Genomic DNA, 226,546 nt, shown 5'->3' on the forward strand with positions numbered 1-226,546 from the left:
CTGCTGACACCGGCAGGGTGCTCAGCGCGACGGCGGACCCGACGTCGCGCGGACCATCAGCTCGGTCGGCAGCAACAGCGTGCGCGAGCGCTGCCGGTCGCCGCGGTCCAGCAGGAGCTCCCCGGCGGCGCGGCCCTTGTCCAGCGAGGGCTGGCGCACCGTCGTGAGGCCGGCGCGCTCGGCGGCCGGGACGCCGTCGAAGCCGGTGATCGTCAGGTCGCCCGGAACGTCGCGCCCGGCCGCGCGGGCGGCCCGCAACGCGCCGAGGCCGAGGATGTCCGAGGTGCAGACGACCGCGGTCACCTCGGGGTTGCGCTCCACGAGCTGGTCGAACGCCGCCCCGCCGGCGGCCTCGGTGTGGTCGAAACGCTCGACGACCGGCACGGTCGACCAGTCGACCCCGGCCGCGGTGAACCCGTCCCGCAGCCCGGCCAGGCGACGCCGCTGGACCTCGTAGCGGGCGGAGTCCTGCCGGGAGACCGAGGCGAACCCGTCGTTGCGGTCCAAGGACAGCCGCATGCACAGCACCCCGACGCGGCGGTGGCCCAGCGCGGCGAGGTGCTCGGCGAGCTCGACCATGGCGGCCTGGTCGTCGATGCCGACGCGGTCGACGTCGGGGACGTCGGTCGGCTGATCGCACACCACGACGGGGACGGGCCGCTCGAGGACGGCGGCGAAGTGCTCGTCGTCGTCGGGCATGGAGTAGACGACGAAGCCGTCGACGCCGGCCCGCGCGACCGCCCCGACGTCCTCGGCCTCCGGGCTCACCGGCACCAGCAGCAGGCCGGACCCGTTGTCCTCGCAGGCGAGCGCCAGGCCCTCGAGGAACTGGATGGCCACCGGGTCGCGGAACGCGTAGGACAGGGCCTCGGTCAGCAGCAGCCCGACGGCCCCCGCCTTGCGGGTGCGCAGCGAGCGCGCGACCGGGTCGGGACCCGGGTAGCCCAGGCGGCGCGCGGTGTCGAGCACACGGCGGCGCAGGGCCGGGGAGAGCTGGTCGGGGCGGTTGTAGGCGTTCGAGACGGTCGTGCGGGACACGCCGAGCTCAGCGGCCAGCGAGGCCAGCGTCGCCGTGCGCCGCGTGGACCTCCGCCCCTCGAGTGCCTCTGCCACCTGCGCAACGTAGCGACTGTTTCGATCTAGGGCCACCGCTCGCGTCCGGTTCGCACCCTCCTTCGTGTCGCGCCCGACACCTCGACCACTCTCGCGACTGATAACGGCAACGGTTATCGTTAGCTCCCGACCCGCGGGGGTGACCCCCGTAAGCGCTTGACCGTCACGAGGAGCCGCCCCGATGCCCGTCGTCAGCCGAGTCGTCCTGTCCACGGGGGGTGCGCTCGCCGCCCTCGCGCTGGTCGCGGGCTGCGGAGGGTCCGGGACCCAGAGCGCCCCCGCCCCCGCCCCCGCGCCGAGCCAGGCCGCCCCCGCCGGCACCCTCACCGTCGTCGCCACCACGAACGTCTGGGGCGCGGTCGCCTCCGCCGTCGCCGGGCCGGACGCGAAGGTCACGTCGATCATCAACGACCCGGCCGGCGACCCGCACTCCTACGAGAGCACCCCCGCCGACGCCGCCGCGATCAACGACGCCGACGTCGTCGTCGCGAACGGTGGGCACTACGACGAGTTCGCCGAGCAGATCGGCGAGAACGACCCGGCCGCGCAGGCCAAGACGATCACCGCGTTCGACCTGCGCTCCGACCCGGCCGACGAGAACGAGCACGTGTGGTTCGACCCGGCCGCGGTCAAGGGCGTCGCGAACCAGGTCGCCCAGCGCCTCGGCGCCGCCGAGCCCGCGCAGGCCGCCGCGCTGACGCAGCGCGCCCAGGCGTTCACCGCCCGCGTCGACCAGATCGCCCAGCAGACCGCCGCGATCGGCGGCGCCCGCCCGGGCTCGAAGGTCATCTCCTCCGAGCCGATCGCGCACTACCTGCTCCGCACGGCGAACGTCGCCGACGTGACCCCGCCGGACTTCGTCGAGGCCATCGAGAACGAGACGGACCCGTCCGCGGCCTCCCTCGTCCAGGTACGGGACGCCCTGACGGCACGGCAGGCGAACGCCCTGGTGTTCAATCCCCAGACGGAGACCCCCGTGGTCGCGGGCCTGCGCGACACCGCCACCGGTGCCGGCGTGCCCGTCGTCGAGGTCACCGAGACGCTGCCCGCCGGCGTCACCGACTACCTGCAGTGGGTGGACACCACGCGCTCGGCCCTGGCCCAGGCGGTCGGCGCTCCCGCCTAGGAGACGCAGCGGAGTGGAGCTCGACCATCGAGGAGGACTCATGACCCCGGCCGTCGAGCTGTCCGGCGCCGAGCTGCGACGCGGCGCGCGCACGCTCTGGTCGGAGCTGGACCTGCAGATCGCCCCCGGTGAGTTCGTCGCCGTCCTCGGCCCGAACGGGTCGGGCAAGACGACGCTGCTGCAGGTCCTGCTCGGGCTCCTCCCGCTCTCCGCGGGCACGGTGCGCGTGCAGGGCGAGCAGCCGCGGCGCGGCACCTCGACGGTCGGGTACATCCCGCAGCAGCGCGCGCTCGACCCGCTCACCCCGCTGCGCGGGCGGGACCTCGTCGGGCTGGGGCTCGACGGCCACCGCTGGGGTCCCGGCCTGGGCGGCCGCCGCCGCCGTCGGGACCAGGTCCACGAGGCCCTCGCGCAGGTCGACGCGCTCGATTACTCCGACGCGCCCGTCGGGTCGCTCTCCGGCGGCGAGCAGCAACGGCTGCGGGTGGCCCAGTCGCTCGTCGGCGACCCGCAGCTGCTGCTGGCCGACGAGCCGCTGCTCTCGCTCGACCTCGCCCGCCAGCGCACGGTGGTCGAGCTGGTGGACCGCCGGCGCCGCGAGCACGGCACCGCGGTCGTGTTCGTGACCCACGAGCTCAACCCGGTCCTCCCCGTCGTCGACCGCGTCCTCTATCTCGTCGACGGCCGCTTCCGGGTCGGCACGCCCGACGAGGTGATGACCTCGGCGAACCTCTCCGAGCTCTACCGCACCGAGGTCGAGGTCGTCCGCGTGCGCGGCCGGATCCTCGTCGTCGGGGCCGAGGAGGCGCCGGTGCACTGCGAGGTTCACAGGGAGGACGGGGCCGGGGAGCTCCGCTCGACGGCGGGTGCCCGGTGAGCACGCTCGACCTGCTCGCCGAGACCTTCGTCCAGCAGGCCCTCATCGCCGGGGCCGTGCTGGCGCTGCTCGCCGGGCTGCTGGGCCCCCTCGTCGTCGGCCGCGGGATGGCGTTCGCGGTGCACGGCACCGCGGAGCTGTCGTTCGCGGGCGGGGCCGGGGCGCTGCTGCTGTTCGGGGCGGGCGCGGTCGGCTGGGGGGCGCTCGTCGGGGCCGTCCTGGTCGCGCTCGTGTTCGGCGCCCTCGGACTGGCCGCGCACGAGCGGGACTCGGTGATCGGTGTGCTGCTCTCGTTCGGCCTCGGGCTGGGCGTGCTGTTCCAGTCGCTCTACACCGGGCGCTCGGCCAACAAGTTCGGGCTGCTCGTCGGCCAGATCGTCGGCGTCGACACCGGGGACCTGATCTCGCTGGCCGTGACGGGCGTCGTCGTGATCGGGGTGCTCGCGGTCGCGTACCGGCCGCTGCTGTTCGCGTCGCTGGACCCGACGATGGCCGCCGCGCGCGGCGTCCCGGTCCGTGCGCTGTCGATCGCGTTCGCGGTCCTGCTCGGTGCGACGACGGCCCTGGGCGTCCAGATCGTCGGGGCGCTGCTGGTGCTCTCGCTGCTGATCACCCCGGCCGCCGCGGCCGCCCGCCTGACGGCCTCGCCGCTGTTCGCGACCGTCCTCGCGGTGATCTTCGCCGAGGTCGCGGTGCTCGGTGGGATCGTGCTGTCCCTCGCGCCCGGGCTGCCGATCAGCCCGTTCGTCGCCGGGATCGCGTTCGTGACCTACCTGATCTGCCGGCTGATCGGCTCGCTGCGCACCCGCCGCCGCGCCAGCCGCACCACGGTCCCGTCGCGACCGGAGGACACGTCCACGTCGTCGCAGAGTGCCCTGGCCAGCCAGAGCCCGCGCCCACGGTCCTGATCCAGCAGCGGCGGCACGACCCCGGGGAACGGGTCGTCGATGCGGCCGGAGTCGGCGACCTGGCAGACCACCTCGTCGCCGTCGGTCCAGGTCCACACCGTGCCGGTCCCACCGCCGTGCTCGACCGCGTTCGTCGCGATCTCACTGCACGAGTAGACGAGGTCCTCCCCCGCCTCGTGGTCCAGCCCCGAGGCTCCGACCGCCGTCGCCAGCCGCCGACGCAGCGACGTCAGGTCGGCCACGCCGAACTCCCAACGTGACGCGCGCGCGGGCGGCGCGGGCACCGTGATCGTGGGCAGGTCCTTCACGACGTCGGGTGGGGTCCGGTACCCGGGGTTGCGATGCTGCTCGGCCAGCGGCCCGATCTCGGGATGGCACTGCACGTAGGCGGGCGCGCTGCTACGGTAGGCGCACCAGAGGGTGACCGGCAGCGCGGCGAGCGCGGCGTCGAGGGCGGCCTCCAGGCGCAGCCAGTAGGCGTCCGACAGGGCCAGCGTGGGCTGGTTCTGGGTGATCAGCAGACTGGCGACGCCGGCCCGCGCGGCCTGGGCCGCGACGGTCGCCCGGCGCGCCGCGAGTTGGAAGGCGTCCTGGCGGGCGGGCCGGTCGACCTCCAGGAACTCCACCGGCGGGGTCGGGTCACCCAGTCCGGCGCACAGGGACTCGACGGTCGCGGCCTCGAGTGCCACGGTCACCGCTCGGCCGTCGCCGAGAGCGCCCGCCACCAGCGGGGCCAGGGCCGCGCCCAGCGCCGCGGAGTCGGTGTAGGCGATCCCGCGGTGCGCGAGCCCGGGCACCGGCATGTTCCGCATGGTAGCGATCACCCACGCGGGTTCCCGTTCGGCCGATCGCCAGCGCTCCGACGGCCGATCGGATCGCTAGGGTCCCTCCATGACACGCACGGCGGAGCGCGCCCGCCAGTCCGCCGGGCTGAGCCTGCTCACCCGGCTGGCGCTCGTCCTCGTCGTCGTCCTGCCCAACGTGATCGGCGCCGGCGTCGTCCTCGTCCTCGCCGCCTTCGTCCTGCCGACCGAGACGCTCTCGCAGGACCCGGGGGCGCTGGCCCGCAACCTGACCGTCTTCGGCCCGTACCTGCTCGTCGCCGTGCTGGTCGGGGCCTGGTGGGGGCATCGCCGGATGCGGATCCCGGCCCTGCCCGACGGCGCGAGCGACAAGGCCCGGGAGCGGCAGTTCCTGCGGGTGCGGCGGGTGGTGCTGCGCGGACCGCTGCGGCTCTCCCTGGTGCAGACCGTGCTGTGGGCGATCGCCGCGGTGCTCTTCGTCCTGCTCAACGTGTTCTCGTCCGGCCGGATCGGCTTCCAGGTCGGCGCGACCGTGGTGCTCGGCGGCATCGCGACGGTGTCGATCACCTACCGGCTCGTGGAGGTCGTGCTGCGCCCGGCGGCGCGGCGGGTCCTGACCGAGCGCCCGCCCTCGGGGTCGTTCCTGCCCGGCGTGCTCATGCGCACCGTGGGTGGCTGGCTGTTCGGCACGGCGACCCCGCTCCTGGGGGTCCTGCTCGCCGGGATCGCCGCGCTGACGATCGGCGGCTACACGCTGGAGCGGCTGGCGATCGTCGTGATCGTGCTGGCCGGGGTCGCGCTCGTGTTCGGCGGCGCGGTGATCACGCTGACCGCGATGTCCACGAACGCCCCCGTGCTGGCGGTGCGCCGGGCGCTGAAGAAGGTGGAGAGCGGCGACCTGGACGTCGACGTCCCGGTCTTCGACACCACCGAGCTCGGGCTGCTGCAGGCCGGGTTCAACACGATGGTCTCCGGGCTGCGCGAGCGGGAGCGGGTGCGGGACCTGTTCGGCCGCCAGGTCGGCGAGGACGTCGCCCGCCACGCGCTGGAGAACGACGTCGAGCTCGGCGGGGAGGTCCGCGAGGTCGCGGTGCTGTTCGTCGACCTCGTCGGCTCGACGACGCTCGCAGCCACCCGCCCGCCGCACGAGGTCGTGGAGCTGCTCAACGAGTTCTTCGCGGTGGTCATCGACGTCGTCGAGCGCCACGGCGGGTGGATCAACAAGTTCGAGGGCGACGCCGCCCTGGCCGTCTTCGGCGCCCCGACCGCGCTGGACGACGCCGCCGGGTCGGCCCTCGCCGCGGGCCGGGTCATGGGGGCACGGCTGGCCGAGGAGGTGTTCGCGTCGTCGGACTCGCTGGGTGCCGGCATCGGGATCTCGGCGGGCGAGGCCGTCGCCGGCAACATCGGCGACCGCCGCCGCTACGAGTACACCGTCATCGGCGACCCGGTGAACGAGGCCGCCCGGCTCTGCGACCTGGCCAAGGACGTCGAGGGCGCCGTGGTGGCTTCCGGGGCGGCGGTGTCCCGGGCGGGCGACGAGGCCTCCCGCTGGTGCGCCCACGGGACGCGGCAGCTGCGCGGGCGGACGGAGGAGACGGAGCTGCACGTCCCGGCGCGGCGCGGTGGGCGCCGGGCGGTGGAGTCGGAGGACGAGGTGGCGGAGTCGAGCGCCGCGTCGCCGGCCGATTCGAGCGAAGGCGCCCTTCAGTCGAACTAGCCGCCGGTGGGCGCCCACCGCCAGTCGCCGCGCCCCGCCGCCCTCCTGAGCGAAGGGCCCCGTCGCTCAATAGATTCGCCGGAGGGCGCCCACGGCCAGGTGGCGCCGACCCGTCGTCGGGAAGGACGTCGATGTCCCAGCTGCCCGAGCCGTTCACGTACCGCAAAGTCGACGCCGAGGGGACGACGATCAACGTCGCCGTCGGCGGCTCCGGGAGCCCGGTGCTCCTGCTGCACGGCTATCCGCAGACGCACCTGATGTGGCGTGAGGTGGCGCCCGAGCTCGCGCGGGACCACACCGTCGTCGTCACCGACCTGCGCGGTTACGGGGCCTCGGACAAGCCGGCGCCGGACGCGGACGCCCGGAACTACGGCAAGCGCGCGATGGCCGCCGACCAGCTCGCGGTGATGCGCTCGCTGGGCTTCGACCGGTTCGACCTGGTCGGCCACGACCGCGGCGCCCGCGTCTCCCACCGGCTGACCCTCGACCACCCGGACGCCGTGGACCGGCTCGCGCTGCTCGACATCGTCCCGACCCGGCACGTGTTCGCGAACGTCGACAAGGCGCTGGCCTTCGGGTACTTCCACTGGTTCTTCCTGGCGACCGGCGGCGACGTCCCCGAGACCCTCCTCGCCGGGGCGCCGGAGTTCTGGATCCGCACGATGGTGGAGCGGCTGCTCGCACCCGGCGTCACGATGGAGCCGGAGGTCATGGACCACTACGTCGCGGCGTTCTCCGACCCGGCGACGATCGCCGCGACGACCGCCGACTACAAGGCGGGCGCCTCGGTCGACCTGGCCGACGACGAGGAGACCTGGGACTCCGGGCAACGCCTCGAGTGCCCGACCCTCGTCCTGTGGGGCGAGCATGGCTTCGTCGGGAAGGCCTACGACCCGCTGGCCGTGTGGCGCGAGTACGCGACCGACGTCCGGGGCCGGTCGATGCCCAGCGGCCACTTCATCCCCGAGGAAACACCGGCCGAGACCGCCGAGGAGCTGCGGAGGTGGCTGTCCTGAACTGAACGAGCGGCACCCTCGCAGCTTCTATGCGCGCGAGAGTGCCGTTCGCTCCCTACCGGGCTACGCCGAACGCCGGCGCCGGGCCACCTCGGCCAGCGCCACGCCGGCCGCGACCGAGGCGTTCAGCGACTCGACGTCGCCCGCCATCGGGATCGCGACGGTGCCCGTGCACGTCTCGCGTACCAGCCGCGACAGGCCCTTGCCCTCCGAGCCCACGACGAGCACGAGCGGACCGCGGGCGGCGTCCGGGCCGGCGACGGCGTCGAGGTCGTCGATCGTCGTCGACACCTCGCCGTCGAGCCCGACCGTCACGAACCCGTCGTCGTTCCAGGCACCCAGCGTGCGCGAGAGGTTCGTCGCGCGGCCGATCGGCAACCGCGCGGCCGCGCCCGCGGACGTCCGCCACGCCACCGGCGTGACCCCGACCGACCGCCGCAGCGGCAGCAGCACCCCGTGCGCCCCGAACGCGGCCGCCGAGCGGACCACCGCCCCGAGGTTGCGGGGGTCGGTGACGCCGTCGAGCGCGACCAGCAACGGCTCGGTCCGCGCGAGGTGCGCCGCCTGGCGGGCCTCCTCGAGCAGGTCGTCGGGGTGCAGGTACTCGAACGCGGGCACCGACAGCGCGAGGCCCTGGTGCACCGACCCGTCGGCGAGCCGCTCGACGTCCGCGCGCGGCACCTCGAGCACGCTGATCCCGCGGTCCCCCGCGGTGCGCAGCGCCTCGCGGACGCGGTCGTCGATGTCGATGCCCTGCGCGACGTGCAGCGCCGTCGCCGGGATGTTCGCGCGCAGGCTCTCGATGACGGGGTTGCGCCCCACCACCACCTGCGGGCCGTCCGGGGCGTCCCGTTCCCGACGACGGGTCGGGCCGGCCTGCGACGACGGGCCACCCCGTGACGTCGGGCCCGACGGGCGCCGGGCCGCCGCGGCGCCGTGGCCCGACTTCCCGGTCTTCCCGCCGCCCTCGTAGGCCTTGTGGTTGGGACGGTTCTCCGCCTTGGGCGTCGGGCCCTTGCCCTCGAGGCCCTTGGCGCGGTTGCCGCCGGAGCCCTTCGTGGGGCCCTTCTTCGTGCCGGGGTTGCGCCGCGCACCGGGGCGGCGCGAATTTCCTGCCATCGCTACTGCTCGTCGTCCTTCAGGGTCCAGACCGGTCCGTCGGGGGTGTCCTCGATCCCGACGCCGGCCGCGGTCAGTTGGTCGCGGATCGCGTCCGCTCGGGCGAAGTCGCGCCCCTTCCGCGCGGCGGTCCGCTGCGCGAGGAGGTCCTCCACGAGCGCGCCGAGCGCGGAACGGGCGGTAGTGCCGCCGGCCGCGTCCGCTCCGGCCCAGTGCGGGTCGAGCGGGTCGAGGCCGAGGACGCCGGTCATCTCGCGGACCGCCGTCGCCGCCGCCCGGGCGCCCGCGTGGTCGCCGTCGGCGAGCGCCGTGTTGCCCGCCCGCACCTGCTCGTGCACGGCGGCGAGCGCGGACGGCGTGCCGAGGTCGTCGTCCATCGCGGCCGTGAAGGCACCGATGTCCGCTCCACTCGCCGGGACCGGCCCGACGCGCTCGGCCACGCGCTGGACGAACGTCTCGATCCGCCGGTAGGCCGAGGCGGCCTCCGCGAGCGCCGCCTCGGAGTACTCGACGGTGGAGCGGTAGTGCGGCGCCACCAGGTAGTAGCGCAGCTCGACCGCGCGCACCCGCTCGAGCACGGCGGGGATCGTCAAGGTGTTGCCCAGCGACTTCGACATCTTCGCCCCGGCCATCGTCACCCAGGCGTTGTGCAGCCAGAAGTTCGCGAAGCCGTCGCCGGCCGCGTTGGACTGGGCCCGCTCGTTCTCGTGGTGCGGGAACACCAGGTCCAGCCCGCCGCCGTGGATGTCGAACGACGGCCCGAGGTAGTGCGTCGCCATCGCCGAGCACTCCAGGTGCCAGCCCGGGCGGCCGCGTCCCCACGGCGTCGGCCAGCTCGGCTCGCCGGGCTTCGCGGCCTTCCACAGCGTGAAGTCGCGCGGGTCGTGCTTGCCCCGTGACGCGGCCTCGCCCTGCTCCATCTCGTCGGGCTTCTGCCCGGACAGCGACCCGTAGGTCGGCCAGGTGCCGACGGCGAAGTACACGTCGCCGGACCCGTTGTCGCAGGGGTACGCGTGCCCCGCGTCGATCAGCCGGGAGATCAGCTCGATCATCTCCGTGACGTGCCCGGTCGCGCGCGGCTCGACCGACGGCGGCAGGCAGCCCAGCGCGTCGAACGCGGCGGTGAACGCGCGCTCGTGCGTCGCGGCCCACTCCCACCACGGCCGGCCCGCCTCGGCGGCCTTCGTCAGGATCTTGTCGTCGATGTCGGTGACGTTGCGCACCAGGCTGACGTCGAGGCCCTGGTGGACCAGCCAGCGGCGCAGCACGTCGAAGTTCACACTGGACCGGACGTGTCCGACGTGCGGTACTCCCTGCACGGTCGCCCCACACACGTACATCGACGCCCGGCCCTCGTGCTGCGGGCGGAACTCCCGCAGCGCGCGTGCAGCGGTGTCGTACAGGTGCAGGCTCACCACCTGGATCCTACGGACCGCAGGTCACGGCCCGTGCGGGCCCCTGCGCCGTGGCAGGGTCGTCGGCGTGGATCTCGGACTCTCGCTGCCCCAGTTCGGCGGCGCCGCCGACGACGCCGCGTCGATCGGCCGGTTCGCCGCGGACGCGGAGGCGGCCGGGGCGGCGTCGCTGTGGGTCGGCGACCGCCTGCTCGCCGCGCGGCGCCCGACCGTCGGGTACGGCGGTGCCGACACGATCCCGGTCGAGTTCCGCCGGGCCCTCGACCCGTTCGCCGTGCTCGCAGCGGCCGCCGTGACGACGTCCCGGGCCGAGCTCGGCTCGAGCGTCCTGGTCGCCCCGCTCTACGCCCCCGCCGTGCTCGCGCGGTCGCTCGCGACGCTGGCGGCGCTCTCGTCCGGACGGCTGGTCGCGGGGCTCGGCATCGGGTGGTCACCCGAGGAGTACGCGGCCGCCGGGGTCGGCTTCGACCACCGCGGCGCCCGGCTCGACGAGCTGCTCGACACCCTCGACGTGCTGTGGAGCGGCACCGACCGCGACGTCGAGGGTCGGTTCTGGACGACGCCGTCGTCGCACGTCGAGGCGCCCTCGCCCCGGGTGCCGGTCTACGTGTCCGCGTTCGGCGGGGCGGCGCTCCGCCGCGTGGGTCAGCGGTGCGACGGGTGGCTGCCGGTGGCGCGGCTGACCTCGCCCGCCGTGCCTGCGGCGCGGAAGGCCCTCGAGGGGCTCGCGACGATGCGGGCCAGGATCGACGAGGCCGCCGTCGCCGCCGGTCGCTCGCCCGCGGACGTGGGCACGGTGCTGCGGGTCAACCTCACCGCCGACGTCGGGCGTGACGAGCTCGCCGAGGCGGTGGGCGTCCTCGCCGAGGTCCATCCCCGGCTCTTCCTCGACCCGATGTACCGCGACGCGTCCCTCGACGAGCAGCTCGCCACGTTCACGCACGTCCGGGAGGCCCTCGTCTAGGCGCTCCTGCTCAGGGCCCGCGCGATCGCGGCGCGGTCGGCGGGACGGACACGGACGGTGTCGTCGTCGATCTCGACGAGCGCGCGGCCGTCGACGCTGTCGACCGCCGTGACCGGCCCGACCCGTCGTCGTGACGGGTGCAGGGTGGCGCCGAGCTGGAGGCGACGGCGCGGAGGCTCCGACCGGAGCGACTCCAGGCGTGTCCCGACGGCGGGTGGCAGGCGGCGGGCCGACGCCCCCGCGAAGAGCACGTCGGGCGGCACCGTCATCGCGACACCGGGCAGCGGGGGCTCGTCGGGGAGCCGCGCGAGGACGAGCAGGGCGAGCGCGGAGACGGGGTCGGCGGGCGGTCGGGCGGCGACGTCGAGGGTCCAGGCGTGATCCGGACCGGCCTCGACGACGACCACGAGCTCGCCCGCCACCGCCGCGTACCACCCACGGGCCTCGGGCTCCCAGGAGCGGAGGTCGACGGTGACCTCGGGTCGGTCCAGCACTCGGAGAGCGTCCGCGAGGTCGGCGATCGGGACCGGGATGCCGTGCGGTCCCGTGCGCGCGAGTCCGCGGGCGCGGAGGCCGCAGAGGGCGGCGTGGTCGGCGGCGTCGCGGGCGGAGAGGGTCGCGCCGTGGTCGGGGACCTCCAGCACCGGTGGCCGGTCGCCGAGGCCGAGGGCGCGCCAGGTCGCGACCACCGCGTCACGGTCGAGGTGCATCCGGCGAGCCGGGATCATTCGCCGATCACCGGTGGGACGACGCGCGGCAGCTCGCCCGCGAGGGCGTCGGGGTCGTCCTCGACGAGGTAGGCGGCGCGGGGCAGGCGCTGATCCTGGGCTCCGGCTCCCGCGAACCCGCCGATGGGCGCGAACGGCATCTGCTGACCCGTGGATCGCGCGGCGACCGCGGGTTCCAGGATCGACCCGCGGGACGTGGGGCTCGGGCCGAAGGAGGTCGAGGATCCGGGTCGCAGTGACTCGGATGCCGGGAAGCCGAGGGTCGATCCGGATGGCAGCGCTCCGCTCCCGCTTCCCGGTGGAGCGCCGGCGCCTCCGGGGAAGACGCCGCCAGGTCGGGCGCCGGGTGTGGTCGCGCCACCCGATTCGAGGCCGCCGGGAAGCAAGCCTCCAGGAACACCAGGCGCTCGCCCGCCCGGTACCGCGCCACCCGACGCACCCGTGCTCCCGGCCGGACCGGGAGCACCCACACCGCCGGGCACCACACCCACCCCGGCACCCGGCACACCGCCGCCACCGGGTCCGCTTCCCACGGCACCGGAACCGCTTCCCACGGCACCGGTTCCCGCACCGCCGGCTCCGGTGGCACCGGGTCCCGCGCCGGTGGCTCCGGTGGCACCGCTTCCCGCGCCACCTGCTCCGGCACCGGTTCCGGGGCCGGCACCGGAACCGCCACCGCCCGGCACGCCAGAACCGGTTCCACTGGCACCGGTTCCGGGGGCACCTCCCGCTGATCCGGCACCGCCGGACGCGCCGGCGCCACCGGGCACTCCGGCGCCGCCGGGCACTCCGGCGGAACCCGGTACCGGGCCGGCGCCACCGGGCACTCCGGCGGAACCCGGCACCGGGCCGGCACCACCAGGTCCGCCGACTCCTCCGGGCACCGCCGCGCCTCCGGGACCGGCGCCCGGTCCGCCCGTCACCACCTGGATCTGCGGCGCGCCTCGGACCGGCGACGCGAACTGCGGCAACTCCGACGCCCGCAGCGAGCTGAACTCCTGGTAGCGGCCCATGGCGGCACGGGCGCGGCGCTCGGCGTCGAGCGAGCCCTTCTCGGCCGTGTCGACGTCGAGCGCGGCGAGCGCCCCCACGCCCTCCCAGGTCTGGAGGGTGACCGGAGGTCGGGGCACCGGCGGGCCGACCGCCGACCGCGTCGCCGCGAGGGCACGGTTCTGCTCGTGCGACGCCGAGCCCACCGCGTCGCTGAACGTGCGCGCCTGGTCCGCCCACGGGCCCATCGGTCCCACCGCGCCGCCCGCCGCCTGCGCAGCGACCCCGCTCCGGCTCGCCGCGATCCCGGAGGTCGCCCGCTCGACCGACCCCGCGACGTCCCGCAACCGCGTCGCCAACGAGTTCCACGCACCGCCCGCGTCCGTGAACCCGCCGCCCCTCCCCTGCAACTGCGCGTGAATGTCGGCGTGCGACCGCGCGTCCCAGTTCACGTCGAACATCCCCGACCTCCTCCCGCACGAGAAGGCAAGCACGCGGCCACGGCCAGTGGGTGCGGTTCGGAGAAAGTGCGCCCCGAGTGCGACACCAGGCAGCTTCCGCGCCGCCCGAACCTGCGCCACGTCACTCTCGCGAGCACCCGAGCGGCACACCATGCACCGCAGCGGGCCGCCTGAGGTGCTTCATGTGCCGCTCGGGGTCGGCGCGGCAGCCGCTGCCGGTAACCCTCATCCCGTCGCGGCGAACCACAACGACAAAGCCCGCCCCGATGCCTTGTCGCGGGCTACTCGCGTCGACCCGCCAGCCTGTCGCTGGGAATCACCACGACAGGCGGCACGGGATCCGGCGGAACGCCGCGACAAGACGACCAGCACCCGCCGACCGGGCCCCGCCCAGGCTCATGGGCCGTCGATCCGACGTCCGCCACTCCGCCGAGCGCCGTCCCACCCGCGAGTGCGACACCACGCAGCTACCGAGCCCGCCGAAGCTGCACCACGTCACTCTCGCGGCGGCGACCGCACGCCGCCGCCGGGAGTCACCGCGGTAACAGCAACGCCGTCGCGACCGCCGCCAGCCCCTCGCCGCGGCCGGTGAGTCCGAGGCCGTCCGAGGTCGTGCCGGACACCGACACCGGGCCACCGACCGCGTCGGAGAGGACCGACTCGGCCTCCCGACGACGGGTCCCGATCTTCGGGCGGTTGCCGATCACCTGCACCGCCGCGTTGCCGAGCGTCCAGCCGTCGTCGTGAACCAGTCGACGCACCTCGCCGAGCAGCCGCACCCCGGAGGCCCCGGCCCACTCGGGTCGGCCGGTGCCGAACACGGCGCCGACGTCACCGAGCCCGGCCGCGGAGAGGAGAGCGTCACACAACGCGTGCGCGGCCACGTCGCCGTCGGAGTGCCCCGCGCAGCCGGCCTCGCCCTCCCAGAACAGGCCCGCCACCCAGCACGGCGCCTCGGCCGACAACGGGTGCACATCCGTCCCGATGCCGACCCTCACGGCTCGAGCTCCGCTGCGCTCCGTCTCGCGACCCTCACAGCGCCGCCACCAACGCCTCCGCCATCGCCAGGTCCAGCTCAGATGTGATCTTGAACGCGCGCGGATCACCCGGAACGGTCACGACCTCACCGCCGATCGCCTCGACCAGCCCCGCATCGTCGGTCGCGCGCAGGTCACCGGCCGCCGCGTGCGCCCGGCGCAGCACGTCCGCGTCGAAGCCCTGCGGCGTCTGGACGGCCAGCAACCCGGTGCGGTCCACCAGGTCCACGACGTGCCCGTCGGGGTCGACCCGCCGCACGGTGTCAGCCACGGGGATCGCCGGGACGACAGCTCCATGACCCGCGCGCACAGCGGACACCACCGCCTCGACCACAGAGGACGGGCACAGGCAACGCGCGGCGTCGTGCACCAGCACCACGTCCGCGTCACCGACCTCGGCCAGGCCGAGCGCCACCGAGGCGACCCGGTCGTGCCCACCGGGCACGACCCGACCCGCCGTCACGAACGCCATCTCCTCGACGTGTTCCGGCGGTGCGACGACGATCACCTCGTCGACCACCCCGGACGCGAGGAGCCCGTCGACCGCCCGGGCCACCATCGCGACCCCGGCGACCTCCACGAGCGCCTTCGGCTTCCCGGCCCCCAGCCGCAGCCCGGAACCGGCCGCCGGGACGACGGCCGCGACACCCACCTCTAGGAGGCGAGCACCTGGTCCAGCAGGGACTCGGCGGCCACCTCGTCGGTGCCCTCGGCGAGCGCGAGCTCGCTCACGAGGATCTGCCGGGCCTTGGCGAGCATGCGCTTCTCGCCGGCCGACAGGCCGCGGTCCTTCTCCCGGCGCCACAGGTCGCGGACGACCTCGGCCACCTTGTTGACGTCACCCGACGCGAGCTTCTCGAGGTTCGCCTTGTACCGGCGCGACCAGTTGGTCGGCTCCTCGGTGTGCGGGGCCCGCAACACCTCGAACACCCGGTCCAGACCCTCCTGGCCGACCACGTCGCGGACGCCGACGATCTCGGCATTGTCCGCGGGGACCCGGACCGTGAGGTCGCCCTGGGCAACCTTCAGGACGAGGTACTTCTTCTCCTCGCCCTTGATCGTCCGGGTCTCGATCGCCTCGATGAGAGCGGCACCGTGGTGCGGGTAGACGACGGTCTCGCCGACCTTGAAAACCATGTGTCCTCTAGCCCCTTTCGCTGCCTCCAGGTTAACACGTCCGCGACACGACGTCGGAGGGGGATTGCGCCGTCTTCGCAGGTCAGGGGGTTGACAAGTGGCGCGGGGCCGTGCTTCGCGAGGTCGGGAGGGTTGTGCGGAGGCGTGACGCGACCCGTCGGGCGCGCCCCGTCCCGCGCGCGGGGGCTAGGGTGACGCCGATCCGACCGACGCCCGCTGCGGCGCGCGGCGGAGCCGGAGCAGCTGATCGAGGAGGACCACGCGCCATGACCCGCCGACCGACGGGCCGTTCGCGGACCGCGCTGCTGGCCGCCACCCTGCTCGGCACGGCCGCCCTGGTCCTCTCCGGGTGCAGCGCCGGTGCCGTCACGCAGACCGACACGACGATCTCGTCGGTCTCCGGCACCGAGGCCCACGTCGGCGAGATGCTGCTGCGCGACGTCACGCTCGACCCGGGCGCCGAGGTCGTCGTGCCGGCCGGGTCCTCGGTGACCCTGCGCGGCACCTTCGTCAACCAGGCGCTCACCGACGACCAGCTCGTCTCGGTCTCCACGCCCTACGCCGGCCCGGCCCGCGCCGAGGGCTTCACGACGATCCCCGGCAACGCCGCCACGTATGTGGTCGGCGCCCAGCCCGGTCCCGTCGGCCCGCCCTCGCCGACCCAGGTCAACGGCACGATGCGGATCACCCTCCCGGGCGTCGCGCAGGTGCTGCACGAGGGCCCGACCTACCCGGTCACCTTCACCTTCGCCCGCGCCGGCTCGATCACGATGCCGCTCTACCTGAGCGCGACCGGCCCCGTCCCGGCCAGCTGATCCCGGTCCCGACGACGGGTCGGGCCGAGATTGTCGGGGGGTCGCCCTACCCTCCGGCACCGTGAGCACGAAGTCCCGTCCCCGCCCCTTCGAGTGCACCGCCTGCGGGCAGACCGCGGCGAAGTGGCTCGGCCGCTGCCCCGGCTGCGGCGGCTGGGGGACGATCGAGGAGGGGCTGCCGACGACGGCGGCCGCGGTCGGCACCCCGGGTGCGGCCCCGAAGGCGGCCGCCCGCCCCGCGAGCCCGGTCCGTGCGATCGGCGAGGTCGGGCTCGAGTCGGTCACCTCGCGCCCCACCGGTGTCGGCGAGCTCGACCGGGTGCTCGGTGGCGGCCTGGTGCCCGGCGCGGTGGTGCTGCTCGCGGGCGAGCCGGGCGTGGGGAAGTCGACGCTGCTGCTCGAGGTCGCGGCCCGGCGCGCGCGGGCCGGCGGCACGGTCCTCTACGTCACCGGCGAGGAGTCCGCGGGCCAGGTCCGGCTGCGGGCCGAGCGGACCGATGCGGTCGTGCCGCACCTGTTCCTGTCCGCGACGGCCGATCTCGAGGAGGTCGCCGCGCACGTCGAGGCGGTCGATCCGGGCCTCCTGGTGGTCGACTCGGTGCAGACCGTGGGCTCGGCCGACATCGAGGGCACGGCGGGCGGGGTGGCACAGGTCCGCGCGGTGACGTCCGCCCTCGTCGCGTTGGCCAAGCAGCGCGACCTGCCGGTGGTGCTCATCGGGCACGTCACGAAGGACGGCGCCGTGGCCGGCCCGCGCACGCTCGAGCACCTGGTGGACGTCGTGCTCAGCTTCGAGGGCGAGCGGCACTCGACGCTGCGCATGGTGCGCGGGCTGAAGAACCGGTTCGGCCCGTCGGACGAGGTCGGCTGCTTCGAGATGTTCGACGGCGGGATCACCGAGGTCACCGACCCGACGGGGCTGTTCGTCGGGACGATGACGGGCGCCGTGCCCGGGCAGGCGGTCACGGTCGCGATGGAGGGCAAGCGGCCGCTCATGGCCGAGGTCCAGGGCCTGGTGTCCCGGGTCGGCCAGGAGTCCCAGCCGCGGCGCTCGGTGTCCGACCTCGAGTCGTCCCGGGTCCTGAAGATCCTCGCCGTGCTCCAGCAGCGGTGCAGCCTGTCGCTCGCCACCTTCGACGTCTTCGCCGCGACCGTCGGCGGGATGAAGCTGCGCGAGCCGTCCGCCGACCTCGCGATCGCCCTCGCCATCGCCTCCGCGGCGGCCGACCGCCCGTTGCCCTACGGCACGGTGGTCATCGGCGAGGTGGGGCTCACCGGGGAGGTCCGCCGCGTCCCCGCCACCGACCGTCGGCTCGCCGAGGCGGCCCGGATGGGGATCCCGAAGGCCATCGTGCCGTTCGGCCCGGGCACCACCGCGCCGCCCGGCATGTCGCTGACCGAGGTGGACGACCTGAAGGGCGCGCTCGCGGCGGTCGGGCTGGGAGGGGGCGCTACGAAGAAGCGATCGTGAAGGGCGCCGGGTCGCTGATCGTCCCGTCGAGGCGCGTCAGGAGCTGGTACTTCCCGGCCGGGACGGCCTCGCGCCCGCCCGAACAGCCCGGCAGGGAGGTGCGCCCGGCCCAGCGCAGCGAGAGCACCTGCTCCTGGCCGGGGGCGAGGGTCCGCACGTCCGGGTCGCCCCCGGGGGCGCAGTCGTCGCTCCCCCACAGGCCGTCGCCCGCCGTCCGGACCACCGCCATCGCGGTCCGCGCGGGCCCGAGGTCCCGCGTGCACGGGGTCTTCCCGGTGTTCGTGACGACGAGGCTGAACTCGGGGCGGTCCGCGGCGGTGTAGCTCTTCGCGTCGGTGCGGGCGGCGACCCGCAGCGCCGAGTCCGCGCACGGCCCCGGGGGCGGCGCGGGGCTGCTCGACGGGGCCGCGGGCGGTGCGGGGGCCGGCGCGACCGGACCGGGCGCGGCGGCGCGGCCGAGCGGGTCGGTCGACGTCGCCCCCAGCAGGGGCGGGGTCGCGCCGCCGCTCGGCACGGTGGGGTCGGCACCGGGCAGAGCCGGCGAGGGTCCGCCACCCGGCGCGGGGGCCGCGCCGGGCGTGGGAGCGGCGCCGGGGGCCGCAGGCGCGGGCGCGTCCCCGACCTGCCCGAGCGCGGCGGACCCGCCCGGCGGTACCGCCAGGGCGCTGCGGGAGGCGACGGGCGACGGCGGGGCGTCGGCGGGCGCCGGAGCGGGCGCGGCGACGTCCCGGGAGTCGGCGGAGAACGCGGCACTCAGCGCCCAGATCAGCAGAGCCAGCACGAGGACGCCGACGATCGCGGCCAAGGCCCGCCGTCGCCAGTACACCGACGGCGGGAGCGGTCCCACCGGCTCCAACATGTGACGCACGGTAGAAGTGACATCGCGCAGCGCGATCGTCCCGCGCCGGGCCGGATCCCGAACTCACCCACCCGAGGGGCAGGATCCGGGAGTGCCCGCACTCGCCGACCGGCTCCTCCCCTGGTTCGCCGCCCACGCCCGCGACCTCCCGTGGCGGGAGGACGGCGTCTCCGGCTGGGGCGTGCTCGTCAGCGAGATCATGCTCCAGCAGACGCCGGTGGTCCGCGTCGACCCGATCTGGCGGGAGTGGCTCGCCCGCTGGCCCCGGCCCTCGGACCTGGCGGCCGCGTCGACGGCCGAGGTCCTGCGCGCGTGGGGCAAGCTCGGCTACCCGCGGCGGGCGCTGCGCCTGCAGGCCGCCGCGGTCGTGATCGCGGCGGAGCACGACGACGTGGTCCCCGACGACGTCGACACCCTGCTCGCCCTCCCCGGCATCGGGGCGTACACCGCCCGGGCCGTCGCCGCGTTCGCCTACGGCCGGCGCTGCCCGGTGGTGGACACCAACGTCCGGCGGGTCGTGGCCCGGGCGGTGCACGGCCGGGCCGAGGCCGGGGACGCCGCCGCCCGCGACCTCCCCGACACCGAGGCGCTCCTGCCCGACGACGAGGCCGACGCCGCCCGCACCTCGGCGGCCCTGATGGAGCTCGGCGCGTGCGTGTGCGTCGCCCGCGGCCCGCGCTGCGCGGACTGCCCCGTCGTCGACCTGTGCGCCTGGCAGCACGCGGGCCGACCGGCGTGGGACGGGCCGGTGAAGAAGGGGCAGCGGTGGGCCGGCACCGACCGCCAGGTGCGCGGAAGGCTCCTCGACGTGCTGCGCGGCGCGGACGGTCCGGCCGGTGCCGCCGCGCTGGAGTCCGCGTGGCTCACCGACCCCGCCCAGCGCGCCCGGTGCCTGGACTCGCTGCTCGTCGACGGCCTCGTCGAGCAGCTCGCCGACGGCCGGTTCGCGCTGCCCGGGGAGACGTAGCGGAGCGGAGCTCGACCCGTTCGGCATCGGGCGAGACGTAGGCTCGGGGACATGGCCGTCGTGAAGATCAATGCCATCAAGGTCCCCGAGGGCAACGGGCCGGAGCTGGAGCGCCGGTTCGCCGCCCGCGGCGAGTCGATCAAGGAGACGCCCGGCTTCCTCGGCTACGAGCTGCTGCGCCCGAGCGCGGGCGACGACCGCTACTTCGTCTACACCCGCTGGGAGTCCGAGGCGGCCTTCGCCGCGTGGCGTGACGGCGGCGCGGCCGCCGCGGCGCACGCGGGCGAGCGCAAGCAGCCCGTGTCCTCCGGGGCCGACCTGATGGAGTTCGAGGTCGTGCTGTCGGTCGGCAAGCCGGGCGGGGAGTCCTGAGCGAGTCCGACCTCGACGAGGCCGCCGAGCTCCTCCGCGGTGCCGGCGCCCTCGTCGTCGCCGCCGGGGCGGGGATGGGCGTCGACTCCGGGCTGCCCGACTTCCGCGGCCCGGAGGGCTTCTGGCGCGCCTACCCGCCCTACCGGCGTCTGGGCCTGCGCTTCGAGGAGCTCGCTGACCCGGAGCACTTCCACGACGACCCGCACCTCGCCTGGGGCTTCTACGGCCACCGCCTCGCGCTCTACCGGACGACGGTGCAGCACGCGGGTTTCGGCGTGCTCCTCGCCTGGTCGCGTCGCCTGCCGACGCGGGTGTTCACGTCCAACGTCGACGGGGCGTTCCAGAAGACGGGCTTTCCCGACGATGCCGTGGTCGAGTGCCACGGCGCGATCGGCACGCTGCAGTGCACCCGGCCCTGCTCCGAGGCGACCTGGTCGGCGGACGACGTCGAGGTCGCGATCGACGAGGACACGATGCGTGCCCGCGACCCGCTCCCGACCTGCCCCCGCTGCGGTGCGATCGCCCGGCCGAACATCCTGATGTTCGGCGACGGGTCGTGGGTGCCCGGCGTCCACGCCGAGCGGATGGCCGAGCACCGGACGTGGCTCCGGGGACGGGCCGACGTCGCCGTCGTCGAGGTGGGCGCCGGCACCGCGGTGCCGACCGTGCGGCGGCACGCGGAGCTCGCGTCCGCGGCGTCGGGGCGGCTGGTGCGGATCAACGTGCGGGAGCCCGAGGTCCGGCACGGGCGCGGTATCGGCATCGCTGCCGGCGCCCGGGACACCCTGGCTGCCCTGGACGAGCGGCTGGCCGGCGCCTGGGCCTGAGAGCCCCGCTCCCTCGTCAGCAGTGCGGCCATGCTGACACCGGACGTCAGCATGGCCGCACTCACGACACCGTCACGGCCGCCAACCGCAATCCCCGCGCCGCCGCGACCCGTTCCGCCTCGTCGTCGAGCAGCGGACGCGGCACGTCGCCGGAGACCGTCAGCGTGAGCTTCTTCCCCGACGCCGACGGACGCCACGTCCCGACGACCTCCGTCCCCGCCAGCACCGCCCCCGGATGACCCAGCGCCGGCCAGAGCGCGCGCCGCCGTTCGGTGTCCGGCACGAGCAGGGCGCGGTCGCGGGCGGAGAGCATCGGGTCGAACGGCGGCAGCAGCCGCAGCTCCGGGGGCGACGGCGGGTCGACCAGCCGGTCCACGTCGTCCGTCGCGACCCACGCCCGGCGTCCCTCGACGCGCACCGCCACGAGCCCGGTCGCCTCCACCGCCGACGCCAGTGCGCCCGCCGAGGTCCCGATCCACGCCGCGAGGTCGGCGGTGGTCGCGGGCCCGAAGATGCGCACGGCCGCCGTCACGAGCTCCGCGACGTCGGACACCGTGCCCGGTCCGGTGGGGCGGGACCACCCGTCCGGGGTCGGGAGCGCGCGCAGGGTCCGGCCGCCGTCGAGCGCGACCCCGGCGGGGAGCGCCGCCAGCCGCAGGAGCTGGTCGAACACGTGCCACACCCCGCAGCTCGGGCAGTCGCGCTGGAGTGCCCGGGGCAGCTCCCGACTCACCGCCGTCGACACCTCACCCTTGGTCATCGGGCTCGTGACGGCGGCCGCGAGGACCTCGGCGGTGCGGTCGATCGCGGCGAGAGCGGGGAACGCGTCGGACTGCTCGGCGGTCCAGATCAACCGGGCCATGGCGTCGGGCTCGGAGAGCGGCCGGAGGCGGCGGGCCCAGGCGGCGAGGTCGCTCCGCCGGTGCCGATGGGGCGCTCCGCGGTGGGACCAGGCGAGCTCGCCGTCGTCGGGCGGACCGTCCGGCAGGCGTGCCGCGAGCGCCACGGCGACCGACGACTGGTGGTGCTGCACCCCGAGCTCCAGCAGTGCCGCCGCACCGTCGATCGAGCGTCGGTGGAGACCCTGGGCGTCGATGCGGAACGCGATCGCCTGCGCGCGGGTGACGTCCATGCGCTCAGCCTGCCGGGTCCTCACTGCCACCTCCTGTCAGGTCACGCCATGATGTGCGGTGTGAGTTCCGTGCGCGCCGTGCCCGAGACCACGGACATGCACGGCGAGGACCTCTCCGCCGACGACGCCTGGCACACCACCCGCCGGGTCGGACTCGTGATGCTGCTGCGCACCTCGTTCCTGCGCTTCCGCTACGGCGACGGGTTCAGCCACGCACGGGCCTTCGCGCTCCAGCTCGCCCTCGCGACGGTGCCCCTGATCATCGCCGGCAGCGGGCTCGCGACCGCCATCGGCGCCGAGTCGGTCGCCCAGGTCGTGGCCCGGACCGTCGTCGCGGTGTCGCCCGGGGCGGGCGACCAGCTGCTCGCCGACGTCGTCGCCCGAGGGGCCGAAGGACCCGCCGTCGAGAACTCCGAGGACGACGACGGGCCGGGCGAGAACCTCGGGGAACTCGCGGTCGCCTTCGGGCTCGTGACGGCGTTCGTCGCCATGACGAGCGCGTTCGCCCAGCTCGAGCGCGGGGCGAACCGGGTCTACGGCGTGGAGCGGGACCGGCCGGCGCTGCGCAAGTACTCCCGCGCGGCCCTCCTGACGCTGACCGCGGGCACCGCGCTCGGACTCGGGCTGATCCTGATCATCGCGGGCGGACCGTTCGGCGACGCCATCGAGGAGGTCTACCGCTGGGGTGACGTGGCGGAGACGGTGTGGGACGTCGTGCGGTGGCCGGTCGGGCTCGCGGCGCTCGTCGTGGCGGTGACGACGCTGTTCCGGTTCGCACCGAGACGCCACCAGCCGGGCCTGTCCTGGCTCGGGCTCGGTGCCGGGCTGACCGTGGCGGTGTGGCTGGTCGCGTCGGCGGTGATCGGGCTCTACGTGTCCGTCTCCGGGGAGTTCTCGGCGACCTACGGGCCGCTCGCCGGGATCATGGTGCTGCTGCTCTGGGCGTTCGTCACCGGCGTCGCGCTGCTCGCCGGGCTCGCCGTGTCCGCGCAGCTGGAGGCGGTCCGGGCCGGGGTGACCGACCCGCTGCTCCTCGACGCCGACGACGACGGGGTGCCCGATGAGCGCGCCGTGTCGGGTAGCTGACATGCGTTGTCAGGTCATGGGGTAGGACTGTGGCGTGCGCGCCAGTCGGTTGCTCTCCGCGCTGATGCTCCTGCAGACACGCGGGCGTATGACCGCGCGCGAACTCGCCGACGAGCTCGAGGTCTCGATCCGCACGATCTACCGGGACATGGACCACCTCGGGGAGTCCGGCGTCCCGATCTACGCCGACCGGGGTCCCGACGGCGGGTACTCGCTGCTCGAAGGGTGGCGCACCCAGCTGACCGGGATGTCGGCCGAGGAGGCCGACTCACTCGCGCTCGCGGGGATGCCCGCGGCCGCCGCGGAGCTCGGACTCGGACGGGTCCTCGCCGCCGCCCAGCTCAAGGTCCAGGCCGCGCTGCCCGACGAGCTCGCGGAACGGTCCCGGCGGATCGCCGAGCGATTCCACCTCGACGCCCCGGGCTGGTTCCGCGAGGCCGACCACGTCCCGACCCTCACCGGCATCGCCGACGCGGTGTGGAACCAACGGGTCGTCCGGGTGCGCTACGTGCGCTGGGGCGACGAGGAGGTGGAGCGCGAGCTGGAACCGCTGGGCATCGTCCTGAAGGGCGGGGTCTGGTACCTCGTGGCGCAGCCCTCCGGCGGCGGGTCGGCGCGCACCTACCGGGTCACGCGGGTGCTCACGCTCGAGACCCTGGACGCGCACTTCGACCGGCCGGAGGAGTTCGACCTGTTCCGGCACTGGAACGAGTCGTCGCAGTCGCTGACGGCGGCGCTGTACCAGGCCGAGGCGGCGGTACGGCTGTCGCCGTGCGCGATGGAGCTGGCTCCCGTGGTCCTACGGCCGCACACCGCCCGGGCGCTGGCGGAACGGACCTGGCCCCTCGACGACGACGGGTGGACCTGCGCGGTGATCCCCATGGAGTCGATCGCCGCGACCCGCTCGGAGCTGCTGGGCCTGGGCGCGGAGATCGAGGTGGTGTCGCCGCCGGCGCTGCGCGAGCAGATGGCGGAGGCGGCGAAGGGACTGGCGGCGCTCTACGGGTCGTGAGTCGGGGTGTGCGTGCCGCATACGGCCTGGCCGGGTCGTGCTCGGTCGGCGACGCTGTGCGTCCCGCACACGGCCCGGCCGGCTCGTACTCGGTCGGCGACGCTGTGCGTCGCGCACACGGTTCGGCCGGCTCGTACTCGCCCGGCGACGCTGTGCGTCGAGCACACGGTTCGGCCCGCTCGTGCTCGTTCGGCGACGTCGTGCGTCCCGCACACGGTTCGGCCGGCTCGTGCTCGGTCGGCGGCGCTGTGCGTCCCACACACAGTGCGGCTTGTCGCGGGCTGCCGTCGACCGTGGGGCACCTTGTCGTTGTGATTCACAACGACAAGGGGACGGTGGGCGTGCGGGAGGCCGCGACAAGGTGCGGGGTGGGTCGGCCTGTCGTTGCGGTTCGCCGCGACAATCTCGCGGGGACCGGTGGGTGCAGCCGAGACCACCGGTGAGGAGGCCGCAACAGGCCCCGCACAGCGCGCTATGGCCCCGCGAGCCGGATCAGCGGCCCCCTCCGACCCGTGTGCGCCGCGCAACGCACGGGCGAAGCAGTGCTCGCCCCGCCGGCCGTGTGCGCCACGCAACGCCGTCCGGCACCACGGCTCGCCCCGCCGGCCGTGTGCGCCGCGCAACGCCGTCCGGCACCACGGCACGCCGCTCCAGCCGTGTGCGTCACGCAACGGCCCGACGCGAGCAGAACCGGATGATCTCGACACACGGTCGTGAACCTCCCTCCGCTACCGTCGGCGGGGACGGCGGACGGGCCGCCGGGGGAACGAGGGCCGACGTGTCCGAGCGGGACGAGGCGCCGACCACGCGCGAGCAGGAGAGCGCGGGCCCGCCACCCGCGCCGACCACACCCGAGCCCGGAGACACCCCGAGCGACCCGCCCGCACCACGATCGCGCTGGCGTCGGCAGTACAGCCCCGAGGAGATCGAGGCCGCGAAGCAGCAGTGGCGCGACATGCGGCCGTGGGACAGCCCGATGGCCCGGGCCGACAAGGTGCTCATCGGCTGCATGGTCGGCGCTTTCGTCCTGGCGATGGCCACCCTGCCCCTGCGGCCGTTCCTGCTCGCCTCGCACCCCACGGCGCTCGCTGCGGTGACGGGCAGTTCGTCGGCCGTCGGTGCGGGGGCGGCGTTCGCGCGGATCGGTCAGGCGGACCTGTGGCTTCTGATCCTCGCGGGCATCGTCGGGAAGATCAAGTTCGACTGGCTGTACTGGTGGGCCGGGCGGCGCTGGGGCGCCAAGGGCGTGAAGTTCTTCGTGCCCACCGACCGGGCGGCGCGCTTCGTGGAGCGCGTGCGGTCGTGGCCGATGTGGGCGATGTTCCTGGTGGTTGTGGTGGCCGCGCTCCCCGGCATCCCGTCGGTGCTGGCCTACCTCCTGGCGGGGCTCGCCGGCCTGTCCCTCGGCGCGTTCCTGGCGGCGAGCGTCGTCGGCGCCGGGATCATGACGGGACTCGTCGCCGGGTTGGGCTACGCGCTCGGGCAGTCGGCGGTCGACGTGGTGCTCGTGATCGACCGCTACGCCCTGTGGATCAGCCTGTCGATCGCGCTGTTCATCGCGATCTCGGCGGGCCGGGCCCAGAGCAAGCGGCAGAAGCGGCAGGCGGCGGCGCAGGAGGGGTGAGCCTCAGCGGCCCCGCAGCGCCGCCCACGCGCCCCGGGCGACCCCGGACACGGCGGCGCGAGTGACGTCGGCCCAGTCGAAGTAGTCGCGCCAGAGCGTGATCCGCCCGTCGCGCACCTCGAAGGTGCCGCAGACCCAGAATGCGATCCGGACGCGGCCGGCGATCGCCACGTCGGTGCGCTCGGTCAGCACGACGGAGCCGTTCGCGGCGAGCCGGTGGGTGTGGATCTCGAACCCCGTCAGGGGGCGCGCCATCGAGCCGAGCACGCGCAGGGTGGCCGCACGGCCGCGGGCGGGCGGGAGGGAGACGTTCTGGTAGACGACGTCGGCGGCGAGTAGGTCCCCCACAGCCTGGACGTCGAGGCGGGCGAGGGCGGCGAGGAAGGTCTCGACGACCTCCGCCTCCGTGGTCGTCGGTGCGCTCATGCCCGTCCTGTGCCCATCACCCCGGACACACGAACGCCCCGGTCACCACGAAGGTGACCGGGGCGCCGTGGGTTCGGAGCCGAATCAGCTGTCGGACTGCTCCGACGTGCCGGCCGTCGCGACCTCGGGGGTGTCCGGCACCGGGGTGGGCTTGGCCTCGCCCCGGAACGTGAACTTGGCCGAGTCCGGAGCGGGCTTCGTGACGCCCTTGTCGTCGACCTCGGGGGTCCAGCCCTCGACGTCGACGAGCACGATCTGGCCGGGCTCGATCTCCCCGAACAGGATCTTCTCCGAGAGCTGGTCCTCGATCTCCCGCTGGATCGTGCGACGCAGCGGACGCGCGCCGAGCACCGGGTCGAAACCGCGCTGCGCGAGCAGCTTCTTCGCGGAGTCGGTGAGCTCGATCGACATGTCCTTGTTCTGCAGCTGCTTCTCGGTGCGGCCGATGAGCAGGTCGACCATCTGCACGATCTCTTCCTCGCGCAGCTGGTGGAACACGATGATGTCGTCGATGCGGTTGAGGAACTCGGGACGGAAGTGCTTCTTCAGCTCGTCCGTGACCTTGTTCTTCATGCGCTCGTAGTTCGACGACGTGTCCGCACCGGACTGGAAGCCCAGGCCCACGGCCTTCGAGATGTCCTGCGTGCCGAGGTTCGAGGTGAACACGATGACCGTGTTCTTGAAGTCGACGACGCGACCCTGACCGTCGGTGAGACGGCCGTCCTCGAGCACCTGCAGCAGGGTGTTGTAGACCTCCGAGTGGGCCTTCTCGATCTCGTCGAAGAGGACCACGGAGAACGGCTTGCGGCGCACCTTCTCGGTGAGCTGGCCGCCCTCCTCGTAGCCGACGTACCCGGGAGGGGCACCGAAGAGCCGCGAGGCGGTGTAGCGGTCGTGGAACTCGCCCATGTCGATCTGGACCAGGGCGTCGTCGTCACCGAACAGGAACTCGGCGAGCGCCTTGGTCAGCTCGGTCTTCCCGACACCCGAGGGCCCCGCGAAGATGAACGACCCGGACGGACGCTTCGGGTCCTTGAGACCGGCCCGCGTGCGGCGCATCGACTGCGAGACCGCCTTGACGGCGTCCTCCTGACCGATGATCCGCTTGTGGAGCTCGTCCTCCATGCGGAGCAGACGGGTCGTCTCCTCCTCGGTGAGCTTGAAGACGGGGATGCCGGTCCAGTTGGCCAGCACCTCGGCGATCAGCTCGTCGTCCACCTCGGCGACGACGTCGAGGTCACCGGACTTCCACTGCTTCTCGCGCTCGGACTTCTGGCCGAGGAGCTGCTTCTCCTCGTCGCGCAGGCGCGCGGCCTTCTCGAAGTCCTGCGCGTCGATCGCCGACTCCTTCTCACGACGCACGTCGGAGATCTTCTCGTCGAACTCGCGCAGGTCCGGCGGCGCGGTCATGCGGCGGATGCGCATGCGGGCGCCGGCCTCGTCGATCAGGTCGATGGCCTTGTCCGGCAGGAACCGGTCGTTGATGTAGCGGTCGGCCAGGGTGGCCGCCGCGACCAGCGCCGGGTCGGTGATCGAGACGCGGTGGTGCGCCTCGTACCGGTCGCGCAGGCCCTTGAGGATCTCGATGGAGTGGGCCACCGAGGGCTCCCCCACCTGGATCGGCTGGAAGCGGCGCTCGAGCGCGGCGTCCTTCTCGACGTGCTTGCGGTACTCGTCGAGGGTCGTCGCGCCGATGGTCTGCAGCTCACCACGGGCCAGCATCGGCTTGAGGATCGACGCGGCGTCGATCGCGCCTTCGGCGGCACCGGCACCCACGAGCGTGTGGAGCTCGTCGATGAACAGGATGATGTCGCCGCGGGTGCGGATCTCCTTGAGGACCTTCTTCAGGCGCTCCTCGAAGTCACCGCGGTACCGCGAGCCCGCCACGAGCGACCCGAGGTCGAGCGTGTAGAGCTGCTTGTCCTTCAGCGTCTCGGGGACCTCGCCCTTGACGATGGCCTGGCCGAGGCCCTCGACGACGGCGGTCTTGCCGACGCCGGGCTCACCGATGAGGACCGGGTTGTTCTTGGTCCTCCGGGAGAGGACCTGCATGACCCGCTCGATCTCCTTCTCCCGGCCGATGACCGGGTCCAGCTTGCCCTCACGGGCGGACTGGGTGAGGTTCCGACCGAACTGGTCGAGCACGAGCGACGACGACGGCGTGCCCTCGCCGCGCTGGCCGCCGGACTCCGCGGGCTCCTTGCCCTGGTAGCCCGAGAGCAGCTGCAGCACCTGCTGGCGCACGCGGTTGAGGTCCGCGCCGAGCTTCACGAGGACCTGGGCCGCCACGCCCTCGCCCTCGCGGATCAGCCCGAGCAGGATGTGCTCGGTGCCGATGTAGTTGTGGCCGAGCTGCAGCGCCTCGCGCAGCGACAGCTCCAGCACCTTCTTGGCGCGCGGGGTGAACGGGATGTGACCCGAGGGTGCCTGCTGGCCCTGGCCGATGATCTCCTCGACCTGCTGGCGCACGCCCTCCAGGGCGATACCCAGCGACTCGAGCGCCTTGGCGGCGACGCCCTCGCCCTCGTGGATCAGCCCGAGCAGGATGTGCTCGGTCCCGATGTAGTTGTGGTTGAGCATCCGGGCCTCTTCTTGGGCCAGGACGACCACCCGCCTCGCGCGGTCGGTGAACCTCTCGAACATGCGTCACTCCTGACTGCTGCGCCGGCGGACTCCCGCGCACTCCCCCGCCGTCCCGCAGGACGGCGGACCTCTCGCGGACCCTGGCTGGTGCCCACACCGTGACCGAGCACCGTACGACCATCCTAGTCGCCGTGACCGACACGACCCGGTGTCGGCGGTTGCCGCACCGTGACGCCAGCCACGTCGATCTCCGATGACCGATCCTGCTCGCCCGGCCACCACTCGTGACCGCGCTCGTCCCAACGATGCCCGTTCACCTGCTGTTCCGGCTAGCCGTTCGCTACCGGAGAAACGCCGGATCGGGTGTTTCAGTAGCCCGCGAGCAGATCCTGCACGCGGCGGAGCATTCCCGACGGCAGGTGGCTGACGCCCCGGTGCGCAGGACGGCGCCCCCAGAGCGTGAGCAGGCGCGCCGCGGCGCCCAGTTCGAGCCCCACCGGCGCCCGGCCGTCGTCGTCGGGACGGCGCAGGCGGGTCCCGGCCGCACCGACCTCCAGCACCACGTCGTCCGCGCCCGGGCTGCGCAGCACGACCAGCAGCGGGTCGCCGGAGTCCGCCGCCGCCCCCGCCCGCGGCAGGAGCGCGCCGAGCACGGACAGCGCGTGGTCGGTGAGCTCGGGGGCGTCCAGGAACTCCTCGTCGCCCGTCAGGTCCCACCGGTGCAGGGCGAACTCGCTGCGCAGGTGCGTCCGGAAGGTCGAGACCACCATCTGCCGCCCGGTCCAGGGCACGACGGCGTCCGGCTCCACCGCGAGCGTCGTCCGGATCGCCTCCTGCATCGCCGCCTCCTGCTCGACCACGGCGTCCAGGAGCCCGTCGAGGTCCAGCCGCAGGTACGGCGCCTCGCGCTCGGCGAACGACCGTGTCACCGGCACCTCCTCGCCAGCGAGGTACGGCTCGAGGTGGCGGACCACCTCCGCGCACGTCGCTGCCTGGTGCGCGGCCACCTCGCGGGTCGTCCACCCCGGGCAGGCGGACACCGCGTCCGGGCCGACGGCGCGGCAGGCGTGCAGGAACGCGTCGGTCTCGTCGTTCATGACGACGAGGGTCGGGGCCGGGGACTTCGCCGGTCACCGAAGCGTCCCGCGCCTACCGTGCGGACATGACCGCCACCGGGGACGCCGACCTCTCCGTGGTCGCCGCCGCGCTCGGCGACCGCGGCCGGGCACGGATGGTGCTTGCCGTCACCGACGGCCGGGCGCTGCCCGCCTCGACCCTCGCCGGCGAGGCCGGGGTGTCCGCGGCGACCGCGAGCGCGCACCTGCGTCGTCTCGTGGACGCCGGGGTGCTGCGGGCGGAGCAGCACGGCCGCTTCCGCTACTTCCGCCTCGCCGGCCCGGAGGTCGCCGACCTGGTGGAGGCGCTCGGGCGGGTGTCGCCGCCCCAGCCGGTGCGCTCGCTCAAGGAGGGCACCCGCGCGCACGCCCTGCGCCTGGCCCGCGCCTGCTACGACCACGTCGCGGGACGTCTCGGGGTCGCGCTGACCGACGCCCTGCTCGACGCCGGGCACCTCGTCGGGGGCGACGGCGCCGACTCCGGGCGCCGCGACGGCGACCGGCTGCCCGGCCTCGACGTCGTGGACTACTCCCTCTCGGCGGACGGCCGCACGGTGCTCACCGGCCTGGACGTGGCGGTGCCCGACGCCGCCCCGGTCCGCTGCTGCGTGGACTGGACCGAGCAGCGCCACCACGTCGCGGGCCCGCTCGGCCGGGCGCTACTGACGACGATGACCGACCGCGGCTGGGTCCGCCCGGCCCGTCGCAGCCGCGCGCTGACGGTCACCGACGAGGGCCGCACCGCGCTCGTCGACGCCCTCGGGCTCGTCTGGCCGCCGCCGCACGGGCCGGACCGCGTCCCAGGAGAACGAACGGCACTCTCGCGCGCATAGAGGCTGCGACGGTGCCGCTCGTTCACGAGGGGACGGCGCCGAACGCGTCCGCGTGCGCCCGGGCCCAGTCGACGAACCGCCGCGGCTCGCGCCCGAGCAGCTCCCGCACGGTCGGGAGTGGGTCGACGCCCTCGTCGCTGCCGAGCGTGCGCGCCAGGATCGCGTCCACGACCTCCGGCGCCGTCCCGCCCGCGACCATGCCTCGCGCGACGTCGTCCGGACCCAGCTCGCGGGCCGGGAGCGGACGCCCGAGCACCTCACCGAGCAGGCGGAGCTCGTCGAGCGGGGTGAGCGACTCGGGGCCGGTCAGCCGGGGTGCGGCCCCGACGAGGTCCCCGCCCAGCGCCCGCACGGCGACGGCGGCCACGTCGGCCGGGTCGATCCCGGCCGCCGCGCGGCGGGCGAACCCGACCGGCGCCGGCCCGCCGTCGGGAACGGAGCGGGCCCAGGCGAGCGCATTGGAGAAGAAACGGCCGGGGCGCAGCAGGGTCCACGGCACGCCGGAGTCGACGACCAGCGCCTCGCGCGCGGCGTTCCACCGGCCGATCACGTCCGCGCCCTCCGGCCCGCTGAACACGCTCAGCAGCACCAGGTGCCCCACGCCCGCGTCGAGCGCGCGGGCGACCAGCTCCGCGAGGCGCGTCGGCGTCCCGCCCGGCGCTACCGGCTCCGAGGACATCAAGAACGCCGCCCGGGCCCCGCTCAGGTCGTCCCGGGAGACCTCGACGTCCGGCCCCTGCCACGCGTCCGGACGCCGGGTCAGCGCCCGGACCGGCTCGCCCGCCGCGGCGAGCTGCGCGACCACCTCGCTCCCGACGTGGCCAGTGGCGCCGGCGACCACGATCACGCGACGGCCTCCGGCTCGGCGACCCGGCGGCGGCTGACCGGCAGCACGGCCGAGACCCACACCAGCCAGATCAGCCCGCCGAACCGCACGACCGGCAGCAGGTACTGCAGCGGCGGCACCACCAGGCCGACCAGGGCCACGACGGCGACGGCCGCGAGCACGAGACCGGCCCAGGCGAGACCGCGTGGCACCAGGCCCGCGAGCAGCAGCGGCACCGAGCACCCGGCCAGGAGCAGCCCGGCCATGAGCGCGAACGCCGGTCCACCGAGAGCGAAGGACAGCGCGTTCAGCCCGGTCGCCGCCGCTTCTCCCCCGGGCACGGCAGCCGCCACGGCCGCCCACTGCGCAGTGCCCGAGAGCGCGAGCATCGCGACGGCGAGCAGCCCGCCGGACAGGCCCAGGGTCGGCCCGGCGACGCGCAGTCCGAGCCGGTGCAGGCGGTGGTGGACCGCGCCGACCCAGACCGCGAGCGGTGCGGCGGACGCGAGCAGGACAAGGGCGGACAGCTGCGCCCGGACCGGGTGGTCGTGCAGCAGCGCGAGGGTCATCGTCGGATCGGCCCCCGGCCGCGTCCCGGGGTGCAGGACGGCGGCGAGGACGGTCAGGACGGCCCAGACGAGGGCGGGTGCCAGCAGCGGTGGCCCGCCACGGCGGGCGTGGGGCGAGGACATGGCGGTCCTTCCATCAGCTAATCGTTACAAGTTGTCATCGTCTCTCGTAAGTATGGTTTGTCAAGGGCTATCGTTCCGACCGTGCACGAGGACCGCCCCACCGGAGCCGCCTTCCTGCTCACCCAGCTGGGCACGCACGCCGCCCGCCGCTTCGGGGAGCGGGTGGCGGCCGTCGACCTGACGCCGCCGCAGGCCGGCCTCGTCCGCGCGGTGGCCCGCGAACCGGGCCGCAGCCAGCAGGCACTGGCCGCGCAGCTGGGCACCCCGGCCACCCGCCTGGTCGCCCTCGTCGACGCCCTGGAGCAGCGCGGCGTGCTCGAACGGCGGCGCAACCCGGACGACCGGCGCCTGTACGCGGTCCACCTGACGACGGCGGGCGAGGACCTGATGCGCGACCTCGGACGGCTCGCCGCGGAGCACGAGGACGCGCTGCTCGCCACCCTGGACGCGGATGAGCGCCGGACCCTCGCCTCGCTACTCGGCCGGGTAGCGGCCGCCGAGGGCCTCACCCCGGGAATCCACCCGGGGTACCGCGACCTGCCGTCGTGATCCGGACCGGATCCCATCCGAGCGAACGGCACTCTCGCGCGCATAGAAGCTGCGAAGGTGCCGCTCGCTCATGACGGGGAACAGGGCCGGGAACGACGACGGGCCGCCCATCACCTCGAAGAGGTGACGGACGGCCCGGTCGGAACGGATGTCAGCCGTGGGCCTTGTGGTAGGCCTCGCTGACCTCGCTCGGGATACGGCCGCGCTCGGAGACGGTGAAGTCGTTCTTGCGCGCCCACTCGCGGATGGCCTGGTTCTGCTCGCGGTCGACCGAGGCCCGACCACCGCCCTTGCGCGCCGGGGCGGACGGGGCCGACGCCGCACGTGCGCCACCCGACCGACGACGCCCCGACACCTTGCGGGCGTGCGCCACGTAGTCCGCGAGCTCGTCACGCAACTTCGCCGCGTTGCTGTCCGACAGGTCGATCTCGTAGGACGTCCCGTCGATCCCGAACTCGACGGTCTCGTCGGCCTCGGACTCGTCGAGGTCGTCGACGAGGGTCACGACCACTTTCTGCGCCACGCGTTGAATTCCTTCCACGACCCCCGAACGACCGGTCACGCGTCACCGCGCGCCGTGAACCGGAATGGCTCGCGGCGCAGCGTAAATGCGGCTCGGTGACCGTGTCGAGGAGGGGGTGCCGTGATGGACGCAGCAGAATGAAATGGACGTGAAACGGAACGGAGGCGTTCAGTCGGGCACGGCCGATGCGTCCGGGACCACCACGGCGAACATGTCGGAGAGCGCCGCGAGGCTCGCGGACTGCAGCGACGACGCCTCGACGACACCGCCCGGCCCGGGTAGCGCACGGGTGGCGGTGGCGCCCGCGACCACGGTCGGCGCGAACCCGAGGTTGAACGCGCTGCGCGCGGTCGAGTTGACGCACATGTGGGTCATGAATCCGGCGAGCACCAGATTCGTGACACCCGCTCCGCGCAGGTGCTCCTCGAGATCGGTCTGCACGAACGAGCTCGGGAAGTTCTTGACGACGCGGTGCTCGCCGGGCTTCGGGGCGACCGCGTCGACGATCGCGCCGATCTCGTCGTTCGTGTCGTAGGGCGTCCCGGCGCCGGCCTCGTGCTGAACGTGCACGATCGTCGACCCGGCGGCACGGGCGCGCTCGAGCAGGCGGGCCGCCTCCTCGATGGCCGGCTCGACGTTCTCCAGGGCCATCACGCCCCGGGTGTAGGTGTTCTGCAGGTCGATCATGATCAGCGCGGAGCCGGTCAGCGACGCCGGGGCGTCGGGCATGCCGGTCAGCTCGCGCAGGGTGGTGCTGGGCTCGGTCACGGCGGATCTCCTCGTCGAGAATCGTCTCGGGACACACGAAGGGCACCCCGGCCTGCGGCCAGGGTGCCCCTCGTGCGCACTGCGGCGGAAGCGCTACGCCCCCTCGAGGGCCCGCCATTCGTCGTCACTGAACAGCCGCGAGCGGATGATGAACCGGACGCCCTCCGGCGCCTCGACGCTGAATCCGCTGCCGCGTCCCTTGACGACGTCCACGGTGAGGTGGGTGTGCTTCCAGTACTCGAACTGCGACGCCGACATGTAGAAGCCGATGGGCTTCTCGAGTCCCTCCACGGTCAGGTCACCGAGGTGCACGTCCTGGCCGCCGATCTTGAACTCCCCGTCCGGGTAGCACATGGGGGCGCTGCCGTCGCAGCACCCGCCGGACTGGTGGAACATCAGCGGCCCGTGGACGTCGGTGAGCTGCACGAGGAGCTCGGAGGCCTGCGGGGTCAACGCGACGCGCGCGGTGGTCCCCGAACCCGACACCTCGGGCACCTGCTCGGTGACGTCGGTGCTGGTACTGATCTCGGTCATCGAGATCCCTCCTCAGGTCGGCTCGGACTTCCCGATCAGAAGAAGCCCAGGGCGTTCTGCGAGTAGCTCACCAGCAGGTTCTTCGTCTGCTGGTAGTGGTCGAGCATCATCTTGTGGTTCTCACGGCCGATGCCCGACTGCTTGTACCCGCCGAAGGCCGCGTGGGCCGGGTAGGCGTGGTAGTTGTTCACCCAGACCCGGCCGGCCTGGATGTCGCGGCCCGCGCGGTAGGCGGTCGTGTTGTCGCGCGACCACACGCCGGCGCCCAGCCCGTAGAGGGTGTCGTTGGCGATGCTGATCGCGTCGTCGTAGTCCTCGAAGCGCGCGACCGAGACGACCGGGCCGAAGATCTCCTCCTGGAAGACCCGCATGGCGTTGTTGCCCTCGAACACGGTCGGCTTGATGTAGTAGCCGCCCGAGAGGTCGCCGCCGAGGTCGGCCTTCTCGCCGCCGGTCAGGATCTTCGCGCCCTCCTGGCGACCGATGTCGATGTAGGAGAGGATCTTCTCGAACTGGTCGTTCGAGGCCTGGGCGCCGACCTGGGTGTCGGTGTCCAGCGGGTTGCCCTGCTTGATCTGGTCGACCCGCTTGACGCCCTGCTCCAGGAAGTCCTGGTAGATGCCGCCCTGGATGAGGGCACGCGACGGGCAGGTGCAGACCTCGCCCTGGTTGAGGGCGAACATCGCGAAGCCCTCGAGCGCCTTGTCGTAGAACGCGTCCTGCTGCAGGGCCACGTCGTCGAAGAAGACGTTCGGGCTCTTGCCGCCGAGCTCCAGCGTGACCGGGATCAGGTTCTCCGAGGCGTACTGGGAGATCAGGCGACCCGTGGTGGTCTCACCGGTGAAGGCGATCTTGCGGATGCGGTTCGACGACGCGAGCGGCTTGCCGGCCTCGACGCCGAAGCCGTTGACGACGTTGATGACGCCCGGCGGGAGCAGGTCGGCGACCAGCTCGAGCAGCACGTGGATCGACGCCGGGGTCTGCTCGGCCGGCTTGAGGACGACCGCGTTGCCGGCGGCGAGCGCGGGCGCGAGCTTCCAGATCGCCATGAGGATCGGGAAGTTCCACGGGATGATCTGACCGACCACGCCCAGCGGCTCGTGGAAGTGGTAGGCGACCGTGTCCTCGTCGATCTGGGAGAGCGAGCCCTCCTGCGCGCGGATCGACCCGGCGAAGTAGCGCAGGTGGTCGATCGCGAGGGGGATGTCGGCGGCGAGCGTCTCGCGGACGGCCTTGCCGTTCTCCCAGCTCTCGGCGACGGCGATCTGCTCGAGGTTGGCCTCGACGCGGTCGGCGATCTTGTTCAGGATGTTCGCGCGCTCGGTGACCGACGTCTTGCCCCAGGCCGGCGCGGCGGCGTGCGCGGCGTCGAGGGCCTTCTCGACGTCGTCGGCGGTGCCGCGGGCGACCTCGGTGAAGTTCTGACCGGTGACCGGGGTCGGGTTCTCGAAGTACTGCCCCTTGGCGGGGGCGACGTACTCGCCACCGATGAAGTGGTCGTAGCGGGACTTGAAGCTGACGACGGAGCCGTCGGTCCCCGGGGCCGCGTACGTGGCCATCGTTGATCCTCCCGTAGGGGTCGACCGTGCGTTTTCTCCACACGAGGCTGTGACGCACGACGGTCACGCCTCTGTGACCCAGGACGCTATGGAGCCGAGGGTTGCACCGACGTTGCACGCACATGCGGGTGTAACGACGTCTTCACGCCGCGTGCGCGGCGACACTGGACCGGTCAAGCAAGGCTTCCCTTACTCCCCTTCGTGACGCACGATGGAGGACCGGCCCGGCGAGGTCCACGAGGTGGTGGATGACGACGTTCTCCGACCCGGATGCCTGGGGGGATCCGGTCGCGCGTGCGGCGCTGCTCGCGCGCGTGCGCGACGCCGTGCTGGCCGGCGGACGCGCCGAGGTCGACCCGCGCGCCGTCGTCTCCGACTCCTGGCGCCGCTCCCTGGCCGCCCACGTCGACCCCGACCACGGCGCCCCGACCCACGTGTACGACGACCGCGAGCTCGACGCGGTCCGTGAGTCGCACCCGCTCGCCCCGGTCCTGCCGCTGCTGCGGACCACGCTGCTCGAGATCGCCGACGAGGCGATGCACGTCATGATCGTCACCGACGCGCAGGGCCACATCCTGTGGCGCGAGGGCGCGGCGGGGATGCTGCACCTCGCCGACGACCTCGAGCTCGCGGAGGGCTTCCGCTGGAGCGAGGACTCGGCGGGCACGAACGCGATGGGCACCTCGCTCGCCGCCGACGGCGCCGTCCAGATCCACTCCTCGGAACACCTCGTCGCGCAGTACCACCGGTTCACCTGCGCGGCCGCCCCGATCCACGACCCGGAGACCGGCGAGGCCGTCGGCGCGGTCGACCTGACCGGTCCGGTGCGGACCTTCCACCCGAGCACCCTCGCCCTGGTCACCGCCGCGGCCCGGCTCGCCGAGAACCACCTCGCGACCCGCCAGGCGATCCGGGACGAGCGGCTGCGGACGCTGAACCTCCCCCACCTCGCCGGGCTCGACGCGCCCGGGGCGCTGCTCAGCCCGGCCGGCCGGGTGCTGGCCGCGACCCCGCACGGCTGGATCGACGAGCGGGTCACGCTGCCCGGGGCCGGTGACCGCGTCGCGCTCGGGGAGCACGGCGAGGGCGTCGTCGAGCCGCTCTCCGAGGGGTGGCTGCTCCGCCTCGAACGGCCCACCGGCGTCCGGGTCCGCCCGACGCTCGCGCTGCCCTTCCTCGGGGTCCCGCGGCCGGTGGCCCGGCTCGACGGCCGCCCCGTGCGCCTCGGGGCCCGGCACGCGGAGCTGCTCGCGCTCCTCGCGATGCACCCCGAGGGCCTGTCCGCGGACGCCCTCGCCGTGGAGCTGTACGGCGAGCGCGGCAACCCCGTGACCGTCCGGGCCGAGATGCACCGGCTCCGGACGCTGCTCGAGGCCGTCCCGAACGGCACCGGCGTCGTCAAGCCGCAGCCCTACCGCATCGAGGCCCGGGTCGACGCGGACTTCCTGACGCTGCGCGACGCCCTGCGGTCCGGTGCGGTCCCGGACACCGCACTGATCGGGCGCGGCGAGCTGCTGCCGACCTCGGACGCGCCGGGCATCCGCGCGCTGCGCGACGAGCTCGACGTCGGGGTCCGGCGGGCCGTCCTGCGCGGTGGCGACACCGCCGCGCTGTGGGCCCTCGCCCGCACCCCCGCCGGGCACGAGGACGCCGAGCTGGTGCAGCGCCTGCTGCACGTGCTCCCGGTCAGCGACCCGCGGCGGGCGGGACTGCGGCCGGAGGGCTGACCGCCACCGTCGTCAGCGCTCGGGATCGTGCGCCACGAACCATCGCGCCACCTGCCGCACGTAGTCCCGGTACTGCTCGACCGCCAGAGGAACGGCTGCCGCGACGATGTCGTGATCGACCTCGAGGTACATGTGGACGAGGATGTTGCGCATCTTCGCGGAAGGTACGAGCGCCCGGGACAGCTCCGGCCCGAACACACCGAGCTCCTCGGCCCGTTCGAACGATGCGGCGTACGTCTCGGGCGCTCGCCCCGTGAGTGCCACGACGACGTGACCGTTGACCGAGACGGCGAGTTCGACGACCAGGGACAGAGCGCGCTCCACCGCGAGCGCGGTGCGGAGATCCGTCCTCAACACGCCGCCGTCCAGGGGCAGGAAGCCCTCGAGCACCGCGAGGAGTTCCTCGATCCTCCGGAGCTTCGGCTCCACCGAGCGCCAGTCCAGCGAACGTGGGGTCACTCCGCCATCAGCTCCAGGTTGAGGCGACGCCACGGATCGGTGTCCATGCGCTCGTTGATCGCCGCGCCCATGGCGTCGCTCAACGCGCCGCGCTCGCTCTCGAAGAGCCACACCGCGCCGACGAACGCCCGCTCCCGGAGCACAGGTCCGGCCCGGTTGAGATGAGTGACGTCGTTCTCGCGGCCGGTGAGTCGATCCAGCTCGGACACGAGGTCCAGCAGAGCCGGGACTCGGTCGTACTCGAAGAGGACACCGATGTCCAGGTCACGCGCTCCCGGCTCGCCGCGCGCCGTGCTGCCGAAGACCGTGAGGACGCGGACGCCGTAGCGGTGGGCGAGGTCGTCCAGCGCGCCGGATGCGGCGGCGGCACGCAGCTGCGCGAGTCCGTCGGCCGGCGACACCATGAGGTCATGGTGCCATCGACTGCATCCGAGCAGCGTTCCGCGTGATCGCGAGCGACAGCACGGCCGCGACCGCACACAGCGCGCCCGCGCCCCACCAGGCACCGTCGTAGCTGCCCGTGGTGTCGCGCACGACCCCGGCGCCGAACGCCGCGAGCGCCGAGCCGACCTGGTGCGAGGCGAACACCCACCCGAAGACGATCGGCCCGCGCGCCCCGAAGCGCTCCCGGCACAGGGCGACCGTCGGCGGCACCGTCGCCACCCAGTCCAGGCCGTAGAAGACGATGAACGCCCACATCGGCGGCACCGTCGTCGGCGCCAGCAGCAGCGGGAGCACCAGCAGCGACGCCCCCCGCAGCACGTAGTAGACCGCGAGCAGGCGGCGCGGGTCCCAGCGGTCGGTGAGCCAGCCGGAGAGCACCGTGCCGACGACGTCGAAGACCCCGACGACGGCGAGCAGCCCGGCCGCCGTCGTCATCGGCATGCCGTGGTCGTGCGCGGCGGGGACGAAGTGGGTGCCGAGCAGGCCGACCGTGGTGGCGCCACAGATCGCGAAGCCGCCGGCCAGCAGCCAGAACGTCCTCGTGCGGGCCGCCTCCCCGAGCACCGAGAGGGCGCGGCGCGCGGCCCCTCCGGTGGCCGGCGGCGCCTCGTCGGCCGCGTCGGTCCCCCCGTGCGGCACGGCCCCGACGTCCCGCGGGTGGTCGCGCAGGAACAGCACGACGACCGGCACGACGACGAGTGCCCCGCCCGCGACCAGCAGGGACGCCGCCCGCCACCCGATGCTCTCCGACAGCGCGGCCATCAACGGCAGGAACACCAGGCCGCCGGCCGCCTGGGCCGCCGTCAGGACCCCGCTCACGAGCCCCCGCCGCGCCACGAACCAGCGCCCGGTCACGGTCGCGACGAACGCGAGCGCCATCGACCCGGTGCCGACCCCGACCAGCACGCCCCAGAGCAGCATCAGCTGCCAGACCTGCGTCATGAACACCGTCAGGCCGCTGCCGGCCGCGACGAGGAGCAGCGCCCACGCCACCACCCGCCGCATCCCGAAGCGTTCCATCAGCGCCGCCGCGAACGGCGAGATCACCCCGTAGAGCACGAGGTTGATCGACACCGCGGTGGAGATCGTCGCGGTGGACCAGCCGAACTCGTCGTGCAGCGGTGCGATGAGCACGCCGGGCGCGGAGCGGAAGCCGGCGGCGCCCATGAGGGCGACGAAGGCGGTCGCGGCGACGGCCCAGGGCCACCAGGTCGTGCGGGTCCGCGCCGTGGTCCGCGCAGGCTCGATGTCGGTCACGGGCGATCACGATGCCGGGTCGGACGACGCGGAACCAGTGGCAGGAACGCCATTGCGTGCAAGAATCCGGCCATGCCCCACGTCGTCGCGGTGCTCGCGCTCCCACCCGTCGTCGGGTTCGACCTGGCGATCCCGCCGCAGGTCTTCGGCAGCGCCGAGCGCGACGGGCGCCCGCTCTACGACGTCCGGGTGTGCGGCCTCGAGCCCGGCCCGGTCGCGACGACGGTGGGCTACGCGCTGCACGTCGAGCACGGCGCCGAGGCACTCGCGGCGGCGGACACCGTGATCGTGCCGGGGACGCACTACGTTCCCGCCCGGCGCGACGGGGTCCTCCCGCCCGAGGTGCACGCCGCGCTCGCGACGGTGCCCGCACACGCCCGCTGGATGTCGATCTGCACCGGCGCGTTCGTGCTGGCCGCGGCCGGGCGGCTCGGCGGGCGGCGCGCCACGACCCACTGGGCGCGGGCGGCGGAGCTGCGCCGGCTGCACGACGACGTCGAGATCGACGAGGACGTGCTGTTCGTCGACGAGGGCGACCTCGCGACCTCGGCCGGCCTCGCGGCGGGCATCGACCTGTGCCTGCACGTGCTGCGCCGCGACCACGGGGCGGCGGTGGCCAACGAGGTCGCCCGGCACCTCGTGGTGGCGCCGTGGCGCGACGGCGGGCAGGCGCAGTTCATCGAGCGACCCATTCCCGACGACGACGGCGGGTCGACGGCGGCGACCCGCGTGTGGGCGCGCGAGCACCTGAGCGAGCCGCTCGACGTCGCGACGCTGTCTCGTCACGCCGCGATGAGCACGCGGACGTTCGCCCGCCGGTTCCGCGCGGAGACCGGCACGTCACCGCACGCCTGGGTGCTGGCACAACGGGTGGCCCACGCCCGCCGGCTGCTCGAGTCGACCGACCTGCCGGTGGACCGGGTGGCCGCCGATTCCGGACTGGGCACCACGTCGTCCCTGCGGGCGCACCTCGCCGCCGACGTCGGGCTGTCGCCGCTCTCCTACCGGCGCACCTTCCGGGCGTCGCCGCCCGCTGCCGACCGCGCCGGGACCTGAATCACGCTCAGCGGCGAGCGCGCCGCTCCTCGCGGGCCCGCGCCGCCTCCCGCACCCGCCCGAACACGAGGCGCAGGCCCTGGAGGGTCAGGTCGGGGACGTGGTGGGTGACCGTGCTGCACTCGGGGGCGACCACGGGCGCCAGACCACCGCACGCGACGACCGCCACCGGCCCACGACCCGCCGTGTCCTTCGCGGCGATCTCCGCACCGATCCGGCGCACGAGCCCGTCGACCATCGCCGCCGCGCCGAGCACGAGACCCGCCTGCATGCTCTCGACGGTCGAGCGGCCCAGCACGGTGCGCGGCGCGACCAGCTCCACCGGACGCAGGCCGGCCGCCCGCACCGCGAGCGCGTCCGCGGACACCGCCACGCCCGCCGCGAGGGCGCCGCCCAGGAACTCGCCGTCGGCGGAGACGCCGTCGACGGTGGTCGAGGTCCCGAACGTCACCACCACGCACGGTCCGCCGAGGAGCTGGTGCGCGGCGAGGGCCTGCACCACCCGGTCCGCGCCGACCTCCTTGGGGTTGTCGACGAGCAGGGGCACGCCGGTCCGCACGCCCGGCTCGACCAGGACGTGCGGCACCCCGACGAAGTGCTTGTCGAGCATCCCGCGCAGCTCGCGGAGCAGGGCGGGGACCGTCGAGAGGGCGGCCACCCCGTCGACCTCGGCGAGCAACGGCCCGAGCATGCCGCGGACGGTCAGCGCGAGCTCGTCGGCGGTCGCCCGTCGCTCCGTACGTATCCGCGCGTCCCAGCGGGACGGGACCGCGGCCCCGTCGTCGAGAACGCCCCGGGGGTAGAGCGCGAGCGCCGTCTGCGTGTTGCCGACGTCGATGCAGAGCAGCACGCCCGCTCCCCCGTCGCTCCGCCCGCCCTTCTCAGTTCAGCGCGGCGGCCCGCGTGCCCGGCACCAGCAGCGACGCCTCGGGGGCGTCGGCCGGGACGAACGCCGGGTCCGACCCCTCGTCGAGCACCCGGTTGCGGTCGTCGACGAAGACCACCCGCGGCTGGTAGCGGCGCGCCTCGGCGTCGTCCATCTGCCCGTAGGCGATGAGGATGACGAGGTCGCCGGGGTGCACCAGGTGCGCCGCGGCTCCGTTGATCCCGATGACGCCGGAGCCGGCCTCACCGGGGATCACGTAGGTCTCGAGGCGGGCGCCGTTGGTGACGTCGACGATCGCGACCTGCTCGCCCTCGAGCAGGTCGGCCGCCGCCATGAGGTCGGTGTCGACGGTGACCGACCCGACGTAGTGCAGGTCCGCGTCGGTGACCGTCGCCCGGTGGATCTTGGACTTGAGCATCGTGCGCAGCATCAGACTCTCTCCGTCACCGAGACGTGGGCGTTGTCGATCAGGCGGGTGGTCCCGAGTCGGGCGGCGATCAGCAGGCGGGCGTCGCCGATGGTCGGGGTCGGGCCGAGGTCGGGGTCGCGCAGCTCGACGTAGTCGACGTCGAGCGCGGGCTCGGCGGCCAGGACCTCGCGGGCCGCGGCGACGACCGCCTCCGGTCCCTGCTCGCCGGCGTACTGGCCCGCGGACAGCGCGGCGGAGATCGTGACCGCCTGCTGCCGCTGGAGCTCGTCGAGGTAGGCGTTGCGGCTCGACCGGGCGAGGCCGTCGCGCTCGCGCACGGTGGGGACGCCGACGACGTGGACGTCGATGTCGAGGTCGCGCACCATGCGGCGGATCAGGGCCAGCTGCTGCCAGTCCTTCTCGCCGAAGAACGCGACGTCGGGGACCGTGATCGCGAACAGCTTGTTGACCACGGTCAGCATCCCGGCGAAGTGCCCCGGGCGGGCGGCGCCCTCGAGCTGGTCGCCGAGCGGGCCGGGGTCGATGCCCGTGGTGAAGCCGGCGGGGTACATGGTGTCGACCTCGGGGGCGAACACCAGCTCGACGCCCTCCTCGCGGCACATGTCGAGGTCGGCCTCGAACGCCCGCGGGTAGCGGCCGAAGTCCTCGGTCGGCCCGAACTGGCGCGGGTTGACGAAGATCGACACCACCGTCGTCGACCCCGGGATCGAGCGGGCGCGGCGCATCAGCTCGCGGTGCCCGTCGTGCAGGGCGCCCATCGTCGGGACGAGGGTGACCCGCCGACCGCCGCCCCGCAGGGCCTTCGTCACGCGGCGCAGGGTGTTCGGGTCGGTGTGGACGGTCAGGCCGTCCTTCGCGAATCGCGGCTTCGCGCGCCCGAGCAGGTCGTGCGTACGGAGGCTGGAGGGGCGGGTCACGGCGTGTGCCTCTCGAAGGTCTCGACGACCGCGGTGAACTCGTCGTCGCCGATCAGCCCGTTCCCGTGCGCCCGCTCGGCGGTGCGGCGGGCGAGGGCGCGGTACAGCTCGGCGGACTCCGGCGCGCGGGCGTCCAGGTGGCGGAGATGGGTGGCGACGGTGCCCGCGTCGCCGCGGACGACCGGCCCGGTCAGGGCGCGGTCCCCGAGCCGCAGGGCGTTGTCCAGGGCCGCGGACAGCAGCGGCGCGAGCACCCGCTCGGCCGGCTCGATCCCGGCGTCGCGCAGCAGGTCGGCGGCCTCCCGGACCAGCGTGATCAGGTGGTTCGCCCCGTGGGCCAGCGCCGCGTGGTAGAGCGGGCGCATCTCCTCGGGGATCCGCACCGGCTCGGCGCCGATCTCGACGACGAGCGCCTCCCCGACGAGCCACGCCGCCTCGGCGTCCTCGGTCGGGGTGCTGTTCGCCGTCACGCCGACGCAGGCCCCGGACAGGCGGGTGACGTCCTCGGCGCGCCCGGTGATCGTCATGGCCGGGTGCAGGGCGATCGGGAGGACGTCGTGCTCCGCGGCCGGCCCCAGCACGCCGACGCCGTGCGAGCCGCAGGTGTGCACCAGGATCTGCCCTGGGCGCAGGCATCCCGCGGCGGCGAGACCGCGCACCAGGCCGGGCAGGACGTCGTCGGGCACGGCGAGCAGGGCCAGGTCCGCGCGGCGCACCACCTCGTCGGGCGGGAGGACCTCCGCGTCGGGCAGCAGGGCCTCGGCGCGGGCGCGGGAGGCGCGGGACACCGCGGACGTGGCGACGACCGTGTGCCCGGCGGCCGCGAGCGCGGCCCCCATCACGGAGCCGACCCGCCCGGCGGAGACCACGCCGACGTCGAGACGCGCTGGCCTGGGCCCGGCGTCCCCCTGACGGGAGCCGGCGTCACTGCCGGAGGCGATCACGAGGACACCCCTTCACCACGGTCGTCGTTCCCGTCCCGCTCGGTGGAGCGGGTACCGGACGATGCGCCCGCGAGGGTAGACGCGCCGGGAGGCCCGGGAGCGGATCGGTGATCGAGGCGACACCGGGTGACGGCAATGGGCCACTGCCGGCGTCAGACGCGCGACGGGCGCCATCCACTCATCGGCCGCCGTCACCGGCGCCCACCTTGTCGCGGCGAACCACAACGACAAGGTGCCCGGGCCCAGCTTGTCGCGGCCTCCCGCGCCCACCCGCACACCTTGTCGTTCGGAATCACAACGACAAGGCGAGCCCGGGACGCCGAGAACCCGCGACAAGGGTGACCGCCACCGCCCGGCCGCCTCTCCACCTCAGTACCGCTGCGTCGGCTGATCCCAGGGTCCCGACGGCGGGTACGGCGGCTGCTGCGGGTACGGGGGTCCGGGAGGACCTGCCGTCGGGAAGGGGCCGGTCGGAGGACGGGGCCCCGGCGGCGGACCCATCGGCGGGCCGGGCGGAGGGCCCGGCGGCTGCGGCGGCCCGCCCTGGTGCGGGACGCCGGGCGCGTTGACGGCGGCCATGCGGGTCCGGACGACGTTGTCGAGCAGCTCGGCGTGCCAGCGGGGGTCCGGCGGGATGGCGCCACGCTCGGCCCGGGCCCGCAGGAAGGCGAGTTCGGACACGGCGTGCTGGTAGTGCACGACGGCGGAGGCGGCGGGCTTCCCCGCGGTGCGCCGGACGGCCGTGAGCCAGCGGCGCCGGCCCGACATGCTGCCCAGCAGCGGGACCTCGCTCTCGGCGATCCAGCCGGCCGCGGCGAACCCCGGCATCTGGCGCGCCAGGACCTCCTTCTCCCGGCGTCGCTGCCAGACCACGAGCCCGATGAGCGCGACGAAGAGCGGCACCATGATGAGGATGTAGATGCCGAAGAAGCCGGGACCGAGCTGGGTCGCGGAGTTCCACAGGGCGTGCAGGATCACCGCGAGGACGTAGCCCAGGAGGATCGCCCCGGCGCCGAGCGCACGGGAGCGCACGCTGGCGGCGATCCCGACCCCGATGCCCGTCATCGCGGTGAACAGCGGGTGGGCGAACGGGGAGAGCACGCCGCGCAGGATGAAGGTGACGATCACGCCCGCCACCGGGGCGGTGCCGTCGTCGGTGAAGGCGCGGCCGAAGTAGATGATGTTCTCGGTGAACGCGAAGCCGGCGCCGACGAAGCCGGCGTAGACGATCCCGTCGACGACGCCGTCGAACTCGCGCCGCCGGAACAGCAGCAGCCCGACCACGAAGGCGCCCTTGACGAACTCCTCGACCAGCGGCGCCGAGATCACCGCCCCGACCACGTCGCCCTGCCCCTGGCCCAGCAGGAGCTCCGCGGCGAGGACGGCGCTGGAGTTGATGATCAGTGCGACGAGGGCTGCGAAGCCGGCGCCCCACAAGAACGCGCCGAGCAGCAGGCGGGGCGGCTCGGGTTCCCAGCGGTCGACCCAGGCGAACGCGAGCAGTACCGGCCCGACCGGCAGCACCGCGCAGATCGCGCCGACGATGACGCCGGCGGCCCCGATCTCGGTGCTCGCGAGGCCGATGGCCGCCAGCGCGCAGACCCCCAGCACGATCAGCCCGACCACCGGCCAGACGAGCGTGCGTCGCTGTTGGGGAGCGAGCCGAACGGGTGAGGCGATCACCCTGCCGCAGGGTAGTGGCTCACGCCGTCAGCGGCGGGACGGGCCGGTCAGCGCGGGGGACGACGGCGGCGGTCCTCGGCGTGCGCTGCGAGGAGTTCGGCCACGGTGCGCCCGCCGGTTCCGCGGCCCGGGGCGGACGGGTGGGAGATCTCGTTGACGTGCTGGCGGGGCAGGCGGGGCGGGTCGGGGGCGGCGGGGACCTCGGGCCGCGGGGGCGGTGCGGGTCGCCGGCGGCCCTCGGAGGCCACGACCTGCAGCGGCGGGGCGGGCGTGACGGCGCGGGTCTCGGCGTTCTCCAGGTGCGAGCGCAGCCGCTCGACCTCGGCCCGCAGCCCAGCCATCTCCTGCCCGGCCTCGGCGGCCACCTCGCGGCGCACCGACTGCTCCACGGTGAGCTCGTGCTCCCGGCGGGCGTCGATCTCGGCGTTCAGCTCCAGCTCGTAGGTGCGCCGCATCGACTCCAGCTCGCGCTCCGCGGCCTCGCCGCCCTGCCCGCTGCGCCGGGCGAGCGCCGCGACCGCGAGCAGCGCCGCCCACAGGCCGGCGACGACGCCGAGCCGCAGCATCCGGGGGTCGTCGGCGAGGACGACCGTCCCCGCGGCCAGCGCCGCGCACACCGCGGTGGCGCCGAGCAGCACGCGGACCACGGGGTCGCCGGGACGCCCGCCGCCCGCGGCGGGGGACGAGCGGGACCCACGACGCCGGTCCGGCCCCGGGGCTGCCATGCGGCGAGCGTACCCACCGCGACCGGGCGACCACGGTCCGGTCCGGTTCGTCGGGATCGACGACGGGACCGGTGCCCGGTTCAGCGGTGCTGTTCCGGCTCCCGGGTCTCCGGGTCGTCCGGGGTGCGGCAGCTCCACTCGAGGGCGAGCGCAGCCCCGACGAGGACGGCCGACCCGACGATCCCGACGACCGCCGCCCCGGTGTCCGACGCCGCCGCGGCCACCTGGGCGCGGCGGGGCAGCACGTGCGCGAGGACCCCGCACCAGGCCCCGCCCACCAGTGCCCCGGCCAGCGCCGACGCCTTGGCCAGGGCGACCGCCCGGGCGGCGGACAGCGCGTCGACCGGGCGGGCGCCCGGACGCCGCCGGATCCGCCGGTACAGGACGATCGCGACCCCGCCCTCGATCAGGCCCAGGACGAGGAACGTCAGCCCGGCCGGCACGGGCAGCGGCGGCAGCGAGCCGTAGAGCAGCCCGAGCAGCAGGTTCGTCACCAGCCCGGCCGCGACCGCGATGACCAGCAGGACCGACGGGCTGGTGCGGGTGGTCACGGGCGACCCTCCACCGCCACGCCCGCCCGCTCCGCGTCGGGCAGGGCGGCCACCAGGTCGGACACCCGGCCGCGGCCGGGCACCTCGTCGTCGGGCGCGATCTCGGCCCACGGCACGAGGACGAAGGCCCGTTCCTGCAGCCGCGGGTGGGGCAGCACCAGGACGGGGTCGTCACTGGTGACGGGGGTGCCGTCCGGCTCGGCGACGGTGAGGACGTCGACGTCGAGGGTGCGCGGCCCCCAGCGCACGGCCGCCCCGGAACGGTCCCGGGCCCGGTCCGCCTCGAGCGCCTGCGCCCGGTCGAGCCACGTCCGGGCGTCGGCCTGCGGGTCGTCCACGACGACGACGAGGTTGAGGAAGTCGTCCTGGTCCACGCCGCCCCAGGGCGCGGTGCGGTAGGTCGAGGACACCGCCCGGAGCCACGGGGCCGTCGCGGCGAGCACGGCCGCGAGGTGGCCGCGGCGGTCACCGACGTTCGACCCGACGGAGAGCACGGCGCGGGTCACGGGCCCACCGTCGCGACGTCGCGTCGACGCCGGATCCGTACGGCCACGTCCTCGAACGGCCGTTGGATCGGCGCCTGCGGCTTGTGCAGGGTGACCTCCACCTCGACGACCCGCGGATCGTCGAGCACGACGGCGGCCACGTCGGCCGCGACCGCCTCGATCAGCGACCGCGGCGGGCCCTCGACGACGGCCGCGGCGGCCTCGGCGAGCGCGCCGTAGTCGACGGTCTCGGTGAGGTCGTCGCTCGCGCCGGCCGGGGCGAGGTCGACGTGCAGGACGAGGTCCAGGACGAAGTCCTGGCCGTCGCGCCGCTCGTGGTCGAACACGCCGTGCCGCCCGTGCACCCGGAGGCCGCGCAGTTCGATCGTGTCGGCGGCGGGCGACCGCTCCGCGCCGCTCACGACTCGGCCCGCGCCGCCCGCGAGGTGCCCCAGTGCCAGGCGGCCGCCACGGCGACGGCGTCGAGCGAGGCCCCGACCTCGTGGACCCGCACGCCCCAGGCGCCCGCGTTGGCCGCGAGGGCGGAGACGGCCGCCGTCGCCTGCTCGCGGCCGTCCGGCGGGCGCGGGGTGCCGTCCTCCTCGGCGAGCAGGGCCCCGAGGAACCGTTTGCGGGACGCCCCGACGAGCACCGGGAAACCGAGGGAGGTGAACACGTCGAGCTTGCGCAGCAGCTGCCAGTTGTGGGCCGCCGTCTTCGCGAACCCGAGACCGGGGTCGAGCACCAACCGCGCGGGGTCGACCCCGGCGAGCACGGCCCGGTCGATCTGCTCGATCATCTCGGCGAGGACCTCCCCGACGACGTCCTCGTAGGTCGCCAGGTTCTGCATCCGGTCCGAGTGCCCTCGCCAGTGCATGAGGACCCACCCGCACGCGGCGTCGGCCACCACTCGCGCCATCGCGGGGTCGGCCAGGCCGCCGGACACGTCGTTGACCAGTTCCGCGCCGGCCTCCAGGGCCTTGCCGGCGACCTCGGCGCGGGTCGTGTCCACGCTGACGCGCACGCCCTCGGCGACGAGTTCGGCGACGACGGGGACGACCCGCTCGATCTCGGTGGCGGCGTCGACCCGCTGGGCCCCCGGGCGCGTGGACTCGCCGCCCACGTCGACGTAGGTCGCGCCGCGGCGGGCCATCGCGACGCCGTGCGCGACGGCGTCGTCCCGGTCCAGCCAGCGGCCGCCGTCCGAGAACGAGTCCGGGGTGACGTTCAGGACGCCCATCACCAGGCAGTGGTTCGGGCGGGGGAGCGAGACGGGCGCCACGGGTCAGTGCCGGATGAGCCCGAGCGCCTCGGCCCGGGTGCTCGCCGACGACTTGAGCACGCCCCGCACCGCCGAGGTCGTGGTGCGCGACCCGGGCTTGCGGACCCCACGCGCCGACATGCACTGGTGCTCGGCGTCGATGACCACGAGCACGCCGCGCGCGCCGAGCGTGCCCTCGAGCGCGTCCGCGACCTGCGTGGTGAGCCGCTCCTGCACCTGGGGACGCCGCGCGTAGAGGTCGACGAGCCGGGCGAGCTTGGACAGGCCGGTCACCCTGCCGTCGGAGCCGGGCAGGTACGCCACGTGCGCGACCCCGTGGAAGGGCAGCAGGTGGTGCTCGCACATCGAGAAGAGCGGGATGTCGCGGACCAGGACGAGCTCGTCGTGGTCCTCCGAGAACGTCCGCTCGAGCACCTCCGCCGGGTCGGTCCACAGCCCGGCGAACAGCTCCCGGTACGCACGCGCCACCCGCGCCGGGGTGTCGCGCAGCCCCTCCCGGTCGGGGTCCTCCCCGATGCCGATGAGCATCTCGCGGACCGCGGACTCGACCCGCGCGGCGTCGAACGTCCCGACCTGGTCGGCGGCGGTGTCCACCGACCCGGCCCCGTCACGAGCGGTCCCGTTCCCGACGGGTCGCTCCGTCTCCTGGCTGGTCGTCACGTCTCCCTCGCCCCGTCCTCGGGTGCGCAGGCGGGCCCGCACCTCCGTGTCGAGGAGGGTGGCCGCCGCTGGTCAGGCCTCCGGCCGGCCGTCGCTCCGACGGCCGTCCGGGTCACCGTACGGGTTCGGCGCGGACTCGCCCGGCGATGTGAACGACGTCCCCGTGGGCGGCTCACCGTCCGAGGGGTTGCGCCACCCACCGGACGACGTGCCGTCCTCCGGAGCAGCGTGCTGACCCCCGGACGTACCCCGTGGCGACGGCGAGCTGCCCGACCCGTGCTGCCCGTAGGGCCGCGCGTTCGGATCCCACGACGTGCCGCGCGGGGTGGTGCCGGGGGTCCACCCGGGAGGCGCACCATAGTTCGGCGGCACCGACGACGGCGGCTGCGAGCCCCCGGTGCGGTAGACGTCCGGGATGCCCCACCCGGAGGTCGGGGTGCCCTGCCGCTCGCCGCCCTGCCCGGCCACCGGCGTCCCGACGGGCGGGGTGGTGGGCGAGCCCCAGCCGTGCCCGTTCTGGCCCTGCCCGGCGGGCTGGCCGTTCTGCGGCTGCCCCTGGGGCTGGCCGTTCTGGCTCTGCCCGTTCTGGGCGCTCCCGTGGCCGTTGCTGCCCGCGCCGACGCGCGCCGGCTCGCGGCGCTCGTCCTCGGGCGGCCACGGCTCGCCGCGCTCGGTCGCGATCTCGCGGCGCGTCTTGATCGGCGGGCGGTCGGAGGGCGTGCGCTCGCCGAAGTCGTTGAACGCCGTGATCCGGGGCCGCTTGGTCACCGACGCGAAGATGCGCTCGAGGTCCTTGCGCTGCAGCGTCTCGTGCTCGATCAGCTCACCGGTCAGCGCGTCGAGCGCGTCGCGGTGGGTGCTGAGGATCTCCCACGCCTCGGTGTGCGCCGCCTCGATGAGCTTGCGCACCTCCTCGTCGATCTCGTGGGCCACCTCGAGCGAGTAGTTCGACTGCTGGCCGGCGGTGCGGCCGAGGAAGGGCTCGCCCTGCTCCTGGCCGTACTTGACCGCGCCCAGCCGACCACTCATGCCGTACTCGGTGACCATGGCCCGCGCGATCTTGGTGGCCTGCTCGATGTCGGAGGACGCCCCGGTGGTCGGCTCGTGGAACACGAGCTCCTCCGCGGAGCGACCACCCATCGCGAACACCAGGCGCGCGATCATCTCGGAGCGCGTCATGAGCTCCTTGTCGTCCTCGGGGACGACGAGGGCGTGCCCGCCGGTGCGACCGCGCGGGAGGATCGTCACCTTGTAGACCGGCTCGATGTCCGGCATCGCCCACGCGGCGAGGGCGTGCCCGGCCTCGTGGTAGGCCGCGACCTTCTTCTCCTGCTCGGAGATGATCCGGCTCTTACGGGCCGGACCGCCGATCACGCGGTCGACCGACTCCTCCAACGAGGTGCCGGTGATCTGCTGCTGGTTCAGCCGCGCGGTGAGCAGCGCGGCCTCGTTGATGACGTTCGCGAGGTCGGCCCCGGAGAAGCCGACGGTCCGCTTGGCCAGCCCGTCGAGGTCGGCGTCGGGCGCGAGCGGCTTGCCCTTGGAGTGCACGGCCAAGATCTGGCGCCGGCCCGCGAGGTCGGGGGCGGCGACCGGGATCTGGCGGTCGAACCGGCCGGGGCGCAGCAGCGCCGGGTCGAGGATGTCGGGCCGGTTGGTCGCCGCGATGAGGATGATCCCGCCGCGGGCGTCGAAGCCGTCCATCTCGACGAGCAGCTGGTTCAGCGTCTGCTCGCGCTCGTCGTGCCCGCCGCCCATGCCGGCGCCGCGGTGGCGGCCGACGGCGTCGATCTCGTCGACGAACACGATGCAGGGCGAGTTCTGCTTGGCCTGCTCGAACAGGTCACGCACCCGGGAGGCACCGACACCGACGAACATCTCGACGAAGTCCGACCCGGAGATCGTGTAGAACGGCACGCCGGCCTCACCGGCGACCGCGCGCGCGAGCAGCGTCTTGCCGGTGCCGGGCGGGCCGTAGAGCAGGACGCCCTTGGGGATCTTCGCGCCGAGCGCCTGGTAGCGCGTCGGGTTCTGGAGGAAGTCCTTGATCTCGTAGAGTTCCTCGACCGCCTCGTTCGCGCCCGCGACGTCGTTGAACGTCGTCTTGGGCATGTCCTTGTTCAGCTGCTTGGCCTTGGACTTGCCGAACGACAGGACGCGGTTGCCGCCGCCCTGCGCGTTCATCATCCAGAACAGCAGGACCAGGACCAGGCCCAGCGGGATGAGGTAGATCAGCATCTGGCCGAGCAGGGACTCCTGGGTCACCTGGGTGTCGAACCCGTTGCGGGCCGGGTTCTCCCGCAGCTCGGTGAAGATCTGGTTGCCGGCGGCGGCCGGGTACTGCGCGTAGATCTGCGTGGTCCGCACGGGGTTGCCGCTGGTGCCGTCGGCGGGCGGGACGTCGATCGGGTTGACCAGCGTCATCCGCAGCCGCTGCTCCTTGTCCTCCAGCGTGACCTCGGCGACGTTGCGCTGGTCGACCTGCTGGAGGGCGAGGGAGGTGGAGGCCTGCGTGTAGCCGCGCGTGTCGCTGAAGAGCGACGACACGGCGAGGTAGACGACGAAGAGCACCACGATCCAGATCAAGGGATTGCGGAGCAGGCGCTTGCGGTCCATGCGGTGGCGGCCGGTGCGGCCTCGACCCTCCCCGGGTTGGCTGTGCCGTCTCAACGTTCCAGGGAAGCCCTGATCTGCTCAATGTACCCCGGTGCACCGACACCCGGCCGCGCGCGGCGTGCCCCGCGCGACCTCACCGGCGGCGGCGCGCCGTCCCGAACATCCCGCGCGTGATCTCCTGGGTCGCCTCCCGGGCGACGGTCCGCACGATCTGCTTGAAGATCGAGCTCCCCATCGCCTTCTCGAAGAAGCCCGGGCCGTCGTCGTCGGCCTCGGGGGGCGGGGCCTGCGGCGGTGCCGGCTGCGGCGGCTGGTCCGCCGGGACCGGTTCGGCCGTGCCCTCCGGCGCCTGCGTCGCGCCGGTGCGGGCGGACAGCATCTCGTAGGCCGACTCCCGGTCGACCGTCTCGCCGTAGCGCGGCCAGAGCGGCGACGCCTTCGCCGACTCCGTCACGGCCTGCTCCCCGATCGCCGCCATCAGCGAGCGCGGTGCCCGCAGCCGGGTCCACGCGACGGGGGTCGGGGCCCCGCGCTCGGAGAGCACAGTGACGATCGCCTCGCCGATGCCGAGCGAGGTCAGCGACGTCTCGATGTCGTAGACCGCCGACTTCGGGTAGGTCCGCGCGGTGCGCGTCAGCGCCTTCTGGTCGTCCGGGGTGAACGCCCGCAGCGCGTGCTGCACCCGGGCGCCGAGCTGGGAGAGGACGTCGTTGGGGATGTCGGTGGGCAGCTGCGTGCAGAAGAAGACGCCGACGCCCTTCGACCGGATCAGCTTGACGGTCTGCTCGATGCGCTCGAGGAACGCCTTCGAGGCGTCGGCGAAGAGCAGGTGGGCCTCGTCGAAGAAGAAGACGAGCTTCGGCTTGTCGAGGTCGCCGGCCTCGGGCAGGTCCTCGAACAGCTCGGCGAGCAGCCACATGAGGAAGGTGGAGAACAGCGTCGGGTCGGCCTGCTGGTCGGCGAGCTCGAGGAGCGTCACCACCCCCTTGCCGTCCTCGACCGCGAGCAGGTCCGCCGGGTCGAACTCCGGTTCCCCGAAGAACTGGTCGCCCCCGCGTGCCTCGAGGTTCACGAGGGCCCGCAGGATGACGCCCGCAGTCGCCGTCGAGACCCCGCCGATGCCCTTGAGCTCGGCCTTGCCCTCGTCGGAGAGCAGGTGCTGGATGACGGCGCGCAGGTCCTTCGTGTCCAGCAGGGCGAGGCCCTTCTGGTCGGCCCAGTGGAAGATCAGGCCGAGCGTCGACTCCTGCGTGGCGTTCAGGCCGAGGACCTTCGACAGCAGGATCGGGCCGAACGCGGTGATCGTCGCGCGGACCGGGACGCCGATGCCCGAGGCGCCGAGCGAGAGGAACCGCACCGGGTAGGCGGTGGGCGCCCAGTCGTCGCCGGTCTCGGCGGCCCGCTGCGTCACGCGGTCGCCGGGCTCGCCCGCCCGGGAGAGCCCGGAGAGGTCGCCCTTGACGTCGGCGAGCATCACCGGGACGCCGGCGCCGGAGCACTGCTCGGCGAGGTTCTGCAGGGTCTTGGTCTTGCCGGTGCCGGTGGCGCCCGCGACGAGCCCGTGCCGGTTCAGCGTGGCGAAGGGGATCCGCACCCGGGCCGCGGGATCCGTGGCGCCGTCGATCACCACCGCCCCGAGCTCGAGCGCGGCTCCCTGGGTGGCGTACCCGGCGGCGATCTCGGTCGCGGCCTCGTTCCCGGTCACGGCGGGGAGACTAGCCGGTCCGCGTGGCCGGGCCGCCGGGACGACGACACGCGTCCGGCGTGGAGCGCCGACACGCCGTGCGCGGCGGGAATCCCTCCGATCGGGCGAGCCGACCGTCCGGGATCGGAGGGTCGACGACTACCGAACACGTACGTTCCCCCACTCGTTGCAACCCGTTCTCGACGGACAGCCCACTCGGGGACTCCCGGCGTGCACGCTCGGCCCCGATGATCACCCACCCGCACCAGGACGACGTGGCCCGGACGGCCCGACCTGCCACGCTGCGGTCATGGCGCTCCCCACCGCCGAGCCCCGGGTCCCCGGTGCCGCTCCCCGCCCGCAGCTCTCGGCCGACGTCGCCCGGGTGCTGGATCTCGCCCGCGACGAGGCCGTCGAGCGCGGCCACCGCTGGATCGGCACCGCGCACCTGCTGCGCGCGGTGGTGCACGTCGACGGCCCGGAGGCCGGTCTGCTCGCGGCCGCCGGGGTCACCGACCGCGGGAGCGACACCGCCCTGACCCTCGCGGTGTGGTCCGCGGCCGGCGAGCCCGATCCCTCCGGCCCTCCCGGTCCCGCGACGGCCAACGACGCCGTGCACGAGGTGCTCGCGGCCGCCCACGTGCGGGCGGCCGGCGCGGAGCGCGACGTCTCCGTCTCCGACCTGCTGACCGCCCTGCTCCGCCACGGTGGGGACCAGGCCGCGGACATGCTCGCGACGCTCGGCGCCGACGCGGACCGGCTCCTGGACGCCCTCGGGGGCCTCGACGCGCTCTCGGCGCCCGTGGCCCCGACGCGGCGCCTCGTCCCGCGGGACCCGGGCGGCCTGCTCTCGACCGCCTGGCGCGACGCCGCCCGCTCGGCCTGACCCGACCTCCGGGGCGTGGACTACCGGCGCAGCGCGATCTCCGCGGCCGCCAGCAGGTCGACGGCGGTCCGGGCCGGCGACCCGGCGTCGTCCGGGACGGTCTCCCGCCAGCCGGTCCACGCCCTGCGCGCCGCCTCCAGCCCGGCCCGGATCCCCTCGACGTCGGGTACCACGGTCCAGACGCCGTCGGCCCCGGTCAGTGAGGCCGCGACCCCGGCGACCTCGGAGACGACGACCTGCAGCCCCGCCGTGCGCGCCTCGACCGCGGTGAAGCCGTAGACCTCCTCCGTCGAGGGCAGCACCAGCGTGTGGGTCTCGGCGAGGACCGCGGCGACGTCCCGCTCGTCGAGGAAGCCGTGGAAGGTGACGCGGTCGGCGATCCCGAGCTCGGTGGCGCGCGCCCGGAGCGCGCCGGCCTCGACCCCGTCCCCGACGACGTCGAGCCGCAGGGCCCCGTCGAGGGCCGCGAACGCGGTGAGGAGCGCGGCCACGTTCTTCCGCGCGATCAGCTGCCCGACGACGACGAAGCGGTGCTCCCCGCCGGCGTCGCGTCCCGCCCGTAGCGCCCGTGGCCGCTCGGCGAAGACCGCGTGGTCGACCGCGTTGACTGTCTCCACCACCCGGTCCGGCGCGACGCCGTCGGCCAGCACGGCGTCGCGGGCCGCCGGGCCGGGCACCACGACGGCCCCCGCGCCACCGAGAATCCACCGCCGCACGCGGTCCACCGGCCCGCCCGCGACGCGCCGGCTGTCCAGCGTGCTCTCGGAGAGGACGACGTAGGGCACCCGGCGTCGTCGCGCAGCGAGCACCGTCGCGACGACGGCCAGCTGCGCCCACGTGAGCACGACGACGACGTCGGCCTCGAGGACGCGGCGCAGCATGGCCCGGCTCGGGACGCCCTGGTAGGAGTCGAGCGCGCGCAACGGCCCGACCCGCGGCAGCCGCCGGACCCCCAGGACCTCCGAGGCGTACCCGGGGTGCGGCCGGTACGCCATCCGCCGTTCCGGCTCGTCGGCGAACAGGAACAGCGCCCGGAAGTCGCAGCGCGCGGCGAGCTCGACGAGCACCGGCTCGCGGTAGGGCGCCTGCTCGTCGTCGAACCAGACCAGGCGCACCTCAGCGACCCGGGAGGTCCACCCGCGTGGCGATGATCTGGCCGCGCTGGTCGCGCTCGCCGGTGATCGTCACCTGCTGCCCCTGCCGGACGCGGGCCACGCCGGTGGCCTCCGGGACCGCGACGATCGTGCCGGGCGTGGTCTGCAGCGGGGTGAGCGTCCCGTCGGCCGCGCGGACCGTCAGCACCGGGAAGCCGCTGGGCGTGATGTCGACCGACTCGACGACGCCGAGCACGGGCGGGACCGACCCGGGGCCCGTCGCCGGGGCCGTCGCGCGGCCGATGAACAGCCCGATCGCCAGGAACACGATCGCGCCGAGGACCAGGAGCAGGATGCGGGTCGAGCGGGCCATACCGGGCCGGGAGAGCCGGTCGCGCAGCGGGACCTCGTCGACGGGGCGGTCGAGCACGCCCACCTGCGTGGTCTGCTCGGACTCCCAGCCGGCCGCCGGCCCACCGTCCCGACGGCCGGACGCGCCGAACGCCGGCTGCGGGCTCGGGGACATGATCGGCCCGGTGTCGTCGTGGTGGCCGTGGTCGTCGTGGGTGCCCTGGGTGTCCGACCCCTCGGCTCCTCCGGTCGCGGAGCGGGTGGGCCCCTGGCCCGCGGAGCCGACCGGCTCGTCCTTCGACTCACTCATCAGGTCTCTCCTCTACTCACGCCGCAGGGCCTCGATGGGGCGCAGCCGCGAGGCGCGCCGCGCCGGGTAGCCCCCGAAGAACACGCCGATCGCGATGGACACCCCGACCGCGAGCACCACGGCCGAGGGCAGGACGACCGGCTTGAAGTCGCCGAGCGGGATGAAGGTCCCCCCGATCCCGACCGCGACCCCGATGAGACCACCGAGCACCGACAGGATCACCGACTCCACCAGGAACTGGCCCAGGATCGCCGACGGGGGCGCACCCAGTGCCTTGCGGATGCCGATCTCGCGGGTCCGCTCGGTGACCGACACCAGCATGATGTTCGTGATGCCGATCCCGCCGACGACGAGCGAGATCGCCGCGATCGCCGCGAGGAGCAGCGAGAATGCCGACAGCGTCTGGTCGAGGACCTGGGCGAGCTGGCGGGAGCTGATCACCTGATAGTCGCGGTCGTCGGGGTTGTCGATCCGGTGCCGCCGGTCGAGGATCGAGTTGATCTCCGACTCCGCGGCCGCCTGCGCGTCGGTGCTGCGCGCGCCGACGACGATCTGGGAGAGGTCCCCGTAGCCGGTCAGCGAGCTCTGCACCGCCGTCACCGGGGCGAGCACGTTCGAGTCCGGGTTGCCGAGCCCGCCGCCCTGCCCGCGGGCCTCCAGCACGCCGATCACCTGGAACGGCACGTTGTCGATCAGGATCTCCTGGCCGAGCGGGGTGGAGTTCACCCCGAAGACGTCGTCGGCCACCGTCCGTCCGATGAGCGCGACCTTCCGCGCCTCGTCGAGATCGGCGCGGTCGTAGGGGCGTCCGGCCGCGATCTTCGTGTTCGAGCCGGGGAAGTAGTCCGGCGTGGACCCGACCACGGTCGACGAGGTGGTGTTCCGGCCCGAAGCGGCGTCCGCCGAGGTCTGCACCACCGGCGCCACGAACGCGACGTCCGGGGCGCCCTGCGGGTCGGCGATCGCTGCGGCGTCCTCCGCCGTCAGCGGTCGTGCGGAGGCCCCGGAGGTGGAACCGGCCGCGCCTCCGGCCGTCCGCGGGATGATCGTGATGCTGTTCGCACCCAGCCCGGTGATCTGGCCCTGGATGTACTGCGCCGCCCCGTTGCCGAGTGCCGTCAGCAGGATCACCGCCGCGATGCCGATGATGATCCCGAGCATCGTCAGCAACGAGCGCAGCCGGTTGGCGATCAGGCCTGCGACCGCGAACCGGACGACCTCGATGACGTTCACGTGGTCGCCCTGCTGCGGATCGAGCTCTGCTGCGCCACGGTCCCGGTCCGCTCGGTCAGGACCCCGTCCGTCACGACGACGACCCGGTCGGCCCGCTCGGCCACCTCGTCGTCGTGGGTGATGAGCACGATCGTGCGTCCCGCACGGTGCAGCGCGTCGAAGAGTCCGAGGACGTCCGAGGTGCTCGCCGAGTCCAGGTTGCCGGTGGGTTCGTCGGCGAGCAGGAGGGCCGGGGTCGTGACCAGGGCGCGCGCCACCGCGACGCGCTGCTGCTGGCCGCCCGAGAGCTCGTTCGGACGGTGGTCCTCCCGCTGCCCCAGCCCGACGAGCTCGAGGGCGGCGCGCGCCCGTTCGTGGCGCCGGCGCCGGGACACCCCGGCGTACACCAGCGGCAGCTCGACGTTGGCGAGCGCCGTGGTGCGCGGGATGAGGTTGAACGACTGGAAGATGAAGCCGATCTGTCGGTTGCGCAGGATCGACTGCTGGCGCTCGTCGAGGTCGGCGACGTCGAGCCCCTCGAGCAGGTAGCGCCCGGAGGTCGGCGCGTCGAGGCACCCGAGGATGTTCAGCAACGTGGACTTGCCGGAGCCGGACTGCCCGATCACGGCCACGTACTCGCCGCGCCGGACGAGCAGGTCGACCTCGCGCAGCGCGTGCACGGCGGTCTCGCCCTCGCCGTAGACCTTGGACATGGCCCGCACGTCGAGGACGGGCACGTCCTGCTCGGTCACCCGCCGCCGCCCTGGCCGCCGCCGTTGCCGCTGTTCCCGTTGGAGTTCGGCGGCGGGCCGCCCTGCCCGAAGACGTTCGGGGTGTTCGGGTCGGGCAGCACCACGAGGTCGCCCATCGACAGGCCCGACGTGACCTGCGTGACCGTGTCCGACGAGAGCCCGGTACCGATCTGTCGCGGCTGCACGGTGCCGTCGGCGGCGAGCACGTTCACCGTCGCGGCGCCGGAGTTCGGCCCGCCGAGCGGGGTGACCGCGACCGACGGCAGGAACGTCACGTTCGGCGCCTGGCGCACCGTGATCGCGACGCTCGCCGACATGCCCGGGCGCAGCCCGAGCGGCGGCGGGGTCATCGCGACGGCCGTGCCGTACTGCACGGTCGCGCCGGAGCCCGGCAGCACGTTCACGGTCGACACCGCACCCGGGATCCGGTCGCCGGGCAGCGCGTTCACCGAGACCTGCACCGGCTGGCCGCCGGTCACCCGCCCGACGTCGAGCTCGGGGATCTGGGCCAGGACCTGCATCGACGCCAGGTCCGCGATGGTCATGACGGCGGGTGCGGTCGGGGCCGCGGTGACCCCGGTACCTCCCCCGCCCGACGCCGCCGCGCCGGACGCGGCCGCCCCGGAGGCACCCGCCCCGGCGGCGGAACCCGACGAGGCCGACTGCCCCGACCCGGCCCCGCTCGAGATGGCCGACCCGTCCGGCAACCGACCACCGGCCGGGTTCCCGGTCGCGGTGGAGCTGGTGACGATGCCCTGCGGGCCGGCGAGCTGCCCGGCGACGCCGTCGAGGCTGACGACCGTCCCGGCCTGCGGGGCCACCAGGTCGAGGTTCTCGGTCGACTGGAACGCGGTGATCCGATTGGCCTTCGCGGTCGCCAGGGCCTGCTCGGCCTGCCGGACGGCGAGCTCGCCCGGGTCCTCGGAGGTTTGAGCGGTGGAACCGGTCTGTCCGCCGGCTCCCGACGTCGACGCGGTACCGGCGGTCGAGCTACCGGCCGTCGAACCACCGGCGCCGCCGCCGTTGGTGGAACCGCCGCCCTGCGCCGGGAAGGCCTCGACGCCCTGCGACGAACCGGACCAGTTTCCGAGGAGGCCACCAGACCGCTCTTGGGGTGCCGGGACCTGTTGGCGCTGTGCCTGGCCGGTCGAGGCACGGGCCGCAGGGTCGACGGGAGGAGTGGTCGTGGTCGGCGCAGGAGCAACGGGTTGTCCTCCGCCAGCCGCCGGCATGGTGCCGGCATTCGACGCGGGCGGCGTGGACGCCTGCGTCTGCGGGTGGTCCTTCGCGTAGCGAGCGTCGTCGAGCTGCTGCTCCGCGGTCGCGACCTGGGCGTCCGCCGCGTCGAGGTTCGCCTGCGCGTACTCGCCGTCGAGGACCGCGACCGTCTGCCCCTTGGTGACGCGGTCGCCCAGTCGGACCCGTACCTCGGCGATCTTGCCGCTGCTCGAGAAGTTCAGCGTCGCGCTGGTCGAGCTCGTGACCGTCCCCGACGCGGTGACGGTCTCCGCGACCGTGCCACGGCCGAGCGGCGTCGTGCGCAGACCGGGGTCGGCGTCGGAGGAGGTCCGGGTGAGGCCGTACACCGTGCCGCCCACCGCCAGGAGGACGAGCAGCACGACGAGCCCGTTCACGATCCAGAGTCGCCGTGATCCACCCGCCGCCATGCGGCGCAGACTAGGGGTATGCACCAGTCCGATTGCGCCCGGGGGGTGACGATCCGAGAGGCGACTCCCGCCTGTGTGACGGCGGGGTGACGCTCAGGCGTACACCGAGGGATCGAGGGTCCCGATGTAGGGGAGGTCGCGGTACCGCTCGGCGTAGTCCAGCCCGAAACCGACCACGAACTCGTTCGGGATGTCGAACCCGGTGTAGGCGACGTCGACGTCGAGCTTCGCGGCCTCGGGCTTGCGCAGCAGCGTGACCACCTGCAGCGACGCCGGGCCGCGCGACTCGAGGTTCTTGCGCAGCCACGAGAGCGTCAGCCCGGAGTCGATGATGTCCTCGACGATCAGCACGTGGCGGCCGGAGATGTCCCGGTCGAGGTCCTTGAGGATGCGCACGACCCCCGAGGACGACGTCGCCGAGCCGTACGAGCTGATCGCCATGAACTCGAGCTGGGTCGGCACCGGGAGGCGGCGGGCCAGATCGGTCATGAACATGACCGCGCCCTTGAGGACCCCCACCAGCAGCAGATCCGGCTCCCCCGGCGCGGGGTCGCCGTAATCGGCGGCGATGAGATCCGCGAGTTCGGAGATCTTGCCCTGGATCTCCTCGGAGCTGATCAGCACGGACGCGATGTCGCCGTCGTACACCTGGAGCGGACCCCTTCGTCTACCGGTCGGTACGTGCAGAGCGCACGGTCAGCCTCCCACGCGCGCGGACGACCTCCAAGCCGCCGGGGAGTGACGACGGCCCCTGTCCGCGCCACCGGACCAGGAGGTCGTCGACCGCGCGGAGCTGCGCATCGTCGGCTCCCCGCACGCCGCGCCCCACGAGCCACGCGCGCAACACCCGCCGTCGCACGGCCGCCTCCCCCTTCCCGACGACGGGTGCGGCCAGGCCGCCGTCGTCGTCCTCGGCCTGGCGGCGCAGGTCCTCGGCGAGGGCGGTGAGGGCCGCGTCGTCGTCGGCCAGCTGGGCCGCGGTCCGGGCCAGCGCCGGGGCGACGCCGCCCGCGAGCACGTCCTCCAGCAGCGGCAGCACCTCGTGGCGCAGGCGGACGCGGGTGAAGCGCGGGTCGTCGTTGTGCGGGTCGTCCCACGGCTGGAGGCCGGCCTCGACGCACGCCTGCCGGGTCGTCGCGCGGCGCACCCCGAGCAGGGGGCGGCACCACGGGGGGTCCCAGGTCCGCATCCCGCTCAGCGACCGGGCCCCCGACCCGCGGCCGAGCCCGAGCAGCACGGTCTCGGCCTGGTCGTCGAGGGTGTGGCCGAGCAGCACCGGCACCCCGCCGAGTTCCTCGGAGGCCGTCCGCAGCGCGGCGTACCGCGCCGTCCGGGCGTCCGCCTCGGGCCCCGAGGCCCGCCCGACCTCCACGGTCACGACGGCCGCGTCGACGCCCAGCCCGACCAGCTGCCCCCGGACCCGCGCGGCGACCTCGTCCGACCCGCGCTGCAGGCCGTGGTCCACGACGACCGCGTGCACCGTGTCGAGCACGAACGCCGCCGCGGCGGCGAGGGCCAGCGAGTCCGCGCCACCGGAGCACGCGACCACGACCGGCCCCGACCCGACGTCGGGAAGGACCTGACGCACCGCCCGACGGACCTCGGCCGTCGCCGGCGGCACCCGGCTCACGACCCGTGGACGCGGTCCATCCACGCCGCCGGGTCGGTGATCTCCGATCGGCGGGGCAGGGTGTCGGGCGAGGTCCAGACGGCGTTGAAGCCCTCCATGCCGATCGCGCCGACGACCTCGTCGACGAACACCCGGCCCTGCTCGTACTGCTTGACCTTCGCCTGGACGCCGAGCAGCACGCGCAGCAGCCGGTCGATCGGCCCGCCACCACGGCGCCGGGCGGTGAAGCGGCCGCGGATCGTCGAGACCGACGGGATGACGGCGGGTCCGACCTCGTCCATGACGTGCTCGGCGTGCCCCTCGAGCAGGGTCGTGAGGGCGAGCAGCCGGTCGAGGATCGCACCCTGCTCCGGGCCCTGGAGCAGCTCGAGCATCGAGGTGTCGCTGCGGGATCGCAGCGCCCGGGTGATCTCGGGCAGGCGGTCCAGCGCCGCGGAGACGCCGCTCTCCATCCCGGACGCGAACGCCGTCACCTCGGACCGGAAGTGCTCGCGCAACCAGGGGACGGCGGTGAACTGCAGCCGGTGGGTCGCCTCGTGGACGCACACCCACAGCGCGAAGTCCTCGGCGTCGACGTCGAGCGCCTCCCGCGCGGCGGTGACGTTCGGCGCCACGAGCAACAGGTGGCCGGCGTTCCCCGGCCCCGCGAACGGGTCGTACTGACCGAGGACCTTCGTCGACAGGAACGCCAGCAGCCCACCCATCTGGGCGCCGGCGACCGTCGCGGTGACCGTGCCCGCCGCCCGCGCGAGGAGGCCGGGCGACGGCGTGCGGCCCGCGGTCGGGAGCTGGACCTGCGAGGTGAGCGTCCGGATGCCCTCGACGCCCGAGGCGATCCAGCCGGGCCGGTCGACGACCGCCGCGTCCGGGATCTTGTGCCCGGCGCCGAGCCCGGTCAGCTCGCGGACGTGGCCCTCCCCGATCCGGGCGCCCTCGGCGAGCCGGGCGACCTCGGCCGCGGCCTCCTCGGGACCCACCGCCGGGCCGGGCGGCACGAGCCGCGAGCCGGTGGCGACGGCGAGGTCCCAGCGCACGGGCAGTCCGGTCGCGGGGCGCTCGTCGGTGGCGGTCACTCCCCCACCGTACGGCCGCCCGTCCTCGCCTCCGCGTCAGCGATGGCCCGTTGCTGACACCTGACGGCAGAACGGCGCCACTCGCGCATCACCGGCAGCCGCACCCCCGCAGCGTCGTCGCGAGTGCGTCGAGGCGCGGGCGGGCGCCGACGGGGTCCGGGCCGTTGGACATGAAGGCGAAGACGAGCAGCCGGCCGTCGGTGTCCGACACCACCCCGGCGAGGGCGTTCGTGCCGGTGAGCGTGCCGGTCTTGGCGCGGACCCAGCCGCGGCCGGGGGCGTTGGGCGAGCCGACCGTGTACCGGTCGACCAGGGTCCCGGTGCCGGCCGCGATCGGGAGGCCGTCCAGCAGCGGCCGCAGCGCCGCGGTGCGCGGGTCGGCCGTGCCGGGCGCGGCCGCCGGGGTGAGCACCGCCGCCAGCACCGAGGCGGGGATGCGGTTCTCGGTGGAGAGCCCGGAGGTGTCGGAGGTCCGGACGGCGGCGGTGTCGATCCCGCGCCCGGCCAGCACCGACCGCACCGACGACGACGCGCCCTCGAACGACGCCGGCGCGTTCTCGTGCCGCGCCACCTCGCGCCCCAGCGCCTCGGCGAGCAGGTTGTCCGAGTTGGTCATCGCGGTGTGCACCAGCTCGGGCAGGGGCGGGGAATCCACCCGACCGAGCGTGGCGGCCCCTCCGGGCGGGCTCCCGTCGCGCACGGTCACGGACGACCCGAGCCGGCGACCGAGCTCCGTGGCCACGTCCTGGGCGGGCGTCGCCGAGCGCGCACCGTCGAGGGCGGTCGGGTCCTTCCGGGCGCCGTCGAGCATCGTCGGGACCATCGGGGCGAGGTTGCCGCCCTCGATGTCCACCGGGTCCCAGCCGGGCGCGAGCGCGGGGCCGGTGTAGCGGGAGGTGTCGAGGTACACGGTGCGCAGCGGCGCTCCGCCCCGCGCCGACTTCACCTGGGCGACCAGGTCGTCGAGGTGCGCGGCGCCCGGGTAGACCGACTCCCGGCCGTCGGGCAGCGAGGACAGGGTCACGTCGCCGCCGCCGACGAGCACGACCGAGTCCGGCGTCGGCCCGGCCGTGACCGTGGTGGAGAGCCGGGTGGCGGGGTCGAGGACCAGCAGGGCCGCGGCCGCCGTCAGGAGCTTCGTGGAGGACGCGGGCACCTGCGGCTCCGCCGGGTTGCGCGACCAGAGGGGCGTCTGCGGCGCCGCCGGGTCGAGCACGACGCCGGTCAGGTCACCGAGCCCGGCCGTGCGCCCCTCCAGCGCGGCCGCGACTCCGGCGGGGGTCGGCGTCGGCGCCGAGTCGGGCAGGCCCGCCAGCCGCGGGGTGAAGGCGACCGGTTCCGGCGGGTCCACCGCGGCGCTGACCGGCAGGCCGACCGCCCGGGCCAGGTCCGGGGCGGTGAGCACCACCGCCGTGCCGACCCCGCCGAGGAGGGCCAGGACGACCAGGACGACCAGCAGGCGCGTCAGGATGCGACGGGACCGCGGGACCTCCGCCCGGTGGCTGGTCGGGCGGTCGCCCGCCTGTCCCTCGGACCGGTGGTCGACCTCGCTGGCCGTCACGCCACCCCCTCCGTGCGACCAGCCCCACGCCCCGTCCTGGTCGTGTGGCCGCCGCCATGGGCCACACTAGATGTCGCCCGACGACGGGTTCGAAGGTCCGGTCGGGTGAGCCCGCCCGGGTCGCACCCCCCGAGCACGCGGCTCCCACAGGCCGCGAAGGAGCAGTGAGGACGCGCCGTGGAGTTCGACGTTCTGATCGAGATCCCCAAGGGGAACCGGAACAAGTACGAGATGGACCACGAGTCCGGGCGCCTGCGCCTGGACCGGACCCTGTTCACGGCCACCCAGTACCCGGCGGACTACGGCTACGTCGAGAACACCCTCGGCCTCGACGGCGACCCGCTCGACGCGCTCGTGCTCGTCCAGGAGCCGACCTTCCCCGGCTGCCTGATCCTCGCCCGCACGATCGGCATGTTCCGCATGACCGACGAGAAGGGCGGCGACGACAAGCTGCTCTGCGTGCCCGCGGGCGATCCCCGCCAGGAGCACCTGCGCGACATCCACCACCTCTCCGAGTACGACCGGCTCGAGATCCAGCACTTCTTCGAGGTCTACAAGGACCTCGAGCCCGGCAAGAGCGTCGAGGGCGCCTCCTGGGTCGGCCGCGCGGACGCCGAGCAGGAGATCCGCGAGTCCTACAAGCGCGCCGAGGAGCACGGCGCGCACTGAGGACCACTGAGGTACCTCATACCCCGGTGATCGCCTCCGGGCGCAGCGGCACCCGTCGCAGCGCCTTCCCGGTGGCCGCGCGGACGGCCGCGGCGACGGCCGGGCCCGACGAGATCGTCGGCGGCTCCCCCACCCCACGGACGCCGTACGGGGCGTGCGGGTCGGCGTACTCGAGGACCTCGACCTGCATCGGTGGCATGTCGAGGATCGTCGGGATGAGGTAGTCGGTGAACGACGGGTTCCGCACGTGCCCGTCGGTCACGACGATCTCCTCCATCAGCGCGAGCCCCATGCCCTGGGCGCTCCCGCCGTGGATCTGCCCGACGACGGCGTCGGGGTTGATCGCCTTCCCGACGTCCTGCGCGGTGTCCAGGGCGACCACCTTGACCAGGCCCAGCTCGACGTCGACGTCCACGACGGCCCGGTGGGCGGAGAACGCGTACTGCACGTGCGCGTCGCCCTGCCCGGTCTCCGGGTCGATGGGGTGGGTCGGGCGGTGGCGCCACTCCACGGTCTCCTCGACACCCCCGTCGGCGAGCACCTCGGCCAGGCCGGCGACGACCTCGCCGGTCGCGGACACGACCTTGTCGCCGTCCAGGTGCAGGCCGGTCCGGCCGAGGAGTTCGGTCGCCCGGGCCAGCACCGTCGTCCGCACGGCCTCGCACGCGGCCTTCACCGCGCCGCCGGTGACGTAGGTCTGCCGCGAGGCCGAGGTGGAGCCGCCGGAGCCGACGGTCGTGTCCTTCGGGTGCACCACGACCCGCTCGACGCCGAGCTCGGTCCGGCAGATCTGCTGCTCGACGGTGATCAGCCCCTGCCCGACCTCCGCGGCCGCGGTGTGCACCGTCGCCACCGGCTCGCCGCCGGTCAGCTCGAGGCGCACGCGGGCGGTCGAGTAGTCGTCGAAGCCCTCCGAGAACCCGACGTTCTTGTAGGTCACCGCGTAGCCCACGCCGCGCACGACGCCCTCGCCGTGGGTCGTGTTGGAGACGCCGCCCGGCAGCTCGCGGAGGTCCACCTCCGCCCGGGGCGCCGGCAACGGCAGGTCCCGGACGATCCCGATGAGCTCCGCGACCGGGGCCGCGGAGTCGATCACCTGGCCGGTGATGTTGCGGTCGCCCTCGCGCATCCCGTTCAACGCCCGGATCGCGACGCGGTCCATGCCGAGCCGGTCCGCCAGCTCGTCCATCAGGGCCTCGTGCGCGAACGCGGCCTGCACGCAGCCGAAGCCGCGCATCGCCCCGCACGGCGGGTTGTTCGTGTAGACCCCGCGGGCGTCCACCCGCACGTTCGGGATCGCGTACGGCCCGAGGCCGAGCGTCCCGCCGTTCCCGACGACGGCCCCGGTCGACGAGGCGTACGCCCCGCCGTCGAACAGGATGTCGGCGCTCGCGTAGCGCAGCCGGCCGTCGTGGTCGGCCCCGAACTCGTAGCGCAGCCACGCGGGGTGGCGGTGCACGTGCCCGAAGAACGACTCCTCGCGGGAGTAGCTCATCTTCACGGGCCGGCCGGTGTGCAGGGCGAGCAGGCTGGCGTGGACGTGCATGGACAGGTCCTCGCGCCCGCCGAAGGCCCCGCCGACCCCGGCGAGGTGCAGGCGCACCTGCTCGGGTCCGAGCCCCAGGACGCCCTGGATCTGCTGCTGGTCGACGTGCAGCCACTGCGTGGCGACGTGCAGGTCGAGCCCGCCCTCGCCGTCCGGGATCGCGAGCCCGGACTCCGGGCCGAGGAAGGCCTGGTCCTGCATGCCGACCTCGAACTCCAGGCTCACGACGACGGGAGCGGTCGGCTCGGGATCCCCGCGCCGGATGTGCATCTCGCGCACGAGGTTCCCCTGCGCGTGCACCTGCGGGGCGTCCTCGTCGAGCGCGCGCCGCGGGTCGGTCAGGGCGGGCAGCTCCTCGTAGGTCACGACGATGCGCGCGGCCGCGCGGCGGGCCGTCTCCGGGTGGTCGGCCGCGACGAGCGCGACCGGCTCGCCCTCGTACCGGACGACCTCGTCGGCGAGCGCCGGCGTGTCCTGGTGCTCCAGTCCGGTGGCGTTGCGACCGGGGACGTCGGCAGCGGTCAGCACGGCGTCCACCCCGGGTACGGCGAGCGCCGCGGTGGTGTCGATCGCGACGATGCGGGCGTGCGGGTGCGGGCTGCGCAGCGTCACGCCCCAGACCATGTCCTCGTGCCAGAGGTCGCTGGAGTACGCGAAGCGGCCGGTGACCTTGAGCCGGCCGTCGGGGCGCAGCGGGCTCTCGCCGATGCCGCCGGAGGTGCGGGTGGAGGTCTCGGTGGTGGTCATCGGGCCTTCTCCAACAGGGTTCGGTGCACGGCGGCGCACGCGCGGGCGACGGCGTCGGTGTCGACGGTGGCGAGACGACCGCGTTCCACGACGGGTCGTCCGTCCACCAGCAGCAGCTCGAGCGGCGGCGGGGCGCCGAGGACCAGCGCCGCGACCGGGTCGGCGACGTCGGCGTGCGCGAGGCCGTCGAGGCGCCAGAGCGCCAGGTCGGCGAGCTTCCCGGGTTCGATCGAGCCGATCTCGGCCGCGCGCCCGAGCACGGTCGCGCCGCCGAGCGTGGCGAGCGCCAGACCGTCGCGGACGGTCAGCGCCGTGGGGCCTCCGACCGCACGGGCGAAGAGCACCGCGTGCCGGGCCTCCTCGAGCAGGCTGCCCGCCTCGTTGCTGGCGGCGCCGTCGACGCCCAGGCCCACCCGGGCGCCGGCGTCGCGCAGGTCGCGGGTGCGGGCGATCCCCGCCCCGAGGCGCGCGTTCGACGACGGGCAGTGGGCCACGCCGGTACGGGTGGCACCGATGCGCTTGACCTCGTCGTCGGCGAAGTGGATGCCGTGGGCGAACCAGACGTCCTCGCCCGTCCAGCCGAGCGACTCGACGTACTCCAGCGGCGAGCAGCCGGAGCGCTCACGGCAGAAGTCCTCCTCGTCGAGGGTCTCGGCGAGGTGGGTGTGCAGCAGCACGCCGCGGCGGCGCGCCAGCTCGGCCGACTCCCGCATGAGGTCGCCGGTCACCGAGAACGGCGAGCAGGGCGCGAGCGCGATCCGCAGCATCGCGTCCGGCGACGGGTCGTGCCAGCGGTCGATCGCGGCCTCGGACGCGACCAGGATGTCCTCGCGGTCCTCGACGACGTGGTCGGGCGGCAGGCCGCCGTCGCGGCGTCCCAGGTCCATCGAGCCGCGGGTGGCGTGGAAGCGCAGCCCGACGTCCGCGGCCGCGTGGATCTCGGCGGCGAGCACGTCGCCACCCTCGCGCGGGAAGACGTAGTGGTGGTCGGCCGCCGTCGTGCAGCCGGTCAGCGCGAGTTGGGCCAGGGCGCCCGTCGCACCGGTCCGCACCGCGTCCTCGTCGATCCCGGCCCACACCGGGTAGAGCGCGGTGAGCCACTCGAAGAGCGTCGCGTCGACGGCGAGCCCGCGGGTGACCCACTGGTAGAGGTGCTGGTGGGTGTTGACGAAGCCGGGCGTGAGCAGGCACCCGCGGCCGTCGACGACCGCGTGGCCGTCGCGCCGCGGCGCCGGTCCCGGCCCGACGGCGACGATCCGGTTCCCCTCGACGACGACGTGGCCGTCCGGGTACTCCTCGCCGGTCACGGTGACGACGTGCGCGCCCTCGACGATCACGACCGCACCTCCGCCGCGGCCGACCGGACGGCGTCGAGGATCTTCTCGTAGCCGGTGCAGCGGCACAGGTTGCCGGCCAGGGCCTCGCGGATCTCCGGGTCGGACGGCTCGGGGTTGCGCCGGATCAGGTCGTGGGTGGTGACGACGAGGCCGGGCGTGCAGAAGCCGCACTGCACGGCGCCGCAGCGCACGAACGCCTGCTGGACGGGGTCCAGCTCCGCCTCGTCGCCGGAGTCCTCGGAGGAGCCGCCGAGCCCCTCGACCGTGGTGACCTCCCGGTCCTGAGCCTGCCCGGCCGCGACCAGGCACGAGCACACCGGCAGGCCGTCCAGGTAGACGGTGCACGAGCCGCACTCGCCCTGCTCGCAGGCGTTCTTCGCCCCCGCGAGGCCCATCCGCTCGCGCAGCGCGTAGAGCAGGCTCTCGCCCTCCCAGACGTCGTCGACCTCGCGACGTGCGCCGTTCACGGTCAGTGCGATCCTCATCAGGCAGCCCTCCGGGCATCGGCTCCGCGGTGCTCGTCCCAGGCCCAGGTCGCCGCGCGGCGGGCCATCACCGACAGGGTGTGCAGGCGGTACGCGGCGGTGCCGCGGACGTCGTCGATCGGGGCGGCGGCGGCCCGCACCCGGTGGCCGAACTCGGCGGCCAGCCCCTCGGGCAGCGGCCCGCGCGACTCCCACAGCCCGGCCGCGTCCAGCTCGCCCGCGAGGAACGCGGCGGCCTCGTCGGCCGGGCGCGGGGTGGGGGCGGCGGACCCGATGCCGGTGCCGACGGCGCGCCGACCGGGGTGCAGCGCCAGACCGAACGCGGACACCGAGATCACCATGGCGTTGCGGGTGCCGATCTTGCAGAACTGCTGCGGCCCGGTCGCCGGGGCCAGCAGCACGGCGGCGATCAGCTCGTCGGGCGCCAGGGCGTTGCGCTTGACGCCGGTGTAGAACTCCGCGACCGGGACCTGCCGGGTGCCACGTACGGAGGCGACCTCGACGACGGCGTCCGCGGCCAGCAGGGCCGGGTGGCTGTCGCCCGCCGGCGACGCCGCCCCGAGGTTGCCCCCGACGGTGCCGCGGTGGCGGATCTGCGGGGAGCCCACGGTGCGCGCGGCCATCGCCAGGCCCGGGAGCGTGCGACCGAGCTCGGTGATGATGCGCGCGTAGGTCACGCCGGCCCCGAGCCGGACGCGGCCGTCGTCGTCGTGGGTCCACTCGCGCAGGTCGGGGACGCGGGTCAGGTCGAGCAGGGCGGGCGGACGCCGGCGGTCGAAGTTGATCTCGACCATGACGTCGGTCCCGCCCGACACCGGCACGGCGTCGGGCTGCTCGGCCTTCGCCGCGAGGGCGTCGGCCCAGGTCGTCGGCGTCAGGAAGTCCATGTGAGGAAGTACAGCGAGGCCAGGTCCGCGCAGGTAGCGGCGCCGCTGCCGAATCGCGACCCCGACGCCGCCGTCGCGCTTGTACGTTCCTCCAATGCTGCTGGCCGAGCTCGTCGCGCACCCCCGCCTGGGGCTCGCGGTGCTGCACGGCGACGACGCGGCGTTGGAGCGGTCGGTCCGCTGGGTCTACACGACCGACCTGATCGACCCGTCGCGCTACCTCTCCGGCGGCGAGCTGGTGATCAGCGGCCTGGTGTGGCGACGGTCCCCGGAGGACAGCGAGCGTTTCGTGGCCGCCGTCGCGGGCGCGGGCGCGGCGGCCCTGGCGGCCGGCGCGGCGGTGTTCGGCGAGGTGCCCGACGACGTCGTCGAGGCGTGCCGCCGTCACGACCTGCCGTTGCTCTCGGTCCCGGTGCCGACGTCGTTCTCGGACGTCACCGAGCTCGTCGTGGGCGCGCTCGCCGCGGCGCGGGGAGACCGGCTGGCCCTGTCGCTGAGCCGGCAGCGCGAGCTGCTCACCGCCGTGGCGGGCGGGCTCGGGCTGGACGAGGTGACCGCCCGGATCGCGACCTCGACCGGCCGCGCGTGCCACGTCGTCACCGCGACCGGGCGGGTGGTGGCGGGGCCGCCGCTGCCGGAGCCGGTGCTCGACGCGGTCGTGGCCACGTTCCTCACGGCTCCCCGGCTGCCGGCCGTGGGCCGCCGTCCGGTCCCGTACTCCGTCCTGCCCGTCGGTCCCGCCTCCGAGGCGCGGATGACGTCGTGGTTCGTGGCCGTGGAAGGCGCGCACCCGGAGTGGGACACCGAGACCGCCGACGGGGTCGGCGGCCTGGTCGCGATCGCGGCGCTCGACCGGGCCCGCCGCGGTGAGGGCCTGCGGGTGGCGCGGGAGATCGCGGACGAGGCCATCGGCCTGATCGCCGACGGCGCGGCGGACCGCCCGGAGACGGCGGTCCGGCTGCGCCAGGCCGGGCTCGACCCCGACGGGACGCTCGTCGTCGCGGTCGCCGGGTTCGTCGAGGGTGACCGGGACCGGACCGACCTGCTCGAGGCGGCGCGGGCCGTGCTGGTGGACGCGGCCTCGCACGTGACGGCGGACGACGACCCACCCGTCGTCGGGGTCCGGGAGGGGGTGGCGGTGGCGGTCCTGCCCGGGGAGGCGGGCACGGTCGTCCCGGCGCTGCGCCGGCTGGCGCCGGCGTTGGGGGCGCTGCGGCTGACGGTCGGGACGAGCGTGCCCTACGGGTCCGCCGCCCTGTCCGGCGCGATGCAGGAGGCCCGGCACGCGCGCGACCTGGCCCGCACCCGGGAGGGACCGCTGCCCGTCGTCACCGGGGCGGAGCTGACCTCGCACGTCGCGCTGCTCGCCGCCGTCCCGGACGACATGCGCCGGGCGTTCGCCGCCCGCACGCTCGCGCCGGTGCTCGAGCACGACGAGCGGACCGGCGCGAGCCTGCTGGACACGCTGGAGGCGTTCCTGGAGTGCTCCGGCTCGTGGAGCCGGGTCGCCGCCCGGCTGCACCTGCACGTCAACACGGTGCGGTACCGGATCGGCCGGGTCGAGGAGCTGACCGGCCGTGACCTGAGCCGGTTCGTCGACCGCGTCGACGTCTTCCTCGCGCTGCGGTCGCTGGGCTGAGCGGCCCCGTCAGTCGAGCGAGCGCGTGCGCGCGGCGTGGATCGGGTTCGCCTCCGCGACGAGGTGTCCGAAGCGGTGGTTCGCGATCTTCGCGATCTCGATCAGGGCCGCCGCGTGCTCCTGGGTGGCGGAGTTCCCCAGCCGCTGCCGGCCGTCGCGCAGCACGCCCTCCCGGCCGGCCGCGTCCCGCACGCAGACGATGAGCGGGATGCCGAACCGGTCGCGGTAGGCGGTCACCAGCGCCTCGAGCTCGACCCGGTCGGCCTCGTCGAGCCGGGTCAGCCCGGCGGCCGCCTGGTCCTCGGCGGACTCGCCGCCGGCGTCGCCGTCGGCGACCTCCGGACCGCCGAGATCGGGGTAGGCGGCCATCACCGCGCGCTGCTCCTCGGCCGGCGCCGCGAACAACGCCTCCTGGAACGCGGCCCGCAGGTTCGCGGTGTCCGCGAAGGGCCGCCGGTCGTGGGCCCGCCCGACGACCGCGTCCGCGCCCTGGAAGAGCTTCCCGAAGGTGGCCACGAACTCCGCCCGGTCCATCGCGTTGACCTGCTCGAGCCGGACGGTCCCGGCGCCGGGCGCGCCCGCGACGGCGGGTCCGCGGTGCCGCCCGAGGTGGTGGAACACGAGATTCAGCACGATCGCGGTCAGGCTGCCGATCGTGATGCCGGACCCGAGGACGATCTGCGCCCACTGCGGCACGGCCTGCGCGACGTCGGGTTCGACGGTGACGAAGACGGCGAGACCCAGGCTGGAGGCGACGATCACGACGTTGCGGTGGTCGTGGAAGTCGACGCGGGAGAGCGTCTGGATGCCGACCACCGCGACCGTCGCGAACATGGCCAGGGCGGCACCGCCGAGGACGGGGTGCGGGATGCCCGCGACGATCGCGCCGGCCTTCGGCAGCAGCCCGATGACGATCATGATCAGCCCGGCGGTCGCGACGACGTAGCGGCTCTTCACCCGGGTCAGCCGCACGAGCCCGACGTTCTCCGCGAAGCAGGTGTAGGGGAACGAGTTCAGGACGCCGCCGATCGTCGTCGCGAGCCCGTCGGCGCGCAGGGCGCGGGTGACGTCCTCGCCGCCCACCCGCTTGTCGACGATCTCGCCGGTGGCGACCACGTCACCGGTCGTCTCCACCGCGGTGATCAGCATGACGACGACCATGGACAGGATCGCGGCGACGCTGAACTGCGGCCAGCCGAACCAGAACGGCGTCGTCACGCCGAACCACGCGGAGTCCCCGACCGCGGAGAACGTCGCGTCGCCGAGGAACCAGGCCACGAGCGTGCCGAGCACCAGCCCGACGAGCACGGCCACCGTCGCGAGGAAGCCGCGGAAGAGCCGCTGCATCACCACGATGACGGCGAGCGTGCCCAGCGCGTAGGCGAGGTTGCGCGGGTCGCCCGGCTGCGGGTTGTCCGCGCCCCCGACCGCGTCCGCCGCGGCCACCGGCAGCAGGGCGATCCCGATGATCGTGATGACCGACCCGGTGACGACCGGTGGGAAGAAGCGCAGCAGCCGCCCGAAGAACGGGGCGATGAAGAACGTGGCGAGCCCCGCGACGATCACCGCCCCGTAGATCACGAGCAGGCCCTGCGTGCCGCCGCCCGCCGCGAGCCCGATGGCGATCATCGGCGAGACCGCCGTGAAGGTGACGCCCTGGAGCAGCGGGAGCCGGACCCCGATCTTCCAGAACCCCACCGACTGGATGATCGACGCGATGCCGCACGTGAACAGGTCGGCGTTGATGAGGTGGATGAGGTCCCGCTCGGACAGGCCGATCGCCCCCGCGAGCAGGATCGGCACGATCACCGCGCCGGCGTAGAACGCGAGCACGTGCTGGAACCCGTACACGGCGAGCTTCCCCGCGGGGAGCACCTCGTCGACGGGGTGGGGACGTCGCTTGACAGGACCGGGCACCGGGTCACCTCTTCGTGGCGCAGCTGTGAACCAGGCCACGATCGCCCGGCCCCGGCCCGACCGGCCAGGCGCGGGACCGACGAAGCCGGGCGCTGTTCCGGTGGTCGACTTGGAGGATCCGACAGCGCCGCCGCTCCGTGACCCCGGTCACGTCGGCGTTGCGTGTGCCGCAGCGGCACACCGTTCCGTGGAGTCCGTCAACGCACCGAATCCGGGAGAGACGGACATGATCGCCGAGCAGACGCGCCCCGCGTCCGAGGAGCCCGACCCCGTCACCGCTCCGACCCCGATCGTCGGCCCGGAGGCACCGACCGCCCGTCTCCCCCTGGTGCGGCTCACCCCGCAGCAGCCCGCGGAGCCGTCCGAGCCGTCCGAGCCGTCCGAGCCCTCGCCGGGCCGGGTGCTGCTCGACCAGATGGGCGGGGTCGGCGGGATCGTCTACACCAACGTGCCCGCGATCGTGTTCTCGATCGCGAACTCGTTCCTCCCGCTGCTCACGACGACCCTCGTCGCCCTCGGGTCCGCGGTCGTGCTCGCGGTGTTCCGGATGGTCGTGCGGAAGGAGAAGGTCGTCGCGGCGTCCGGCGGCATCATCGGCGTCGCGTTCGCCGGAGCGATCACCCTGTGGACGGGGTCGCCGCGCGACTTCTTCCTCATCGGGATCTGGATGGGCTTCGCCATGGCGGTCGGCCTGACCGTCTCCCTGATCGCCCGCCGACCCGTGACCGGCCTGATGTGGAGCTGGTTCCACGGCAAGCGCCACGACTGGCGAGCCGACCGCCGGGTCCTGCGCACCCACGACGTCGCGACCCTGTTCGCCGCCGTCGTCGCCACCGCCCGGTTCGCGGTCAACCAGATCGCCTACCAGGCCGGCGACACCGGGATCCTCGCGATCGCCAAGGTCGCGACCGGCATGCCGCTGACCGCGCTGGTCGTGCTCGTCGCGGTCTGGGCCTTCCGCCGCTCCACGAAGCTGCTGATCAAGGACCCCCGCGCCTCGGCAGCCGCGTGACGATGGCCCGTCACCGGCACTGGACGCGTGCAGGGGGCCATTCACCCGCCGCCGCGACGATCAGCAGGTACCGAGTGCTGTCCGAGGGGCCCGCCGACAGCTCCCGGTGCCCGCTCGGCCCGGTCGGAGCCGAGCCGGATCGACGACGTCATCGTCCCGTCGTCGGCTCCCCGCGCAGGAGCGCGGTGAGCTCGGTCCGCCCCCGGACCCCCAACTTCGCGTAGACCGCCCCGAGCACGTTGTCGACGGTGCGCGTGGAGAGGACGAGCGTGGCCGCGATCTGCCGGCTGGACAGTCCGGTCGAGGCCAGCTCGGCGATCTCCCGCTCGCGCGCGGTGAGGTCGTCCTCCTGCCGCGACGCGGTGAGGATCGGGGTCGCCGGGCTCTCGCAGTCCTCGGCCCAGGTGCGCGAGCGGGCCGCGGACGCCGCGGCCGGCCCGGGGCGGCCGGCGGCGCGGTGGGCACCGGCGGCCTCGAGCGCGGCCTCGGCGGCCAGGAGCATCGTCCCGAACCGCGCGTACCCCGCGGCCGCCTCGTCGAGCTCCTCCCCGGAGACGGCCGCGGCGTAGCGGGCGTGCCAGGCCGCGAGGGGGCTGTCGGTCCGGGTGGCGACGGCGGCGAGCCGGTCGGCCACCCGGGCGCGGGCGCCGAGACGGGCCGCGACGTGCAGGGCGTCCACCTCGTAGCAGTGCTGCCCGAGCCCGGCGGCCTCGTCCGCCACCGCGACCGCACGCTCCGCGGCGGCCCCCGGCCGGCCCGCGGCCGCCTCGGCCCAGGCGCGGCCGAGCGCGACCCAGGGCCGGAAGTGCACGACGTCGACGACGCGGCCGGCGTCGAGGTGGTCGAGCCAGACCCGGATCTCGTCGACGCGGCCGCTCTGGGCGAGCACCGCCAGCATCTCGCCGCAGAGCTGAGGAGCGCAGGGGACGCGCTCGATCTCGTCCTGCGAGGCACAGTCCCGGAGCCACCGGACCGCGGTGTCGAGCCGGCCCCGGCGGGCCGCGTCGACGCCGATCATCAGCGCGTACACCGCCCGCAACGGCCCGGCGACCCCGAGCCCGGCGGCACGCGCCTCGGCGTACCAGTCGCGGGCCAGCGCGGCCGCCTCGTCGAACTCCCCGGCCCACACCCGCGACATCCACAGCCCACCGCTGCGCGCGAGGAGCCGGTGGGAGATCAGATCCGGCCCTCCGTCGCCCTCCATGAGCGCGAGCGCGCGGCGGGCGGCGTCGGCCCCCGCCTCCAGCCGCCCGGCCAGGGGACGCGCGACGGCCGCGGTGACGAAGGCGGGCACGGACCCGGGTTCGTCCGGATCGAGGAGCGGGGTGAGGACGGCGTCGGCGTCGGCGTACCGGCCCTCCTCGAGCAGCGCGACCGCGTCGAGCACCGCGACCCCGGTCGGGTGCGGACGACCGTCGAGCCGGGCCAGCAGCTCGGTGTGGATCCGCCGGGGCGCCGCGCCGTCCGCGACCGCCCACGCTTGCACCGTCGCCCACCGGACGGCGAGCTCGGCCCGGGCCTCGTCGTCGGCGGGCCCCTCGAAGGCGGCCCGGTAGCGCTCGCCGGCCTCGTCGTAGCGTCCCTGGGCGACGAGGATCCCGGCCAGCCGCTGCGCGGCCTCGAACCCCGCGCCCTGCTCGAGAGCCCGCACGAGCAGCGGCTCGGCCCACGACGGCGGCGCGGTCACGGCGGCGGCGACCAGCTCGTCGGTGTCGACGGCGACCCCGCCCTCGAGCCGCCAGGTCAGCAGCCGGGCCGTGTCCTCGGTGCGGCGGCGGCCGGCGGCGTCCAGGGCGGCCTCGAGCGCCGCTGCCAGCTCCCGGAAGCCACGCCTCCGTACCAGCGGTGACTGCTCGGCCCGCAGCGACGGCCCGTCCACCCGGTGCGCCAGGTCGACGACGAGGCGGCGGCCCTCCTCCCGCGAGGAGACCAGGCCGGCCCGGTCCAGCTCGCCGACCTCGGCGCCGCCCGGCAGCCGCTCGACCACCTCCAGCCCGACCGCGCCCGCGAGCGCCAGCCGGTCGAGCAGCTCGCGCTGCCCGACCGGCAGGCCACGGAACCGGGCCAGCACGACCGCCCGGAGCCCGGGGGTCGGGCGTACGTCGTCGTGCCAGCGCCACACCTCCCCGGTCCGCCGCAGGGCGCCCGAGGAGCACCCGTCGGTGACGAGCGCCCGCAGGAGGCGGGGCGCGCCCCCGCTGAGCTCGGCGAGCTCGAAGGCCGTCGCCCCCTCGACCGCCGCACCGAGCACGGCCTCGAGCAGGTGGTGGACCTCGTCGTGGGTCAGCGGGGCGAGCTCGACCCGCACCACGTGTCCCGCACCGCGCAGGACGGCGAAGGCCTCCGGGAGGTCGGCCCCGGTCGGCGCGGTCAGCAGCAGGCGGACCTCGCCCGCCCCGACGAGCCGGTGGAGCACCTGGGCGGTCAGCGCGTCGACCAGGTGGGCGTCGTCGACGACGACCGTGACGGGCCCGGACCCGACGTCCAGCGCGGCGCGCGTGCGCTGGACGCCCCGGGCGACGTCCGGCGGCGCGTCGGCGAGCCCGGGATGGCGCACCGCGAGCGCACCGAGCGGCACGTCCGCTCCCCACGTCGTGCCCGTGAGGAGTTCGACCCGCCGCCCGCGCCCGGATTCCCCGCGACCGATCGCGTGCGCGAGACGGGTACGGCCCGACCCCGGAGCCCCGACGAGCTCGGCGCCACCGGTGCGCTCCAGCGCCGTCCGCGCCGCGTCGAGCTCCGTCTCGCGGCCCGTCAACGGCCAGGCGGCACCCTGCACCGGGACGTCCTACCTCATGACCCCGCCGTCCGGCGAGGACCGGGACGTCCCGGATGTCCGCCTCAGCGCGGCGTGATCGTCACCGAGGGGACGGCCGGCGACGGCGTCCCGCCGAGGATCGCGTCGAAGTCCGGCATCATGAACAGCACCGCGGCGATGATGACCAGCGGCACCACGCAGGTCGCGAAGACGATCGCGCCGATCATCACCCGGGAGCTCCCCCGGCTCAGCGGCTGGGGCACACCGTTGACCATCAGGACGCCCCCGCCCTCCGGGGCGATCGGGTAGGCCATCGGGATCCCCATCACGGGGGCGGCCGGGGGCACGTCGGTGGGACGGTCGGTCGGGCGGCCGTAGCGGTCCTGGTTCACGGGGTCCTCCTCGCTCGGTGCGGCGCTCCGGTCGGGGCGTCCGCGGTGATCCGAGCCTGGCGGGAGGAGCCGGGCCCGCGGAAGGTGCGCGGGACCCGTCGAGTAGTGCCCGGGACGGGACGAGTAACCGCGGCCGGCCGACCGGGTATCACCCGTCGACGCGCCCCCCGCACTCCCGCACCAGCTCCGCCATGATCTCCCGGTCCTCGGGGTCCACGTGGTCGGCGTAGTACTGGTACAGGCTCTCGCGGGCCAGGCGCGACGCCGCCGGCCCGTCGCCGTCGCTGATCGCGTCGAACACCGCGCTGTGGTGGCGGATCGAGCGCAGCTTGTGCGCCTCCTGGTCGTCGGCGTCCAGGATCGTCCGCTGGATCAGGTCGAGGACGGCCTCGCGGACCGCCTCGCCGTACAGGCGCACCAGCTCGTGTCCCGCGGCGTCGGCGATGATCTCGTGGAACTCCAGGTCCGCCAGGCTGAACTCGGCGTACGAACGGTGCAGCAGGCCCCGCATGCGGGCCATGTTGCGCTCGAGCGCGACGAGGTGGGCCGGGGTACGACGACGGGCCGCGATGAGGTTGGTCGAGGCGTCGATGACCATGCGCAGCTGCACCAGCTCGGGCAGCACGATCGTGCGGCTCGCGGTCAGCAGACCCAAGGAGCGCCGGATCGGCGCGGAGGTGATCGGCAGGACCAGCGGTCCGCGCGGGTCCCGCGGGGCCGACCGCACCAATTCCAGGCTCTCCAGGACCCGGAGGGCCTCGCGCACCGACGAGCGGGCGATGCCGTAGTGCTCGACGAGCTCCCGCTCGCTGGGCAGCCGGTCACCGGGCCGGAGGTCGCCGGCGGCGATCCGGCTCTCGATGTCGTCGACCATCCGCCGGTAGGCGCGGTCGGACGCCGCGGCGGCCGACCGGCCGGCGGTGTCGGTCATCGCCGTTCCCCCACGACCGTCGACGGTAGTCGTCAGGTCGGCGGCACGAACCGCCCGTCGACGGCGGTCCACCCGCCGTCCACGCTCAGGGTGGAGCCGGTGACGAAGGTCGAGGCGTCGGACGCGAGGTAGACGACGGCTCCGGCCAGCTCCGACGGGGTCGACCACCGCCCGAGCGCCCCCTTGGTGGCGTAGGCCCGGTACCACTCCGGGTCCGCCCGGATCTGCGCGGTCAGTGGCGTCTCGACGACCCCCGGCGCGATCGCGTTGACGCGCACACCCGCCTCGCCGAACTCCACCGCCGCCGTGCGGACCAGGGCCTCCAGACCGGCCTTCGTCGCCGCATAAACTCCCTGCCCCGCCTCGACGGTCCGCGCGCGGATCGACGAGAACGCGATGATGCTGCCGGAGCCGCGGGCCACCATGCGGGCGCCGACCGCGCGCAGGACGGTGAAGCTGCCGCGCAGGTTCAGCCCGACGACCCGGTCGAACTCCTCGACGGAGTAGTCGAGCAGGCGCTTGCGGACGTTGATCGCGGCCGTGAGCACGACGACGTCGACGTCACCGATCTCGTCGAGCCGGCGGTCCAGGTCGGCGGGGTCGGTGACGTCGAGCTCCACCGCGGTGGCCCGACCGCCCGCACCGGTCACGCCCTCGGCCGTGGTCGCGGCGGTGTCGGCGTCGCGGTCGCCGCAGATCACCTCCGCGCCCTGGGCGGCGAGCGCCAGCCCGGCCTCGCGCCCGATCCCCCCGGCGCCGAGCAGCAGGACCCGGCGGTCGTGGAGGTCGAACAGCCGCCGGTAGTCGGTCGTGTCGGTCACGGTCGGTCCTCCTGGTCAGGCGGGGCGGATGACGGCCATGCGCGTCACGGTCAGTTCCTCGATGGCGAACCGCGGGCCCTCCCGGCCGATGCCGGAGTCCTTGACCCCGCCGTACGGCATGACGTCCGACCGGAAGCCGGGCACCTCGTTGACGATCACGCCGCCGACCTCCAGCTCGTCGATGGCGCGGAAGGCCGTCGCGAGCGAGCGCGTGAAGACGCTGGCCTGCAGCCCGTAGCGGGACCGGTTGGCGGTCTCGAGGGCCGTCGCGAGGTCGGGCACCGAGTTCACGGCCACGACCGGCGCGAAGATCTCCTCGCACCAGGCCTGCTGGTCCTCCGGGACGTCGAGCAGGACCGTGGGCTCGACCGAGCGGCCGGCGACGCGCCCGCCGTGGACGACCTTCGCCCCGGCCCGCTCGGCCGCCTCGATCCACTCCAGGACGCGACGGGTGGAGGCCTCGTCGATGAGCGGGGCGACCCGGGTGCCGTCGTCCCGGGGATCGCCGGTCGTCAGTTCCCCGATCCGTGCCGAGAGCCCGCCCAGGAACTCGTCGCGCACCGGCTCGCACACAATGACGCGCTGCACCGCGATGCACGCCTGTCCGTTGAAGTAGAAGCCGCCGCGCAGGACCGCGTCGACGGCGCGGTCGAGGTCTGCGTCGGTGTCCACGATCAGCGCGGCGTTGCTCCCCAACTCGAGCAGAGTCTTCCGCGGTGCCGCGTCCCGGGCGATCCGGTGCCCGACCGCGGCCGAACCGGTGAAGGACACCGCCGCCACTTCGGGGGCGGTCACCAGCACCTTCCCGACCTCGGCGTCCCCGGTCACCACCTGGACGATCGCGGGCGGGGCGCCGTGCGCCTCCGCGGCCCGTCGCACGACGTCGGCCAGCCGGAGCGTGGCGAGCGGCGTGGTCGGCGCGGGCTTGCAGATCACCGGGCAGCCGGCGGCGATCGACGGGGCGATCTTGTGCGAGGCGAGCAGGACCGGCGCGTTGAACCCCGCGATCCCGACGACGAGGCCGATCGGCCGCCGCGTCCAGTAGCCGACCATGCCCTCGCCGGAAGCCTGCAGGTCCAGCGGGACGGTCTCCCCGTGGAGGTGGGCGACCTCCTCCGCGGTCGCGGTCCAGGTGAACAGGGTGCGGGAGAACTCGACCCGGCAGTCCGCGCGGGTCTTGCCCGTCTCGGCGATCAGCAGCTCGACGAACTCGTCGGTGCGCGCGGCGAGCTCGCGCTCCACGTCGAGCAGGATTGCGCGTCGGGCGGCCGAGGTCAGGGTCGCGGCCGCGCGGCGCACCGCCGCGCCGGCGGCGAGGGCCTCGCGGGCGAGCTCGACGGTGCCCACGGGCGCCTCCGCGACGGTGGACCCGTCGAACGGGAAGACCACGGGCGCCCGGGCCACGTCGGTGCGCCAGCCGGAGCCGACCGGGAGACCCTCGGGAACGGGTGGCACGTCGGGTCGCGGATCCACGAACCCCTCCTGACGACGACGTCGGGTGCTGGTCTGACCAGCGAGCGGCTCCCGGAGCATGCAGCCCGCTCTCGCCGTCGTCAAGACGCGCGATGCCGGGCGGTTCACGCGGTCCGCGACGGCGAGGTAGGGGCCCTGAGCAGGACGGACCCGACCCGCGCTTGACTATCGTCAGCGTCACAGTCCACTCTCCGATCGCTGTATCCAGCTGTATCCAGTCCGCGCCGACGACGGCAGGAGGCCCCGTGGAGCGATCGGCCCGCTCGGCCTCCGGGCTGGTCGACGAGCTCGCCGCCGTCCTCCGCGAACGCATCTACAGCGGGCGCTACGCGGCCGGCGCGCGGCTGCCGCAGGAGACGCTGGCCGCCGAGCTCGGGGTCAGCCGCACGCCGTTGCGCGAGGCCCTCCGGGCACTCGAGCAGGACGGGCTGGTCCGGGTCGACCCGGGCCAGGGCGCCCGCGTGGTGACCGGCGACGTCCCGACGCTGCTGGCCGCCTACGAACTGCGCGCGGTCCACGACGGGCTCGCCGCCCGACTCGCGGCCCGGGCGCGACCCGGCGCGGCCCGCTGCCGCGACCTGCGGCACGTCCTCACCACCCAGCGCGGCGCGCTCGACCCGTGGTCACCGCGCGCCTACACCGGCGCCAACGTCGACTTCCACGAGCAGATCCTCCACCTCGCGGGCAACGAGTTCCTGCTCGCCCAGGCGCCGCTGCTGCGCATGACCGCGCAGGTCTTCGCGCCGGTCGCCCTCGTCGAGCCCGCCCGCGCCCGCCGGGCGATCGGCGAGCACGAGGCCATCGCGGACGCGATCGCCGCCGCCGACGAGGCCGCCGCCGAGCGCCTGGCCCGCGCCCACATCCAGACCACGATCGACGAGCTCCGTCAGGTCCACGAAGGAGTGACCCAGCCATGCCCACCTACTACGTCGCCTCCGACATCGGCGGGACGTTCACCGACACCGTCGTGATCGACCAGGACGGCCACGTCGGGCGCTACAAGTCCTCCACCGTCCCGGACAACCCGGCCGAGGGCGTGCTGGACACCCTCGTGGACGCCGCCGCCGAGCGCGGCGTGGAGCTCGGCGAGCTCCTCGGTCAGGTCGAGGTGTTCGCGCACGGCACCACGATCGCCACGAACGCGATGCTCGAGGGCCGTGCCCGCCGCGTCGGTCTGCTCCAGACCCGCGGCTTCGGGGACACGCTGACGATCATGCGCGGGTTCAAGGGCATCGGGCTGGACGAGGAGGACATCAAGCGCTTCCGCACCCTGGTCAAGCAGCCCACCGCGGTCCCGCGGGCGATGACCGAGGAGATCACCGAGCGCGTCGACTACGCCGGCCGCGTGGTCTGCCCGCTGGACGAGGACGACGTCCGGCGGGCAGTGCGCGCCCTGCGCGACCGCGGCGCCGAGGTGATCGCGGTCGCCCTGCTGTGGTCGTTCGCGAACGACACCCACGAGCGCCGGGTCGCCGAGATCGTCGCCGAGGAGGCCCCCGGCCTCGGGGTGACGCTCTCCAGCGAGTTCCTGCCCCGCATCGGCGAGTACGAGCGCACGCTCACCACCGCGGTCAACGCGAGCCTGCGGCCGGTCCTGAAGACCTCCCTGGACAGTTTCGAGCACACCCTGACGAGGGCCGGCCTGCGCAGCGGCCCGCTGCTCATGCAGTCCAACGGCGGGCTCGCCACGTTCGACGAGGTCGAGAAGCGCGCGGCTGCCACGGTGATGTCCGGCCCGGTCGGCGGGGTCATCGCCTCGCAGTTCCTCGGCACCCGCTCCGGGCACCGCAACGTCGTCACCACGGACATGGGCGGCACCAGCTTCGACGTCGGGCTGGTCCTCGACGGGCTGCCGGTCATGTCGAACACGACGTTGATCGGCCGCGACCAGCTCGCCCTGCCCTCGGTCGCGGTCCGCGCGATCGGCGCCGGGGCGGGCTCGATCGCCTCGGTGCGCAACGGGGTGCTGCAGGTCGGGCCGGAGAGCGCCGGCGCCCGGCCGGGCCCGGCCTGCTACGGCCGCGGCGGCGAGCGCCCGACGGTGGCCGACGCCGACCTCGTCCTGGGCTACCTCAACCCGGACAACTTCCTCGGCGGGCGACTGACGCTCGACGTCGGGAAGGCGCGGACCGCCATCGAGACGCACGTGGCCGGCCCGGCCGGGCTGTCGGTCGAGCAGGCCGCGGAGGGCATCAAGACGATCGTCGACTCCCGCATGGCCGACCTCGTCCGCCAGGTCACCGTCGAGCAGGGCTACGACCCCACCGACTTCGCGGTGTTCGCCTACGGCGGCGCGGGCCCGCTGCACGCGTTCTCCTACGGTGCCGAGCTCGGCTGCCCGCAGATCATCGTGCCGATCACCGCCTCGGTGCACTCGGCGTTCGGCATCGGCTGCTCGGACCTGACGATGGTCGAGGAGATCTCCCAGCCCATGCAGACCCCGCCGGGCACCACCGACCACGCCGCCGCCCTCCCGCCGGAGACCCTCACCGCGACCTTCGACCAGCTCGCCGACCGGGCCGCGCGCGACCTCGTCGCGGCCGGCGCCGGGGCGGACACGATCTCCTACGTCCGCTCCGTCGAGATCCGCTTCCGCGCCCAGATCCACGTCCTGACCGTGACCTTCGAGGCGGGCTCCGGCGCGCTGTCCGCGGCGGACGTGAACGGCATGGTCGAGCGGTTCGTCGAGCAGTACGAGGGCCGCTTCGGCAAGGGGGCGGCCTTCCTCGAGGGCGGCGTCGAGATCACCACCTTCCGCGTCGTCGCGACCAGCCCGGTCCCCCGCGCCGAGTTCTCGACGGTGGCCGGCCCCGGTTCCGGGGCCGGCTCACCCGCGGGGACCCGCAGCGTGTTCAGCGGCGGCGCGTGGCGCGACGCCACGGTCTACCGCGGGGAGCAGCTCCACGACGGCATGACCATCGACGGCCTCGCGATCGTCGAGCTCGCCGACACCACGGTCGTCGTCGGCCCCGAGCAGGACGCCGTCGTCGACGGCACCGGCGACCTCGTCATCCAGAACCGCGCCTGAGCACCCGGAGGACACCGTGAGCAGCGCAGTGAGCACCGCAGCGACCACCACCGGCGGCGTCGACCCCGTCACCTACGAGGTCATCCGCCACAAGCTCTGGTCGATCAACTCGGAGGGCGCGACGACCGTCGAGCACGTCTCGGGCTCCCCCGTCGTGCACGCCACCGACTACAACTTCGGCATCTACACCGCCACGGGCGAGATGGCGATCATCGGCGTCTACCTGCTGACCCCGCTCTACACCGGGGCGATGGCCGTCCAGGAGTTCCTGGCCCGCTACTCCGACATCGAGCCGGGCGACGTCTTCATCATCAACGACCCCTACCTCGCGGCCATGCACCAGAACGACGTGCAGTTCTGCAGCCCGGTGTTCCGCGACGGCGAGATCGTGTCCTGGCTCGGCTGCATGGCCCACCAGGTCGACCTCGGCGGGATGGATCCGGGCAGCTGGTGCACGACCGCGACGGACGTCTTCCAGGAGGGCATCCGCATCCCGCCGGGCCGCATCGTCCGCAAGGGCGTGGTCAACCAGGAGCTCTGGGACACGATCGTCCTGAACTCCCGGATGCACGACACCGTCGCGAACGACTTCCGCGCCTTCCTCGCCGGGCTCCGGGTCGCCGAGCAGCGCTTCGGCGAACTCTGCGACCGCTACGGCACCGACGCCGTCCGCGCCACGATGGAGAGGACGCTCGACAACTCCGAGGCCGACCTGCGGGCGATGCTGCGCGAGCTGCCCGACGGCACCTACGAGCACACGTCCTACCTCGATCGGCCGGACGGCTCCGGGCGCCCGGGCGACGCCGGGGTGGAACTGCTCCGGGTCCCCTGCGTGATGACCAAGACCGACGACCGGCTCGTCTTCGACTTCTCCGGGGCGAGCCCGCAGAGCCCCGCGTACGGCATGACGACGCGCGGCGGTCTGCTCGGGGCGGTCGCGACGCTGATGCTGTGCACCTTCGGCGGCGAGATCCCGTGGAACCACGGCATCATGCGCCCGGTCGAGGTGGTCGCCCCGGACGGGCTGTGCGTCACGGCGGTGGAACCGATGCCGGTCTCCGGCGGCGCCGCCGGTGCGAACTGGACCGCCACCTGCTCCGCGGGCGGCGCGATCGCGAAGATGCTGAGCTTCTCCGAGCGCTACGAGGGCTTCGCCTTCGGCCCGAGCGACGGCTCCTGGCAGCTCTCCCAGTTCGGCGGGATCGACCAGCACGGCGAGCCCTTCGCCTCGATGTACATGGACTCCCTGCTCTGGGGCGGCCCGGCCTTCTCGTTCCGCGACGGGGTCGACTCGGGCGGGGCCATGGTCATCCTCGGCGGCGGGGCCACCGACGTCGAGCAGCAGGAGATGCGCCACCCGCTGCTGTACCTGTGGCGCCGGCAGGTCCCCGACTCCGGAGGGGCCGGGACCCACCGGGGCGGCAACGGCGTCCAGTTCGCGCTCACCCCGATCGACACCGAGGAGGTCACGGGAGTCCTGGGCACGCACGGCGTCGCCCTGCCCAACCGCACCGGGCTGTTCGGCGGCCTGCCCGGCTCCTGCGCCCGTTTCGAACGCGTCATCGGCAGCGGCGTCCTCGACCATCTCGCGAGCGGCCGCGGCGTCGACAACCTCCGCGAGCTCGACGGCGACCACGGGGTCCTGCCGGGCGTCGCGCCGGCGGCCCGGATCGCCCACGGCGACGTCTTCGAGTGCACCGTCCAGAACGGCGGGGGCTACGGCGACCCGCTGCTGCGCGACCCCGCCGCGGTCGCCGCCGACGTAGCCGCGGCCGCGGTCGGCGTCGAGGCGGCCCACCGGCTCTACGGCGTCGTCCTGACCGACGGCGGCCAGGTCGACCCGGCCGCGACCGAGGCCCGCCGGGACGCGGTCCGTGCCGGCCGCCGCGAGCGCATGACGGCGCCGGGTGGTGGCGCCGCGCCCGAGGTCGCCGGCGAGCCGGACGGCCGGTGGGGCACCTCCCTGCTGATCTGGACGACGGGCGGGCGCTCGGTCGCGGCCTGCGCGCACTGCCGCACCCCGCTCGGTGACCTCGCGGGCGGCTGGGAGTCCCTGGCCGGGCGCATCACCCTCGGGCCGGAGGATCTCGGCGGCCGGGTCGACGTCCACGACGCCCTCACGGCGGTCGCCCACGTCTGCCCGCACTGCCTGACGGCGCTGTGGGTGGACACCGAGCCGACGTCCGGCAAGGACTGGCGCGACTTCGCCCTGGCCTGACCCGCTCCCCGAGAGGACTCGCATGCCCACCCACGACCTCGCCGTCATCGGCGGCGACGGCATCGGGCCCGACGTCACCACCGAGGCGCTGCGCAGCATCCACGCGGCCGCGCGGCGCTTCGGCTTCGACGTCACCACGACGGAGTACGACCTGGGGGCCGAGCGCTACCTGCGCGACGGGACCGCGCTCGACGACGCGGACGTCGAGCGGCTCCGGCGGCACGACGCGATCCTGCTCGGCGCGGTCGGGGATCCCCGGGTACCGCCCGGGGTCCTGGAGCGCGGGCTCGTCGTCGGCCTGCGGGTCGCGCTGCGGCACGCGGTCAACGTCCGGCCGGTCCGGCTCTACCCCGGCGTCGAGAGCCCGGTCCGCGACCTGACCCCCGACCGGTGCGACCTGGTGATCATCCGGGAGAACACCGAGGGCCTCTACGCGGGCGGCGGCACGACCGTCCACCGCGGCACCGAGCACGCGACCGCGATCCAGAACTCGGTGACGACGACACCCGCGACCCGCGCGTGCGTCGAGTACGCGTACCGGCTCGCGCGGGCACGGCGCGGGCGGCTGACGCTGTGCCACAAGACGAACATCCTCGTCGAGGCCGGTCGGCTCTGGACCGACGTCGTCGAGCAGGTCGGCGCGGCGTACCCCGGGGTCGGGCGGGACTACGTGCACGCGGACGCGATGTGTCAGCACCTGCCCCTGACCCCGGAGCGCTTCGACGTCGTCGTCACCGACAACCTCTTCGGCGACATCATCAGCGACCTCGGCGCGACGATCCAGGGCGGGCTGGGGCTGGCGGCCAGCGGCAACATCAACCCGGCCGGGGACACGCCGGGCATGTTCGAGCCGGTCCACGGCTCGGCGCCGGACATCGCCGGCACAGGGCGCGCCAACCCCGCCGCGGCCGTGCTCTCCGCCGCGATGTGCCTCGCGAGCCTCGGCGAACCGGAGGCCGCCCTGGTGCTGGAGGCCGCCACGGCAGGTGTGCTCGCGGAGCTCCCGGCCACCACCGGGCCCGCGACGGGCGAGGGCACCTCCGGGATCGGCGCGCGCATCGCGGAACGGGTCGCCACCGTGGAGCCGGACGCCCTCGGCGACCCGGCCACGTCGCTGATGAGTGCCCTGGTGCGGGCGGCCGCCTGACCCCTGAACGAACGAGCGGCACTCCCGCTGCATCGATGCGCGCGAGAGTGCCGTTCGTTCCGGGGAGGGGTCAGCGCACCACCGGCAGCGGAGCGGTCGCGTCGTCGACGGGCTCGGTGCCGGCCGGCTGCGGCGGGTCGACGGTGAGCTCGACCGCGGCGGGGCGGCCGGAGGTCACGGTGACCGTCTCCGAGACCGGGGCGAACCCGCTCGCGGTCAGCAGGTAGCGGCCCTCGGCGAGGTCCTCCACCGCGAAGCGACCCGCGGCGTCGGTGACGGTCGAGGCGACGACCCGCCCGTCGGCGCCCATGAGCACCACGAGCGACTCCGGCACGGCCCCGCCCGTGACCGAGCGGACCCGGCCCCGGACCGCGTGTCGCGCGACGGCGACCCGCACGTCGTGCCGCGTCCCGCGGCGGCCCGCCGGGGCGGCCTCCTCCACGACCAGCCGCTCGGCGACCGGCTCCCGCCCGGGGGCGAGCACCGCCACGGTGTAGGCGCCCGGCTCGAGCTCCGGGCACTCCCACGTGCCGTCGGCGCCGGTGCGGCGGACCGCCCGGACCCCGCCGCTCGCGTCGGTCACCGTCACGGTCGCACCGACCACCGGGATGTCCGCGGTGTCCCGCACCGAGCCGCCCACCGGCGTCGCCCGGCGCAGCGTCAGCGACCGGTGCACGGGCACCCCGTCGAGCGTCACGAGCTCGGCGAGCGGCTTGAACGTGCTCGGGTTCGCGACGACGACGTAGTTGGCGGGCAGCGGCGCGTGCAGCCGGAACGACCCGTCGGCCGCGGAGAACGTCCGGTCGACGACGGTGCCGTCGAGGGCGTGCAGCGCCATCGGGATGCCGGCGAGTTCCTGCGTGAACCGCACCGACCCGTCGTCGGGAAGGGAGCCGTCGGAGAGCTCCCCGAGGACCACGGAGTCGCCGTGGCGCACCGGCGCCTCGTGCCGACCGGTGCGCGGTACCGGCGAGGGCCGCAGCACGCGTTCGCTGCCCGCGGCCCCGGCCGCGCCGACGGGCGGAGTGGACGCCGGGACGTCCAGCGCGCCGCGGGCGGCTCCGGTGACCTCGGCGGCGGAGTCGACGCTGCCCGGGCCGGCGGCCCGACCGGACTCCTCGGCCTGCCGGGCCTGGATGCCCGACGTCGTGCGCAGCGGGACCTCCTTGAGGAACCAGATGAGCACGAAGCCGACGGCGATGACGCAGGCGGCCACGAGGAAGACCAGGTCCATGGACGAGGCGAAGCCCTCGAAGTACGGCTGCGCGAGGCGCGGGTCCATCCGCTGCAGGATCGACGAGTCCTGGGTGACCTGCGCCGCGCCGACGGCCGGGTTCACACCCGGCGTGTTGACCGGGTCCGCGGCGACGGCCGGGTCGGCCAGGGCCGCCCGGAAGTCGGGCGAGGACGCCGCCGTCCGGAACGCGGAGGTGATGTTGCCGCCGACGGTGGAGAACAGGATCGACAGGAACACCGAGACGCCGAGCGTGCCGCCCATCTGGCGGAAGAACGTGGCCGACGCGGTCGCGACGCCCATGTCGCTCGCCGGGACCGCGTTCTGCACGGCCAGCACGAGGGTCTGCATGCAGTTCCCGAGCCCGAGGCCGAACACGACCATGAGGACCGCGACCTGCCAGTACGGCGTGTCCGCGTGCAGCAGGAAGTGGAAGAGCAGCATGCCGAGGGTCATCAGGCCGAGGCCGATCACCGGGAAGACCTTGTAGCGCCCGGTGCGGCTGGTCAGCTGACCGGAGATCACCGAGGCGACCATGATGCCGCCGACCAGCGGGATCATCTCCAGACCGGCCTCGGTCGGGCTGGACCCGCCGACGATCTGCAGGTACTGCGGGACGATCGCGATGCCGCCGAACATGCCGACACCGGTGATGACCGCGATGATCGTGGTCAGGCTGAAGACGCCGTTGCGGAACAGCCGCAGTGGCAGCAGGGCGTCGTCGCCGTAGGCACGCTCGGCCAGGACGAACGCGACGATGCCGACGGCACCGATCGCGTAGCAGACGATCGCCCACGTCGAGCCCCAGCCCCACGTCTGGCCCTGCTCGGCCACGATCAGCAGCGGGACGAGCGCGACGGCGAGTGCGGTGGCGCCCGGCCAGTCGATGCGGTGCTCACGACGGTTGTGCGGGAGGTTCAGCACCCGCCAGACGACGGTGAAGGCGATGATGCCGATCGGCACGTTGACCAGGAAGACCCAACGCCAGCCGGTGATCCCGACGATCGAGTCGGCGCCGGCGAAGAAGCCGCCGACGACCGGGCCGATGACGCTCGACGTCCCGAACACCGCGAGGAAGTAGCCCTGGTACCGGGCGCGCTCCCGCGGCGGGACGATGTCGCCGATGATCGTGAGCGCGAGGCTCATCAGGCCGCCGGCGCCCGCGCCCTGGATGGCCCGGAAGATCGCCAGCTCGTACATCGACGTCGAGATCGTGCAGAGCACCGACCCGATGACGAAGACGGCGATGGCGAAGAGGAAGAACGGCTTGCGCCCGTAGAGGTCGGAGAGCTTGCCGTAGAGCGGCGTCGCGATCGTCGCGGTGATCAGGTACGCCGTCGTCGCCCACGCCTGCAGGTTCAGGCCGTTGAGGTCGTCGGCGATGGTGCGGATCGAGGTGGAGACGATGTTCTGGTCGAGCGCGGCCAGGAACATGCCGAGCATGAGCCCGGAGAGGATCGTCAGGATCTGGCGGTGGGTGAACGCCCCGCCCGCCGTCGCGGACGACACGGGCGGTGCCGCCTGTGCCTCCTGCGTCGTGCTCATCGGTCCTCCTGGGACGCGTCGTGGTGGTTCTCGAGCGCGGTGGTGAAGCGGTCCATCAACGCGACGAGCCGCTCGCGGTCGGCCTCGTCCCAGTCGCTCGTGACATCGGAGATCCAGCGGTTGCGGAGGTCGCGGTTGGCCTCGAAGACCCGGTGCCCCTCGGCGGTGGCGGCGAGCAGGCACGCCCGGCCGTCGGCGGGATCGGGCCGGCGCTCGACGTAGCCGATCCGGACGAGCGCGGCGACCTGCCGGCTCACCGTCGACGGGTCGGAGTGCACGGCCTCGGCCAGCGCGTTGGACCGGTGCGGCCCGGAGATGACCAGGCGGGCGAGCAGGACGTACGCGGCGCGCTCGACGCCGTCGTCCTTCGGCTTGGTCATCCGCTTGCGCTCGATGTGCCGGATCAGCCGGATCAGCTGCAGGCCGATCCGGTCCGAGGTCCGCCAGCGCTCGTCCGCCCCCTCGGGGACGGGCGGGGCCGGGCGCTCACCGATGGGTGCGTTCATTGCGTGCTCCGTACAATCGCTTGTTCGGTACAACTATGCACCCGGGGTCAGCGCGCCGCCAACCCGGGCTACCCGTTCGGGGATGTGATGTGCTCACCCGATGGTCGACGTCGACGAACGCCTCCACGACCGCGTCCGCTACGCCCGGACCGGCCACGTCGCGACCATCACCTACGACCGTCCGGACAAGCTCAACGCGATCGACGGCGCCATGCGCGACGGGCTCAACGCCGCGTTCTCCCGGTTCTCCGCCGACGACGAGGCGTGGGTCGGCGTGGTGACCGGCGCCGGCCGCGCGTTCTGCGCAGGGGCGGACTTCGGCTCCGAGCGCAACCCGGCCGGTGAGTTCCCGGGGTCGTTCTGGGAGCGCCCGACGGTGAACTCCTTCGAGTCCGGCTGGGAGATCCACAAGCCGGTGATCGCCGCCGTCAACGGCCTGTGCCTGGGCTACGGGCTGACGCTCGTGACGTGGTGCGACTTCGTCATCGCCTCGGACCGCGCGACCTTCGGCTACCCGGAGGTGAAGCTCGGCGTCCCGACGATCGTCGGCGCGCTGCGGCTCCCGGGCCGGGTGGGCTGGCAGCCCGCCATGGAGCTGCTGCTCACCGGCGAGACGATCTCCGCCGCGCGGGCGAAGGAGATCGGGCTGGCACTGCAGGTGGTGCCGCACGAGGAGCTGGACTCCGCCGTCGACGCCTTCGCGCAGCGCCTGCTCGCCGGCGCGCCCCTGGCCCAGCGCGCGATCAAGGAGGTCGCGCGACGGGGTCCGGAGATGTCGCAGACCGATGCGATCCGGTTCGGGGAGACGATGCGTCGGGTGGCCGGGGCGACCGAGGACGCGACGGAGGGCGGGCTCGCCGCGCGGGAGAAGCGGCCCCCGCGATGGCAGGGCCGCTGACCCGCCGTCAGGACATCCGCTCGAACACCGCCGCGAGGCCCTGGCCGCCGCCGATGCACATGGTCTCGAGCCCGTAGCGGGCCTGGCGACGTTCCATCTCGCGCAGCATCGTGGTCAGGATCCGCACCCCGGTGGCGCCGACCGGGTGGCCGAGCGAGATGCCCGAGCCGTTCGGGTTGACCCGCTCGTCGTCGATCAGGTCGATGCCCCACTCCCGGGCCACCCCGAGGGCCTGCGCGGCGAACGCCTCGTTGAGCTCGATCACGTCCATGTCCGCCAGCGACAGCCCGGCCTGCCCGAGGGCCTTCTCGGTCGCCGGGACCGGCCCGATCCCCATGATCTCCGGCCCGCAGCCCGCCACACCCCACGACACGAGCCGCGCCAGCGGCCGCAGCCCCAGCTCGGCCGCCTTCTGCGGGGTGGTGACGATGCAGACCGCGGCGCCGTCGTTCTGGCCACTCGCGTTCCCGGCGGTGACCGTGGCGTCCGGGTCCTGCTTACCCATGATCGGGCGCAGCTTGGCTAGTGACTCGAGGTTCGCGTCCGGGCGGATGTGCTCATCCTGATCGACGACGGTGTCGCCCTTGCGGCCGTGGATCGTCACCGGCACCAGCTCGTCGGCGTAGCGGCCCTCCTTGACCGCGGCGGTGGCCTTCTCGTGGCTGCGCACCGCGAGCCGGTCCTGCTCCTCACGGGGAATCGAGTACTTCTTGCGGACGTTCTCCGCGGTCTCGATCATCCCGCCGGGCACCGGGTGGTTCACCCCGCCGGCGTGCACCCGGCCCTGGGCCAGGGAGTCCTTCATCTCGAACCCGCCGGCCTTGGTGCCCCACCGGACCTTGTCGGTGAAGTACGAGGCGCCCGACATCGACTCCGCGCCGCCCGCGAGGACCAGGTCGTTCGCGCCGGAGGAGACCGCCATCGCCGCGTAGAGCACCGCCTGCAGCCCCGACCCGCAGCGCCGGTCGATCTGGATCCCGGGCACCGTCACGTCCAGCCCGGCGTCCAGCGCCGCGACCCGCCCGATCGCCGGCGCGTCCATCGTCGGGTAGCAGTGCCCGAACACCACGTCGTCGATCTGCTCCGCGGTGATCCCGGTGCGGCGCACCAACTCGCGGATCACCGTCGCCCCGAGCTCCTGCACCGGGAAGTCGCGCAGCGACCCCCCGAAGCCACCGACGGGAGTACGGACCGGCTCACAGACGACGGCATCCACCACGTCCTGCATCCTCCCCGACGACGACCGCGGCCGGTTCGTGCGATCCCGCACAGCGGAAGGGTGTGGCTCCGCCTCGTGAGCACTATTCCGTGTCCAGACACGGAACAGTGCTCACCTGCTACAGCACATACCGCAGGATCACCTCGGCGACGCACGCCGGCTTCGGCCAGCCCTCGATCTCGACGGTGCCGCCGATCGTCGCCTGGACGCCGTTCGGCACGTCGGTGACGTCGACCAGCCGGCAGTGCCCCCGCACGCGACTGCCCACCGGCACGGGCGCGGGGAAGCGGACCTTGTTCAGCCCGTAGTTCACCGTCATCGACACCCCGCTGACCTCGAAGGTGTCCCAGCCGAACTTCGGCATGAGCGCGACCGTGAGGAACCCGTGCGCCACGGTCCGACCGAACGGCCCATCCGCGGCGCGCTCCGGATCGACGTGGATCCACTGGTGGTCATCCGTGGCGTCCGCGAAGACGTTGATCCGCTCCTGGTCGACGAGGACCCACTCGCTGGTGCCGAGGTCCTCCCCCACCGCTGCGCGCAGTTCCTCGACGTCGGCGAACTTCCGCAAGACATGCTCCTCGTCAGGTGTGGGACGGCCCCTACAGGTCGGCCGCGATCTCCTTGGCCTGCCCGACCAACGCGACCCGCTCCGCCGTCGTGCCGCCGAGGGGTGTGATGTTCAGCGTCGTCACGCCCGCCTCGGCGAAGGCCGCCATCCGCTCCGCGACGTAGGAGCGCGGGCCGATCAGCGAGATCGCCCGCAGCAGCTCCTCGGGGACCTCCTTCGCGGCCTCGTCCTTCTTCCCGGACAGGTACAGGTCCTGGATGGTCTCGGCCTCGTCGTCGTAGCCGTAGCGGCGGGCGACGTCGTTGTAGAAGTTCTTGCCCTTCGCCCCCATGCCGCCGACGTAGAGGGCGACCATGTTCCGCATCCCGTCGAGCATCTGGGAGGCGACGTCGTCGTCCTCGGTGACGAAGAACGAGGTCTGCAGGAAGACCTGGAGGGGTCCCAACGACGGGTCGCGCTTCGCCTTCCCGGCCTCGAGGGACTCGCCCCACACCTCGTGCGCCTTCTCCGGCACGAAGAAGATCGGCTGCCAGCCGTCGGCCTTCTCCGCGACCAGCGTGACGTTCTTCGGGCCCAGCGCGGCGACCAGGATCGGGATCTCGGACCGCACCGGGTGGTTGATCAGCTTGAGCGGCTTGCCGAGGCCGGTGCCCTGCCCCTCGGGCAGCGGGATCGCGTAGTGCCTGCCCTGGTGCTCGACGCGCTCACGGCGCCACACCTGCCGGCAGATGTCGATGATCTCGCGGGTCCGGCCGAGCGGGGCGTCGTAGGGCACGCCGTGGAAGCCCTCGATCACCTGCGGACCGCTGGCGCCGATCCCGAGCGTGAACCGCCCGCCCGAGACGTAGTCCAGTCCGGCCGCCGTCATCGCGGTGAGCGTCGGCGTCCGGGTGTAGATCTGCAGAATTCCGGAGGCGATGTCCACCCGCTCCGTGCGGGCCGCGATGAAGCCCAGCTGGCTCACCGCGTCGAAGCTGTACGCCTCCGGCACGAAGACGATGTCGAGCCCGGCCTTCTCGTGCTCGGCCAGCTCGGCGACCGTCTCCTCGAACCCGCCGGCGTAGTTGATCCCCATCCCGATGCGCACGACCCCGGAGCCTGCCACGATCACGCCCCCGTGAGCACTCCCGGCCACCGAGTCACCATCACCGTGCGCGGCTACGAGACCGACGCCAACCGCCACCTCAACCACGCCGTGTACCACCAGTACGGCGAGCACGGCCGGGAGGAGACCCTGCGGTCGGCCGGCGTCGACATCACCGCGCTGTCCGCGGCCGGGATCGGACCGGTGATCCTCGAGACGACGGTGCGGTTCCTCGCCGAGCTCGTCGTCGGGGACGAGGTCGAGGTCGTCACGACGACGAGCTTCGGGTCCGGGAAGTCGTTCCGGATGGACACCGAGCTCGTCCGGGTCCGCGACGGCGCGACCGCCGCCACGCTCACGGGCGTCATGGGCCTGCTCGACCACGCCACGCGCCGGCTCGCCGCCGACCCGCACGGTCGCCTGCGCGCGGTCGCCGCCGACCCGGACGCCTTCGACCGAATCGTTCAGTCGCCGGGGTAGTCCCAGTCGCGGACGTCGATCCGGCGCCGTTCGAGCACCTCGCCGATCGTCGACCACTGGTGGCCGCCGAGCCGGGCGAGCGGCTTCAGGCGGGTGACGTCCGGCCGGCCGTCCACCAGGGCGTCCTCGGACACCACGGCGTGGACGACCCGGCCGAACACGACCGTCGAGTCACCCAGGCACAGCGTCGAGTGCAGGACGCACTCCAGCGCGACCGGTGACCCGGCCACCCGCGGCGGCCGGACCCGGGCGGCCGGCTCCCGCTCCAGCCCGACCTCGGCGAACTCGTCGCGGTCGGCGCCGAAGTTCGTCGCGGTCGCGTTGACCTGGTCGATCAGCCACTCCGGCGTCAGCGAGATCGTCATCTCGCGGGTCGCCTCGACGTTGGTCAGGGAGTCCTTGCGGCCGACCGAGGTGAACTGCACGACCGGCGGGTCCACGCACGCCACGGTGAAGAACGAGTGCGGGGCGAGGTTGTCCACGCCGTCCGCCGACGTCGTCGCGACCCACGCGATCGGGCGGGGCACCACCACCGCGGTGAGGAACTTGTAGAACGCGCCGGAGCCGAGCTCGTCGGGGTCGAAGTCGGTGCGCACGGCGGCGTGGTCCTCCTGCGGTGATCAGTTCGCGGGTGGTTCCAGCGTGGTCGTCGTGGTCGGTTCCCGCGAGCGGGACGTGGTCGTGCGTGACGCGGCACTCGTCGTGGTGCTCCGCTCCGGGGCCGTCGTCGTGGTGGTCGCGCCGGGATCGTTCCCGTCGGTGTCCTCGGCCGCCGACGCCGAGGTCGTGGGCGCGGTGCCGATGACCTCGCCGACGCTCGTGCCGGTGCCGCCGGAGAGCGGGGAGCCCTTCACCCGCTCGATCCCGGTCACCACGACCATCGCGACGAGGAAGACGAGCAGCCCGCTGGCCACCAGCGCGGCGATCTTCGCGCGGCGGCGGGAGGCGCCGACCGGGCGCAGGACCGTGGTCGGCGAGTCGTCGGGCGGGGGTCCGTCAGGCAGGACCGCGGTGGGTGCCGGCGCCGAGGCCGGGGCCCGGCGGGCGTCGAGCCGGCTGCGGACGTGGTCGCGGGTGCGCTCGAGGGAGCGCTGGTAGGCCGCCTCGCCGACGGTGGTGACGACGGAGGCGATCGCCGCCCCGACGATCGTGCCGACCGCGCCGCCGAGGACCCCGCCCGCGGCGGCGGTCGTGGTCGCCGCGAGGGCCGAGCCGGTGACCCGGACCCCGGAGAGCGGGCCGGCCTTCTGCGCGGGCTCGCCACGGGAGGTCTCGGTGAGCACCACCGTGGCCTGCTCGTCGGGCGGCGGACCGGGTCGGCGGCGGGCCGGTCCGGACCCGGGCTCAGTCCCCCGAGCGTCGATGACGTCCACCGGAGCCGCGGAGCATGACCGGCCGGGAGGCACGCTCCGGCCCGGCGGCGCCGTCGTCTCCGCGGAAGGAGCGCCGCTCGGCGAAGCGGTCGGCCCGGCCGAGGGAACGCCTGACTTCGTCGTAAATCGGCGTCTGGGTCATGGCGCCAGACCCTACGACGCGCACACACCGTGACCCGGGCGACCCTGCCCACCCGGGCGGGGTGTTTCCACGACCGCTGACCTGGGCAAACGGGCCTGTGTGGGGGTCGCGGAGCGACGATCCGAGGTCGGAGAGTTCCCCTGCCCCGCCCGAGTCCACGCCATCGGACGAACTATGTGACCTACTCGACACCCTGCGTCACGAGAGGCCTCCTTGTACGGCAAACGCGCGGACATGACCGTCCATCAGGTCGAGCCCTACAACGCGGAGCCGCCCCGGTCGGTCCTCGTCGACGCCGTCACACCGGTGTCGGCGTTCTACAGCCGCAACCACGGTCCCGTCCCCGCCGCCGACGAGGAGTCCTGGCGGCTGCGGGTCGACGGGCTCGTGACGACGCCGTTGTCGCTGTCGCCGGCGGACCTCCGCGAGCGGTTCCCGGAGCGGACCGAGACCGCCACGCTGCAGTGCGCCGGCAACCGCCGCGCCGGTCTGGTGGCGGTGAAGGACATCCCCGGCGAGGCGCCCTGGGGCCCGACCGCGACGGCCACGGCGGCGTGGACCGGTGTCCGGCTCGCCGACGTCCTCGCGGCCGCGGGCGTGTCCGACACCGCGACGGACGTGGAGTTCCTGGGCGCCGACGTCAGCCCGCAGGCCGACCCGCCGCAGGAGTTCGGGGGTTCGATCCCGCTGCGCAAGGCGGGCATGCCCGAGGTGCTGCTCGCCTGGGCCATGAACGGTGAGCCGCTGCCGCCGGTCCACGGCGCTCCGCTGCGGGTGGTCGTGCCCGGCTACATCGGCGCCCGCAGCGTGAAGTGGGTGCACCGCGTGCGGGTCACCGACGCCCCGTCCCCGAACTTCTTTCAGGCATCCACCTACCGGCTGCTCCCCCCGGACGCCGAGGTCACGGCCACCCCCGGCGAGGGGGTGGAGCTGGGCCTCGTGGCGGTCAACAGCGACTTCCTCACCCCGGACGACGACGCCGAGGTCCCGGCCGGCCCGACCGGGGTGACCGGATACGCGTTCGCGGGTGGCGACCGGACCATCGTGCGGGTCGACGTCTCGGCCGACGGCGGTTCGACCTGGACCCAGGCGGAGCTGGGCGAGCAGGCGAGCACCTGGGCGTGGCGGCACTGGGACGCGACCGTCGACGTGCCGCACGGCGAGGTGGAACTGCTCGCCCGCGCGTGGGACTCGTCGGCCGCCCTGCAGCCCGAGCGTCCGGAGCAGGTGTGGAACCCCAAGGGCTACGTCAACAACTCGTGGGCGCGGCTGCGTCTGCGCGGCGTGTGACGCCGCCGCCGGGCCCGGCGCGGATCAGCCACACGAGCCCGGCCACGGTCACCAGCGCGCAGCCGACCCCCAGGGCCGCCCCACCCGGACCACCGGTGAAGCGCTCGCCCAGCACCGCGATCCCGATCGCCCCGGCGACGACGGGGTCGACCGTGGTCTGGGTGGCCAGGCCGGCGTCCAACCCGCCGTCGCGGTAGGCGGTCTGGAGCAGCAACAGGCCCAGCACCGGGAGGACCAGGACGCCCACGCCCGCCGTCAGGACCCCGACGTCGAGGCCGTGCCGCAGGCCGTGGAGCACGGGTCGGACGAGACCCGACGTGGTGCCCGCGCAGAGGCCCGCACCCGCGGCGCGGCAGACCGCGCGGCTGCCCCGGGGCAGCCGCATCCCGACGCCGGCGATCACGGCCAGCACGACGACCGCCGTGACCACGGTGCCGACCAGACCCGACGTCGGGGCGGGCCGCGGGTCGCCACGGTGCGGGGCGAGCGCGAGGAGGCCGCCGAGCCCCGCGACGAGCACCGCGGCGGCCGTCCACTCCGGTCGCGTGACGGTGCGGCGTTCGAGGCGGGCGTCCAGCGGGAGGGCCAGCACGAGCGCGAGGACCCCCACGGGTTGCACGAGGGTCACCGACGCGAGCCCGAGCGCGACGACGTGGATCGCCGCGCCCGCCGCCATCGACGCGACCCCGCACCACCAGACCGGCTGGAGCGCGAGGTCGCCGAAGAACGTCCCCGAGCGTTCGTCGGCGACCCGTCCGGCGCCGAGCCGCTGGAGTGCGGCGGCCAGCGCGTACAGGAACGCCGAGCACAGCGCGAGCCCCACGGCGAGGACCGGGTGCGCCGACGTCGGTCCTGGTCCCACGAGGTGCTCCGCCCCCTCCCGCCCGCGACCCGCCGCCGACGACGGTACGACGCGCCCCCGGGGTCACGGGCGCCGGTGGAGGTGATGGACTCCGCCGCGACGCGAGCGGAGGACAGCACATGGCGGAGGCCGGAGCCGAACCCCCGGAGAAGGACCCCGATGGCGAGCGTGAGCCGGACTACCGGTTCACGCTCGCCAACGAGCGGACGTTCCTCGCCTGGCTGCGGACGTCGCTGTCTCTGCTCGCCGCCGGCGTCGCGGTCGTCCAGCTCGTCCCGGCGTTCACCATCCCGGGGGCCCGCCCGGTGACCGGCGGGCTGCTCGCGGCGCTCGCGGTGGTCGCGGCGGCCTCCGGGGTGCTGCGCTGGCGCAGCGTCGAGACCGCCATCCGCCGGAACCGTCCCCTGCCGGTCCAGCGGATTCCCTGGGTGCTCGCCGCCGGCCTCGTCGTGCTGGCGCTCTTCGGGCTGGTGCTGATCGTGCTGCGTGGGGCGACGTGACCTCGCCGTCCGACGCCGGGTTGCAGGCCGAACGGACCGGGCTGGCCTGGAGCCGGACCTCGCTCGGCGCGGCGGGCAACGGGGCACTGCTCGCGATCCGGGAGATCGAACACGCCCAGCTGACGCTCGCGCTGATCCCCGCCGCCCTCGCCGTGGTCATCGCCGTCGCGACCGCGGTGTACGGACGGCGTCGGACGCGGGCCCTCCGCCACGCCCCGCTCCCGGTCCCGCTCGCTCCGTCGCGCGCCGTGCCGTTGCTCGGGTGGTCGGTGGCGGTGCTGGCCGTGCTCAGCGGTATCGCGCTGATCGTCTAGGAGGAAGGTACTACTCGCGTAGTACATTGATGGCGTGAACGAGGTCCCGGTCCGGGCGCTCAACCAGGACACGTCCGGCGTGTTGGCCCGGGTGAAGGCCGGAGAGCATCTCGCAGTCACCGAGCGGGGCCGGGTGATCGCCCACCTCTCGCCCGTCGCTCCTCCGGAGCTCGCCGAGCTCATCGCGGCCGGACGGGTCCACCCGCCGTCGCTCGCGGGTCCCGTCCCCCGTCCCTCGGGTCCGGTGTCCCCGACCGACGCCGGCGCACTCCTCGAGACCGAGCGCGAGGACGAGCGCTACTGATGCTCTACCTGGACACCGCGGCCCTCGTGAAGCTGGTGCACCGGGAACGGGAGTCGGACGCTCTCGGCGACTGGCTCTCGGAGCGGACGTCGGTCCCGTGGCTGACGTCGGTCATCGCGGAGGTCGAACTCGCCCGGGCACTCCGGCGGACCGCCCCGGGCGCCCTCGGTGCCGTCCCGGCCCTGCTGGCACGTCTCCACCGCTGCGAGGTCGACGACGTCGTCCGCGCCGCGGCCGCCGCACTCCAGGGCGACCATCTCCGGAGCCTCGACGCGATCCGTCTCGCGACGGCCACCGTGATCGCGGGGCCGGCCCTGCAGGCATTCGTGACGTACGACCGTCGACTCGCCGAGCATGCGCGGGCCCACGGTCTCGTCGTCGCCGCACCGGACTGAGCGCGCGTCCCGTCACGCGAACAGGTGTCCTCGGACGACGCTGCCGTGCGCGGTGCGGGCCGCGACCACGGCCCACGCGACGACCAGCAGGACGTAGAGCGCGAGGGCACCCCAGGCGAAGACCGGCAGGTGCGTGCGGGCGGCGAGGGCGCTGGTGCCGGTGACGCAGGTGCCGACGGGGAACGTGAAGCTCCACCAGGTCAGCGCGAACGGCATCCCCTGCCGCACGGTCCGCACCGTGACCGCCGCGGCGAGCGCCAGCCACACCATCGCGAAGCCCCAGGTCGGCACGCCGTAGAGCAGGCCGAACACCTCGGCGCCGGTGGCGTAGGGCTCGGGCAGGACGCCCCGGGCCTGGTTGCCGAGGAGATGGGCGGCGGTCACCGACTGCCCGAGCGGGCCGAGGACGATCCACATCGTCGGCACGGTCGCCGCCGGGCCGGTGCCGTGGACGACGAGCTTGTTCCAGATCTGGGGCAGGATCGCCAGGGTCGCGAAGAGGCTGATCCCGAACATCGCGTAGCAGGCCAGGAGCATCGTCTCCTTGCCGGTGCCGGCCGGGAGGTGCCCGACGAGCAGCGCGCCGTTCGCGGCCGACACCATCGGGGGCACGACGGGCATCAGCCAGCCCCCGAAGGCTCCGTCGGCCGCGACCTCGCCGCGGGTGATCATGAGGTAGGGGATCGCCGCCGTCGTCACGAGCCCGATCGCCGTGCCGACGCTCCAGAGCACCCAGTCGACGGCGACCGCGGTGCCCGCCCCGAGCACCGGTCCGCCCAGCGACCCGGCGCCCGCGCCGACCGTCATGACGCCCATCGCCACCGCGCCCCAGAACTGGCCCATCATGGGGTTCGCCGCGTGGCCGCGGGCGGTCTCGGTGTGCCGGATCCAGTGCACGGCCCACGCCGCGGTCAGCAGGACCAGCAGCACGGCGGCCAGGCCCCACACGACCGTCCCGAAGACGCGCAGGCCCGGGAACTGGATCGGCAGCGTGGCGGCGGCACCACCGACGATGCCGGTGCCCATGATCGACGAGTACCAGTTCGGCCCGAGGTTCGCGACCATGTCGCGGGGCCGCTCGAGGTCCCGGAGCAGCCCGAACCGGGCGAGCCGGTGGGCCGGGCGCCCGGGGGCCGGGCAGGTCGTCGCCGGACGCTCGTCGATCGCTGTCATGGGTCCGAGCGTGGTCCGCCGCGCGGTGGTCGAGTAGGCGCGCCGACCTCGTCGAGCCATAAGCTGCGGTTGTGCCCCTCAGCCCGCGCGTGGTCGATCTCGGCCCCTACGACGTCCTGCTGTCGGTCGCCGCGCTCGGCAGCATGGGGCGTGCGGCGACGGCCCACGGCGTCTCGCAGGCGGCGGTCTCGGCGCGCATCCGGGCGCTGGAAGGGGCGCTCGGCGTGACCCTGCTGGAGCGCTCACCCCGCGGGACCCGGCTCACCGCGACGGGCGCGCTCGTGGCGGACTGGGCCCGGGTCGCCGTGGACGCGGCGGAGGCCCTGGAGGCCGGTGTCGCGTCCCTGCGCGCGGAGCAGGCCAGCCGGCTCCGGGTCGCCGCGAGTCTCACCGTCGCCGAGTACCTCCTCCCCCGGTGGCTGGTGGCGCTGCGCGCGGAGCTGCCGGGCACCTCGGTCTCGCTGACCTCGCACAACTCCACCGACGTGGCGGACGACGTCCTGGCGGGCCGCGCCGACGTCGGGTTCGTCGAGGGCCCCGCGGTGCCGGACGAGCTGGACGCGCAGGTGGTCGCCCGGGACCGGCTGACCCTCGTCGTCGCTCCGGGCCACCCCTGGGTCGGCCGGCGCCGTGGCGTCGACGCCGCGCGGCTCGCGGCCACGCCGCTGGTCTCCCGCGAGCAGGGGTCCGGCACGCGGTCGTTCCTCGAGCGGGCCCTGGGGGAGCTCGCCGAGCCCGTGCTGGAGCTGTCGTCGACGACCGCGATCAAGGCGGCCGTCGCCGACGACATGGCTCCCGCCGTGCTGAGCTCGCTGGCAGTGGCCGCCGAGCTCGGCGCGGGCACCCTGGTCGCCGTGCCGGTCACCGGGGCGTCGCTGGACCGCCGACTGGTCGCGGTCTGGCCGCGCGGCCGACCGCTCGCCGGCCCGGCGGCCGAGCTCGTCCGCCTCGCGGCCCGCCGTCGGGAAGGAGCTACCTGACGAACGCGCTGTGCCCGGTGATCTTCTTCCCGACGATGAGGGTGTTCATCTCGCGGGTGCCCTCGTAGGAGTAGAGGGCCTCGGCGTCGTTGAAGTACCGGGCGATGCCGTTGGCGAGGATGGTGCCGTTGCCGCCGACGATCTGGCGGCCGAGCGCGACCGTCTCGCGCATCCGGTCGGCGCAGAACTGCTTGGCCAGCGCGGAGTGCGCGTCCGAGCCGCCCCCGCCGTCGATCAGCTGGGCGTTGCGGGCGGCCATGCCGAGGGAGGCCGTGGTGTTGCCGAGCATCTGCACGAGCGCGTCCTGGATCATCTGGAAGCCCGCGATCGGACGGCCGAACTGCTCGCGCTGCTGCGCGTAGGTCAGGGCCAGCTCGTAGGCGGCCATCTGCACCCCGACACACGCCCACGAGGCATTGCCGCGCGTGCGGCGCAGGACCCCGCCGGCGTCGGCGAACGTGCCGTTCCCGCCGGAGAGCCGTCGGTCGTCCGGCACCCGGACGCCGTCCAGGGTGATGTCGGCGTTCTGCGTGATCCGCAGGGCCGTCTTGCCCTCGATCTTCGCGGTACTCACACCGGGGGTGTCCCGGTCGACGACGAAGCCGCGCACCGACTCGCCGTCGCGGGCCCAGATGACGAGGAGGTCGGCGAAGGTCCCGTTGCCGATCCAGCGCTTGTGCCCGTCGACCACCCAGTCGTCGCCGTCGCGGCGGGCGACGGTCTCCATGCCGCCGGCGACGTCGGAGCCGCCGTGCGGCTCGGTGAGCCCGAACGCCCCGACGAGCTCGAGGCGGGCCATCGGCGGCAGCCAGCGCTCCCGCTGCTCCGGCGTGCCGCAGGCGTCGATCGAGCCCATCGCGAGCCCGGACTGGACGCCGAAGAAACTGTTGGTCGATGCATCCACCCGGGCGATCTCGGCGTGCAGGAAGCCCATGAGCACCCGGCGGGCCGGCTGGTCGGAGAGCTTCGAGAGGCCGTAGGGGAGCCCGGCGAGGTCGAGCTCGGCGAAGCCCCGGCGGAACTGCTCCGGGAACTCCGCGGCCTCCCACGCGGCGTCGACCACCGGCGCCACGTCGCTCGCGAGGTACCTGCGCAGCCGCCGCAGGATCGCGCGCTCGTCGTCGGTGAGCAGCTCGCCGTACGCGTAGAAGTCGGCCACGTGCGGCGCGTCGGGGTCGAGCTCGAGGTGCGGGCGCGGGAGGTCGGCGAAGGGGTCGGCGGTCCCGCTCGACGCCCCGGCCGTGGCAGGGGCGATCGAGGAGCGGTCGTCGGTCACGGCCATGTCCCTCAGAGTGCTCCGACCGCCCGCGGCGCGCCACGCGGACCGTGGTGCACACCATCGGTGGTCGCCCGGGCGCCCCCAGCTAGATGCTTGTACGATGAAAGTGAAATCTGGTGTGGTCCACGAGGATCCGGGTGGCTGGCTCCGACCGGCTCCGGAACAGTGGACTCCGGTGGCCACGTCGATGCGCGGCCGGGGCGCCGAGACGCAGCGTTGAGGAGTGCGACGGTGGACGGACAGCAGCCGATCATGATCTTCGGGCGGATCACGCGCGGGGACGGCGGACCGCTCCCGGGGGCGGCGCTGACGCTCTGTGACCTGGCGGGTGACCAGCTCGACCGCACGACGACCGACGAGGCGGGCGACTACCGCCTGACGCCGTCGACCGGCGGCACCTACCTGGTGATCTGCTCGTCGTCCACGCACCAGCCGAAGGCCTCCCTGGTCGCGGTGGCGGACCGTCCGTTGCGCCACGACGTCAGCCTCACCGGCGGCGGCGCGACGCTCGAGGGCACCGTCGGCGCGAGCCGCGAGGGCACCGTCGTCGGGACCGCCGGGGTCGTGCTGACCCTGACCGACGTGCGGGGCACCGTCGTCGCGGTGGCGCGCTCGAACGCCGACGGCGGGTACCGCTTCGCCGACCTCGACGAGGGCAGCTACACGCTGACCGCCGCCGCCCCGGACACCACGCCGGTCGCCGAGACCGTGCAGGTGCCGGGCGAGGGCCGCGTCGTCCGCGACATCTCACTCGTCAGCCAATTGCGGCTCACGGGCGTCGTGCGGTCGGCCTCGGGCGGTCGCCCGGTCGCCGAGGCGCTGGCCACGCTGGTCGGTGCTGACGGCAACGTCGTGGGCGCGGCCGTGACCGGCACGGACGGGACCTTCGACTTCCCCGAGGTCGCCCCCGGCACCTACACGATCACCGCGAGCGGGTACGCGCCCGTGGCCAGCGAGATCGAGGTCGGTACCGGTCGCCCGTCCGAGGTCACCCTCACGCTGACCCCGCCGGCGCTCGGGCCCGCCGACGACTGGTCCGGCCCCTCCGACGACGTCACCCGCTCGTTCTCCGGTGAGGACTTCGGGGCCGACGCGGTGCCCGCGGGCGCGTACACGAACGGCCACAACGGCCGGCACTCCACCAGCGCCGACGGGCCCACGGACTTCCGCGGCTTCGACGCCGACGGCGGGCGCCGATGACGGCGACGCAGGCCGGGGTCCAGCGGGTCAGCGGGGTCGCCGTCACCAGTGACGGCTGGCCGGTGCCGTTCGCGGTCGTGACCGTGATCGACGCCGCCGGTCAGCAGATCGGCGGCACTCCCGTCGAGGACGACGGCGGGTTCGTGATGGAGGGCTTGCCCGCCGGGCCGTGCACCGTCATCACCTCCGCGGTCGGCCACACCCCGTCGGCGCGACCGGTGTCCGGGCCCGGCGGCGGCAACCTGGGCCGCGTCGTGCTCACCCGCACCGGTGCGCTCGAGCTGCCCGCGCCCGGCCGCTGGGAGATCGACCCGGTGCACTCGCGGATCGCGGCCTCGGCGTTCCACCTCGGGATCACCAAGGTGCACGGCCGTCTGCGCCGCTTCACCGGCCACGTCGACATGGGCTCCACGCTGGACACGACGAGCGTCGTGGCCGCGATCGAGTCGGGCAGCGTCGAGACCGACGACGAGCGGCGCGACGAGCACCTGCGCTCGCCGGACTTCCTCGACGTGCTCCGGTTCACCGACATCGGCTTCGCCTCGACCGAGATCGTGAAGCACACGGCCGACCACTGGACCATGATCGGCGACCTCTCGCTCAAGGGCGTCCGCAACCGCGTGGCCCTCGACGTGATCTACCACGGCGCCGGACCTGACCTCTGGGGCGGCGAGCGCGCCGGGTTCTCCGCGACCACGCAGCTCTCACGCGACGACTTCGACATCTCGTGGAACCAGTCCGTGATCGCGGGCATCTTCGCGATCGGCCGCACGTTGCGGATCGAGATCGACATCGAGGCGGTCAAGGTCTCCGACTGACCGGTTCCCGACGGCGGGTCGGTCGGGTCCCTCGGCCGCCCGCCCCGCGGCCTTGTCGCGGGGAATCACAACGACAAGGTCACCCGGTTCGCCTTGTCGCGGGGACCCGCACTTCCCCCGCCACCTTGTCACTGGGAATCACAACGACAAGGTGACCGCGGGACGCCGGAAACCCGCGACAAGGTGCCGGCGACCCGGACCGACCGTCCCTCGGCGCCGCGGTACCCCGCCCCCCGGCCACCTTGTCGCGGCGAATCACAACGACAAGGTCACCCGGCCCGCCTTGTCGCGGGCTCCCGCACCTCCCCCGCCACCTTGTCACTGGGAATCACAACGACAAGGTGACCGCGGGACGCCGGAAACCCGCGACAAGGCGACCGCGACCCGCGCCGACCGGCCCCTGGCACCACGCCACCCGGCACCTCGCACCTGTCTCTCGATCCCCTGTCACGGCTCCATGCTCCGTCCGGTCGAACGGGTTGTCCCCACCGGCACTGGAACGGCACCTGTCCACAGGCGCGCACCGGGATGTGGCGAGCTCCGGTCACGCGGCCACACGCTCGACGGCATGCCGTGGTTCGAACCCGCTCCCGAGGACGCCGGACTGCTGCGTCGACGTCACCTCGTGCTCGTCGAGGACCCCGCCCTCGTGGACAAGGCCCTGCGCCGCAAGCAGGTCGTCCGCATCCACCGCGGGATCTACAAGGAGGGCGAGGCGCCGGACGACTGGGAACGGGCCTGGTCGGCCTGCGCCACCGTCGGCGGATGTGACGCGGTCGCGAGTCACCGGACGGCGGCCCGCGTCCTCGGGATCGAGGTCCCGGACGGAGGGCCGGACGAGGTGACGATCCCGCGGGCCGAGCGCCGGATACATCGGGCCGACCTGCGGTTCCACACGAGCGTGCTCGCCTCCGACGACGTCGTCGACCTGAACGGCCTGCGGATCACCTCGGTCGCCCGCACACTCGTCGACCTCTGCCGCACCGAGGAGGAGTACCGCGCGGTCTGGGCGGTCGAGCGGGCGCTGGCCCGCGAGCTCGTGACGACGACGGCGCTGGACGCCGCGCTCGAACGGTGCCGGGGAGTACCCGGCGTCAAGCGGGCCCGCCTGCTGATCGGCCGGGCGCGTCCGCTCTCGCAGTCCCCCCTCGAGACGGCCGGCCGACTCGCCCTGGTCGACGACGGCCTCGAGGAACCGGAGGTCCAGATGCCGATCCGGCGGGCCGACGGTCGCGAAGCCTTGGTGGACCTCGCCTACCGCGAGCAGCGCCGGGGACTGGAGTTCGACGGGCGCTCGGAGCACGGCATGGAGATGGCCGTCTTCGAGGACCGGACGCGGGAGAACCAGATCGTCCTGCGCGACATCACCATCCTCCGGTTCACCTGGTTCGACGTGTTCCGACGCCGGCCGCAGTACCTCCGGACGGTCCGGGAGGCGATCGGTGCGTGACGCCGGCCTACGTCGACCCCACCACCAGGTCGTGCTCCACGGCATCCCCGGCCACCGTCACCACCACGGCCCGAGGCCGCACCACCTGACCGTCAACCCCGTGCGGCGTACAGATCAGCACGAACTCGCCCACCTCCGGCGGCCGGACGTCGAACGAGCCGTCGGGCTGGGTGTGGACCCGCGCGACCTGGCGACCGTCGCGATCGACGAGGGTCACCGCCGCCGGGCTCGGCGCCCCGTCCGGGTCGATCACGCGGCCGGCCACCCGCCCGATCCCGTCGACGGCGGGCTCCACGTCGGCCGCGTCGGCATCCGGCACCTCGCTGCGCGGGTCCGGGGCGAACTCCGGCTCGCCGAGGACCAGGCCGCCGTGATTGGCACGGGTCACCCACGCCATGAGGCCGATCGCGAGCGCCACGAGCAGGACGGGGACCACGAAGGCGAGGTCGGGCACCACGCGGGCGATCACCGCGTTGGCCGCCGCGGCCACGACCATGACCGCGATGCGCAGCGGCGAGTTCCAGTTCCAGGTGAACGGCTTGTGCAGCTCCACCAGGCTCGACACCCAGTTCGTGACGGTCCCGGACATGAAGCTCGTCGGTGTCCCGGCGGGCCCCACGTAGCGCATCGCGGCCGCCTGGATGCCCATGGCGAGTCCCGCGCCGAGGACGAGCACCACGACGCGCAGCTGGGCGAGGGGCCCGTCGTCGACCGCATAGAAGTACGCCCCGACCGCGACGAGGAGCGCCAGCTCGACGGTCAGCGCCACTCCCACGGCGTTGCGCCAGGGCAGGCGCCGCATCGCCACCCCGCACACGATCGTCCCGATGACGAGGCCGCCGCAGTACCCGGTCATCGCGACGACGTTGTCCAGCGCCTGGAACCAGTCGCCCTGCCCGATCCCCAGCCCGAGCAGCACGAGGTTGCCGGTCATGGTCGACGCGAAGACCTCGTTGAACGCGAAGAACGTCACGACGTCGATCGCGCCCGCGGCCGCCGTCAACACGATGGTCACCGCGCTGAGGAGCCGCGGTGTGCGCTCGGGGTGGTCGAAACCGGTCATACCCGATCAGTTCCCGGCGTGCGGACGATCAGATCGTGCGCACCCCGTGAGGAGCATCATCGCATCGCGCACGATCGTCATGCACGGAGTTCACACGCGCGACCCCAGCACCACGTCGTGGCTGACCGGGGCACCGTCGACCGAGATCATCACCGCCCGCGGACGTGCCGCGCCGCCGCCCATGCGGTGTGGGGTGCAGATCAACACGAAGTCGCCGGCCTCCGGGGGCTGCACATCGAACCGCCCTCGGGTTCGGTGTGGACCCGCCGGACCTGCTGGCCGGCCATGTCGACCAGCGTCACCGCGGCCGGGCTCGCCGTCCCGGCGTCGTCGACGACCCGGCCGCTCACCCGCCCGATGCCGTCGATCCGTTCGTCGTCCGGACCGGGGTCGGCGGCCTCGTCCGAGGCGTCGGGGACCTCGCTGCGCGGGTCGGGGGCGAACTCCGGCTCCCCCGCGACCAGCCCGCCGTGGTTCGCACGGGTCACCACGGCCATGCCGAGGATCGCGACCAGGACGAGCAGGACCGGCACGGCGAACGCGACGTCGGGCACCCGCGCCTGGATGACGGCGTTGCCGGCCGCCGCCACGACGATCACGCCGATCCGCAGCGGCGAGTTCCAGTTCCACGTGAACGGCTTGTGCAGCTCCACCAGGCTCGACACCCAGTTCGTGACGGTGCCGGACAGGAAGCTCGTCGGCGTCCCGGCCGGACCGATGTAGCGCATCGCCGCCGCCTGCACGCCCATCGCCAGGCCCGATCCGATGACGAGGACGATCACCCGGACCTGGCCGAGCTCGGACCCGTCGTCGACGCCCCACCAGTAGAGCCCGACCGCGACGAGCAGGGCGAGCTCGGTGGTGAGCGTGATGCCGACGGCGTTGCGCCACGGCAGCCGGCGCATCGCGAGGCCGCAGATCAGGGTCCCGACGACGAGGCCGCTGCAGTAGCCGACGATCGCGCAGACATTGTCGACCACCTGCTCCCACTCGCCCTGCCCGAGGCCGAGTCCGAGGAGGACCAGGTTGCCGGTCATCGTGGACGCGAAGACCTGGTTGAAGGCGAAGAAGGTCACCACGTCGATGGCCCCGGCGGCGGCCGTCAGCACCACCGTCACGGTGCCGAGCAGCCGAGGCCTGCGCTCTGGATGGTCGAATCCGGTCACGCCTCCCGACGATGCAGGGGCCCCTTTACCAACGGGTTACCCCTGGCCGTGACCATCGTCATGGAGTGGATCAGCGCGGATCGAGCACCAGGTCCACGTCCACCGCGCCGCCGTTCACCGACACCTGCGTCGCCCGGGGCGCGACAGCGTGGCCGACGTCCCTCGGCGTCGCGATCACGAGGAAGTCCCCGGACGACGGCGGCTCGATCCGGAAGCGGCCGTCCGCGTCCGCCACCGCGCGGCCGGCCTGGCGCCCGGCCCGGTCCACGAGAGTCACGACGGCGGCTGCGGGCGCGGCGTCGGGGCCGGTGACCCGTCCCCGCAGGACCCGGCCGCCGGTCGGCGCGCCCACGAGGGCGCCGTCCCCGTCGTCGAACCCGGGGTACGCGGCCTCGGTGACCGCGGCGCCGTCGATCTCGTCGGCCCCGTCGGCGCCGTCGACACCCGCTCCGGCGGGCTCGACGTAGGCGTACTTCCCGCCGCGGAGCAGCGACGCGAGCGCCGCGACGACACAGCACAGGGCAGCGAAGACGAGGGCGAAGGTCAGGCCGTCGGCGAAGGGGCCGCTGATGAGCGACGGGAAGAACGAGCGCCCCGTCAGGAACCCGGCCTGGTCCGGACCGACCTGCGCGAGGACCTGCGGGCCGAGCAGCGTCTCCATCGGGTTGTAGCCGAGCAGCGCGGCGAACAGGGTCGAGACCGGCGGCAGCTCGGAGATGCGCTGGGCGGCGTCGGCCGGGACCCCGTGCGCGACGAGGCCGTCGTGCAGCGCCGTGGGCAGGGTCCGGGAGAGCCCGAGGATCAGCATCGAGAAGAAGATGCCGATCGAGAGGACCGTCGCCCCGTTCTGGAACGTCGAGGTCATGCCGGCCGCGGCGCCGCGCTGCCGCGGCGGGACGGAGTTCATGATGGCCGCACGGTTGGGCGAGGAGAACAGGCCCATCGAGAGGCCGTTGACCGCCAGGATGATCGCGAAGCCCCAGTAGGCGAAGTCCACCGGCAGGAACTGCAGCAGCAGGAAGCTGACGGCCGCGCCGAGCATGCCGACCGTGGCGTAGGCCCGAGCGCCGTGACGGTCCGACAGCACCCCCGAGACCGGGCCCGCCACCAGGAAGCCGATCGTCAGCGGCACCATGTAGATCCCGGCCCACAGCGGCGTCGACTCGTAGTCGTACCCGTGCTGGGGCAGCCAGATCCCCTGCAGCCAGATGATGAGGATGAACTGCAGGCCACCGCGTCCGAGGGCCGCGAGCAGGCTCGCCAGGTTCCCGGCCGTGAAGGCGCGGATGCGGAACAGCGAGAGGTGGAACATCGGCTCGGCCACCCGGGTCTCGATCACCGCGAAGACCGCGAGCACGACCACCCCGCCGATGAGGCACGTGAGCACGGTGGGCGAGGTCCAGCCCATGACGTGCCCGCCGTAGGGCTGGATGCCGTAGGTGATCCCGACGAGCACCGCGACCAGGCCGACGGCGAAGGTGATGTTCCCCCACCAGTCGATGCGCGCGGCGTGCCGCTCGCCGGTCTCGCGCAGCTTCACGTAGGCCCACACGGTGCCGAAGACGCCGATCGGCACGCTGACCACGAACACCAGGTGCCAGGAGACGGGCGCGAGCACGCCGCCGACCAGCAGGCCGAGGAACGACCCGGCGATGGCGGCGATCGAGTTGATCCCGAGTGCGAGCCCGCGCTGGTGGGTGGGGAAGGCGTCGGTGAGGATCGCCGTCGAGTTGGCGAGCAGCAGCGCCCCGCCGATGCCCTGCAGCACGCGCATCACGATCAGCCAGATCGCGCCGGCGTCCCCCTGCAGCCACGTGACGGCCAGCAGGACCGAGAAGATCGTGAACACCGCGAACCCGAGGTTGTACATCCGGGTGCGCCCGTACATGTCGCCGATGCGCCCGAAGCTCACGACGAGCACCGCCGTGACCACCAGGTAGCCCATGATCAGCCACAGCAGGTAACTGACGTTCGCCGGGGCCAGCGGGTCGATGTCGATGCCCCGGAAGATGTCGGGCAACGCGATGAGCAGGATCGACATGTTGATCGTCACGATCAGCACGCCGAGGGTGGTGTTCGACAGCGCCACCCACTTGTAGCGATCTCCCGGCACCGCGCACCCCAATCGTTAGCCTATGCAAACGAAACTCTACGCGCGCGGGTTCCCGACGGCGAGTCGCCGCGGGCTACGAGCCGGAGGGCACCAGGACCGGGAGCACCCGCTGGGCGAGGTCGACGAGCAGCGACCGCTGCTGGTCGGTCGACATCCCGCCCCCGCGGGTCAGCGTCAGACTGACGGTCACCTGGCGGTACGCGACGACGAGGATCGGGCCGTCCGGGTCGGCGAAGAAGGTCCCCTGCGCGGCGCCGATCGGCGTCGCGACCGGGGCGACGCCCTGGCTCTGCAGCACCTGGTTGTTGACGGCCACCTGGGAGAGCGCCTGATCCGGGGTGCTGTAGCCGCTGGTCAGGAGCCGGAGCACCTGCGAACCCTGCGGCGCGGCCCCCGCGCCGCCGGTGGAGGTGTAGGTGCAGGTGACCCGCTCGAGGCGCCCGACCGACGGCGCGGGGACGTCCCGCAGCGACCGCACGTCCACGGTGCCCAGAGGCAGCCCGAGCAGGTTCGGCAGGTCGTCCTTGGAGAGGATCTGGTTGCAGTCGGTCGGCACGAGGGTCGAGCGCGACGGTGGAGCGGAGGTGGGCGCAGCGGCGCCCGGCCCGGGGAAGGTCGGGATCGGCGGGGTGGCGAGCGTCTCCTCCGACGAGCAGCCCGCCAGCAGCACGACCAGCGCGACCGCCGCCGCTGCCCCGAGCCGGGTCGCGCTCCGGCGCGCCCCGTCCCCGGTCCGACCGCTTCGTCCCCGCACCCTCGTCCCCTCGACCACGCCGCCGTGGGCACCCACGGTATCGGGGTGGTCCGACGACGCTCGTCGGCAGCACCCCGACGCAGCGGTCGGGTCGGTGCCGCACACCGCCGCCGGGTCAGGACTCCGGGGCCTCCGCCAGCACCTTCTGCGCCACCCCGAACGCCCGGTTCGCGGCCGGGACGCCCGCGTAGACGCCCACCTGGAGCAGCACCTCGCGGATCTCCTCGCGGGTCAGGCCGTTGCGCAGGGCGGCACGGACGTGCATCGCGAGCTCGCCGTCGTGGTGCAGGGCCGCGAGGACCGACAGCGTGACGATGCTGCGCTGGCGCCGGTCCAGGCCCGGGCGGTTCCAGATGCCGTCCCAGGCGTAACGGGTGATGAAGGCCTGGAAGTCCTCGGTGGTCTCGTCGGTGTTGGCGATCGCCCGGTCGACGTGCTCGTCGCCGAGCACCTCCCGGCGGGTGGCCAGGCCGGCGGGGTCGAGGTCGTTGCTCATGGGTGCTCCGTCCGAGAGGCGAGGTACGCGTCGACGAGGGCCGCCGACTCCCCGGTGTGCGTGGCGGGATCCAGAGCGGCGTCGAGTTCCGCCCGGCTGACGTCGGTGCCCTCCAGTGCCTCGGCGAGCACGTCGGCGAAGGGCCGCCCGGTGTCGAGCGAGGTCGAGGCCGCGTCGGTGACCAGGGCCTTCGGGTCCGGCACCCGCCCGCGCAGCACGGTGGTGACGTTCTCGGCGAGCAGCAGCCCGCCGGTGACCTCCAGCGAGGCCCGGACCGCGGCCGGCTCCACGACCAGGTTCGTCAGCGAGTCCGCGAGCCAGGCGGCGCCCGATCCCGCCGTCCGGAACAGCTCCCGCAGCGGCGCCCACTCCGCGTGCCACGGACCGGCGGCGCGCTCGTACTCGTGCCCGGACGCCGCGGTGAGCACCGAGGCCACGAGCCCGGGGACCGCGATCGCCGCGGCTCGCGCGGAGACGGCGCCCACCGGGTTGCGCTTGTGCGGCAGCGTCGACGAGCCGCCCCGGCCGGGCACGTCCTCCCGGACCTCGCCGAGCTCGGTCTGCGCCAGCAGCACCAGGTCGGTGGCGACGGACCCCACGGCCGCACCGGCCCGGCCGAGCAGCCCGGCGAGCTCGGCGATCCGCCCGCGCTCGGTGTGCCAGGCGAGGACCGGCTCGTCGAGCTCGAGACGCCGGGCCAGCGCGGATCGGACGGCCGTCCCGTGGCCGGCGAACGCCGCGAGCGTGCCGACCGCCCCGCCGAGCTGGACCGCCGGGCGCCACCCGCGTAGCGCCGCCGCCGCCGCGTCCAGGCCCGAGGCCCATCCGGCCGCCCGGAGTCCGAGGGTCACCGGAGCAGCCTGCTGGAGCAGCGTGCGGCCCGCGGCGGGCGTGTCCCGGTGGGCCGCGGCCAGGGCAGCCGCCCCGGAGGCCGCCGCCGCGAGGTCGCCGGCCACCACCGCGACTGCCCGCCGCGAGACGAGCATCAACGCCGTGTCCATCACGTCCTGGCTGGTGGCACCGCGGTGCACCGCGGCGGCCGCCTCGTCGGCACCGTCCGCGCGGAGCGCGCTGCGCAGGGCCGCGACCAGCGGCACCACCGGGTTCCCCGCGGCGGCCGCCTCGCGGGCGATCGCGGCCGCGTCGACGCGGTCCGGTGAACACGCGCCGGCGATCTGCGACGCGACGGCCCCGGAGATCACCCCGACATCCGCTGCCGCGGACGCGAGCGCCGCCTCCACCTCGAGCAGGGCGGCGAGCCAAGCGGCGTCGGACACCGCGTCGCGTGCGGCCCCTCGCGCCAGGATCTCGTCGAACAGGCCGGGAGCGCTCACGGGCGCATCATGCCGCGCGTGCCGCCCCGGCCTGCCAGGACACTTCCGCTCAGGCGAACTCCTTCACGAGCGTCGCGCAGAACGCGTCGAGGTCGTGCGGGTTGCGGCTGGTGATCAGGCCCTGGTCGACGACGACCTGCTCGTCGACGACGGTGCCGCCCGCGTTGCGGATGTCGGTGCGCAGACTCGGGAACGAGGTCAGGCGCTTGCCGCGGACCAGGTCGGCCTCGACCAGCGTCCACGGGGCGTGGCAGATGGCCGCGATCGGCTTGCCGGCGCCCGCGATGGCCTGCACGAAGGAGATGACGTCGCCGTTCTGGCGCAGTGTGTCCGGGTTGCAGGTGCCGCCGGGCAGGATCAGGGCGTCGAAGTCGTCGGCCGACACGTCACCGATCGCGCGGTCCACCGGGAAGGTGTCGCCGGGGTTGATGTCGGAGTTCATCGCCTGGATCTCGCCGGTGTCGACCGAGACCAGCGTGGTCGTCGCGCCCGCGTCCTCGGCCGCCTTCCGCGGCTGCTCCAGCTCGACCTGCTCCACGCCGCTGGCCGCGAGGATCGCGATGCGCTTGCCGGACAGTTCGTTCGCCATTGGGGCACCTCCCGGGAAGATCGTTCGACGACCACTGGCTGCCCGGGTGGGCTGCGGTGCGAAACGGGTCAGTGCACCAGCCGCGGCGGGGTCCCGACGACGAGCTCCCCGCCTGCCTCGATGGCGTCGGCCCGGGTCTGCGCCCAGGCCACGACCCCCTCGGCGTCGATCCCGTGTCGGCCCGCGACCGAGGCCCCCGCCCCGATGTTCTCCGCGCCGCGCCGCAGCAGGGAGACCGCGCCCCGCCGGTTGTCCCGCTGCGCGTGCGTCAGGCCGACCGCCAGCTGGGCGAGGCCCTGCCAGAGGGCCCGCTCGTCGTCGGGACCGGATTTCCAGGCCCCCTCCAGCACCTCGTGCGCGTGGAAGGGGAACCCGCCGTCGAGCAGGCGCTGCGCCTCCGTCAGCGCCTGGTCGGGCGGGAGCACCACGTCCTCGTCGACCCGCTCGACGCCCTCGGCGCCCGGCGGCAGCGGTCGCCCCGCGGCGTCCCGTGGACGCGCGTTCTGGGCGCGGCCCTGCTCGTCGCGGTCTCGTCCGGCCCGGGAGGTCACCCGACCACGGTGACACGACCCGGACCGGCTCAGGTCCGCCGGGAGGCGTCGGCCGTCTCGTCCGCCGCGGTGGCGTCGCCCGTCTCCGGTGCGGACTCCACCGCGTCCGACGACGCGGACGCCCCGGACTCCTCCTGCTTCGGCGGCAGCCCACGCGTGGAGACGAGGCTCGTGATCGTCACGATCGTCAGCGTCACGACGATCACGATCAGCGAGAGCCAGGTCGGCACCTCCGGGATATTCGGGTTGATGTCCACGTGCAGCCAGTGCAGGACCAGCTTCACGCCGATGAAGGCCAGGATGAACGCCAGCCCGTAGGACAGGTGGACGAGGCGCTCCAGCAGCCCGACCAGCAGGAAGTACAGGGCCCGCAGGCCCAGCAGCGCGAACGCGTTCGCCGTGAACACGATGTACGAGTTCTGCGTGATGCCGAAGATCGCCGGGATCGAGTCGAGCGCGAACACGAGGTCGACCGAGAGGATCACCGCGACGGTGATGAACAGCGGCGTCACGCCGAGCTTGCCGCCGACCTTGCGCCAGAGCTGCCCGTCGTGCTTGTCGCCCGGTTCCGTGTGCTCCTCGTGGACGGTGACGAGCCGGCGGGTCAGCCGGACCGCGACGTTGTCGCTCATGTCCTTCGGCTCGTCGCCGTGCGAGCGGACCAGGCCGATGGCGGTGTAGACCAGGAACGCACCGAAGATCACGAACGCGAAGCTGAACGCGTTGATGACGGCCGCGCCGATCAGGATGAAGATCGCGCGCATCACCAGGGCGCCGATGACGCCCCAGAGCAGCACCTTCTGCTGGTGCCGCTTCGGCACCGCGAACTGCGCGAGGATCACCGCGAAGATGAAGAGGTTGTCGACCGACAGGCTCTTCTCGACCAGCCAGCCCGAGAGGTACTCGATCCCGGACTGGGCACCCATGAAGAACCAGAGGCCGGCACCGAAGGCCAGGGCCACCACGATGTAGATGACCGACCAGAGCGTCGCCTCGCGGAACCCCACCTCGTGGGGTGACCGGGCGTGCCAGATGTCGATGGCCACGAGGACGGCGATCCCGCCGACCGTCGCAGCCCAGACCCAGAACGGGACGGTCACCTCAGCCTCCTACCGGCCACTCGACGTCGTCCACCATCCAACGTGATGGGAATGTCTTTGAGTTCCCTTTACCCCGTGAGACCCGCCACGCCACCCGTCGAGGGGAACTCTGCCGGGTCGCCCATGTCGCCGCACGTCCTGCCGCCCCTCCCGGGGGACGCTCCCCTCCGAACGTCCAGGAGGAGGGTGATGACGGCAGGCCGGGTCCTCCTGACGGCGTTCGTCGCCACGCTCGCGATGGCACCGGCCGCCCTCGCCGACCCCCCGCCCCCGCCGGGCCGGGTCCTCGACACCCTGCTCGGGGCGCGCGCCGACGACGTCCCCGGCACCGAGTACCGGGAGTTCACGACGACGGCGGCGGTCGGCCGGGTGCGCGGGCACCTGATCCGCGTCGACCTCGCGAACCGCACTCTCGCCGTGCGCCTGCTCCGTCCCGGGGCGGTGGCCGCCACCGCCCCGGTCCCCACCCTGGCCGGCGCGGTCGACGCGATCGGCGGGGTCAACGGGAACTTCTTCGACGAGAGCCGGACCGGCGCGTCGGTCGGGGTCGAGCTGGAGGGCGGTGCGCTGGTGAAGTCCGCCGTCCCGTCGGGCCGGCGCCCGGCACCGCCCGGACCCCCCGGTTCCAGCCCGGACACCGTCGTCGGGATCGACACGGCCGGGGTCGGGCGGATCGGGCGGGTGCTGTTCTCCGGGACGGCGCGCCTCGGCGGTCGGGAGCTCCCGCTGGCGGGGCTCAACCTGTACGCGGTGCCGGTCGGCGGCGTGGCGGCCTTCACCCCGGCCTGGGGCGGCGTGACCCGGGCGCGGACCGTCTGCGGGTCCGACACGGACGCGGCCGCCCCGTGCAGCGCGGACGCCGTCGAGGTCCGGGTGCGGGCCGGGCGGGCGGTCGCGGTCGGGCCGGTCGGGACGCGAGCGGTGCCGGCGGGAGAGGTGGCGCTGGTCGCCCGGGAGGGGGCCGCGGCGGCGCTGCGCGGCGTGCGTCCCGGAGACCCCGTCGACGCCCGCTGGACCGCCCTCGCCCCGGACACGCCGCCCCTGCGGGTGGCGCTCGGCGCGCTGGCCCTGGTCCGCGGCGGCGCGGCGTGGCCGGGCCTGCAGACCACCGAGCGCGCACCGCGCACCGCGGTCGGGCTGTCCGCCGACGGCCGCACGCTCTTCCTGGTCGCGGTGGACGGACGGCAGGAGGCGAGCGTCGGCGCCACCCTCGCCGAACTGGGCCGGTTGATGGTGGAGCTCGGTGTCCCGCAGGCGGTGGCGCTCGACGGAGGCGGATCGACGCAGATGGTCCGCCGCCCGGCCGGGGGACGGCTCGCCGTCGTGAACGTGCCCTCGACGACGCCCCTGCGTCCCGTCGCCGACGGACTCGCGGTGGTCCCGGCGCGCTGAGAATTTCTCGTCCGGGCCGGGAACAACGCGGCGCCCGACGTGGTTGGATCGGGATGTCCGGGCCGGGCGCCATGTGCCCCCGGGTCTCAATAATAAGAGCCGCCAGGGACGATCGTTCGGCTGAAGCCCTGGTGTGCCACGCGCCGCGAGGCGGCTCATCGTCCGGCTCGGACCCCTCGACGACGACGGGCCCCGGCACCATCAGGTGCCGGGGCCCGTCGTCGTGCGTGGCAGCTACTGGCCCTCGCCGCCGCCGAGGTTCGGCAGCTGCGAGCTGAACTGCTGCTGACACTGCTCGAAGGCCTGCTGGACCTGCGCGGGCGTCCCGGCGTTCGGCGCCGCGGTGACGCAGTCCTGGTACTGCTGCAGCGTCTGGCCGCCGCCGACGCCCAGGAAGGCCAGGAACAGCCCGCCGAGGACCACTGTCGCGATGATGTTCAGCACCACGCTGATCACACCGAGCCACAGGCCCGTCAGCGCGACGCCGCCGTTGGTCGCCTGCTGCTTCCGGACGCGGCCCCGGCCCACCACCCCGAAGATGATGGCGAGGATGCCCAGGACGAGGCCGACGATGGGCACCCAGCAGGTCAGCAGCGCCAGGATGCCGAACACCAGCGCTGCGACGCCCATGCCGTTCTTCGGCTTCGGGGGCATCACCTGGGCATTGGAGTCCCACTGTCCGTAGGGATCGGTCACGTCGGGCGTCCTCTCACGTCGGGTGGGTGCCCACCTTCTACCCGGCCCGACCGGATTCACACCGTTTCCCACCGCGGCAGGCCCGTCGGGACCACCCGTCCGAGCCATCCGGCCCAGTCGTCGTCCGCGGTGGACCGGCCGACACCTTGTCGCGGCCTCCCGCCCGTCAACCGCCACCTTGTCGCTGGGATTCACAGCGACAAGGTGCGCCCGGGGCGTGAAAATCCCACGACAAGGTGCGACGCCGGAGGCGCGCCGTCCGCCGCCGAGCGGTCTCGGCCGGCCTACAACGAGTCGGCGTGGGCGATGGCCTCCTCCTGACGACGGGTCTCCTCGCCGGTGGCGATCGGCGCGCCGATCCAGTGCTCGGGAATGCCGAACGCGTCGATCAGCACCCGGGCGTGCGGCCGGAGGGTGCGGCAGAGCTTGTTGATCTCCGCCGTGATCGCCTTCGACCGCGCGGCCGAGATGCGGCCGTGCTCGAGGAACCAGCCCTTGTCGTCCTCGATGACCGACAGCGCGTACAGGTCGCAGACCGACCGCATGAGCTCCTGCGCGGTCGGGTCGGTCTCGGCGTCGCAGGCCCGGTTGAACGCGTCGAGGACCAGCCCGTCGAGGTGCGTGCGGGCCGCGTGCAGCAGGTGGTCCTGGGCGCGGTTGAAGATGTCGAACGCGCGGTCGGGCGTGACGCCCTTCCCGCGGGCGGGTCGCAGCCGGCGGACCAGCGAGTCGAGCGTGTGCTCCTCGCGGTCGTCGAGCAGCTTGATCTGCCACGAGGAGTCGAGCACCTCCTCGTCGTCACCCCCCGCCGCCGCGCCGCGCAGCCGCTCGGCCAGGGCGTGCAGCGAGGTGCGCTCGGCGACGGTGTCGAGCACCTGGTCGGCGACGAAGCGGATCGTGCCGAGCGTGTCGAGGTGGCCGAAGTCGTCCGCGTAGCCCGAGATCAGGCCCTTGGCCACCAGTTGGAGCAGGACGGTGTTGTCGCCCTCGAAGGTGGTGAACACGTCGGTGTCGGTGCGCAGCGTGCCGAGGCGGTTCTCCGAGAGGTAACCCTGCCCGCCGCAGGCCTCGCGGCAGACCTGGATGACCTGCGTCGCGTTCCACGTGGAGAGCGCCTTGATGCCGGCCGCCCGCGACTCGAGCTCGCGCTGGCGCTTCTCGTCCACCGAGCCGCCCGCCTCCCGCTCGGTCTGGATGTCGTGCAGCATCTCGACGAGCTCGTTCTGGGCGAACCGCAACGCGTAGGTGCGGGCCAGCAGCGGCAGCAGCTTCCGCTGGTGGGCCAGGTAGTCGAGGATCGCGATCTCGCCGTCGCCGCCCGGGGCCGCGAACTGGCGGCGGGCCTCGCCGTACCGGATCGCGATCGTGAGGGCCAGCTGCGCGGCACCGACCGCCGAGCCGGAGACGCTGATCCGGCCGCGCACCAGGGCGCCGAGCATCGTGAAGAAGCGCCGGTTCTCGCTCTCGATCGAGCTCGAGTAGGTGCCGTCCGCCGCGACCGTCCCGTAGCGGTCGAGGAGGTTCTCGCGTGGGACGCGGACGCCGCGGAAGGCGAGCCGGCCGTTGTCGACGCCGTTCAGGCCCTCCTTGTGCCCGTCGTCGGTGATCTCGACGCCCGGCAGGACGGTCCCGTCCTCGTCGCGCAGGGGCACCAGGACGGCGTGCACCCCGTGCCGCGTCGGCGCCTCGCCCTCCGGCGCGGACCACAGCTGCACGAACACCGCGGCCATCCGGCCGTCGCGGGCGGCGTTGCCGATGTAGTCCTTGCGCGCCGACTCGGTGGGGGTGTCGACGACGAACTCCTGCGTCGCCGGGTCGTACGTCGCGGTGGTGTGCACCGACTGGACGTCCGAGCCGTGCCCGGTCTCGGTCATGCCGAAGCAGCCCGGCAACGACAGGTCCATCACCGACGGCAGGTAGCGCGCGTGCTGCTCGGCGTTGCCCAGGGCCTGGATCGCGCCGCCGAACAGGCCCCACTGCACCCCGCTCTTGACCTGCAGCGAGAGGTCGGCGAACGCGAGCATCTCGAAGGAGACGACCGAGCCGCCGATGTCGCCGCGGCCGCCGACCGCCGTCGGGAAGCCGTGCACGGCGTGCCCGTCGGCCGCGAGCTGCCCGAGCATCTCCCACACCCGGGCGCGGTAGGTCTCGGCGTCGGTCCCGGGCTCGACGCGCAGCTCGGCGAAGTCGTCACGGGCACGGATCTCGTCGCGCAGCCAGGACCAGCGCCCGTCGAGGGCGTGCCGGACCGCGTCGACCGTCGTGGGCGACACGTCGGAGGGCGACGGGGGGACGGAGAGCGGAGCGGCCATCGGGGGCCTCCTCAGAAGTTACTCACGAGTAATAACGCCTGATCCCGTTGTACCCCGATGGGCGGAGTACCCATCCGCACGGTGGGCGGCGTCACCGGATCAGGCGGACGCGGCCGAGGAGTTCACGGTGCGGTCGAGCCCGCCCCACGCCAGGTCGGCGATCTCCTCGGTGATGACCTCGCGCGCGACCTCGGGACGCGAGGTGAGCCAGTGGTCCCCGACCGAGCGCACCATGCCGACGACGGCGTGCCCCCAGGTGACGGCGGGCGCCGGGTCACGTCCCTGCCGGTGCAGCTCGGTCGAGATGATCCCGCCGACGTGGTCCCCGATGAACGACGTGAGGTCGCCCACGAAGTCGCCGTCGCCGGCCCCCACGGTGCGCTCGGAGCCCGGCGGGCGCATCACGTAGCGGTAGATGTCCGGATCGCGCTCGATCAGGACCAGGTAGGCGTCGATGCCCTTGCGCAGGATCTGCTCCGGCGGACCGGCCACGCGCATCGCCTCGGCGACCTGCGCGACGATCACCGCGCCCACCCGCTCGCACACGGCCTGGTACAGGTCGAACTTGTCGGCGAAGTGCCGGTAGACGACCGTCTTCGAGGTGCGCGCCTGCGCCGCGACCTGGCTCATGCCCACGTCGGGCCCGTGCTGGCGGATCGCGACGATCGTGGCCAGCGTCAGCTCCGTGCGACGCGCCCGCCGGTGCTCGTCCCACCGGCTGGAACGTTTGTCGCGGCGGGGCGGAGGGGCAGTGCTCCCCTCACCGCCGGCGGCATCGTCGGTCGACGAGGACCGGCGGCCGCCGCGCGGCTGCCCCTCGTCCTCGTGACGATGCGGACGTCGACTCACGGCACCCACGGTACCTGCTACTTTCGGGTAACGAAGCCCAGTCCCCTGGAGGAACCCATGGCCAGCCCCCGTCGCGCGGCGGTCGTCGGCGCCAACCGCATCCCCTTCGCCCGTTCCAACGGAGCCTACGCGCGCGCCTCGAACCAGGACATGCTCACCGCGGCGCTCGACGGGCTCGTCGCCCGCTTCGGGCTGACCGAGGAGCGGATGGGCGAGGTCGTCGCCGGAGCCGTGCTCAAGCACAGCCGCGACTTCAACCTCACCCGCGAGGCCGTCCTCGGCTCGCGGCTGTCCGCCGCCACGCCGACCTACGACGTCCAGCAGGCCTGCGGGACGGGGCTCGAGGCCGCGATCCTCGTCGCCAACAAGATCGCCCTCGGGCAGGTCGAGGTCGGGATCGCCGGTGGCGTGGACACCACCTCCGACGCCCCGATCGCGGTGAACGACGACCTGCGCGAGGTCCTCCTCGAGGCCAACCGCGCGAAGTCCACCGCCGGCGTCGTCAAGGCCCTCGCCGGCCTGCGCCCCGGCCAGATCGTCCCGGAGATCCCGGCCAACCGGGAGCCGCGCACCGGGATGGCGATGGGCGAGCACGCCGCCATCACCGCCGCGCACTGGGGCATCGAGCGGACCGCGCAGGACGAGCTGACCGCGCTGTCGCACCAGAACCTCGCGAAGGCCTACGACGCCGGGTTCTTCGACGACCTCATGACGCCGTTCCTCGGCGTCACGAAGGACAACAACCTGCGCGCCGACTCGACCGTCGAGAAGCTCGGCAAGCTCAAGCCGGTCTTCTTCCCGGCCGGCGGGGACAAGGCCGAGGCCACGATGACGGCGGGCAACTCCACCCCGCTGACCGACGGCGCGGCCACCGTCCTGCTGGCCAGCGACGAGTGGGCCGCCGAGCGCGGCCTGCCGGTGCTGGCGCACCTCGTGGACGCCGAGACCGCCGCGGTCGACTACGTCCACGGCGACGAGGGCCTGCTCATGGCGCCGGCCTACGCGGTGCCGCGCCTGCTCGAGCGCAACGGCCTGACGCTGCAGGACTTCGACCTCTACGAGATCCACGAGGCCTTCGCCTCGACCGTGCTCGCCACGCTCGCCGCGTGGGAGAGCCCCCAGTTCTGCAAGGAGCGCCTGGGCCTGGACGCGCCGCTCGGCTCGATCGACCGCGGCAAGCTCAACGTCCACGGCTCCTCGCTCGCGGCCGGGCACCCGTTCGCCGCGACCGGCGCCCGGATCGTCCCGACGCTCGCGAAGACCCTCCACCAGAACGGCGGGGGCCGCGGGCTCATCTCCATCTGCGCGGCCGGCGGCCAGGGCGTCGTCGCCATCCTCGAGGCCTGAGAGAGGTAGAGACAATGTCGCACGACTGGTACTCCGACTTCGTCAACTCGGGCGTCGGCAGGGCGATCGCCGGCAACGTCGGGCTGCCTCCGGTGCCGAAGCTGCGCCGCTGGGAGCCCGGCCAGCCGCTGCTCTCCGGGGCCGCGCTGCTCGGGACCGCGACGGCGAACGGGCGGGTGGCCAAGGTCGTCCGCGCGGTACTCGCCGACGCCGCCGTAGAGGTGCACGAGGACCCGGCCGCCCCGATCGGCGGTGGCTCGTCGACGTCCAAGGTCGCCGCCGCCGTGCTCGACGCGACCGGACTGTCGAGCCCCCGGGACCTCGCCGCGGTCCAGCAGTTCCTCACGCCGGTGATGCGCCGGGTCGGGCCGTCCGGACGCATCCTCGTGATCGGGGACGTCCCGGCCGCGGCCGAGCGACCCGCCGTCCGCGCGGCCCGGCGGTCGCTCGAGGGCCTGGTCCGCTCCGCGGCCAAGGAGGCGCGCTACGGCGCCACGGTCAACCTCGTGCACGTCGCGGACGGCGCCGAGAACGACCTCGAGTCGACGCTCCGGTTCTTCCTCTCCAGCCGTTCGGCGTTCGTCGACGGCCAGCGCCTCGACGTCGGGACGGTGCCGGGCTACGCCGGCTCGTCGGCCGGCACCGACTGGGACCACCCGGTCACCGGCAAGGTCGCCGTCGTCACCGGGGCCGCCCGCGGCATCGGGCGCACCGTGGCGCAGACCCTGGCCCGCGACGGCGCGACCGTCGTGGCCGTCGACGTCCCCTCCGCGGGCGACGCGCTGGCCCACACGGCGAACGACGTCGGCGGCACCGCGCTGCAGCTCGACATCACGAACGACGGTGCCGGCGAGGCCATCCTCGAGCACTGCCGTCGGCACGGCGGCGTGGACATCGTGGTGCACAACGCCGGCATCACCCGCGACAAGCTGCTCGCGAACCAGGACACCGACCGCTGGAACTCGGTCATCGACGTGAACCTCAACTCGCAGCTCGCGATCAACGACGTGCTGCTGGCCTCGTCCGACGACGACGGGTTCCACCGGGGCGGGCGCATCGTCACCGTCTCCTCGATGGCGGGCATCGCCGGCAACCGCGGGCAGACCTCGTACGGCGCCTCGAAGGCCGGCGTCATCGGCCTCGTCGAGGCCACCGCGCCGCTGCTCGCCGCCAAGGACGCGACCATCAACGCCGTCGCGCCCGGGTTCATCGAGACGGCGATGACCGCGGCGATGCCGGTCGGCACGCGCGAGGCGGGCCGGCGACTGTCGTCGCTGACCCAGGGCGGCCTGCCGGTCGACGTCGCCGAGACGATCGCCTGGTTCGCCCAGGGCGCCTCGTACGCGATCAACGGTCAGGTGCTGCGCGTCGACGGCCAGAACTACCTGGGGGCCTGAGCATGCCCACCGAGACCCTCGACAGTGCCCCGACCCTCGGGGCGCTCTACGGCCGGGCACTGCTCACGGCGCGCTCGGGCGGGGACACCCTGCCCGACCGCACGCTCGAGCTCGTCAACGCGACGATCGACGCGGACGCGGTGGCGGACTACGCGCACGTGTGCGGGTTCCGGGTGGGCGGCGAGCTGCCGATCACCTACCCGCACATGCTCGCCTTCCCGCTGCAGATGCGGCTGATGACCGACCGCGAGTTCCCGCTGCCCGCCCCGGGCATGGTGCACCTGCGCAACGTCATCACCCGGGAGCAGCCGCTGACGGTCGGCGAGCCGCTGGTGGTGCGGGTGCACGCCGAGCGGCTGGTGGCCCACCCCAAGGGCGCGCAGGTCGACCTCGTCTCCACGGTCGGAACGCCCGACACCGAGGTCGCCTGGCACTCCCGCTCGACGTACTTCGTGCGCGGCGCCACCGCCGACGAGGCCACCGACGCCGCCCCGCCGGAGCCGGAGCCGCACGTCGGGGACCGGCCGCACGCGGTGTGGAAGGTCCCCGGCGACATCGGGCGCCGCTACGCCGCGGTGTCCGGCGACGTGAACCCGATCCACGTGAACGGGCTCGCGGCCAGGGCGTTCGGGATGCCCGGCACCATCGCGCACGGCATGTGGTCCAAGGCGCGCGTCCTCGCCGCGCTCGCCGGGCGGATCGACGAGGCCGTCACGGTCGACGCGGTGTTCCGCTCGCCGCTGCGCACCCCGTCGACGGCCTTCCTGTACACGGCCGCTGCGAAGGACGGGTGGGACGCCGCATTGCGGTCGGCGAAGGGCAAGGACCACCTGCTGCTGACGGTGCGCCCGGCGTAGGACCCGCCGCTCCGCACGTCGAGCGAAGGGCCCCTCCGGTCGGATGGATCGACCGGAGGGGCCCTTCGCTCGACTCGGTTCTTCACCGTGACACCGCAGGTCGCGAGCACGATGTCCGGTCGTGACCCCACCCGTTCTCGATCCCACCGGGACCGAACCGGCCGCACCCGGCGTCGGGACGAGGTGGAGGCGGGCACTCGTCGTGCTCGTCGCCCTGCTCGTGATCCTCGCCGCCGTCGCCACCCCGAGTCTCGTGCACGCCCTGACCCGCCCCGGTTCGGACACCGTCCCGGCGCGGCTCGCGGAGTGGGGGCGCGACCACGGGCTGGGGCCGGTCGTGACGTGGCTGGAGTCGGCGCAGTACCAGCTCGACCAGCCGCCGACCGGCGGTGCCCCGGTCGGCGGCATCCCGCACGCCTCCGGCGCGGTCGCCGACCATCCCGGCGGCAGCCCCGCCCCGCCGCCCCTGCCCGCCCCGGAGGGCCTGGCCCCGCTGCCCGGCGAGGGGCAGTGGCAGACGGTCGTGGCGAGCCCGCACGGTGACGCGGTCCGCGTCGCCTCCGTCCGGCCGGACGCGCAGCACACGTCGTTCACGGTCGGCGTCCTGTGGATGGACCCGACGCTGGTCCGCGGGGTCCTGCACCCCGGCACCGAGGACCCGGGCGGCTCGTGGCCGGTGCCGTCGGAGATCGACGACACCGAGCAGCGCACCGTCGTCGCGGCGTTCTCGGCCGGCTTCCGGCTGCAGGGCGACAGCCACGGCGGGTGGTTCCTCGACGGGAGGCAGGCCCGCCCGCTCGTCCCCGGCGCGGCCAGCCTCGTCGTGCACCGCGACGGCACCACCGACGTCGGGGCGTGGGGCAGCGAGGTCGCGATGACCCCCGACGTCACGGCGGTACGCCAGAACCTCGTCCCGCTGGTCGACCACGGCGTCGTGAACCCGACCTGCGCCACCGGCGGCACCGCGGAGTGGGGCTCGACGGTCGGGCAGGCGGCCTACATCAACCGCTCCGCCTTCGGGGTCACCGCGACCGGCGCGGAGGTCTACGTCGGCGGCCCCGCCCTGTCGGTGTGCACGCTCGGCCAGATCCTGCGCAGCGCCGGCGTGGTCCGCGGCATGGAGCTCGACATCAACCCGGCGTGGGTCTCCGGGGCCTACTTCCACCCGACCGGCCGGCCCCGGCCCGACGCGTTCCAGCTCTTCCCGGGTGAGCAGGTCGGGGCGCAGCACTACCTGCAGACCTCGAGTCGCGACTTCCTGTCGTTCGACCTGCGCACGATCGCCGACACCGCGGACGCCCCACCCTCGACGCAGCACCACCGGCACGCGTCGTCGAAGCACCACGCGTAGGCACCGCAGACATGGGATGACAGGATGTCTGGCGTGCCGCTGGAGAACCCGCGACGCGCGAGCGTCATCGGTGACGTGATCACCCAGCTGGAGGCGATGGTCGTCTCCGGCGAGTGGCCGGTGGGCACCCGTATCCCACCGGAGCCGGAGCTCGTGACCGCGCTCGGCGTCGGGCGCAACTCGATCCGCGAGGCGGTCCGGGCGCTCGCCCACAGCGGGATGCTCGAGGTCCGCCAGGGCACCGGCACGTGGGTCCGGGCCGACTCCGGGCTGGGGGCGGCGCTCGAGCGGTACGTGCGCCGGGCCGACGCGCGCCACGTCCTCGAGGTGCGCCGCGGGCTGGAGCGGGAGGCCGCGCGACTGGCGGCGACCCACCGCACCGCCGAGGAGCTGGCCGGACTCGTCGCGGCCCTGGGCCGGCAGCACGACCTCGCCGGGGCCGGCGACCGGGACGGCTTCGTCCGCGGCGACCTCGAGTTCCACCGCCTCGTGGTCGCGGCCGCCCACAACCCGGTGCTCGGCGAGCTGCTCGATCACCTCGGCGGAGCCCTGGCCACCGCGATCGAGGTGACGGTCGACGCGCAGCAGGCCGCCGGGGTCGCTGCCTTCACCGTGCACACCGACCTCGTCGAGGCGATCTCCGCCCGCGACGCCGACGCCGCGGGCGCGGCCTCCGACGCCCTGCTCGACGAGCTGCTCGCGGTCCTGGACGGTGCACCGTGAGCACCCGGGCCCGGTCGATCCTGCTCGCCCTCGCGGTCCTGCTGATCGCGCTCAACCTGCGCCCCGCCGTCGTCGGGGTCTCGCCGCTGCTCACCCAGATCCAGGCCGACCTCGGGATCGGCAGCGCGGTCGCCGGCCTGCTCACGACGCTGCCCGTGCTCTGTTTCGGCCTGCTCGCCCCGACGTCGGGGACCCTGATCCGGCGGATCGGCCTCGAGACCACCCTGCTCGCGGCCCTGGTGGTGCTCACCGCCGGCATCCTCGTGCGGCTGGTCCCCTCGCTCGCGACCCTGCTCGCGGGCAGCGTGCTCGCCGGGGTGGCGATCGCCGTCGGCAACACGCTGATGCCGGTGGTCGTGAAGCGCGACTTCCCGCATCGCACGGGCCTGATGACCGGCGCCTACTCGACCATGCTCTCCGGCGGCGGCGCGCTCGCCGCGGCGGTGATGGTGCCGATCGAGAACGCGACCGGCCTCGGGTGGCGCCCGGCGCTGTCCCTCTGGGCGGTGCTCTCCGGCCTGGCGATCCTGCTGTGGCTGCCGTGGGTCCGCAGCTCGCGCCGGGCGGGCACGGCCGGTACCGCGCGCTCCGCCGCGCCGGTCCGGGGGCTCTGGCGCTCGCCGCTCGCGTGGCAGGTCACGCTGACGATGGGCCTGCAGTCGTTGCAGTTCTACTCGTTCACCGCCTGGGCGCCGACGCTGTTCGTGGACCGGGGCCGCTCCGCGGCCGAGGCCGGCCTGCTCCTCTCGCTCGCCGGGCTGTGCTCGCTCGTCACCTCGGCCGCGACCCCCGTGCTCGCCACCCGGCGGCCGAGCCAGTTCCACCTCGTCGCCCTGCTCGTCGGCCTGTGGGTCGTCGGGTACGTCGGCCTGCTCATCGCCCCCGGCTCCCTGGCCCCGCTGTGGATGGTGCTCGTCGGGCTCGGTCAGGGCGTGGGGATCTCGCTCGGCCTGACCCTGATCACGCTGCGCTCGCCGGACGCCGCGCACACCTCCCAGCTCTCGGGCATGGCACAGGGTGTCGGCTACGTGATCGCCGCTGCCGGACCGCTCGGGCTCGGCGCGATCCACGACGCCACCGGGTCCTGGACGTGGCCCGTCGTCGCGCTGCTCGTGATGCTCGTCCCGCTCACCGTCGCCGGTCTCGGGGCGGCCCGGGACCGGCACGTGGGAGCACCGCCGGCACCCGAACCGGAGCCGGAGGCCGTCGCTGCGGCCGCCCGTGCCGTCGACACCGTTCCCGCCGGCGACGGCGCCCCGCGGCTGCGCGGGCGGGTGCACGCCCGGGGCGAGCCGGTCTCCGGCGCGTCGGTGACGCTGGTGGACGACGCCGGCCGCCAGCTCGGACGGACCGAGACGGCCGACGACGGGTCCTACGCGCTCGAGGTCCCGGGGACGTCGGCGTTGCTGGTGTGCGCGGCCGAGGGCCACGAACCGGTGGCCCGGCGCGCGACGGCCGGCCGGGCCGACGTGGAGCTGGCGCCCCGCGCGACCGACGAGCCGATCGCCGGGCGCTGAGCAGCGGCGTTCGCCGGCCGTTCATCCGTTGTGTCCGGTTCGGTCGTTCTGACTGCCTACCGTCCGGTCGACCACCACACGATCGGACGCCCGGGAGCTCCCCCACGTGAACCGCCGTCTGCTGCCGCTGCTCACCCGCACCACCCACCGCCGCTCCGCCACGCACTGCCGCTACAAGTGCGGCGACGCCTGCGACGCGCCCGTGCGCAACCGCAGCGGGAACCCGACGTTCCGCGAGGTGGTCGCCGGCACGGTGAGCCGGCGCAGCGTCCTGTCCGCCGGTCTGGTCCTGGGTGCCTCCGGGGCGCTCGCGGCGTGCGGGGGCACCGGTGGCGGGCCCGCGCCGGCGGCGGCCTCGTCGTCGGCTCCCGTCCCGCCGTCGCCCGGCCTCGGGTTCGCGGCCGTGGCACCGAACACCGCGGACGCGGTGACCGTGCCGGAGGGCTACACCCAGCAGGTGCTCATCCGCTGGGGGGACCCGGTGGTGACGGGGGCGCCCGCGTTCGACGTCACCCGGCAGACCCCCGAGGCGCAGGCGCAGCAGTTCGGGTTCAACAACGACTTCCTCACCGTGATCCCGATCCCCGGCGACTCCGCGCGAGCGCTGCTGGTCGCGAACCACGAGTACACGACCGAGCCGTTCATGCACCTCGGCTACGACCCGGAGGCGCCGACCCCCGAGCAGATCCGCATCGGCATGGCCGCCCACGGGATGAGCGTCGTCGCGGTCGCGCTCGACCCGTCGTCGGGACGGCCGACCTCGGTGCTGCAGGACCCGCTGAACCGGCGGGTCACCGCCACCACGCCGTTCACCCTGACCGGCCCGGTGGCCGGCGACCCGCTGGTCCGCACGAGCGCCGACCCCGAGGGCCGGACCGTGCTGGGCACGCTGAACAACTGCGCGGGCGGCACCACGCCCTGGTCGACGGTGCTCTCCGGCGAGGAGAACATCGACCAGTACTTCGCGAACGGCGCGACGGTCGCCGACCCGGTGCTCAAGGCCCGGTACGAGCGGCTCGGGCTCGACGGCGAGGCGAGCGACCGGCTCTGGGAGACCGCGGACCCGCGCTTCGACCTGCTCCGCGAGCCGAACGAGGCGCACCGCTTCGGCTGGGTGGTGGAGCTCGACCCGTTCGACCCCGCCGCGGCGCCCCGCAAGCACACCGCGCTCGGCCGCTTCAAGCACGAGGGCGCGACGGTGCGGATGACGCCGGACGGCACCACGGTCGCGTACATGGGCGACGACGAGCGCTTCGAGTACGCCTACAAGTTCGTCTCCTCCGCGAAGGCACGCCCCGGCACCGCCCCCGCCGACCGGCAGTTCAACCAGACAGTGCTCGACCAGGGCACGCTCTTCGTCGCGACCTTCACCGGCGAGGCCCGGCCCGACGGCGGGTCCGGTGGCCGGGGCGAGTGGCGGCCGCTGGTGGAGTCGCTGCCCGACGGCACCGCCCGGTCGTTCGTCCCCGGGTTCTCCGGCACCGAGGTGCTGCTGTTCACCCGCCAGGCCGCGGACGTCGTCGGCGCCACGAAGATGGACCGCCCCGAGGACGTCGAGCCGCACCCGGTGACCGGCGCGGTCTACATGGCGCTGACCAACAACGACGAGCGCGGCGTCGAGCCGGGCGCACCCGGCCCGGACGCCGCCAACCCGCGTCCGGACAACGCCAACGGGCAGGTGCTGGAACTCGTCGAGGACGGCTCCGACCCCACGGCACGAGCGTTCGCCTGGTCGCTACTGCTGGTGTGCGGCGACCCGAAGGCGGCCGACACGTACTACGCGGGCTTCGCCAAGGACCAGGTCAGCCCGATCTCGTGCCCCGACAACGTGGCCTTCGACCCCACCCACGGGCACCTGTGGATCTCCACCGACGGCAACGCGCTCGACTCGAACGACGGGTTGTTCGCGGTGTCGCTCGCCGGCGCCGACCGGGGGCGGGTCAAGCAGTTCCTGACGGTGCCGAAGGGCGCGGAGACGTGTGGCCCGGTGCTGATGCGGAACTGCGCGATGGTGTCGGTGCAGCACCCCGGCGAGGCCGACGACGCCTCGCTCGACCGCCCGGTCTCGCACTGGCCCGACGGCGGGTCCAGCCCCGCCCGACCCGCCGTCGTCGTGGTGTGGCGGGCGGACGGGGGTGCGCTGGGGACGTGATGTGGCCTGCGGCCAGGTGAGCAGAAATTGTCGCTATGGCGACCATTTCTGCTCACCTGCGCGGAGCGCACCTACACGGACACCAGCGCCTTCCCGGTGTTCTCGCCGCGCAGCAGGCCGAGGAACGCGTCGACGGCGTGGTCGACGCCCTCGGTGACCGTCTCCGCGAACTTCACCCGCCCATCGGCCACCCACGGGGTGACCTCCTCGAGGAACGCCGGGAAGCGATCCAGGGAGTCGGTGACGATGAACCCCTGGATCGCGAGCCGCTTCTTGACGATCTTGAAGAGGTTGCGCGGCCCGGGCGTGGGGTCGGAGTCGGTGTCGTTGTAGTGCGCGATCGCCCCGCACGCGGCAACGCGGGCGTGGTCGTTCGCGACGTCGATCGCGGCCTCGAGGTGCTCCGACCCGACGTTGTCGAAGTACACGTCCAGACCGTCGGGCATCGCCTTGGCGAGCTGCTCGGCGACGGGGCCGTCCTTGTAGTTGAAGGCGGCGTCGTAGCCGAGCTCGTCGGTCAGCCAGGCGACCTTCTCGGCCGACCCCGCGCTGCCGACCACGAGCGAGGCGCCCTTCTGCTTCGCGATCTGCCCGACGAGGCTCCCGACCGCGCCCGCGGCCCCGGAGACGAACACGGCATCGCCGGACCGGAATGCGGCGTGGTCCAGCAGGCCGACCCACGCCGTCAGGCCGGGCGCACCGAGGACGCCGAGATAGGCCCTCGGGTCGACGCCGTCGACGTCGGGGACCTTCTGCAGGTGCTTCGCCTTGGCGATGCCGTGGTCACGCCAGGCGAGGTTGGCCAGGACCAGGTCGCCGACGCCGACCTCGGAGACGTCCGACCCCACGGCCGTGACCTCACCGACTGACCGGCCGTCCATCGCCTCGTCCAACCGGAACGGCGGGACGTAGGAGGGCACGTCGTTCATCCGGCCCCGCATGTAGGGGTCGACGGAGAAGGAACGGTTGGCGATCTCGACCTCGCCGGCCCCCGGCGCCGGGAGCTCCCGCTCGACGAACCGGAAGTCGTCGGGCGAGGGGAAGCCCTGCGGGCGGCGGGCCAGGTGGACCTCGTGTGCGGTCGTCATGATCCGACGGCTACCCCCGATGTCGACCGTGTGTCATCCGGGCGCGACGGGGAACACCCCGGGGATCGACGAGGTTGAGCCGGATCGACTCACCGACGGTGGATCGGGCCGGACGAGACCTGAGTCTCCCCGACTCAGGAATGAATCCCGACCATCGGTTGCTGAGGCCTACGACAGCCGCCGCAGACCACCGGTCGCAGGCGGCAGGACCCTTCAGGAAAGGTACGCATGACCAGCGCATTCGGTCCCGGCGGCCCCGGGTCCGGCCAGTTCGACGACTTCCTGGCGCGGTTCCTCGGCGGCTCGCCGCGGGGCGCCCAGCGCATCGACATCACGGCCCTGATGACGGAACAGGCCCGTGGCCTCGTCGGGACCGCCGCGGCCCAGGCCGCCGAGCGGGGCAACACCGACCTCGACGCCTGGCACCTGCTGATCGCCGGTCTGCAGGTCGCGCCGCTGCGCGCCCTCGTCGAGGGCACGGGCGCCGACGCCGACGAGCTCGCCCGGTACGCGGACGGCCAGCTCCCCCGCGGAGAGGCGACCGGCCAGCCGCCGTCGCTCACCCCCACGGCGAAGCGCACGCTGCTCGACGCCCACCAGATCTCCCGGGCGCTCGGCTCGAGCTACATCGGGCCGGAGCACATCGTGCTGGCGCTCGCCGCCAACCCGGACTCCCCCACCGGCAAGGCCATGCAGTCCCGCGGGATCGACCCGCAGTCGCTGCAGCGCAGCGCCTCCTCCGGCGGGCGTCCCGCGCCCGGCGGTGGCAACGCCCCGCAGGGTGACTCCGACACCCCGACCATCGACCAGTTCGGCGTCGACCTGACCGCGAAGGCGCGGGCGGGCGAGCTGGACCCGGTCATCGGGCGCGAGGACGAGGTCGACCAGACCCTCGAGGTCCTCTCCCGGCGCACGAAGAACAACCCCGTGCTGATCGGTGAGGCCGGCGTCGGCAAGACCGCCGTCGTCGAGGGCATCGCCCAGCGCATCGTCTCCGGCGAGGTCCCCGAGCAGCTCGAGGGCAAGCGCATCGTCCAGCTCGACCTCACCGGCATGGTCGCGGGCACCCGCTACCGCGGTGACTTCGAGGAGCGGATGACCAAGCTGGTCGCCGAGATCCGCGAGCACTCCGACTCGCTGATCGTCTTCATCGACGAGCTGCACACCATGGTCGGGGCCGGCGGCTCCGGCGAGGGCGGCGGCATGGACGCCGGCAACATCCTCAAGCCGGCGCTGGCCCGCGGCGAGCTGCACATCGTCGGCGCCACGACGCTCGACGAGTACCGGCAGTCGATCGAGAAGGACGCCGCGCTCGAGCGGCGCTTCCAGCCGGTCATGGTGCCGGAGCCGAGCGTCGCCGACACGATCGCGATCCTGCACGGGCTGCGGGACCGCTACGAGGCGCACCACCAGGTCCGCTTCACCGACGAGGCCCTCACGGCGGCCGCGGAGCTCTCCGAGCGCTACGTCACCGACCGCTTCCTGCCCGACAAGGCCATCGACCTCGTCGACCAGGCGGGTGCGCGGAAGCGGCTGCGCTCGAAGGCGCCGCACACCGACACCCGGGAGCTGGAGCGCCGGCTGGAGTCGCTGCAGCGCGACAAGGACCAGGCCGTCGCCGACGAGGACTACGAGCGGGCCGGCGCGCTGCGCGACGAGGTCACGCAGGCCACGCAGGCCCTCGAGGAGGCCCGCCACGAGCGCACGTCCGGCCAGTCCGGTGTGCTCTCGGTCGACGTCTCCGACATCGCGGAGGTCGTCTCCCGCTCGACCGGCATCCCGGTCGCGCAGCTGACCGAGACCGAACGCTCGCGTCTGCTCGGCCTGGAGGCCCAGCTCCACGAGCGGGTCGTCGGCCAGGACGACGCCGTGCGCGCGGTCGCCGAGGCGGTCCGTCGCTCGCGGGCCGGACTGGGCGACCCCGACCGTCCGATCGGCAGCTTCCTGTTCCTCGGCCCGACCGGCGTCGGCAAGACCGAGCTGGCCAAGGCGCTCGCCGCCACGATGTTCGGCGACGAGGACCGCATGGTCCGCGTCGACATGAGCGAGTACTCCGAGCGGCACACCGTCTCGCGCCTGGTGGGCTCGCCCCCCGGGTACGTCGGCTACGGCGAGGCCGGGCAGCTGACGGAGGAGATCCGTCGTCGTCCGTACTCGGTGGTCCTGCTCGACGAGATGGAGAAGGCCCACCCCGACGTCTTCAACACGCTGCTCCAGGTGCTCGACGACGGGCGGCTGACCGACTCGCAGGGCCGGACGGTCGACTTCCGGAACACGGTGCTGATCATGACCAGCAACGTGGGCTCGGAGCTGATCACGACGAACACCCAGGCCCTCGGCTTCGCGCCCTCGGGCGTGAACCCGGACCAGTCCCTGCAGGAGCGGTTGATGCCGCGGCTGCGGGAGTCGTTCCGGCCGGAGTTCCTCAACCGGATCGACGAGGTGATCGTCTTCAAGCGGCTCGACCAGACCCAGCTGCGGACCATCACCGACCTGCTGCTCTCCGAGACCCGCGAGCGGCTGGCGTCGCTCGAGGTCGAGATCGAGTTCGCCACCGAGGCGGTGGACTGGCTCTCCGACCACGGCTACCAGCCCGAGTTCGGGGCGCGGCCGTTGCGCCGGACCATCCAGCGCGAGGTCGGCAACCAGCTGTCGGCGATGTTGCTCGGCGACGAGCTGTCGGCGGGTGACCGGGTGCGGGTGGGTGTCTCCGACGGCGACGACGGGGCCCTGACCTTCACGGTCGACCAGCCGGCCGCCGTCTGATCCATCGGCACGCGAAGGGCCCCCGACCGATCCGGTCGGGGGCCCTTCGTGCATCTGGTGATCTTCTCCGACGAGCGGGTACTCCCGCCCCGACGCGTCCGTCCGCAGAAGGAGAGGCGACATGAGCGCCGACGTCGGTGACCGGATCACCCTGCACGCCAACTCCGTGGACGCCCCCGACCGCACGGGCACGATCGTCGGGATCCTCGGGAGCGACGGGCCGCCCTACCGGGTCCGCTTCGACAACGGCGACGAGACCATCCTGACGCCGGGTCCCGACGCCACCATCGCGGCGCCCACGGTGTCCGAGCGGGTGGGCCAGGCCGCCGAGGCCGCGGGCGAGAAGGCGACGGCGCTCGCCGAGGAGGCCCGGGCGACCGCCGAGGACGTCACGGGGCGCGCCGCCCGCGCCGTCGCGGACACCGCCTCGAAGCTCGCGGAGCGCTTCCAGAAGTAGCCCCGGCCGTCTCGAGCGAAGGGCCCCTTCCGTCGGATTGACGGGCCGTGGGCGCCCTTCGCCATTCGGTGCGCCGGCTCGCCGACCTGAGCGAAGGGCCCCTTCGGTCGAGTAGATCGACCGGAGGGGCCCTTCGCTCGATCCGGGGTGGGCGGCGCTCAGAGGCGGCGCGCGGTCGAGGTGCCGGTCGCGAGGAACAGCGAACCGCGCTCGAAGTCCTGCCGGACGCCCCCGCTGACCGCGTACTGGTCGGAGCGCGGGTAACCGTAGGTCGAGCGCTCGTAGCCGGCGGCGCCCCAGGCGGAGAGGATCGCCCCGCGGACCGGCCAGGCACCGGTCTGCGGCGTCCAGTAGACGGAGCCCGTGGCGAACTGGTTGTAGCGGCCCCGGCCGTCCGGAGCGGTCCGCTCGTCGGTCCTCGGCAACCCGATCGGGGAGGATGCCGCGCCCAGGGCGTCGTACCGCTTGTTGATCTCCCCGATCACCGACCACGCGCCCGTCGTCGACGACCAGTAGACCGACCCGTTCGAGCCGGAGAAGCGGGTGACCCGCGCGCTCTGCCCCGTCGCGCTCTCCACGACCGACGGCTCACCCAGCACACTGCGCATCGCGAGCCACTTGGTGCGGATCGGGTTGGTCGTGAGGTTCCCGACGAGGGCCGCGGTCCGGTCGCGGATCGCGGGCATCGACTTCACCCCGGTGTTGCCGGGGCACTCGGTGGCGCCGACGTCGCGGTGGGCGAAGACCGTCGGCAGGGTCACCGTGCGACCGGCCGGGTACTTCGACGTGCCGCCGCCGGCGCTGGTCAGCGTGACGGTGGCCTTCGGGTCGCGGTAGAGGCCGCCGAGCTTGTACGCCGCCAGCTTCGCGGTCGCCTCCAGCTGCGCCGCGGGCGGGGCGACGGAGGTGAAGTCGCCCATCATCCCGATGCCGAACGTCTCGCGGTTGAAGCCGCCGGCGTGCGCCGCGATCACGGACCGCTCCAGCCCACCCTTGCGGCCCTCGAACACCGTGCCGAAGCGGTCGACCAGCACGTTGTAGCCGATGTCGCCCCAGCCCAGCGTCTTCGCGTGGTACGCGTAGATCCCGCGGACGATCGCGGCGGAGTCGGCCGCGGTGTAGGCGTTCGTGCCCGCCGTGTGGTGGATCGTCACCGCGCGGACCGTCGGGGTGTACTCCGGCGGCCACGTCATGAGCTTCTCGTCCGCGCCCCACTGCGCGCGCGTCACGACCTTCGGCAGACCCGGGCTGTTCGTGGACGCGGCGGTCGCGCGGGCGTCGTTGGTCGTCGTCGCCGGGTCGATCGAGGTCAGGGCCACGCGCTGGGTGGCGGGCGCCCCGTCGTCGACGGCCCGCACCTGGACCTCGCGGCTGTCCGCGACCCACACCGGTTCGCTGCTCGCCACTGCGGCGCGCTTGCCGTCGCGCTCGGCGTCGACCGGGTCGACCCGGGTCCAGGCCCCGAAGGTGCCGTTCGCGAGGCGGCTGCGGAGCTCGATGACGTCGGGGGTCGGGCCGGTCCAGCTGACCGCGACCAGCTTGAGCGGGTCGGGGCTGGACGCCTGCCGGGCGTTCGCCGAGTCCGGGGACGGGGCCGGCGCGCCGAGCGCCTCGCGCTCGACCTTCGGGTCGACCGCCTTCGCGGCGGGCAGGGGTGCGGCCGGCGGCGGATCGCCCGCCGTCGCGACCGGGGCGGGTGCCGCGGCCGCCTGACCGCCCACCGGACCCGTCACCACCGCCACCGCGACCACGACCGGCACCGCGATCGCCCGGAACCGACGCCACCTGCTGTTCGACTGCATGATCCTCCCCCGACGGAACTGACCGCTTCAGCGATCACGAGCCGACCGTCGTTACAGGACCCGCTCGAACGAGCGACCCGCCGTCCGGAACGATCACCTCGACGGCCTAGATGTCCGATTCGCCAGTGACCTAGGGTGATCGTCGTGAGCGACGACTCCTGGCTCCCGCCGCCGCCGTTCGGCGTGGACGACCATCACCACGACGACCACCACCACGACGACCGCCACCGGCACGAGCGCCGGTACGACCACCGGGAGCGCGGGATGGAACTGCGGGACCGCGTCCGGAGCCAGTACGGCACCGCGGTGTCGGTCGGCGACATCCTGTCGTTCCTGGACTACCGGGTGAACGAGCTGTACGCCGCCGTCCTCGAACCCGAACGGCACGGCTCCCGGGTGCCGGGCTCGCCGGTGCGGCTGTCCGGGCTGGACGCGATGCTCAACGCCGACGCCGCCGCGTTCCGCGGGCTGACCGAGCTCGGCGAGCGCCTCGACCGCGTCGAGTCGAAACTCGACCAGCTCCTGGAGCGCCTGCCGAAGCCCACGGCGACGTCCTAACGCAGGGCGAGCTCCGCCCGGACCGGCGCGGCCGGCAGCGTCACCGTCGTCCGGGTATCGCCCGGCACGCTGGTCACCTCGACGGTCCCCCCGTGCTCGGTGACCACGGCGGACACGATCGAGAGGCCGAGCCCGGTCGAGCCGGTGGTGCGGGCCCGCCCGGCGTCGCCCCGCGCGAACCGCTCCAGCACGTGCGGCAGCAGGTCGGGAGCGATCCCGGGCCCGTCGTCGCGGACCACCAACCGGACCCGGTCGTCGGTCCGGGCGAGCTCCACGACGACGTCGGTCCCCTCCGGGGTGTGGGTGCGCGCGTTGGCGAGCAGGTTCGCGACGACCTGGTGCAGCCGCTCCGGGTCACCGACCACCATCACGTCCGTCTCGCCGTCCGGCAGATCCAGCGACCAGCGGTGCCCGGGCGCGGCGGCATGGGCGTCGGACACGGCGTCGACGACCAGCCGCACCAGATCGACGGGCTCGCGGGCGAGCGGGCGGCCCGCGTCGAGCCGTGCGAGCAGGAGCAGGTCCTCGACCAGCAGCGTCATGCGTTCGGTCTGGGAGCCGACCCGCTCCAGCATCGCCCCGACCTCGTCCGGCGTCCCGGCCGCGCCCGAGCCCATCCGCCGTCGGGCCAGCTCGGAGTAGCCGCGGATGGCCGCGAGCGGGGTGCGCAGCTCGTGGGAGGCGTCCGCGACGAACTGCCGGACCCGGGTCTCGGACTCCTGGCGGGCCGCGAGGGAGCGGGCGACGTGGTCGAGCATGCGATTGAAGGCGACGCCGACCTGGCCGATCTCGGTCCGCGGGTCGGCGTCGGCCTCGGGGACGCGATCGCGCAGCTGCACCTCGCCGCGCTCGAGGGGGAGCTCCGAGACGCGCCGGGCGGTGGCCGACACCCGGTGCAGCGGCCGGAGCGTCGTGCGGGTCGCGAAGGCCGCGACCACCCCGGCCACGAGCACACCCCCGGCGAAGATGATCGTCTCGTTCAGGGCGAGCCGGGCCAGGGTCGCGTCCATGCGGTCGGTGGACACCCCGACCGCGACCACCGATCCGTCCGCGGCGGTCCGTGCGGCGGCCCGGTAGGTCTTGCCGAGGGCCGGCACCTCGACCGTCTCCGCCTGCGGCGGACCCTGCCCCGGCTCGTCGTCGGGCGACACCGCGAGCAGCGGCTCCACGTCCGCCGGGGACAGGGGCACGTCGGCGTTGCGGAAGGTCAGGGCCACCGCGGACACGATGCGGCCGTCGACCACCCGGACCTGGATGCGGTCCGTGGGCGAGGACGCGCCGAACCCGCCGCCGGCGTCGGGCGGCGGCGGGGGGCCGCCGCCGGCGCCCTGCGGACCGGAGGCGGCGAAGCCCAGGGTGCGCGTGACGTCGCCGTCGAGCTGCTGGGTGAGGTAGTGCCGCAGCGACAGCGCCGCGCCGACCCCGACGACCGCACACACGACGAGCAGCAGCACGACCGTCGTCAGGACGATCCGCGCCTGGAGCGAGCGCATGAACCGCACGGTGTCACCCGGCGGGCTTGAGGACGTACCCCGCCCCGCGCACCGTGTGGATCATCGGCGCACGGCCGGCGTCGATCTTCTTGCGCAGGTAGGAGATGTAGAGCTCGACGATGTTCGACTGACCGCCGAAGTCGTAGTTCCACACCCGGTCGAGGATCTGCGCCTTGGACAGCACGCGGCGCGGGTTGCGCATGAGGAAGCGCAGCAGCTCGAACTCGGTCGCGGTGAGGTCGACCTGGTCGCCTCCCCGGAACACCTCGTGCGAGTCCTCGTCGAGCGTGAGGTCCCCGACGACGAGGCCCGCATCGCCACGCACGACGGTCGCCGCCGCGGCGCGGCGCAGGAGCCCCCGCAGCCGCGCGACGACCTCCTCGAGGCTGAACGGCTTCGTCACGTAGTCGTCCCCGCCCGCGGTGATCCCGGCGACGCGGTCCTCCACGGCGTCCCGCGCGGTGAGGAACAGGACCGGGACGTCCGGGTGGTCGGCGCGCAGCCGACGCAGCACCTCGAAGCCGTCGATGTCGGGGAGCATCACGTCGAGTACGACCACGTCGGGACGGAACTCGCGGCCCTGGCTGACCGCGGTGACGCCGTCGACGGCGCTGCGCACGTCCCAGCCCTCGTAGCGCAGGGCCATCGACAGGAGATCCGCCAGCGTCGGCTCGTCGTCGACGACCAGGGCGCGGACCGGGCTGCCGTCGGGCCGCCGGAGCTCGGCGCGGACTGCTGCGTTCATGGTGCTCACGATGGCACCGCCCGATCCGTCCCGGCTGGGTGAACCCTGTGCGTCAGCTGTGGACGGGCAGGCTCTTCCAGCCGCGCAGGATGATCGTGGGACGGCGGGTCGGCGTGCCCGTCAGCCCCAGACCCGGGAACCGGGCGAACAGCTCCCGCAGGGCGACCTCGCCCTCCATGCGCGCCAGCGCCGCGCCCAGGCAGTAGTGGATCCCGCTGGAGAAGGCGACGTGCTCGCGGGCGTTCGACCGCGTGACGTCGAAACGGTCCGGGTCGGTGAAGACCGCCGGGTCGCGGTTGGCCGCGCCGAGCACCGTCACGACGATCTCGCCCTCGCGGACGGACACGCCCTCGACCTCGGTGTCGCGGCGGGCGAGCCGGGCGGTGCGCTGGACCGGCGAGTCGTGGCGCAGGACCTCGTCGACCGCGTTCGGCCACAGGTCGGGCTGCTCGGCGAGCACCGCGCGCTGGTCGGGGTGGGTGGCCAGGCGCTGGGCGCCGTTGGAGATGAGGTTGACCGTCGTCTCGAAGCCCGCGGCCAGGATGAGCATCGAGGTGGCGACGAGCTCCTGCTCGGTCAGCCCGGACCCGTCGTCGTCGGAGACGCTCACGAGCTTCGACAACAGGTCGTCGCCGGGGTTCCGGCGGAGCCCGCGCAGGTGGTCGCGCAGCCAGCCGTCGAAGGCCGCGAGGGAGCGCTCGGCGGGCGCGTAGAGCGACCACGGCAGACCGAAGTCCAGGCTCGCGGCGGCACCGTCGCCCCAGCTCAGGAGCTGGCCGCGCATCTCGGGCGGGACCCCGAGCATCTCGGCGATCACCGTGACCGGGACCTGGGCGGCGTAGCGCTGCACGAGGTCGACCGGGCCGCGGCGCAGGTCGGGCCCGAGGTCGTCGAGCAGCTCGCCGACGATCTCCTCGGTGCGGGTGCGCAGCGCGGCGACCGCCTTGGCCGTGAACGCGCGGCTCACCAGACGGCGGTACCGGGCGTGGTCGGGCGGGTCGACGGCGAGCATCGAGGGGGCGTCGTCGACGCTGGCGTACCGGCGCGGGCCGATCAGGCGCATGCCGACCCGGACCGGCGCCGGGAAGACGGACTCCCGCTCGGCCACGCCGAAGTCGTCGCTGCGCAGGACGGCCGTGCAGAGATCGTGGTGCGCGGTCACGCGCCCCATCGGGCCCTCGGCGAACGGACGGTGCCGGCGCAGCTCGCGGTAGTGCTCCCACGGCTCGGCCTGGACCGCCGGGTCGCGCAGCAGCCGCGCGTCGCGGTTGCCCGCCCGTTCGCGGGACGCGATCGCCGTGCGGAGCAGGCCGTGGGTGAGCCCCCAACGCACCGCGAGTGCGGGAGTGGACGGCACGCCGGAACGGGCACCGTCGACCAGGAACGCGACCATACCGATCACCTCTCGCCAACCCGTCGTCAGGAACATACTCAAGGTATGTGACTGACCCCGACTATGCTCGGCACCGTGGCGGAGGTCAAGACACGACGGGGCGAGTACACCGAGTCGACCCGTCGCGCCCTGCTCGACGCCGCGTCCCGGCTGTTCACCGAACGCGGCTTCGCGAAGACCTCCCTGGACGACGTGGCCGCCGACGCCCGTGTGACCAAGGGCGCGATCTACCACCACTTCTCCAGCAAGACCGGCCTGTTCGAGGTCCTCTTCGACGAGCTCGAGCTGACCGAGAACACGGCGGCGCGCGCGGCGTTCGAGGCGCAGTCCGACCCCGGCCTCGGCGCGCTCGCCGCGCTCGACCAGTTCCTGCTGGCCTGCTGCGAGCCGGTGTACGGGGCGATCGTCTTCCGGGAGGCGCCGGTGGCGCTGGGCTGGGACGGCTGGCGCCGGTGCGAGGAGAAGTACTCCTACGCGCTGCTCGACGACCTGATCGCCGGCATGGTCGACGGCGGGATGATCCCGGCGTCGATGCGCACCGAGGCCACCGTGACGGTCGCCTTCGGGATGTTGGGCGCGGCGGGCCAGCTCCTCGCGCGCACCCCGCCCGAGGACCGGGAGCGGGTGCGCGGCGAGTGCCGGGTGCCGTTCGTAGCGCTGCTGGCCGGGATGAGTAGCTCCACGCATTCGTGACGCCGGGTCGCACGGCACGGTTCCGGGGCATGGCCTCCACTCCCGCCCGCCCCGTCACCGCCGCCTTCTCCGCGCAGGCCGCGCTGTCGTTCGCCGCCTCGCTGCTCGCCCTCGGCGTCGGCCTCGTCTACCTGCCCGTCGACGGCTGGATCCGCGGCTTCCTCGCCGTCGGCCTGCTCTGGTGCGTGACCTCGGCGTTCACGCTCGCGAAGGTCGTCCGGGACCGACAGGACGAGGGCACGATCGTCAGCCGCGTCGACCAGGCCCGGCTCGACAAGCTGCTCGCCGAGCACGACCCGTTCACGTCGTCGGGCTGACGTCCCCCAACGTGGCAGCACAGCGCGTTGCTGTCATCCAGTGGCAGTGACGCCGCATCGTCGACAGCTCGGGCCGACTACGGCCGCGGACGCCCCGCCGCGCGACGGCACCAGCCGCCCCGGGTCGTCGACATGCGCCGCTTCGTCGACGGCATCAGCTCGCCGTGCAGCACGTACTCGCCGCCCTCCCACGCCCAGTGGAGGAACCGTTCCTCCCACGGCCGGTCCAGCAGGTTGACCCGCTCGGACATCTCCTTCTGCTCCGCCCAGAACCGCGTCAGGGCGTCCCACGTGAGCTTCACCCCCACGATGCTCCGACGACACCGTCCTCGTGACCAGCGAATACTCCGCGACCCGGGCTTAAGCTGTACTGCATGCTCGACCCGCGACGCCTCCTCACGCTGCGCGCTGTCGTCCGCGCCGGCTCGATGACCGCGGCCGCCGCCGAGCTCGGCTACACGCCCTCGGCGGTGTCGCAGCAGGTCGCGGCGCTCGAGCGGGAGACGGCGACACCACTGCTGGTGCGCCACGCCCGCGGGGTGCTGCCGACCGAGGCGGGAGCGCTGCTGGTGGAGCACGCCGACGTCGTCGCGAACCGCCTGGCCCGGGCCGCCGAGGAGGTGGCCGACCTCACCGCGCTGCGCGCCGGCCGCCTGCGGCTCGCGTCGTTCGCCAGCGCCGGCGCGCGGCTGCTGCCCTCCGCGATCGGCGCCTTCCGCCGCCGGCATCCCGCGGTCCGGCTGTCGCTGGAGCTGCGCGAGCCCGACGAGTGCCCGGACCTGCTGCGTGACGGCGACCTCGACCTGGCCATCACCTTCGGCTACGTGCCCGGGCCCGGACTCGACACCGAGGGCCTCACGGCCACGTTCTTGTCCGACGACGTCGTCAACGTCGCCCTCCCGGCCGGGGACCCCGCCCTCGAGGGGACGTTCACCCCGACCGACGAGATCGACGTGTCGACCCTCCGCGACGCCGCCTGGATCCGTGACGCGGGCAGCCTGTGCCGCGAACAGCTCGTCGACATGTGCGCGACGGCGGGCTTCACCCCCAACATCGCATTCGACTCCGACGACTTCCCGATGGTGTCCGGCCTCGTCGAGTCCGGAGTGGGCGTGGCGCTGGTGCCCGACCTCGCCGTGCACCAGATGGGCCGCAGGGTCGTCCTGCGCCGCCTGCGCCCGCGGGTGGTGCGGCGCATCGAGGCGCTCACGCTGCCGCACCCCACACCGGCCACCGCGGCGATGCTCGACGTGCTCAGGTCACGTCGGGCGACATGATTCAGGAGCCGAACGCCTCGAGGATGCGATCCGCCGCGAGGGCCGGCGTGAGCTCGCCGTCCAGGACCTCGCGTTCCAGGTCGGAGCGCATCTCCTTCACCTGAGGGTGGTCCTTGAGCCGGCCGAGCAGGCGCTCGCGGACCATCTGCCAGGTCCAGTCGACCTGCTGGCGGGCGCGCTTGGCCGCGAACTCGTCACGCTCGGACAGGAACTCCTGGTGGCCGACCAGCGCCGACCAGACGTCGTCGAGACCCGTCCGCTCCTGTGCGGAGCAGGTCAGGACCGGGACGGTCCACGGGTCGCGCTCGCCGCGCAGCATCTTCAGCGCCGACTCGAGCTCGCGGGCGGCCCGCTTCGCGTCCCGGGCGTGCGGCCCGTCGGCCTTGTTCACCGCGATGACGTCGGCGATCTCGAGGATCCCGCGCTTGATGCCCTGCAGCGAGTCACCGGTGCGGGCCAGGGTGAGGAAGAGGAACGAGTCGACCATCTCGGCGACCGCGGTCTCGGACTGCCCGACGCCGACGGTCTCGACGATGACGACGTCGTAGCCCGCCGCCTCCATCACCACCATCGTCTCCCGCGTCGCTTTCGCGACCCCGCCGAGCGTGCCCGCCGTCGGGGACGGCCGGATGAAGGCGTGGTCGTCGGTCGCGAGCGCGTCCATGCGGGTCTTGTCGCCGAGGATCGACCCGCCGGAGCGGGTCGAGCTGGGGTCGACGGCGAGGACGGCGACCTTGCTGCCGGCGGCCGTGAGCTGCGACCCGAGGGCTCCGATGAAGGTCGACTTCCCGACGCCGGGTACGCCCGAGATCCCTATCCGCCTCGCCCCTCCCGCCTGCGGCAGGAGCTCGACGAGGAGTTCCTGCGCGGCGTCGCGGTGGTCGGCGCGCGTCGACTCGACGAGCGTGATCGCCCGTCCGATCCACAGGCGCGAGCCCGAGCGGACGCCCTCGACGTACTTCTCCAGGTCCACGGGGTCCCTTCCTAGACCTTCACGACGACGAGCCCGCGTACGCCGTCGAGGGCGTCGAAGTCGTCGTCCTGAGTCACGATCGGCAGGCGGTACGCGACGGCGCTGGCGGCGATCCAGAGATCGTTCACGTTCACCCGACGCCGGCGTTCGGCCAGGTGCACCCGCAGGCGCGCCCACTCGGAGGCGACGTACTCCGTCACGTCGAGGACCTCGGTCAGCGCGTACCTGTCCAAAGTGGTCAGGCGCCTTGCTCGGGACTCCGAGTCCGGAGCCGCCAGCACTCCGGCATGCAGTTCGGCGAGAGTCACCACCGACAACACCGGATCGTCCGGAAGACCCGACTCGTCGATCGGCCGCCCCGTCTCGGAGGCGATGAGGACACTGGTGTCGAGGACGGCCCGTCCGGTGGTCACCGAATGGGACCCAGGTCGTCGGTCGTCTCCCCTGCGAGTTCCCGGAGGTCGTCGCGGAGGCCCGGGTCCGCCTGGGCGTGGCGCACTGCGTCGATCAGTTCGGCGCGGGACATGCCCGTACGGCGGCGCCGCGGGACCGGCACCAGCTGCGCCACCGGCCGACCGTTCGACGTGATGGTCAGCGACTCCCCCGCCTCGACCCGACGGAGTACGCCTGCTGTGTCGTTGCGGAGCTCCCGCGACGCGATCTCGGTCATGGCGGCCTCCCAGTGTCGCAGCCTGTAGCGAAGTGTAGCCCTCTCCCTCGTGAGACGGTGCGCGGACGAGACTGTCGGACCCCCGCTCTACCGTCGTCGCAAGAGATCGAGAGGGGGCCTCACATGGTGGAACGTGTGACGGTCGAGGGGCTCGACGCCGGGGCCGTCGCCGAGGTGGTCGGCCCCGTGGTGTCGGAGCGGGGACGGCGGTACGCGCGGGACGGCGCGGTGCTGTACGCGGAGTGGCACGCCGGCACGCTGCAGTTGCGGGGCGTGGTCCGCGGCGGTGAGGGGCAGGTCTACTCGACGATCGTGCGCTTCGACGGCGGCCTGCGGCTCGTCGACGGCGAGTGCTCCTGTCCGGTCGGGACGATGTGCAAGCACGTCGCCGCGATGGCCTTCCACGCGGTGCCGGAGACGCCGGCCGCGCCGAGCACGCCCGGGTGGGAACTCGCGCTCGACGCCCTGCTCGGGGTCGAACCGGTCCCGCGGCGCACGCCGACCGGCACGCTGGCGGTCGAGGTGACGCCGGACGGCGCGGGCGGGCTGATGGCCCGGCTGATGCGTCCCGGCGCGAAGGGCTGGGTGTACGGCGGTCTGCTGTGGAACCGCATGCTGCAGGGCGCGGCCGAGGTCGAGCACCGGCCGGAGCAGCTGGCGGTCGTGCGCGAGCTCTACCTCCTGCACCACGCCGCGCAGGCCGGGTCCGGGTTCTCGCCGTACCGCTACTACGGCTACGGCGCCGACGAGAAGGTCATCGACCTCGCGGAGATCGCCAGCCCCCGCCTGTGGACCCTGCTGGACGCGGCGGCCGAGGCCGGGGTGGCGATGTTGCCGGCACGCCACAAGCTGGGGCCCGTCGAGCGGCGCGGGCCGGCGTCCCTGCAGCTCGACGTCGTCGCCGGTCCGGACGACGGGGCGCTGGCCATCCGGCCCGTGCTGCGATTCGACGGCGAGCCGGATGACGATGCGCGACCCGTCGCGTTCCTCGGCGGCGACTCCGCGCACGGCGTCGTCACGGTCTCCGCGGCGGAGAACCTGGCGCCGGCCTCCTGCCGGCTGAGCCTGGCCCGTCTCGAGCCGACCGTGAGCCGGTCCGTGTGGCAGGCGGCGCTCGACGACGCCGAGGTCACCGTCCCGGCCGACGCCGTCGACCGCTTCCGCGCCCGCTACGCCCCCAGGCTCGCCGAGATGCGTGGGGTGACCTCCTCCGACGGGGCGTTCGCCCCGCCCCGGATCGGGCCGCCCGTACTCGTGCTGCGCGCCGCCTTCACCGGCGAGCACGCGCTGTCGCTGAGCTGGGAATGGTCCTACGACGTCGGCGGGTCGGACGCGCGCGCGGCGCTCGGCCGCCCGGCCGCGGGCGAGGGGTTCCGCGACACCGTGCTCGAGCAGGAGACGCTCGACGCGCTCGACGACCTCCCGGTCGACTGGGTCCGGTTCCGCATCCACCCCGCGCAGGGTCGCGGGACGCACCGCTTCATCGGTCTGCAGACCGCGGCGTTCGCCGCCGAGGCGCTCCCGGTGCTCGAGGACACCGACGGGGTGCGGGTCGAGCGGTCCGGGGAGCCCGCGCAGTACCGCGAGGTCGGCGACGAGCTGGCCATCGAGGTGTCGACCACCGAGTCCGACGCGGGGAACGACTGGTTCGACCTCGGGGTCACCATCACCGCCGAGGGCCGCGAGATCCCCTTCACCGACGTCTTCAAGGCGCTCGCCCAGGGCCTCTCCCACCTCCTCCTGTCCGACGGCGCGTACTTCTCGCTGGAGAAGCCCGAGCTGGTCGCACTGCGCACCCTCATCGAGGAGGCCCGGGCGATGCAGGAGCGCCCGGGCGGGCCGATCCGGCTGAGCCGCTACCAGGCCGGCTGGTGGGAGGAACTGGCCGCGCTGGGCATCGTCTCCCGCGAGGCCGAGGCGTGGCGCGAGCAGGTCGGCGGACTGCTCGCGGCGGGCGCGCTCGATCCCGCGCCGGTCCCGGCCACGCTCCGGGCGGAGCTGCGCCCCTACCAGCGCGCCGGCTTCGAGTGGCTCGCCTTCCTGTGGCGGCACCGCCTCGGCGGGGTGCTGGCCGACGACATGGGGCTCGGCAAGACCGTGCAGGCGCTCGCCGCGATCGCGCACGCCCGCGACACCGCGCCGGACGCGGGCCCGGTCCTCATCGTCGCGCCCACGAGCGTCGTCGGGAACTGGACCGCCGAGGCCGCGCGGTTCACGCCCGCGCTGCGGGTCGTCGCCCTCACCGACACGCTGCGCCGCCGCGGGCAGGACCTCGACGCCGTGGTCGCGGGCGCCGACGTCGTGGTCACCTCGTACACGCTGTTCCGGCTCGACGTCGACGCGCACGAACGGATCGGCTGGTCGGCCGTGCTGTTCGACGAGGCGCAGTTCCTCAAGAACCGCCGGTCGAAGGTGTACCTGTGCGCGCGCCGGGTCGCCGCGCCGGTGAAGGTGGCGATCACCGGGACGCCGATGGAGAACGACCTGATGGAGCTCTGGTCGCTCCTCTCGATCACCGCCCCGGGCCTCTTCCCGAACTCCGAGCAGTTCCGGGAGACCTACGCCCGCCCGATCGAGAAGGGCGGGAACACGGGGGCCGACCTGCTCGCGCGCCTGCGGCGCCGGGTCCGCCCGCTGATGCTGCGGCGCACCAAGGAACAGGTCGCCCCCGACCTCCCGCCGAAGCAGGAACAGGTCCTGCCGGTCGAGCTCGCTCCCGCCCACCAGCGCCTCTACCAGCGGGTCCTGCAGCGGGAACGGCAGAAGATCCTGCAGCTGCTCGGCGACGTGGAGGAGAACCGGATCGCGATCCTCGCCTCGATCACCCGGCTGCGGCAGCTGAGCCTGCACCCGGCGCTGATCGGCGAGGACGAGCCCGGCGGGTCCGCGAAGATCGACCTCCTCGTCGACCAGCTCCGCGACGTCCTCGGCGGCGGGCACCGGGCTCTCGTGTTCAGCCAGTTCACCGGCTTCCTCGCCCACGTCCGGGACGCGCTCGAGGAGGCGGGCATCGCGTACGCCTACCTCGACGGGAGCACCCGCGACCGGTCCGCCGCCATCGCGGGGTTCAAGGACGGCGATGCGCCGGTGTTCCTGATCAGCCTCAAGGCGGGCGGGTTCGGGCTGAACCTCACCGAGGCCGACTACTGCTTCCTGCTCGACCCGTGGTGGAACCCCGCCACCGAGGCGCAGGCGATCGACCGGACCCACCGCATCGGCCAGGACCGCACGGTCATGGTCTACCGACTCATCAGCCAGGACACCATCGAGGAGAAGGTCCGGGCCCTCGCGCAGCGCAAGCAGGCCCTGACCTCGGGCGTCCTCGACGACGGCGCGGCGTTCGCCGGCACGCTCGACGCCGACGACATCCGCGCGCTGATCTCCTGACGGTCAGGAGGAGGCGTGTCCCAGCTTCTCGGTCAGCTGGCCCAGCAGCTCCGTCGCCGCGTCCGCGATCACCGTGCCCGGGCCGAAGATCGCCGCCGCACCGCCGGAGTAGAGCTCGTCGTAGTCGCCGGGCGGGATGACCCCGCCGGCCACGATGAGGATCTCCTCCGCGCCGAGCTCGGCCAGGGCGTCGCGCAGCGCGGGCACCAGAGTGAGGTGACCGGCGGCCAGCGACGACACCCCGACGACGTGCACGTCGGCCTCGACGGCCTGGCGCGCGACCTCCTCGGGGGTCTGGAAGAGCGGGCCCACGTCGACGTCGAAGCCGAGGTCGGCGAACGCGGTGGCGATGACCTTCTGTCCGCGGTCGTGGCCGTCCTGGCCCATCTTCGCGACGAGGATGCGGGGCCGGCGGCCCTCGGCCTCCTCGAACGCCTCGGCGGCCGAGCGCGCCTTCTCCACCGCCGAGTTCTCACCCACCTCGTCACGGTAGACCCCGGAGATCGTCCGGACGTCCGAGCGGTGCCGGCCGTAGACCTTCTCCAGCGCGTCGGAGATCTCGCCGACCGAGGCGTGCGCCCGCGCGGCGTCGATCGCGAGCTTGAGCAGGTTCCCGTCGAGACCGGACCCGCGCTTCCCCTCGGCGGCGTCGGAGGCCGCGTTGGTCAGCGCCGTCAGCGCCGACTCCACCGCCGCGGCGTCCCGGTCGTCGCGGAGCTCGGCGAGCCGTGCGACCTGCTGGCGCAGCACGTCGGCGTTGTCGACCTTGAGCACGTCGACGTCCTCGCCGCCGAGCAACGGGTACTTGTTGACCCCGATCACCGGCTGGCGGCCCGAGTCGATCCGCGCCTGGGTGCGGGCGGCCGCCTCCTCGATGCGCATCTTCGGCAGACCCTCGTCGATCGCCTTCGCCATGCCGCCGGTCGACTCGACCTCCTCGATGTGCGCCCAGGCGCGCCCGGCGAGCTCGCGGGTCAGCCGCTCGACGTAGGCGGAGCCACCCCACGGGTCGACGGTGCGCGTCGTGCCCGACTCCTGCTGGAGCAGCAGCTGCGTGTTGCGCGCGATCCGGGCGGAGAAGTCGGTCGGCAGCGCGAGTGCCTCGTCGAGGGCGTTGGTGTGCAGCGACTGCGTGTGGCCCTGGGTCGCGGCCATCGCCTCGACGCAGGTGCGGACCACGTTGTTGTAGACGTCCTGGGCGGTCAGCGACCAGCCGGAGGTCTGCGAGTGGGTGCGCAGCGACAGCGACTTGTCGTTCTGCGCCCCGAAGCCCTTCACGAGCTTGGCCCACAGCAGTCGTGCGGCCCGGAGCTTGGCGATCTCCATGAAGTAGTTCATGCCGATGCCCCAGAAGAACGAGAGGCGCGGCGCGAACCGGTCGATGTCCAGCCCGGCGTCCCGCCCGGCCCGCAGGTACTCCACGCCGTCGGCGAGGGTGTACGCGAGCTCCAGGTCGGCCGAGGCCCCGGCCTCCTGGATGTGGTAGCCCGAGATGGAGATCGAGTTGAACTTCGGCATCTTCTCCGAGGTGTAGCTGAAGATGTCCGAGATGATCTGCATCGAGGGCGCGGGCGGGTAGATGTAGGTGTTGCGGACCATGAACTCCTTGAGGATGTCGTTCTGGATGGTCCCGGCGAGCTTCTCGGGCTCGACGCCCTGCTCGGACGCCGCGGCCACGTAGAGCGCCATCACGGGGAGCACGGCCCCGTTCATGGTCATGGACACCGACATCCGGTCCAGCGGGATGCCGTCGAAGAGCTGGCGCATGTCGAGGATCGAGTCGATCGACACCCCGGCCATGCCGACGTCGCCGGCCACGCGCGGGTTGTCCGAGTCGTAGCCGCGGTGGGTCGGCAGGTCGAAGGCGACCGACAGGCCCTTCTGCCCGGCCGCGAGGTTGCGCCGGTAGAAGGCGTTCGACTCCTTGGCCGTGGAGAACCCGGCGTACTGGCGCACCGTCCAGGGCTGGGTGCGGTACATCGTCGGGTAGGGCCCGCGCAGGAACGGCGGGAGCCCGGGGAGGGTCTCGAGGAAGTCGAGGTCCTCGGTGTCGGCGCCGGTGTAGAGCGGCTTCACCCCGATGCCCTCGGGGGTCTCCCAGAGCAGGTCGTCGGCGTCCTTGCCGGTCGCCTCCTGGAGTGCCTCGGTCCAGTCCCGGTCGGCCGGCCCGGGCGTCCCGAGCTCGACGTCGGCGAACGATCCGATGCCCATGGTTCAGACTCCCAGCTCGTCGAGCAGGTCGGTCAGCAGCGCGGCCGCGTCGCACCCGGTGTACAGGTACCCGGTCAGCGCCGTCGAGTCCTCGGAGGTGAGGCCCTCGGTGCGCGGCGAGCCGGCGAGGATCACGCGGGTGGCGCCGGCCTCGGCCAGCGCCGACGCGAGCGGCGCCGCGTGCTCCGCGTAGACCTTGTCCGACGACGCGACCACCGCGATCGGCGTGCCCGCCTCCCGGAACGCCGTGACGATCTCGTCGATCTCCGTGCCGCCCGGGCCCTCGACGACGTCGACCCCGCCGGCGTGCAGCAGGTTCGTCGCGAACGACGCCCGCGCCGTGTACTGCGCGAGCGCGCCCACGGTGGCGAGGAAGGCGGTCGGACGCTGCGGGGCCGCGTCGCTGCGGTCGCGGAGGTCCTCGAAGACCTGGGCGTAGCGGCGGCGCGGCAGGCCGCCCTGCTGGTCGCCCGTTCCCGACGGCGGGGCGGCGCGCTCGGGCAGCGTCTCGTGCAGGTTCGGGAACTCGCTGACGCCGGTGATCGGGTCCTTCCGGTGCGCGATCCGGTCGGCCCGCGCGGTCCAGGTGTCCTCGAGCGCCGACGCCAGGGAACCCCTATCGGCGTGCTCGTCTGGATCCAGCACGGCCTCGATCCCGCCGTCGCGCTCGATCCCGGTGAACACGTCCCAGGCGGCGTGCGCGAGGGCGTCGGTGAGCGACTCGACGTACCAGGAGCCGCCCGCCGGATCGATGACGTGCGCGAGGTGCGACTCCTCGAGCAGCAGCGCCTGGGTGTTGCGGGCGATGCGGCGGGAGAAGTCGTCGGGCAGGCCGAGCACGGAGTCGAAGGGCAGCACGGTGACCGCGTCGGCGCCGCCGAGGCCGGCCCCCGCCGCGGCGACCGTGGTGCGCAGGATGTTCACCCACGGGTCGCGGCCGGTGAGCATCGCCGGCGAGGTCACGGCGTGGGTGCGCATCGCGCGGGCCGGCTCCGACGCCCCCGCGACCGACCCGATGCGGTCCCAGCAGCGGCGCGCGGCGCGCAGCTTCGCGAGGGTGGCGAACTGGTCGGCGGTGGCGGCGAACCGGAACTCGACGCGGGCGAAGGCGTCGTCCACCGACAGCCCCGCGTCGTCGAGCAGGCGCACCGCGTGGAGTCCGGCGGCGAGCGCGGCGCCCAGCTCCTGCCCGTCGGAGCCGCCCGCCTCGTGGAAGGGGAGCCCGTCGGCGACGACCGTGGCGAGGTGCGGGTGGCTCTCCGCGGCGGTCCGTGCGTGGTCGACGAGGGCCGAGCGGTAGGCGTCGGTCAGCGGCCCGCCGCCGCGGGTGCGCGCGAGGAGCGGGTCGTAGCCCAGCGAGCCGCCCAGGGCCGTCGTCACGCCACCGGCGCGGGCCAGGTCGAGCAGGGCCGCGGCGGCCTCCGGGGTGTCGCGGCCGGCCTCGAGCGCGACCGGGGCGAGGTCGAGGAACACGCCGTCGAGCAGCCGCGGCAGGGCGTCGACGGGCGGCCCGCCGGCCTCGCCGAGCACGAGCCACAGCGACGAGACGCCGTTCTCCAGCTCGGCCATGACCACGTCGTGCGCACCCTCCAGGTCGGTCAGGGCGTGGCGCTGGCGGCGGTACCAGCCGTCCGCGACGTGGCCCTCCGGCCGCGACGCGCGGGTGAACGGCGGGAGCCCCGGCGCGCCGGTCGGCACGCCGGGCGCGTCCTCGGCGGTGTAGAGCGCCGCGATGGAGAACCCGTCGTCGGTGGCGGTGGCGATCGCCGCCTCGGCGTCGGCCGGGTCGACCTCCCGGCCCGACTTCGCGAGCACCCCCGCGACGAGCTCGCGCCACGCGTCGCGCGTCGGCGTCGCGAACTCGCCCGCGAGCACGAGCTCCTCGGGCGCCTCCGGTGCAGTCATGGCCGGGATCGTAGAACGGTCAGGCCGGACCGGTTCACGCGCGATCGGTCACACGGCAGGGCCGGATCGGTTCAGCCGTCCCCGTCACCGGACGGCCGCGGCGAGCTCGTCGAGCAGCGACACCGTCGTCTCCCAGCCCACGCAGGCGTCGGTCACGCTGCGGCCGCGCACCATGTCCGGTCCCATCTCCTGCCGCCCCTCGACGAGGAAGCTCTCCACCATCACCCCGGCGACCGGCCCGCCCCGGGCCCGTTGGCCGGCGAGGTCGGCCACGACCGCGGGCTGGTTGCGGTGGTCCTTGCCCGAGTTGCCGTGGCTCGCGTCGACGACCACGCGGCCCGCACGGCCCTTCGCCCGCAGCGCCGAGCACGCCGCGGCGACGGAGGTCTCGTCGTAGTTGGGTCCGCCGGAGCCGCCGCGCAGGATGAGGTGCGCGTCGGCGTTGCCCGTCGTCGTGATGAGTCCGGCGAGCCCCTCGGTGGTCACGCCCATGAAGGCGTGCGGCGCCGCCGCGGCCCCCACCGCGTCGATCGCGACCCCGACGTCGCCGTCGGTCCCGTTCTTGATCCCGATCGGCATCGACAGGCCGCTGGCGAGCTGGCGGTGCACCTGGCTCGCGGCGGTCCGAGCCCCGATCGAGCCCCAGGAGACGAGGTCGGCGAGGTACTGGGGGGTGATCGGGTCGAGGAACTCACAGCCCAGCGGCAGGCCGAGCGCCGCCAGGTCGAGCATCAGCGCGCGGGCGGTGCGCAGGCCCCGGGCGACGTCGAAGGAGCCGTCCATCCCCGGGTCGTTGATCAGGCCCTTCCAGCCCACGGTCGACCGCGGCTTCTCGAAGTAGGTGCGCATCACCACGTGCAGTCGGTCGGCGTGGCGCTCCGCCTGCGCGGCCAGGCGCGCGCCGTACTCGCGGGCGGCGTCCGGGTCGTGGATCGAGCACGGACCGACCACGACCAGCAGACGGTCGTCCTCGCCGCGCAGGATCGCCTCGGCGCCGTCGCGCCCGCGGTGCACGGACTCGGCGACGTCGGCGGAGGCGGGCAGTTCGTGGCGCAGCAGCGCGGGGGACGGCAGCGGGGTGACGGCGGCCGTGCGCGCGCCGTCGAGCGGCCGACTGTCCAGAAGGGCGGTCATCGAAGGCTCCAGGGTCCTGCCGGACCCGAGCCCGCCACCGTGCCGCGCGAGCCGGGGTCCGGCTCGCGGGGATGGGGTCTAGCGCAGCGGTCTACCCGCCGACCCCTCCCGGGCCGGGCACGTAAACCGGTACCAGCGCTGCACGACGATCACCCTACTCGATGTCCGCTACGACACGCGGGTGACCCGGAACGGCCGCTCGCCCTCCGTGCCGCTGGCCCCGTGGAGGATCTCCTGGATCAGGCGGTGGGTCCGCGGGTCGGCGTCGCGCAGGGGCCCGTCCGCCCAGATCAGCTCCACGGGCCCCACCGGCAGCCACGAGAGGTCGCGCACGCTCTCGGCGAGCGCGTCGATGCTGGTGGCGTGGTAGTCGGGGAAGCGCAGCGCACGGCCGATCGCGGCGAGGGTCGTCTGCTCGTCCGCGGCCTCGGCCACGATCCCGACGGTGCGCGCTCGCTCCCGGGCCCGCGTCCGGGCGAGGGACAGGTCGGTCATCGGTCGCCGCTCCCGTGGTCGGACATCGCCCAGTGATACCCCGGGCGCGGGCGCCGGTGCGACCTCCGGATGGCCGTGTGAGCAGGCCCACCGTCCGTTCACGCACAGACGGCCCGGTTGCTCCGTGTGCGCCCCGCGCCGTTCGCCCGCGGCCACTAACCTGGCCACTCGATGACGACGATCCATGTCCATCGCCGCCCGCTCGCCCCGCACGTGATGACCTACCTCGTCGTCATCGTGCCGTTCGTCGCCCTGCTCGCGGCCGTGCCGCTGGCCTGGGGCTGGGGCCTGACCTGGCTCGACGTCGGCCTCGCCGTCGTGCTGTACGTGATCTCCATGCTCGGCGTCACCGTCGGCTTCCACCGGTACTTCACCCACGGGGCCTTCCGGTGCGGGCGCGGCCTGCGCATCGCCCTCGCCGTCGCGGGCTCGCTCTCGGTGCAGGGCCCGGTGCTGCACTGGGTCGCCGACCACCGCCGGCACCACGCGTTCGCGGACAAGGAGGGCGACCCGCACTCGCCGTGGCGCTACGGCACCTCCCCGGCCGCGCTGGCCAAGGGGTTCTGGCACGCGCACATGGGCTGGATCCTGGAGCGCAATCTCTCCAGCCAGGAGCGCTACTGCCCGGACCTGCTCGCCGACCCCGACGTCGTGCGGGTCAGTCGGGCGTTCGGCTGGATCACCGCCGCGTCGTTCGTCGTCCCGGCGGCGATCGGCGGGCTCGCCACGTGGTCGGTGTGGGGCGCCTTCACCGCGTTCTTCTGGTCGGGGCTGGTGCGGGTGTGCCTGTCGCACCACGTGGCCTGGTCGACCAACTCGATCTGCCACATGGTCGGCGAGCGTCCCTACAAGGCGCGCGACCGCTCGACCAACGTGTGGCCGCTGGCCCTGCTGTCCATGGGCGAGTCCTGGCACAACCTCCACCACGCCGACCCGACGTCCGCGCGCCACGGGGTCGGGCGCTGGGAGATCGACCTCTCGGCCGGGACCATCGCGGTGTTCGAGAAGCTCGGGTGGGCGTGGAACGTCCGGTGGCCCCGCGAGGAGCGGCTCGCGAAGCTGCGCGCGACCGGTTAGGGCGCGTCGCGCAACGTCAGCACGACGCGCATCACCCGCTCCACGGCCGCCGCCGCGAACAGCGGGCCACGCAGCTCACCGCGGTCGGCGAGGTTCTGCGAGGCCATGTCCAGCATGCGGTCCGGTCCGAGCCGGCGGACCAGCAGGGCCGCGATCTCCTCGAGGTCCAGGTCCGGGTGGTCCAGGCGCGTCAGGGCGAACGCGACGATCAGCTCCTCGTCCGACACGTCCCACCTCCTCCGCGTCCGAGCGTAGTCGGCGCACGCCGCGGGAGGTCAGTTCCGACGCAACCGGGCCTTCTGCACCTTGCCCATGGCGTTGCGCGGGAGCTCGTCGGTGACGACGACCTCCCGGGGCCGCTTGTGCTTCGACAGGCGCTCCCCGACGAAGTCCATGACGGCCTGGGTGTCCACCGGGCCGTCGGGACAGACGACGTGCGCGACGATGCGCTGCCCGAGGTCCTCGTCGGGCTCGCCGACGACCGCCGCCTCGCTGATCCCCTCGAAGGCCAGCAGTGCGGTCTCCACCTCGCCGGCACCGACGCGGTACCCGCCGGACTTGATCAGGTCGACCGAGCGCCGGCCGACGATGCGGTGGTAGCCGCCGGCGTCGACCACGGCGGCGTCGCCGGTCCGGAACCAGCCGTCGTCGGTCCACGTCCCGGCGGTCGCCTCCGGGCGGTTCAGGTAGCCGTCGAACAGGCACGCGCCGCGGACCTGCAGCTCGCCGATCGACTCGCCGTCGGCCGGCACGTCCTCGTCGGTCGGCACGGCCTCGCCGGAGTCGTCCTCGGTCACCGCGCGCAGCCGCGCCTCGACGCCGTCTACGGGCACCCCGACCCAGCCGGCGCGCCGCTCGCCGTCGGCCCGGACGGCCAGGGTGATCATGGTCTCGCTCATGCCGTAGCGCTCCACCGGAGCCTGCCCGGTCAGCTCGCGGATGCGCTCGAACACCGGGACCGGCAGCGGCGCGGAGCCGCTGACCAGGAGCCGGGCGTCGGACAGCGCGGCCGCCGACGACGGGTCGTTCCCGATCCGGGACCACACCGTCGGCACCCCGAACAGCAGCGAACCGCCGTGCTCGGAGACCGCCCTCGCGTAGTTCTCCGGCGTCGGACGACCGGTGTGCACCAGCCGGGAGCCGGCGCGCAGTGCGCCGAACACCCCGAGCACCAGGCCGTGCACGTGGAACAGCGGCAACCCGTGGGCGAGGGTGTCGGCGTCGGTCCACGCCCACGCGTCGGCGAGCCCGTCGAGGCCCGCGGCCATCGCGTCGGCGGAGAGCAGCACTCCCTTGGGCGACCCGGTGGTGCCCGAGGTGTAGAGGATCAGGGCCGGCCCGTCGCCCGACGCCTCCCGGACCTCGTGGCCCGCCCGGCGGGAGAGGTCGACCCGGCGGGCCGGGAGCGTGACGTCGCGCGGCTTCTCGCCGAACCAGGTCGAGGCCCCGGAGTCGGTCAGGACGTGGGCCCGCTCGGCGGGGCCGGAGTCGGGCGGCACCGGCACGACGGGGGCGCCGGCGAGCAGGCAGCCCACGACGGCGACGACCGTCTCGGCGCTCGCGGTCGCCTGCACGGCCACCGGTGACGCGGCGTCGGGGCGCTCGGCGATCTCGTCGGCGACGACCGCGGCCGCGCCCAGCAGCTCGGGGCCGGAGAAGGCGGTGTCGGCGATCCGGACGGCGTCGGGATCGTCGAGGCCGCCCTCGAGCAGCGCGCGCAGCAGGGGCGTACGGGCGAGCGGAGCGACGGGAGCTGGCAACGTCGGACCTCCAGGCGTTCACGGGGAGCGCCGCACATTCTCACCCGCCGGGGTGCGGCGCGCGCGGGACCTCCCGAGGACCGGAACGTGCGAGGATCCTCCGGGTGAGTCAGGGGTCCCGCACCGCCGCCCGGCCGCGGCCGTCGTTGCTCTACGCGGTCAAGCAGGTCGAGCTGATCGTGCGCGCACGGCTCGACGAGCTGCTGCGCGACTCCGGGGTCACGGCCCTGCAGTACACCGCGCTGACCGTCCTCGCCGCGCGCGACGGGCTCACCTCCGCCGAGCTCGCGCGGAACTCCTTCGTCACCCCGCAGGCGATGGCCGACCTGGTCACCGCCCTCGAGCGCGGCGACCTCATCACGCGCCGCCGCAACCCCGACAACCGCCGCCAACTGCTGATCTCCCTCACCCCGTCCGGGCAGGATCTGCTGGCGCGCTACGCCGAGCCGGTCGCGGCGATCGAGGAGCGGATGCTCACCGGGCTCGGCGACGACGAGCGCGAGCGCTTCCGCTCCTACCTGAACGCGGCACGCGCCTCACTGGCCCAGTGACCGGCGCAGCGCGGGCTTGTCGAGCTTGCCGGTCGGGTTGCGGGGCAGGGTGTCGACGACGTCGACGGTGCGCGGCGTCTTGAAGCGCGCGAGCCGGCCGTCGAGCCAGGCCACGAGGTCGTCCGGTGTGGTCGCGGCGCCGGGTACGAGGACGACCCACGCGTGCCCGACCTCGCCCCACCGGTCGTCGGGAACCCCCACCACGGCGGCGTCGAGGACGTCGGGATGGCTCGTGAGCACGCCCTCGACCTCGGCGGGCGAGACGTTCTCGCCGCCGGAGATGTAGAGGTCCTTGACCCGGTCGACGATGCGGTGGAAGCCCTCGTCGTCGATCTCCGCCACGTCGCCGGAGCGGAACCAACCGTCGGTGAAGGCCGCGGCGGTCTCCTCGGGACGCCGCCAGTAGCCGGGCACGACGTGCGGGCCGCGGACCAGGATCTCGCCGGAGGGCGACAGGGCGACGTCGGTGAAGAAGTGCGGGCGCCCCGCCGTGCCGGCCTTGGAGCGGGCGTGCGCCGGGTCGAGCAGCAGGACGCCGGGCGCTGCTTCGGTCATCCCGTAGCCCTGCAGGAAGGCGGGTCCGCGGTCGGCGTAGGTGTCGAGCAGGCTCGGCGGGACCGGCGCGCCGCCGCAGAGCAGGTAGCGGACCCCGGAGAGGTCGGCGTCGGCGAAGCGGGGAGTGCGGGCGAGGGCCGCGAACATGGTCGGGACGCCGAACATGATCGTCACGCCCTCCCGCTCGACGAGGTCGAGGGTGCGCTCCGGGTCGAAGGCCTGCTCGAGCACGAGGGTGCCGCCCTTGAGCAGTACCGGCAGGCAGGTCATCCCGAGCGCCGCGGCGTGGAAGAGCGGGGCCGAGAGCAGGCAGACCTCGTCGCTCGCGAGGTCGACGTCCACGACGACGTCCAGCGCGTTCCACGTCAGGTTGGCGTGGGTCAGGCACGCCGCCTTGGGCCGCCCGGTCGTGCCGGAGGTGAACATCAGGACCGCGAGGTCGTCGGGATCGGTGACGACGGGGTCGGCGCGGTCGCTCGTGGCGATCACCTCGTCGTGGGTGCCGCCGACCTCGAGTGTCGTGACTGCGGCCATGCTGCCACTGGACGTCAGCATGGCCGCACTGCTGACGTCGGGGGCGGTCACCAGCACTCGCGGCTCCGTGTCGGCCACGGCGAACGCGACCTCGTCGGCGGCCAGGCGCGTGTTGAGCGGGACGAACACCGCGCCCAGGGCCGTCGTCGCGAACATCGTCTCGACGAAGGCCGGGTGGTTCGGCCCGAGGTACGCGACCCGATCCCCCGGCTCGACACCGAGGCCGCGCAGCCCGGCGGCCAGGCGGCGGACGCGGTCGTCGAGCTGGGCGTAGGTCGTGCGCGAGTCGCCGTGGACCAGTGCGACGTGCTCGGGGGTGCTGCGGGCGCGGCGGGCGGTCCAGCTCCCCAGACCCGGCGGCGGTGTCATGGCCTCTCGTACGCCCCCAGGCCGGGGCGGTAGGTCTTGTCGTCGAGGAACTGGGTGAGGCCCTGCTGCTTGCCCTGCTCCGGGTCGTGCCCGGTGGCCGCGTCGAGCTTGGCGTAGAGGTAGTCCTCGGCGACGTCCCAGGACATCTGCCGGACCTTCTTCACGCCCACCTTCGCCGCGCGCAGCACGTGGGTGTTCATGCCCGCCAGCCTGCCCGCGACCTCCACGGTCCGCGCGCGCAGCCGGTCACCCGGGACGGCCTCGTTGACCAGCCGCATCGCGCTGGCCCGCCGGCCGTCGAAGCGCTCCCCGGTCATGACGTACCACTGTGCGTCGCGGGCGGGGATCGTCTCGGCGAGCGCGCGGGAGACCAGCCCGCCGGGCGGGATGCCCCAGTTGACCTCGGAGAGCCCGAAGGACGCGTCCTCCGCGGCGATCGCGAGGTCGCAGCACACCAGCGGCGTGAACGCCCCGCCGAAGCACCAGCCGTTGACCATCGCGATCGTCGGCTTCGCGAAGTGGATGAGCCGGCGCCACTGCCATTCCGCGGAGTCGCGCCGGGCGCGCAGCTCGACGTGCGGCGGGGCGGCGTCGACCTCGCGGAAGTACTCCTGGAGGTCCATCCCCGCCGACCACGCCTCGCCGCGGCCGGTGAGCACCACGACCCGGACCTCGTCGGCCGCCTCGAGCCACTCCAGCGCCGCGATCATCTCGCGGTTCAACGTCGGGTTCATGGCGTTGCGCTTGTCCGGCCGGTCGAAGAACAGCCAGCCGATGCCGACCTCGTCCGGACCCTCCCCGAGCTCGATCGCGACGGTGCCGAACTCCGGAGGCGTGCTCATGGTGGAGGAGATTAACAGGAAACCTGATAATCAGGCACGCGCTCGCGCACCGAGGCTGCACGGCGTGCCTCCCGCCGGGACCGCCGCGCGTCCACGAGGACGGCGAGCACGACACCACCGACGAGGGTGATCTCCCCGGCCAGCTGCAGCGGTCCCGGGACGCCGCCCTCCGCGAACGCCGCGAACACGAAGCCCCACGCCGTCTCCAGCGCCATCAGCTGGCTGACCAGCACCGGCGAGAGGTACCCGGACGCCGCGTGCCAGAGCCGGACCGCGAGCCAGGAGCTGACCAGGCCGAGGAAGAGCACGACGACGAGGGCGCGCACGGGCTGGGCCGGGACGCCGTCGATCAGCAGCAGGGCGACCGCGGCCGGCAGGGCGAGCACGCCGGCGGCGAGCCCCTGGGCGGCCGCGAGCACGGGGGCGAGCTCCGGGCGGTCGTGCAGCAGCCGGTGGGAGTCCAGCCCGTACCAGGACCAGGAGATCAGGGCGAGCACCGCGAGGCCGAGCCCGACGAGCGCCTCGAGCGACCAGTCCTGCCCCGGGCCCACGTGCAGCAGCACCTGGCCCAGCGCGACCAGCCCGAGGGCGGGGACCAGGCCCGCGACCCGACCCGTCCCGCGTGCCGAGATCAGGGCCATGACGACGGGGACCAGCCCGATCGTCGCGACCGCGACGGTGGGCCCGGCGAGCCGGACGGCCACGGCGACGAGGGCGTAGTAGAGCACCGAGCCGGTCAGCGCGTGGGCGATGACGCGTCCCCACGGGACGTCGGCCCGCAGGACCCGGCGCACCTGGGGCAGCGAGACCGCCCCGAACGCCACGAACCGTCCCGTCGCGAGCAGCAGCGCCGGAGCCAGGGGCGCCAGGCCGGGCGCCACGAACACCGCTCCCCACGCCGCGCCGGCGACGACCATCGCCACCAGGGCCACGTTCCTCGTCATGATCCCAGGATGCGCCGATCATGGTGGGCGATGCCGGGCGGATTCCCGACACTCATGGCCGAGGAGTGCATGATTCTCCCGTGACGGTGCCGAACACGGGACGATCCACCCAGCTCGACCGCGTCGACCGGTTGATCCTGGCTCACCTCGTCGATCACGGGCGCTCCAGCCTGTCCGACCTGGCGGAGGCCGTGAACGCCTCACCGTCCTCGGCGCAGCGTCGCCTGCGCCGGCTGGAGGCCGACGGCGTGATCCGGGGCTACCGGGCGGTGCTCGACCCGGCGGCGATCGACCGGGCGCTCGTCGTGCACCTGTCGGTGGTGCTCGTCGACCACACCGCGGAGACCGTCGACCGCTTCGAGCGCTGGATCGTCGACCTCGACGGCGTGGTCAGCTGCCACCACGTCACCGGCGACGTCGACTACCTGCTCCGGATCGACGTCGCCGACGTGCACGCCCTCGACGTGCTGCTGCGCCGCACGCTCGCGCAGATCCCCGGCGTCGCCCGCTTCACGACGATGGTCGCGACGTCGGGTCTGGTGGACCGGTACACCGCCATGTGAGCAAGCTCAGGTGAGCACTATTCCGTGTCTGGACACGGATTAGTGCTCACCTGCCAGCGGCACACCCCGGTAGTTCTCCGCGATCGAGGTCCGGTACGCCGTCGACTCCGCGATCAGCCGCAGGTGCGACAGCGCGAGCTGCTCGTCGAACGGGTCCGCGTCCGGGGCGCGGTGCAGCATCGTCGTCATCGTCCAGCTGAAGTGCTCGCCCCGCCAGACGCGCCGCAGCGCCACCTCGGAGTACGCGTCCAGCCCGGACTCGTCCCCGCTCTCCCGCCAGGCGCCGATCGCCGACGCGAGCACGCGCACGTCCGCGACGGCCAGGTTGAGCCCCTTCGCGCCGGTCGGCGGCACGATGTGCGCGGCGTCGCCGGCCAGGAAGAGCCGGCCGTGGCGCATCGGCTCCGCGACGAAGGAGCGCATCGGCGTGACGCTCTTGTCGGTGATCGGGCCGCGGTTCAGGGTGAACGACCCGTCGCCCAGCGCGGTCCGCGTCGCGAGCTCGTCCCAGATCTCCTCGTCCGACCACGACGACGGGTCGGTGCCGTTGGGAACCTGCAGGTAGGCGCGGGTGACGCTCGGCGAGCGCATCGACAGCAGCGCGAAGCCGTTCTCGTGGCGCGCGTAGACCAGCTCGTCCGACGACGGCGGGGCGTCCGCGAGGATCCCGAGCCAGGAGTACGGGTAGACGCGCTCGTAGGTGCGTACCGCGTCGTCCGGGACCGCCCGGCGGGCGACCCCGTGGAACCCGTCGGCGCCGACGACGACGTCCGCGCGCAGCTCGTGCTCCGCCCCGTCGTCGCTCCGGTAGCGCACCAGCGCCTCGCCGTCGCGCGACAGCGGCCCGTCGACCTTCTCCACGGCCAGGACCTCGGTGTCGAACAGCAACCGCTCGCCCTGCTCGAGGCGCAGCGCGATGAGGTCCTTCACGACCTCCGTCTGCGCCCAGATCATCACCGCGCGACCGGTCAGCTCGGCCATGTCCACGTGGACGCGCTCGCCGTGCACGTGGAACGCGAACCCGTCGTGCGGGAGCCCCTTCTCGTCCATCCGCGCATCGGCGCCGACCTCGCGCAGCGCGTCGACCGTGCCGTGCTCCAGGATCCCGGCGCGCTGCCGGGACTCCACGCGCTCGCGCGGGCGGGACTCCAGCACCACGGAGTCGATGCCTCGCCGGTGCAGCAGGTGCGCGAGCAGCAGACCGGCCGGCCCTCCCCCGACGATCGCGACCGTCGTCCGGTCCGGCGTGGTCACCGCACCGCCCCTGCCTCGGAGATCAGGTCCAGGAACACCGTCTCCCCGGGGCCCTGCAGTCGGACGTCGAACCGGTAGCCCGGCCCGCCGAACCAGCCGTCGGGGATCGCCATCAGCGTCGCCGCGCGCTCCTCGGGCAGCGCGGACAGCAGCGGGTCGGCCGCGTTCGCCTCGGTGTGGTTCGGGAAGTACACGCGGGTGAACAGGTGGTGCAGCAGCCCCCGGGCGAAGACGGTGACGGCGAGGTGCGGCGCCTCGGCGCTCCCGGCCACCGGGCCCGGGCGCAGCGTGCGGATCACGTAGTCGCCGCTGCGGTCGGTCGGCACGCGGGCGAACCCCGTGAACGAGCGTCCGTCGCGCACGAGGGAGCCGGCGCGCGCCGCGATGCGCCCGTCCGGGCCGGCCTGCCAGAACTCCAGCAGCGCGTCGGGCACGGGAGCACCGGCCCCGTCGCGCACGGTGCCGTGCAGCGAGATCGCGCCCGCGGTGCCGGGCGGCACGACGTCGCCGCCGCCGTCGAACGGGAGGCCGAAGGCGAAGAACGGGCCGACGGTCTGCGAGGGGGAGGGGTCCAGCGTCATCGTCACACCTCGTCCGGGTCGGGCGGGGTGGCGCCGGGACCGTCCAGGACGATGTCCCACTGGTAGCCCAGCGCCCACTCGGCGACGGTCGTGTCGTGGTCGTAGCGGGCGATCAGCCGCTGCTGGGCCTTCTCGTCGGTGACCGAGGAGAAGATCGGATCCAGCGCGAACAGCTGGTCGCCCGGGAAGTACATCTGCGTGACGAGGCGCTGGGTGAACGCCGTGCCGAACAGCGAGAAGTGGATGTGCGCCGGTCGCCACGCGTTGTGGTGGTTGCGCCACGGGTAGGCGCCCGGCTTGATCGTCACGAACCGGTAGCGCCCGTCGTCGTCGGTCAGGCAGCGGCCGCCCCCGGTGAAGTGCGGGTCGAGCGGGGCGGGATGCCGGTCGCCGTCGTGGGCGTAGCGGCCGGAGGCGTTCGCCTGCCAGACCTCGACGAGCTGGTTGCGCACCGGGCGGCCGTCCCGGTCGAGCACGCGCCCGGTGACCACGATGCGCTCGCCGAGCGGCTCGCCGGTGGAGTGCACCGTCAGGTCGGCGTCCGTGGCGGCGACGTCCTTCGCCCCGAACACCGGGGCGGTCTGCTCGAGCAGGCTCGCGGGCGCGACGACGAGCGGCTGGGACGGCGACCGCAGCGCCGTCGACCGGTAGGGCGCGTAGGCGCGGTCGGGATGCCCGCCGCGCTGCGGGGCGACGAGCGCGGCCTCGCGGATCGCGTCGGTGACCTCGTCCTGCTCGCTGCGTCCGCGCTCGGGTGGTGCTGGGCTCACGCCGCCCAGGGTGGCGGGGATCCCCGGCCTGCGAGAGGCTGGCTTCCGTCCACCGGAAGCAGAGGAGCTACGGGTGACCGATGCGGTGGAGGCGGGTCCGTCACGTCCCGTCGGACGCCCACCACGTCCCGGCCTGCCCGGGGGCAGTGGCCTGACCTCGTCGAAGGCGCGCCGCGCGGCGCCGGGCGGGGGTGAGACGGTCACCGGGCGGGTGTTCACGATCCTCGAGGCGTTCGACCACGACCACACCGCGCTGACCCTCACCGAGATCGCCCGCGCCGCGTCGCTGCCGGTCTCCACCGCCCACCGGCTCGTCGGGGAGCTCGCCGGCTGGGGTGCCCTCGAGCGCGGGACCGACGGTGCCTACCGGATCGGGCTGCGGCTGTGGGAGGTCGGCTCGCTCGCGCCCCGCAGCGTCGGCTTGCGCGAACGCGCGATGCCCTACCTCGAGGACCTCTACGAAGCGACCCGCCAGAACGTGCAGCTCGCCGTGCGGGACGGCCACGAGGGGGTCTACGTCGAGCGGCTCGCCCACCCCGAGGCCGTGCGGCTGCTCTCGCGCATCGGGGGACGGTGGCCACTGCACGGCACGGGGGTGGGGCAGGTGCTGCTGGCGTTCGCGCCGCCCGCGGTCCAGGAGGCGGTGCTCGCCGCGCCGCTCACGTCGTTCACGGCCCGCACCGTCACCGACCCGACGGTGCTGCGCCGGACGCTCGCCGGCATCCGCCGCGACGGCGTCGCCGTGTGCGACGGGATGATCGACCTCGCCTCGCTGTCGGTGGCCGCGCCGGTGCGCGGGGAGAGCGACGGGGTCGTCGCCGCGATCTCGGTGGTCGTGCCCTCCCCGTCGTCGCCGGGCGGGATCGAGCCGCGCACCCTCGTCCCGGCCGTCCGGGCGGCCGCCCGCGGCATCTCCCGCGCCCTCGGCGCCCCGACCGCGCACCGGACGCAGCGCCCGGTGCGCTGAGGGCGGGCGTTCACTCCAGGTCGGCGCGTTCGGCCTCCGCCTGGTCGAGGGCGCGGCGGGCCTCGTCGGCGGCGGTGTCGGCCTCCTCCGCGGCCTGCCGGGCGCCGTCGCGGGTCTCCCGGGCGCTCGTCTCCTCGGCCTCGGCACGCTCCAGCCGCTCGCGCAGCGACCGCGCCGACTCCGCGGCCTCGGTGAGGTCGCCCTCCGCCTGCTCCGCCCGGTGCCGGGCCCGCTCGGCGGCCCGCGCCGCGTCGTCGCGGGCCTCGCGCGCCCGCTCGACCGCCCGCTCGGCCTCCTCGCGGGCGCGCGCCCGCTCCTCCTCGGCCGGGTCCGGACCCTCGTCCTCCGGTTCCTCCGGCTCTTCCCGACGGCGGGTCGGTGCCGGTCGGGTGCCCCGCGGCGGTGGAGGGCGCCGGGTCCCCGTGCCCCCGGCACTCCGGGCCGACGAACCCCCCTCGAACCCCACGCCGGGTTCCAGGGCCGTCGTGAGCCGGCCGGCGGCGAAGGCGCGCGCGGCGTCGGGGTCGGCCAGCGCGGCCGCGATGGTCTGCTCCAGGTCGCGCGCCACCGAGTCGCCGACCTTCTCCCCGTCCTCCCGCGCGAGCTTGCGGGCGCGCGCGACGAGGGCGCCGACGAGGTCGCGTCGCTGCTTCGTCAGGGTCCGCAGCGCGTCGCCGGACAACGACTCCTGGGCCTCGCGCAGGTGGCCCCCGAGGTCCTCCAGCGCGCCGACCTCGTCCGGCGACTCCCGGGCCAGGACGTTCGCCAGCCACGCTCCGAGCGACGGCTTGCGCAGCGCCCCGATCGCGGTGGCGGTCTCCTTGTCCTTCGCGGCCTTGGCGGCCTTCACCAGCTCCGTGCGCCGCGGCACGAACCGGTCCGGGTGCAGCCCGTAGAGCTCGTCCGCCGCGTCCTCGAACTCCGGGGCGTCCGGTGCGGTCACGAGGACGCATCCTGCCCGGTCGGAGCACCTGCCGTCATGATCATCGAGCACTCGCGGCGGATCGGGGCGATCGGAACCGCCGACGGTGCTCGCTCGTCGCGGTCCCGTGTGCGGACGGGGTCGCCGTGGGTGTGCGGGGCGCGCCACCCGAGCGGACCTCGCCCCGAACTCGAGAGGTCCGCGTCGCGAGGACCCGGTCAGCCGTCCGGCCCCGGTCGCGCGCCTTATGCGCCACGCACCACCACCGCCTGCCACGACAGCCGGCCTCGGGATCCGCGTCCCGAGGACCCGGTCAGCCGTCCGATCGAGCCGCACCCCTGTGCGCCGCGCAACGCCGACCGCGGGTCGAACGACCCGGACCAGCCGTATGCGGCCCGCAACGTCGATCGCCGGAAGACCGACCCGCCCGAGGCGTGTGCGTCGCGCAACGCCCACGGGCGGGGCTGCGGCTCAGGGTGACGCGCCCGCCGAGGACGGGGTGCTCGTGAGCGCGGTGACGTCCTCGGCGAGCAGGTGCAGCTGGGTGGCGAGCCGGGCGGCGCCGGGGCGGTGGGCGTCCGGGTCGGTCCGGGCGATCTCCCCGGCCACGGTGTGGACGTCGCGGGTGCTCGCCGGAGGATCGGTCTGCCGCGGGTGGTCGGCCATCGACCGCACCGCGCCCGCGAGGGCCTCGACGCCGTCGGTGAGATCGTCCGGGATCGGATCGCCGCGGTCGGTCACCTCGGCCGCCGTCCGGGCCAGCAGCACGGACCCGGCGTGGACGTACTCCAGGCCGACGAACCGGTCCAGCATCGCCTCCAGCGAGGCCCGCTCGCGGCGTCCGCGCAGCGTCGTCCGGGCGAGCCGGTTCGACGTGGTGCGGGCGTCGAGCAGGCTCGCGACGTCGCCGTGCCCGCCGCGCAGACCCTCGGCCGCGCGCCGTGCACGGTCGGCCGCGTCGGACCCCGACGACCGCAGGGCGCCGACGACGTCGTCGAGACCGTCCGCGATCCCGCGCAGGGCGGTCGACACCGCATCCCCGAACTGCCGCGTCGGGCTCGGCGAGACCAGCACCTGGCTGACGAGCAGCGCCAGCGCACCCCCGATCAGCGCGCTCGCCAGGCGCGTCCACCCGGCCTGCGACGACCCGATCCCGACGACGAGCAGCGCGGCGATCCCCGACTGCAGCAGGGTGAGCGGGTTGATGCTCCCCAGCGTCACGACGAGCATCCCGACCACCACCGCTGCCCCGACCTGCAGCCAGCCGCTCCCGATCACCAGCTTCGCCAGCTCACCGACCACCACGCCCGCGACCACCCCGAGGAGCAGCCGCAGGGCGCGCGGCCCCCGGTCGGCCGGGGAGTCGGTCAGGCAGACGACGGCCGCGATCGGAGCGAAGATCGGCGCGGGTTGGCGCAGGATCAGCTGGGCGAGCAGGAACGCGACGATGGCGACGGCGCCGTCGAGGACGATCCGCCCCGAGGCCTGCCGGACGCGGTCCCACGCCCGAGCGGGGAGTCCGTGGAGCACGGGACGGTGTACCCGCCCGGCGTCACGTCATCCGCCCGGACGGGGATCGCTACACGGCGATGAGTGGGCCCTCGTCGTCGTCGGCGCGGCGTTGTGCCTCCACCTGGGCGCGGAGCTGCGCGAGGGTCCGTGCGAGCAAGCGGGAGACGTGCATCTGCGAGATGCACAGCACGGCGGCGATCTCGGCCTGGGTCTGCTCGTGGACGAAGCGCAGCGCGAGCATGGTGCGCTCCCGCTGCGGCAGGGACTCCACGAGCCCGTGCACCAGGGCCCGCACCTCGACCCGGTCGAACTCCGGGTCGACCGTGCCGAGCACGTTGACCAGCGAGGAGTCGTCGCCCTCGCCGAGGGTCTCGTCGAGCGACGCCGGGTGGTAGGAGCCGTGCGCCGAGACCGCCTCGGTGACCTCCTCGCGGGAGATGCCGAGATGCTCCGCGATCTCCGCGGCCGTCGGCGCCCGGCCGAGGCGCTGGGAGAGCGCCGCGGTGGCCCCGCCGACGGCGAGGTAGCGGTCCTTGACGCTGCGCGGGGTGCGCACCGACCACGCCGAGTCGCGGAAGTAGCGCCGGACCTCACCCATGATCGTCGGCACCGCGTAGGACAGGAAGTCCCGCTCCCGGCCGGGGTCGAAGCGGTCGACCGCGTGCATCAGGCCCACGGTCGCGACCTGCTCGAGGTCCTCGGTCGGCTCCCCGCGGCGCGCGAACCGGCGGGCGATGTTGTGCGCGACCGGCAGGTAGGCGACGACGAGGCGCGAGCGCAGGTCGGCCCGGCGCGGATCGTCGGCCGCGCAGCCGGCGTGCTCGGCGAGGAGTGGAGCGAGGGTCCGGTAATCCGTCTCCTCGGTGCTGTGGACCATGGACGTGGGCGCCATGTCCCGCCTCCCGCCACCGCGTCCGGGCGCGGCGGGGCCGCAGCACGGGACACGGGTGTTCGAGCCTCGTCATCGCGGCTGCGGGCTGAACCGGAGGACATCGAGTCCGATCAGCGTTTCAGCCCGGGTCCACGCGACGCAAGGACCCGATCACGCACGTCGCGGTGTGAGACAGAAGTCCGGGGAGCGGACCGGCCAGGGGGGCGGCCGGCCCGCTCGACACCGCGGACTCCCGGGGGGAGGGCGTCCGCCGCGCCCCGCCGGACGCGCCGGCGGCGCCGGGATACTAGCGGTGCACGCGGCGCATCCCCGCCACGGCCGTCCCGAGCCGGATCAGTGCCCCGGCTCGACCGGCAGCACGACGTGCGAGGGGTGCGCGGCGTCGTGGAGGACCTCCCGCTCCCGCGCGACGAGCACCCGCCCGTCCCCGAGCGGGGCCCCGGTGCCCGTGTGCCGCGCGAAGCGGGGATGGGCGCCCCCGGAGATCTGGACCCGCACGCGGTGCCCGGCCGCGAACCGGTGCCCGACCGGCCAGAGCTCGACCTCCACCGGGACGGTGCCGTCGTCGGCTGCCGCGGGGACCCCGGGCCGGAGGCGCCGGATGCCGTCGGTGACGTTGACCGAGCGACCGGCGGGGTCGACGTCGCAGACCCGCACGAACACGTCGAGGTGCTCGACCTCGGCCCGCACGTGGATCGTCGCGCGGGCGGGCCCGAGGGCGACCAGGTCCGCGTCGAGCACGGGACCGGTGAAGACGACGACGTCGTCGCGCGCCTCGAGGGCGGTCTGGTCGCGGGGACCCGAGCGGCCCGAGAGGATCGGGCCCCCGACGGCGGGTGTGGGGTCGTTCGGGTCGTAGACGATGCGGGTGCCGGCCCAGTACGCGTCGTCGCGGGTGGGGAACGACGGGGCCTCGGTGCCGAGGCCGTGGTCGGTGCGCAGGTAGAAGGCCTGCTCGACGGTGTGCTCCGGCGGCCAGTCGGCCAGCCGTCGCTCACCCCCGCCACCGGAGAGCTCGAGCAGGACCCGGGCCCCGTCGTCGGGAACGGAGTGCCCGAAGGTCTCGTCGAAGGTGCGCAGCGCGTCGCGGATGCCGGCCGCCATCCCGGCCGGCGTGGTGTGCACCCACGGGCCGATGCGCAGCAGCGGGCGGGCGCCGGCGGCGCGGAGTGCGGCGTGGTCGGCCAGCTGCCAGGGCAGGAAGATGTCCTGCCACCCGCCGGTCATGCTGATCGCGACGCCGCGGCGGCCGACCTCGCCGACGCCCGCGGCGTAGGAGCGCTTGGCCCAGTAGGCGGAGTCCGGGTCGTCCTCGCGCAGCCAGTCCTGGAAGAAGTCGATCGGCGTCCCGGCCGCGACCAGGTCGGCCTGCGAGAGCGGCACCGTCCCGAACCCGGCCTGCACCCGGTGGCGCACCGCCTCGACCAGCCGCTCCCCGAGACCCGGGTGCGTCATCATCGCGCCCCACGACAGGGCGTTGTCGAGCGAGAACGCGCCGCCCGGATAGGTCTGGTCGCGGAACTGCGACGCGGTGACGAGGGTGCCCATCGCGCGCAACGCCTCGCCCGCCTCGGGTGCGAGCGCCCACTGCGTGATCCCGAGGTAGCTGGGCCCGAGGGTGGCGATCCGCCCGTCGCACCAGGGCTGGGCGACCAGCCAGCGCACCGTCGCGACCCCGTCGTCGGCCTCGTCGAACGGGGACAGCTCACCCTCCGAGCCCGCGGTCCCGCGCACCGACTGCACCACCACCTGGTAGCCGCGCTCGGCCACCAGCCGGCCGAACACCAGGCCCGCCCAGCCCGCCCGGCCGTACGGGCTGCGCACCAGGACGACAGGGCCGCGCCCGACCCCGGCGGGCCGGTGGTGGTCGTGCCGCAGCACCGCGCCGTCGGGCATCGGGACGGCGACGTCGCGGACCACGCGCACCCGGGGCGTACGCGGCGCCGGGAGGCCGATCCCGCGGCGCAGGAGACGGGTGACGGGGCTCATCGGTCCATTCTGACGGGTCCCGGTGTGACCTCCCGGTCACCGCCCGTTTCGTCCTCTTCACGACCCGTGTTCACCTCGTGTTCGCCCGGTTTCGGATGCGCACGATCGGTTGCCGGGTGACGCTCCCGTCGTGACGCGCACCCCCCGTGGTCAGGCCCCCGACGTCGGCGTCCCCGCGCACCTCGCGGAGCACATGACGGTTGCCGAGCAGCACGACTGGATCTCGGGCTTCCTGGGCCGCCACCCGGTGTCGCGGCGCAGCGCGCTCAAGCGGGGTTCCGGCGTCGTCGCGGCGCTCGGTCTCGCCTCCGCCCCCTGGACCCTCGCGGCGTGCGCCTCGGCCGCGCAAGCCCCGGTGTCGGTCGTCGGGCGCCACCTGGCGTTCGGGAACGACCCGATGAAGGCGATGGCGATGTCCGGCGAGCTGACCGCGCCGCCGCAGGGCACGATCGTCGTCGACCTCGGCCAGAACGGGACCTTCGGCGCGACGATCCCGGTGGAGGTCCGGCACCTCGTCTCGCAGGTCCCGCAGGCCGACGGCTCGATCCGCGCGAGCGACCAGTACTTCGTGCACGCGCTCGCGAACGGCCTCGAGCCCGGCCAGGCCTACGACTACCGCTTCCGGCTCGCCGACGGGACCACCACTCCGACGGCGACCTTCCGCACCGCGCCCCGCACGCCCACCGCCCCGTGGAGCTTCACCGCGTTCGCCGACCAGGGCGTGGACATGGTCCCGCCGAGCGGCTTGGGCGGCATGACCAACGCCTACTACAAGCCGGACGACACGCGGCGCACCATGACGCCGTCGACCTCGATGGTCGACCGGATCGCCGGGACCCGCCCGGCGTTCCACCTGCTCGCGGGCGACATCTGCTACGCCGACCCGTCCGGCGAGGGGCAGGTCGTGCGCTCCACCGGCACCTCGAAGTCGCCCACCGGGTTCGACAGCTTCGACCCGACGGTCTGGACGACGTACTTCGGGCTGATCGAGCGCAGCGCCGCCACCACGCCGTGGATGTTCGCGACCGGCAACCACGACATGGAGGCGCTCTACGACGACAACGTGAAGCGGGGGGCGACCCACGGCTACGGCGGGCACGCCGCACGCCTCGACCTGCCGCGGAACGGCCCGAGCGCCTGCCCCAGCGTGTACTCGATGCGCTATGGCAACGTCGGGGTGATCAGCGTCGACGCGAACGACCTGTCGATGGAGATCCCGACGAACGCGGGCTACTCGAACGGCTCGCAACTGGCGTGGCTGCGCCGGACCCTCACCGACATGCGCGCGGCCGGCAGCGGCATCGACTTCGTCGTCGCGTTCTTCCACCACTGCGCCTTCGCGACCTCCGGCAGCCACGCCTCCGACGCCGGGGTGCGCGCGGCGGTGGCACCGCTGTTCGACGAGTTCTCCGTCGACCTCGCGCTGCAGGGTCACAACCACCAGTACGAGCGGAGCAACCCGATCCGGGCGGCCCGCTCCACCGTGCAGGCCCCGGACGGCGCGACGGTGCGCCCGCAGACCGACGGCACCACCTACGTCTGCGTCGGCTCCGGCGGGCGGCCCCGCTACACCTGGCAGCCGAACGAGACCGACCGCTACCGCGGCAACACCGGCCCGGACAGCGGGGTGAACGTCGTCAGCTACCAGGCCGTCGGCGAGGACGCGAAGGTCCCGGACGCGGTGGACTGGTCCCAGGCGCGCTACCTCGACTACGCCTACGTGACGGTGGACGTCGTCCCGCCGCCCGGGCCCGGCCAGGTCACGACGATGACCCTGCGGACGATCACCGACACCGGCACCGAGATCGACCGGGTCACCCTGGAGCGGCGGGCGGTGTGAGCGGCTCCGGTACCGCCGGGGCCCGGGCTCAGTGGCCCGGGCCCCGTCGGTGCCGGGGACGACGTCCGCGGGAATCCTCCGACGCATTCCCGCCGAACTCCCGGAAACGGTCGACACACGTCCCCGGAATCGCCGTCGGTACCTCCCCGACACCGTGGACACGGCTGTCGGACCGCGACGTGACGCCATTCCGGCGGGAATACGCGCGGGATCGTCGGAGAATGGCGTCACACACCCGTCACCATTCTTCCGGTCACCCGTTTCCCGGTCGCGTGGGCCCGCCTCGCCGACGGGCCGCTCACCCGGAAGGATGTCGCCGTGCCGTCCCGCCACCGTGTCCTGGACCTGCTCGCGTCCCGGCGCGCCGAGGGTTCCGGGCCGGGTGACCGCTCCGACCCCTACCGCCTCGCGCTGGCGATCGAGGGCGGCGGCAGTCGGGCGACCTACTCGTCGGGCATGGTGCTGGGCCTCGAGCGGCTCGGGCTCGCCCGCTGCTTCGACGCGGTCTACGGCGCGTCCGCCGGGGCGCTCGCCGGCAGCTGGCTCGTCGGCGGACAGGCCGAGGCGTGCTGTGCCGGGTGGTGGGAGCCCGGGCTGATGGAACGGGTGACGCGGCCGCGGCGCGGGCTGCGGGGGCGGCCCGTCGTCGACGTCGAGTACCTGGTCGAGACCGTCGGCCGCGACGTCGTGCCGGTCGACTGGCAGGCGATCCTGTCCGCCGAGGTGCCGCTGCACCCGGTCGCGACCGACGTCGACACCGGCGAGGCGTTCGACCTGCACGGCACGATGACCGACGTCGACTCGCTGCGCCTGGCGCTGCGGGCGTCGGCCAACGTGCCGCTCCTGGCGGGCCTGCCGATCGAGATCCACGGACGACGGCTGGTCGACGCGGCGGTGGCCGAGCCGCTCCCTTTCCACACCGCCCTCGACCAGGGCGCCACGCACGTGCTCATGCTGCGGACGCGCCGTGCCGACCAGGAGGCGATCGACGCGACCCGGCTGGAGAAGGCGCTCGTCGGCCGGCTCGGGCAGGCCAAGGTGCCCGGCCTGGTGCACGTGCTCGGCAACCGGCTGGAGAACCGGCGGGCCGACGACGAGTGGCTCGCGCGGGCCAGCGCGCTCGACGCCGACGACCCCGGCGACGGCCCCTTCCTGCTCGAGGTCCGCCCGCCCGAGGGCGCGGACACCATCAACCCGCTGGAGACCGACCCGGACCGCCTGCGCCGCGGCGTCGAGACCGGCTGCGACACCCTGCGCGCGCTCGTCGAGCCGTATGTGCCTTCGCCAGGTGAGCAGAAGTTGTCGTCATAGCGACAATTTCTGCTCACCTGGCGGCGCCACACCTCAGCGGCAGGCCGGCGACGATCCGCGCCGCGTCGCCCCCGGCCTGCCGCCGGTCCGCGGCCCGCGCGCCGGGGGGCAGCACGAGGACCGGGTCCGCGACGAGGGCGTGCCGGACGACGACCGCGCCGTCCGGGCCCACACCCACGCCGACCTCCAGGCGGGACTCCCGCGCGGCGTGCCGCGCGCCCGCGTCCGGGTCGTCCCCGCCGCCGACACCCGCCGTCGGGACCCCCTGCTCCTCCACCCCGGCGAGCACCTCCCGGACGACGGCGGGTGGGGCGTCGGTGTGCGACGCGACGAGCACCGTCGGCGGGCCCTCGTCGTCGGAGGAACTCACGGTGCGCCGACCGGCTCGGCCAGGCCCGCGTGGACGTCCACCAGACCGGCGGCGACGGCGTTGCGGGGCCCCTCGGTCCCGTGGACGTTGCCGATCCCGCACACGACCCCGTGCGGGGCGAGCGCGTCGGCGACCATCGCCGGGATCTCGAAGTCCAGTGCCGACCCGCCGAGCAGCACCACCGAGCCGAGCAGCCGCAACGACCCCTGCGGCGCCACCTGGGCGAGCGCCCGCAGCGTGTTCACGACGAACACCCGGCGCTTGGCCTCGCGCCGCACCGTCCGGACCGCCTCCAGGGTCGTCCGGACCGGCACCGGCACGAGCCCCTCCGGGGTCACGGTCACGACGCGGGCGAAGACGTGCGGAGGCAGCGGCGCGTCGAAGAACTGCACCGTGCCGTCCTCGTGGCGCACGTGGAAGAAGCTCTCCACCTTCGCCAGCGGGTGCCGCTTCACCGACTCCGCGGCGTCCCGGTCCTCCAGGCCCAGCTCGGAATCGACCAGCTTCGTCACCAGCTCCCCCGCGCCGGCGACGTGCACGGCCGAGACCCGCCCGTCCCGGTCGAGCAGCGCCGCGTCGGTGGAGCCGCCGCCCATGTCCACGATCGCGATCGGCACCGCCGTGCCGGGGGTGGTCAGCGCGCCGCGGACCGCGACCTCGCCCTCCACGCCGCCGATGAGCACCTCGCAGCCCAGCTGCGCGGCGATCTCGTCGGCCACGGCCTGCATCCGGCTGCGCGACGTGCGCACCATCGCCGCGAGGGCGACCGCGTTCTCCCGCGCCACCTCGCCCGCGAGACCGCCCTGCACCGTCGTCGGGACCAGGGTGTCGACGGCGAGGACGTCGCGGATCGCGATCTCCGAGCTCGGCTGCCCGGTCACGTCGGTCATGGTGTCGCGGACCGCGGCCAGCATCCCGCCGACGTGGGTGCCGGCCTCGCCGTGCACGTCGGTCAGCGGCGCCACCCGTCGGATCGCCTCCATGATGGCCTCGGCGCCCTCGTCGACCCCGACGTCCAGCGAGCGCCCCGACCCGGTCACCGTCAGCGTCCCGACCGGGATGCGCCGGTCGGTCACGTCGCCGGCGGGGGTCCGGACGACGACCGCGGACCGGTTCCCGGCGAGCGCACGGGCCACCGGGGACACCTGGCGGGTCTGGTCGGAGTCCAGGTCGAAGGTCGACGCCAGGCCGTAGGAGTCGGACAGCGTCCGGATCGTCCGGCCGGGCGCGGCCACCTCGACCGCGGCCAGCATGCCCAGCGGCACACGATCGACCGCGGAGACCTCGTCGACGACCGGGATCCGGCGCGTGAGCCGGTTGACGACGAGGACCGCGTCGTCGCCGTGCAGCACCGCGGCGGTGACGTCGACGCCGTCCGCGACGGCGCGGTTGACCCGCTCCGCGACGTCGTCGAAGTCCGCCCCCGCCCCGACCACCACGACGACGGGCCCGTCCTGACCTCCCAGCTCGGCCAGGGCCACCGTCGTGCCGACGCCGATGCCCTCGCCGCCGGGGGTGTCCGGGTTGTGCCCGATCATCGTGGACTCGGTGATGATCGTCTCGGAGATCGTCTCCATCGCGAGCCCGCTGATCACCGGGGTGGCCTCGTTGAGCAGCACCGTGTCGGGCACCGCAGAGGGCCGCCCGGCGGCCTCGAGGGCACGCCGGACGGCCGTGACGGCCCCGGCCGTGTTGGCCGGGGTGCCCTTCACACCCGTCGTCGGGGTGAGCGAGGAGGCGAGGCGGTCCACCCGGTCCGCCCGATCACCCGCGACCTCGGCGAGACACGCCTCGGTCGTGGAGTTCCCCACGTCCACCCCGACGACGACCCGGACGGGTTCGCCCACGTCAGTCGACCCGCGTGATGACCGGCTCGACCTCGACCGCCGCCCGCGCATGGTCGATGCACTCGAACTCCTTGAGGTGCAGCAGCGCGGCCTTGGCCTGCCAGCGCGGGCGGGCCATCTGGTCGTTGCGCGTCGGCACCGGGCGCGGCGAGCGGCCCTGCGCGTACTGCGCGGCATTCGACCCGATCATGCGGAACACCTCGGCGTCGAGCAGCGGCGCCTGGGGGAACAGCTCGAGGTTCGACAGCCGCGCGAGGTCGCGCTGGTGGAGCACCGTGGTGCCGCGGGCCAGGATGCCGACGGCGATCCCGGAGCCGGAGAGCTTGGCCCCGTAGTGCGCGATCGCCGCCAGGTCGGCCGTCCGGTAGACCTTGATCGTCCGCGCGACCCCGCCCTGCTCCTCGATGCCCGCCAGGAGCTGGCGGATCACCTCGGCGTGCGGGACGTCGACGATCGTCTTCGTGAACGGGTCCCCGAACGCCGGGGAGAGCGCGATGACGACCTCCTCCGGCCGGGTGCCGCGCTCGGCGGGCCCGATCTCGCGGAGGGAGAGCGTGCGGACGGAGTCGACTGCGGCGGTCATACGACCTCCTCCTCGGGGTTCTCGGCGGAGGTCACGTGACGGAGCTTCTTGAGCTCCTCCCACCGCTCGCCGGACAGGCGGTATCCGGTGCCGGGGCCGGCGTAGTCGTTGGCGTCGTTGATCGCCGCCAGCGGGACGAAGTCGCCGGTGAAGATGGCCGCGGTCTGGAGCAGGTCGCCCGAGACGCGCTGGCGCAGCACCTGCAGGTAGTTCTCGGCCACGTCGCCGAACCCGGTCCGCTCGAGCACCTTGACCAGGTCCAGGCCGGTGACGCCGCGCTCCATGACGCTGCGGGCGCCCTCGAGGTCGGCGAGCACGTCGCGGTCGGGGTAGTCGTCGCTGGAGTCGGCGTAGGTCGCCGCCTCCACCTCCTCGTCGGTGATCGCGGGGAGGTCCAGCTCGGCGAACACCGCCTGCAGCGCGCGGGCGGCCTTGTTGCGCACCTGCAGGATCACGTCCTCACGGACGTGGCGCAGCCCGCCGTCGACCTGCATGTCGCGCTGGATGGTGTTCCAGTCGTCGTAGTCCTCGGTGTCGAGGTTCGACCCCGCGAACATGTTGTCCTTGTTCGGCACCGCCGAGTAGCCGGAGCACACGAAGTCGGTGCCGGGCAGCATCTGCGGGAGCAGGCGGCTGGTGCGCCGCATCGCCGAGTGCGAGAAGGACTGGTCGTTCCCGGAGGCGCACTCCAGGTCCATCCAGCTCGCGACGAGGTTCTCCGCGGCCACCGCGCGGATGCCGCCGGGCACCGCGCCGGGGACGCCGATGCAGGAGATCGAGCCGTTCTGCAGGCCCTGCACCCCGGCGCCCTTCGCCATGAGGATGCAGCGGATCTCCAGGTACAGCATGGACCGCCCCTCGGCGTTGCCCATCTGCACCTCGGAGCCGGTGCCGGAGGTGAAGCGCATCTTGATGCCGCGGCTGGCGTAGGCCGAGGCCAGGAACGCCTTCGACCACGGGGTGTCGTCGCCGTCGACGAACACCGACTCGGTGCCGTAGATCGAGATCGTCTCGGCGTACGCGGTGATGCCGCGCATGCCGAGGTCGAGCTCGGTCGCCTCCTCGAGGGCGCACTGGGTGAGCACGCCGCCGCGGCCGACCTGGCCACCGACCTGCAGCCCGATCGCCACCAGCGGCGCGTAGCGCACGACGCCGAGCGTGGTCTCCAGCTCGGCGAAGCCGCGGACCGCACCCTCGGCCGCGTCGGCCGCGACCTGGATCGGGTTGTCCTTGGCGCTCGTGGAGTGGGCCTGGTTCGCCGGCGTGCGGCGCGACCGGGTCTTCTGGATGCCCATCATGATCTCGACGACGTTCATCAGCTTGACGACGTCGAGGATCTTCGCCGGCGTCAGGCCGCGGCCGAGGGCGACGATCTCCGCCCGCGGGGTGCGCGGGTCGACGAGCATCCGCGCGATCTCGACCGACTCCGTCGCCATCGCGGCCTCGGTCGTGTCGACGTCGATCGCGTGGTCGGCGATGAACGTGTCCATGAAGTCGAACTGCTCGCGCGTCCGGCCGTCGAGCTCGACGATGCGGCCGTCCTCGACGCGCACGCTCGGCTGCGGGTCGAAGTCCGACTCCATCGCGACGAGGCCCTTCTCGGGCCACTCCTCGACGAAGCCGTCGAGGTTGACGGGGCGGTTCTCGAGGACCTCGGTGCGCTTGGACGCGCGTACCGACGCCTCGGACCGGGGCTCCACCGCGGTCATGTCAGTCCTCCTCGGCGAGCAGGTTGCGGGCCGCGTAGACCTGGGCGGCCTCACGGACGAGGGCGGCGCAGGTGGTGGCGGAGTAGGTGCCCTCCAGCCGTGCGGCGATCTCCTCGAGCTTCTCGGCGCTGGAGGCGTTGGGCCGCAGCGCGTTGTACATCGCCAGGACCTCCTCGTCCGGGATCGCGGTCATCTCCGCGGCCCGGCGGCAGTTCTCGCCGAGCTGGCGGCGACCCATCGACTCGGCGATGCGGCCCTGCATGACCAGCGTGTCCGGCGTGACGCGCAGGTCCTCGTTCGTCACCTCGCCGGAGACGACCGCGGCCATCGTGATGTCGGCGAGCGCCTTGCCCGTGGGCGTGTGGAGCAGCTCCGGACGGTTGATCGAGAGCGGGTAGTCGGCAGGGGTGAGTTCGGTGACGTCGCTGGTCATCGGGAGGCCTCCTTCTCAGAGGGCGACGAGGACGGGACGGTGACGTCCGCGGCGGTGACGGGGTGGCGCGGGTCGGCGTTGGCCCCCGCCTCGGCGGACTCGGGAGTCGGAGCGGGAACGGGTGCGTCCTGGTCGGCCGGCACCTCGAAGCGCTCGATGACGAGCACGTAGAGACCGCCGCCGATCAGCGCGCCGATGCACGGGGCGACGATCGGCAGCCACCAGTACTGCACGCCCTCGGGCGTCACCCAGGCCGACTGGTAGCCGGTCAACCACTCGGCCAGGCGCGGGCCGAAGTCACGGGCGGGGTTGATGGCGTAGCCGGCGTTGGTGCCCCACGCGAACCCGATGCCGAGCAGCAGCAGGCCCACCATGAACGGCAGCAGCATCGACGCGGCGCCCTGCAGCGTCGCGAGCAGCGCGAACAGGATGAACACCAGCAGCGCGGTGCCGACGACCTGGTCGAAGAACGCCGTCGTGACGCCGTGGTTGGGCAGCGTCGAGAAGATCGTCTGGGACTTCGAGGTCAGCCCGGGGTCCACCGCGACGATGCCGGAGTGGTACACGGCGCGGGTGATCAGCGCGGCCACGAAGGCGCCCGCGGTCTGGGCCAGCGTGTAGGGCAGCACGTTGCGCCACGGCAGCTTGCGGTAGACCGCCATGGCCAGCGTGACGGCGGGGTTGAGGTGCCCGGCGCCGAGGCGGCCGGCCACGTAGATGCCCATGATCAGGCCGGCGACCCACCCCCAGGTCAGGGTGGCCCAGTCCCCGGCGTCGCCGCCGGAGACGACCATCTGCGCGACGGCGGCGGTACCGAAGATGATCAGGATGAACGTGCCGGCGAACTCGCCGATCAGTTCCCTGGTGAGGGGGGCGGTACGGGACACGGTGGGCTCCTCGGGCGACGGTGCCGTGGGGTGGGTCAGGCCGGGACGGGGGTGCTGATCGCGGCGACGGCGGCCGTGGCCACCTGGACGTCCTGCTCGGCGGAGCCGGCGCTGACCCCCACGGCGCCGACGAGGACGCCGTCGCGGTACACGGGGATGCCGCCGCCGAACACGACGAGGCCGCCGGCGGTCTGCTCCAGGCCGTAGAGCTCCGCGCCCGGCTGGACCAGCGGCATGAGGGCGCCGGTCGGGGCCTCCATGAGGACCGAGGTCCGGGCCTTGCGCTGCGAGATGTCGATGCTCGCCCGGATGGCGCCGGGCTGGCGGGCGAAGGCGAGCAGGTGCCCGCCGTCGTCGACCACCGCGACGTTCATCGGCTGGCCGATCGCGTCGGCCTCGGCGAGTCCGGCGTCGAGCGCGGTGCGCGCCTCGGCCAGGGTCAGGCCCGGCATGGATACCTCCAGGGGTCACGGAGCGCCACGGAGGCTGGGCCGATCACGTGGCGGGAGGGGCGGTGTGCCCGACGACACGACGGTAGGAGTGCGGACCGTCACGAACCACGGGGAGTGTCCCCACCTCCGGCCGTGGGGGATCTCCCGTAGCCCGGCCGGGCCAGCGGGGTGCGCCTGCCGTGGGGGACCCGCCGACCGGGTGGCCACCTTGTCGCGGGGAATCAGCACGACAAGTGCGCACTGTGCGTCGGAGAGCCGCTGTGAGCTGTGGGCCGTGGGGACGCGTGGAGATCAACGAGCACCCTCGGCGACCGGCCGGCCATCCGCACCACCGCAGGTGCTCGCTCGACGCCCTGTCGGGTCACCGCAGACCCCGGTGGGTCACCTCGGCACCCCCCGCCGCCACCTTGTCGCGGGGAATTGACCGCCACCGCTCACCTTGTCACTGGGAATCCCCACGACAAGCCACGCACCCGCCGTCAGGAACCCGCGACAAGACGCGTCGGCGGGGACCCGGGAAGACCAACGAGCACCCTCGGCGGTCCCCGGACGTCTGGACCACCGCAGGTGCTCGCTCGACGCCCTGGCGGCCACCCCGGACCCCTGGCGGCCACCCCGGACCCCCGGCGGCCACCCCGGACCCCTGGCGGCCACCCCGGACCCCCGGGCCGCCACCTTGTCGCGGGGAATCGACCGCCACCGCTCACCTTGTCACTGGGAATCCCCACGACAAGCCGCGCACCCGCCGTCGGGAACCCGCGACAAGCCGCGGCCGACCGACACGTGTCGCGGCGAACCACCGCGACAGGTCCCGGCCCCCTACCGCCCCAGCACCGCCGTGCGGGTCGCGTCGAGGTGTTCGGAGAGCCGGCCGTGCGCCTCGCGGGACCGGTCGGGGCCGAGGGCCGCGAGGATCGCCTCGTGCTGACCGAGGATCTCCTGGGCCCGCGCGGGACCGTGGCCGAGCATCGACCCGAGGTTCATGCGCAGCTGGCGGTCACGGAGCGAGTGGTACAGCTCGGAGAGGATCGGATTGCCGGCGCTCTCGACGAGCACCGTGTGGAACCGGCGGTCGCCCTCGGCGAAGGCACGCTCGTCCCCGGCGACGAAGGCCGCGCGCTGCTCGGTGAGCACGTCGCGCAGCCGGTCGACCACCGCCGCGCGCTCCGCCTCCGGGGCCGCGCAGAGCTTGGTCACCGCGTGGCCCTCGACGAGCTCGCGGGCCTCGAGCACCGCCTCGACCTCGGCCGGTGACACCGCGACCACGAGCGCGCCACGTTTCGGGAACAGCCGCAGCAGGCCCTCGGCCTCGAGACGGAGGAAGGCCTCGCGGACCGGCGTGCGGCTCATCGCGAGTGCCTCGGCGACCTGCCCCTCGCTGATCAGGTCCCCACCGGGCAGCGTCCCGTCCAGGATGCCGGCCTTCGTGTGCTGGTAAGCACGTTCCTTCGCCGAGAGCCCTGCTCGCGTCACGTCACCACCCGCGGACCCGGTCCCGCGGGCACCTTGCCCGTCGGCCGCTGTGACCCTACTCTCGCCGCATTGATGCATCTTGTATGCATCCGTTCGGGGGTCAGGTCCGAGGAGGACGCGCATGACGACGATGTCGGTGCCGCACGGGATCGACACCCCGTCGACGATCGAGCCCGGCGCGATCGCAGCGGACGGCACCGGCACGGGGTCCCTGCTCGGCCGGGTGGTGGCGCAGCTGCGGGCCGTCACCCGCGCGCGCTCGGCGTGGGTCGTCCGGGTCGACGAGGCCGCCGGCACCTGGACCGTCGACGTCGGCGAGGGCCGCGGGACCCCGCCGGAGACCCTGCTCGCCGCCGTCGTCCGCGACCGCGCGCCGGCCGTCGTCGCGACCGACGACCTGGTCGTGCTGGCGGTCCCGGTGCGCCGCGGGCCGCGGCTGGTCGGGGTGTGCGCGGTGGCCACCGACGACGGCGACCTGTCCCCCGCCGACCGCGGGCTCGCCGAGCTGTTCGCCGACTACGCCGCGCTGGCGCTGGCCGACCACGGCCCGCTGGCCGGGCGCAGCCTGCCCGAGGCGATCCGCCAGGAACTCGCGTGGGCCGAGCTCGCCGGGGTGCCGCGCACCGACCTCGTCACCGTCGGCTCCGGCACCCTGGACGGTGCGCGCGCCGAGGAGATCTTCCGGGTCGTGCAGGAGGCCCTGGTCAACGTCGTCGCCCACGCGGGTGCGGGCCGCGTCCAGGTCGGCATCATGCACGGGCCCGGGACGGTGACGGTCCTGGTCGAGGACGACGGCCGCGGCTTCGATGCGACCCGGCACGGCGGGCTGCACGAGGCGGCGTCCACCGCACAGCTCGGCCTCGCGGCGATGGCGGCCCGGGCGCGGCGCCTCGACGGCGAGCTCGAGATCGACAGCGGCGCGGGCCGCGGCACCCTGCTCCGGCTGACGGTGCCGTGCGGCCCCGAGCCCGCCGCACCCGGCCGGCCACGACCCTCGGTGCTCGTGGCGGCGGAGCGCCCGGTGGTGCGCGCCGGTGTCGTGCGCCAGCTGCAGCTCGGCGCCCCGGAGCTCGGGATGGTCTCCGAGGTCGACCTCGGCACCACCCACGACCTCGCCGCCGCCTGTCGCCTGCTCGGCCCCGACGTGCTCGTCGTCGAGCCCGAGGTGCTGCCCGCGGACCTCGCGGGCGCCCTGGAGCGCCTCGCCGAGCTCCCCCACGCCCCCGCCGTCGTGCTGCTCGACGACGGCCGGGCCGACCACGCGCTGCGCACCGCGGTCGCGGCGGGCGCGAAGGGCTGCGTCGGGCCGGACGACGCCGAGCGCCTGGTCGAGGTCGTCGCCACGGCCGGGCGCGGCGAGTCGTCGTTCGGCCCCGAGCAGCTCGGGCGGCTGGCCGCGGCGCCCCGCACGACCGGCATCACCGCGCGGGAGCGCGAGGTCTGCGAGCTCGTCGCCCGCGGCATGACCGACCGCCAGATCGCGTCCGCCCTGCACATCTCGGCGAAGACGGTCGAGAAGCACGTCGGCTCGCTGCTGCGCAAGACCGGGGCGCGCAACCGGACGATGCTGGTCGGGGCCGTGACCCGGTCCTGACGCCGCTACAGACCCACCGCGCCGCGGGCGATCCCGACGGCGGCCGACACGCCGCGCACCGGGCTGAAGCGGTCGGACGCCTCGGTCAGCGCGGTCCACTCGTCGGGGGTCAGCACGATCTCCGCCGCGGCGCAGTTGCTCTCCAGCTGCTCGACGCTCGAGGCGCCAGGGATCGCCACGACCTCCGGACGGTGGATCGTCCAGGCCAGCGCGACCTGCGAGGGCGTCGCGTCGTGGGCGTCGGCGACCTCGCGCAGCACGTCGAGCAGCGGCTGGGCGCGCCGCAGCGACTCGGGCAGGAACAGCGGGTTGATCTGCCGGACACGGTTGGCCGGCCGGTGGTCCACGTCGAACTTGCCCGAGAGCAGGCCCTGTGCGAGCGGGCTGTAGGCGATGATCGCCCGCCCCGCCTCGGCGGCGTAGGGCAGCAGCTCGCGCTCGGGGTCGCGCGAGACCAGGCTGTAGGACACCTGGTTGGAGATCACCCGCGAGCCGAGCGCGGTCTCCGCGTCCTGCCAGCGGTCCAGCGAGTAGTTCGACACCCCGACCTCGTCGACGACGCCGGCCGCCTGCAGCGTCCGCATCCCCGGCATCGTCCGGCGATCGCCGATCAGCGGGTTCGGCTGGTGGACCTGGTAGAGGTCGAGCGGGCGGCGCACCCGGCCCGAGCTGGCGACACCGCGCTGCTCGACCACCGGCCCGATCGGCAGGACCGGGAACACCTTGGACGCGACGACGGTCGTGGCCGGGTCGGCGTCCGCGCGGTCCAGGGCGTCGCCGAGGATGCGCTCGCTGCGGCCGAAGCCGTACACCTCCGCGGTGTCGAAGACGGTGATCCCCAGCTCGAGGGCGCGCTTCACGATCCGCGCGGCCTCGGAGTCGGGGCCCGAGGTGTAGTCGCCGCCGTAGCCCCACTCGGCCGACCCGAACTGCCAGGTGCCCAGCCCGATGGCCGACCAGCGCTTCGCCGTCGGCAGATCCAGATGACGCATGCCTCCTGATTACCCGATGGCTGCGACGACGTCCGCCGACGGGAGGGACTCCAGACAGGCGGGACCCGTCGTCGACAACGGGCAGTGCCCGTCCCACCAGCAGACCTGCTCGGTGATCGCGGTCGGCAGGCGGTGCGGGCAGTCCGGACCTCCCTGGAGGTTGCGGCCCTCCTCGAGCCCGTACCGCAGCGCGAGCGTCGGCCCGAACAGCCCCACCGTCGGCGCTCCCACGGCCGCCGCCATCCGCACCGGTCCGGTGTCCCCACCGACCACGACGCCCCCCGCGCGGCCCACGGCCGCGAACCGCGCGGCGAGCGTGCGCAGGTCAGTGGGCTCCCAGGTCGGCACTCCCTCGACCGGGGTCACGGACACCACCGGCCGGCCGGCCAGACGCTCCACCAGCTCATGCCACCACGGCCACCGTTTGACTGCCATGCCGGCGTCCGGAACCAGCACGACGGTGCCGGACTCGGCGTCGGGCAGGCGCTCGTCGTCGCCGAGCACGATCCGCGGCGGTCGCGGCGGCCCCGGGATCACGCCCTCGGTCACGAGGATGCGCTGGTAGCGCTCCCCCACCAGCTCGTCGGCCGGCGGCGAGCGCCACAGGTTGGTCACCGCCCGCGTCCCGCGCGCGGCGGCGTCGTCGTCGACGAGGTCGCCGATGCCGTCGAAGCGGGTGGTGCAGACGACGAGGTCGGGTGTCAGCTCCTCCAGGGCCTTCCCGACGGCGGGTCGCTCCGCGTGCTTCTCGGCGGTCCGCGCCGCCGTGACCGCCGGGTCGCGCTCCAGCAGGACGGCACCGGGCGCGTGGGTGAGCACGACCAGCTCGCCGCCCGGGTCGGCGTCCGCAAGGGCGTGGATCGTCGGGAGGACCATGATCAGGTCGCCCAGCCCACCGAGGAGGTCGACGACGAGGGTCCTCACGCGAGCCCCGCGTACAGCTCGTGGTGGCACGCGGCCAGCGTCTGCCAGTCCCGCCCGTCGAGCAGGGACCGCCCGCCGGCGGCCACCCGCGCGGCGAGCGCGGGATCGTCCAGGAGCCGGCGCAGGGCCGTGACGAGGACGTCGACGTCGCGCACGGCGGGGGCGACCACGACGGTCTCGCCGTCGACCAGCTCGGTGTCGGACGCGAGCTGCGTGACGATCGTCGGGAGCCCGTGGTCGAACGCCGCGAGCAGCGCCCCGCTCTTCGTCGTGGCGCCCGCGGTGAACGGGAACGCGGCGAGGTCGGCGGCGGCCAGGGCGGACGAGACCTCGTCGGCGGGCAGGTGCCCGGTGATCGTGACCCGGTCGGTCGCACCGGCGTCGGCGACGTGCTTCGTGAGCTCCGCGCGGAACGCGGCCGCCTCGTCGTCGGGAAGGGCCAGGGAGGTGAACCCCCCGACGATCAGCAGGTGCAGCCGCGGGTGCTCGCCCGCGAGCCGCGCCACCGCGTCGATCAGGTACCGCAGCCCCTTCACGGGGTGCACGAAGCCGAAGAAGACGACGACCTGCGCGTTCTCCGCGATCCTCAGCCGGCGTCGGGTGGTGGCGCGGTCCGCGTCCGGCGCGACCACCACGTTCGGCGGGATCGGGAGGCGCAGCACCTGCGCGCGGGGGTGGCGGCGGCGCAGGGCCTCCTCGTGGGCGCCGTTCGTGGTGATCACGGTGGCGCTGCGCGGGACGAGGCGCCCACTCTCGGCGTCGGCGAGCCCCAGACGCGCGGGCAGGCGCCACGGGCGGGGGGACCACCAGCCGTACTCGTGCACCGTCGTCACGAGCGGGGCCCGGACGAGGTCGCCGAGCAGCCCGGGCCAGCTGGAGAACCGGTAGGCCGACGGCGCGAACTGCAGGTGCACGACGTCGGCGCCGCGCGCGGCCCGGGCGGCGGCCAGGGCCCCACGCGGGCCGGGATCCACGGGGACGTCGCGCACGACGGTGCCGTGCTCGCGCAGCGCGGCGACGAGACGCGCGGTGTAGTCGGCGACGCCGTCGTGGGCGGGGTCGGCGCGGCCGTGGAGCATGGCGACTTCGGGCACGCGGAGTAGTACCCCCGTCGACGCCGGACGGCACCCCCCGAGAGCGGGAGGTGCCGTTCGGCCGAAGCGGGTCGTCGTCAGCGCACGACGATGTCGCCCCGGGTGACGGTGCCGGTGGTGGTCTGGCCGGCCGCGGTGAAGGTCACCCGGTCGCCCCCGGTGCCCCCGGGGACGGAGCCGTCGACGATCGTGGCGGTGAACGGCACGACCGCCCCGGTCTGCACCAGCGCGGTGCCGGTGATCCGGGCCGTCCCCTGGCCGTCGGTGGTCACCGAGGTGATGGTGCGGCACGTGGCGCGCAGCGCGCCGTCGCGCACCGCGCACGAGCCGGACCCGGTGGTCGCGGTGCCGCGCACGTCGAGCGTGAGCCGTCCGTCCGCGCCGTAGCGGACGTCGCCGCGCGCGGAGCCACCCGCGGCGACCGGTGCCGCGGTGTACTGGACGACGACGGAGCCGGCGGCGTCGTTGGACCCGGTCGCGGTGGCGCCGGCGGGGACGAGGTTGCTGCCGCCCCCGCCGCCGCCCGCTCCGGTGTTGCCCGCGCTCGTGCCCGCGGCGCCGCCCTTCACGCCACCGCCACCACCGCCGGGGCCGCCGGCACGCGCCGCGGTGGCGTCCGTACCGTTCGCGCCCGCGTTGGTCGGGGCGGTCCCGGTGGCGCCACCGGACGTCGTGCCGAGGCCGACCCCGGCGGTGCCCGCGGCCGCTCCGGCGCCGCCGGCTCCCCCGACGCGGTTCACGTTGTTCCCGCCCGCGGCCCCGCCGCCGCCCCCGCCACCCGCGGCGACGACGACCGGGACGTCGTTCCGGGCGACGCCGGACGCACCACCACCGGCCCCGCCGCCGCCCCCGGACCCGGCGGCGCCGGGCGCCGTCGCGCCGTCGCCGCCGGCGCCGCCCGACCCGGCGGCGGCCGCACCGGCTCCTCCGGCGGCCGCGCCGTCGGCACCGTCCGCGCCGAGGACCCCGGGCACGATGCGCAGGGTGGAGCCGGCGGCGTTCGCCAGCGTGGCGGTGACGACCGCTCCGGACCCGCCGCCACCGCCCTCGGTACCGCCCGCCCCGGCACCGCCGTCCCCGCCGGCACCGCCCTTGACGGTGACGCGGACGTTCGTCGCGCCGGTCGGCACGGCGAGCGTCTGGCTGCCGCCCGCGGCGAGGTAGGTGCAGGTCACGGTCGTACCGGCCTGCGTGCACTGCGTGGGCAGCGCGGGCGCGGCCGTCGCGACGCCGGGCAGGAAGAAGAGGGCCGCCGCGGCGGTGATGGACGTCAGGGCGGAGAGACGGGTCGTCGTGGACATACGGGACTCCTGGCGTGAGTGGGTGGGGACGTGCGGGCGGTGCGACGGCGCGCTCAGCGCAGGACGAAGCCGCCGGTGTCGAGCGGGCCGGAGACGTTGGCGCCGGTCGCGTCGACGGCGATCTGGTCCGCGCCGTTCGGGTTGTCCGTGACGACGGCGGTGAAGGTCCGGGTCTGGCCGTTCGCGAGGACGCCGGAGCCCTTGACGGTGACCTGCGGGCCGGCGACCGCGATCGACGTGATGCTCTGGCAGGAGAAGGCGAGGCGGGGACCGGCGAGACCACAGCTGCCCGAGAGCTTCCCGGAGGCGGACTGCCGGACGTTCATGCTGACCGTGTAGCGGGCGTCCCCGACGAGGACGGTGCCGCCGCCGGTCAGCGAGACCGGGGTGGCCGCGGCCGCGGAGACGGCCCCGAGCGGGACGAGGGCGACCGCGGCGGTCGCGGCGGCGGCCAGGATCCGGCGGCGGACGGGAGATCGGGACGAGCGGCGCATGGGCACTCCTCGTGACTGGTCGGTGACGGTGTGGCACCGGGTGTGTCGTCCGGAGAGACCAATGTGCTAGCCGAAACGCGAGAAGTTACGGCCTCGATCGGGGGATGTCCGCAAAGGATGTGGTCAAGGGTGTGTCGCGTGACGACGCGCCGTGCGGGTATCTGCTAGCCGTGACATCCCTCGTGCCCCTGCCCGTCCACCCCGCCGCCCACCGGGCCGGCGTCGACGACCCGGACTGGACGGCGATGGCACGCGTCCTCGTGGTGCGGCCGGACAACGTCGGTGACGTGATCATGACGGTGCCCGCGCTGCGGGCCCTGCGGGCGGCCGCCCCGCAGGCACGGATCGACCTGCTCGCGTCGCCGGCGGGGGCTGCCGCGGCACCGCTGGTCCCCGAGGTCGACGACGTCGTCGTCGCCTCGGTCTCGTGGCAGCGCCTGCCCGGCCCGGTGGCGGACGAGGACGCCGACCCGGACGCCGAGCTCGTGGCCACGCTCGCGGGCCGGCGATACGACGCAGCGGTGATCCTGACGTCGTTCTCGCAGTCGCCGTGGCCGGCGGCCCTGCTGTGCCGGCGGGCGGGCATCGGGATCCGCATCGGGACCAGCAAGGAGTTCGGCGGCGACGCCCTGACCCACTGGGTGCCCGCCCCACCCGACGGCGGCCACCAGGTCGACCGCGGCCTCGAGGTCCTGGCCGCGGTCGGGGTGCCGTCCCGGGGCGTCGACCTGGCCGTCACCGTGCCCATCACCGACCACCCGGCCCCGGCCGGGCGCTACGTCGTCGTCGCACCCGGCGCGAGCTGCCCGTCCCGGCGGTGGTCCCCCGAGCGGTTCGCGACGGCGGGTCGCGGGATCGCCGGACGGGGCTGGACGGTGGTGGTCACCGGGACCGCGAAGGAGGCCGACCTCGTCGCGCGGGCCGCGGCCGGGGTGCCGGGGGCGGTGACGCTCGTGGGCGAGCTCGACCTGGCGGGCCTCGCGGACCTCGTCGCGGGCGCGGACGCGGCGGTGGTGAACAACTCCGGTGGCGCCCACCTCGCGGACGCCGTCGGCACCCCGGTGGTCGAGCTGTTCGCGGGCACCGAGGAAGTGGGGCAGTACGCGCCGCGGACCGTGCGCGCCGAGGTGCTCACCCGGCCGGTCGCCTGCTCCCCGTGCCGGCAGCTGGTCTGCCCGTTCGACCAGGAGTGCCTCGACATCGCCCCGGAGCGGGTGGTCGACGCCGTCGTCCGGGTGGCCCGCGCGAGAACCTGACGTGTCCGCCGTGGATCACCCGGGCACCCGCCGCCATGCCCCCGGAGAAGACGGCCGACGGTCACCACGTGGTGATCGACGGGCGTCGGTGGCGGGCGACCGACCCTGCGATCCCCGAGGCCGACGCCTCCCGGTTGCGTCGCTGGCTGATGAAGGCCCGGCGCGACGTCGGGGCGGCCCTGAAGGCCGGCGACCCCGACGCCGAGCGGGCCGCCCGGGACCGTGTCCACGCCGCGAAGACCGCGCTCGGTGAGCGTGGTCCGCAGTGGTGGGACCAGTCGGACGACGAGCGCCGCGCGCGCTGGTCGGCCGGGGTCGACCGCGCCGCCGACGAGGGCTTCTGACGTGACCGACCGATCCCCGAGGAGTCCCACCGTGACGACCCCGCCCCTGCAGGACGACCCGAACCCGAACGACCCGAACCCCGCCCGCTCCAGCGCGACCCTCGCCGCGTTCGCCGGCCAGGTGCAGCGCCGGCTCGGCCTCGAGACCGAGAGCGAGGCGGAGATCCTGACCCGCGCGACCCTGAACGAGTTCGGCAAGGTCGTCAGCTCCGGCCTGGCCCAGGACCTCACCGTCAGCCTGCCGCCCGAGCTCTCGGCCGAGCTGCGCGGTCAGCGGCAGTCCGACGACAAGGCCCGCTCCATCGGACGCGCGGAGTTCGTCGACGCCGTCAGCGGCGCCGTGCACTCCGTCGACGCCGACGAGGTGGAGCGTCAGGTGGAGCAGGTCCTGCACCTGCTGCGCGAGTGGCTGCCGGAGTCCGACGTCGACCGCACCCTGGAGCAGCTGCCCGGCGACCTGGTGTCGCTGATGCGCTGACGCCCGACGAAGGAACGGCACCCTCGCGCACGTCGATGCTGCGAGGGTGCCTGTCGTCGGCCGGGGCCGGGGCGGTCAGCCGCCGTTCTTCGGCTTCGTGGGCTTCGACTTCGTCGGCTCGGTCGGCTTCGGGTCCGTGGGCTCCGGGTCCTGCGTGGGATCCGGATCCGTCGGCGGCTCCTGCGTCTTCGTCGGCTCCGGGTCCTTCGGGGGCTCCGGGTCCTTCGGCGGGTCCTGGGGCGGCTTCACGACGGGCGGCGCGACGACGGGCGGGGCCGCCGGGACCACCGGCGCGCGGGTCGCGCTCGGGGTGGTCGACCGGGTCCGCGACGACGTCTCAGTCGTCGTCGAGGTCGCTTCAGGGTCGTCGCTCACCGTCTCCCCCGTGCTCGGCGCCGGACCGAGTGCGGGCAGCAGCGGGGGCGCGGGCACGCCCGCCACCCCGGAACCGGTGGACAGCGTCGCCACCCCGGCCATCGCGGCCAGGCTCGTCACCGGAGCCACGCCCGTGGCGACGACGATGCCGAGCGCGGCGATCGCCGCCACCACGACCCCGAGCAGGGAGTGGGCCGGATGGACGCTCGGCAGGCCGCGCCCCGCGCCGGGCCGACGCCGACCGCGCGGGGCCGGCTCGACGAGCTCCGTCTCCGGCTCGGGCGCCGACGGATGCGGGGCGGGCGGGTGCTGCATCACGTCGGCGTAACGACATCACCCGTTCAGGGGTGACGCCACCGAGTCGATCTACCACGGACCGTCATCGGGAACTACCGGTCGTGACGGGGAGGGCACGGCTCGATGTGCACGGTCTTCGTCGCCGTCATCTCGTCGAGCAGTTCCGGGCCGTATCCGAACCCGCTGCCCGAGAGGCCTCGGGGCTCCGCCGCACCGCCCGGTGCACCGCCGAACGCCGCATTGATCTTCACCGTCCCGACCCGCAGCGCCCGCCACGCCTCCTGCGCGTGGGCCATGTCCGGGGTCAGGACGGTCGCCGCGAGCCCGTGCGGGTCGTCGGCCGCCTCGGCCAGCCCCTGCTCGAACGAGTCGACGACCCGGACCGGGGCCACCGGCCCGAACGTCTCCTCGCGCACGATGCGCATCCGCGGGGTGAGCCCGGAGAGCACGGTGGCCGGGTAGAAGGCGCCCGGGCCGTCCGGGACGGCCCCGCCGACGTGCGCGGTGGCGCCGGCCTGCAGCGCCTCGGCCACGTGGGCGTGCACGTGCTCGCGCTGCCGCCGGTCGACGAGCGGCCCCAGGGCCTTCTCGCCCTCGGCGGAGGGCCGGTGCACCCAGCGGGTCGCCTCCTCGGCGAGCGCCGCGAGGAACTCGTCGGCGACACCCGCGTGGCAGTAGATGCGCTCGACCGAGACGCACACCTGGCCGCCGTTGGCGTACGAGCCGAGGGCCGCCTGCCCCGCCGCCCAGACCGGGTCCACCCCGTCGTCGACGATCAGCGGGTCGTTGCCGCCGTTCTCCAGCAGCACCTTCGCCCCGGTGCCCGCGGCGGCCTCGGCGATCGCCCGGCCGGCTGCGATCGAGCCGACGTGCGCGACGACGTCCACGGCCGCGTGCGCCGACAGCAAGGCTCCGGTGGGTCCCGCGCCGTCGACCACGGTCAGCACGCCGTCGGGCAGGAACGACGCGACGAGGTCGGCGAACCGGCGACCGAGGTGCGGGCAGCGCTCGGAGGGCTTGTGCACCACGGTGTTGCCGGTGACCAGCGCCGCCCCGATCAGGCCCGCGGCCACGGCGACCGGGTCGTTCCACGGGGTGATCGCGGCGACCACGCCGCGCGGGCCGGGGACCATGAGGTCGGTCGCGGACCAGTCGCCCTGCAGGGACCGGCCGCGGTGTAGAGGGCCGAGCTCGGCGTACTGCTCGAGCGTGCCCGCGGCGGCGAGGACCCCGCCGAGCCCGTCGTCGTACGGGCGGCCGGTCTCGGTCTCGTTCAGCCGCGCGAGCTCCTCGGCGACGCCCCGCACCGCGGCCGCGGCGTCCTTCACCAGACCCGCGCGGTCGCCCGGGGACGTCCGTGCCCACCCGGAGCTCGCCGCGACGGCCCGGCCGACGGCGTCGTCGACCTGCCCCGCACCGGCGGGGCGCACGCGCCCCACCACCTCGTCGGTCGCGGGGTCGCGGATCTCGATGTCGGCCAGATCGGGTGCGGCGGTCGTCATACCTCTCCTCCGGTGTGGGGCTGGGTGCCGCCGGGGTGCCCACTTCCCGGCGCGGGCAATGGCGACCCGCGACTCAGAGCGCGACCAGCAGGAGCGTGAACGAGGTCAGGTTGAACGTCGCGTGCGTGACGAAGCACGGCCAGATCGAGCGGGTGCGCTCGTAGAGCACCGCGTTCAGCACGGCCAGCACGAGCACGGCCAGGAACACCACGTTGAGCCCGTGGGCCAGGGCGAACAGCAGCGACGACACCGTGGCCGCCACGACCACGCCGTAGCGGCGCAGCGACCCGAACCCGACACCGCGGAACAGCAGTTCCTCCCCGAGCGGCACGACCAGGCCGCCGAGCAGCACGACGAAGAAGGCCGCGACGCCGCCGGAGAACTGGGTCAGCGACTCCTGCGGGTCGGTGAGGTCCCCGGTGATCGAGACGTAGACGACGATCAGCACCCGCGAGACGAGCCAGACCGCCAGGCCGAGCAGCACCGCGAGGCCGATCACGCGCCAGGAGACGCGCCGGAACCCGAGGGCGGCCGGGGTGCGCACGCGCATCAGCAGCGCGACGGCCACCGCCCCGAACGCGGACAGCCCGGAGATCGCCAGCAGGACCGGCGCCGACGGCAGGGCGCCACTGCCCGCGACGAGCAGGATCCCCGCGACGAGCTGGATCGCGACGTAGACGACCGCGGCGAGGACGACCTCGGGCCACCCGAGCCGTCGGCCGCCGCGGCCGACCCCGATCTCGCCGGACGGATCCGGCACCGGTGCTCCACCGAGACCGGCCGGGCCGTCCGGTTCGTTCGCTCGGTTCCCGACGACGGGTCCTTCCCCGGTCTGCGGGGACGCGGCGTCGGGGTCACCGTGCGGCGGGAGGCTCACTCGCCCCGGGCCTTGCGCGTCTCGCGGTCGTTCGCCTTCTGCAGCGCGTCGACGAGCTCGTCCTTGTCCATCGTGGACCGTCCCTCGACGTCGAGCTCCTTCGCCCGCTCGTAGAGGTGCGCCTTGCTGGCGTTCGCGTCGACGCCGCCCGCGGGCTCCCCGTTGGGATCGGAACCGCCACTGCGCGCCCGGGAGTCGGAGGGGCCGTTCTCCTCCTTGGGCTCCCAGTGGTCGCCGACCTTCTCGTGCGTGTGCTTGAGCGCCGAGTACGCGGTCCGGCTCGCGCGCTCACCCTTGCCGTAGGTGTCCTCGGCGGACGCCTTGGCCTGGGCGTAGGTGTCACGCGCCTTCTTGTCCGAGCGCTGCAGCGTGGACGGCAGATCCTCGAAGTCGTCGGGCATGCGGTCGGAGTACCCACTGGCGCTCCTCAGCCCCGCACGCCGACCTCCAGTGAGGCGACACTGTCCACGATCTGGTTCGGCCGGTAGGGGTAGCGGTCGAGCTCGGTCTGATCGGTCACCCCGGTGAGGACGAGGATCGTGTGCAGGCCGGCCTCCATGCCCGCGACCATGTCGGTGTCCATCCGGTCGCCGATCATGGCCGTGGTCTCGGAGTGCGCCCCGATCGTGTTCAGCCCCGCGCGGATCATGAGCGGGTTCGGCTTGCCGACGAAGTAGGGCTGCTTGCGGGTCGCGTGGGTGATCATCGCGGCGACCGAGCCGCAGGCGGGCAGCGTCCCCTCCGCGCTGGGGCCGGTGGCGTCCGGGTTGGTGCAGATGAAGCGCGCCCCGCCCTCGATGAGCCGGATCGCACGGGTCAGCGCCTCGAAGGAGTAGGTCCGGGTCTCGCCGATGACGACGTAGTCCGGGTCGCGTTCGGTGAGCACGTAGCCGGCCTCGTGCAGCGCCGTCGTCAGGCCCGCCTCCCCGACGACGAAGGCGGAGCCGTTCGGGCGCTGGTCCGCGAGGAACTGGGCCGTGGCGAGCGCCGAGGTCCAGAGGTGCTCGGCGGGGATGTCGATGCCACTGGCGTGCAGGCGGGCCTGCAGGTCGCGCGGGGTGTAGACGGAGTTGTTCGTCAGGACGAGGAAGTGCTTGCCCGCCTCTCCCAGGCGCCGGATGAACTCGTCCGCTCCGGGCAGCGCGTTCTCCTCGTGGACGAGCACGCCGTCCATGTCGATGAGGTAGCTCTCCAGCTCGGCACTCATGAGAGGTGCTCCCCGAAGAAGGCCGTGATGCGCCGCCAGGAGTCCTCGGAGGCCTCCGCGTCGTAGCCCATGCCGAGCGGACGGATCAGGCTCTCGGCGTAGAAGCGCTCGTGGAACGAGTGTCCCGCGCCCTCGTAGGTCTTCACGTCCTTCTCGACGCCGAGCGTGGTCAGGGCCGCCTCGAGGCGCTCCGGGTGCCCCTTCAGCGTGGTGTCCTTCGCCCCGAAGCTCGCGACGACGGGGCAGATGCCCTCGAGCTCGCGCTCGGCGTCGGTCGGGACGTGGCCGTAGTTCGGCGCCGACGCCGCGAAGTCGTAGCGGGCCGCGGCGATGAGCGCGAAGCCGCCGCCCTGGCAGAACCCGATGACCCCGATGCGGCCGGTGCAGTCGTCCCGCCCGGCGAGCCAGCCGCGCGCCGCGTCGATGTCCGCGAACACCGGCCCCTGCCCGCTGCCCATCGCGCGGAACACGGCCGCGACGCAGCGGATGCCGCCGCCGCGCGGGGTGTACAGGCGCGGGGTGACAGCGAGGTATCCCGCGGCGGCGAGGCGGTCGGCGTGTGCGCGGATGTTCTCCCCCACGCCGAAGGCGTCCTGCAGGACGACGACGCCGGGCCAGGGGCCGGGCGTGCTGGGCGTCGCGAGGTACGCCTCCTGGTGCGACCCCTCGGCGGCGGGGATGTGCAGGTCGGGCACGGTCTCGCTCTCCTCTCCCGGTACGGGCGGGCCGATCCTGGCAGGCTGCGGCCGGGATCGCGTGATCGAGGAGGAGCAGCGTGGCGGACGAGCGGGTGCGGGTCGAGGGGTCCGACGGGGTCGTGCGGGTGGTCCTGGCGAACGGGCCGGGGCACAACGTCGTGGACTTCGAGTTCGGGCGGCAGTTCCGCGAGGCGCTCGCGGGCCCGGCGCAGGACGCGCGGGCGCTGGAGATCGTGGCCGAGGGCCCGAACTTCTGCGTCGGCGGCGACGTGCGCGGGTTCGCGGCGAACCCGGACGGGTCGCTGTCCGCGCTGGCCGACGACTTCCACGCCTGCCAGCGCCTGATCCGCGGCCTGGCCGCACCCGTCGTCATCGGGGTGCAGGGCTGGGCGGCCGGGATCGGTCTCTCGCTGGTGCTGACCGGCGACGTCGTCGTCCTGGGCGCCGGCGCCCGGCTCCGACCCGCCTACACCGCGATCGGCCTGACCCCGGACGGCGGCATGACGGCGACGCTGCCCGCCGCGGTCGGGCGGGCGCGGGCCCTGGACATGTTCCTCACCAACCGACCGATGGGTGCCGACGAGGCCCTGACGGCAGGACTCGCCTCCCGGGTGGTGCCCGACGAGTCCGTGCGCGACGAGACCGATGCGATCGCGACGACGATCGCCGCCGGGCCGCCGCAGGCCCTCGCGGCGACCAAGGCGCTGGTGCGTTCGGCGGGCGGGGTGCTCACGGACGCGCACTTCGAGGTGGAGGCGAAGTCGATCGGCGACCGGGGGCTGTCCGCGGAGGGCCGGGAGGGCATCACGGCCTTCGTCGAGAAGCGCCGACCCGCCTGGTGAGGTTGCGCGCAACCGGGTAACCGGCGGACATGGACATCAAGTACGTCGCGTCGGCCACCTCGTCGGGGGACGCCCGGAACGGGCACGTCGCCTCCGACGACGGGATCATCGACCAGGACATGGCCATGCCGAAGGAGATGGGCGGCCCCGGCGGCGCCACGAACCCGGAACAGCTCTTCGCGGCCGGGTTCGCGGCGTGCTTCCACCAGGCCCTCAAGCTCGCGGCGGGGAACGGGAACGTCCCCGTGGACTCCTCGACGGTCGAGGCGGAGGTCGGCATCGGGCCGGACGCGGAGAGCTTCGGCCTGGAGGTCGCGATCGTCGCGCACCTGCCCGGCACCGAGCAGGACACCGCCGACCGCCTGGTCGCCCGGGCCCACGAGCTGTGCCCGTACTCGAAGGCCACCCGCGGGAACATCACGGTGAACGTGAGCGCCACGGTGTGACTTCGTCAGGTGAGCAGTAGTTGTCGCTATGGCGACAATGACTGCTCACCTGAGCGAAGCTCACACCATGCGTCTCCCCCTCCGGACCCGCGTGCTCGGCGTCCTGCGCAGCACCCTCGGCGGCTCGGTCGCCGACCTCCCGCCCGGTGACGTCCCCGCCGCCCGCGAGCGCTCCGGCCGCATCCAGGCCGGGCCCGCGGGGCGCGCGGTCGTCGGGCGGCACGACCGGCGGGTCGTGACCGAGGACGCCTCCCTCGACGTCCCCGGGGCGGCCCTGCCGGTGCGGGTGTACCGGCCGCCGCACGTCGCGCAGGTCCCCGCACCCGTCGTCGTCAACTTCCACGGTGGCGGCTTCGTGCAGGGCGACCTGGACCAGTCGGACTGGTTCTGCGGCCAGGTCGCCCTGCAGGCCGGCGCGGTCGTGGTCTCGGTGGACTACCGGCTCGCGCCCGAGCACCCGTTCCCCGGGCCGGTGGACGACTGCTACGCCGCGGTCGAGGCCCTCGTCGCCGAGCCGGGCCGGTGGGGCGTCGACCCGGCACGGGTCGCGGTGATGGGCGACAGCGCCGGCGGCAACCTCGCGACCGTGGTCTGCCTGATGGCCCGCGACGCCCGCCGTCGCGGGGAGGCGGCCCCGACGATCGGCGCGCAGTGCCTGATCTACCCGGGCACCGAGATGATCGACGTCCTGCCCTCGGAGCGCGCGATCCCGACCGCGCCGATCCTGCACGCCAGCGACATCCGCGGCTTCTCCCGGCTCTACCTCGGCGGTGCCGACGGCACCGTCCCCTACGCCTCCCCGCTGCGCGCCGACGTCACCGACCTCCCGCCCGCCCTGGTCCAGACCGCCGAGCACGATCCGCTGCGCGACCACGGCATCCGGTACGCCGACGCGCTCCGGGCCGCGGGCGTGACCGTCCGCTACACCGACTACCAGGGCGCCTGCCACGGCTACGTGTCCATGCCGCGCCTGCTGCCGACGACGGCGCACCAGGCGGCCTGGGAGGTCGCGAGCTGGGTGAGCACCTGCCTGAACGCCGGCTGAGGCTGTCGGAGGGCTCGCCTACCGTGGGCCCATGACCTCGACGGGAGCGCGCGCGCTCGGCGTCGGCGCCCTCGCGCCGACGCTCGGTGCGGCCGCGCACGTCGAGGCCGGTGGCGGGCTGCCGGAGGTCGGCCTCCCGGTCCTGGCCGTCGCGTTCCTGACGGCGGGTCTCGCGGCCCTCGTGGTCCGGCGGCGGGTCGGTGTCGTGCGCCTGACCGTCGTGCTGGCGGTCGGGCAGCTGGGGTGGCACCTCACGCTGGGCACGGGTGCCGAGCACGCGGCGCACGACATGGCCGGGATGCCGCCCGCCGGTCCGTCGCCGTCGATGGTCGCCGCCCACGCGGTGGTCACGCTGCTCGTCGCGCTCGGCGCCGCCGGGGCCGACCGCGCGGTCGCGACCATGGTCGCGGCCCGCGTCGGCGCGGTGCTCGACCTGCTGCGGACGGGCCCGCCCGCCCCGACGTGGGGGTCGGTCTCCGTCGTCCGTCCCGTGGAGCGCGGGCACCGCCCCGCCGTCCTCTTCCGTGCCCGCCCCTTGCGAGGTCCGCCGGTGCGTCCCGCCGCCGCGTGACCACCCCCCGACCCCCGCAGAAGGGACCATGACCATCAACCACGCGCCTCGTCGCGCGTTCCTCCGCCCTGCCCTCGTCGCCGTGCTCGTCGGCCTGCTGACGCTCCTGGGCACGGGCCCCGCGCTCGCGCACGACGTGCTCGAGGGCAGCGACCCCGCCGACGGCGCCCAGGTCGCCGCCGCCCCGTCGCGGATCACCCTGACCTTCGGTGAGGCACCGACCGCCGGCACCGCCACGATCACGGTCGTCGGGCCGGACGGCACCACCCACTACGAGTCCGGTGCGCCGACCTCCGAGGGGGAGAAGATCTCCGTCGGTGTCGGGCCGCTCGGGGCAGCCGGCCGCTACGAGGTCGGCTACCGGGTCGTCTCGAGCGACGGGCACCCGATCTCGGGCGCGCTGTCGTTCACGCTGACGACGCCCGGGCCGGCGGCCGCCTCGGCGACGCCGGCCGCCGCCGCGGCCCCGCCGGTGACCCCGAGCCCGGCCGCGTCGGCCGCGCCCGCCCCCGACGAGGGCGGGGGCTTCCCGGCCTGGCCGTTCGTGGTGCTGGCGGTGGTCGTCGTGATCGGCGCGGTCGCGATGGTGCTGCGCCGACGGGCCTGAGACGCACGGAGGGCCCCGCCGACCGCGTGGTCGACGGGGCCCTCCGGTGGCGCTACTGGACGATCTGCACCCGGTCGTTCGGGTTCAGGTGCTCGAAGAAGCGCTTCGCGTCGGTCTCGTTCAGCCGGACGCAACCCGCGGACTGCCGGTCGAGAGTGCCCTGGTGGAACGCCCGGCCGTTGTTGTCGAAGAACACCGCGTACGGCATCCGCGCGCCCTCGTACTCCTGGCTGACGTGGTACTGGTCCTTGCGCTGGATGATGAAGTCGCCGGTGGGGGTCTCGTGGCCCTTGCCGCCGTGCGTGTTCGTCACCGGTCCGTAGACGACGTTGCCCCGGCCGTCCAGCAGCCACGTCTTGTTCTCGGAGAGATCCACGCACGCCTTGATGGTCGGGGTCGTGCACGGCGTGCCGCCGACGCCGGGCGCCGTGCCCGCCGGTGCGGCCGCGGCGATCCCGGAGGCCTGGACCAGTCCCATCCCCACCGCGGCGGCGGAGATCATGAGGCGCCCCGTGCCCGGGCGCTCCTGCTTGCGGTGCCTGCCCTTGCTCAATGAACCTCGCTCGCTCGTTCGCGCGCCGGCCGCGCGCCGCGCCGGCATGCGCACACGGCTCCCCCCGAGCGCGCACGAAACCGACAACGACGCGGGAACGGGACGGTCACGAGCCGAGTGGGTGACGGGAGATGGCTCGCACCCGGGCAACCCGGGCGCCGGCCACCCGTCGTCGGGAAGGCCGTGGAGCAAGCGGGCGAGTGGTCAGCCCTGCTGCTCGGCCGCGCGGGTGAACGCCTGGTACGCCTCGTCGCCGAAGAGCACGAAGCGGACCTCCTCCACGGCCGTCCGGGTGGTTGCGGCGGTCTGCACGGCGATGCGAGCGGCGTCGTCCATCGGCCAGCCGTAGACGCCCGCCGAGATCGCCGGGAACGCGACGGTGCGGGCCCCGAGCTCGTCGGCCACCCGTAACGACTCGCGATAGGCGCTCGCGAGCAGGTCCGAACGGTCCTTGGACTTCGCGTAGACCGGGCCGACGGTGTGGATCACGTGCCGCGCCGGGAGCTCGCCGGCCGTCGTCGCGACCGCCTGGCCGGTGGGCAGCCCGTCGGGCAGCGTCGTCGCCCGGAGTTCCTGGCACTCCGCGAGGATCTCCGGCCCGCCCTTGCGGTGGATCGCACCGTCCACCCCGCCGCCCCCGAGGAGCCCCGAGTTCGCGGCGTTGACGATCGCGTCGACCTCCTGGGTCGTGATGTCGCCCTGCACGAGCGTGATGCGTGCTCCCACGAGATGGCTGTACCCCCGGTCGTGCCACGATCATGCGCATGACGTCCGACCGCAGCATCGAGGTGTCCCGCCTGGTCGACGCGCCGCCGGAGCGCGCGTTCGCCCTCGTCGCCGACCCGGACCGGCACCCGGACATCGACGCCTCCGGCATGGTGCGCGCGTCGCAGACCCACCTCGCCCTCACCGAGCTCGGCGACGTGTTCACGATGGACATGCACAACGAGCAGATGGGCGACTACACGACGGAGAACCACGTCGTCGTGTACGAGTCCGACGTCGCCCTCGGCTGGGCGCCGGCCGGCCCGGGCCAGCGGCCCGCGGGCTACACGTGGACGTACACGTTCGAGGCCGAGGGCGAGGGCACCCGCGTGACCTTGTCGTACGACTGGTCCGCCGTCACCGACCCGCAGCTGCTGGAGTTCTTCCCGGTCGTCGACGCCGACACCCTCGAGGCGTCGCTCGCGTTGCTGGCGGAGGCGCTGGCCTGAGCGCTCGCCGCGCGCGAGTGCGACGTGACGCAGCTTCCGGGACCGCCGCACCTGCCCTATGTCGCACTCGCTGTCAGGAGGGCGCGGAACTCCTCGTCCGGCTCCGCAATGACGGTGCGCCGGGTCCCGTCCGGGGCGTCGAACGTCAGCCGGCGCGCGTGGAGGCCGGTGCGGGTGGCCGGGTTCTTCTCGAACAGCGGGTCCCCGACCAGGGCGTGGCCGATCCATGCCAGGTGCACCCGGATTTGGTGCCGACGGCCGGTCAGCGGGTGCACCTCGAGCAGCGTCGTGGCGGGGGTCTCGTCGAGCTTCGTGAACGTCGTGGTGCTCGGGTAGACCTCCTTCGAGGTGTCCACGGCGTCGTCGGGCACGGTCCACACTCCGTCGTGCTCCGCGATCGCCTCGCGCGCCGCCGCGATCCGCACCCGGTTCTTCCGCCCGACCGACAGCGGCAGCTCGATCCGCCCCTCGTCGGGGAGGCCGGTCGACGCGGTGACGGCGAGGTAGACCTTCTCGACGGTTCTCTTGGTGAACTGCCGGGTCAGGTCACCGTGCGCCTCGAGCTGCTTGGCGAACAGCACGACGCCCGACGTCACCTTGTCGATCCGGTGCGCCGGCCAGAGCTTTTCACCGTCGTCGGCCGCGATCCGCACGAGGTCGGTGTCGTGCCGCTCGCCCATCACCGACCATCCGACGGGCTTGTCCAGCACGAGCGCCCCATCGTCCTCGTAGAGCGTCCGCTCCGCCCGTATCTCGGCCCAGGTGGTCACGCCACCAGTGTGACGGCCCGCCGAGAAGCACATGAGGCACCTCGGATGCCCTCACGACGTGCTTGATGTGCCTCTCGGTGCGGGGATCTCCACCAGGTGGTCGAACTCCCCACGCTTGGCGCCGTCGAGGAACGCAGCGAACTCCTCACTTGAGAAGACCAATGCCCCGTCCTCAGGCGTGACCGATTGACGTACTGCCACTCCGTGCGGCAGCGCTGCGATCTCCACACACATCCCAGCCGCAGCGCTCGCGCGAGCCTTCCACCACGTCAGTCGTGCTTGCTCGTCAGGTTGCAGCACCTCGATGTCGACCCCTCGCTCTGTGTCTCCCCGCCAGGAGATCGAGAGGTACACGACGATGACACCCGCTGGTAACTTTCACCAGCCCCGGGCCCCGCCGCGTTCGTCACGCCACCGGCTCAACGGAAGAGATGATCAAATTCTCCCCGTCGGCAACCATCGACGAAGGCAGCGAACTCCAACTTTGAGTACAAGAAGGCACCCTGTTCAGGACACTTGGAGTCACGCAGCGCTACACTGCCATCACACGGAGCGACCTCTATGCACATACCGCCCGGAACGCTCGCTTGCGCCTTCTGCCATGTCAGCGAACGCCCATCAATCATCACGGTACGAGTTCCCCCTGGTCACGGTGTGATCACCGGCAAGTCACGAAGCATGCCGATGGTGCTCTCAGGGTCCTCTCATGATCGCTCGGGCGCACCGGCGTACGCGCGGGGGCGCGCCTGACGGTCGATGAAGTTGGTCGTGTGGCATGAGCCACAGCAACTCGCTAAGTCCGTTGGCGAACGAACTACCACTGACCGCTCTAGCTCAACCGCTCACCGGCCGCGGCGTGGTAGATCGCCTCATAGCTTTCCAGGATGCGCCGTGACTCGACCGACGGAACAGCGATCTGAGCAAGCTCGCGCCAGACCTCTTCAAACTTTCCTACATCTTCGGAACCATCGATCTGTTGAAAGCCGACGAGGCCTTCGACGAAAACAACATCCGGAACCCCGACGACACCCATCTTCAGTGCCACGAACACGCTGTTGAGTCCAGCGTGAAAGCCCGCGGTAAATGGAATCACCCGGAGTTTGACGGCGCCAGAGTCAATACGCTGCAACATCGCATGCATCTGTTCAGCCATGACGTCCGCTCCGCCGATCCATCGAGCCAACGCGGCCTCGTCGACTATGACAGCATACCGATTCTCTAGATCGAGTCGGTTCTGACGACTTAACCGAAGAGAGATCGCCCTCTCAAGCAACTCTTTATCGCGAGGGATCGATGATTGCATCATCGCGCGCATGTACCGTGCCGTTTGAAGCAGGCCCGGCACTACTCCAGAATTAAACTCTCGAACGTACTCCGCATCTCTCTCCAGCTCGACGAAGCCAGACTGAACAAATCGCTGGAAGTCTGTACCGGTAGTCGCAACGTCGACCCAGGCATCGCGCCGCCGTCGGCCGGCCCGAGCAGTCTGAGTGAGTTCGAGTGCGGCCTCGGCGTGGAGATTGAAATAGGTAGCTATCGCCTCGATATCCGGCTCGCTGACCGCTCGCGCACCAGACTCCATGCGCGACACCTTGCTGATCGAGAAGCCCAGGGCGTCCGCCACCTGCTGGGCCGTCTCACCCCGCTCCTGGCGCAGCTGGCGCAGCCGCGCGCCCAGCTGACGGCGCAGGGTCGTCGGGGTCGGACCATCGGTCACCGGACGAACACCTTCCGCCGCGCAGGACAACACCGCCGAGTGAGTGGATCCTTGACCGACGCAAAGTTGTCACTTGCCAGGTCAGTATGGCGGACGTCAAAGTAGACCTCAGCGGCGGGGGGCGTCGCAGGACACGCCGAGATCATCGGTCCAGATGACTCGGACGTGGATTTCCCCCAGGAGCCGATCTATCCCCGGCGGGGAGGAGTGATCGACTGGGACGGACCGGAGACCACACGACACGAGACGATCTCTCGTGCACCACTGGGACAGACAGAGAAAGGCGCTGCACCGACGCGCTGCAACGCGTCCGCACAACGCCTTCTCTGCGATCACAGCGCCGGATCATCACTCCGGCGGTGCGCGCTCGGGTCGCTACACGCGACCCGTATCGACTTCCCCTCCCGGTCAGGAGCAAAAGCGATGAAGCCTTTGTACCGCGCGTGTCAACGCATGTGCACACGACTCGCGAATGATCTCTTCCTCCAGGACGATCTCCGCGCCCACGCCCGTGGGTGGACCGTCGAACCCATCCGCGGCGGGACCGGCCGGAGCTACCGCGACCCACGGTGGGACCGACTCAGCGCGTGCGAACGCTGTGACGGCGCCGGCTACGGCGGGAACGAGGAGTGCCCCGCCTGCGCCGGTCGCGGTGTCCTCGACAGCGCAGCCACCCCCGTCGTCGAGAACGAGCCCGTCAAGGTCACGGCCGAGCGCCTCGACCTGCCTCCCGGGGAGGGCCGATGAACCTCGAGCCGGAGGACCTGCTCGGCGCGATCGACCACGCGATCCGGCCCGTCCGCCGGCCGAACCCGCTCGTCCTGCTGTGGCGCTGGCGCTACGAGGTACTCCTGGTGGCAGCGCTGATCGCCCTGGCGCCCTGGTTCGCTGGACTCACGCCATTCGTCGTCGTGGGGCTCGTCGCGCTCGCAACGCTTCCGCTGGGGATCCCCCAGGTCCGCCACCTGGTGTGGCTCCGCGTGCGGGCGGTGGTCCTGCAGCACCGACTGCGCACTGCCTTCCGGACCGCCCGCATCCACACGAACAACGGCCGGATCCCGGTCATCCTGTGGACGTCACCGCGAACTCTGGCGGACCGCGTCCACCTGTTCCTGCCCGGCGGGCTCACGGCCGATCTGCTGATCAGGGAGGCCGAGCGGATCGCGGTCGCGACCGGAGGGGCCTACTCGGAGGTCCTGCCGACGGGGTACCGGTTCGTCGTCCGGCTGATCATCGTCCGCTCACAGTGACGCGAGCATCGTCTCCAGCTTCGTCGTCGTCTCGGCCAGTTCCGAGGCCGGGACGGAGCCCGGGACGATGCCCGCGCCCGCGTAGAGCCGCGCGGTCGCTCCGCTGATCTCGCCACAGCGCAGGGCGACCACCCACTCGCCGTCGCCCGAGGCATCCGTCCAGCCGACCATGCCGGTGTAGAAGCCCCGGGAGAACGGTTCCAGCTCGCCGATCGCCCGGCGCGCCGCCTCCCGCGGAACACCCCCGACGGCAGGCGTCGGGTGCAGCGACCGGGCCAGGTCCAGCGAGGACGCGGAGGAGCGCCCGCGGATCGTCGTCGAGAGGTGCCAGAGGGCGTCCGTGCGGATCAGGCTGGGCTCCTCCGGAACGTCCAGGTCGTCGCAGGACGCCCGCAGCGCCGCCGCCACCTCGCGGACGACGAGCGCGTGCTCGTGCCGGTCCTTCGCCGAGGCCAGCAGGGCCGCGCCCGTCGCCTCGTCGTCGACCGGGTCAGCACGTCGCGGCGCGGAGCCGGCGAGCGGGTTGGCCACCACCTCACCGTCCCGGCGCGACACCAGCAGCTCCGGGCTCGCGCCGATGAGCGACGAGGTCGCGCCCAGGTCGACCGCGAACACGTAGCCGGAGAGGTTCCGGGCGGCGAGTTCGCGCAGCATCCCGGGCTGGTCGATGGGAGCGTCGCGCACGAGGTCGAGCACGCGGGACAGCACGACCTTGTCGAGCCCGCCCTCGCCCATCCGGCGCAGCGCCTCGGCCACCATCGCCTCGTAGCCCGCCGGCTCGGGCACGGGGAACGACCGCCAGTGCCGTGGGTCGGCCCCCCGACCCCGGCGCCCGGCCGAGCGCGCGAGCGGCCGCGCCCACGTGACCTGCTCGGGCACGACGAGGGCTGCGGGCGCGGCCGGGTCGAAGGGCAGGGCTCCGACCAGGACGTCACCCGCGCCCAGCACGCGACCGGCCTCGTCGGGGTCCTCCACACGACGGGCCACCCCGCGGGCCAGCAGTCCGCCCCGGGGCCCGGAGAACCACGTGCTCCCGCCGGGACGCCACTCCGCGAGCAGCGACGCCGGGTCGGCGTCGGCCTCGTCGGGAACCGGCAGCACGCCGGTCGTGGCCTCGCTCGTCACGTGGTGGCTCCTTCCGCTCCGACCCCGCCGGTCCGCTGGCACAGTGGAGGTCCGGTTCCACTGTCGCCCGACGACCGCGCCCCGGCCACGTGACACACAACGCACCGCGAGGAGTTCCGTGACCCTGCGTGAGGACGTCGCCCTCGGCGGCCGGATCGCCGCGATGCGGGCGGGCGGGTTGGCGCTGGCCCTGCGGGGCGACCCGGTGGCCCGGCTGATGCACAAGCCGTGGCGTCACGACCCGTACCCCACGTACGCCACGGTCCGCGCCCCGCGCGGCGTCGTCCGCAGTCGGACCGGGATCAGCGCGGTCGCGACGCACGACCTGTGCGAGCGCATCCTCCGCGACCGCCGCTTCGGGGTGCGCCTGGCCGACGGACGGCAGCCCTTCGCCCCGGAGGAGGGGCAGTCGCTGCTCGAACCGGTGGACCTGTCCCTGCTCGGCCTCGACGCGCCCGACCACACCCGGCTGCGCCGCCTCGCCCAGCCGACCTTCGCCCCGCGCCGCCTCGAGCAGTACCGCGACGTCGCCGAGACCGTCACCGCCGACCTGCTCGACCGCGCGGCGGCCCGCGGACGCTTCGACCTCGTCCGGGATCTCGCCGCCCCGCTGCCGATCACCGTGATCGCCCGGCTGCTCGCGATCCCGGAGGTCGACGCCGACCGCTTCGCGGCCTGGGGCCGGGCGCTCGGCAGCTCGCTCGACGGCGTCCGCTCGGTCGCCCACGCCCACGAGCTGGCCCGCACCACCTCGGAGGCCCGCTCGCTGTTCGAGTCCCTGGTGTCCCGACGGCGGGTCGAGCCCGGTGAGGACGTCGTCTCCCAGCTCGTCGGCGCGCTCGACGCCGGGGACATGACGATCGACGAGCTGGTGTCGCTGGCGCAGCTACTGCTGGTCGCCGGGTTCGAGACGACGACGAACCTCGTCGGGAACGCCGTCCGGGCGTTGCAGGCGACGCCCGGGCAGTGGGAGGCCCTCGTCGCCGACCCCGGGCTCGCCGCCGGCGCGGTCGAGGAGACGCTGCGCTACGACCCGCCCGTCCAGCTGACCGCCCGGATCGCGCACGAGGACGTCGAGATCGACGGAATGCCGCTGCGCCGCGACTCCGGGGTGCTGGTGCTGCTCGCCGCCGCCGGCCGGGACCCCGAGGCCCACCCCGACCCGGACCGCTTCGACCTCACCCGCGAGCAGACCACGCCGCACCTCGCCTTCTCCGGCGGCGCGCACTACTGCCTGGGCGCGGCGCTCGCCCGGCTCGAGGGCACGGTGGCGCTGCGGATGCTCGCCGAGCGGATGCCCGGACTGCGCGCGGCGGGGCGGGCCGTGCCGAAGACGGCGACGATCCTGCGCGGGCCGCGGCGGTTCCCGGTGGCCGCCTGAGCTCTCGGGATCGGTCGAGCATGGTCGGACGCGCATGGGATCGTGCACAACCGGGCAGGGCACCGTCATGCCTGCCATCCCCGCCGTGCACCACGTCGCGATGTCCGTCCGGGACCTCTCGGTCAGCGAGCCCTTCTACACGAAGCTCTTCGGCGCCGAGCCCGCCATGACCCTCTCCGACGGCCCGTTCCGACGGCGGGTCTTCGCCCTTGCCGACGGCCAGCTCTTCGGGCTCACCCAGCACGAGACCGTCGCCTCGGACGACCGCTTCGACCCGGCCCGCGTCGGCCTCGACCACGTGGGTTTCGGGTGCTCCGATCCCGATGCGGTGGCCGCGTGGCGCGACCACCTCGACGCCGTCGGGATCGAGCACTCCGGCATCGTCGAGGCCGACTACGGGCTCGCGCTGTCGGTGAAGGACCCGGACGGCAACGCCCTCGAGTTCTTCATGCTCGCGAGCTGACGAAGCCGGAGTTCCTGGCGCTGGGTCTGCAAGCAGGTCGATTCAGCACGCCGACAGGGCATTGCTTGCACCCGGAAGGTGCCTGGGCCACTGACCGAACGGCCAGTCCGGTGTAGTCGCAGGACTAGTGCGACAGGCATGTCGTTGCGACACTCTTCACCCTGACATCACGAACGGGTGAGGAGCGCGCGCATGACGACCGAGCTGGTCGCGATGCACATGAGCGACGGCATCGTGAACGCGCCGGTGTCGCTGGCCTTCGGCCTGGTGGCGCTGGTCGGGCTGGCGATCTGCGTCGCCCGGGCCCGCCGCGACCTGGACGACCGCACCGCGCCGCTCGCCGGCCTGGTCGCCGCGTTCGTGTTCGCGGTCCAGATGCTCAACTTCCCCGTGCTTCCCGGGGTCAGCGGCCACCTGCTCGGCGGAGCGCTCACGGCGATCCTGGTCGGGCCGTACGTCGGGGCGCTGTGCGTCGCGATCGTCCTGGTGCTGCAGGCCCTGCTCTTCGCCGACGGCGGGCTCTCCGCGCTCGGTACGAACATCACCAACATGGCGCTGATCGGCACCTTCGTCGGCTTCGCGGTGGCCGTGGCGATGCGTCCGCTCGCCCGCCGGTCGCGCGCCGGGCTGATCCTGACGGCGTTCGTGGCGGCCTGGGTGAACACCGTCGTTGCCTCGCTGGGCTTCGTCCTCGAGTACGCCCTCGGCGGCCAGGGGCTCGCGCTCGGCACGGTGTTCGGGCTGATGGCCGGGTTCCACGCCCTGATCGGCATCGGGGAGGGGATCATCACCGCGCTCACGGTCGGTGCGGTCGCCGCGGTCCGACCCGATCTCGTGTACCTGCTCCGGGGCGAGCGCGCCGGCCTGACGATCAAGGAGACCACGCCGCGATGAGCACCCCGACGAAGAACCGCCGCTACGCCGGTTTCCTCGGTGCCTTCCTGCTGGTCGCCCTGCTGCTCGCCGGTGGCGCGTCCTACCTGGCCTCGAGCTCCCCGGACGGGTTGGACGCCGTCACGCAGTCGGGCTGCGAGGCCGTCGAGACCGAGGGCGGCGAGCAGCTCCAGGGCGAGTGCATCGCGCAGAACGCCGGGGAGCACGCCACGGCGGGCAGTCCCTTCGCCGACTACGCGGTGGGCGGGAACGAGGCGTTGACCGGCCTGGCGGGCGTCGTCGGCGTCATCGCGACGCTGGCCGTGGCGGGCGGCCTCTTCTGGTTGCTGCGGCGCCGTTCGGGCCCCTGATGGGGGCGGGTCACGCCCACTCCCTCCACCACGCCGGTGACAGCGTCGTTCACCGGCTGCCGGCCCACGTCAAGGTCGTCGTCGCGTTCGTCATGGTGATCGCGGTCGTCGCGACGCCACGCGAGGCGTTCTGGGTGTTCGGCGCGCACCTCGCGCTGCTCGTCGCGGTGTGGATCGCGGCGCGGCTCCCGGTGGCGGCGATCGCGGCGCGGTCGCTGATCGAGGCGCCGTTCGTCGTCCTCGCGGTGCTGCTGCCGTTCTTCGCGACCGGCCCGCGCACGGAGTTCCTGGGACTCTCGCTGTCGGTCGACGGCCTGCTCGCGGGCTGGAACATCCTGGTCAAGGGCACGCTGGGCGTGCTGATCTCGGTGACGCTCGGCATGACGACGCCGGTGCGCGACCTGCTCGCGGGCCTGTCCCGGCTGCGCGTGCCGGGCCTGGTCACGACGATCGCGACCCTGATGGTCCGCTACCTCGAGGTGATCGCCGCCGAGGCCCGGCGGATGCGTCTGGCGCGGGTGGCCCGGGGGCACGACCCACGGTTCCTGTGGCAGATCGGCCCGACGATCCGCGGGGTCGGCACGCTGTTCCTGCGCTCCTACGAGCGTGGCGAGCGCGTCCACCTCGCGATGCTCGCCCGCGGGTACACCGGAACCATGCCTCTGCTCGGAGACGTCGTGACGAGCCGACGGACATGGACGCTGGCGCTCCTCCCGGCCGCCGCGGCGGTCGTCCTCGCGACGACGGGGTACGTGTGACCCCCTCCCTGGAGGTCTCCGGCCTCGCGTTCGCCTACCCCGACGGCCACCAGGCGCTGTTCGGGGTCGACCTGCGCATCGAGCGGGGTGAGCGGGTCGCGCTGCTCGGCCCCAACGGCGCGGGCAAGACGACGCTCGTGCTGCACCTCAACGGCGTCCACCGGGCCGGCGCGGGCACCGTGAGCGTCGGCGGGCTCGAGGTGTCGAAGCCGCACCTGCAGGAGATCCGACGCCGGGTCGGCGTGGTGTTCCAGGACCCCGACGACCAGCTGTTCATGCCCACCGTCGGCGACGACGTCGCCTTCGGTCCCGCCAACTTCGGGGTGATCGAGCCCGAGCTGTCGCTGCGGGTGAAGCAGGCGCTGGACGCGGTCGGGATGGGCGAGCACGCGGATCGCTCCCCCATGCACCTCTCGGGCGGGCAACGACGGCGGGTCGCGCTCGCGACCGTGCTCGCCTGCGACCCGGAGATCCTGGTGCTCGACGAGCCGTCGTCCAACCTCGACCCGGTCGCGCGCCGCGAGCTCGCCGAGGTCCTGCTCGGCCTCGACCGGACGATGCTCATGGTCACCCACGACCTCCCGTACGCCCTGCAGCTCTGCCCGCGCTCGGTCGTGATCGACGAGGGCGTCGTCGTCGCGGACGGACCGACCCGGGAACTGCTGGCCGATCCGGCGTTCCTGGCGGAGCACCGTCTGGAACTGCCGTTCGGCTTCTCGGTCTGACCCGTCCCGATGTCGGATCGCGGGCCCTTCCGATGAACGAGCGGCACTCTCGCGCGCGTAGATGCTGCGAGAGTGCCGTTCATTCGATCCGGGGGTGGGATCGCCGACACCGGCACCCGAGGTCGGCCGCCGGCCTGTGAGGATGCGAGGCGTGAGGAACCCCCTCAACCGCATCCGCCGTCTGCGCCGGGAGGCGAGCACCCGCCGGGACGTCGAGGCGCACGTCCCGCCCGGCCCTCCGACGCACAACATCCGCGACGTCGCCGGGCTCCCGACCGTCGACGGCCTTCGCACCCGGGCCGGCATCCTGCTGCGCGGCGACGCGCCCTTCGCCGACGACGGGCCGGACTCGCCCGGCTGGCCGGCGGGCCTCGCCTGGCCGCCCGGGGTCGCGGTCGACCTGCGCAGCGACCGCGAGCTCGACCACCCGTACCCACTCGCCGGCACCCGCTGGGTCCACCTGCCGCTGATCGACACCCTCGCGCCGGAGCTCCTCGCCCGCGACCGGGACGACCGGATGGGCCCGGGGGCGCTGTACCTCGCGCTCGTCGACTCCGCCGCCTCGTGGGTGCCGGAACTGCTCGACACCGTCGTCGACGGCCCGCACCCCGTCCTCGTCCACTGCGCCGCGGGCAAGGACCGGACGGGCGTCGCGCTCGCGATCCTGCTGCGCCTGGCCGGGGTCACCCGCGCCGCCGTGGACGCCGACTTCGCCCGCACCAACGCCCGCCGGATCGGCCTGCAGCGTCGGCTGGAGCGGCGGGGCGCGATCCGGCCGGGGGTCGTCGCCGCCGGCGACATCGGGGTGGACCGCGACGACATCGTCGGGGTGCTCGACCGCCTCGACGGCGACGGCGCCCGCGATCTCGTGCGGGCCGCCGGGGTGTCCGACGACCGTGTGGAGCAGTGGCGCAAGCTCCTCCTGGGCCAGTGAGGGGAAACGGCCCGGACTGCCTGTGCCGGAACACAAAGTGCGGACCGACAACCCTGGGGCGCACGACAGTGCCCGCGTGACGGACCGTCAGGAAACTGGAGCTGTACATCCGGTCGGACGTCCACGAGAGGTGCCTTCATGACGACCCCCGCGACCTGCCCCTGCTGCGGGGTCGTGGTCATGCCGGACGAGATGGCCTACGACTTCGCGGGTGAGACCGTGGAGTCGCTGACCCGCGAGGTCACCTACCTGCGCGAGACCGTCGCCCGGCTCCGCGCGGCGGTCCACGGCAGCACGCCCCGCCCGGCGATCGTCACCGTCTGAGGGTCCCGACGACGGGTCCCGGCCGCGGCACCACCGCGCGCAGCCGGGACACCGCGTCCGCGAGCTCGGCCGGGCGTCCCGACCGACGCACGACCACACCGGTCACCAGGCCGTCGCCGAGCGCCTCCGTGGCGAGATCCACGGCGAGGTCGAGGCCGGGTGCCGGGTCCTCCCCGCTCGCGCGGAGCCGCGTGAGCACCTCGTCGGGCACGACGACGTCGGGGACCTCGTGCGCCAGGTGCTCGGCCTCGGCGTACCCGGACAGCGGCGCCAGGGAGAGCAACACCGGGACCCGCACCCCGGTCGCGGCCAGGCCCGCCAGGGCGCGGCGCAACCTCCCGAGCTCGTAGACCGGCCGCGTCACGAGGAACTCCGCACCGGCCTCGACCTTGAGCCGCACCCGCGCCATCTCGCGGTCCAGGTCGTCCGTCCCCGGGGTCACCCGCACCCCGACCCGGAAGGGGGCCGGTGCCAGGCGCTCGCCGTCGGCGTCGACCCCGGCCGCGAGCGACGCCGCGAGCCCCACGAGCCCCACCGCGTCGACCTCCCACACCCCGTCCCGCACCGGCCGGTCCGCGTGCACCGGCGGGTTGCCGGTCTCGCACACCACGGTGTGCACCCCGAGCGCGTCGAGCCCGAGCAGGTCGGCCTGGAGCGCCATCCGGCTCGCGTTCCAGCTCGTGACGGTGAGCGCGACGTCGGCGTCCACGGTCTCGTGGACGCCCGCGGCGACCGCGGCCGCCGTCGTGCGGGAGCGGCGGGCGCGCTCGCGGCCGGCCCAGAGCGCGTCCGCGCCCGCCGCGAGCGCGGCCTGCGCCCGGACGAGATGGGTGTCGAGGTCGCCGGGGCCCGGGCCGGTCACCTCCGCGACGAGGAGCGGTCCGCGCCCGTCCAGCCACCGGCCGAACGCTCCCCGCCCGGGGCCGACCGGATCGTCCGACACCGGACGGTCCGAGGCCACCCGCAACGCGGGGCGGGGTGGCGTGGCCGGTTCGTCGACGACGGGTCCCTCCGCCAGCACCGCGGCTGCAGCGGCGACGTGCGCGGGGGTGGTCCCGCAGCACCCGCCGACGAGCCGGGCACCCGCGGCGGCGTACCGGGCGACGTAGCGCCCGAAGTGCGCCGCGTCGGAGGCGAACCGCACGCTCCGGTCGGAGACGACGTGCGGCAGGCCCGCGTTGGGCAGCGCGGTCACCGGCATCCCGTCCGGCGCGGCGGCCACCATCCGCCGGACGACGGTGAGCAGGCCCTGCGGCCCGAGGGTGCAGTTGGACCCCAGCGCGACCGGCCCCAGCGCCCCCACGACCCGGACCACCTCCTCGGGGCTCTCGCCCAGGGTGGTCACGGGTTCACCGTCCTCGTCGACGAAGGTCGCCTGGGCGATCACCGGGAGGTCGGTCGCCTCCCGCGCCGCCTCGACCGCCTCCGCCAGCTCCTCGGCGTGCGCGAACGTCTCGCAGACCAGGACGTCGACCCCGCCCTCGGCCAGGGCCGCGGCCTGCTCGCGCAGCGCGGCCCGGACGGCAGGCGGTTCCGCGGCCGGGGTGCGCGACGAGGTCGCCGGGGAGACCGAGCCCGCCACGAACACGCGCCGACCGGCGTCTTCGCACGCCTCGCGGGCGAGCCGCGCCGCGGCCACGTTGATCTCGTGGACCTGGCGGGCCAGCCCGTGGCGGGCGAGCCGCAGCCGGCTCGCCCCGTAGGTGTGGGTCTGCACCACGTCCGCGCCCGCGTCGAGGTAGCGCCGATGCAGGGCTCCGACGAGTTCCGGCGCGACCAGCACCAGCTCGCTCGCCGCGCCGTCCGCCCGCGCCCCCGTCGCCTGCGCGAGCGTGCCCATGGCCCCGTCGCCCAGCAGCGTGCCGGCCGCGAGCGCGGCGGCGATCGTCATCGGGCGTCGTCCCTGTCGGCCCCGACGGCCCCGTCGTCCATGTAACCGAGGATCTCCAGCGCGACCTGCGCGGCGAGTCGATCGGAGTAGTGGTCCAGGACGAGCCCGGAGAGCTCCTCGGCGCGCCGCAGGCGGTAGCCGACGGTGTTCGGGTGCACCGAGAGCGCGCGGGCGGTGCGCTGCGGGCTGCCGTCCTCCCGGAAGTACCGCGCGAGGGTGCGCACGAGGTCGCCCGCCCGACCCGACCCGTCGTCGACCAGCCGCCCGAGCACCTCGCGGGCGAAGGCGCGGGCGTCCTCCGGGTCGGGGACCTGCAGCAGCAGCCGGTGCACCCCGAGGTCCTCGAAGCGCAGCAGCCGTCCCTCCCGGCCGAGCCGGCGGGCCGCCTCGACGGTGCGCCGCGCCTGGTCGTAGGAGCGCGGCAGGCCCGCGAGGTCGTCGACCTCCCGGCCGAGCGCGATCGTCACCGGCCACGGTCCGCCGCCGCGGACCAGGCCGGAGGCGAGGCGGTCGGCGAGCTCCACGGGGTCGACGCGCCCGGGGACCACGGCCACCATCTCCCGGTCGCGCAGCACCGCGAGGACGCCCGGGACGAGGCGTCCCAGCCGGTCGCGTGCGGCGGTGAGCGGATCCACCCGGCCGGCGGCGTCCCCGACGACGGGGGCCGGCTCCGCCCCGCCGTCGGGAACGACCACCATCACGCGGTACGCCGACGACCCGAACTCCAGCCCGACGTGCTCGGCCCACTGGCCGGCCTCGGCCGCGGACCGGGCACGGCCGAGCAGGAGCCCGGAGAGCAGGTCGTCACGGACCTGCCCGGCGGCCGCGGCGAGCACCCGTTCCCGCCCGAGCAGCACCCCGACGATCGTCGCCGCATGCTCGGCCGCGAGCAGCAGGACGTCGTCGGCGGCGCTGCCGTCGAGGGCCGCGGCCCGCGCCCGGTGAGGCGGGTCCTCCTCGGCGAGCAGGAACGCCGTGACCTGGCCGGCGACCTCCACGGGCACCACCACCCGCACCCAGGTGCCCTGCCCGGGGACGCGCATCGCCCGCCCCGTCCGACGGGCGGCGGCCAGCACCCGCTCCCAGCGCGGCTCGGCGACCTCCGCGCGGAGCACGGCGGCGGCCCGGTGCTCGTCGGCACCGGGGGCGGACGCGGCGAGCACGCCGTGACCGTCGTCGGCGGACACCACGGCCGCGACGGCGCCCAGGTGGTCGGCGAGCAGCCGCGTCACCGCGATCGGCCCGTCGTCGGCGGCGGCCAGGCCCGAGATCCGCCGGTGCAGCAGGACCAGCCCCCGCAGCGACTCGGCGGGCGCGTCGGGCACCCGACCGACCCGACCCGTCGTCGGGAACCCCTCGGCGGCCACGGGTCCAGTGTGCCGCGCGCGCCCGCGCGCGAGAGGGTGATCACGACATCCCCGTCGACCAGGAGGCCCCGTGGCTCGCATCGTCGTCGTCTTCTACTCCGCCACCGGCAACGTCGCCGCGCTCGCCGAGTCGCTCGCCGAGGGCGCGCGCGGCGAGGGCGCGGAGGTCCGGGTCCGGCCGGTCGTCGAGCGCGCGCCACGCGAGGCGATCGAGGCGAACCGCCGGTGGAAGGCGTGGGTGGACGACAACCCGTACGACACCACGGCCTCGCTCGACGACCTCGAGTGGGCCGACGGGATCGCGCTGGGCAGCCCGACCCGCTTCGGCGGCGCGGCCGAGCAACTGAAGTCGTTCCTGGACACGACCGGCGGGCTGTGGGCGCAGGGCAAGCTCGCGAACAAGGTCGGGACCTCGTTCACCTCCGCCTCGACCGGCCACGGCGGCCTCGAGACGACCACGGTCGCGATGAACATGACCTTCTACCACTGGGGCACGCTGATCATGCCCCTCGGCTACGCCGCGGACCCGTCGCTGATGTCCTCCGGGAACCCCTACGGCGCGTCCTGGGTGTCGAGGAAGTCGGCCGCTCCCGACGACGACGCCCTGGGCGCGGCCCGCGTGCAGGGGGCACGGCTCGCGCAGGTCGCGGCGAAGCTCGCGGCGTAGGTCACCGGACGCAGGGCGGCCCCCACATGCCGACCCCGTCGGCGCGGGCGTCGCGCTGCTCGCGGTCGAACACCGCCCGGTACTGGGCGTCCCCGGCCGCCGGGGCGTGCCCACCGGAGATCGCTGCGTCGGTGTAGGAGAGCTGGCTGCCGAGCACCGCGTAGGCCCGCGTGACGCCGGGTCGGGTCGGCAGCGTCGGGTCGGGCACGAGGGTGACGGTCTGGCCCCCGAGCGTGCGGCGCGCGAAGTCGAGCGACTCCGGCAGGGCGCACGGCGGGACGGTCGCGGCGTCGAGCCCGACGACCGCGACCGTGACGGGGCGCCCGGCGACCGTCACGACGAGGGTGGCCGGGTCGACGACGCGGTCCACGACGCCGCGCAGGGTCGGAGGTCCGGTCGGTCCCGGGTCCGGCGCCGGGGCTGCCGGTGGGGGCGCGGCGGCACTCGCGTCGGGCCGCGTCGCGACGAGGGCCACGACGGCGACGGCCAGCAGCGCGGCCACCAGGCCCAGGACCGCGGCGATCAGCACCGGGCGACGCCCACCGCCCGTCGGGGCGGCGGCCACCGGAGCGGCACCGGGACCGAGCGGGGGGACGTCCGCGCCGTCCAGGGGGTACAGGTCGCCGACCTCGACGACGACCCAGACGTCGGTGTCCCGCCCCGGCACCGGGTGCGTGGGCAGGTCGGCGAACTCGGCGCGCAGCTCGGCGTCCGGGACGACCCGGGCGGTGCCGTCGACGTGCAGCCCCCGACGACGCGGGCCGGCGTCGTCGACGAGCAGCATCCCGACCCGCGGGGACTCGACGATGTTCCCGCGGGCCGCGGACGTCGGTTCGACGCCCTCGTCCGGGAAGGCGAAGCGTCCGGCGTCGAGCACCCGCAGGAAGCAGCGCGGCCCGGAGAGCACGTGCACGTCCGTGCGCCCGTCCCGGTCCGAGGTGGCGAGGACCGCGGTGCGTGCGGCGACGACACGGTGCAGCACGTCGCCGTGCAGCGGTCCGGCGGGGAGCGCCTCGTCGGTCCCCGCGTCGATCGCTGCGTCGATCTCGGTGTCGGTCTCCGTCATCGTGTCCCCCCGATCCGGCCCCCGCCGTGTGCGGGTCACGCTACGCACACCGGCCGCAGCGTGTACCCCCGAACGGACCAACCACCGAGGTCGTCGGGCTCGTCTCGGGGTGACTCCCGGGGTCGACCCTGATGTCTCGGCCTCGCGGCACGACGAGTCTCGTCGGCTGTGACGACCTGGCGGCGGCTCCTCGTGTGGCTCCACGTGCTGACCTCGTTCGCGTGGATGAGCACCGCGCTCGGCCTCGCCGTGCTGCTGATGCTGTCCCGGGACGACCCCGCCCGCGCGAGCGCCGCCGTCGACATGGCCCACGTGCTCGACATGCGACTGCTCGCGCCTGCGGCCAACGGCTCGGCGGCGACGGGGATCCTGCTCGCGCTGGCCACCCCGTGGGGGCTGGTGCGGCACTGGTGGGTCGCGGCGAAGTTCGGGATCACGCTGGTGCAGCTCTACGTCGGGATCGCGATCCTCTCGGTGCAGCTCGGTGCGACCGACGCCGCGAACGCGCCGGCGACGGGTGCCATGGTGGCCGCGGCGGCGTGCATGGCCGGGGCGATCGCGTTCCAGGCGTGGCTGTCGATCGCCAAGCCGTGGCGCACGACCCCCCTCGACCGCGGCCGGTTCCCGACGGCGGGTCGGGGCTGGTTCGCGGCCGGGTTCCTGGCCGTGGCGGGCGACCTGGCCCTCAGCCAGGTCCTCGGGTTCCCCAGCCCGCTGCTCTCGGTGCCGATGCTGCTCGGGGCGCTGGTGTGGCTGCGCCTCGTCGGCGCGATCAGTCCAGCGCGCGGCGGACGAACCCCTGCACGCCGATCGCCCCGAACAGCAGGCACGAGAACACCAGCGCGGCGAGACACAGCCACGCCGGCAGGTGCGGGATTTGCGGGGTCAGCGCGCCACGCAGACCCTCCGACACGTACGTGATCGGGTTCAGCGCGCAGATCACCTGGAACCAGCGCAGCGAGCCGATCTGCAGGAACGGGAACTGCGTCGAGCCGGTGAACAGCAGCGGCGTGACGACGACCGCGAACACGATGTTGATCCGCCGCGGGCTCACCAGCGTCCCGATCACCAGGCCCGCGGCCCCGCCCGCGAGCGCGCCGAGCACCAGCAGCACCGCCGAGAGCGGCAGCCCGGCCAGGTTCCACGTGACCTCGTCGAGCACCAGGTAGCCGACCGGCACCATCACCAGCGACCCGATCAGCCCGCGCAGTGCCCCGAACACGATCTTCTCGACCGCGACCATCCGCGTGGACAGCGGCGCCAGGAGCCGGTCCTCGATCTCCTTGGTGTAGCTGAAGTCGATGACCAGCGGCAGGGCGACGGCCTGGACGGCGACGAAGAACGCGTTCAGGGCGAGCAGCCCGGGCAGCAGCAGCTGGGCGTAGCCAGGCGCGATGTAGCCCAGCTCGCCGAGGACCTTGCCGAACACGAACAGCAGGAAGAACGGCTGGACCAGCACCTGCGACAGGAAGCTGCCCAGCTCCTTGCCGGTCACCGCGACGTCGCGGCCCAGCACGCCCAGGAACGCCCGCCCGGGCGACACCCGGCGGTCGGGCTCGATCTCCGTGACCGTCACCGCAGGCCCCTCCCCGTCAGGTCGATGAAGACGTCCTCCAGCGTCGGCTCGCCGAGCCCGACGTCGGACACGCGCCCACCCGCCGTCGTGACCTCCTCGAGCAGGCCGGGCAGGGCCGCGCCCGCCTCGCCGTCGACGCGGATGCGCAGCCGCGCCGGGCCCTCGTCGGGACGGGCGAGGATCTCTGCTCCCGCGGTGCCGCGCACGCCGGCCAGGCGCTGTCGGAGCTGGTCGGGGTCGAGGCCGGTGACGTCCAGGTCGACGGTCGCGGAGCCGGACAGGCCGGCGACCAGGTTCGCCGGGGTGTCCAGCTTCAGCAGCTCGCCGTGGTCGACGATCCCGACGCGGTCGGAGAGCTTGGCGGCCTCGTCCATGTCGTGGGTGGTGAGGACGACCGTGACGCCGCTCGCGGCGAGCTCGACGACGCGGTCGTGCACGAACAGGCGCGCCTGCGGGTCGAGGCCGGTGGAGGGCTCGTCGAGGAAGAGCACCCGCGGGTCGTGCATCAGGCCGCGGGCGATGATCAACCGCTGCGCCTGCCCGCCGGAGAGCTCGTCCGGGTTCGTGTCCGCCTTGTCGGTGAGCCCCATCCGCTCGAGCAGCTCGTCGGCGAGCGGACCGCGTCGGGCACGTGGCACGCCGTGGTACGCGGCGTGCCAGACGAGGTTGCCCTTCGCGTCGAGGCTGCGGTCGAGGTTGGGGCGCTGCGGGACGACGCCGAGCACCGCCCGGGCGCCCACCGGGTCCTTCGCGACGTCGATTCCCGCGACCGTCGCCCGACCCGACGTCTTGCGCACGCGCGTAGTGAGGACGCCGATCGTCGTCGTCTTGCCCGCGCCGTTCGGCCCGAGCAGGCCGAAGACCTCGCCGGGCGCGACGGCGAACGAGATGCCGTCGACGGCGTTCGTCCTCGCCTTGGGGTACCGCTTCACGAGATCGGCGACCTCGACGGCGGGCGCGGCGGACCGCTCGGAGCCGGTGGGGGTGAGCTGCGTCTGGGTCGACACGTGCGGCGACGCTACGCGGACCTCGTCGGGCGGGGCATCTCGATACCGGGTGAGCACGATCGCGAGCGTGCGACCTCGAGTGCCGTTGAGGTCAAGTGCCGGCCCGCCGTTCCGGGCGAAGGGCCCCTTCCGTCGAATAGATGGGCGAGGGGCGCCCACGGCCAACCACCGCCGGAGCGAGCGAAGGGCCCCCTCGGTCGACTAGACCGACCGAAGGGGCCCTTCGCTCGAATCGGCGACCCGTGGCGCTGCTCGGTCTCAGCCCGCCGGACGCCCCACGGGCACCGAGATCAGGCGCGGCCCCTCGCCGTCGCGGCCCCGCTCCAACGCGTCGCGGAGCTCGTCGGCCGTCGACACCGACTCCGCCGGCACCCCGTAGCCCGCGGCGAGCGCGGTGAAGTCGACGGGCGGCAGGTCGAGGCCCGGCGCCTTCGGGGTGTCCTCGCGGGCGGCGAACCACTTGAGGATGGCGTACTCGCGGTTCTCCAGGACGAGCACCGTCACCGGCGCACCGGTCGCCGCGGCCGTGGCCAGGGCCTGGATGCCGTACTGCATCGACCCGTCGCCGATCGCCGCGAGCACCGGGCGGGACCGGTCGGCCAGCGCGACACCCACCGACGCGGGCAGCCCGAAGCCGAGCCCACCCGACGTCGTGAAGAAGCTCGACGCCGGGCGCGACACGCGGCGACGGGCGTGCAGGGCGCCGCGGTTGGACGGCGACTCGTCGACCACGACGCCGTCCTCCGGCCACATCTGGCCGACGGCGTCGAAGACCTCCTCGGCGCTCAACGTCCCCGGCACGGAGGACGCCTGCGCCGCCGCGGCCGAGGGTGGCGATCCGGCCGGCGCGCGATCCGACGGCGCCACCCGCGACAGCAGCGCCCGTACCACCGAGGTCGGGTCGGCCACCAGCGCGTCGCCCATCGGGGCCCGGGCCGCCTCGTCGGGGTCGGACGTGACGTGCAGCAGCGTCGTGCCGTCGGCCAGGAAGCCGCCCGGCACGTAGGGGTAGTAGCGGAAGACCGCGGTGCCGAGGACGAGCACCACGTCGTGGGCGGCCAGCGTCCGCGACACCGGCGCGATCGCCATCGGCAGGGCGCCCCGGAACTGCGGGTGGGTCTCGGGGAAGCCGACCCGGCCGTCGGCCGGCGGCCCGTAGACCGCGCAGCCCAGGCGCTCCGCGAGCGCCACGGCGTCGTCGAACCCGCCGCCGGAGTCGACCTCGCCGCCCACCACCAGCGCCGGCGAGGTCGCACCGTCCAGCGCCGCCACCAGCGTGTCGAGGCCGGACGAGGACGGCTCGATCGGCATCGCCACCCGCCGTCGGGCGGCCCGCCGCGCGACCTCGAGGTCGTCGCCAGTGAGCTCGACGTCCCAGTCGTCCATCGGGATCGACACGAACACCGGCCCGGTGGGCGGCGTCGTCGCGAGGTGGATCGCCCGGGCCAGGGTCGCGACGACGTCCTGGGCCCGGGGCGGCTCCGCCGAGTACTTCACCGTGGGACGAGGCAGCTCGGTCGCCCGCGGGTTCGTGAGCATCGCCTCGAGCGTCATCATCGGCCGCACCTGCTGGCCCGCGGTGACCACGAGCGGCGTGCGATTCGCCGCCGCGTTCACCAGGGCCCCCACCGCGTTCCCGACGCCGGGTGCGGTGTGCAGGTTGACCAGGGTCGGCCGACCGGTCGCCTGGGCGAACCCGTCGGCCATGCCGACGACGACCGCCTCCTGGAGCCCCAGGACGTAGGTGAAGTCGTCCGGGAACTCCTGGAGCATCGGGAGCTCGGTGGAGCCCGGGTTCCCGAAGACCGTCGTCATGCCGTGCGCCCGGAACAGCTCGAGCGCGGCGTCTCTCACGGTCGTCGCTGCTCCGGCTCCGCTGCGCTTCGCGTCGTCGATCGTCACGCCGGAGGGTCTACCCCGCCGGCGCCGACCTCACCAGGCTTGCTGGGGCACCGGCGTGGGCAGGTGCAGCCTGCTCACGCGGACGACGACGTCTCGCAGGTCGTCGCCGTCGAAGTTGCGGCGCAGTTCCTCGGCGCGGAGCGTCGCCGCGACCCCCTCGTAGGGGCCGTGCGCGTCCATCTCACCGGTCTCCGGGTCGAACACCAGGACCACGTAGCCGTCGCACTCGTCCAGATCCGCCGCTGCCGCCAGCAGTGCCGCGGGCCGTTCGTTCAGCACGATGATCACCTCCGCTCCGTTCATCGCCACGATGACGGCCCGTGTGACGGTCTGGGGCGAAGATGCCACCTTCGGGTTACCGGGTTCAGGCGGCGGCGTGTCGGGGTGACACCCGGACGGATGCCCTCCCACGGCAGGTCGGACGCACGGCCGTTAGCGTCGCGCCCATGGCCTCCGACGACGCGCCGACGCCCGCCGACGCCACGCCCGCCTCGGCTCCGACTGATCCGGAGGCAGTGATCCCGTTCGTCCTCGACATCCCCGAGGACCAGGTCGCTGACCTGCACGAACGCCTCCGTCGGGCCCGGCTGGCCGAGCCGGAGCCGGTCGACGACTGGTCCCAGGGCATCCCGTCGGCCATGGTCGAGGAGCTGGCCCGGACCTGGGTCGAGGAGTACGACGTCGCCGCCCTGCAGGCCGAGCTCAACGGCCTCGGTCAGCACCGCACGGAGATCGACGGGCTCGGCATCCACTTCTTGCACGTACAGTCACCACGTGATGACGCTCAGCCACTTCTGATCACCCACGGGTGGCCCGGCTCGGTGGTCGAGTTCCTGGACGTCCTGGGCCCGCTGACCGACCCCGGCGACCCGTCCGAGCCCGCCTTCCACGTGGTCGCGCCGTCGTTGCCGGGGTTCGGCTTCTCCGACAAGCCGACCACCACGGGCTGGACGGTCGACCACGTCGCGGATGCGTGGGTCGTCCTCATGTCGCGTCTGGGTTACCCCCGGTTCCTCGCGCAGGGTGGCGACTGGGGCGCGATGGTCACGACGGCGCTCGGTGTCCGGCACCCGGACCGCGTCGCCATGCTCCACACGACGATGCCGCTCGCGACCCGGCCCGAGGGCGCGCGGGACGAGGACCTGCCCGAGTCCGAGCAGCGGTGGCTCGCGCAGGCCCGGGAGTTCCGCGAGACCGGCAGCGGCTACTCCGGCCAGCAGCGCACCCGCCCGCAGACCCTGGGCTACGCGCTGGTCGACTCGCCGGTCGGGCAGCTGGCCTGGATCGCGGAGAAGTTCGGGGTCTGGACCGACGGCGGGCTCGCGTCGGTGGAGCGGCGCCGGCTGCTCGACAACGTCGCCGTCTACTGGTTCGGCGCGTCCGGGGCGTCGTCGGCCCGGCTCTACTGGGAGAGCTTCGGGGGCGGAGGGCGGAGGGCCGAGGTGACCGTGCCGTCCGCGGTCTCGGTCTTCCCGGCCGAGATGGCGAAGATGCCGCGCTCCTGGGTCGAGGCCCGCTACACCGACCTGCGCCGCTGGAGCGTGCTGGACCGCGGCGGGCACTTCGCCTCGATGGAGGTGCCGGAGGTGTTCGTCGCCGAGCTCCGGGAGTCGTTTCGCGGGGTGGTGTGCTGACCCGCTCCGACACGGGCCTGCGGCGCCTGTGGCCGTACCTGCGGGAGCACCGCGGCACGCTGGTCGTCGTCGCGGTGCTGTCCGTGGTCACCGCCGCGACCTCGCTGGCCCAGCCGCTGCTCGTGGGGCGGGTGATCGCCGCGGTCCAGAGCTCCGGAGCGGTACTGCCGGCAGCGGGCGTCCTGGTGGCCGTCCTGCTGGCCGGCGCGCTCGTGGGTGCGCTGCAGTCGTTCCTGCTCCAGCGCACCGCCGAGGGCCTGGTGCTCTCGACCCGGCGGACGCTGGTCGACCGGGTCCTGCGGCTGGCCGTGCCCGAGTACGACGCCCGGCGCACCGGGGACCTCATCTCCCGCATCGGGTCCGACACCACCCTGCTGCGAGCGGTCGTGACGTCGGGTCTGTTCGAGATCGCGAGCTCGGTCGTAGTCGTGCTGGGCGCCGCCGTCGCGATGGCGCTGGTCGACCCGGTCCTGCTCGGGGTGACGCTGCTCGCCGTCGCGGCGGGGGTCGTCGTCATCGGGGCGGCGTCGCGCCGGCTCCGGGCGCTGTCGACGCTGTCCCAGGCGCGGGTGGGCGAGATGACCGCGGCGGTGGAGCGGGCCCTGACCGCGGTGCGCACGATCCGTGCGAGCGGGGCGACCGACCGGGAGATCGACGGCGTGGTCGGTGCGGCCACGGCCGCGTACACCGTGGGGGTGCGGTCGGCCCGACTGCAGGCGGTGGTCTCGCCCGCCGTCACGATCGCCACCCAGGGCTCGTTCATCGCGGTGCTCGGGATCGGCGGCGCCCGGGTCGCGGCCGGTGAGCTGACGGTCGGCGAGCTCGTGTCGTTCGTCCTCTACCTGTTCCTGCTGGTGCTGCCGTTCGCCCGGCTCACGCAGGCCTGGACGCAGCTGCAGACCGGTCTCGGTGCGCTCGCCCGGATCGAGGAGGTCGCCGCGCTGCGGGCCGAGTGGGCGGACGACGCGGTGAAGCGACCGGCTGCCGTGGACGTCGCTCCCGCCCTCGAGCTGCGGGACGTCGACTTCTCCTACGCCGACGGCACCGCGGTGCTGGAGGGCGTCGGCTTCACCGTGCCCCGGGGCACGCGGACCGCGCTGGTCGGCCCGTCCGGGGCCGGCAAGTCGACCGTGTTCGCGCTCGTGGAGCGGTTCTACGACGTGACCGGTGGCGCTGTCCTGGTCGACGGCGTCGACGTGCGCGACCAGCCCCGGGACGCCCTGCGCGCGCGCCTCGGCTACGTGGAGCAGGAATCCCCCGCGCTGGCCGGGACGCTGCGGGAGAACCTCGTGCTCGCCGCACCGGGGGCGCCCGAGGCCGACCAGCTCGCCGTCCTGGCCGCGGTGAACCTGTCCGGGCTGGTCGAGAGGTCGCCGCTGGGGCTGGACGCCCCGGTCGGCGAGGGCGGCGTCCTGCTCTCCGGCGGTGAGCGGCAGCGGCTCGCGATCGCGCGGACGCTGCTGGCCGAGCCCTCGCTGATGCTGCTCGACGAGCCCACCGCGAGCCTCGACGCCCGCAACGAGCAGGCCCTCAAGGAGGCGATCGACGTCGCGGCCGCGGCCGACCGCACTCTGCTGATCGTCGCGCACCGGCTCTCCACGGTCGTCGACTGCGACCAGATCGTCGTCCTCGACGGCGGCCGGGTCGTGGCCCGCGGCACCCACGAGGAGCTCCTCGCGACCAGCCCGCTCTACGCCGAGCTCGCGCGGTCTCAACTGCTGCTCTAGGGACTCACGTCAGCGACACCAGCGGGTCGGCCCGCGTGAGCTCCGGGTCGTCCGCGGCGAAGGTGCGCGCGCGGCCGGGCCCGGTCGAGCGGGTCTCGAACCGCACCGTCACCCGGCCGTGCCCGGCGCCCTGGACCCACCCGTGCCCGTGCGCGGGGTGCGCCGCGTCGTCCCCGGTGCGCCACCCGCGCTCGGGAGCGGCCTCCACGACCTCCTCGACGACGGGGGCCGCCGGCTCCTCGGGGGCGGGCTCCCCGGCGGACTCGAAGAGCGTCCCCTGCACCGCCGTCGTCAGTCCCGCGTAGGAGACCCCGACGAGCCGGACGCCGGCGTCCGGCAGGGCGTCGACGGCGAGCCGCTGGGCGGTCGTCGTCAGGGCGGGGAGGTCGGTCGAGGCCACCGACGACGTCTCCGAACGGGTGTGCGTGACGAAGTCCCCGCCGCGCACCTTCACCGTCACCGTGCGGGCAGCGCGCTGCGAGGCCACGAGCCGCCGGTGCGCCGACGCCGCGAGGTCCGCGACCGCCCGCCGGACCGCGGCCACGTCGGACAGGTCGGTGTCGAACGTCGTCTCCGCGCTGACCTGCTTGGCCTCGCCCCGCTCGGTCACCGCGCGGTCGTCGATCCCCTGCGCGAGCCGGTGCAGCGCCGTGCCGACCGCCGACCCCAGCAGCGCGGTCACCTCGGCGGGTGGCATCGCCGCGAAGGCCGCGATGGTCGTGACGCCGGCCCGTGCCAGCGCGGTCTCCGCGACCGGCCCGATCCCCCACAGCGACCGCACCGGCAGCGGGTCCAGCAGCGCCCGTTCGTCCCCGTGGCCCACCACGTGCACCCCGTCCGGCTTGGCCAGCCCGGAGGCGATCTTCGCGACCTGCTTGCCCGACCCCGCCCCCACCGACACCGCGAGCCCGGTCGCCTCGCGCACCTGGGCGCGGACGTCCTCGGCCCACGCGTGCACGGCCTCGACCGGGGCACCGGCGAGGGCGGCGGGCTCGGCGAAGGTCTCGTCGTAGGCGACCTGCTCGAGGACCGGGGCGGCCGCGCGCACGACCGCGAAGAACGACTCCGAGAGCGTGCGGTAGACGGCCGTGCGCGGCGGCAGCGCGACGGCGGTCGGGCACGCCCGGCGCGCCTGGGCCATCGGCATCGCCGACCGAGCCCCGGACGCCTTGGCCTCGCCCGACGCGCCCGCCACGATCCCCCGCGGCCCCAGCCCGCCGACGAGCACCGGACGGCCGCGCAGCGTGGGTCGGGTCAGCTGCTCGGCGGAGGCGAAGAACGAGTCCAGGTCGAGGTGGACCACCCACCGGGACGTCACGACGGCGGCGAGGACCAGATCAGGTCGGCGCCGCCCAGCACGTCCGCCGGCGTCCCGCTCCACGTCACGCCGACGGCGGTCAGCCCGTGCCGGCGCGCCGCGGCGACGTCCGCGGGCGCGTCGCCGATCATGGCCGCGCCCACGGCACCGTCGGGAAGGACCCGCCCCAGGCCGAGCAGCGCCTCGACGAGCACCTCGTCCTTGCCGACCACGCCCGGTCCGGTCCCGGCGACGTGGGAGAACCACGCCGACCACCCGAGCTCGTCGACCACCCGCCGCGCGAGCGCGGTGGACGCCGACGTCGCGACGGCCATCTCCACCCCGGCCTCCGACCACGCCGCGAGCACCGCCTCGACCCCGTCGACGGGCGTCGGGGAGCCCCGCTCGAGCAGCGTGCCGTCGAGGTCCCACACCACACACGACCAGGGGCAGGTGAGCACGCCGACGAGGATTCCACGGTTGCGTCGCCCCCCGGCGGACCATCCCCGCCCATGGGTTACGACGTCACGCAGGTGCAGAAGTCCCTCGGCGGGTTCTCCTACCCCGGAGATCCGGAGCAGCTCGCCGACCACGCGAAGTCCCAGGGCGCCGACGACCAGCTCGTCGAGACGATCCGCGGGCTCGACAAGGAGCAGTTCGACGGGCCGAACGCCGTCATGAAGAAGCTCAGCGAGGCCGGCGCGCTCGGCGGCAGCTGACGCCCCGTCCCGACGGCGGGTCCGCGCCGGACCCGCCGTCGGGCTGCTGGGGATCGGGTCAGCGGGGCATCGTCGGGATGCGCCGTTCCACGACCTCGCGGGCACCCTCGAGGGTGCCGTCGTTCGCCCACGTCGACTCGTCCAGGCGCGAGACGCTCCAGCCTCCCGGCCGCACCCGCGTGCCGTACAGGAAGATGTCCTTGTCCTGGACCCACTCGATCTCGTAGTCGATGGGCTGCTCGCCCTCCGACTGCCAGGTCCAGACGGCCCCGGAACGGCGGCTCGACTCCCGCACCTGGCGGCCGTCGACGTCCATCTCGGCCACGACGTTCCTCCTCGCAAGACCGATGAGCACCACCGGTACGCGTCCGACCCTGCGCCGATCGGCGCATCAGACTAACGAGTTCTGTCTCGCGACGAGTCACCCCGTACCCCGACTAGGGGGTCGGCGACCAGCCCTCCCGGCACAGCGCCCCGACGATGCGGCGGGCGTCCGCACGGTGCGCCTCGGAGCTGTGCGAGGTCCAGCTCCACTCGGTGCACTCGCGGTGCAGCAGGTCCGCGACGACCGCGGCGGCGTGCTCCCGGTCCTCGGCGGGGACCTCCGCCGCGCGGGGCGACGAACCCGGCCGCAGCAGGGCGGCGACCATCGAGGACGGGGTGGTGGCGGACGAGACGCTCATGGGCGAGCCTCCTGTCGTCGGGACCGGCTCCGCGAGCGGTGTGCACGGGGCGGGTCGTGACGCGATCTGCGTGGCGGCGACGACGGCGCGAGACGCAGTGCGCCCAGGGTCGCCGACCGGACGCTCCGGGCAAACGGCAGGGGGAGCAACGACACATCACCTGTCCGTCCGGAGGTTGCGCCGGTCACGATGGGCGCCATGAGCGCCGCGTTCACCGTCGAACTCGACCCGACTCCCGGCCGCCGTCAGGGCGAGGAGCAGTTCCTCCTGCACGCCGACGGCGACACACAGCGCGTGGTCCTGCACGACTACGCGACGGTGTACGCGGTGCCGGGGCTCTACGAGGAGGTCGTGCAGCGGCAGCTGGAGTGCGCCTCCCCCGCCACGGTGGCCGACGTCCTCGTCGAGGCGGCGGCCTCCGTCGACGTGGCCCCCGGGGCGCTCCGGGCGTTCGACCTGGGCGCGGGCAACGGCGTCGTCGGTGAGGAGCTGGTCGCGCGGGGCGTGACGGTGGTGGTCGGCGCCGACGGGATCCCCGAGGCCCG

The 226,546-nt window shown here is 74.1% G+C and carries 221 protein-coding genes and 1 pseudogene (1 of these 222 only partly in view); 83 read left to right on the forward strand and 139 right to left on the reverse strand.

The window, feature by feature from the left end:
* Window positions 1-21: 21 nt before the first annotated feature.
* Entirely contained in the window at window positions 22-1,113 is a 1,092-nt protein-coding gene (locus tag QRT03_RS16725; protein ID WP_286054060.1) for a LacI family DNA-binding transcriptional regulator, read from the reverse strand.
* Between the two features lie 181 nt (window positions 1,114-1,294).
* Here QRT03_RS16725 and QRT03_RS16730 point away from each other — a divergent pair, with 181 nt between their 5' ends.
* Genes QRT03_RS16730 through QRT03_RS16740 form a run of 3 tightly spaced genes read left to right on the forward strand, consistent with a single transcriptional unit; the run spans window position 1,295 to window position 4,024 of the window.
* A complete protein-coding gene (locus QRT03_RS16730) occupies window positions 1,295-2,239 on the forward strand; it encodes a metal ABC transporter solute-binding protein, Zn/Mn family (RefSeq protein ID WP_286054061.1) in 945 nt (314 codons plus the stop codon).
* 40 nt (window positions 2,240-2,279) lie between these two features.
* Window positions 2,280-3,116 carry a metal ABC transporter ATP-binding protein gene (locus QRT03_RS16735; protein ID WP_286054062.1) on the forward strand — a complete coding sequence of 279 codons (837 nt, stop codon included), beginning with the start codon at window positions 2,280-2,282 and terminating at the stop codon, window positions 3,114-3,116.
* Complete coding sequence (locus tag QRT03_RS16740; protein WP_286054063.1) at window positions 3,113-4,024, forward strand: metal ABC transporter permease; 912 nt, start codon at window positions 3,113-3,115, stop codon at window positions 4,022-4,024. The genes QRT03_RS16735 and QRT03_RS16740 overlap by 4 nt, the downstream gene beginning before the upstream one ends.
* On the opposite strand, the pseudogene QRT03_RS16745 reads toward QRT03_RS16740, so the two are convergent.
* Window positions 3,994-4,836: pseudogene (locus QRT03_RS16745) on the reverse strand (ATP-binding protein); the annotation flags it as partial. The gene QRT03_RS16740 and the pseudogene QRT03_RS16745 overlap by 31 nt on opposite strands.
* 79 nt (window positions 4,837-4,915) lie before the next feature.
* Here QRT03_RS16745 and QRT03_RS16750 point away from each other — a divergent pair.
* Both QRT03_RS16750 and QRT03_RS16755 read left to right on the forward strand, forming a co-directional pair.
* On the forward strand, window positions 4,916-6,547 hold the full coding sequence (locus tag QRT03_RS16750; RefSeq protein WP_286054065.1) for an adenylate/guanylate cyclase domain-containing protein: 1,632 nt from the start codon (window positions 4,916-4,918) through the stop codon (window positions 6,545-6,547).
* 131 nt (window positions 6,548-6,678) lie between these two features.
* Entirely contained in the window at window positions 6,679-7,563 is an 885-nt protein-coding gene (locus tag QRT03_RS16755; RefSeq protein WP_286054066.1) for an alpha/beta fold hydrolase, read from the forward strand.
* A 63-nt stretch (window positions 7,564-7,626) separates the two neighbouring features.
* Here QRT03_RS16755 and rlmB read toward each other — a convergent pair whose 3' ends face one another.
* Both rlmB and cysS read right to left on the reverse strand, forming a co-directional pair.
* Window positions 7,627-8,682 (reverse strand): 23S rRNA (guanosine(2251)-2'-O)-methyltransferase RlmB, encoded by a 1,056-nt coding sequence (gene rlmB / locus QRT03_RS16760; RefSeq protein ID WP_286054067.1) that lies wholly within the window; start codon window positions 8,680-8,682, stop codon window positions 7,627-7,629.
* A gap of 2 nt (window positions 8,683-8,684) precedes the next feature.
* Window positions 8,685-10,097 carry a cysteine--tRNA ligase gene (gene cysS, locus QRT03_RS16765; RefSeq protein ID WP_286054068.1) on the reverse strand — a complete coding sequence of 471 codons (1,413 nt, stop codon included), beginning with the start codon at window positions 10,095-10,097 and terminating at the stop codon, window positions 8,685-8,687.
* 67 nt (window positions 10,098-10,164) lie between these two features.
* Between cysS and QRT03_RS16770 the strand changes: the two genes are divergently transcribed.
* On the forward strand, window positions 10,165-11,061 hold the full coding sequence (locus QRT03_RS16770; protein ID WP_286054069.1) for a TIGR03619 family F420-dependent LLM class oxidoreductase: 897 nt from the start codon (window positions 10,165-10,167) through the stop codon (window positions 11,059-11,061).
* Here the strand turns inward: QRT03_RS16770 and QRT03_RS16775 are convergent.
* A complete protein-coding gene (locus tag QRT03_RS16775) occupies window positions 11,058-11,771 on the reverse strand; it encodes an ESX secretion-associated protein EspG (protein WP_286054070.1) in 714 nt (237 codons plus the stop codon). The two genes, QRT03_RS16770 and QRT03_RS16775, sit on opposite strands and share 4 nt — an antisense overlap.
* A 14-nt stretch (window positions 11,772-11,785) precedes the next feature.
* Window positions 11,786-11,929: a hypothetical protein gene (locus QRT03_RS16780; RefSeq protein WP_286054071.1), complete on the reverse strand. Its 144-nt coding sequence runs from the start codon at window positions 11,927-11,929 to the stop codon at window positions 11,786-11,788.
* Window positions 11,930-12,899: 970 nt separating this feature from the next.
* Here QRT03_RS16780 and QRT03_RS16785 point away from each other — a divergent pair.
* Window positions 12,900-13,199 (forward strand): hypothetical protein, encoded by a 300-nt coding sequence (locus tag QRT03_RS16785; RefSeq protein WP_286054072.1) that lies wholly within the window; start codon window positions 12,900-12,902, stop codon window positions 13,197-13,199.
* A 574-nt stretch (window positions 13,200-13,773) separates the two neighbouring features.
* Here the strand turns inward: QRT03_RS16785 and ispF are convergent.
* From ispF to QRT03_RS16800, 3 genes are read right to left on the reverse strand one after another with little or no spacing between them, the layout of a single operon-like run.
* Entirely contained in the window at window positions 13,774-14,238 is a 465-nt protein-coding gene (ispF, locus tag QRT03_RS16790) for a 2-C-methyl-D-erythritol 2,4-cyclodiphosphate synthase (RefSeq protein WP_286054073.1), read from the reverse strand.
* Between the two features lie 34 nt (window positions 14,239-14,272).
* The gene (gene ispD, locus QRT03_RS16795) at window positions 14,273-14,929 is read right to left on the reverse strand and encodes a 2-C-methyl-D-erythritol 4-phosphate cytidylyltransferase (RefSeq protein ID WP_286054074.1); all 657 of its coding nucleotides are present in this window, start codon (window positions 14,927-14,929) and stop codon (window positions 14,273-14,275) included.
* Window positions 14,930-14,931: 2 nt separating this feature from the next.
* Window positions 14,932-15,414 carry a CarD family transcriptional regulator gene (locus QRT03_RS16800; RefSeq protein WP_116707106.1) on the reverse strand — a complete coding sequence of 161 codons (483 nt, stop codon included), beginning with the start codon at window positions 15,412-15,414 and terminating at the stop codon, window positions 14,932-14,934.
* 266 nt (window positions 15,415-15,680) lie between these two features.
* On the opposite strand from QRT03_RS16800, the gene QRT03_RS16805 reads away from it, so the two are divergent.
* Window positions 15,681-16,229, forward strand: a complete 549-nt coding sequence (locus QRT03_RS16805; protein ID WP_286054075.1) for a copper chaperone PCu(A)C domain-containing protein — start codon at window positions 15,681-15,683, stop codon at window positions 16,227-16,229.
* A gap of 61 nt (window positions 16,230-16,290) precedes the next feature.
* Window positions 16,291-17,700, forward strand: coding sequence for a DNA repair protein RadA (gene radA / locus QRT03_RS16810; RefSeq protein ID WP_286054076.1), 1,410 nt, complete (start codon window positions 16,291-16,293; stop codon window positions 17,698-17,700).
* On the opposite strand, the gene QRT03_RS16815 is transcribed toward radA, so the two are convergent.
* Complete coding sequence (locus tag QRT03_RS16815) at window positions 17,681-18,559, reverse strand: hypothetical protein (protein WP_286054077.1); 879 nt, start codon at window positions 18,557-18,559, stop codon at window positions 17,681-17,683. The two genes, radA and QRT03_RS16815, sit on opposite strands and share 20 nt — an antisense overlap.
* 91 nt (window positions 18,560-18,650) lie before the next feature.
* Between QRT03_RS16815 and QRT03_RS16820 the strand changes: the two genes are divergently transcribed.
* The 3 genes from QRT03_RS16820 (at window position 18,651) to QRT03_RS16830 (ending at window position 20,725) form a co-directional block, all read left to right on the forward strand.
* Window positions 18,651-19,526, forward strand: a complete 876-nt coding sequence (locus QRT03_RS16820) for an HhH-GPD family protein (RefSeq protein WP_286054078.1) — start codon at window positions 18,651-18,653, stop codon at window positions 19,524-19,526.
* 51 nt (window positions 19,527-19,577) lie between these two features.
* A complete protein-coding gene (locus QRT03_RS16825; RefSeq protein ID WP_286054079.1) occupies window positions 19,578-19,898 on the forward strand; it encodes an antibiotic biosynthesis monooxygenase family protein in 321 nt (106 codons plus the stop codon).
* Between the two features lie 74 nt (window positions 19,899-19,972).
* Window positions 19,973-20,725 (forward strand): SIR2 family NAD-dependent protein deacylase, encoded by a 753-nt coding sequence (locus QRT03_RS16830; protein WP_286054080.1) that lies wholly within the window; start codon window positions 19,973-19,975, stop codon window positions 20,723-20,725.
* A 61-nt stretch (window positions 20,726-20,786) separates the two neighbouring features.
* On the opposite strand, the gene QRT03_RS16835 is transcribed toward QRT03_RS16830, so the two are convergent.
* Window positions 20,787-21,857 (reverse strand): winged helix DNA-binding domain-containing protein, encoded by a 1,071-nt coding sequence (locus QRT03_RS16835; protein ID WP_286054081.1) that lies wholly within the window; start codon window positions 21,855-21,857, stop codon window positions 20,787-20,789.
* A gap of 60 nt (window positions 21,858-21,917) precedes the next feature.
* On the opposite strand from QRT03_RS16835, the gene QRT03_RS16840 reads away from it, so the two are divergent.
* The 3 genes from QRT03_RS16840 (at window position 21,918) to QRT03_RS16850 (ending at window position 25,579) form a co-directional block, all read left to right on the forward strand.
* Window positions 21,918-22,943, forward strand: a complete 1,026-nt coding sequence (locus QRT03_RS16840) for a YihY/virulence factor BrkB family protein (RefSeq protein WP_286054082.1) — start codon at window positions 21,918-21,920, stop codon at window positions 22,941-22,943.
* 34 nt (window positions 22,944-22,977) lie between these two features.
* On the forward strand, window positions 22,978-23,955 hold the full coding sequence (locus tag QRT03_RS16845) for a helix-turn-helix transcriptional regulator (RefSeq protein WP_286054083.1): 978 nt from the start codon (window positions 22,978-22,980) through the stop codon (window positions 23,953-23,955).
* 778 nt (window positions 23,956-24,733) lie between these two features.
* Window positions 24,734-25,579: a DedA family protein gene (locus QRT03_RS16850; protein WP_286054084.1), complete on the forward strand. Its 846-nt coding sequence runs from the start codon at window positions 24,734-24,736 to the stop codon at window positions 25,577-25,579.
* A 3-nt stretch (window positions 25,580-25,582) separates the two neighbouring features.
* On the opposite strand, the gene QRT03_RS16855 is transcribed toward QRT03_RS16850, so the two are convergent.
* The 3 genes from QRT03_RS16855 to QRT03_RS16865 form a co-directional block, all read right to left on the reverse strand.
* On the reverse strand, window positions 25,583-26,005 hold the full coding sequence (locus QRT03_RS16855; protein WP_286054085.1) for a limonene-1,2-epoxide hydrolase family protein: 423 nt from the start codon (window positions 26,003-26,005) through the stop codon (window positions 25,583-25,585).
* An 84-nt stretch (window positions 26,006-26,089) separates the two neighbouring features.
* Window positions 26,090-28,648, reverse strand: coding sequence for an ATP-dependent Clp protease ATP-binding subunit (locus QRT03_RS16860; protein WP_286054086.1), 2,559 nt, complete (start codon window positions 28,646-28,648; stop codon window positions 26,090-26,092).
* Window positions 28,649-28,956: 308 nt separating this feature from the next.
* Window positions 28,957-29,685: a maleylpyruvate isomerase N-terminal domain-containing protein gene (locus QRT03_RS16865; protein ID WP_286054087.1), complete on the reverse strand. Its 729-nt coding sequence runs from the start codon at window positions 29,683-29,685 to the stop codon at window positions 28,957-28,959.
* Window positions 29,686-29,750: 65 nt separating this feature from the next.
* Here QRT03_RS16865 and QRT03_RS16870 point away from each other — a divergent pair, with 65 nt between their 5' ends.
* Window positions 29,751-30,536, forward strand: a complete 786-nt coding sequence (locus QRT03_RS16870) for an ArsR/SmtB family transcription factor (RefSeq protein ID WP_286054088.1) — start codon at window positions 29,751-29,753, stop codon at window positions 30,534-30,536.
* Between the two features lie 22 nt (window positions 30,537-30,558).
* On the opposite strand, the gene QRT03_RS16875 is transcribed toward QRT03_RS16870, so the two are convergent.
* Together QRT03_RS16875 and QRT03_RS16880 are read right to left on the reverse strand one after the other, a co-directional pair.
* Complete coding sequence (locus tag QRT03_RS16875) at window positions 30,559-31,383, reverse strand: NAD(P)H-binding protein (protein ID WP_286054089.1); 825 nt, start codon at window positions 31,381-31,383, stop codon at window positions 30,559-30,561.
* Window positions 31,380-32,054, reverse strand: coding sequence for a DUF4386 domain-containing protein (locus QRT03_RS16880; RefSeq protein WP_286054090.1), 675 nt, complete (start codon window positions 32,052-32,054; stop codon window positions 31,380-31,382). Before QRT03_RS16880 ends, QRT03_RS16875 begins: the two co-directional genes overlap by 4 nt.
* An 81-nt stretch (window positions 32,055-32,135) precedes the next feature.
* Here QRT03_RS16880 and QRT03_RS16885 point away from each other — a divergent pair, with 81 nt between their 5' ends.
* On the forward strand, window positions 32,136-32,603 hold the full coding sequence (locus QRT03_RS16885) for a MarR family winged helix-turn-helix transcriptional regulator (protein ID WP_286054091.1): 468 nt from the start codon (window positions 32,136-32,138) through the stop codon (window positions 32,601-32,603).
* A 151-nt stretch (window positions 32,604-32,754) separates the two neighbouring features.
* Here the strand turns inward: QRT03_RS16885 and QRT03_RS16890 are convergent, their stop codons facing one another.
* From QRT03_RS16890 to exaC, 4 genes are all read right to left on the reverse strand, one after another.
* Window positions 32,755-33,126, reverse strand: coding sequence for a histone-like nucleoid-structuring protein Lsr2 (locus tag QRT03_RS16890; RefSeq protein ID WP_286054092.1), 372 nt, complete (start codon window positions 33,124-33,126; stop codon window positions 32,755-32,757).
* 168 nt (window positions 33,127-33,294) lie between these two features.
* On the reverse strand, window positions 33,295-33,894 hold the full coding sequence (locus QRT03_RS16895; RefSeq protein WP_286054093.1) for a cysteine hydrolase family protein: 600 nt from the start codon (window positions 33,892-33,894) through the stop codon (window positions 33,295-33,297).
* Between the two features lie 93 nt (window positions 33,895-33,987).
* Entirely contained in the window at window positions 33,988-34,428 is a 441-nt protein-coding gene (locus QRT03_RS16900; RefSeq protein ID WP_286054094.1) for a DUF779 domain-containing protein, read from the reverse strand.
* A gap of 35 nt (window positions 34,429-34,463) precedes the next feature.
* Window positions 34,464-35,987, reverse strand: coding sequence for an acetaldehyde dehydrogenase ExaC (exaC, locus tag QRT03_RS16905; RefSeq protein ID WP_286054095.1), 1,524 nt, complete (start codon window positions 35,985-35,987; stop codon window positions 34,464-34,466).
* A 248-nt stretch (window positions 35,988-36,235) separates the two neighbouring features.
* On the opposite strand from exaC, the gene QRT03_RS16910 reads away from it, so the two are divergent.
* A complete protein-coding gene (locus QRT03_RS16910) occupies window positions 36,236-37,714 on the forward strand; it encodes a helix-turn-helix domain-containing protein (protein ID WP_286054097.1) in 1,479 nt (492 codons plus the stop codon).
* Between the two features lie 12 nt (window positions 37,715-37,726).
* On the opposite strand, the gene hepT is transcribed toward QRT03_RS16910, so the two are convergent.
* The 3 genes from hepT to QRT03_RS16925 are packed head-to-tail and all read right to left on the reverse strand — an operon-like array spanning window position 37,727 to window position 39,784.
* A complete protein-coding gene (hepT, locus tag QRT03_RS16915) occupies window positions 37,727-38,173 on the reverse strand; it encodes a type VII toxin-antitoxin system HepT family RNase toxin (RefSeq protein WP_286054098.1) in 447 nt (148 codons plus the stop codon).
* The gene (locus QRT03_RS16920; RefSeq protein WP_286054099.1) at window positions 38,170-38,577 is read right to left on the reverse strand and encodes a nucleotidyltransferase family protein; all 408 of its coding nucleotides are present in this window, start codon (window positions 38,575-38,577) and stop codon (window positions 38,170-38,172) included. The genes hepT and QRT03_RS16920 overlap by 4 nt, the downstream gene beginning before the upstream one ends.
* A 4-nt stretch (window positions 38,578-38,581) precedes the next feature.
* On the reverse strand, window positions 38,582-39,784 hold the full coding sequence (locus tag QRT03_RS16925; RefSeq protein ID WP_425604862.1) for an MFS transporter: 1,203 nt from the start codon (window positions 39,782-39,784) through the stop codon (window positions 38,582-38,584).
* Between the two features lie 162 nt (window positions 39,785-39,946).
* On the opposite strand from QRT03_RS16925, the gene QRT03_RS16930 reads away from it, so the two are divergent.
* Window positions 39,947-40,930: a GlxA family transcriptional regulator gene (locus QRT03_RS16930; protein WP_286054101.1), complete on the forward strand. Its 984-nt coding sequence runs from the start codon at window positions 39,947-39,949 to the stop codon at window positions 40,928-40,930.
* A 7-nt stretch (window positions 40,931-40,937) separates the two neighbouring features.
* Here the strand turns inward: QRT03_RS16930 and QRT03_RS16935 are convergent, their stop codons facing one another.
* From QRT03_RS16935 to QRT03_RS16995, 13 genes are all read right to left on the reverse strand, one after another.
* Window positions 40,938-41,780, reverse strand: a complete 843-nt coding sequence (locus QRT03_RS16935; protein WP_286054102.1) for a type III pantothenate kinase — start codon at window positions 41,778-41,780, stop codon at window positions 40,938-40,940.
* A 31-nt stretch (window positions 41,781-41,811) separates the two neighbouring features.
* Window positions 41,812-42,246 carry an aspartate 1-decarboxylase gene (gene panD / locus QRT03_RS16940; protein ID WP_286054103.1) on the reverse strand — a complete coding sequence of 145 codons (435 nt, stop codon included), beginning with the start codon at window positions 42,244-42,246 and terminating at the stop codon, window positions 41,812-41,814.
* On the reverse strand, window positions 42,246-43,163 hold the full coding sequence (gene panC, locus QRT03_RS16945) for a pantoate--beta-alanine ligase (protein ID WP_286054104.1): 918 nt from the start codon (window positions 43,161-43,163) through the stop codon (window positions 42,246-42,248). Before panC ends, panD begins: the two co-directional genes overlap by 1 nt.
* Window positions 43,160-44,107, reverse strand: a complete 948-nt coding sequence (locus QRT03_RS16950) for a Rossmann-like and DUF2520 domain-containing protein (protein ID WP_286054105.1) — start codon at window positions 44,105-44,107, stop codon at window positions 43,160-43,162. Before QRT03_RS16950 ends, panC begins: the two co-directional genes overlap by 4 nt.
* A 369-nt stretch (window positions 44,108-44,476) precedes the next feature.
* Window positions 44,477-45,790, reverse strand: a complete 1,314-nt coding sequence (locus tag QRT03_RS16955; protein WP_286054106.1) for a PrsW family intramembrane metalloprotease — start codon at window positions 45,788-45,790, stop codon at window positions 44,477-44,479.
* Window positions 45,791-45,837: 47 nt separating this feature from the next.
* Window positions 45,838-46,515 (reverse strand): DUF6779 domain-containing protein, encoded by a 678-nt coding sequence (locus QRT03_RS16960; protein ID WP_286054107.1) that lies wholly within the window; start codon window positions 46,513-46,515, stop codon window positions 45,838-45,840.
* Between the two features lie 80 nt (window positions 46,516-46,595).
* Complete coding sequence (locus QRT03_RS16965) at window positions 46,596-47,066, reverse strand: DUF3180 domain-containing protein (protein ID WP_286054108.1); 471 nt, start codon at window positions 47,064-47,066, stop codon at window positions 46,596-46,598.
* Window positions 47,063-47,572 carry a 2-amino-4-hydroxy-6-hydroxymethyldihydropteridine diphosphokinase gene (gene folK / locus QRT03_RS16970; RefSeq protein WP_286054109.1) on the reverse strand — a complete coding sequence of 170 codons (510 nt, stop codon included), beginning with the start codon at window positions 47,570-47,572 and terminating at the stop codon, window positions 47,063-47,065. The genes QRT03_RS16965 and folK overlap by 4 nt, the downstream gene beginning before the upstream one ends.
* Window positions 47,569-47,973 (reverse strand): dihydroneopterin aldolase, encoded by a 405-nt coding sequence (gene folB, locus QRT03_RS16975; protein ID WP_286054110.1) that lies wholly within the window; start codon window positions 47,971-47,973, stop codon window positions 47,569-47,571. Before folB ends, folK begins: the two co-directional genes overlap by 4 nt.
* Window positions 47,970-48,791, reverse strand: a complete 822-nt coding sequence (gene folP, locus QRT03_RS16980) for a dihydropteroate synthase (protein ID WP_425604863.1) — start codon at window positions 48,789-48,791, stop codon at window positions 47,970-47,972. The genes folB and folP overlap by 4 nt, the downstream gene beginning before the upstream one ends.
* A 45-nt stretch (window positions 48,792-48,836) precedes the next feature.
* Window positions 48,837-49,427 carry a GTP cyclohydrolase I FolE gene (gene folE / locus QRT03_RS16985; protein WP_286054391.1) on the reverse strand — a complete coding sequence of 197 codons (591 nt, stop codon included), beginning with the start codon at window positions 49,425-49,427 and terminating at the stop codon, window positions 48,837-48,839.
* Between the two features lie 138 nt (window positions 49,428-49,565).
* Window positions 49,566-52,109: an ATP-dependent zinc metalloprotease FtsH gene (gene ftsH / locus QRT03_RS16990; RefSeq protein ID WP_286054113.1), complete on the reverse strand. Its 2,544-nt coding sequence runs from the start codon at window positions 52,107-52,109 to the stop codon at window positions 49,566-49,568.
* 133 nt (window positions 52,110-52,242) lie between these two features.
* Window positions 52,243-53,814 carry a helicase HerA-like domain-containing protein gene (locus QRT03_RS16995; RefSeq protein WP_286054114.1) on the reverse strand — a complete coding sequence of 524 codons (1,572 nt, stop codon included), beginning with the start codon at window positions 53,812-53,814 and terminating at the stop codon, window positions 52,243-52,245.
* Window positions 53,815-54,103: 289 nt separating this feature from the next.
* Here QRT03_RS16995 and QRT03_RS17000 point away from each other — a divergent pair, with 289 nt between their 5' ends.
* Window positions 54,104-54,679, forward strand: a complete 576-nt coding sequence (locus tag QRT03_RS17000) for a Clp protease N-terminal domain-containing protein (protein ID WP_286054115.1) — start codon at window positions 54,104-54,106, stop codon at window positions 54,677-54,679.
* Between the two features lie 20 nt (window positions 54,680-54,699).
* Here the strand turns inward: QRT03_RS17000 and QRT03_RS17005 are convergent, their stop codons facing one another.
* From QRT03_RS17005 to dacB, 9 genes are all read right to left on the reverse strand, one after another.
* Window positions 54,700-55,794 (reverse strand): glycosyltransferase, encoded by a 1,095-nt coding sequence (locus tag QRT03_RS17005; RefSeq protein ID WP_286054116.1) that lies wholly within the window; start codon window positions 55,792-55,794, stop codon window positions 54,700-54,702.
* Window position 55,795: 1 nt separating this feature from the next.
* Window positions 55,796-56,434, reverse strand: a complete 639-nt coding sequence (locus QRT03_RS17010) for a hypothetical protein (RefSeq protein WP_286054117.1) — start codon at window positions 56,432-56,434, stop codon at window positions 55,796-55,798.
* A 12-nt stretch (window positions 56,435-56,446) separates the two neighbouring features.
* A complete protein-coding gene (locus QRT03_RS17015) occupies window positions 56,447-57,667 on the reverse strand; it encodes an ABC transporter permease (RefSeq protein ID WP_286054118.1) in 1,221 nt (406 codons plus the stop codon).
* Window positions 57,664-58,359, reverse strand: coding sequence for an ABC transporter ATP-binding protein (locus QRT03_RS17020; protein WP_286054392.1), 696 nt, complete (start codon window positions 58,357-58,359; stop codon window positions 57,664-57,666). Before QRT03_RS17020 ends, QRT03_RS17015 begins: the two co-directional genes overlap by 4 nt.
* A gap of 35 nt (window positions 58,360-58,394) precedes the next feature.
* The gene (locus QRT03_RS17025) at window positions 58,395-60,065 is read right to left on the reverse strand and encodes an efflux RND transporter periplasmic adaptor subunit (RefSeq protein ID WP_286054119.1); all 1,671 of its coding nucleotides are present in this window, start codon (window positions 60,063-60,065) and stop codon (window positions 58,395-58,397) included.
* A 93-nt stretch (window positions 60,066-60,158) separates the two neighbouring features.
* Complete coding sequence (gene hpt / locus QRT03_RS17030) at window positions 60,159-60,713, reverse strand: hypoxanthine phosphoribosyltransferase (RefSeq protein ID WP_286054120.1); 555 nt, start codon at window positions 60,711-60,713, stop codon at window positions 60,159-60,161.
* A 19-nt stretch (window positions 60,714-60,732) separates the two neighbouring features.
* Complete coding sequence (tilS, locus tag QRT03_RS17035; protein ID WP_286054121.1) at window positions 60,733-61,695, reverse strand: tRNA lysidine(34) synthetase TilS; 963 nt, start codon at window positions 61,693-61,695, stop codon at window positions 60,733-60,735.
* Window positions 61,692-62,768 (reverse strand): zinc-dependent metalloprotease, encoded by a 1,077-nt coding sequence (locus QRT03_RS17040; RefSeq protein ID WP_286054122.1) that lies wholly within the window; start codon window positions 62,766-62,768, stop codon window positions 61,692-61,694. Before QRT03_RS17040 ends, tilS begins: the two co-directional genes overlap by 4 nt.
* Before the next feature lie 88 nt (window positions 62,769-62,856).
* A complete protein-coding gene (gene dacB / locus QRT03_RS17045) occupies window positions 62,857-64,329 on the reverse strand; it encodes a D-alanyl-D-alanine carboxypeptidase/D-alanyl-D-alanine endopeptidase (RefSeq protein WP_286054123.1) in 1,473 nt (490 codons plus the stop codon).
* 177 nt (window positions 64,330-64,506) lie between these two features.
* Between dacB and QRT03_RS17050 the strand changes: the two genes are divergently transcribed.
* Window positions 64,507-64,998 carry an inorganic diphosphatase gene (locus QRT03_RS17050; RefSeq protein ID WP_286054124.1) on the forward strand — a complete coding sequence of 164 codons (492 nt, stop codon included), beginning with the start codon at window positions 64,507-64,509 and terminating at the stop codon, window positions 64,996-64,998.
* A 16-nt stretch (window positions 64,999-65,014) separates the two neighbouring features.
* Here QRT03_RS17050 and pucD read toward each other — a convergent pair whose 3' ends face one another.
* The 4 genes from pucD to QRT03_RS17070 are packed head-to-tail and all read right to left on the reverse strand — an operon-like array spanning window position 65,015 to window position 70,000.
* Window positions 65,015-67,291, reverse strand: coding sequence for a xanthine dehydrogenase subunit D (gene pucD, locus QRT03_RS17055; RefSeq protein WP_286054125.1), 2,277 nt, complete (start codon window positions 67,289-67,291; stop codon window positions 65,015-65,017).
* On the reverse strand, window positions 67,288-68,628 hold the full coding sequence (locus tag QRT03_RS17060) for an 8-oxoguanine deaminase (RefSeq protein WP_286054126.1): 1,341 nt from the start codon (window positions 68,626-68,628) through the stop codon (window positions 67,288-67,290). Before QRT03_RS17060 ends, pucD begins: the two co-directional genes overlap by 4 nt.
* On the reverse strand, window positions 68,625-69,113 hold the full coding sequence (locus tag QRT03_RS17065; RefSeq protein ID WP_286054128.1) for a (2Fe-2S)-binding protein: 489 nt from the start codon (window positions 69,111-69,113) through the stop codon (window positions 68,625-68,627). Before QRT03_RS17065 ends, QRT03_RS17060 begins: the two co-directional genes overlap by 4 nt.
* Window positions 69,113-70,000, reverse strand: a complete 888-nt coding sequence (locus tag QRT03_RS17070) for an FAD binding domain-containing protein (RefSeq protein ID WP_286054129.1) — start codon at window positions 69,998-70,000, stop codon at window positions 69,113-69,115. Before QRT03_RS17070 ends, QRT03_RS17065 begins: the two co-directional genes overlap by 1 nt.
* A 94-nt stretch (window positions 70,001-70,094) precedes the next feature.
* Here QRT03_RS17070 and QRT03_RS17075 point away from each other — a divergent pair, with 94 nt between their 5' ends.
* Complete coding sequence (locus QRT03_RS17075; RefSeq protein WP_286054130.1) at window positions 70,095-71,639, forward strand: PucR family transcriptional regulator; 1,545 nt, start codon at window positions 70,095-70,097, stop codon at window positions 71,637-71,639.
* A gap of 9 nt (window positions 71,640-71,648) precedes the next feature.
* Here QRT03_RS17075 and uraD read toward each other — a convergent pair whose 3' ends face one another.
* Window positions 71,649-73,556, reverse strand: coding sequence for a 2-oxo-4-hydroxy-4-carboxy-5-ureidoimidazoline decarboxylase (uraD, locus tag QRT03_RS17080; protein WP_286054131.1), 1,908 nt, complete (start codon window positions 73,554-73,556; stop codon window positions 71,649-71,651).
* A 226-nt stretch (window positions 73,557-73,782) separates the two neighbouring features.
* On the opposite strand from uraD, the gene QRT03_RS17085 reads away from it, so the two are divergent.
* Window positions 73,783-74,568 (forward strand): DUF3159 domain-containing protein, encoded by a 786-nt coding sequence (locus QRT03_RS17085; RefSeq protein ID WP_286054132.1) that lies wholly within the window; start codon window positions 73,783-73,785, stop codon window positions 74,566-74,568.
* A 148-nt stretch (window positions 74,569-74,716) separates the two neighbouring features.
* Here QRT03_RS17085 and QRT03_RS17090 read toward each other — a convergent pair whose 3' ends face one another.
* From QRT03_RS17090 to QRT03_RS17110, 5 genes are all read right to left on the reverse strand, one after another.
* Window positions 74,717-77,347, reverse strand: coding sequence for a helix-turn-helix transcriptional regulator (locus tag QRT03_RS17090; RefSeq protein ID WP_286054133.1), 2,631 nt, complete (start codon window positions 77,345-77,347; stop codon window positions 74,717-74,719).
* Between the two features lie 62 nt (window positions 77,348-77,409).
* Entirely contained in the window at window positions 77,410-77,718 is a 309-nt protein-coding gene (locus QRT03_RS17095) for a hypothetical protein (protein WP_286054134.1), read from the reverse strand.
* Between the two features lie 148 nt (window positions 77,719-77,866).
* Window positions 77,867-78,649 carry a FadR/GntR family transcriptional regulator gene (locus QRT03_RS17100; protein WP_286054135.1) on the reverse strand — a complete coding sequence of 261 codons (783 nt, stop codon included), beginning with the start codon at window positions 78,647-78,649 and terminating at the stop codon, window positions 77,867-77,869.
* A gap of 32 nt (window positions 78,650-78,681) precedes the next feature.
* Window positions 78,682-79,470, reverse strand: a complete 789-nt coding sequence (locus tag QRT03_RS17105) for an SDR family NAD(P)-dependent oxidoreductase (RefSeq protein WP_286054136.1) — start codon at window positions 79,468-79,470, stop codon at window positions 78,682-78,684.
* Window positions 79,471-79,485: 15 nt separating this feature from the next.
* A complete protein-coding gene (locus QRT03_RS17110) occupies window positions 79,486-80,925 on the reverse strand; it encodes an aldehyde dehydrogenase family protein (protein WP_286054393.1) in 1,440 nt (479 codons plus the stop codon).
* Between the two features lie 263 nt (window positions 80,926-81,188).
* Between QRT03_RS17110 and QRT03_RS17115 the strand changes: the two genes are divergently transcribed.
* The 4 genes from QRT03_RS17115 to QRT03_RS17130 are packed head-to-tail and all read left to right on the forward strand — an operon-like array spanning window position 81,189 to window position 87,336.
* Window positions 81,189-81,914 carry a GntR family transcriptional regulator gene (locus QRT03_RS17115; protein ID WP_286054137.1) on the forward strand — a complete coding sequence of 242 codons (726 nt, stop codon included), beginning with the start codon at window positions 81,189-81,191 and terminating at the stop codon, window positions 81,912-81,914.
* Entirely contained in the window at window positions 81,857-83,971 is a 2,115-nt protein-coding gene (locus QRT03_RS17120) for a hydantoinase/oxoprolinase family protein (protein ID WP_286054138.1), read from the forward strand. The genes QRT03_RS17115 and QRT03_RS17120 overlap by 58 nt, the downstream gene beginning before the upstream one ends.
* A gap of 16 nt (window positions 83,972-83,987) precedes the next feature.
* The gene (locus QRT03_RS17125; RefSeq protein ID WP_286054139.1) at window positions 83,988-86,189 is read left to right on the forward strand and encodes a hydantoinase B/oxoprolinase family protein; all 2,202 of its coding nucleotides are present in this window, start codon (window positions 83,988-83,990) and stop codon (window positions 86,187-86,189) included.
* Window positions 86,190-86,211: 22 nt separating this feature from the next.
* On the forward strand, window positions 86,212-87,336 hold the full coding sequence (locus tag QRT03_RS17130; RefSeq protein ID WP_286054140.1) for a 3-isopropylmalate dehydrogenase: 1,125 nt from the start codon (window positions 86,212-86,214) through the stop codon (window positions 87,334-87,336).
* Window positions 87,337-87,406: 70 nt separating this feature from the next.
* Here QRT03_RS17130 and QRT03_RS17135 read toward each other — a convergent pair whose 3' ends face one another.
* A complete protein-coding gene (locus tag QRT03_RS17135) occupies window positions 87,407-90,115 on the reverse strand; it encodes an MFS transporter (protein WP_286054141.1) in 2,709 nt (902 codons plus the stop codon).
* Window positions 90,112-90,621 (reverse strand): MarR family winged helix-turn-helix transcriptional regulator, encoded by a 510-nt coding sequence (locus QRT03_RS17140; protein ID WP_286054142.1) that lies wholly within the window; start codon window positions 90,619-90,621, stop codon window positions 90,112-90,114. The genes QRT03_RS17135 and QRT03_RS17140 overlap by 4 nt, the downstream gene beginning before the upstream one ends.
* 100 nt (window positions 90,622-90,721) lie before the next feature.
* Between QRT03_RS17140 and QRT03_RS17145 the strand changes: the two genes are divergently transcribed.
* Entirely contained in the window at window positions 90,722-91,519 is a 798-nt protein-coding gene (locus tag QRT03_RS17145) for an enoyl-CoA hydratase/isomerase family protein (RefSeq protein ID WP_286054143.1), read from the forward strand.
* 7 nt (window positions 91,520-91,526) lie between these two features.
* Here the strand turns inward: QRT03_RS17145 and QRT03_RS17150 are convergent, their stop codons facing one another.
* The 3 genes from QRT03_RS17150 to QRT03_RS17160 all read right to left on the reverse strand — a co-directional run bounded on the left by QRT03_RS17150 (window position 91,527) and on the right by QRT03_RS17160 (window position 94,396).
* Complete coding sequence (locus QRT03_RS17150; RefSeq protein ID WP_286054144.1) at window positions 91,527-92,738, reverse strand: acetyl-CoA C-acetyltransferase; 1,212 nt, start codon at window positions 92,736-92,738, stop codon at window positions 91,527-91,529.
* Window positions 92,739-92,856: 118 nt separating this feature from the next.
* Entirely contained in the window at window positions 92,857-93,309 is a 453-nt protein-coding gene (locus QRT03_RS17155) for a MaoC family dehydratase (RefSeq protein ID WP_286054145.1), read from the reverse strand.
* 31 nt (window positions 93,310-93,340) lie between these two features.
* Window positions 93,341-94,396: an LLM class F420-dependent oxidoreductase gene (locus QRT03_RS17160; RefSeq protein ID WP_286054146.1), complete on the reverse strand. Its 1,056-nt coding sequence runs from the start codon at window positions 94,394-94,396 to the stop codon at window positions 93,341-93,343.
* 30 nt (window positions 94,397-94,426) lie between these two features.
* Between QRT03_RS17160 and QRT03_RS17165 the strand changes: the two genes are divergently transcribed.
* The gene (locus QRT03_RS17165; protein WP_286054147.1) at window positions 94,427-94,873 is read left to right on the forward strand and encodes an acyl-CoA thioesterase; all 447 of its coding nucleotides are present in this window, start codon (window positions 94,427-94,429) and stop codon (window positions 94,871-94,873) included.
* Here the strand turns inward: QRT03_RS17165 and QRT03_RS17170 are convergent.
* Window positions 94,858-95,469 carry a flavin reductase family protein gene (locus QRT03_RS17170; protein WP_286054148.1) on the reverse strand — a complete coding sequence of 204 codons (612 nt, stop codon included), beginning with the start codon at window positions 95,467-95,469 and terminating at the stop codon, window positions 94,858-94,860. The two genes, QRT03_RS17165 and QRT03_RS17170, sit on opposite strands and share 16 nt — an antisense overlap.
* 24 nt (window positions 95,470-95,493) lie before the next feature.
* Complete coding sequence (locus QRT03_RS17175; RefSeq protein ID WP_286054149.1) at window positions 95,494-96,159, reverse strand: hypothetical protein; 666 nt, start codon at window positions 96,157-96,159, stop codon at window positions 95,494-95,496.
* Between the two features lie 463 nt (window positions 96,160-96,622).
* On the opposite strand from QRT03_RS17175, the gene QRT03_RS17180 reads away from it, so the two are divergent.
* The gene (locus QRT03_RS17180; RefSeq protein ID WP_286054150.1) at window positions 96,623-97,678 is read left to right on the forward strand and encodes a sulfite oxidase; all 1,056 of its coding nucleotides are present in this window, start codon (window positions 96,623-96,625) and stop codon (window positions 97,676-97,678) included.
* On the opposite strand, the gene QRT03_RS17185 is transcribed toward QRT03_RS17180, so the two are convergent.
* Window positions 97,638-98,540 (reverse strand): DMT family transporter, encoded by a 903-nt coding sequence (locus tag QRT03_RS17185; RefSeq protein WP_286054151.1) that lies wholly within the window; start codon window positions 98,538-98,540, stop codon window positions 97,638-97,640. The two genes, QRT03_RS17180 and QRT03_RS17185, sit on opposite strands and share 41 nt — an antisense overlap.
* Before the next feature lie 119 nt (window positions 98,541-98,659).
* On the opposite strand from QRT03_RS17185, the gene QRT03_RS17190 reads away from it, so the two are divergent.
* The 4 genes from QRT03_RS17190 to QRT03_RS17205 are packed head-to-tail and all read left to right on the forward strand — an operon-like array spanning window position 98,660 to window position 100,053.
* Complete coding sequence (locus QRT03_RS17190; RefSeq protein ID WP_286054152.1) at window positions 98,660-99,040, forward strand: YidH family protein; 381 nt, start codon at window positions 98,660-98,662, stop codon at window positions 99,038-99,040.
* Window positions 99,037-99,354 carry a DUF202 domain-containing protein gene (locus tag QRT03_RS17195; RefSeq protein WP_286054153.1) on the forward strand — a complete coding sequence of 106 codons (318 nt, stop codon included), beginning with the start codon at window positions 99,037-99,039 and terminating at the stop codon, window positions 99,352-99,354. The genes QRT03_RS17190 and QRT03_RS17195 overlap by 4 nt, the downstream gene beginning before the upstream one ends.
* Before the next feature lie 34 nt (window positions 99,355-99,388).
* The gene (locus QRT03_RS17200) at window positions 99,389-99,658 is read left to right on the forward strand and encodes a type II toxin-antitoxin system Phd/YefM family antitoxin (RefSeq protein WP_286054154.1); all 270 of its coding nucleotides are present in this window, start codon (window positions 99,389-99,391) and stop codon (window positions 99,656-99,658) included.
* Window positions 99,658-100,053: a type II toxin-antitoxin system VapC family toxin gene (locus QRT03_RS17205; RefSeq protein WP_286054155.1), complete on the forward strand. Its 396-nt coding sequence runs from the start codon at window positions 99,658-99,660 to the stop codon at window positions 100,051-100,053. Before QRT03_RS17200 ends, QRT03_RS17205 begins: the two co-directional genes overlap by 1 nt.
* Before the next feature lie 12 nt (window positions 100,054-100,065).
* On the opposite strand, the gene QRT03_RS17210 is transcribed toward QRT03_RS17205, so the two are convergent.
* On the reverse strand, window positions 100,066-101,226 hold the full coding sequence (locus QRT03_RS17210) for a TDT family transporter (protein WP_286054156.1): 1,161 nt from the start codon (window positions 101,224-101,226) through the stop codon (window positions 100,066-100,068).
* Between the two features lie 71 nt (window positions 101,227-101,297).
* On the opposite strand from QRT03_RS17210, the gene QRT03_RS17215 reads away from it, so the two are divergent.
* Window positions 101,298-102,206: a LysR family transcriptional regulator gene (locus QRT03_RS17215; protein ID WP_286054157.1), complete on the forward strand. Its 909-nt coding sequence runs from the start codon at window positions 101,298-101,300 to the stop codon at window positions 102,204-102,206.
* On the opposite strand, the gene QRT03_RS17220 is transcribed toward QRT03_RS17215, so the two are convergent.
* On the reverse strand, window positions 102,199-103,488 hold the full coding sequence (locus tag QRT03_RS17220; protein ID WP_286054158.1) for an acyl-CoA dehydrogenase family protein: 1,290 nt from the start codon (window positions 103,486-103,488) through the stop codon (window positions 102,199-102,201). The genes QRT03_RS17215 and QRT03_RS17220 overlap by 8 nt on opposite strands.
* Before the next feature lie 228 nt (window positions 103,489-103,716).
* Here QRT03_RS17220 and QRT03_RS17225 point away from each other — a divergent pair, with 228 nt between their 5' ends.
* The 3 genes from QRT03_RS17225 (at window position 103,717) to QRT03_RS17235 (ending at window position 106,953) form a co-directional block, all read left to right on the forward strand.
* Window positions 103,717-104,685: an MSCRAMM family protein gene (locus QRT03_RS17225; RefSeq protein ID WP_286054159.1), complete on the forward strand. Its 969-nt coding sequence runs from the start codon at window positions 103,717-103,719 to the stop codon at window positions 104,683-104,685.
* Window positions 104,682-105,503 (forward strand): YceI family protein, encoded by an 822-nt coding sequence (locus QRT03_RS17230; RefSeq protein ID WP_286054160.1) that lies wholly within the window; start codon window positions 104,682-104,684, stop codon window positions 105,501-105,503. Before QRT03_RS17225 ends, QRT03_RS17230 begins: the two co-directional genes overlap by 4 nt.
* A gap of 568 nt (window positions 105,504-106,071) precedes the next feature.
* A complete protein-coding gene (locus tag QRT03_RS17235; RefSeq protein ID WP_286054161.1) occupies window positions 106,072-106,953 on the forward strand; it encodes a hypothetical protein in 882 nt (293 codons plus the stop codon).
* Between the two features lie 7 nt (window positions 106,954-106,960).
* Here QRT03_RS17235 and QRT03_RS17240 read toward each other — a convergent pair whose 3' ends face one another.
* The 9 genes from QRT03_RS17240 to QRT03_RS17280 all read right to left on the reverse strand — a co-directional run bounded on the left by QRT03_RS17240 (window position 106,961) and on the right by QRT03_RS17280 (window position 116,119).
* Entirely contained in the window at window positions 106,961-107,968 is a 1,008-nt protein-coding gene (locus QRT03_RS17240) for a DUF1275 family protein (RefSeq protein ID WP_286054162.1), read from the reverse strand.
* 248 nt (window positions 107,969-108,216) lie between these two features.
* Entirely contained in the window at window positions 108,217-109,182 is a 966-nt protein-coding gene (locus QRT03_RS17245; protein WP_286054163.1) for a YoaK family protein, read from the reverse strand.
* Window positions 109,183-109,252: 70 nt separating this feature from the next.
* Window positions 109,253-111,295, reverse strand: a complete 2,043-nt coding sequence (locus QRT03_RS17250) for an MFS transporter (protein WP_425604850.1) — start codon at window positions 111,293-111,295, stop codon at window positions 109,253-109,255.
* Between the two features lie 73 nt (window positions 111,296-111,368).
* Entirely contained in the window at window positions 111,369-112,085 is a 717-nt protein-coding gene (locus tag QRT03_RS17255) for a hypothetical protein (protein WP_286054164.1), read from the reverse strand.
* A 79-nt stretch (window positions 112,086-112,164) separates the two neighbouring features.
* Window positions 112,165-112,545 (reverse strand): 4-carboxymuconolactone decarboxylase, encoded by a 381-nt coding sequence (pcaC, locus tag QRT03_RS17260; RefSeq protein ID WP_286054165.1) that lies wholly within the window; start codon window positions 112,543-112,545, stop codon window positions 112,165-112,167.
* A complete protein-coding gene (locus tag QRT03_RS17265; RefSeq protein ID WP_286054166.1) occupies window positions 112,542-113,879 on the reverse strand; it encodes a lyase family protein in 1,338 nt (445 codons plus the stop codon). Before QRT03_RS17265 ends, pcaC begins: the two co-directional genes overlap by 4 nt.
* A 49-nt stretch (window positions 113,880-113,928) precedes the next feature.
* Window positions 113,929-114,468: a type 1 glutamine amidotransferase domain-containing protein gene (locus QRT03_RS17270; protein ID WP_286054167.1), complete on the reverse strand. Its 540-nt coding sequence runs from the start codon at window positions 114,466-114,468 to the stop codon at window positions 113,929-113,931.
* A 68-nt stretch (window positions 114,469-114,536) separates the two neighbouring features.
* On the reverse strand, window positions 114,537-115,019 hold the full coding sequence (locus tag QRT03_RS17275; RefSeq protein ID WP_286054168.1) for a DUF309 domain-containing protein: 483 nt from the start codon (window positions 115,017-115,019) through the stop codon (window positions 114,537-114,539).
* A 29-nt stretch (window positions 115,020-115,048) separates the two neighbouring features.
* On the reverse strand, window positions 115,049-116,119 hold the full coding sequence (locus QRT03_RS17280) for a TerC family protein (RefSeq protein ID WP_286054169.1): 1,071 nt from the start codon (window positions 116,117-116,119) through the stop codon (window positions 115,049-115,051).
* A 189-nt stretch (window positions 116,120-116,308) separates the two neighbouring features.
* Here QRT03_RS17280 and QRT03_RS17285 point away from each other — a divergent pair, with 189 nt between their 5' ends.
* The gene (locus QRT03_RS17285; protein ID WP_286054170.1) at window positions 116,309-117,511 is read left to right on the forward strand and encodes a phosphodiester glycosidase family protein; all 1,203 of its coding nucleotides are present in this window, start codon (window positions 116,309-116,311) and stop codon (window positions 117,509-117,511) included.
* A gap of 234 nt (window positions 117,512-117,745) precedes the next feature.
* Here QRT03_RS17285 and QRT03_RS17290 read toward each other — a convergent pair whose 3' ends face one another.
* The 3 genes from QRT03_RS17290 to QRT03_RS17300 form a co-directional block, all read right to left on the reverse strand.
* On the reverse strand, window positions 117,746-118,207 hold the full coding sequence (locus QRT03_RS17290) for a DUF4190 domain-containing protein (RefSeq protein ID WP_286054171.1): 462 nt from the start codon (window positions 118,205-118,207) through the stop codon (window positions 117,746-117,748).
* Window positions 118,208-118,491: 284 nt separating this feature from the next.
* Complete coding sequence (locus QRT03_RS17295) at window positions 118,492-120,519, reverse strand: acyl-CoA dehydrogenase family protein (RefSeq protein ID WP_286054172.1); 2,028 nt, start codon at window positions 120,517-120,519, stop codon at window positions 118,492-118,494.
* Window positions 120,520-120,618: 99 nt separating this feature from the next.
* Window positions 120,619-121,368 (reverse strand): TetR/AcrR family transcriptional regulator, encoded by a 750-nt coding sequence (locus QRT03_RS17300; RefSeq protein ID WP_286054173.1) that lies wholly within the window; start codon window positions 121,366-121,368, stop codon window positions 120,619-120,621.
* A gap of 57 nt (window positions 121,369-121,425) precedes the next feature.
* Between QRT03_RS17300 and QRT03_RS17305 the strand changes: the two genes are divergently transcribed.
* The 7 genes from QRT03_RS17305 (at window position 121,426) to QRT03_RS17335 (ending at window position 130,712) form a co-directional block, all read left to right on the forward strand.
* Window positions 121,426-122,715 (forward strand): acetyl-CoA C-acetyltransferase, encoded by a 1,290-nt coding sequence (locus QRT03_RS17305; RefSeq protein ID WP_286054174.1) that lies wholly within the window; start codon window positions 121,426-121,428, stop codon window positions 122,713-122,715.
* Between the two features lie 14 nt (window positions 122,716-122,729).
* Window positions 122,730-124,112, forward strand: a complete 1,383-nt coding sequence (locus tag QRT03_RS17310) for a 3-oxoacyl-ACP reductase (RefSeq protein WP_286054175.1) — start codon at window positions 122,730-122,732, stop codon at window positions 124,110-124,112.
* A gap of 2 nt (window positions 124,113-124,114) precedes the next feature.
* Window positions 124,115-124,969: a MaoC family dehydratase gene (locus QRT03_RS17315; protein ID WP_286054176.1), complete on the forward strand. Its 855-nt coding sequence runs from the start codon at window positions 124,115-124,117 to the stop codon at window positions 124,967-124,969.
* Between the two features lie 121 nt (window positions 124,970-125,090).
* The gene (locus tag QRT03_RS17320) at window positions 125,091-126,320 is read left to right on the forward strand and encodes a hypothetical protein (RefSeq protein WP_286054177.1); all 1,230 of its coding nucleotides are present in this window, start codon (window positions 125,091-125,093) and stop codon (window positions 126,318-126,320) included.
* Window positions 126,321-126,344: 24 nt separating this feature from the next.
* Window positions 126,345-127,043, forward strand: coding sequence for a FadR/GntR family transcriptional regulator (locus tag QRT03_RS17325; protein WP_425604852.1), 699 nt, complete (start codon window positions 126,345-126,347; stop codon window positions 127,041-127,043).
* Window positions 127,040-128,560, forward strand: a complete 1,521-nt coding sequence (locus QRT03_RS17330; RefSeq protein WP_286054179.1) for an MFS transporter — start codon at window positions 127,040-127,042, stop codon at window positions 128,558-128,560. Before QRT03_RS17325 ends, QRT03_RS17330 begins: the two co-directional genes overlap by 4 nt.
* Before the next feature lie 106 nt (window positions 128,561-128,666).
* A complete protein-coding gene (locus QRT03_RS17335) occupies window positions 128,667-130,712 on the forward strand; it encodes a PhoX family protein (RefSeq protein WP_286054180.1) in 2,046 nt (681 codons plus the stop codon).
* Window positions 130,713-130,783: 71 nt separating this feature from the next.
* On the opposite strand, the gene QRT03_RS17340 is transcribed toward QRT03_RS17335, so the two are convergent.
* The gene (locus QRT03_RS17340) at window positions 130,784-131,800 is read right to left on the reverse strand and encodes an NADP-dependent oxidoreductase (protein ID WP_286054181.1); all 1,017 of its coding nucleotides are present in this window, start codon (window positions 131,798-131,800) and stop codon (window positions 130,784-130,786) included.
* 228 nt (window positions 131,801-132,028) lie between these two features.
* Here QRT03_RS17340 and QRT03_RS17345 point away from each other — a divergent pair, with 228 nt between their 5' ends.
* Complete coding sequence (locus QRT03_RS17345) at window positions 132,029-134,566, forward strand: ATP-dependent Clp protease ATP-binding subunit (RefSeq protein ID WP_286054182.1); 2,538 nt, start codon at window positions 132,029-132,031, stop codon at window positions 134,564-134,566.
* A 121-nt stretch (window positions 134,567-134,687) separates the two neighbouring features.
* Window positions 134,688-135,023, forward strand: coding sequence for a DUF1918 domain-containing protein (locus QRT03_RS17350; protein ID WP_286054183.1), 336 nt, complete (start codon window positions 134,688-134,690; stop codon window positions 135,021-135,023).
* 158 nt (window positions 135,024-135,181) lie between these two features.
* On the opposite strand, the gene QRT03_RS17355 is transcribed toward QRT03_RS17350, so the two are convergent.
* The gene (locus QRT03_RS17355) at window positions 135,182-136,825 is read right to left on the reverse strand and encodes an N-acetylmuramoyl-L-alanine amidase (protein WP_286054184.1); all 1,644 of its coding nucleotides are present in this window, start codon (window positions 136,823-136,825) and stop codon (window positions 135,182-135,184) included.
* Window positions 136,826-136,969: 144 nt separating this feature from the next.
* Between QRT03_RS17355 and QRT03_RS17360 the strand changes: the two genes are divergently transcribed.
* Complete coding sequence (locus tag QRT03_RS17360) at window positions 136,970-137,383, forward strand: hypothetical protein (RefSeq protein WP_286054185.1); 414 nt, start codon at window positions 136,970-136,972, stop codon at window positions 137,381-137,383.
* On the opposite strand, the gene QRT03_RS17365 is transcribed toward QRT03_RS17360, so the two are convergent.
* From QRT03_RS17365 to QRT03_RS17375, 3 genes are read right to left on the reverse strand one after another with little or no spacing between them, the layout of a single operon-like run.
* Window positions 137,380-138,876 carry a sensor histidine kinase gene (locus QRT03_RS17365; protein ID WP_286054186.1) on the reverse strand — a complete coding sequence of 499 codons (1,497 nt, stop codon included), beginning with the start codon at window positions 138,874-138,876 and terminating at the stop codon, window positions 137,380-137,382. The two genes, QRT03_RS17360 and QRT03_RS17365, sit on opposite strands and share 4 nt — an antisense overlap.
* A 13-nt stretch (window positions 138,877-138,889) precedes the next feature.
* Window positions 138,890-139,621: a response regulator transcription factor gene (locus QRT03_RS17370; protein WP_286054187.1), complete on the reverse strand. Its 732-nt coding sequence runs from the start codon at window positions 139,619-139,621 to the stop codon at window positions 138,890-138,892.
* 52 nt (window positions 139,622-139,673) lie between these two features.
* Entirely contained in the window at window positions 139,674-141,014 is a 1,341-nt protein-coding gene (locus QRT03_RS17375) for a cytochrome P450 (RefSeq protein ID WP_286054188.1), read from the reverse strand.
* A 75-nt stretch (window positions 141,015-141,089) separates the two neighbouring features.
* On the opposite strand from QRT03_RS17375, the gene QRT03_RS17380 reads away from it, so the two are divergent.
* Both QRT03_RS17380 and QRT03_RS17385 read left to right on the forward strand, forming a co-directional pair.
* Window positions 141,090-141,707: a TetR/AcrR family transcriptional regulator gene (locus QRT03_RS17380; RefSeq protein WP_286054189.1), complete on the forward strand. Its 618-nt coding sequence runs from the start codon at window positions 141,090-141,092 to the stop codon at window positions 141,705-141,707.
* A 29-nt stretch (window positions 141,708-141,736) separates the two neighbouring features.
* A complete protein-coding gene (locus tag QRT03_RS17385) occupies window positions 141,737-142,024 on the forward strand; it encodes a YiaA/YiaB family inner membrane protein (protein WP_286054190.1) in 288 nt (95 codons plus the stop codon).
* A 77-nt stretch (window positions 142,025-142,101) separates the two neighbouring features.
* Here the strand turns inward: QRT03_RS17385 and QRT03_RS17390 are convergent, their stop codons facing one another.
* Window positions 142,102-142,326, reverse strand: coding sequence for a hypothetical protein (locus QRT03_RS17390; RefSeq protein ID WP_286054191.1), 225 nt, complete (start codon window positions 142,324-142,326; stop codon window positions 142,102-142,104).
* Between the two features lie 72 nt (window positions 142,327-142,398).
* Between QRT03_RS17390 and QRT03_RS17395 the strand changes: the two genes are divergently transcribed.
* Entirely contained in the window at window positions 142,399-143,301 is a 903-nt protein-coding gene (locus QRT03_RS17395) for a LysR family transcriptional regulator (RefSeq protein WP_286054192.1), read from the forward strand.
* Between the two features lies 1 nt (window position 143,302).
* Here the strand turns inward: QRT03_RS17395 and meaB are convergent, their stop codons facing one another.
* From meaB to QRT03_RS17410, 3 genes are read right to left on the reverse strand one after another with little or no spacing between them, the layout of a single operon-like run.
* Window positions 143,303-144,274, reverse strand: a complete 972-nt coding sequence (gene meaB / locus QRT03_RS17400; RefSeq protein ID WP_286054193.1) for a methylmalonyl Co-A mutase-associated GTPase MeaB — start codon at window positions 144,272-144,274, stop codon at window positions 143,303-143,305.
* 11 nt (window positions 144,275-144,285) lie between these two features.
* Window positions 144,286-144,687: a type II toxin-antitoxin system VapC family toxin gene (locus tag QRT03_RS17405; protein WP_286054194.1), complete on the reverse strand. Its 402-nt coding sequence runs from the start codon at window positions 144,685-144,687 to the stop codon at window positions 144,286-144,288.
* Entirely contained in the window at window positions 144,684-144,944 is a 261-nt protein-coding gene (locus QRT03_RS17410; protein WP_179796409.1) for a type II toxin-antitoxin system Phd/YefM family antitoxin, read from the reverse strand. The genes QRT03_RS17405 and QRT03_RS17410 overlap by 4 nt, the downstream gene beginning before the upstream one ends.
* Window positions 144,945-145,079: 135 nt before the next feature.
* On the opposite strand from QRT03_RS17410, the gene QRT03_RS17415 reads away from it, so the two are divergent.
* Window positions 145,080-148,331, forward strand: a complete 3,252-nt coding sequence (locus tag QRT03_RS17415; protein ID WP_286054195.1) for a DEAD/DEAH box helicase — start codon at window positions 145,080-145,082, stop codon at window positions 148,329-148,331.
* Window positions 148,332-148,334: 3 nt separating this feature from the next.
* On the opposite strand, the gene scpA is transcribed toward QRT03_RS17415, so the two are convergent.
* The 4 genes from scpA to QRT03_RS17435 all read right to left on the reverse strand — a co-directional run bounded on the left by scpA (window position 148,335) and on the right by QRT03_RS17435 (window position 154,076).
* The gene (scpA, locus tag QRT03_RS17420; RefSeq protein ID WP_286054196.1) at window positions 148,335-150,542 is read right to left on the reverse strand and encodes a methylmalonyl-CoA mutase; all 2,208 of its coding nucleotides are present in this window, start codon (window positions 150,540-150,542) and stop codon (window positions 148,335-148,337) included.
* A gap of 3 nt (window positions 150,543-150,545) precedes the next feature.
* On the reverse strand, window positions 150,546-152,447 hold the full coding sequence (locus tag QRT03_RS17425) for a methylmalonyl-CoA mutase family protein (protein ID WP_286054197.1): 1,902 nt from the start codon (window positions 152,445-152,447) through the stop codon (window positions 150,546-150,548).
* 84 nt (window positions 152,448-152,531) lie between these two features.
* A complete protein-coding gene (locus QRT03_RS17430) occupies window positions 152,532-153,581 on the reverse strand; it encodes a 3-deoxy-7-phosphoheptulonate synthase (RefSeq protein WP_286054198.1) in 1,050 nt (349 codons plus the stop codon).
* 168 nt (window positions 153,582-153,749) lie between these two features.
* Complete coding sequence (locus QRT03_RS17435) at window positions 153,750-154,076, reverse strand: barstar family protein (RefSeq protein WP_286054199.1); 327 nt, start codon at window positions 154,074-154,076, stop codon at window positions 153,750-153,752.
* Between the two features lie 171 nt (window positions 154,077-154,247).
* Between QRT03_RS17435 and QRT03_RS17440 the strand changes: the two genes are divergently transcribed.
* Entirely contained in the window at window positions 154,248-155,153 is a 906-nt protein-coding gene (locus tag QRT03_RS17440; RefSeq protein ID WP_286054200.1) for an acyl-CoA desaturase, read from the forward strand.
* Here the strand turns inward: QRT03_RS17440 and QRT03_RS17445 are convergent.
* Together QRT03_RS17445 and QRT03_RS17450 are read right to left on the reverse strand one after the other, a co-directional pair.
* A complete protein-coding gene (locus QRT03_RS17445; protein WP_286054201.1) occupies window positions 155,150-155,380 on the reverse strand; it encodes a hypothetical protein in 231 nt (76 codons plus the stop codon). The two genes, QRT03_RS17440 and QRT03_RS17445, sit on opposite strands and share 4 nt — an antisense overlap.
* Window positions 155,381-155,428: 48 nt before the next feature.
* Window positions 155,429-156,913 carry an acyl-CoA synthetase gene (locus tag QRT03_RS17450; protein WP_286054202.1) on the reverse strand — a complete coding sequence of 495 codons (1,485 nt, stop codon included), beginning with the start codon at window positions 156,911-156,913 and terminating at the stop codon, window positions 155,429-155,431.
* A 104-nt stretch (window positions 156,914-157,017) separates the two neighbouring features.
* Here QRT03_RS17450 and QRT03_RS17455 point away from each other — a divergent pair, with 104 nt between their 5' ends.
* Entirely contained in the window at window positions 157,018-157,464 is a 447-nt protein-coding gene (locus QRT03_RS17455; protein WP_286054203.1) for a MarR family winged helix-turn-helix transcriptional regulator, read from the forward strand.
* Here QRT03_RS17455 and QRT03_RS17460 read toward each other — a convergent pair.
* Genes QRT03_RS17460 through QRT03_RS17470 form a run of 3 tightly spaced genes read right to left on the reverse strand, consistent with a single transcriptional unit; the run spans window position 157,450 to window position 160,708 of the window.
* On the reverse strand, window positions 157,450-158,922 hold the full coding sequence (locus tag QRT03_RS17460; protein ID WP_286054204.1) for an acyl-CoA synthetase: 1,473 nt from the start codon (window positions 158,920-158,922) through the stop codon (window positions 157,450-157,452). The genes QRT03_RS17455 and QRT03_RS17460 overlap by 15 nt on opposite strands.
* A complete protein-coding gene (locus tag QRT03_RS17465) occupies window positions 158,919-159,764 on the reverse strand; it encodes a p-hydroxycinnamoyl CoA hydratase/lyase (protein ID WP_286054205.1) in 846 nt (281 codons plus the stop codon). The genes QRT03_RS17460 and QRT03_RS17465 overlap by 4 nt, the downstream gene beginning before the upstream one ends.
* Before the next feature lie 11 nt (window positions 159,765-159,775).
* On the reverse strand, window positions 159,776-160,708 hold the full coding sequence (locus QRT03_RS17470; RefSeq protein ID WP_286054206.1) for a DMT family transporter: 933 nt from the start codon (window positions 160,706-160,708) through the stop codon (window positions 159,776-159,778).
* An 80-nt stretch (window positions 160,709-160,788) separates the two neighbouring features.
* Here QRT03_RS17470 and QRT03_RS17475 point away from each other — a divergent pair, with 80 nt between their 5' ends.
* The gene (locus QRT03_RS17475; RefSeq protein WP_286054207.1) at window positions 160,789-161,271 is read left to right on the forward strand and encodes an Lrp/AsnC family transcriptional regulator; all 483 of its coding nucleotides are present in this window, start codon (window positions 160,789-160,791) and stop codon (window positions 161,269-161,271) included.
* Window positions 161,272-161,310: 39 nt separating this feature from the next.
* Here QRT03_RS17475 and QRT03_RS17480 read toward each other — a convergent pair whose 3' ends face one another.
* The 3 genes from QRT03_RS17480 to pcaH are packed head-to-tail and all read right to left on the reverse strand — an operon-like array spanning window position 161,311 to window position 163,819.
* Window positions 161,311-162,525: a 4-hydroxybenzoate 3-monooxygenase gene (locus QRT03_RS17480; protein WP_286054208.1), complete on the reverse strand. Its 1,215-nt coding sequence runs from the start codon at window positions 162,523-162,525 to the stop codon at window positions 161,311-161,313.
* The gene (pcaG, locus tag QRT03_RS17485; protein ID WP_286054209.1) at window positions 162,522-163,106 is read right to left on the reverse strand and encodes a protocatechuate 3,4-dioxygenase subunit alpha; all 585 of its coding nucleotides are present in this window, start codon (window positions 163,104-163,106) and stop codon (window positions 162,522-162,524) included. Before pcaG ends, QRT03_RS17480 begins: the two co-directional genes overlap by 4 nt.
* A gap of 2 nt (window positions 163,107-163,108) precedes the next feature.
* Window positions 163,109-163,819 (reverse strand): protocatechuate 3,4-dioxygenase subunit beta, encoded by a 711-nt coding sequence (gene pcaH / locus QRT03_RS17490; protein ID WP_286054395.1) that lies wholly within the window; start codon window positions 163,817-163,819, stop codon window positions 163,109-163,111.
* 208 nt (window positions 163,820-164,027) lie between these two features.
* Here pcaH and QRT03_RS17495 point away from each other — a divergent pair, with 208 nt between their 5' ends.
* The gene (locus tag QRT03_RS17495) at window positions 164,028-164,843 is read left to right on the forward strand and encodes an IclR family transcriptional regulator (RefSeq protein ID WP_425604864.1); all 816 of its coding nucleotides are present in this window, start codon (window positions 164,028-164,030) and stop codon (window positions 164,841-164,843) included.
* 10 nt (window positions 164,844-164,853) lie between these two features.
* On the opposite strand, the gene QRT03_RS17500 is transcribed toward QRT03_RS17495, so the two are convergent.
* From QRT03_RS17500 to QRT03_RS17515, 4 genes are all read right to left on the reverse strand, one after another.
* Window positions 164,854-165,786 (reverse strand): hypothetical protein, encoded by a 933-nt coding sequence (locus tag QRT03_RS17500; protein ID WP_286054211.1) that lies wholly within the window; start codon window positions 165,784-165,786, stop codon window positions 164,854-164,856.
* 450 nt (window positions 165,787-166,236) lie between these two features.
* Window positions 166,237-167,295: an FUSC family protein gene (locus QRT03_RS17505; protein WP_286054212.1), complete on the reverse strand. Its 1,059-nt coding sequence runs from the start codon at window positions 167,293-167,295 to the stop codon at window positions 166,237-166,239.
* A gap of 49 nt (window positions 167,296-167,344) precedes the next feature.
* Complete coding sequence (locus QRT03_RS17510) at window positions 167,345-168,169, reverse strand: SigB/SigF/SigG family RNA polymerase sigma factor (protein ID WP_286054213.1); 825 nt, start codon at window positions 168,167-168,169, stop codon at window positions 167,345-167,347.
* Between the two features lie 333 nt (window positions 168,170-168,502).
* Window positions 168,503-170,158, reverse strand: coding sequence for a CocE/NonD family hydrolase (locus QRT03_RS17515; RefSeq protein WP_286054214.1), 1,656 nt, complete (start codon window positions 170,156-170,158; stop codon window positions 168,503-168,505).
* A 130-nt stretch (window positions 170,159-170,288) separates the two neighbouring features.
* Between QRT03_RS17515 and QRT03_RS17520 the strand changes: the two genes are divergently transcribed.
* Both QRT03_RS17520 and QRT03_RS17525 read left to right on the forward strand, forming a co-directional pair.
* Complete coding sequence (locus QRT03_RS17520; protein ID WP_286054215.1) at window positions 170,289-171,998, forward strand: metallophosphoesterase; 1,710 nt, start codon at window positions 170,289-170,291, stop codon at window positions 171,996-171,998.
* Between the two features lie 318 nt (window positions 171,999-172,316).
* The gene (locus QRT03_RS17525; RefSeq protein ID WP_286054216.1) at window positions 172,317-173,309 is read left to right on the forward strand and encodes a patatin-like phospholipase family protein; all 993 of its coding nucleotides are present in this window, start codon (window positions 172,317-172,319) and stop codon (window positions 173,307-173,309) included.
* Window positions 173,310-173,322: 13 nt separating this feature from the next.
* On the opposite strand, the gene QRT03_RS17530 is transcribed toward QRT03_RS17525, so the two are convergent.
* The 8 genes from QRT03_RS17530 to QRT03_RS17565 all read right to left on the reverse strand — a co-directional run bounded on the left by QRT03_RS17530 (window position 173,323) and on the right by QRT03_RS17565 (window position 181,063).
* Complete coding sequence (locus tag QRT03_RS17530; protein ID WP_286054217.1) at window positions 173,323-173,679, reverse strand: glycerol dehydratase reactivase beta/small subunit family protein; 357 nt, start codon at window positions 173,677-173,679, stop codon at window positions 173,323-173,325.
* Complete coding sequence (locus tag QRT03_RS17535; protein ID WP_286054218.1) at window positions 173,676-175,526, reverse strand: diol dehydratase reactivase subunit alpha; 1,851 nt, start codon at window positions 175,524-175,526, stop codon at window positions 173,676-173,678. Before QRT03_RS17535 ends, QRT03_RS17530 begins: the two co-directional genes overlap by 4 nt.
* 1 nt (window position 175,527) lies before the next feature.
* Window positions 175,528-176,109 carry a propanediol/glycerol family dehydratase medium subunit gene (locus QRT03_RS17540; protein ID WP_286054219.1) on the reverse strand — a complete coding sequence of 194 codons (582 nt, stop codon included), beginning with the start codon at window positions 176,107-176,109 and terminating at the stop codon, window positions 175,528-175,530.
* Window positions 176,106-177,818: a propanediol/glycerol family dehydratase large subunit gene (locus QRT03_RS17545; RefSeq protein ID WP_286054220.1), complete on the reverse strand. Its 1,713-nt coding sequence runs from the start codon at window positions 177,816-177,818 to the stop codon at window positions 176,106-176,108. The genes QRT03_RS17540 and QRT03_RS17545 overlap by 4 nt, the downstream gene beginning before the upstream one ends.
* A gap of 1 nt (window position 177,819) precedes the next feature.
* The gene (locus QRT03_RS17550; protein WP_286054221.1) at window positions 177,820-178,251 is read right to left on the reverse strand and encodes a diol dehydratase small subunit; all 432 of its coding nucleotides are present in this window, start codon (window positions 178,249-178,251) and stop codon (window positions 177,820-177,822) included.
* On the reverse strand, window positions 178,248-179,138 hold the full coding sequence (locus QRT03_RS17555) for an MIP/aquaporin family protein (protein ID WP_286054222.1): 891 nt from the start codon (window positions 179,136-179,138) through the stop codon (window positions 178,248-178,250). Before QRT03_RS17555 ends, QRT03_RS17550 begins: the two co-directional genes overlap by 4 nt.
* Before the next feature lie 35 nt (window positions 179,139-179,173).
* Window positions 179,174-179,590, reverse strand: coding sequence for a GlcG/HbpS family heme-binding protein (locus tag QRT03_RS17560; protein WP_286054224.1), 417 nt, complete (start codon window positions 179,588-179,590; stop codon window positions 179,174-179,176).
* An 819-nt stretch (window positions 179,591-180,409) separates the two neighbouring features.
* Window positions 180,410-181,063: a GntR family transcriptional regulator gene (locus tag QRT03_RS17565; protein ID WP_286054225.1), complete on the reverse strand. Its 654-nt coding sequence runs from the start codon at window positions 181,061-181,063 to the stop codon at window positions 180,410-180,412.
* 121 nt (window positions 181,064-181,184) lie between these two features.
* Here QRT03_RS17565 and QRT03_RS17570 point away from each other — a divergent pair, with 121 nt between their 5' ends.
* The gene (locus QRT03_RS17570; RefSeq protein WP_286054226.1) at window positions 181,185-182,657 is read left to right on the forward strand and encodes a LuxR C-terminal-related transcriptional regulator; all 1,473 of its coding nucleotides are present in this window, start codon (window positions 181,185-181,187) and stop codon (window positions 182,655-182,657) included.
* A gap of 5 nt (window positions 182,658-182,662) precedes the next feature.
* On the opposite strand, the gene QRT03_RS17575 is transcribed toward QRT03_RS17570, so the two are convergent.
* From QRT03_RS17575 to QRT03_RS17595, 5 genes are all read right to left on the reverse strand, one after another.
* The gene (locus tag QRT03_RS17575; protein ID WP_286054227.1) at window positions 182,663-183,649 is read right to left on the reverse strand and encodes an aldo/keto reductase; all 987 of its coding nucleotides are present in this window, start codon (window positions 183,647-183,649) and stop codon (window positions 182,663-182,665) included.
* Between the two features lie 9 nt (window positions 183,650-183,658).
* Window positions 183,659-184,573, reverse strand: coding sequence for a glycosyltransferase family 9 protein (locus tag QRT03_RS17580; protein WP_286054228.1), 915 nt, complete (start codon window positions 184,571-184,573; stop codon window positions 183,659-183,661).
* Window positions 184,570-185,667 carry a glycosyltransferase family 4 protein gene (locus QRT03_RS17585; protein WP_286054229.1) on the reverse strand — a complete coding sequence of 366 codons (1,098 nt, stop codon included), beginning with the start codon at window positions 185,665-185,667 and terminating at the stop codon, window positions 184,570-184,572. Before QRT03_RS17585 ends, QRT03_RS17580 begins: the two co-directional genes overlap by 4 nt.
* Before the next feature lie 77 nt (window positions 185,668-185,744).
* Window positions 185,745-186,968, reverse strand: a complete 1,224-nt coding sequence (locus tag QRT03_RS17590; RefSeq protein ID WP_286054230.1) for a hypothetical protein — start codon at window positions 186,966-186,968, stop codon at window positions 185,745-185,747.
* Between the two features lie 53 nt (window positions 186,969-187,021).
* Window positions 187,022-187,462: a hypothetical protein gene (locus QRT03_RS17595; protein WP_286054231.1), complete on the reverse strand. Its 441-nt coding sequence runs from the start codon at window positions 187,460-187,462 to the stop codon at window positions 187,022-187,024.
* A 170-nt stretch (window positions 187,463-187,632) separates the two neighbouring features.
* On the opposite strand from QRT03_RS17595, the gene QRT03_RS17600 reads away from it, so the two are divergent.
* Genes QRT03_RS17600 through QRT03_RS17610 form a run of 3 tightly spaced genes read left to right on the forward strand, consistent with a single transcriptional unit; the run spans window position 187,633 to window position 189,540 of the window.
* Window positions 187,633-188,718, forward strand: a complete 1,086-nt coding sequence (locus tag QRT03_RS17600) for a glycosyltransferase family 9 protein (RefSeq protein ID WP_286054232.1) — start codon at window positions 187,633-187,635, stop codon at window positions 188,716-188,718.
* A 35-nt stretch (window positions 188,719-188,753) separates the two neighbouring features.
* Complete coding sequence (locus QRT03_RS17605; RefSeq protein WP_286054233.1) at window positions 188,754-189,062, forward strand: hypothetical protein; 309 nt, start codon at window positions 188,754-188,756, stop codon at window positions 189,060-189,062.
* Between the two features lie 31 nt (window positions 189,063-189,093).
* On the forward strand, window positions 189,094-189,540 hold the full coding sequence (locus QRT03_RS17610) for a DUF2267 domain-containing protein (protein ID WP_286054234.1): 447 nt from the start codon (window positions 189,094-189,096) through the stop codon (window positions 189,538-189,540).
* Window positions 189,541-189,615: 75 nt separating this feature from the next.
* Here the strand turns inward: QRT03_RS17610 and QRT03_RS17615 are convergent, their stop codons facing one another.
* From QRT03_RS17615 to QRT03_RS17640, 6 genes are all read right to left on the reverse strand, one after another.
* The gene (locus QRT03_RS17615) at window positions 189,616-190,230 is read right to left on the reverse strand and encodes a hypothetical protein (protein WP_286054235.1); all 615 of its coding nucleotides are present in this window, start codon (window positions 190,228-190,230) and stop codon (window positions 189,616-189,618) included.
* Between the two features lie 74 nt (window positions 190,231-190,304).
* Window positions 190,305-191,714: an aldehyde dehydrogenase family protein gene (locus QRT03_RS17620; protein WP_286054236.1), complete on the reverse strand. Its 1,410-nt coding sequence runs from the start codon at window positions 191,712-191,714 to the stop codon at window positions 190,305-190,307.
* A gap of 73 nt (window positions 191,715-191,787) precedes the next feature.
* Window positions 191,788-192,474 (reverse strand): CPBP family intramembrane glutamic endopeptidase, encoded by a 687-nt coding sequence (locus QRT03_RS17625; protein WP_286054237.1) that lies wholly within the window; start codon window positions 192,472-192,474, stop codon window positions 191,788-191,790.
* Between the two features lie 113 nt (window positions 192,475-192,587).
* Window positions 192,588-192,992 carry a ChaB family protein gene (locus QRT03_RS17630; protein WP_286054238.1) on the reverse strand — a complete coding sequence of 135 codons (405 nt, stop codon included), beginning with the start codon at window positions 192,990-192,992 and terminating at the stop codon, window positions 192,588-192,590.
* A 26-nt stretch (window positions 192,993-193,018) separates the two neighbouring features.
* Entirely contained in the window at window positions 193,019-193,798 is a 780-nt protein-coding gene (locus tag QRT03_RS17635) for an HAD-IIA family hydrolase (RefSeq protein ID WP_286054239.1), read from the reverse strand.
* A complete protein-coding gene (locus QRT03_RS17640) occupies window positions 193,795-194,493 on the reverse strand; it encodes a dienelactone hydrolase family protein (RefSeq protein ID WP_286054240.1) in 699 nt (232 codons plus the stop codon). Before QRT03_RS17640 ends, QRT03_RS17635 begins: the two co-directional genes overlap by 4 nt.
* A gap of 80 nt (window positions 194,494-194,573) precedes the next feature.
* Between QRT03_RS17640 and QRT03_RS17645 the strand changes: the two genes are divergently transcribed.
* The 5 genes from QRT03_RS17645 to QRT03_RS17665 all read left to right on the forward strand — a co-directional run bounded on the left by QRT03_RS17645 (window position 194,574) and on the right by QRT03_RS17665 (window position 198,007).
* Window positions 194,574-195,338, forward strand: coding sequence for an enoyl-CoA hydratase/isomerase family protein (locus tag QRT03_RS17645; protein ID WP_286054241.1), 765 nt, complete (start codon window positions 194,574-194,576; stop codon window positions 195,336-195,338).
* 29 nt (window positions 195,339-195,367) lie between these two features.
* Window positions 195,368-195,784, forward strand: a complete 417-nt coding sequence (locus QRT03_RS17650) for an organic hydroperoxide resistance protein (RefSeq protein WP_286054243.1) — start codon at window positions 195,368-195,370, stop codon at window positions 195,782-195,784.
* Between the two features lie 67 nt (window positions 195,785-195,851).
* Complete coding sequence (locus tag QRT03_RS17655; protein ID WP_286054245.1) at window positions 195,852-196,829, forward strand: alpha/beta hydrolase; 978 nt, start codon at window positions 195,852-195,854, stop codon at window positions 196,827-196,829.
* A 31-nt stretch (window positions 196,830-196,860) separates the two neighbouring features.
* Window positions 196,861-197,400, forward strand: coding sequence for a hypothetical protein (locus QRT03_RS17660; protein WP_286054246.1), 540 nt, complete (start codon window positions 196,861-196,863; stop codon window positions 197,398-197,400).
* Between the two features lie 28 nt (window positions 197,401-197,428).
* Window positions 197,429-198,007, forward strand: a complete 579-nt coding sequence (locus QRT03_RS17665) for a copper resistance CopC family protein (RefSeq protein ID WP_286054247.1) — start codon at window positions 197,429-197,431, stop codon at window positions 198,005-198,007.
* A gap of 52 nt (window positions 198,008-198,059) precedes the next feature.
* Here the strand turns inward: QRT03_RS17665 and QRT03_RS17670 are convergent, their stop codons facing one another.
* Window positions 198,060-198,560, reverse strand: a complete 501-nt coding sequence (locus QRT03_RS17670) for a L,D-transpeptidase (protein ID WP_286054248.1) — start codon at window positions 198,558-198,560, stop codon at window positions 198,060-198,062.
* 204 nt (window positions 198,561-198,764) lie between these two features.
* Complete coding sequence (locus QRT03_RS17675; RefSeq protein WP_286054249.1) at window positions 198,765-199,286, reverse strand: O-acetyl-ADP-ribose deacetylase; 522 nt, start codon at window positions 199,284-199,286, stop codon at window positions 198,765-198,767.
* Window positions 199,287-199,324: 38 nt separating this feature from the next.
* Here QRT03_RS17675 and QRT03_RS17680 point away from each other — a divergent pair, with 38 nt between their 5' ends.
* Window positions 199,325-199,774, forward strand: a complete 450-nt coding sequence (locus QRT03_RS17680; protein WP_286054250.1) for an SRPBCC family protein — start codon at window positions 199,325-199,327, stop codon at window positions 199,772-199,774.
* Window positions 199,775-199,830: 56 nt separating this feature from the next.
* On the opposite strand, the gene QRT03_RS17685 is transcribed toward QRT03_RS17680, so the two are convergent.
* The 4 genes from QRT03_RS17685 to QRT03_RS17700 all read right to left on the reverse strand — a co-directional run bounded on the left by QRT03_RS17685 (window position 199,831) and on the right by QRT03_RS17700 (window position 202,261).
* Entirely contained in the window at window positions 199,831-200,544 is a 714-nt protein-coding gene (locus QRT03_RS17685; RefSeq protein ID WP_286054251.1) for an RluA family pseudouridine synthase, read from the reverse strand.
* A gap of 51 nt (window positions 200,545-200,595) precedes the next feature.
* A complete protein-coding gene (locus QRT03_RS17690) occupies window positions 200,596-200,898 on the reverse strand; it encodes a DUF397 domain-containing protein (protein WP_345783262.1) in 303 nt (100 codons plus the stop codon).
* Window positions 200,899-200,963: 65 nt separating this feature from the next.
* Window positions 200,964-201,170, reverse strand: a complete 207-nt coding sequence (locus QRT03_RS17695; protein WP_286054399.1) for a DUF397 domain-containing protein — start codon at window positions 201,168-201,170, stop codon at window positions 200,964-200,966.
* Window positions 201,171-201,373: 203 nt separating this feature from the next.
* Window positions 201,374-202,261 (reverse strand): helix-turn-helix domain-containing protein, encoded by an 888-nt coding sequence (locus tag QRT03_RS17700; RefSeq protein WP_286054252.1) that lies wholly within the window; start codon window positions 202,259-202,261, stop codon window positions 201,374-201,376.
* A 743-nt stretch (window positions 202,262-203,004) separates the two neighbouring features.
* On the opposite strand from QRT03_RS17700, the gene QRT03_RS17705 reads away from it, so the two are divergent.
* The gene (locus QRT03_RS17705; protein WP_286054253.1) at window positions 203,005-203,511 is read left to right on the forward strand and encodes a hypothetical protein; all 507 of its coding nucleotides are present in this window, start codon (window positions 203,005-203,007) and stop codon (window positions 203,509-203,511) included.
* On the opposite strand, the gene QRT03_RS17710 is transcribed toward QRT03_RS17705, so the two are convergent.
* Window positions 203,503-204,636 carry an isochorismate synthase gene (locus QRT03_RS17710; RefSeq protein ID WP_286054254.1) on the reverse strand — a complete coding sequence of 378 codons (1,134 nt, stop codon included), beginning with the start codon at window positions 204,634-204,636 and terminating at the stop codon, window positions 203,503-203,505. The two genes, QRT03_RS17705 and QRT03_RS17710, sit on opposite strands and share 9 nt — an antisense overlap.
* Before the next feature lie 118 nt (window positions 204,637-204,754).
* Here QRT03_RS17710 and QRT03_RS17715 point away from each other — a divergent pair, with 118 nt between their 5' ends.
* From QRT03_RS17715 to QRT03_RS17750, 8 genes are all read left to right on the forward strand, one after another.
* A complete protein-coding gene (locus QRT03_RS17715) occupies window positions 204,755-206,017 on the forward strand; it encodes a cytochrome P450 (RefSeq protein WP_286054255.1) in 1,263 nt (420 codons plus the stop codon).
* Between the two features lie 67 nt (window positions 206,018-206,084).
* Window positions 206,085-206,480, forward strand: coding sequence for a VOC family protein (locus tag QRT03_RS17720; RefSeq protein ID WP_286054256.1), 396 nt, complete (start codon window positions 206,085-206,087; stop codon window positions 206,478-206,480).
* A gap of 192 nt (window positions 206,481-206,672) precedes the next feature.
* Window positions 206,673-207,374 (forward strand): energy-coupling factor ABC transporter permease, encoded by a 702-nt coding sequence (locus tag QRT03_RS17725; protein ID WP_286054257.1) that lies wholly within the window; start codon window positions 206,673-206,675, stop codon window positions 207,372-207,374.
* Window positions 207,371-207,724, forward strand: a complete 354-nt coding sequence (locus tag QRT03_RS17730; protein WP_286054258.1) for a PDGLE domain-containing protein — start codon at window positions 207,371-207,373, stop codon at window positions 207,722-207,724. The genes QRT03_RS17725 and QRT03_RS17730 overlap by 4 nt, the downstream gene beginning before the upstream one ends.
* A complete protein-coding gene (gene cbiQ / locus QRT03_RS17735) occupies window positions 207,724-208,482 on the forward strand; it encodes a cobalt ECF transporter T component CbiQ (protein ID WP_286054259.1) in 759 nt (252 codons plus the stop codon). Before QRT03_RS17730 ends, cbiQ begins: the two co-directional genes overlap by 1 nt.
* Entirely contained in the window at window positions 208,479-209,207 is a 729-nt protein-coding gene (locus tag QRT03_RS17740) for an energy-coupling factor ABC transporter ATP-binding protein (protein ID WP_286054260.1), read from the forward strand. The genes cbiQ and QRT03_RS17740 overlap by 4 nt, the downstream gene beginning before the upstream one ends.
* Window positions 209,208-209,358: 151 nt before the next feature.
* On the forward strand, window positions 209,359-210,141 hold the full coding sequence (locus QRT03_RS17745) for a tyrosine-protein phosphatase (protein WP_286054262.1): 783 nt from the start codon (window positions 209,359-209,361) through the stop codon (window positions 210,139-210,141).
* A 138-nt stretch (window positions 210,142-210,279) separates the two neighbouring features.
* Window positions 210,280-210,465 (forward strand): hypothetical protein, encoded by a 186-nt coding sequence (locus QRT03_RS17750; RefSeq protein ID WP_286054263.1) that lies wholly within the window; start codon window positions 210,280-210,282, stop codon window positions 210,463-210,465.
* On the opposite strand, the gene QRT03_RS17755 is transcribed toward QRT03_RS17750, so the two are convergent.
* Together QRT03_RS17755 and QRT03_RS17760 are read right to left on the reverse strand one after the other, a co-directional pair.
* Entirely contained in the window at window positions 210,455-212,356 is a 1,902-nt protein-coding gene (locus QRT03_RS17755) for a homocysteine S-methyltransferase family protein (RefSeq protein ID WP_286054264.1), read from the reverse strand. The two genes, QRT03_RS17750 and QRT03_RS17755, sit on opposite strands and share 11 nt — an antisense overlap.
* On the reverse strand, window positions 212,353-213,723 hold the full coding sequence (locus tag QRT03_RS17760) for a PucR family transcriptional regulator (RefSeq protein WP_286054265.1): 1,371 nt from the start codon (window positions 213,721-213,723) through the stop codon (window positions 212,353-212,355). Before QRT03_RS17760 ends, QRT03_RS17755 begins: the two co-directional genes overlap by 4 nt.
* Before the next feature lie 70 nt (window positions 213,724-213,793).
* Between QRT03_RS17760 and wrbA the strand changes: the two genes are divergently transcribed.
* Window positions 213,794-214,390 carry an NAD(P)H:quinone oxidoreductase gene (wrbA, locus tag QRT03_RS17765; protein ID WP_286054266.1) on the forward strand — a complete coding sequence of 199 codons (597 nt, stop codon included), beginning with the start codon at window positions 213,794-213,796 and terminating at the stop codon, window positions 214,388-214,390.
* Between the two features lies 1 nt (window position 214,391).
* Here wrbA and QRT03_RS17770 read toward each other — a convergent pair whose 3' ends face one another.
* The 5 genes from QRT03_RS17770 to QRT03_RS17790 all read right to left on the reverse strand — a co-directional run bounded on the left by QRT03_RS17770 (window position 214,392) and on the right by QRT03_RS17790 (window position 220,244).
* Complete coding sequence (locus QRT03_RS17770) at window positions 214,392-215,456, reverse strand: pyridoxamine 5'-phosphate oxidase family protein (protein WP_286054267.1); 1,065 nt, start codon at window positions 215,454-215,456, stop codon at window positions 214,392-214,394.
* Window positions 215,457-216,228: 772 nt separating this feature from the next.
* Window positions 216,229-217,032, reverse strand: coding sequence for an ABC transporter permease (locus QRT03_RS17775; protein WP_286054268.1), 804 nt, complete (start codon window positions 217,030-217,032; stop codon window positions 216,229-216,231).
* Complete coding sequence (locus tag QRT03_RS17780; protein WP_286054269.1) at window positions 217,029-218,039, reverse strand: ABC transporter ATP-binding protein; 1,011 nt, start codon at window positions 218,037-218,039, stop codon at window positions 217,029-217,031. Before QRT03_RS17780 ends, QRT03_RS17775 begins: the two co-directional genes overlap by 4 nt.
* Window positions 218,040-218,297: 258 nt before the next feature.
* Window positions 218,298-219,941 carry a benzoylformate decarboxylase gene (gene mdlC, locus QRT03_RS17785; protein ID WP_286054270.1) on the reverse strand — a complete coding sequence of 548 codons (1,644 nt, stop codon included), beginning with the start codon at window positions 219,939-219,941 and terminating at the stop codon, window positions 218,298-218,300.
* 30 nt (window positions 219,942-219,971) lie between these two features.
* The gene (locus tag QRT03_RS17790; protein WP_286054271.1) at window positions 219,972-220,244 is read right to left on the reverse strand and encodes a hypothetical protein; all 273 of its coding nucleotides are present in this window, start codon (window positions 220,242-220,244) and stop codon (window positions 219,972-219,974) included.
* 143 nt (window positions 220,245-220,387) lie between these two features.
* Between QRT03_RS17790 and QRT03_RS17795 the strand changes: the two genes are divergently transcribed.
* Window positions 220,388-221,575 (forward strand): epoxide hydrolase family protein, encoded by a 1,188-nt coding sequence (locus QRT03_RS17795; protein WP_286054272.1) that lies wholly within the window; start codon window positions 220,388-220,390, stop codon window positions 221,573-221,575.
* A complete protein-coding gene (locus tag QRT03_RS17800) occupies window positions 221,569-223,302 on the forward strand; it encodes an ABC transporter ATP-binding protein (protein WP_286054273.1) in 1,734 nt (577 codons plus the stop codon). Before QRT03_RS17795 ends, QRT03_RS17800 begins: the two co-directional genes overlap by 7 nt.
* A 4-nt stretch (window positions 223,303-223,306) precedes the next feature.
* Here QRT03_RS17800 and QRT03_RS17805 read toward each other — a convergent pair whose 3' ends face one another.
* Together QRT03_RS17805 and QRT03_RS17810 are read right to left on the reverse strand one after the other, a co-directional pair.
* The gene (locus tag QRT03_RS17805) at window positions 223,307-224,605 is read right to left on the reverse strand and encodes a DNA polymerase IV (RefSeq protein ID WP_286054274.1); all 1,299 of its coding nucleotides are present in this window, start codon (window positions 224,603-224,605) and stop codon (window positions 223,307-223,309) included.
* A gap of 11 nt (window positions 224,606-224,616) precedes the next feature.
* The gene (locus tag QRT03_RS17810; RefSeq protein ID WP_286054275.1) at window positions 224,617-225,060 is read right to left on the reverse strand and encodes an HAD family hydrolase; all 444 of its coding nucleotides are present in this window, start codon (window positions 225,058-225,060) and stop codon (window positions 224,617-224,619) included.
* 51 nt (window positions 225,061-225,111) lie between these two features.
* Between QRT03_RS17810 and QRT03_RS17815 the strand changes: the two genes are divergently transcribed.
* Window positions 225,112-225,318 carry a DUF2795 domain-containing protein gene (locus QRT03_RS17815; protein ID WP_286054276.1) on the forward strand — a complete coding sequence of 69 codons (207 nt, stop codon included), beginning with the start codon at window positions 225,112-225,114 and terminating at the stop codon, window positions 225,316-225,318.
* Between the two features lie 58 nt (window positions 225,319-225,376).
* On the opposite strand, the gene QRT03_RS17820 is transcribed toward QRT03_RS17815, so the two are convergent.
* On the reverse strand, window positions 225,377-225,643 hold the full coding sequence (locus tag QRT03_RS17820; RefSeq protein ID WP_286054277.1) for a hypothetical protein: 267 nt from the start codon (window positions 225,641-225,643) through the stop codon (window positions 225,377-225,379).
* Window positions 225,644-225,755: 112 nt separating this feature from the next.
* Window positions 225,756-226,001 carry a hypothetical protein gene (locus QRT03_RS17825; RefSeq protein ID WP_286054278.1) on the reverse strand — a complete coding sequence of 82 codons (246 nt, stop codon included), beginning with the start codon at window positions 225,999-226,001 and terminating at the stop codon, window positions 225,756-225,758.
* Window positions 226,002-226,199: 198 nt separating this feature from the next.
* Between QRT03_RS17825 and QRT03_RS17830 the strand changes: the two genes are divergently transcribed.
* Window positions 226,200-226,546, forward strand: partial view of a class I SAM-dependent methyltransferase gene (locus QRT03_RS17830; RefSeq protein ID WP_286054279.1) — the 5' portion only. Its footprint extends 367 nt past the window's final position; only the first 347 of its 714 coding nucleotides appear in the window; its start codon is at window positions 226,200-226,202; the stop codon falls past the right edge of the window.

Origin of the sequence: Actinomycetospora termitidis, from assembly GCF_030286555.1 — a bacterium.
In the GTDB taxonomy this organism is placed as follows: Bacteria; Actinomycetota; Actinomycetes; order Mycobacteriales; family Pseudonocardiaceae; genus Actinomycetospora; species Actinomycetospora termitidis.

Bases quoted from the DNA above. Each gene is read 5' to 3' on its own strand.
- QRT03_RS16730 (WP_286054061.1), top strand. From the start codon at position 1,295: ATGCCCGTCGTCAGCCGAGTCGTCCTGTCCACGGGGGGTGCGCTCGCC.
- QRT03_RS16735 (WP_286054062.1), top strand. From the start codon at position 2,280: ATGACCCCGGCCGTCGAGCTGTCCGGCGCCGAGCTGCGACGCGGCGCG.
- QRT03_RS16750 (WP_286054065.1), top strand. From the start codon at position 4,916: ATGACACGCACGGCGGAGCGCGCCCGCCAGTCCGCCGGGCTGAGCCTG.
- QRT03_RS16755 (WP_286054066.1), top strand. From the start codon at position 6,679: ATGTCCCAGCTGCCCGAGCCGTTCACGTACCGCAAAGTCGACGCCGAG.
- rlmB (WP_286054067.1), bottom strand. From the start codon at position 8,682: ATGGCAGGAAATTCGCGCCGCCCCGGTGCGCGGCGCAACCCCGGCACG.
- QRT03_RS16775 (WP_286054070.1), bottom strand. From the start codon at position 11,771: ATGCACCTCGACCGTGACGCGGTGGTCGCGACCTGGCGCGCCCTCGGC.
- QRT03_RS16780 (WP_286054071.1), bottom strand. From the start codon at position 11,929: ATGCCGTTCGCGCCCATCGGCGGGTTCGCGGGAGCCGGAGCCCAGGAT.
- QRT03_RS16800 (WP_116707106.1), bottom strand. From the start codon at position 15,414: ATGGTTTTCAAGGTCGGCGAGACCGTCGTCTACCCGCACCACGGTGCC.
- QRT03_RS16805 (WP_286054075.1), top strand. From the start codon at position 15,681: ATGACCCGCCGACCGACGGGCCGTTCGCGGACCGCGCTGCTGGCCGCC.
- QRT03_RS16815 (WP_286054077.1), bottom strand. From the start codon at position 18,559: ATGTTGGAGCCGGTGGGACCGCTCCCGCCGTCGGTGTACTGGCGACGG.
- QRT03_RS16825 (WP_286054079.1), top strand. From the start codon at position 19,578: ATGGCCGTCGTGAAGATCAATGCCATCAAGGTCCCCGAGGGCAACGGG.
- QRT03_RS16830 (WP_286054080.1), top strand. From the start codon at position 19,973: ATGGGCGTCGACTCCGGGCTGCCCGACTTCCGCGGCCCGGAGGGCTTC.
- QRT03_RS16835 (WP_286054081.1), bottom strand. From the start codon at position 21,857: ATGGACGTCACCCGCGCGCAGGCGATCGCGTTCCGCATCGACGCCCAG.
- QRT03_RS16855 (WP_286054085.1), bottom strand. From the start codon at position 26,005: ATGAGCGCACCGACGACCACGGAGGCGGAGGTCGTCGAGACCTTCCTC.
- QRT03_RS16860 (WP_286054086.1), bottom strand. From the start codon at position 28,648: ATGTTCGAGAGGTTCACCGACCGCGCGAGGCGGGTGGTCGTCCTGGCC.
- QRT03_RS16865 (WP_286054087.1), bottom strand. From the start codon at position 29,685: ATGAACGACGAGACCGACGCGTTCCTGCACGCCTGCCGCGCCGTCGGC.
- QRT03_RS16870 (WP_286054088.1), top strand. From the start codon at position 29,751: ATGACCGCCACCGGGGACGCCGACCTCTCCGTGGTCGCCGCCGCGCTC.
- QRT03_RS16880 (WP_286054090.1), bottom strand. From the start codon at position 32,054: ATGTCCTCGCCCCACGCCCGCCGTGGCGGGCCACCGCTGCTGGCACCC.
- QRT03_RS16900 (WP_286054094.1), bottom strand. From the start codon at position 34,428: ATGACCGAGATCAGTACCAGCACCGACGTCACCGAGCAGGTGCCCGAG.
- exaC (WP_286054095.1), bottom strand. From the start codon at position 35,987: ATGGCCACGTACGCGGCCCCGGGGACCGACGGCTCCGTCGTCAGCTTC.
- QRT03_RS16910 (WP_286054097.1), top strand. From the start codon at position 36,236: ATGACGACGTTCTCCGACCCGGATGCCTGGGGGGATCCGGTCGCGCGT.
- QRT03_RS16920 (WP_286054099.1), bottom strand. From the start codon at position 38,577: ATGGTGTCGCCGGCCGACGGACTCGCGCAGCTGCGTGCCGCCGCCGCA.
- QRT03_RS16925 (WP_425604862.1), bottom strand. From the start codon at position 39,784: ATGGGCGCCGCCGGCTTCCGCTCCGCGCCCGGCGTGCTCATCGCACCG.
- QRT03_RS16930 (WP_286054101.1), top strand. From the start codon at position 39,947: ATGCCCCACGTCGTCGCGGTGCTCGCGCTCCCACCCGTCGTCGGGTTC.
- panD (WP_286054103.1), bottom strand. From the start codon at position 42,246: ATGCTGCGCACGATGCTCAAGTCCAAGATCCACCGGGCGACGGTCACC.
- QRT03_RS16960 (WP_286054107.1), bottom strand. From the start codon at position 46,515: ATGGCAGCCCCGGGGCCGGACCGGCGTCGTGGGTCCCGCTCGTCCCCC.
- folP (WP_425604863.1), bottom strand. From the start codon at position 48,791: ATGGGCGTCCTGAACGTCACCCCGGACTCGTTCTCGGACGGCGGCCGC.
- ftsH (WP_286054113.1), bottom strand. From the start codon at position 52,109: ATGGACCGCAAGCGCCTGCTCCGCAATCCCTTGATCTGGATCGTGGTG.
- QRT03_RS17000 (WP_286054115.1), top strand. From the start codon at position 54,104: ATGGCGCTCCCCACCGCCGAGCCCCGGGTCCCCGGTGCCGCTCCCCGC.
- QRT03_RS17010 (WP_286054117.1), bottom strand. From the start codon at position 56,434: ATGAGTGAGTCGAAGGACGAGCCGGTCGGCTCCGCGGGCCAGGGGCCC.
- QRT03_RS17020 (WP_286054392.1), bottom strand. From the start codon at position 58,359: ATGTCCAAGGTCTACGGCGAGGGCGAGACCGCCGTGCACGCGCTGCGC.
- QRT03_RS17025 (WP_286054119.1), bottom strand. From the start codon at position 60,065: ATGGCGGCGGGTGGATCACGGCGACTCTGGATCGTGAACGGGCTCGTC.
- pucD (WP_286054125.1), bottom strand. From the start codon at position 67,291: ATGACCACCACCGAGACCTCCACCCGCACCTCCGGCGGCATCGGCGAG.
- QRT03_RS17065 (WP_286054128.1), bottom strand. From the start codon at position 69,113: ATGAGGATCGCACTGACCGTGAACGGCGCACGTCGCGAGGTCGACGAC.
- QRT03_RS17070 (WP_286054129.1), bottom strand. From the start codon at position 70,000: ATGGACTTCCTGACGCCGACGACCTGGGCCGACGCCCTCGCGGCGAAG.
- QRT03_RS17075 (WP_286054130.1), top strand. From the start codon at position 70,095: ATGCTGCTGGCCGAGCTCGTCGCGCACCCCCGCCTGGGGCTCGCGGTG.
- QRT03_RS17085 (WP_286054132.1), top strand. From the start codon at position 73,783: ATGATCGCCGAGCAGACGCGCCCCGCGTCCGAGGAGCCCGACCCCGTC.
- QRT03_RS17100 (WP_286054135.1), bottom strand. From the start codon at position 78,649: ATGACCGACACCGCCGGCCGGTCGGCCGCCGCGGCGTCCGACCGCGCC.
- QRT03_RS17120 (WP_286054138.1), top strand. From the start codon at position 81,857: ATGCCCACCTACTACGTCGCCTCCGACATCGGCGGGACGTTCACCGAC.
- QRT03_RS17130 (WP_286054140.1), top strand. From the start codon at position 86,212: ATGCCCACCCACGACCTCGCCGTCATCGGCGGCGACGGCATCGGGCCC.
- QRT03_RS17135 (WP_286054141.1), bottom strand. From the start codon at position 90,115: ATGAGCACGACGCAGGAGGCACAGGCGGCACCGCCCGTGTCGTCCGCG.
- QRT03_RS17140 (WP_286054142.1), bottom strand. From the start codon at position 90,621: ATGAACGCACCCATCGGTGAGCGCCCGGCCCCGCCCGTCCCCGAGGGG.
- QRT03_RS17145 (WP_286054143.1), top strand. From the start codon at position 90,722: ATGGTCGACGTCGACGAACGCCTCCACGACCGCGTCCGCTACGCCCGG.
- QRT03_RS17180 (WP_286054150.1), top strand. From the start codon at position 96,623: ATGACCGTCCATCAGGTCGAGCCCTACAACGCGGAGCCGCCCCGGTCG.
- QRT03_RS17190 (WP_286054152.1), top strand. From the start codon at position 98,660: ATGGCGGAGGCCGGAGCCGAACCCCCGGAGAAGGACCCCGATGGCGAG.
- QRT03_RS17205 (WP_286054155.1), top strand. From the start codon at position 99,658: ATGCTCTACCTGGACACCGCGGCCCTCGTGAAGCTGGTGCACCGGGAA.
- QRT03_RS17210 (WP_286054156.1), bottom strand. From the start codon at position 101,226: ATGACAGCGATCGACGAGCGTCCGGCGACGACCTGCCCGGCCCCCGGG.
- QRT03_RS17220 (WP_286054158.1), bottom strand. From the start codon at position 103,488: ATGGCCGTGACCGACGACCGCTCCTCGATCGCCCCTGCCACGGCCGGG.
- QRT03_RS17230 (WP_286054160.1), top strand. From the start codon at position 104,682: ATGACGGCGACGCAGGCCGGGGTCCAGCGGGTCAGCGGGGTCGCCGTC.
- QRT03_RS17235 (WP_286054161.1), top strand. From the start codon at position 106,072: ATGCCGTGGTTCGAACCCGCTCCCGAGGACGCCGGACTGCTGCGTCGA.
- pcaC (WP_286054165.1), bottom strand. From the start codon at position 112,545: ATGAGCAACGACCTCGACCCCGCCGGCCTGGCCACCCGCCGGGAGGTG.
- QRT03_RS17270 (WP_286054167.1), bottom strand. From the start codon at position 114,468: ATGGCGAACGAACTGTCCGGCAAGCGCATCGCGATCCTCGCGGCCAGC.
- QRT03_RS17285 (WP_286054170.1), top strand. From the start codon at position 116,309: ATGACGGCAGGCCGGGTCCTCCTGACGGCGTTCGTCGCCACGCTCGCG.
- QRT03_RS17295 (WP_286054172.1), bottom strand. From the start codon at position 120,519: ATGGCCGCTCCGCTCTCCGTCCCCCCGTCGCCCTCCGACGTGTCGCCC.
- QRT03_RS17305 (WP_286054174.1), top strand. From the start codon at position 121,426: ATGGCCAGCCCCCGTCGCGCGGCGGTCGTCGGCGCCAACCGCATCCCC.
- QRT03_RS17310 (WP_286054175.1), top strand. From the start codon at position 122,730: ATGTCGCACGACTGGTACTCCGACTTCGTCAACTCGGGCGTCGGCAGG.
- QRT03_RS17315 (WP_286054176.1), top strand. From the start codon at position 124,115: ATGCCCACCGAGACCCTCGACAGTGCCCCGACCCTCGGGGCGCTCTAC.
- QRT03_RS17325 (WP_425604852.1), top strand. From the start codon at position 126,345: ATGTCTGGCGTGCCGCTGGAGAACCCGCGACGCGCGAGCGTCATCGGT.
- QRT03_RS17340 (WP_286054181.1), bottom strand. From the start codon at position 131,800: ATGACGACCGCACACGAGGTCCACCTGGCCCGCCGCCCGCAGGGCTTC.
- QRT03_RS17345 (WP_286054182.1), top strand. From the start codon at position 132,029: ATGACCAGCGCATTCGGTCCCGGCGGCCCCGGGTCCGGCCAGTTCGAC.
- QRT03_RS17350 (WP_286054183.1), top strand. From the start codon at position 134,688: ATGAGCGCCGACGTCGGTGACCGGATCACCCTGCACGCCAACTCCGTG.
- QRT03_RS17355 (WP_286054184.1), bottom strand. From the start codon at position 136,825: ATGCAGTCGAACAGCAGGTGGCGTCGGTTCCGGGCGATCGCGGTGCCG.
- QRT03_RS17365 (WP_286054186.1), bottom strand. From the start codon at position 138,876: ATGCGCTCGCTCCAGGCGCGGATCGTCCTGACGACGGTCGTGCTGCTG.
- QRT03_RS17370 (WP_286054187.1), bottom strand. From the start codon at position 139,621: ATGAACGCAGCAGTCCGCGCCGAGCTCCGGCGGCCCGACGGCAGCCCG.
- QRT03_RS17375 (WP_286054188.1), bottom strand. From the start codon at position 141,014: ATGGTCGCGTTCCTGGTCGACGGTGCCCGTTCCGGCGTGCCGTCCACT.
- QRT03_RS17385 (WP_286054190.1), top strand. From the start codon at position 141,737: ATGGCCTCCACTCCCGCCCGCCCCGTCACCGCCGCCTTCTCCGCGCAG.
- QRT03_RS17395 (WP_286054192.1), top strand. From the start codon at position 142,399: ATGCTCGACCCGCGACGCCTCCTCACGCTGCGCGCTGTCGTCCGCGCC.
- QRT03_RS17410 (WP_179796409.1), bottom strand. From the start codon at position 144,944: ATGACCGAGATCGCGTCGCGGGAGCTCCGCAACGACACAGCAGGCGTA.
- scpA (WP_286054196.1), bottom strand. From the start codon at position 150,542: ATGGGCATCGGATCGTTCGCCGACGTCGAGCTCGGGACGCCCGGGCCG.
- QRT03_RS17425 (WP_286054197.1), bottom strand. From the start codon at position 152,447: ATGACTGCACCGGAGGCGCCCGAGGAGCTCGTGCTCGCGGGCGAGTTC.
- QRT03_RS17430 (WP_286054198.1), bottom strand. From the start codon at position 153,581: ATGACCGCCCTTCTGGACAGTCGGCCGCTCGACGGCGCGCGCACGGCC.
- QRT03_RS17435 (WP_286054199.1), bottom strand. From the start codon at position 154,076: ATGACCGACCTGTCCCTCGCCCGGACGCGGGCCCGGGAGCGAGCGCGC.
- QRT03_RS17440 (WP_286054200.1), top strand. From the start codon at position 154,248: ATGACGACGATCCATGTCCATCGCCGCCCGCTCGCCCCGCACGTGATG.
- QRT03_RS17460 (WP_286054204.1), bottom strand. From the start codon at position 158,922: ATGACACCGCCGCCGGGTCTGGGGAGCTGGACCGCCCGCCGCGCCCGC.
- QRT03_RS17465 (WP_286054205.1), bottom strand. From the start codon at position 159,764: ATGAGCACGCCTCCGGAGTTCGGCACCGTCGCGATCGAGCTCGGGGAG.
- QRT03_RS17470 (WP_286054206.1), bottom strand. From the start codon at position 160,708: ATGACGAGGAACGTGGCCCTGGTGGCGATGGTCGTCGCCGGCGCGGCG.
- pcaG (WP_286054209.1), bottom strand. From the start codon at position 163,106: ATGACGCTGGACCCCTCCCCCTCGCAGACCGTCGGCCCGTTCTTCGCC.
- QRT03_RS17510 (WP_286054213.1), bottom strand. From the start codon at position 168,169: ATGGCGCCCACGTCCATGGTCCACAGCACCGAGGAGACGGATTACCGG.
- QRT03_RS17515 (WP_286054214.1), bottom strand. From the start codon at position 170,158: ATGAGCCCCGTCACCCGTCTCCTGCGCCGCGGGATCGGCCTCCCGGCG.
- QRT03_RS17540 (WP_286054219.1), bottom strand. From the start codon at position 176,109: ATGACCGCCGCAGTCGACTCCGTCCGCACGCTCTCCCTCCGCGAGATC.
- QRT03_RS17545 (WP_286054220.1), bottom strand. From the start codon at position 177,818: ATGACCGCGGTGGAGCCCCGGTCCGAGGCGTCGGTACGCGCGTCCAAG.
- QRT03_RS17550 (WP_286054221.1), bottom strand. From the start codon at position 178,251: ATGACCAGCGACGTCACCGAACTCACCCCTGCCGACTACCCGCTCTCG.
- QRT03_RS17560 (WP_286054224.1), bottom strand. From the start codon at position 179,590: ATGCCGGGCCTGACCCTGGCCGAGGCGCGCACCGCGCTCGACGCCGGA.
- QRT03_RS17570 (WP_286054226.1), top strand. From the start codon at position 181,185: ATGACGACGATGTCGGTGCCGCACGGGATCGACACCCCGTCGACGATC.
- QRT03_RS17575 (WP_286054227.1), bottom strand. From the start codon at position 183,649: ATGCGTCATCTGGATCTGCCGACGGCGAAGCGCTGGTCGGCCATCGGG.
- QRT03_RS17590 (WP_286054230.1), bottom strand. From the start codon at position 186,968: ATGTCCACGACGACCCGTCTCTCCGCCCTGACGTCCATCACCGCCGCG.
- QRT03_RS17595 (WP_286054231.1), bottom strand. From the start codon at position 187,462: ATGCGCCGCTCGTCCCGATCTCCCGTCCGCCGCCGGATCCTGGCCGCC.
- QRT03_RS17605 (WP_286054233.1), top strand. From the start codon at position 188,754: ATGCCCCCGGAGAAGACGGCCGACGGTCACCACGTGGTGATCGACGGG.
- QRT03_RS17615 (WP_286054235.1), bottom strand. From the start codon at position 190,230: ATGCAGCACCCGCCCGCCCCGCATCCGTCGGCGCCCGAGCCGGAGACG.
- QRT03_RS17620 (WP_286054236.1), bottom strand. From the start codon at position 191,714: ATGACGACCGCCGCACCCGATCTGGCCGACATCGAGATCCGCGACCCC.
- QRT03_RS17630 (WP_286054238.1), bottom strand. From the start codon at position 192,992: ATGCCCGACGACTTCGAGGATCTGCCGTCCACGCTGCAGCGCTCGGAC.
- QRT03_RS17635 (WP_286054239.1), bottom strand. From the start codon at position 193,798: ATGAGTGCCGAGCTGGAGAGCTACCTCATCGACATGGACGGCGTGCTC.
- QRT03_RS17650 (WP_286054243.1), top strand. From the start codon at position 195,368: ATGGACATCAAGTACGTCGCGTCGGCCACCTCGTCGGGGGACGCCCGG.
- QRT03_RS17655 (WP_286054245.1), top strand. From the start codon at position 195,852: ATGCGTCTCCCCCTCCGGACCCGCGTGCTCGGCGTCCTGCGCAGCACC.
- QRT03_RS17660 (WP_286054246.1), top strand. From the start codon at position 196,861: ATGACCTCGACGGGAGCGCGCGCGCTCGGCGTCGGCGCCCTCGCGCCG.
- QRT03_RS17665 (WP_286054247.1), top strand. From the start codon at position 197,429: ATGACCATCAACCACGCGCCTCGTCGCGCGTTCCTCCGCCCTGCCCTC.
- QRT03_RS17680 (WP_286054250.1), top strand. From the start codon at position 199,325: ATGACGTCCGACCGCAGCATCGAGGTGTCCCGCCTGGTCGACGCGCCG.
- QRT03_RS17695 (WP_286054399.1), bottom strand. From the start codon at position 201,170: ATGATTGATGGGCGTTCGCTGACATGGCAGAAGGCGCAAGCGAGCGTT.
- QRT03_RS17705 (WP_286054253.1), top strand. From the start codon at position 203,005: ATGAACCTCGAGCCGGAGGACCTGCTCGGCGCGATCGACCACGCGATC.
- QRT03_RS17720 (WP_286054256.1), top strand. From the start codon at position 206,085: ATGCCTGCCATCCCCGCCGTGCACCACGTCGCGATGTCCGTCCGGGAC.
- QRT03_RS17725 (WP_286054257.1), top strand. From the start codon at position 206,673: ATGACGACCGAGCTGGTCGCGATGCACATGAGCGACGGCATCGTGAAC.
- QRT03_RS17730 (WP_286054258.1), top strand. From the start codon at position 207,371: ATGAGCACCCCGACGAAGAACCGCCGCTACGCCGGTTTCCTCGGTGCC.
- cbiQ (WP_286054259.1), top strand. From the start codon at position 207,724: ATGGGGGCGGGTCACGCCCACTCCCTCCACCACGCCGGTGACAGCGTC.
- QRT03_RS17750 (WP_286054263.1), top strand. From the start codon at position 210,280: ATGACGACCCCCGCGACCTGCCCCTGCTGCGGGGTCGTGGTCATGCCG.
- QRT03_RS17755 (WP_286054264.1), bottom strand. From the start codon at position 212,356: ATGACGATCGCCGCCGCGCTCGCGGCCGGCACGCTGCTGGGCGACGGG.
- QRT03_RS17770 (WP_286054267.1), bottom strand. From the start codon at position 215,456: ATGACGGAGACCGACACCGAGATCGACGCAGCGATCGACGCGGGGACC.
- QRT03_RS17790 (WP_286054271.1), bottom strand. From the start codon at position 220,244: ATGAACGGAGCGGAGGTGATCATCGTGCTGAACGAACGGCCCGCGGCA.
- QRT03_RS17795 (WP_286054272.1), top strand. From the start codon at position 220,388: ATGGCCTCCGACGACGCGCCGACGCCCGCCGACGCCACGCCCGCCTCG.
- QRT03_RS17815 (WP_286054276.1), top strand. From the start codon at position 225,112: ATGGGTTACGACGTCACGCAGGTGCAGAAGTCCCTCGGCGGGTTCTCC.
- QRT03_RS17825 (WP_286054278.1), bottom strand. From the start codon at position 226,001: ATGAGCGTCTCGTCCGCCACCACCCCGTCCTCGATGGTCGCCGCCCTG.